Annotated in this window: 199 protein-coding genes and 3 riboswitches (1 of these 202 only partly in view); of the genes, 117 read left to right on the forward strand and 82 right to left on the reverse strand. The window is 63.2% G+C overall.

Annotated features, from left to right (window positions below):
• Positions 1-31 precede the first annotated feature (31 nt).
• The gene (locus tag BLR13_RS04485) at positions 32-1,306 is read left to right on the forward strand and encodes a hypothetical protein (protein WP_244525091.1); all 1,275 of its coding nucleotides are present in this window, start codon (positions 32-34) and stop codon (positions 1,304-1,306) included.
• A 17-nt stretch (positions 1,307-1,323) separates the two neighbouring features.
• Positions 1,324-2,637 carry a polysaccharide biosynthesis/export family protein gene (locus BLR13_RS04490; protein ID WP_079586784.1) on the forward strand — a complete coding sequence of 438 codons (1,314 nt, stop codon included), beginning with the start codon at positions 1,324-1,326 and terminating at the stop codon, positions 2,635-2,637.
• An 82-nt stretch (positions 2,638-2,719) separates the two neighbouring features.
• On the opposite strand, the gene BLR13_RS04495 is transcribed toward BLR13_RS04490, so the two are convergent.
• From BLR13_RS04495 to BLR13_RS04555, 13 genes are all read right to left on the reverse strand, one after another.
• Entirely contained in the window at positions 2,720-4,150 is a 1,431-nt protein-coding gene (locus tag BLR13_RS04495) for an HlyD family type I secretion periplasmic adaptor subunit (protein ID WP_074827270.1), read from the reverse strand.
• Positions 4,150-6,261, reverse strand: a complete 2,112-nt coding sequence (locus BLR13_RS04500; RefSeq protein WP_074827268.1) for a type I secretion system permease/ATPase — start codon at positions 6,259-6,261, stop codon at positions 4,150-4,152. The genes BLR13_RS04495 and BLR13_RS04500 overlap by 1 nt, the downstream gene beginning before the upstream one ends.
• Before the next feature lie 97 nt (positions 6,262-6,358).
• Complete coding sequence (locus tag BLR13_RS04505; RefSeq protein ID WP_143039793.1) at positions 6,359-10,486, reverse strand: beta strand repeat-containing protein; 4,128 nt, start codon at positions 10,484-10,486, stop codon at positions 6,359-6,361.
• A gap of 656 nt (positions 10,487-11,142) precedes the next feature.
• Entirely contained in the window at positions 11,143-12,048 is a 906-nt protein-coding gene (locus BLR13_RS04510; RefSeq protein ID WP_244525092.1) for a hypothetical protein, read from the reverse strand.
• A 132-nt stretch (positions 12,049-12,180) separates the two neighbouring features.
• Complete coding sequence (locus BLR13_RS04515; RefSeq protein WP_244525093.1) at positions 12,181-13,092, reverse strand: class I SAM-dependent methyltransferase; 912 nt, start codon at positions 13,090-13,092, stop codon at positions 12,181-12,183.
• 49 nt (positions 13,093-13,141) lie between these two features.
• Positions 13,142-14,629, reverse strand: coding sequence for an O-antigen ligase family protein (locus tag BLR13_RS04520; RefSeq protein WP_079586783.1), 1,488 nt, complete (start codon positions 14,627-14,629; stop codon positions 13,142-13,144).
• 66 nt (positions 14,630-14,695) lie between these two features.
• The gene (locus BLR13_RS04525; RefSeq protein ID WP_079586782.1) at positions 14,696-16,681 is read right to left on the reverse strand and encodes a tetratricopeptide repeat-containing sulfotransferase family protein; all 1,986 of its coding nucleotides are present in this window, start codon (positions 16,679-16,681) and stop codon (positions 14,696-14,698) included.
• A 427-nt stretch (positions 16,682-17,108) separates the two neighbouring features.
• A complete protein-coding gene (locus tag BLR13_RS04530; protein ID WP_244525094.1) occupies positions 17,109-17,900 on the reverse strand; it encodes an adenylyl-sulfate kinase in 792 nt (263 codons plus the stop codon).
• On the reverse strand, positions 17,897-19,642 hold the full coding sequence (locus tag BLR13_RS04535; protein WP_143039792.1) for a glycosyltransferase family 9 protein: 1,746 nt from the start codon (positions 19,640-19,642) through the stop codon (positions 17,897-17,899). The genes BLR13_RS04530 and BLR13_RS04535 overlap by 4 nt, the downstream gene beginning before the upstream one ends.
• A gap of 154 nt (positions 19,643-19,796) precedes the next feature.
• Positions 19,797-20,804 carry an SDR family NAD(P)-dependent oxidoreductase gene (locus BLR13_RS04540; RefSeq protein WP_074831899.1) on the reverse strand — a complete coding sequence of 336 codons (1,008 nt, stop codon included), beginning with the start codon at positions 20,802-20,804 and terminating at the stop codon, positions 19,797-19,799.
• Between the two features lie 18 nt (positions 20,805-20,822).
• On the reverse strand, positions 20,823-21,521 hold the full coding sequence (locus tag BLR13_RS04545) for a sugar transferase (RefSeq protein WP_074827258.1): 699 nt from the start codon (positions 21,519-21,521) through the stop codon (positions 20,823-20,825).
• Positions 21,518-22,654 carry a DegT/DnrJ/EryC1/StrS family aminotransferase gene (locus tag BLR13_RS04550; protein WP_074827256.1) on the reverse strand — a complete coding sequence of 379 codons (1,137 nt, stop codon included), beginning with the start codon at positions 22,652-22,654 and terminating at the stop codon, positions 21,518-21,520. Before BLR13_RS04550 ends, BLR13_RS04545 begins: the two co-directional genes overlap by 4 nt.
• Before the next feature lie 65 nt (positions 22,655-22,719).
• The gene (locus BLR13_RS04555; protein ID WP_074827254.1) at positions 22,720-23,439 is read right to left on the reverse strand and encodes a nucleotidyltransferase family protein; all 720 of its coding nucleotides are present in this window, start codon (positions 23,437-23,439) and stop codon (positions 22,720-22,722) included.
• 849 nt (positions 23,440-24,288) lie between these two features.
• Here BLR13_RS04555 and BLR13_RS04560 point away from each other — a divergent pair.
• From BLR13_RS04560 to BLR13_RS04595, 8 genes are all read left to right on the forward strand, one after another.
• Positions 24,289-25,503 (forward strand): glycosyltransferase, encoded by a 1,215-nt coding sequence (locus tag BLR13_RS04560; RefSeq protein ID WP_074827252.1) that lies wholly within the window; start codon positions 24,289-24,291, stop codon positions 25,501-25,503.
• On the forward strand, positions 25,500-25,817 hold the full coding sequence (locus tag BLR13_RS04565; protein ID WP_074827250.1) for a hypothetical protein: 318 nt from the start codon (positions 25,500-25,502) through the stop codon (positions 25,815-25,817). The genes BLR13_RS04560 and BLR13_RS04565 overlap by 4 nt, the downstream gene beginning before the upstream one ends.
• Complete coding sequence (locus BLR13_RS04570) at positions 25,814-26,092, forward strand: hypothetical protein (protein WP_074827246.1); 279 nt, start codon at positions 25,814-25,816, stop codon at positions 26,090-26,092. Before BLR13_RS04565 ends, BLR13_RS04570 begins: the two co-directional genes overlap by 4 nt.
• Before the next feature lie 4 nt (positions 26,093-26,096).
• A complete protein-coding gene (gene asnB, locus BLR13_RS04575) occupies positions 26,097-28,121 on the forward strand; it encodes an asparagine synthase (glutamine-hydrolyzing) (RefSeq protein ID WP_074827245.1) in 2,025 nt (674 codons plus the stop codon).
• Positions 28,122-28,274: 153 nt separating this feature from the next.
• Positions 28,275-30,485, forward strand: a complete 2,211-nt coding sequence (locus BLR13_RS04580; protein WP_074827244.1) for a polysaccharide biosynthesis tyrosine autokinase — start codon at positions 28,275-28,277, stop codon at positions 30,483-30,485.
• On the forward strand, positions 30,482-32,017 hold the full coding sequence (locus tag BLR13_RS04585; protein ID WP_244525095.1) for a hypothetical protein: 1,536 nt from the start codon (positions 30,482-30,484) through the stop codon (positions 32,015-32,017). Before BLR13_RS04580 ends, BLR13_RS04585 begins: the two co-directional genes overlap by 4 nt.
• Before the next feature lie 73 nt (positions 32,018-32,090).
• Complete coding sequence (locus tag BLR13_RS04590) at positions 32,091-32,927, forward strand: AAA family ATPase (RefSeq protein WP_074827242.1); 837 nt, start codon at positions 32,091-32,093, stop codon at positions 32,925-32,927.
• A gap of 57 nt (positions 32,928-32,984) precedes the next feature.
• Positions 32,985-34,346, forward strand: a complete 1,362-nt coding sequence (locus BLR13_RS04595) for an oligosaccharide flippase family protein (RefSeq protein WP_074827240.1) — start codon at positions 32,985-32,987, stop codon at positions 34,344-34,346.
• Positions 34,347-34,546: 200 nt separating this feature from the next.
• Here BLR13_RS04595 and BLR13_RS04600 read toward each other — a convergent pair whose 3' ends face one another.
• Positions 34,547-35,020 (reverse strand): universal stress protein, encoded by a 474-nt coding sequence (locus tag BLR13_RS04600; protein ID WP_074827238.1) that lies wholly within the window; start codon positions 35,018-35,020, stop codon positions 34,547-34,549.
• Between the two features lie 361 nt (positions 35,021-35,381).
• On the opposite strand from BLR13_RS04600, the gene BLR13_RS04605 reads away from it, so the two are divergent.
• From BLR13_RS04605 to BLR13_RS04625, 5 genes are all read left to right on the forward strand, one after another.
• The gene (locus BLR13_RS04605) at positions 35,382-36,281 is read left to right on the forward strand and encodes a LysR family transcriptional regulator (RefSeq protein WP_074831897.1); all 900 of its coding nucleotides are present in this window, start codon (positions 35,382-35,384) and stop codon (positions 36,279-36,281) included.
• 220 nt (positions 36,282-36,501) lie between these two features.
• On the forward strand, positions 36,502-37,008 hold the full coding sequence (locus BLR13_RS04610; protein ID WP_143039791.1) for a DUF6306 domain-containing protein: 507 nt from the start codon (positions 36,502-36,504) through the stop codon (positions 37,006-37,008).
• Between the two features lie 173 nt (positions 37,009-37,181).
• Positions 37,182-38,786, forward strand: coding sequence for a cytochrome c oxidase subunit I (gene ctaD, locus BLR13_RS04615; RefSeq protein WP_074827235.1), 1,605 nt, complete (start codon positions 37,182-37,184; stop codon positions 38,784-38,786).
• Positions 38,787-39,091: 305 nt separating this feature from the next.
• The gene (locus tag BLR13_RS04620; RefSeq protein ID WP_074827233.1) at positions 39,092-39,574 is read left to right on the forward strand and encodes a hypothetical protein; all 483 of its coding nucleotides are present in this window, start codon (positions 39,092-39,094) and stop codon (positions 39,572-39,574) included.
• Positions 39,575-39,623: 49 nt separating this feature from the next.
• Positions 39,624-40,016 carry a DUF488 domain-containing protein gene (locus BLR13_RS04625; protein WP_074831896.1) on the forward strand — a complete coding sequence of 131 codons (393 nt, stop codon included), beginning with the start codon at positions 39,624-39,626 and terminating at the stop codon, positions 40,014-40,016.
• 594 nt (positions 40,017-40,610) lie between these two features.
• Here the strand turns inward: BLR13_RS04625 and BLR13_RS04635 are convergent.
• Entirely contained in the window at positions 40,611-40,988 is a 378-nt protein-coding gene (locus BLR13_RS04635) for a carboxymuconolactone decarboxylase family protein (protein ID WP_074827231.1), read from the reverse strand.
• Between the two features lie 47 nt (positions 40,989-41,035).
• Positions 41,036-42,379, reverse strand: coding sequence for an MmgE/PrpD family protein (locus BLR13_RS04640; RefSeq protein WP_079586779.1), 1,344 nt, complete (start codon positions 42,377-42,379; stop codon positions 41,036-41,038).
• Positions 42,380-42,510: 131 nt separating this feature from the next.
• Here BLR13_RS04640 and BLR13_RS04645 point away from each other — a divergent pair, with 131 nt between their 5' ends.
• The 12 genes from BLR13_RS04645 (at position 42,511) to BLR13_RS04700 (ending at position 54,727) form a co-directional block, all read left to right on the forward strand.
• The gene (locus BLR13_RS04645; protein ID WP_283806927.1) at positions 42,511-43,449 is read left to right on the forward strand and encodes an NAD(P)-dependent oxidoreductase; all 939 of its coding nucleotides are present in this window, start codon (positions 42,511-42,513) and stop codon (positions 43,447-43,449) included.
• Positions 43,450-43,483: 34 nt separating this feature from the next.
• A complete protein-coding gene (locus tag BLR13_RS04650; protein ID WP_074827226.1) occupies positions 43,484-44,881 on the forward strand; it encodes an MmgE/PrpD family protein in 1,398 nt (465 codons plus the stop codon).
• Positions 44,882-44,996: 115 nt separating this feature from the next.
• Complete coding sequence (locus tag BLR13_RS04655; RefSeq protein WP_244525096.1) at positions 44,997-45,947, forward strand: branched-chain amino acid ABC transporter permease; 951 nt, start codon at positions 44,997-44,999, stop codon at positions 45,945-45,947.
• A gap of 2 nt (positions 45,948-45,949) precedes the next feature.
• A complete protein-coding gene (locus BLR13_RS04660) occupies positions 45,950-47,731 on the forward strand; it encodes a branched-chain amino acid ABC transporter ATP-binding protein/permease (protein WP_091976347.1) in 1,782 nt (593 codons plus the stop codon).
• Positions 47,718-48,425 (forward strand): ABC transporter ATP-binding protein, encoded by a 708-nt coding sequence (locus BLR13_RS04665; RefSeq protein WP_074827221.1) that lies wholly within the window; start codon positions 47,718-47,720, stop codon positions 48,423-48,425. The genes BLR13_RS04660 and BLR13_RS04665 overlap by 14 nt, the downstream gene beginning before the upstream one ends.
• 36 nt (positions 48,426-48,461) lie before the next feature.
• Positions 48,462-49,718 carry an ABC transporter substrate-binding protein gene (locus tag BLR13_RS04670; protein ID WP_074827219.1) on the forward strand — a complete coding sequence of 419 codons (1,257 nt, stop codon included), beginning with the start codon at positions 48,462-48,464 and terminating at the stop codon, positions 49,716-49,718.
• Positions 49,719-49,758: 40 nt separating this feature from the next.
• The gene (locus tag BLR13_RS04675) at positions 49,759-50,994 is read left to right on the forward strand and encodes an ABC transporter substrate-binding protein (protein WP_074827217.1); all 1,236 of its coding nucleotides are present in this window, start codon (positions 49,759-49,761) and stop codon (positions 50,992-50,994) included.
• Positions 50,995-51,013: 19 nt separating this feature from the next.
• Positions 51,014-51,394, forward strand: a complete 381-nt coding sequence (gene pcaC / locus BLR13_RS04680; RefSeq protein WP_074827215.1) for a 4-carboxymuconolactone decarboxylase — start codon at positions 51,014-51,016, stop codon at positions 51,392-51,394.
• A gap of 29 nt (positions 51,395-51,423) precedes the next feature.
• Positions 51,424-52,197: a 3-hydroxybutyrate dehydrogenase gene (locus tag BLR13_RS04685; RefSeq protein WP_091976349.1), complete on the forward strand. Its 774-nt coding sequence runs from the start codon at positions 51,424-51,426 to the stop codon at positions 52,195-52,197.
• 33 nt (positions 52,198-52,230) lie between these two features.
• On the forward strand, positions 52,231-52,971 hold the full coding sequence (locus BLR13_RS04690; protein ID WP_074827214.1) for an SDR family oxidoreductase: 741 nt from the start codon (positions 52,231-52,233) through the stop codon (positions 52,969-52,971).
• Positions 52,972-53,000: 29 nt separating this feature from the next.
• The gene (locus BLR13_RS04695; protein ID WP_074827212.1) at positions 53,001-53,705 is read left to right on the forward strand and encodes a GntR family transcriptional regulator; all 705 of its coding nucleotides are present in this window, start codon (positions 53,001-53,003) and stop codon (positions 53,703-53,705) included.
• A 50-nt stretch (positions 53,706-53,755) separates the two neighbouring features.
• Positions 53,756-54,727, forward strand: a complete 972-nt coding sequence (locus tag BLR13_RS04700; RefSeq protein ID WP_074827210.1) for a tripartite tricarboxylate transporter substrate-binding protein — start codon at positions 53,756-53,758, stop codon at positions 54,725-54,727.
• Positions 54,728-54,731: 4 nt separating this feature from the next.
• Here BLR13_RS04700 and serA read toward each other — a convergent pair whose 3' ends face one another.
• The 4 genes from serA to BLR13_RS04720 form a co-directional block, all read right to left on the reverse strand.
• On the reverse strand, positions 54,732-56,000 hold the full coding sequence (serA, locus tag BLR13_RS04705) for a phosphoglycerate dehydrogenase (protein WP_074831891.1): 1,269 nt from the start codon (positions 55,998-56,000) through the stop codon (positions 54,732-54,734).
• Between the two features lie 228 nt (positions 56,001-56,228).
• On the reverse strand, positions 56,229-56,735 hold the full coding sequence (gene cobU, locus BLR13_RS04710; RefSeq protein WP_074827209.1) for a bifunctional adenosylcobinamide kinase/adenosylcobinamide-phosphate guanylyltransferase: 507 nt from the start codon (positions 56,733-56,735) through the stop codon (positions 56,229-56,231).
• Positions 56,736-56,813: 78 nt separating this feature from the next.
• Complete coding sequence (locus BLR13_RS04715) at positions 56,814-58,280, reverse strand: PepSY domain-containing protein (protein WP_074827208.1); 1,467 nt, start codon at positions 58,278-58,280, stop codon at positions 56,814-56,816.
• Positions 58,280-60,550, reverse strand: a complete 2,271-nt coding sequence (locus BLR13_RS04720; RefSeq protein ID WP_074827207.1) for a TonB-dependent receptor — start codon at positions 60,548-60,550, stop codon at positions 58,280-58,282. The genes BLR13_RS04715 and BLR13_RS04720 overlap by 1 nt, the downstream gene beginning before the upstream one ends.
• Positions 60,551-60,661: 111 nt before the next feature.
• Positions 60,662-60,869: riboswitch (cobalamin riboswitch) on the reverse strand.
• 140 nt (positions 60,870-61,009) lie between these two features.
• Here BLR13_RS04720 and cbiB point away from each other — a divergent pair.
• Genes cbiB through bluB form a run of 3 tightly spaced genes read left to right on the forward strand, consistent with a single transcriptional unit; the run spans position 61,010 to position 63,564 of the window.
• A complete protein-coding gene (gene cbiB / locus BLR13_RS04725; protein ID WP_074827205.1) occupies positions 61,010-61,951 on the forward strand; it encodes an adenosylcobinamide-phosphate synthase CbiB in 942 nt (313 codons plus the stop codon).
• 25 nt (positions 61,952-61,976) lie between these two features.
• Positions 61,977-62,936 (forward strand): threonine-phosphate decarboxylase CobD, encoded by a 960-nt coding sequence (gene cobD, locus BLR13_RS04730; protein ID WP_074831890.1) that lies wholly within the window; start codon positions 61,977-61,979, stop codon positions 62,934-62,936.
• Positions 62,937-62,940: 4 nt separating this feature from the next.
• Positions 62,941-63,564, forward strand: coding sequence for a 5,6-dimethylbenzimidazole synthase (bluB, locus tag BLR13_RS04735; protein WP_074827202.1), 624 nt, complete (start codon positions 62,941-62,943; stop codon positions 63,562-63,564).
• Positions 63,565-63,728: 164 nt separating this feature from the next.
• Here bluB and BLR13_RS04740 read toward each other — a convergent pair whose 3' ends face one another.
• Both BLR13_RS04740 and cobO read right to left on the reverse strand, forming a co-directional pair.
• Positions 63,729-65,174 (reverse strand): cobyric acid synthase, encoded by a 1,446-nt coding sequence (locus BLR13_RS04740; RefSeq protein WP_074827199.1) that lies wholly within the window; start codon positions 65,172-65,174, stop codon positions 63,729-63,731.
• Positions 65,175-65,178: 4 nt separating this feature from the next.
• Positions 65,179-65,802: a cob(I)yrinic acid a,c-diamide adenosyltransferase gene (gene cobO, locus BLR13_RS04745; RefSeq protein ID WP_074827197.1), complete on the reverse strand. Its 624-nt coding sequence runs from the start codon at positions 65,800-65,802 to the stop codon at positions 65,179-65,181.
• 37 nt (positions 65,803-65,839) lie between these two features.
• Positions 65,840-66,042, forward strand: a riboswitch (cobalamin riboswitch).
• Between the two features lie 102 nt (positions 66,043-66,144).
• Between cobO and BLR13_RS04750 the strand changes: the two genes are divergently transcribed.
• Genes BLR13_RS04750 through cobJ form a run of 7 tightly spaced genes read left to right on the forward strand, consistent with a single transcriptional unit; the run spans position 66,145 to position 74,032 of the window.
• Positions 66,145-66,504: a DUF1636 family protein gene (locus BLR13_RS04750; RefSeq protein WP_074827196.1), complete on the forward strand. Its 360-nt coding sequence runs from the start codon at positions 66,145-66,147 to the stop codon at positions 66,502-66,504.
• The gene (gene cobW, locus BLR13_RS04755; RefSeq protein ID WP_074827193.1) at positions 66,501-67,535 is read left to right on the forward strand and encodes a cobalamin biosynthesis protein CobW; all 1,035 of its coding nucleotides are present in this window, start codon (positions 66,501-66,503) and stop codon (positions 67,533-67,535) included. The genes BLR13_RS04750 and cobW overlap by 4 nt, the downstream gene beginning before the upstream one ends.
• A gap of 6 nt (positions 67,536-67,541) precedes the next feature.
• A complete protein-coding gene (gene cobN / locus BLR13_RS04760) occupies positions 67,542-70,781 on the forward strand; it encodes a cobaltochelatase subunit CobN (RefSeq protein ID WP_074827191.1) in 3,240 nt (1,079 codons plus the stop codon).
• A complete protein-coding gene (gene cobG / locus BLR13_RS04765; protein ID WP_074827189.1) occupies positions 70,774-71,937 on the forward strand; it encodes a precorrin-3B synthase in 1,164 nt (387 codons plus the stop codon). Before cobN ends, cobG begins: the two co-directional genes overlap by 8 nt.
• Positions 71,937-72,566: a precorrin-8X methylmutase gene (locus BLR13_RS04770; RefSeq protein WP_074827186.1), complete on the forward strand. Its 630-nt coding sequence runs from the start codon at positions 71,937-71,939 to the stop codon at positions 72,564-72,566. Before cobG ends, BLR13_RS04770 begins: the two co-directional genes overlap by 1 nt.
• A 3-nt stretch (positions 72,567-72,569) precedes the next feature.
• On the forward strand, positions 72,570-73,301 hold the full coding sequence (locus BLR13_RS04775; RefSeq protein ID WP_171944995.1) for a precorrin-2 C(20)-methyltransferase: 732 nt from the start codon (positions 72,570-72,572) through the stop codon (positions 73,299-73,301).
• Positions 73,298-74,032, forward strand: a complete 735-nt coding sequence (gene cobJ, locus BLR13_RS04780; protein WP_074827182.1) for a precorrin-3B C(17)-methyltransferase — start codon at positions 73,298-73,300, stop codon at positions 74,030-74,032. Before BLR13_RS04775 ends, cobJ begins: the two co-directional genes overlap by 4 nt.
• Here cobJ and BLR13_RS04785 read toward each other — a convergent pair.
• Positions 74,008-74,766 carry a cobalt-precorrin-6A reductase gene (locus BLR13_RS04785; protein WP_433994255.1) on the reverse strand — a complete coding sequence of 253 codons (759 nt, stop codon included), beginning with the start codon at positions 74,764-74,766 and terminating at the stop codon, positions 74,008-74,010. The two genes, cobJ and BLR13_RS04785, sit on opposite strands and share 25 nt — an antisense overlap.
• Here BLR13_RS04785 and cbiE point away from each other — a divergent pair.
• From cbiE to cobF, 7 genes are all read left to right on the forward strand, one after another.
• Positions 74,765-75,970, forward strand: coding sequence for a precorrin-6y C5,15-methyltransferase (decarboxylating) subunit CbiE (gene cbiE / locus BLR13_RS04790; protein WP_074827180.1), 1,206 nt, complete (start codon positions 74,765-74,767; stop codon positions 75,968-75,970). The genes BLR13_RS04785 and cbiE overlap by 2 nt on opposite strands.
• Complete coding sequence (locus BLR13_RS04795) at positions 75,967-76,335, forward strand: cobalamin biosynthesis protein (protein WP_074827178.1); 369 nt, start codon at positions 75,967-75,969, stop codon at positions 76,333-76,335. Before cbiE ends, BLR13_RS04795 begins: the two co-directional genes overlap by 4 nt.
• On the forward strand, positions 76,332-77,114 hold the full coding sequence (cobM, locus tag BLR13_RS04800) for a precorrin-4 C(11)-methyltransferase (protein ID WP_074827176.1): 783 nt from the start codon (positions 76,332-76,334) through the stop codon (positions 77,112-77,114). Before BLR13_RS04795 ends, cobM begins: the two co-directional genes overlap by 4 nt.
• The gene (locus tag BLR13_RS04805; RefSeq protein ID WP_197679564.1) at positions 77,114-78,436 is read left to right on the forward strand and encodes a cobyrinate a,c-diamide synthase; all 1,323 of its coding nucleotides are present in this window, start codon (positions 77,114-77,116) and stop codon (positions 78,434-78,436) included. Before cobM ends, BLR13_RS04805 begins: the two co-directional genes overlap by 1 nt.
• Entirely contained in the window at positions 78,433-79,158 is a 726-nt protein-coding gene (cobA, locus tag BLR13_RS04810; protein WP_074827171.1) for a uroporphyrinogen-III C-methyltransferase, read from the forward strand. The genes BLR13_RS04805 and cobA overlap by 4 nt, the downstream gene beginning before the upstream one ends.
• A 17-nt stretch (positions 79,159-79,175) precedes the next feature.
• A riboswitch (cobalamin riboswitch) is annotated at positions 79,176-79,394 on the forward strand.
• 55 nt (positions 79,395-79,449) lie between these two features.
• The gene (locus BLR13_RS04815; protein ID WP_074827168.1) at positions 79,450-80,127 is read left to right on the forward strand and encodes an energy-coupling factor ABC transporter permease; all 678 of its coding nucleotides are present in this window, start codon (positions 79,450-79,452) and stop codon (positions 80,125-80,127) included.
• Positions 80,128-80,187: 60 nt separating this feature from the next.
• A complete protein-coding gene (gene cobF / locus BLR13_RS04820) occupies positions 80,188-80,955 on the forward strand; it encodes a precorrin-6A synthase (deacetylating) (protein WP_074831887.1) in 768 nt (255 codons plus the stop codon).
• Positions 80,956-81,471: 516 nt separating this feature from the next.
• On the opposite strand, the gene BLR13_RS04825 is transcribed toward cobF, so the two are convergent.
• From BLR13_RS04825 to BLR13_RS04835, 3 genes are read right to left on the reverse strand one after another with little or no spacing between them, the layout of a single operon-like run.
• Entirely contained in the window at positions 81,472-82,308 is an 837-nt protein-coding gene (locus BLR13_RS04825; protein ID WP_091976351.1) for an SDR family NAD(P)-dependent oxidoreductase, read from the reverse strand.
• Between the two features lie 57 nt (positions 82,309-82,365).
• A complete protein-coding gene (locus tag BLR13_RS04830; protein WP_074831885.1) occupies positions 82,366-82,926 on the reverse strand; it encodes a carboxymuconolactone decarboxylase family protein in 561 nt (186 codons plus the stop codon).
• The gene (locus BLR13_RS04835) at positions 82,904-83,632 is read right to left on the reverse strand and encodes a TetR/AcrR family transcriptional regulator (protein ID WP_074827165.1); all 729 of its coding nucleotides are present in this window, start codon (positions 83,630-83,632) and stop codon (positions 82,904-82,906) included. The genes BLR13_RS04830 and BLR13_RS04835 overlap by 23 nt, the downstream gene beginning before the upstream one ends.
• 118 nt (positions 83,633-83,750) lie before the next feature.
• Here BLR13_RS04835 and BLR13_RS04840 point away from each other — a divergent pair, with 118 nt between their 5' ends.
• Together BLR13_RS04840 and BLR13_RS04845 are read left to right on the forward strand one after the other, a co-directional pair.
• Positions 83,751-84,965, forward strand: coding sequence for an ABC transporter substrate-binding protein (locus BLR13_RS04840; protein ID WP_074827164.1), 1,215 nt, complete (start codon positions 83,751-83,753; stop codon positions 84,963-84,965).
• An 18-nt stretch (positions 84,966-84,983) separates the two neighbouring features.
• Positions 84,984-85,874, forward strand: coding sequence for an MBL fold metallo-hydrolase (locus tag BLR13_RS04845; protein WP_074827162.1), 891 nt, complete (start codon positions 84,984-84,986; stop codon positions 85,872-85,874).
• A 9-nt stretch (positions 85,875-85,883) separates the two neighbouring features.
• Here BLR13_RS04845 and BLR13_RS04850 read toward each other — a convergent pair whose 3' ends face one another.
• Both BLR13_RS04850 and BLR13_RS04855 read right to left on the reverse strand, forming a co-directional pair.
• Positions 85,884-86,744, reverse strand: a complete 861-nt coding sequence (locus tag BLR13_RS04850; RefSeq protein WP_074827160.1) for an alpha/beta fold hydrolase — start codon at positions 86,742-86,744, stop codon at positions 85,884-85,886.
• Positions 86,745-86,757: 13 nt separating this feature from the next.
• A complete protein-coding gene (locus BLR13_RS04855; RefSeq protein ID WP_074827158.1) occupies positions 86,758-87,807 on the reverse strand; it encodes a hydroxyacid dehydrogenase in 1,050 nt (349 codons plus the stop codon).
• Between the two features lie 293 nt (positions 87,808-88,100).
• On the opposite strand from BLR13_RS04855, the gene BLR13_RS04860 reads away from it, so the two are divergent.
• The 3 genes from BLR13_RS04860 (at position 88,101) to BLR13_RS04870 (ending at position 89,767) form a co-directional block, all read left to right on the forward strand.
• Positions 88,101-88,670 (forward strand): thiamine pyrophosphate-binding protein, encoded by a 570-nt coding sequence (locus BLR13_RS04860; RefSeq protein ID WP_074827156.1) that lies wholly within the window; start codon positions 88,101-88,103, stop codon positions 88,668-88,670.
• Positions 88,671-88,678: 8 nt separating this feature from the next.
• Positions 88,679-89,293 carry a thiamine pyrophosphate-dependent enzyme gene (locus BLR13_RS04865; protein ID WP_074827153.1) on the forward strand — a complete coding sequence of 205 codons (615 nt, stop codon included), beginning with the start codon at positions 88,679-88,681 and terminating at the stop codon, positions 89,291-89,293.
• Between the two features lie 111 nt (positions 89,294-89,404).
• On the forward strand, positions 89,405-89,767 hold the full coding sequence (locus BLR13_RS04870; protein WP_074827151.1) for a VanZ family protein: 363 nt from the start codon (positions 89,405-89,407) through the stop codon (positions 89,765-89,767).
• An 82-nt stretch (positions 89,768-89,849) separates the two neighbouring features.
• Here the strand turns inward: BLR13_RS04870 and BLR13_RS04875 are convergent, their stop codons facing one another.
• Both BLR13_RS04875 and BLR13_RS04880 read right to left on the reverse strand, forming a co-directional pair.
• A complete protein-coding gene (locus tag BLR13_RS04875) occupies positions 89,850-90,239 on the reverse strand; it encodes a DUF1236 domain-containing protein (RefSeq protein ID WP_074827150.1) in 390 nt (129 codons plus the stop codon).
• A 170-nt stretch (positions 90,240-90,409) separates the two neighbouring features.
• Positions 90,410-92,539, reverse strand: coding sequence for an acetate--CoA ligase family protein (locus BLR13_RS04880; protein WP_074827148.1), 2,130 nt, complete (start codon positions 92,537-92,539; stop codon positions 90,410-90,412).
• Positions 92,540-92,756: 217 nt separating this feature from the next.
• On the opposite strand from BLR13_RS04880, the gene BLR13_RS04885 reads away from it, so the two are divergent.
• The 15 genes from BLR13_RS04885 (at position 92,757) to BLR13_RS39925 (ending at position 106,347) form a co-directional block, all read left to right on the forward strand.
• Complete coding sequence (locus BLR13_RS04885; protein WP_074827145.1) at positions 92,757-93,452, forward strand: GntR family transcriptional regulator; 696 nt, start codon at positions 92,757-92,759, stop codon at positions 93,450-93,452.
• 64 nt (positions 93,453-93,516) lie between these two features.
• Positions 93,517-95,259: an oxalyl-CoA decarboxylase gene (gene oxc / locus BLR13_RS04890; protein WP_074827142.1), complete on the forward strand. Its 1,743-nt coding sequence runs from the start codon at positions 93,517-93,519 to the stop codon at positions 95,257-95,259.
• Between the two features lie 160 nt (positions 95,260-95,419).
• The gene (gene frc / locus BLR13_RS04895) at positions 95,420-96,697 is read left to right on the forward strand and encodes a formyl-CoA transferase (RefSeq protein ID WP_074827140.1); all 1,278 of its coding nucleotides are present in this window, start codon (positions 95,420-95,422) and stop codon (positions 96,695-96,697) included.
• Positions 96,698-96,917: 220 nt separating this feature from the next.
• Positions 96,918-97,055, forward strand: a complete 138-nt coding sequence (locus tag BLR13_RS41030; RefSeq protein ID WP_171944994.1) for a hypothetical protein — start codon at positions 96,918-96,920, stop codon at positions 97,053-97,055.
• Positions 97,056-97,322: 267 nt separating this feature from the next.
• On the forward strand, positions 97,323-98,612 hold the full coding sequence (gene oxlT, locus BLR13_RS04900; protein ID WP_074827139.1) for an oxalate/formate MFS antiporter: 1,290 nt from the start codon (positions 97,323-97,325) through the stop codon (positions 98,610-98,612).
• A 261-nt stretch (positions 98,613-98,873) separates the two neighbouring features.
• Complete coding sequence (gene oxlT, locus BLR13_RS04905; protein WP_074827137.1) at positions 98,874-100,190, forward strand: oxalate/formate MFS antiporter; 1,317 nt, start codon at positions 98,874-98,876, stop codon at positions 100,188-100,190.
• Positions 100,191-100,467: 277 nt separating this feature from the next.
• Positions 100,468-100,902 carry a CBS domain-containing protein gene (locus tag BLR13_RS04910; protein ID WP_074827135.1) on the forward strand — a complete coding sequence of 145 codons (435 nt, stop codon included), beginning with the start codon at positions 100,468-100,470 and terminating at the stop codon, positions 100,900-100,902.
• Between the two features lie 214 nt (positions 100,903-101,116).
• Positions 101,117-102,112: an NAD(P)H-dependent flavin oxidoreductase gene (locus BLR13_RS04915; RefSeq protein WP_074827133.1), complete on the forward strand. Its 996-nt coding sequence runs from the start codon at positions 101,117-101,119 to the stop codon at positions 102,110-102,112.
• A 193-nt stretch (positions 102,113-102,305) separates the two neighbouring features.
• The gene (locus BLR13_RS04920; RefSeq protein WP_074827131.1) at positions 102,306-103,280 is read left to right on the forward strand and encodes a zinc-binding dehydrogenase; all 975 of its coding nucleotides are present in this window, start codon (positions 102,306-102,308) and stop codon (positions 103,278-103,280) included.
• A gap of 114 nt (positions 103,281-103,394) precedes the next feature.
• Positions 103,395-104,483, forward strand: a complete 1,089-nt coding sequence (locus BLR13_RS04925; protein WP_074827129.1) for a TRAP transporter substrate-binding protein — start codon at positions 103,395-103,397, stop codon at positions 104,481-104,483.
• Positions 104,484-104,640: 157 nt separating this feature from the next.
• Positions 104,641-105,060, forward strand: a complete 420-nt coding sequence (locus BLR13_RS04930; RefSeq protein WP_074827127.1) for an ACT domain-containing protein — start codon at positions 104,641-104,643, stop codon at positions 105,058-105,060.
• A 161-nt stretch (positions 105,061-105,221) separates the two neighbouring features.
• Positions 105,222-105,434, forward strand: a complete 213-nt coding sequence (locus BLR13_RS04935) for a hypothetical protein (RefSeq protein WP_074827125.1) — start codon at positions 105,222-105,224, stop codon at positions 105,432-105,434.
• 9 nt (positions 105,435-105,443) lie between these two features.
• Positions 105,444-105,680: a hypothetical protein gene (locus BLR13_RS04940; RefSeq protein WP_074827123.1), complete on the forward strand. Its 237-nt coding sequence runs from the start codon at positions 105,444-105,446 to the stop codon at positions 105,678-105,680.
• A gap of 150 nt (positions 105,681-105,830) precedes the next feature.
• Positions 105,831-106,034 (forward strand): hypothetical protein, encoded by a 204-nt coding sequence (locus tag BLR13_RS04945; RefSeq protein ID WP_074827121.1) that lies wholly within the window; start codon positions 105,831-105,833, stop codon positions 106,032-106,034.
• An 85-nt stretch (positions 106,035-106,119) separates the two neighbouring features.
• A complete protein-coding gene (locus BLR13_RS39925) occupies positions 106,120-106,347 on the forward strand; it encodes a hypothetical protein (RefSeq protein ID WP_143039790.1) in 228 nt (75 codons plus the stop codon).
• A 171-nt stretch (positions 106,348-106,518) separates the two neighbouring features.
• Here the strand turns inward: BLR13_RS39925 and BLR13_RS04950 are convergent, their stop codons facing one another.
• Together BLR13_RS04950 and BLR13_RS04960 are read right to left on the reverse strand one after the other, a co-directional pair.
• A complete protein-coding gene (locus tag BLR13_RS04950; protein ID WP_157793685.1) occupies positions 106,519-106,935 on the reverse strand; it encodes a DUF2290 domain-containing protein in 417 nt (138 codons plus the stop codon).
• Positions 106,936-107,304: 369 nt separating this feature from the next.
• Positions 107,305-109,440 carry a DEAD/DEAH box helicase gene (locus BLR13_RS04960; RefSeq protein ID WP_074827115.1) on the reverse strand — a complete coding sequence of 712 codons (2,136 nt, stop codon included), beginning with the start codon at positions 109,438-109,440 and terminating at the stop codon, positions 107,305-107,307.
• Positions 109,441-110,527: 1,087 nt separating this feature from the next.
• Here BLR13_RS04960 and BLR13_RS04965 point away from each other — a divergent pair.
• A complete protein-coding gene (locus BLR13_RS04965) occupies positions 110,528-111,904 on the forward strand; it encodes a cation-efflux pump (protein WP_074827112.1) in 1,377 nt (458 codons plus the stop codon).
• A gap of 192 nt (positions 111,905-112,096) precedes the next feature.
• On the forward strand, positions 112,097-114,391 hold the full coding sequence (locus tag BLR13_RS04970; RefSeq protein ID WP_074827110.1) for a PAS domain-containing sensor histidine kinase: 2,295 nt from the start codon (positions 112,097-112,099) through the stop codon (positions 114,389-114,391).
• Positions 114,392-114,400: 9 nt separating this feature from the next.
• Here the strand turns inward: BLR13_RS04970 and BLR13_RS04975 are convergent, their stop codons facing one another.
• Entirely contained in the window at positions 114,401-115,291 is an 891-nt protein-coding gene (locus tag BLR13_RS04975; protein WP_074827107.1) for a LysR family transcriptional regulator, read from the reverse strand.
• A 248-nt stretch (positions 115,292-115,539) separates the two neighbouring features.
• On the opposite strand from BLR13_RS04975, the gene BLR13_RS04980 reads away from it, so the two are divergent.
• The 5 genes from BLR13_RS04980 to BLR13_RS05000 are packed head-to-tail and all read left to right on the forward strand — an operon-like array spanning position 115,540 to position 121,515.
• Entirely contained in the window at positions 115,540-116,016 is a 477-nt protein-coding gene (locus tag BLR13_RS04980) for a formate dehydrogenase subunit gamma (RefSeq protein WP_074827104.1), read from the forward strand.
• Positions 116,013-117,569: a formate dehydrogenase beta subunit gene (locus BLR13_RS04985; protein ID WP_074827102.1), complete on the forward strand. Its 1,557-nt coding sequence runs from the start codon at positions 116,013-116,015 to the stop codon at positions 117,567-117,569. The genes BLR13_RS04980 and BLR13_RS04985 overlap by 4 nt, the downstream gene beginning before the upstream one ends.
• A 9-nt stretch (positions 117,570-117,578) precedes the next feature.
• Complete coding sequence (fdhF, locus tag BLR13_RS04990) at positions 117,579-120,452, forward strand: formate dehydrogenase subunit alpha (protein ID WP_074827099.1); 2,874 nt, start codon at positions 117,579-117,581, stop codon at positions 120,450-120,452.
• A gap of 3 nt (positions 120,453-120,455) precedes the next feature.
• Positions 120,456-121,313: a formate dehydrogenase accessory sulfurtransferase FdhD gene (fdhD, locus tag BLR13_RS04995; protein WP_074827096.1), complete on the forward strand. Its 858-nt coding sequence runs from the start codon at positions 120,456-120,458 to the stop codon at positions 121,311-121,313.
• Positions 121,300-121,515 carry a formate dehydrogenase subunit delta gene (locus BLR13_RS05000; RefSeq protein ID WP_074827093.1) on the forward strand — a complete coding sequence of 72 codons (216 nt, stop codon included), beginning with the start codon at positions 121,300-121,302 and terminating at the stop codon, positions 121,513-121,515. The genes fdhD and BLR13_RS05000 overlap by 14 nt, the downstream gene beginning before the upstream one ends.
• Before the next feature lie 424 nt (positions 121,516-121,939).
• On the opposite strand, the gene BLR13_RS05005 is transcribed toward BLR13_RS05000, so the two are convergent.
• From BLR13_RS05005 to BLR13_RS41035, 14 genes are all read right to left on the reverse strand, one after another.
• Positions 121,940-124,894: a bifunctional [glutamine synthetase] adenylyltransferase/[glutamine synthetase]-adenylyl-L-tyrosine phosphorylase gene (locus BLR13_RS05005; protein ID WP_074827090.1), complete on the reverse strand. Its 2,955-nt coding sequence runs from the start codon at positions 124,892-124,894 to the stop codon at positions 121,940-121,942.
• Between the two features lie 75 nt (positions 124,895-124,969).
• Positions 124,970-126,457, reverse strand: coding sequence for an ATP-binding protein (locus BLR13_RS05010; protein WP_074827087.1), 1,488 nt, complete (start codon positions 126,455-126,457; stop codon positions 124,970-124,972).
• Positions 126,441-127,121 (reverse strand): response regulator transcription factor, encoded by a 681-nt coding sequence (locus BLR13_RS05015; protein WP_074827085.1) that lies wholly within the window; start codon positions 127,119-127,121, stop codon positions 126,441-126,443. The genes BLR13_RS05010 and BLR13_RS05015 overlap by 17 nt, the downstream gene beginning before the upstream one ends.
• Positions 127,122-127,396: 275 nt before the next feature.
• Positions 127,397-128,998: a Do family serine endopeptidase gene (locus BLR13_RS05020; protein WP_074827081.1), complete on the reverse strand. Its 1,602-nt coding sequence runs from the start codon at positions 128,996-128,998 to the stop codon at positions 127,397-127,399.
• A 351-nt stretch (positions 128,999-129,349) separates the two neighbouring features.
• Positions 129,350-129,874 carry a DUF1993 domain-containing protein gene (locus BLR13_RS05025; protein ID WP_074827079.1) on the reverse strand — a complete coding sequence of 175 codons (525 nt, stop codon included), beginning with the start codon at positions 129,872-129,874 and terminating at the stop codon, positions 129,350-129,352.
• Positions 129,875-129,962: 88 nt separating this feature from the next.
• Positions 129,963-130,466: a cytochrome c-type biogenesis protein gene (locus tag BLR13_RS05030; protein WP_074827076.1), complete on the reverse strand. Its 504-nt coding sequence runs from the start codon at positions 130,464-130,466 to the stop codon at positions 129,963-129,965.
• A 112-nt stretch (positions 130,467-130,578) separates the two neighbouring features.
• Positions 130,579-132,561, reverse strand: coding sequence for a heme lyase CcmF/NrfE family subunit (locus BLR13_RS05035; protein ID WP_074827073.1), 1,983 nt, complete (start codon positions 132,559-132,561; stop codon positions 130,579-130,581).
• Complete coding sequence (gene ccmE / locus BLR13_RS05040; RefSeq protein WP_074827070.1) at positions 132,558-133,049, reverse strand: cytochrome c maturation protein CcmE; 492 nt, start codon at positions 133,047-133,049, stop codon at positions 132,558-132,560. Before ccmE ends, BLR13_RS05035 begins: the two co-directional genes overlap by 4 nt.
• A gap of 120 nt (positions 133,050-133,169) precedes the next feature.
• Positions 133,170-134,273, reverse strand: a complete 1,104-nt coding sequence (gene ccmI, locus BLR13_RS05045; RefSeq protein ID WP_074827066.1) for a c-type cytochrome biogenesis protein CcmI — start codon at positions 134,271-134,273, stop codon at positions 133,170-133,172.
• A 149-nt stretch (positions 134,274-134,422) separates the two neighbouring features.
• A complete protein-coding gene (locus tag BLR13_RS05050) occupies positions 134,423-135,829 on the reverse strand; it encodes a hypothetical protein (RefSeq protein ID WP_074827063.1) in 1,407 nt (468 codons plus the stop codon).
• 271 nt (positions 135,830-136,100) lie between these two features.
• Positions 136,101-137,477 (reverse strand): sensor histidine kinase, encoded by a 1,377-nt coding sequence (locus BLR13_RS05055; RefSeq protein WP_074827060.1) that lies wholly within the window; start codon positions 137,475-137,477, stop codon positions 136,101-136,103.
• Between the two features lie 93 nt (positions 137,478-137,570).
• A complete protein-coding gene (locus BLR13_RS05060) occupies positions 137,571-138,242 on the reverse strand; it encodes a response regulator transcription factor (protein ID WP_074831883.1) in 672 nt (223 codons plus the stop codon).
• Between the two features lie 160 nt (positions 138,243-138,402).
• Positions 138,403-139,071: a metallophosphoesterase gene (locus tag BLR13_RS05065; protein WP_074827057.1), complete on the reverse strand. Its 669-nt coding sequence runs from the start codon at positions 139,069-139,071 to the stop codon at positions 138,403-138,405.
• Between the two features lie 126 nt (positions 139,072-139,197).
• Positions 139,198-139,350: a hypothetical protein gene (locus tag BLR13_RS41035; protein WP_171944993.1), complete on the reverse strand. Its 153-nt coding sequence runs from the start codon at positions 139,348-139,350 to the stop codon at positions 139,198-139,200.
• 317 nt (positions 139,351-139,667) lie between these two features.
• Here BLR13_RS41035 and BLR13_RS05070 point away from each other — a divergent pair, with 317 nt between their 5' ends.
• Positions 139,668-140,648 carry a Ku protein gene (locus BLR13_RS05070; RefSeq protein WP_074827055.1) on the forward strand — a complete coding sequence of 327 codons (981 nt, stop codon included), beginning with the start codon at positions 139,668-139,670 and terminating at the stop codon, positions 140,646-140,648.
• A gap of 36 nt (positions 140,649-140,684) precedes the next feature.
• On the opposite strand, the gene BLR13_RS05075 is transcribed toward BLR13_RS05070, so the two are convergent.
• Positions 140,685-140,897, reverse strand: coding sequence for a hypothetical protein (locus BLR13_RS05075; protein WP_074827053.1), 213 nt, complete (start codon positions 140,895-140,897; stop codon positions 140,685-140,687).
• A gap of 21 nt (positions 140,898-140,918) precedes the next feature.
• Positions 140,919-141,083, reverse strand: coding sequence for a Flp family type IVb pilin (locus BLR13_RS05080; RefSeq protein WP_074827050.1), 165 nt, complete (start codon positions 141,081-141,083; stop codon positions 140,919-140,921).
• A gap of 218 nt (positions 141,084-141,301) precedes the next feature.
• Here BLR13_RS05080 and BLR13_RS39930 point away from each other — a divergent pair, with 218 nt between their 5' ends.
• The 4 genes from BLR13_RS39930 to BLR13_RS05095 all read left to right on the forward strand — a co-directional run bounded on the left by BLR13_RS39930 (position 141,302) and on the right by BLR13_RS05095 (position 148,571).
• Positions 141,302-141,469 (forward strand): hypothetical protein, encoded by a 168-nt coding sequence (locus BLR13_RS39930; RefSeq protein ID WP_154070867.1) that lies wholly within the window; start codon positions 141,302-141,304, stop codon positions 141,467-141,469.
• Positions 141,470-141,666: 197 nt separating this feature from the next.
• Complete coding sequence (locus BLR13_RS05085; RefSeq protein WP_074831882.1) at positions 141,667-143,301, forward strand: thiamine pyrophosphate-requiring protein; 1,635 nt, start codon at positions 141,667-141,669, stop codon at positions 143,299-143,301.
• Positions 143,302-143,475: 174 nt separating this feature from the next.
• Positions 143,476-148,185 (forward strand): GAF domain-containing protein, encoded by a 4,710-nt coding sequence (locus BLR13_RS05090; RefSeq protein ID WP_083387644.1) that lies wholly within the window; start codon positions 143,476-143,478, stop codon positions 148,183-148,185.
• Positions 148,182-148,571, forward strand: coding sequence for a response regulator (locus BLR13_RS05095; protein ID WP_074827047.1), 390 nt, complete (start codon positions 148,182-148,184; stop codon positions 148,569-148,571). Before BLR13_RS05090 ends, BLR13_RS05095 begins: the two co-directional genes overlap by 4 nt.
• A gap of 22 nt (positions 148,572-148,593) precedes the next feature.
• On the opposite strand, the gene BLR13_RS05100 is transcribed toward BLR13_RS05095, so the two are convergent.
• Entirely contained in the window at positions 148,594-150,168 is a 1,575-nt protein-coding gene (locus BLR13_RS05100) for an MDR family MFS transporter (RefSeq protein ID WP_074827044.1), read from the reverse strand.
• 200 nt (positions 150,169-150,368) lie between these two features.
• Positions 150,369-150,884: a YcgN family cysteine cluster protein gene (locus BLR13_RS05105; RefSeq protein WP_074827041.1), complete on the reverse strand. Its 516-nt coding sequence runs from the start codon at positions 150,882-150,884 to the stop codon at positions 150,369-150,371.
• Between the two features lie 294 nt (positions 150,885-151,178).
• On the opposite strand from BLR13_RS05105, the gene BLR13_RS05110 reads away from it, so the two are divergent.
• The 3 genes from BLR13_RS05110 to BLR13_RS05120 all read left to right on the forward strand — a co-directional run bounded on the left by BLR13_RS05110 (position 151,179) and on the right by BLR13_RS05120 (position 154,771).
• The gene (locus tag BLR13_RS05110; RefSeq protein ID WP_074827038.1) at positions 151,179-153,461 is read left to right on the forward strand and encodes a transglycosylase domain-containing protein; all 2,283 of its coding nucleotides are present in this window, start codon (positions 151,179-151,181) and stop codon (positions 153,459-153,461) included.
• Between the two features lie 117 nt (positions 153,462-153,578).
• Positions 153,579-154,157 carry a DUF1214 domain-containing protein gene (locus BLR13_RS05115; protein ID WP_074827035.1) on the forward strand — a complete coding sequence of 193 codons (579 nt, stop codon included), beginning with the start codon at positions 153,579-153,581 and terminating at the stop codon, positions 154,155-154,157.
• On the forward strand, positions 154,154-154,771 hold the full coding sequence (locus BLR13_RS05120; RefSeq protein WP_074827032.1) for a DUF1254 domain-containing protein: 618 nt from the start codon (positions 154,154-154,156) through the stop codon (positions 154,769-154,771). Before BLR13_RS05115 ends, BLR13_RS05120 begins: the two co-directional genes overlap by 4 nt.
• 82 nt (positions 154,772-154,853) lie before the next feature.
• Here BLR13_RS05120 and BLR13_RS05125 read toward each other — a convergent pair whose 3' ends face one another.
• Entirely contained in the window at positions 154,854-155,708 is an 855-nt protein-coding gene (locus BLR13_RS05125) for an MBL fold metallo-hydrolase (RefSeq protein WP_244525097.1), read from the reverse strand.
• A 74-nt stretch (positions 155,709-155,782) separates the two neighbouring features.
• On the opposite strand from BLR13_RS05125, the gene BLR13_RS05130 reads away from it, so the two are divergent.
• A complete protein-coding gene (locus tag BLR13_RS05130; RefSeq protein ID WP_074827029.1) occupies positions 155,783-156,646 on the forward strand; it encodes a LysR family transcriptional regulator in 864 nt (287 codons plus the stop codon).
• Here the strand turns inward: BLR13_RS05130 and BLR13_RS05135 are convergent.
• Entirely contained in the window at positions 156,643-157,419 is a 777-nt protein-coding gene (locus BLR13_RS05135) for a hypothetical protein (RefSeq protein ID WP_074831874.1), read from the reverse strand. The two genes, BLR13_RS05130 and BLR13_RS05135, sit on opposite strands and share 4 nt — an antisense overlap.
• A gap of 24 nt (positions 157,420-157,443) precedes the next feature.
• A complete protein-coding gene (locus BLR13_RS41600; protein ID WP_074827023.1) occupies positions 157,444-157,644 on the reverse strand; it encodes a hypothetical protein in 201 nt (66 codons plus the stop codon).
• 237 nt (positions 157,645-157,881) lie between these two features.
• Here BLR13_RS41600 and BLR13_RS05145 point away from each other — a divergent pair, with 237 nt between their 5' ends.
• On the forward strand, positions 157,882-158,859 hold the full coding sequence (locus tag BLR13_RS05145) for a DUF2336 domain-containing protein (RefSeq protein WP_074827015.1): 978 nt from the start codon (positions 157,882-157,884) through the stop codon (positions 158,857-158,859).
• Positions 158,860-158,864: 5 nt separating this feature from the next.
• Here BLR13_RS05145 and BLR13_RS05150 read toward each other — a convergent pair whose 3' ends face one another.
• Genes BLR13_RS05150 through BLR13_RS05160 form a run of 3 tightly spaced genes read right to left on the reverse strand, consistent with a single transcriptional unit; the run spans position 158,865 to position 161,756 of the window.
• Entirely contained in the window at positions 158,865-159,209 is a 345-nt protein-coding gene (locus BLR13_RS05150) for a DUF1491 family protein (protein ID WP_074827011.1), read from the reverse strand.
• 35 nt (positions 159,210-159,244) lie between these two features.
• Positions 159,245-159,949, reverse strand: coding sequence for a peptidoglycan-binding domain-containing protein (locus tag BLR13_RS05155; RefSeq protein ID WP_074827008.1), 705 nt, complete (start codon positions 159,947-159,949; stop codon positions 159,245-159,247).
• Complete coding sequence (locus BLR13_RS05160) at positions 159,942-161,756, reverse strand: sensor histidine kinase (protein WP_074827005.1); 1,815 nt, start codon at positions 161,754-161,756, stop codon at positions 159,942-159,944. Before BLR13_RS05160 ends, BLR13_RS05155 begins: the two co-directional genes overlap by 8 nt.
• Before the next feature lie 425 nt (positions 161,757-162,181).
• Here BLR13_RS05160 and BLR13_RS05165 point away from each other — a divergent pair, with 425 nt between their 5' ends.
• Complete coding sequence (locus BLR13_RS05165; protein ID WP_074827000.1) at positions 162,182-162,574, forward strand: DUF5330 domain-containing protein; 393 nt, start codon at positions 162,182-162,184, stop codon at positions 162,572-162,574.
• A 90-nt stretch (positions 162,575-162,664) separates the two neighbouring features.
• On the forward strand, positions 162,665-163,096 hold the full coding sequence (locus BLR13_RS05170; protein WP_074831873.1) for a SufE family protein: 432 nt from the start codon (positions 162,665-162,667) through the stop codon (positions 163,094-163,096).
• A 3-nt stretch (positions 163,097-163,099) separates the two neighbouring features.
• On the opposite strand, the gene BLR13_RS05175 is transcribed toward BLR13_RS05170, so the two are convergent.
• On the reverse strand, positions 163,100-163,513 hold the full coding sequence (locus BLR13_RS05175; RefSeq protein ID WP_074826994.1) for a MucR family transcriptional regulator: 414 nt from the start codon (positions 163,511-163,513) through the stop codon (positions 163,100-163,102).
• A 180-nt stretch (positions 163,514-163,693) separates the two neighbouring features.
• Complete coding sequence (locus tag BLR13_RS05180; RefSeq protein WP_433994256.1) at positions 163,694-164,551, reverse strand: DUF308 domain-containing protein; 858 nt, start codon at positions 164,549-164,551, stop codon at positions 163,694-163,696.
• A gap of 359 nt (positions 164,552-164,910) precedes the next feature.
• On the opposite strand from BLR13_RS05180, the gene BLR13_RS05185 reads away from it, so the two are divergent.
• Together BLR13_RS05185 and BLR13_RS05190 are read left to right on the forward strand one after the other, a co-directional pair.
• On the forward strand, positions 164,911-166,560 hold the full coding sequence (locus BLR13_RS05185) for a glycosyltransferase family 39 protein (protein WP_074826990.1): 1,650 nt from the start codon (positions 164,911-164,913) through the stop codon (positions 166,558-166,560).
• 212 nt (positions 166,561-166,772) lie between these two features.
• Complete coding sequence (locus tag BLR13_RS05190; protein WP_074826986.1) at positions 166,773-167,552, forward strand: class II aldolase/adducin family protein; 780 nt, start codon at positions 166,773-166,775, stop codon at positions 167,550-167,552.
• A gap of 1,175 nt (positions 167,553-168,727) precedes the next feature.
• On the opposite strand, the gene BLR13_RS05200 is transcribed toward BLR13_RS05190, so the two are convergent.
• The gene (locus tag BLR13_RS05200) at positions 168,728-169,861 is read right to left on the reverse strand and encodes an ABC transporter substrate-binding protein (RefSeq protein WP_349517085.1); all 1,134 of its coding nucleotides are present in this window, start codon (positions 169,859-169,861) and stop codon (positions 168,728-168,730) included.
• Between the two features lie 132 nt (positions 169,862-169,993).
• Positions 169,994-170,653: a L,D-transpeptidase gene (locus BLR13_RS05205; RefSeq protein ID WP_074826978.1), complete on the reverse strand. Its 660-nt coding sequence runs from the start codon at positions 170,651-170,653 to the stop codon at positions 169,994-169,996.
• Positions 170,654-171,081: 428 nt separating this feature from the next.
• Here BLR13_RS05205 and BLR13_RS05210 point away from each other — a divergent pair, with 428 nt between their 5' ends.
• The 7 genes from BLR13_RS05210 to BLR13_RS05240 all read left to right on the forward strand — a co-directional run bounded on the left by BLR13_RS05210 (position 171,082) and on the right by BLR13_RS05240 (position 177,021).
• Positions 171,082-171,639: a hypothetical protein gene (locus tag BLR13_RS05210; RefSeq protein WP_074826972.1), complete on the forward strand. Its 558-nt coding sequence runs from the start codon at positions 171,082-171,084 to the stop codon at positions 171,637-171,639.
• 241 nt (positions 171,640-171,880) lie between these two features.
• Positions 171,881-173,119, forward strand: a complete 1,239-nt coding sequence (locus BLR13_RS05215; protein WP_074826969.1) for an MFS transporter — start codon at positions 171,881-171,883, stop codon at positions 173,117-173,119.
• Between the two features lie 46 nt (positions 173,120-173,165).
• Complete coding sequence (locus BLR13_RS05220; RefSeq protein WP_074826967.1) at positions 173,166-173,693, forward strand: DUF1993 domain-containing protein; 528 nt, start codon at positions 173,166-173,168, stop codon at positions 173,691-173,693.
• 126 nt (positions 173,694-173,819) lie between these two features.
• Complete coding sequence (locus tag BLR13_RS05225; RefSeq protein ID WP_074826965.1) at positions 173,820-174,020, forward strand: hypothetical protein; 201 nt, start codon at positions 173,820-173,822, stop codon at positions 174,018-174,020.
• 74 nt (positions 174,021-174,094) lie between these two features.
• The gene (locus BLR13_RS39935; RefSeq protein WP_143039788.1) at positions 174,095-174,331 is read left to right on the forward strand and encodes a hypothetical protein; all 237 of its coding nucleotides are present in this window, start codon (positions 174,095-174,097) and stop codon (positions 174,329-174,331) included.
• Between the two features lie 140 nt (positions 174,332-174,471).
• Entirely contained in the window at positions 174,472-174,987 is a 516-nt protein-coding gene (locus BLR13_RS05235) for a hypothetical protein (RefSeq protein ID WP_074826957.1), read from the forward strand.
• 42 nt (positions 174,988-175,029) lie between these two features.
• Entirely contained in the window at positions 175,030-177,021 is a 1,992-nt protein-coding gene (locus tag BLR13_RS05240; RefSeq protein WP_074826954.1) for an AI-2E family transporter, read from the forward strand.
• A 408-nt stretch (positions 177,022-177,429) separates the two neighbouring features.
• Here BLR13_RS05240 and BLR13_RS05250 read toward each other — a convergent pair whose 3' ends face one another.
• Positions 177,430-178,149, reverse strand: a complete 720-nt coding sequence (locus BLR13_RS05250; protein WP_074826951.1) for an alpha/beta hydrolase — start codon at positions 178,147-178,149, stop codon at positions 177,430-177,432.
• 126 nt (positions 178,150-178,275) lie between these two features.
• On the opposite strand from BLR13_RS05250, the gene BLR13_RS05255 reads away from it, so the two are divergent.
• Positions 178,276-179,253, forward strand: coding sequence for a LysR family transcriptional regulator (locus tag BLR13_RS05255; RefSeq protein ID WP_074826948.1), 978 nt, complete (start codon positions 178,276-178,278; stop codon positions 179,251-179,253).
• Positions 179,254-179,329: 76 nt separating this feature from the next.
• On the opposite strand, the gene BLR13_RS05260 is transcribed toward BLR13_RS05255, so the two are convergent.
• The 3 genes from BLR13_RS05260 to dctP are packed head-to-tail and all read right to left on the reverse strand — an operon-like array spanning position 179,330 to position 182,219.
• Positions 179,330-180,661 (reverse strand): TRAP transporter large permease, encoded by a 1,332-nt coding sequence (locus BLR13_RS05260; protein WP_074831870.1) that lies wholly within the window; start codon positions 180,659-180,661, stop codon positions 179,330-179,332.
• On the reverse strand, positions 180,658-181,149 hold the full coding sequence (locus tag BLR13_RS05265; RefSeq protein ID WP_157793686.1) for a TRAP transporter small permease: 492 nt from the start codon (positions 181,147-181,149) through the stop codon (positions 180,658-180,660). The genes BLR13_RS05260 and BLR13_RS05265 overlap by 4 nt, the downstream gene beginning before the upstream one ends.
• Before the next feature lie 47 nt (positions 181,150-181,196).
• A complete protein-coding gene (gene dctP / locus BLR13_RS05270; protein ID WP_074826945.1) occupies positions 181,197-182,219 on the reverse strand; it encodes a TRAP transporter substrate-binding protein DctP in 1,023 nt (340 codons plus the stop codon).
• 203 nt (positions 182,220-182,422) lie between these two features.
• Here dctP and BLR13_RS05275 point away from each other — a divergent pair, with 203 nt between their 5' ends.
• Complete coding sequence (locus tag BLR13_RS05275; RefSeq protein WP_074826942.1) at positions 182,423-183,583, forward strand: acyl-CoA dehydrogenase family protein; 1,161 nt, start codon at positions 182,423-182,425, stop codon at positions 183,581-183,583.
• Between the two features lie 705 nt (positions 183,584-184,288).
• Here the strand turns inward: BLR13_RS05275 and BLR13_RS05285 are convergent.
• The 3 genes from BLR13_RS05285 to BLR13_RS05295 are packed head-to-tail and all read right to left on the reverse strand — an operon-like array spanning position 184,289 to position 188,692.
• Positions 184,289-185,692, reverse strand: coding sequence for a M20/M25/M40 family metallo-hydrolase (locus BLR13_RS05285; protein ID WP_074826936.1), 1,404 nt, complete (start codon positions 185,690-185,692; stop codon positions 184,289-184,291).
• Positions 185,693-185,729: 37 nt separating this feature from the next.
• Positions 185,730-187,064 carry a glycosyltransferase family 87 protein gene (locus tag BLR13_RS05290; protein ID WP_074826934.1) on the reverse strand — a complete coding sequence of 445 codons (1,335 nt, stop codon included), beginning with the start codon at positions 187,062-187,064 and terminating at the stop codon, positions 185,730-185,732.
• Positions 187,064-188,692, reverse strand: coding sequence for a helicase HerA-like domain-containing protein (locus BLR13_RS05295; protein ID WP_074826931.1), 1,629 nt, complete (start codon positions 188,690-188,692; stop codon positions 187,064-187,066). Before BLR13_RS05295 ends, BLR13_RS05290 begins: the two co-directional genes overlap by 1 nt.
• Positions 188,693-189,049: 357 nt before the next feature.
• Between BLR13_RS05295 and BLR13_RS05300 the strand changes: the two genes are divergently transcribed.
• The 9 genes from BLR13_RS05300 (at position 189,050) to BLR13_RS05340 (ending at position 197,207) form a co-directional block, all read left to right on the forward strand.
• Positions 189,050-189,415 carry a hypothetical protein gene (locus BLR13_RS05300; RefSeq protein ID WP_074826927.1) on the forward strand — a complete coding sequence of 122 codons (366 nt, stop codon included), beginning with the start codon at positions 189,050-189,052 and terminating at the stop codon, positions 189,413-189,415.
• 54 nt (positions 189,416-189,469) lie between these two features.
• Positions 189,470-189,877 carry a DUF4332 domain-containing protein gene (locus tag BLR13_RS05305; protein WP_074826925.1) on the forward strand — a complete coding sequence of 136 codons (408 nt, stop codon included), beginning with the start codon at positions 189,470-189,472 and terminating at the stop codon, positions 189,875-189,877.
• An 82-nt stretch (positions 189,878-189,959) separates the two neighbouring features.
• Positions 189,960-190,838 (forward strand): dihydropteroate synthase, encoded by an 879-nt coding sequence (gene folP / locus BLR13_RS05310; RefSeq protein ID WP_074826922.1) that lies wholly within the window; start codon positions 189,960-189,962, stop codon positions 190,836-190,838.
• On the forward strand, positions 190,835-191,206 hold the full coding sequence (gene folB, locus BLR13_RS05315; protein WP_074826919.1) for a dihydroneopterin aldolase: 372 nt from the start codon (positions 190,835-190,837) through the stop codon (positions 191,204-191,206). The genes folP and folB overlap by 4 nt, the downstream gene beginning before the upstream one ends.
• 1 nt (position 191,207) lies before the next feature.
• Positions 191,208-191,699 (forward strand): 2-amino-4-hydroxy-6-hydroxymethyldihydropteridine diphosphokinase, encoded by a 492-nt coding sequence (folK, locus tag BLR13_RS05320; RefSeq protein ID WP_074826917.1) that lies wholly within the window; start codon positions 191,208-191,210, stop codon positions 191,697-191,699.
• 84 nt (positions 191,700-191,783) lie between these two features.
• Positions 191,784-193,646, forward strand: coding sequence for a methylmalonyl-CoA mutase subunit beta (locus BLR13_RS05325; RefSeq protein WP_074831869.1), 1,863 nt, complete (start codon positions 191,784-191,786; stop codon positions 193,644-193,646).
• A 2-nt stretch (positions 193,647-193,648) separates the two neighbouring features.
• Positions 193,649-194,113, forward strand: coding sequence for a GFA family protein (locus BLR13_RS05330; RefSeq protein WP_074826914.1), 465 nt, complete (start codon positions 193,649-193,651; stop codon positions 194,111-194,113).
• A 42-nt stretch (positions 194,114-194,155) separates the two neighbouring features.
• Complete coding sequence (gene scpA, locus BLR13_RS05335; protein WP_074826911.1) at positions 194,156-196,312, forward strand: methylmalonyl-CoA mutase; 2,157 nt, start codon at positions 194,156-194,158, stop codon at positions 196,310-196,312.
• Positions 196,313-196,427: 115 nt separating this feature from the next.
• Positions 196,428-197,207: a DUF3298 and DUF4163 domain-containing protein gene (locus BLR13_RS05340; RefSeq protein ID WP_074826908.1), complete on the forward strand. Its 780-nt coding sequence runs from the start codon at positions 196,428-196,430 to the stop codon at positions 197,205-197,207.
• A 6-nt stretch (positions 197,208-197,213) separates the two neighbouring features.
• Here the strand turns inward: BLR13_RS05340 and BLR13_RS05345 are convergent, their stop codons facing one another.
• Entirely contained in the window at positions 197,214-197,675 is a 462-nt protein-coding gene (locus BLR13_RS05345; protein ID WP_074826904.1) for an SRPBCC family protein, read from the reverse strand.
• A gap of 157 nt (positions 197,676-197,832) precedes the next feature.
• Here BLR13_RS05345 and meaB point away from each other — a divergent pair, with 157 nt between their 5' ends.
• The 3 genes from meaB to BLR13_RS05360 all read left to right on the forward strand — a co-directional run bounded on the left by meaB (position 197,833) and on the right by BLR13_RS05360 (position 201,040).
• The gene (gene meaB / locus BLR13_RS05350; RefSeq protein ID WP_074826900.1) at positions 197,833-198,819 is read left to right on the forward strand and encodes a methylmalonyl Co-A mutase-associated GTPase MeaB; all 987 of its coding nucleotides are present in this window, start codon (positions 197,833-197,835) and stop codon (positions 198,817-198,819) included.
• On the forward strand, positions 198,816-199,463 hold the full coding sequence (locus BLR13_RS05355) for a pyroglutamyl-peptidase I (protein WP_074826898.1): 648 nt from the start codon (positions 198,816-198,818) through the stop codon (positions 199,461-199,463). The genes meaB and BLR13_RS05355 overlap by 4 nt, the downstream gene beginning before the upstream one ends.
• Before the next feature lie 206 nt (positions 199,464-199,669).
• A complete protein-coding gene (locus BLR13_RS05360; protein ID WP_074826896.1) occupies positions 199,670-201,040 on the forward strand; it encodes a TIGR03808 family TAT-translocated repetitive protein in 1,371 nt (456 codons plus the stop codon).
• A 21-nt stretch (positions 201,041-201,061) separates the two neighbouring features.
• Here BLR13_RS05360 and BLR13_RS05365 read toward each other — a convergent pair whose 3' ends face one another.
• The 4 genes from BLR13_RS05365 to BLR13_RS05380 form a co-directional block, all read right to left on the reverse strand.
• Positions 201,062-201,562 (reverse strand): TIGR03809 family protein, encoded by a 501-nt coding sequence (locus BLR13_RS05365; RefSeq protein ID WP_074826891.1) that lies wholly within the window; start codon positions 201,560-201,562, stop codon positions 201,062-201,064.
• Between the two features lie 495 nt (positions 201,563-202,057).
• Positions 202,058-203,785, reverse strand: a complete 1,728-nt coding sequence (locus tag BLR13_RS05370; protein ID WP_074831868.1) for a S8 family serine peptidase — start codon at positions 203,783-203,785, stop codon at positions 202,058-202,060.
• An 80-nt stretch (positions 203,786-203,865) separates the two neighbouring features.
• Positions 203,866-204,579 (reverse strand): hypothetical protein, encoded by a 714-nt coding sequence (locus tag BLR13_RS05375; RefSeq protein ID WP_074826889.1) that lies wholly within the window; start codon positions 204,577-204,579, stop codon positions 203,866-203,868.
• Positions 204,576-205,145, reverse strand: coding sequence for a sigma-70 family RNA polymerase sigma factor (locus BLR13_RS05380; RefSeq protein ID WP_074826884.1), 570 nt, complete (start codon positions 205,143-205,145; stop codon positions 204,576-204,578). Before BLR13_RS05380 ends, BLR13_RS05375 begins: the two co-directional genes overlap by 4 nt.
• Before the next feature lie 442 nt (positions 205,146-205,587).
• Here BLR13_RS05380 and BLR13_RS05385 point away from each other — a divergent pair, with 442 nt between their 5' ends.
• Together BLR13_RS05385 and BLR13_RS05390 are read left to right on the forward strand one after the other, a co-directional pair.
• The gene (locus BLR13_RS05385; RefSeq protein ID WP_074826882.1) at positions 205,588-206,730 is read left to right on the forward strand and encodes a GGDEF domain-containing protein; all 1,143 of its coding nucleotides are present in this window, start codon (positions 205,588-205,590) and stop codon (positions 206,728-206,730) included.
• A 63-nt stretch (positions 206,731-206,793) separates the two neighbouring features.
• The gene (locus tag BLR13_RS05390) at positions 206,794-207,900 is read left to right on the forward strand and encodes a DUF2336 domain-containing protein (RefSeq protein WP_074826878.1); all 1,107 of its coding nucleotides are present in this window, start codon (positions 206,794-206,796) and stop codon (positions 207,898-207,900) included.
• A gap of 37 nt (positions 207,901-207,937) precedes the next feature.
• Here the strand turns inward: BLR13_RS05390 and BLR13_RS05395 are convergent, their stop codons facing one another.
• Positions 207,938-208,576, reverse strand: coding sequence for an NrsF family protein (locus BLR13_RS05395; RefSeq protein WP_074826874.1), 639 nt, complete (start codon positions 208,574-208,576; stop codon positions 207,938-207,940).
• Positions 208,577-208,578: 2 nt separating this feature from the next.
• Positions 208,579-209,124: a sigma-70 family RNA polymerase sigma factor gene (locus BLR13_RS05400; RefSeq protein WP_074826871.1), complete on the reverse strand. Its 546-nt coding sequence runs from the start codon at positions 209,122-209,124 to the stop codon at positions 208,579-208,581.
• 355 nt (positions 209,125-209,479) lie between these two features.
• Here BLR13_RS05400 and BLR13_RS05405 point away from each other — a divergent pair, with 355 nt between their 5' ends.
• Positions 209,480-210,133 (forward strand): hypothetical protein, encoded by a 654-nt coding sequence (locus tag BLR13_RS05405; RefSeq protein WP_349517084.1) that lies wholly within the window; start codon positions 209,480-209,482, stop codon positions 210,131-210,133.
• 112 nt (positions 210,134-210,245) lie between these two features.
• The gene (locus BLR13_RS05410) at positions 210,246-211,025 is read left to right on the forward strand and encodes an enoyl-CoA hydratase (RefSeq protein ID WP_074826868.1); all 780 of its coding nucleotides are present in this window, start codon (positions 210,246-210,248) and stop codon (positions 211,023-211,025) included.
• 137 nt (positions 211,026-211,162) lie between these two features.
• Here BLR13_RS05410 and BLR13_RS05415 read toward each other — a convergent pair whose 3' ends face one another.
• Both BLR13_RS05415 and BLR13_RS05420 read right to left on the reverse strand, forming a co-directional pair.
• Entirely contained in the window at positions 211,163-213,025 is a 1,863-nt protein-coding gene (locus BLR13_RS05415) for an acetyl-CoA hydrolase/transferase C-terminal domain-containing protein (RefSeq protein WP_074826864.1), read from the reverse strand.
• Positions 213,026-213,123: 98 nt separating this feature from the next.
• Positions 213,124-213,978 carry a LysR substrate-binding domain-containing protein gene (locus tag BLR13_RS05420; protein WP_074826862.1) on the reverse strand — a complete coding sequence of 285 codons (855 nt, stop codon included), beginning with the start codon at positions 213,976-213,978 and terminating at the stop codon, positions 213,124-213,126.
• Between the two features lie 129 nt (positions 213,979-214,107).
• On the opposite strand from BLR13_RS05420, the gene BLR13_RS05425 reads away from it, so the two are divergent.
• The 3 genes from BLR13_RS05425 (at position 214,108) to BLR13_RS05435 (ending at position 216,862) form a co-directional block, all read left to right on the forward strand.
• Complete coding sequence (locus tag BLR13_RS05425) at positions 214,108-214,398, forward strand: DUF1330 domain-containing protein (protein WP_074826859.1); 291 nt, start codon at positions 214,108-214,110, stop codon at positions 214,396-214,398.
• Between the two features lie 31 nt (positions 214,399-214,429).
• Entirely contained in the window at positions 214,430-215,050 is a 621-nt protein-coding gene (locus tag BLR13_RS05430) for a glutathione S-transferase family protein (RefSeq protein ID WP_074826856.1), read from the forward strand.
• Between the two features lie 393 nt (positions 215,051-215,443).
• Positions 215,444-216,862 carry a TolC family outer membrane protein gene (locus BLR13_RS05435; RefSeq protein ID WP_079586752.1) on the forward strand — a complete coding sequence of 473 codons (1,419 nt, stop codon included), beginning with the start codon at positions 215,444-215,446 and terminating at the stop codon, positions 216,860-216,862.
• A gap of 176 nt (positions 216,863-217,038) precedes the next feature.
• Here the strand turns inward: BLR13_RS05435 and BLR13_RS05440 are convergent, their stop codons facing one another.
• Positions 217,039-218,436, reverse strand: a complete 1,398-nt coding sequence (locus BLR13_RS05440; RefSeq protein WP_074826853.1) for a sensor histidine kinase — start codon at positions 218,434-218,436, stop codon at positions 217,039-217,041.
• A complete protein-coding gene (locus BLR13_RS05445; protein WP_074826850.1) occupies positions 218,429-219,112 on the reverse strand; it encodes a response regulator in 684 nt (227 codons plus the stop codon). The genes BLR13_RS05440 and BLR13_RS05445 overlap by 8 nt, the downstream gene beginning before the upstream one ends.
• Before the next feature lie 187 nt (positions 219,113-219,299).
• Here BLR13_RS05445 and BLR13_RS05450 point away from each other — a divergent pair, with 187 nt between their 5' ends.
• The 4 genes from BLR13_RS05450 to BLR13_RS05465 all read left to right on the forward strand — a co-directional run bounded on the left by BLR13_RS05450 (position 219,300) and on the right by BLR13_RS05465 (position 225,526).
• Positions 219,300-219,593 carry a hypothetical protein gene (locus tag BLR13_RS05450; protein WP_079586751.1) on the forward strand — a complete coding sequence of 98 codons (294 nt, stop codon included), beginning with the start codon at positions 219,300-219,302 and terminating at the stop codon, positions 219,591-219,593.
• 30 nt (positions 219,594-219,623) lie between these two features.
• A complete protein-coding gene (locus BLR13_RS05455) occupies positions 219,624-220,883 on the forward strand; it encodes an efflux RND transporter periplasmic adaptor subunit (RefSeq protein WP_074826845.1) in 1,260 nt (419 codons plus the stop codon).
• A 54-nt stretch (positions 220,884-220,937) separates the two neighbouring features.
• Positions 220,938-224,111, forward strand: a complete 3,174-nt coding sequence (locus BLR13_RS05460) for an efflux RND transporter permease subunit (RefSeq protein WP_074826842.1) — start codon at positions 220,938-220,940, stop codon at positions 224,109-224,111.
• A 446-nt stretch (positions 224,112-224,557) separates the two neighbouring features.
• Positions 224,558-225,526, forward strand: a complete 969-nt coding sequence (locus BLR13_RS05465) for an amidohydrolase family protein (protein WP_074826837.1) — start codon at positions 224,558-224,560, stop codon at positions 225,524-225,526.
• 64 nt (positions 225,527-225,590) lie between these two features.
• On the opposite strand, the gene BLR13_RS05470 is transcribed toward BLR13_RS05465, so the two are convergent.
• From BLR13_RS05470 to BLR13_RS05480, 3 genes are all read right to left on the reverse strand, one after another.
• Positions 225,591-228,713 carry an efflux RND transporter permease subunit gene (locus BLR13_RS05470; protein WP_074826834.1) on the reverse strand — a complete coding sequence of 1,041 codons (3,123 nt, stop codon included), beginning with the start codon at positions 228,711-228,713 and terminating at the stop codon, positions 225,591-225,593.
• A 30-nt stretch (positions 228,714-228,743) separates the two neighbouring features.
• Positions 228,744-229,988: an efflux RND transporter periplasmic adaptor subunit gene (locus tag BLR13_RS05475; RefSeq protein WP_074826830.1), complete on the reverse strand. Its 1,245-nt coding sequence runs from the start codon at positions 229,986-229,988 to the stop codon at positions 228,744-228,746.
• 322 nt (positions 229,989-230,310) lie between these two features.
• Positions 230,311-230,686: the final stretch of a CoA transferase gene (locus BLR13_RS05480; protein WP_074826827.1), read on the reverse strand. 1,019 nt of this gene lie beyond the right edge of the window; only the last 376 of its 1,395 coding nucleotides appear in the window; its start codon lies beyond the right edge, outside the window; it ends in the stop codon at positions 230,311-230,313.

The following is a 230,686-nucleotide window of genomic DNA, read 5'->3' on the forward strand; positions in this document are numbered from 1 at the left end:
CGACTTTCTCCACCGGCGCCAGGATTTGAAAGTGAGCAAGTCACGACGATTGATGATCACCGGATTGCTGTGCGTTCTGCCGGTATTCCTGTCGACAGATCGCGCAGCACAAGCCTACGAGGCGTTGTCGAAGACGCGCGCCGTCGTGACGCCGTCAATGTCCTATCCTGGTTATCTTCAACCGGTGACCGATGCTGCCTTTGGGACGCCCTTCACGCGGGTGACGGACCCGGGCCAGAAACTGCTGCCGGGGATATCTTGCAAGCCGGCTTATTGCACGCATCGCTATTCCAGTTCGCAGGCGTGGAACGCGGATCAGAGCCTGTTGCTGATCGTCAACGGTTGCTCCGGCTTCTGCTTCCTGAACGGATCGACCTATGTTCCGCTGTTTCATCGCACCGTTCCCAACGAATGCGAATGGCACCCGGTCGATCCTGCGTTGATGATCTGCGTGGCCGGCAGTGAAATCTATACCTGGAATCCGCGCCTGGATATCAGGACCGCAGTCCATGTTTTCGCCGAATACAAAAATCTGCAATTCGGTCCTTACAAAGGCAACCCGTCCAAAGACGGAACCAGGCTGGCCGTGCGCGCAACAAACAGCCAGGGTGAGCTTGTGGCTTTCGCCTACGATATCCCGGCGCAGCGGAAATATCCGGATATCAAGCTGGCAAATTTGTCCGGCCACAACGGATATTGCACAATCTCGCCCTCCGGACGCTACGTGTTCTGCGCCAATGCGACGTTCGACGGGACCGACACCGCCTACGTCTTCACGACAGATGGCGTTCAACTGCAACACTGGACCGAGCACCATCGGCCAGGCCATGGCGACATAACCACCGATACCGATGGCAGCGAGGTGTATGTCGGCATCAGCAAGGCAAACCCGGACAAGTTTCACATCATCAAGCGGCGGCTGGACGACGGTGCCGTCACTGACCTTGCGCCTTATGGCGACGGCCAGCACGCTTCGATCCGTAACATCAACCGTCCCGGCTGGGTCTTCGTAACCTACAGCGGCACTTATTCCGAGGTCGCCGGACACCTCGACGGAACACAGCTTTATCAGGAAGTCATCGCGTTGCGGATCGACGGCAGCGGCGAGCTGCGGCGAGTGATCCAGACGCGTAACGCCAAATACGATTACTGGAGCGAATCCCATGCCTCGCCTTCCCCCGACGGCTCGCAAGTCATCTGGTCGAGCAACTGGGGGATTCCCGGCGGCCCGGTCGCGGATTTCGTCGCGCGGCTGTCGTGGCCGGCGCCAACGACGTCGGATCAACGCGGCAATAACCCAACGTGACTGCAGGAGAGTGCGCCATGCTCAACGTCCGATCGGCTCTCAGGGAGGCGGCCTCATTCGCCGGATGCGCGCCGCACCTAGGCAAGGCGCGCGACGCAAGATCATTCGTGCTTGCCGTCGCTCTGCTGTGTTCGATCACGCCGGCAAAGGCCGAGTATAGACTGCATGTGGGAGACGTGATCGAGATCTCCGTGGCCCGGCTCCCCGAACTCAAGCAACGCGTCCCCGTTCAACTGGATGGAACCATTTCGTTCCCGCTGATAGGGACGCTGCCGGTCACGAACCTGTCGCCGGCGGAGGTGCAAGCCAAGGTGCAGACCATGCTTGCGACGAAGGTCTTTCGGCAGCGCGCGCCGGACGGGCACGAGAACTCGGTGACGATCGAACCAGATGAAGTCGTCGCGACTGTCGTCGAATACCGTCCTGTCTACGTTAGTGGGGACGTTTCCAGACCTGGCGAACAGGCCTATCGTCCGCTCATGACGGTACGGCAGGCCGTCGCTCTGTCGGGCGGTTACGACGTCGTCCGGCTGAGAATGAACAACCCGATTCTCGAAGCCGCAGATCTGCAGGCCGAGTACGAGTCGCTTTGGACTGGATATGCCAGGGAACAGGCGCATGTATGGCGCCTCCAGCAGGAACTGGGACAGCAGGTTACGGTCGACCAAAAGGCGTTGCTCGATGTTCCGGTTGCCCGGTCAATGGCGCTTGCGATCGTCAACGTCGAGGCCGAGCAGTTCAAGACCCGCCAGGCGGACGAGAAGGCCGAAAGAAGTTTCCTTGCGCGCGGGATCGTTCAGGCTGATGAACAAATCCAAGTCCTTTCGGAGCAGCTGAAGACCGAAGATCAGGGAGCGCAGGCCGATGTCGAAGAGCTGGAGCGAGCCAAGGAACTCTTCAACCGGGGTACCTTGACCGCGCTCCGCGTCAGCGACGCGCGTCGCGCAATGCTGCTGTCATCCACCCGGAAGCTGCAGACCACCGCACAATTGATGCAGACCAAGCGGCAACGGGATGATTTTTCGCGACAGATCGAACGGTTCGACGGCCAACGCAGGAGCGATGTGCTCCGGGAGCTGCAAGACGCTACCCTGGCTCTCAGCACAATCCGATTCAAGCTACAGAGCACCGGCGAAAAGCTTCAGTATACAGCCCTCGCCAAGTCACAGCTTGCACGCGGCCTTGGCAACAAGCCCGCGATAACAATTGTCAGGAAAGGCGCCGGCGGCAACGAAACTGTACTCGCGAACGAGGATTTCGAACTTCAGCCTGGTGATGTCGTCGAGGTTGCCTTGCGGGTTGCGCCCGGCGCAGATGTGAGCGGTCAATAGCGGCCACGAGCGCCCTTGGCAGGCCGAGGCTCCCGTTCCTACAAGGCTTGCGTTACCTACAAGGCTTGCGCACGCTCCGTCGCTATCTCTCTCGCAACACCTCCTGATTGTATCGCACCAGAGGCGAAATCAGGTAGCTGATGATCCGCCGCGAGCCGGTCTTGATCTCGACCGTCACCGCCATCCCGGGCGAGAGTTGGACGGGCCGCCCCTCGACCTCCATCACGCTCCGCTCGAGGCTGACGCGCGCAGCATAGACGAGTTCCTGGCCCTTCGGTTCACTCGACGTACTTTCCGCACCGGCAGGTTGGTCCCTCGTCCGGTCCTCACGCCGGTCGCGCGTGATGGCATCGCGCGAAATGCCGAGTACGCGGCCATTCAGCAGCCCATAGCGGGTAAAATTGAAGGTATCGATCTTGATCGCGGCGCGCTGTCCGGGGACGACGAAGCCGATATCGCGGTTCGACACCATCGCCTCGATCTCGAGATTGGAGTCGAGCGGTACCAAGGCTGCGAGCGTCTGGGCTGGGGTAACAATCCCTCCGATCGTATGCACCGCTAATTGTTGCACGACGCCGTCAACCGGCGCGATGAGAATCTGCTGCTTCGCCTTCTGTTCTCCCTTGATCACCTCTTGGGCGAGACCGGCGGCCCGTTGTTCGGCTTTCGCGAGATCATCGTAGAGCGTGCGACGGTACTCCGCCTCGACCTTGAACTTGGCCTGAGCGAGCTCCGCCACCGCGGCCTCGGCCTCGCGCAACCGACTCTGCTGAACAAGGACGTCATGCTGCTGGCCGACAAGGTCCTGAAACTCGGTGAGATAGATGATCTTGGTGCCGATCGCCTTATCGTAGAGATATTTGCGTACGTCCACCCGCTCCTGCAGCAGCGGGATCGTGGCGTTTAATTTGGCGATCGTCGCCACAATTGTTTCGCGTTCCGCGTCCTTCTGCGCCAGTTGTCGGTCAATTGCCGCCAGCTTCGCGGCATGTTCCGCCTTCTGGCTCGCCAGGAACTGACGATGCATCTCGACCAGCCGCTCGCTCGCACCCGCTGGCGGCGTGAAGTCGGCGATCGGATGGGCGTCCGCGGCAAGTGCCGCGCGTAAGCGCGCAATGTCGAGTTCGACGGCGATCAAATCGCTTTTCACATGGTCAAGTTCGGCGGCACTGATGGTTGGATCCAGTTCGATCAGCACGTCCCCCGCCTTTACCGTTGTGCCATCGCGAACATGAATCGCCCGCACTACTCCCGTTTCGGCCGGCTGGATCACCTTGGTCCGGCCATTCACAACGATCTTTCCGGGCGCGGTTGCTACGACGTCGACGATGCCGAGCGACGCCCAGACCAGCGCCGCGCAGAACAGCAGGATGACGGTCAAGCCGATGGCGCGGCCGATCGGTGACGGCGGCGTCTCGACCACCTCAAGCGCGGCCGGAAGAAAGGCCGTCTCGTATTCCCGCCGCTGCCGCTGGCGGCTCGGGAACTGGATGATTTTCCTGGCGGCCGTCATTAACCGTCCGCCTGCAGTAAATGGAGGCTCGCATACCGCCCGTTTGAACGGATCAACTCGTCGTGGGTGCCGTCTTCGACGACGCGTCCACGCTCGATCGTAAGGATGCGATCGGCCCGGCGCACCGCGGAAAGCCGATGGGCGATAACGAAAACGGTACGGCGTTCGCATATCCGGTTCATATTGTCCTGGATGATGCGTTCGCTCTCGTAATCAAGCGCGCTGGTGGCCTCATCGAAAATCAGAATGCGGGGATCAGTCACCAGCGCACGGGCGATGGCGATGCGTTGCCGCTGACCACCCGAGAGGCTGCACCCTCGCTCGCCGACGACCGTGTCGTAGCCCTCGGGAAGCTCAAGAATGAACTCATGCGCGCCAGCCAGATTGGCGGCATCGATGATCCGCTGCATGGACATGGCGGGATCCGCGAGCGCTATATTCTCGGCGACGGATCGATTGAAAAGGATGTCCTCCTGCAGAACAATGCCAACCTGTCGCCGTAGCCAGGCGGCATCGGTCAATGCGAGATCGACACCGTCGATGAGGACGCGCCCGGTCTCCGGCACGTAGAGGCGCTCGAGAAGCTTCGCCAGCGTGCTCTTGCCAGATCCCGACGGGCCGACGACACCAACTATCTGCCCGGCCGGAACATGAAAACTGACGTCGTGCAGGATTTCCGGCCCATCGACGCGATAGCGAAACCCGACGTGGTCAAAGGTGACAGCCCCGCGGATCGGCGGGAGCACGGCGCGGCCGATGTCGATCGTGGGCTCCGGGCGAGTATTGAGGATGTCCCCGAGTCTCTCGATCGAGAGGCGGGCTTGATGAAAGTCCTGCCATATCTGGGCGATGCGCAAGACCGGCATACTCACGCGATTGGCCAGCATGTTGAAGGCCACCAGTTCGCCGACAGTGAGGCTACCCTCGATCACCAGCTTTGCACCGAAAAAAAGCACGGCAACGGTAACCAGATGGTTCACCAGTTGCACGGCCTGGCTCGTGATATTACCGAGGCTGAGGACGCGGAAGCTTGCGGAAACGTAACCGGCGAGCTGCTCCTCCCAACGCCGATTCATCTGCGGCTCAACCGCCATCGCTTTCAACGTCTGGATGCCGGTGATGCTCTCCACCAGGAACGCCTGATTCTCCGCCCCCCGACGAAACTTTTCATCCAGCCGTTCGCGGAATAGCGGGGTGGCGACCGCTGAAATGCCGATATAGAACGGGAATGCGCCAGCAACGACGAGCGTCAGAACGGGGGAGTAGACGAGCATCACCGCAAGGAAAACGACCGTAAACAGAAGATCGATCACGAAAGTCAGCGCTGAACTCGTCAGGAAGTTGCGTATATTCTCGAGCTCCTGGACGCGGGCAACGGAATCGCCGACACGGCGGGTCTGAAAATAGGTTAGCGGCAGCGCCACCAGATGGCGATACAGGCGCGCGCCGAGCTCGACGTCGATGCGGTTGGTCGTGTGGGAAAAAAGGTAGGTGCGCAAGGTGCCAAGCGTTGCCTCGAACACTGCGATCACCACAAGACCGATGACGAGAACCTCAAGCGTGCTCAATCCGCGATGCACGAGAACCTTGTCGATAATGACCTGGAAGAACAGCGGGCTGACAAGCGCGAACAACTGAAGGAAGAAGGAAGCGATCAGCACCTCGCTCAACAGGTAACGATATTTCTGTACAGCGCCCAGGAACCAGGTGATGTCGAACCGCCGTGAAAGATCGGAGAGCGACGCGCGACGCGTCATCAGGACCAGACGACCGTCCCAGAGCGCCTCGAATTCAGCACGGGTCAGCTTGATCGGACGGAGCTCCGAGAGACGTTGCACCAGGACTACGTCGCCCTCCGCCTTGCCGAGCACGAGAAAGCCGCCATCGTTGAGGGCCGCGACCGCCGGCAAGGGCGTGCGCGCAAGACGTGCCCAGTTCGTGTTGATCGTGCGCGCTTTAAGTCCAAAATCCCTTGCGCATCGCAGCATCTCCGGGATGCCGACGCTCCGTGTGCCCAAACGGTGGCGGAGCTGCTCCTCCTCAGCCGCAACGCCATGCAGCCTAAGCAGCAAGACAAGGACGAAAAGCCCGGTTTCCTCTTGCGACATCATCTGCTGGTTTCCCTGGGCGCGAACAGGCCCGAGATCGCCGATCTATCCGTCCCGCCTAATGGCATCGTCTGTCCACGCATCGTTCGGTCATCACAGGTCAGCCAGGCGGTTTGGTCAGGAACGCGTTGACGCCACCGAGCCCCGTTTGCTGCGAACTCACCAAGGCGGTCAGGCTAGTGCCGGCTGCGCCCTGGCTGGAGCTGGCCGCCATATACTGATCGAGCAGCGCTGCGAACGTCGAGTACGACGACGGAGCCAAGGCTGGAGCCACATTGACCGGAAGGATCGATGCAGCCGACGGTGATGTGATCGGAGGATCGGTGACAACGATCGTTTGCGGCGTCGAGGTAACCGCGCCACCCGGTGTCGAATCGCTTGCCGTAAGGGTGACGTTGTTTACCGGCTGGCCTGAACCTGTATATGACGAACTCAGTGTCAGGCCACTGTTGACCTCGGCTGCGCTCAAGGTAACCGAAGTGCCGCTGAAGATGGTTTGATCAAGACTGTCGGTGATCGTCTCGTAACTGGCCAACCCGCCTACCGTCACTGACACCACGTTGTTGGCATCTCCCGGCGAGACCTGGACGCCCAGCGAGATGGAGCCTCCCGCAGCAACGGTCAGCGCCGCACTGCCGATCGTAAGCGTCGGTGCCGGCGGCGCAGACTGGGGATCGGTTATCAAGACGCCGCCTGCTCCGTCACTGGCGGCCGCGAAGCCCGCACCGCCGAGGCTGGAGGTCTGGAAGTCCAGACTGGCCGCCTGGTTGGCGCCGTTCGATACCTGCAGCACACCCGTCGACGCGTTGTAGCTGAGCGTCACACCGGCCGAGGAGAAATTCTTGAGATCTATCGTGTCCCCAGGGGCGAAGGCTTGCAGCTGCGGTCCCGCATAGGATGTGGTACCGACATTGGTGCCGAACAATGCGGCGTTGTCGATAATAAGCTCGCTGCTGCCGCCCTGGAAACTGATTTGCGTAGCCGTTCCGGAAGCCGCGGCAACTTCAAGCGTGGCACCGCCGCCGAGTTGGAAGAGGCCGGTGCTGTTTGGATCAACAGCTGTTGACACATCGAGTGAGCCGGCGATGCTCACCGTGCCGTTGTCCAGGACGGTCGGGGCAATATTGGAACCATTGAGCGTCCAGGTCGCGCCTGCATCGACGGCAAGGTTCTGGAAGTTGTTGAACGAGCCAGTGCCCACTCCGCCGATCGAGCCTGTGCCGCTGGCGAGCTCCAGCGTGCTCGTGCCGCTGCCGCCGGTGACCCCGCCGATGAACACGGCGCCGGGGTCGACCACGAGCCGATTGGTCGCACTGCCCGAGAAGTCGATGGCGTAGCTCGCGCCGGAAATCGTGCCGGCGTTTGTCACCGTGCCGTTACCGCCGGAGAGGAAGATGCCGAAGGCGCTGCCCGCGATGGTCGCACCGGCGAGGTTCGTGATACTGCCGCCGCCCTCGATATCGGCAGCAGCGCCGGCTGTCGCAACGATACTTCCGGCATTGCTGAGCGTCGTAGCACCTCCCCGCGCGAAGACACCTGCGGACTGACCCGAGATCGAGCCGAAGTTGGCGATACTGCCGCCAGCCACGAGACCGACACCGTGAGCGCCGGAGATGCTGCCGCTGTTGCTCAGCGTTGCGAGAACTCCGGTGGTGAAGACACCGAACGCGCCGCCCGAGATCGATCCGCCCGAATTGTTCGTAATGCTGCCGCCACCCGCAAGCGCGACGCCCGCACCACCGCCAGTCGTCGCATTGATGCTGCCGCTATTGGTGACCGCCCCTGATCCTCCCGCGGTGACATAAACGCCACTGCTGGCGCCCGTGATCGATGCGCCCGCGCTGTTGGTGACGCTGCCACCGCTCAAGAGTTCGACGCCAGCGCTATTTGCACCCGCAATGCTGCCCTGGTTCGTGACGGTGCCGCTGGCTCCGGCAAGGAAAACGCCGAAAGAGCTGCCCGAAATCAACCCGGTCGAATTGTTCGTGATGCTGCCGCCGCCCTCGATATCGGCGGCAGCCCCGGCCGTCGCACCGATGCTGCCGGAGTTGCTGATCGTCGCGGCGCCTCCCCGCGCAAAGACGCCGGCGGACTGGCCCGAGATCGCGCCGACGTTGGCGATGCTGCCGCCGGCCACCAGACCGACACCGTGAGCGCCCGAGATGCTGCCGCTGTTGCTCAGCGTTGCGAGAACTCCGGTGGTGAAGACGCCGAACGCACCGCCCGTGATCGATCCGCCCGAATTGTTCGTGATGTTGCCGCCACCCGCAAGATCGACACCCGCACCACCGGCATTCGCCGCATTGATGCTGCCGCTATTGATGATGGTGCCTGATCCTCCCGCTGTGACATAGACGCCACTGCTGGGGCCCTTGATCGAGGCGCCAGCGTTGTTGGTGACGCTGCCACCTTTCAAGAGTTCGACGCCAGCGCTATTTGCACTCGTGATGCTGCCCTGGTTCGTGACGCTGCCGCTGGCTCCGGTAACGAAGACCCCGAACGAGCTGCCCGAAATTGACCCGGTCGAATTGTTCGTGATGCTGCCGCCGGCCTCAATATCGGCGCCGGCGCCGGCCGTCGCGCTGATGCTGCCGGCATTGCTGAGCGTCGCAGCAGCTCCCTGCGAAAACACGCCAGCCGACTGGCCCGAGATCGAACCGGAGGTAGCGTTCGTGACGCTGCCGCCGGCCCCGAGACCGACACCGTGAGCGCCCGAGATGCTGCCGCTGTTGTTCAGCGTTGCGAGAACTCCGGTGGTGAAGACACCGAACGCGGCGCCCGAGATCGATCCGCCCTTGTTGTTCGTGATGCTGCCGCCACCCGCAAGAGCGACGCCCGCGCCACCGGCATTCGCCGCACTGATGGTACCGCTGTTGGTGACAGTCCCTGATCCTCCCGCCGTGACATAGACACCAGCGCTGCCGCCCTTGATCGATGCGCCCGCGTTGTTGGTGACGCTGCCACCTTTCACGAGCTCGACGGCGCCGTATTTCGCACTCGCGATTTGGCCAGTGTTCGTGACGATGCCGCCGGCACCGGTAACGAAGACCCCGAACGAGTTGCCCGAAACTGACCCGGTCGAATTGTTCGTGACCTTGCCGCCATCGGCGAGATCAATGCCGGCGCTGCCTGTCCCGCTCGCGCTGATGCTGCCGCTGTTGGTGACGGTGCCCGCCGCCCGGTACTTGACATAGACGCCGCCATTGAGACCCGAAATGGAAGCGCCGGCGGCGTTCGTGACGATGCCGCCAAGCCCGAGAACGGCGCCGTCATAGGTAGCACCCGAAATGCTGCCTTGGTTCACAAGCGTGGTGAAGCCGCCCTCCAGGAAGGCTCCGAACTTGTGGCCCGTGATGGTCCCGGTTGAGGTGTTCGTGGCGCTGCCGCCGTTCTCCAGATAGATGCCGGTGCCTTGGGTCCCTGTCCCGGTAATAAAGCCAGCGTTCGTGAGAGTCCCGGGATTGCTCTCGAAGAAGACGCCGGCGCCCAGTGCCGAAATGGACCCGGACGCAGCGTTCGAAAGACTGCCGCCGCCAGCAATCAGCACCCCATGATGGGTAAGTCCTGCGATGCTGCCCGCATTCGTGACCGTGCCGGCGCCGCCGGTGATGAAAATGCCGGCCCCACCAGCGCCTGAAATGGAAGCGCCTGAGGCGTTCGTCACGCTACCGCCTTTGAAGAGAGCGACGCCGTCGTCGACCGTCGCGGTGATCTTGCCGAAGTTCGCGATCGTCCCGATGGCGCCTTGGACGATGGCGCCATCCTCGCCACCCGTAATCGAACTGGTGTTGGTCACCAGGCCTCCGGCTCCCAAGCCGACGCCATAGGCCACGCCGGAGATCGTGCTGCGGTTCGTCACTGTACCCGTAGCGCCCGTGATGTAGACGCCCGCGCCAAAACCTAATCCGGCCCCGAGTGCGCCGAGACCCGAGATCGACCCACCGACGTTATTCGTCACGCTGCCGCCCGCGCGGAGCACGAGGGCATCATTGCCCGAAATCGAGCCGGTGTTGCCGACGATGCCGCGGCTGGCCAGCGACACGCCATTGCCGCTGGAAGCGGAGACCACGCCCGCATTCGAAATCGTCCAGGTGGTGCCGGCTCCCCCGTCGATGCCATCGGCAGAACCCGTCGAGGTCACCGTGCCTGTACTGGTGACGTAAAGAGGATTGTCCAACAATCCCAGAACTACCGGACCGGTCGTGCTGCTGCTGATCGTACGTGACATCGATCTCTCCTTGATCGCCAGAGAGCAAATGCATAAGCCAACCGCCGCTCTCCGTGCCTGGCTAAGGGCCTAAGGGCGCGCGAGCGCGGTAATGCCGCGAGGCAAAAATGATGAAGTTGACGCCGCCGGAACTTGACACGATCGCACCGTCGCCGGGAGATCAGTAAATTTGTCCAAGATGTCGGAGAACGGCGCCTTAATCTGAGAAGTGAAAGTCATCGTAACACCTCGATGCCCCTACGTTACTGGCCAGCGGAAGATTTCTCTACCGCGCGATAGCGCTCTTGTCCTTTGTTGAGGATCGAGCCTTGGGCCGGATTCTCAGACAGGCCGTCCGATGAGAATACGATAGCACGTCGTCGAGCGAGTGAGACAGGATCAGCCGGACAATACGCGACACCGCCAAGGCAATTTGGAAGTACCCCTTCAGCTTGTGCATCTTTTAACAACCAGACCTATCTCGAGCATGAGGTGAGGCCGCGGGTTGGATCAGGCGCGGCTGAGGATGCACTTTATGTTGCCAGCCGGGCACGATCTGTTCGCCAGCTCCAGGGCCAGAGTTCATCAATGCATTTGGCGGGGTGATTTTGTCGGCGCGCCAGAGCGTTGGGGAGCCAGGCCGCCCTTGGCCGCCCCTTGCTTCAGCACACCCAGCTTCACCTTGGCCGCCCGTTTGCATAATTGTGAACCAAGAGGACCTCCTGCAGGGCCGATGCGCTTTCAAGCGCGACGTCCGCACGTTGCGAGCCCCAACTATAGACGGCGTCAAATGCTGGCGCGTCGACGTATCTCCGCCAACGGTCGAGGATCTGACGCATCTGATCGGCCGTCGGCAGCAGATACTGACCGCCGAAATCGTCTACCCAGTCGCCGCCGCCAAAGGCTTGATAGAACGGAACCATGCTGCTGCGCGGGATGCCCCAAGACGTTGCCGCGGCAATGTAACGGTCTATCATGTCGAAATCACAGCCATGCAATTCCGTCCGGCATGGGTAGGGGTCAAGCCCGAACAGATCGACGTGCGAGTTAGCGGGATTGTAAGTATTTTTGAACGAAGGCGTCTTAGACGAAGACAGGTTCATCAGGACGATAAACGTCATCGCTCCGGGCACATGGCTGTGCACCCAGTCCGACTCCGCCTTCAGGTTGTCCGGCCTGCAGGGAGCGGACAGTCTGCCAGACTCGAGTATTTCCCTTGGATCTGGGTCGTCCATGAGAAAGAACCCAAACACTTTTGAGTTGCCGATATATGGCTGGACGGCTCTACGAAAATTCTCATCAGCCCCGTTGCATTGACCGATCCACACAAGCCCTTTCACGTCGGCGCCCAAAGAGTCGAGCTGGCTCACGCTGCTGACGTCCGCCAAGGTGAATCCTATTTTGCCCGGCAGGTACTGCCCATTCCTGTCGAAATTGCCATTTGGGGCATAGTGGAGCGGCTTGTCCGGTGACCCTCGGTTGCCGTAAGCCAGGGTAAATGCTGGCCAAGCCAGCACACTCAAAGCCAAAGCCGCTATCGGCAAATAACGGAACGAAGCGGTGGTCGGTGCCTTCATCTGCATGGTACTTGACATCTGTTTGCGACGTTAATGACGGCCGTTGCGGGCATCGTCGGGTCGGCCCAGGTCCGGTCGGGCAGGTGCTGCGTCGCGCATGACGCATCGCCGCCCAGCGAAATCTCATCACGACCTGCCTTACGCAGGTTGCGGCAGAGCCGGGCGCCGCCCAACCGCGCACCAGAATGGGAGGTTTTCGGAGAAGCGGATGTCTTCGAGGCCAGCCTTGCGCATCATTGCGTCGATCTGTGCACGAGAAAAACGTTGCTCTAACGGAGTAGCGAACCGGTCGAAAGCATTGGTGCGCATGATGTACAGGCTCTTGTCGCGGTACCAGCTGAGCGGCAGGTTGTCGGGGCTGCCGCCCAGGCGCTCGACCACTGCGCAGAGCCTCGCGACAGGCCAATAGACCGTCGCTGCGATTACCTCGGTGAGCGCCCTCTTCGACCAGAATGGAAGGCGCGCGATGCCACGCCGCACGACGTCCGTTCCCTTCCAGATTCCACGGTACCACCAGGGCCGCTGGTCGAGGGCATAATAGAGGTAAACAAGAAACGGCGCCCCGGGCTTCAGCAGCGCAACGCACGCCTTGATGCCGGCCATGGTGTCCGGGATGTGGTGAAGCACGCCGAGCGAGTAGCAGAAATCCAGGCTGCTGGGCGGCAGGGGAATGACGTCGACGCTTGCATGATGGAAAATGCAATTGCGCTGACCAGCGAGGTTTTGGCGGGCCACCAAGATCGCCGACTCGCTCGCGTCGATGCAGTGCAAGGTTCCGACTCTGGGTGCAACCCGCACGGCCCAACGGCCGCTGCCGCAGCCGATATCCGCGCCTACCGCGCGATCGGGCAAGGTATCCCAGGGGAATATAGCGAAATACTCTTCGAAGCGCTGTGCGGTCTTTTCGTCGCCCGGCAGGCGGTTTTGGTTGTAAGTGGACCACTGCAGGCCGAACGAACTGACGGTCTTCTCGTCGATATTTCTCATTTCCATGGTGTTACCTTTCAGCAAGATGAAGTCTGAAACGATCCCGTGCACACTTTCTGGCAATCACTTCCTTCCGTCGGCTCTTTCCATGGCACCAAATCAAACCTGGCAGTCAGCTGAAAAACCCGCGCGCCTTCTCCTTGGCGGCGATTCGCTGGGGACCACCCTCTGCGACCAGGCAGAGGGCGATCGAGAACCAGAAGAGGGGATGTCGGATTATTAAGCCGGTCATGCAATATATGCTAAGGCCGCAGATCAACGCGGCGAGCCCTGCCAGTCGGGCCTTGTATGCAATAAAAACGGAAACGCCCAAGATCCAGACGAAGCTTAGGACAGCGATCATTCCGCCCTGGGTGAGTAGATCAAGAAATGTATTATGCGCTTCGAAATTTGGCGCAGATGACTGCTGCGGATGCTCGATGTTCTCAAGCTGATCCTCCGTGTCCTCTCTCGCTCTTAGTATCGACGCGGGTATCTTGAGGTGGGGGCCCGGGCCCAAGCCTAACATGCCAGAATCCATGCCCAGTTGCATTGCGTTCTCCCAGAGGGTGAACCGCAAATCGGACTCCTGCCCCAGGTCCTTGCCGCCGTTTTTCGACAGTTCCTTGACGAGACTCCCAGCATCCATGGCGGCCACAACGGTAAATGAAGCCAGCATCAGCGGCAGACCGAGTGCGATAATCCAGGCGAATGCAAAATGGATGACGTTCCTGCGCTCCGACAGCCATGCACGCAGCTTGAGGACGATAAAAATCGGTCCGGATGCCACAAGCGCCAGGGTGAACGTGTCGCTCTCGGTCATCCGGCCGACATAGATGGGCAGAATCAAGCAAGCGATGGCGACAATTCGGCCGCTGGGTCGGGTTGCTGTCTCGGCAAGGTGCAGCGATATGAGCGCGAGCACCGCGCAGAGCAGCGAGAGCTGGTTCGGGTTGGACGACCAGCCGCGAAACCTTTCCCAAAACCAGGGCTGGATCAGCGGGATGTCAATTAGTTTCCAGCCAGCCGCGACCTGAAGCGCAAGGGAGGCAGTGCCGAACGTGATCAGCAGCCAGGAGACGCGGCGCAAACGAAGCTTCGCCCCTGGGTCAACCACGCTCAAGCAACTCACGGCAACCAGAAGGGGGTAGGCCATTACGTCGTGAAGAACCCAGCGCGGATCGTACTGCTGTCCGATAAACAATGCTGTCAGAAAACCCAGACTTAGGGAAAAGGCAAAGACCGTCCAAAAGAGCAGTAGCCGTAAAAGAGCGGGAGTCAGTGGAGGACCGAGCCGATTCAGCTCGCGCACCAACATGAGAATGAGCCAGATCACCAGGCACAATTCGCCGGGTCCGATTGGCAGATTGCCGAGCCGAAGCTGGGACGCCGTCGCCAGCAGTATGCCAAGCGCAAGCAACGCGTCGCCTGCTATCGATGCGTCGTTCGCGCGGAATGCGCGCGGCGTAGGAACGGAATTTCCCGATCCGCCGGCCACGGCAACATGAGACCCTCTCGTAGCAGAGAACTCGGCACCACGAGAATCGTCGAAAAAAAAACTTCGACGCCCTGCCAATGCATCCTCCCAAACATCAGTCACCTTGAGACAATCAGCGCGCATGCTTCCTGTCTCCCACCCGCAGCGCCGTGACACGGCCCGGCCCAGTTTGTCTTCTCGTGGCCACTGCTAGTTCAAGCTGTAGCCGAGCCGGTCCATTACGGGCTTAAGGATAGGGATCACCGGTTCCAGATGCCTCCGATAATGGCGATAACGGAACCGGGATCGGTCGTACAAGTTCTGCTTCACCTGCGCGTAGCTTGGGGTATGCGGCACACGTTGATTGTCCTGGAAGTTGACGCAACGCTGGTCGAAGCTCTCGCCGGCGAAGTCCAGCATACGACGCACGCTGCCTGACATATCCTCCACCATGTCCTCATAGCGAATTGGCAAGTACCGCAGTGCCATTTGCGCTCGATAGTGATGGACGAGGTCCATCACCAACACGTAGTGCTGCGCAATCGTCTCCAGCGCAAAAGCACAGAAGTATCCGTGGGTCAGGTGATGGGAATACGCGGATAGAACGACATCCAATGGGTGACGTAAAATGTGTATCAACGGTGATCGCGGGAAGATCAGAGAGATCAAGCCGATGTGCATTTCGTTCAAGGGCATCTTGTCCGTGAAATAGGTGTCGCCCTGCTTGATGACTCCTCTAAGCTCTGCCTTCTGCAGGTAGGCGTCCCGCAACGCATCGGGCCCGCGCCGATTGTCTCCCATCCACAATTCGGCCAACGCTTCGGGATAGGCCAATGGGCTGCCGAACAATCGTGGAAGCGTATCGCTGAACTCGTTGATGAACGGAAGCTCATCGCCGGCCGAAATCCTTGGATGGCCGGACAAGGCCTGTTCCGCCAGCGTGGTCCCCGACCGCGGAAAGCCCATGATGAAGATTGGCTGCGCAGCGCCCTCCCGTACGGACGCCAGGGGCATTAGCCGCAGCCGATCACTGACGAAGAATTGCCGCAAGCGATCGGCGGTCTCCCGCGCCTCCTGATCGAGATATCGCTTTCCAGTGATTTCGCGCGCCAGTCGTTTCGCCTCATCGAAGCAGGCGAAGGCTTCATCATAGCGCCCCATCCTGTCGAGAATCCGGCCCTTCTCGAGAAGTTCGTTGGAGTCGGAACGAGCCCTGGCGGAACGGCCATTTTCGTCGCCGCCTGGACCGGGTTCGAACTCGGCGAGGGCCGCCGCAAACTTGCCTTCGCGCGCATGCAACGTCGCCCGAGCCACCCGCAACCCGGGATCATCGGGGCAAATCTCTGCGGCTCGGTCGAGCTTTGCCTTGGCGGCAGCGAAATTGCCGTCGGCTTCCTCGAGCTGGCCCCACCCAAACAGGGTTTGGAAAACGTCCGGTGCCGCTTCAGCGGACTCATTGTAGAACTCGCGCGCCTCCGCGATCCTTCCCTGGCACTTGAGGTTCCAAGCCAGGTTGGCCAATAGAATCGGGTCGCGCGCACCGGCTATTTCCAGGACGCGACGATAGTGAAACTCGCCGATATGCGGGCGCTGAGCTTCAGTCAGGATCATGCCCATCAAGTTGTGCGACCGCGGATGTGCCGGTGCGAGACGCACTGCATTTCGCGCATGATGTTCCGCGGAGGCCAAGTCGCCTCGTTGGAACAGCAGCAATGCCAATTCCTGGGTGGCGTCGACGTTATTGGGCGCGACAGCGACAAGCCGCTGCAGCAGCGCGAGTGCCGCCTGCTCGTGACCCGCACGCCGGCGGATCTGATAGAGGATCCAGAGGGCATCCGGAAAACGGGGGGCTATGTCCAGCGCCTCGAGGCTTCCCGCCTCGGCCGCGACGGGGTCGCCGCTGGCAAGCGCCCTGGCCGCACGATTGGCGAGAATATCGATCCGCTCCCTCACCTCGGGGGAGGCTGCGAAAGTGGGATCCAGTTCGCAACATCGGCAGGCCCTCAAACCGCTGCCACAGCCACACAGGGCGTCTTGCGCATTCGCACCATGCGCGACGATTCGACCGAGGGGTGCCAGCCCGTATCCTCCGTCGGGCGCCTGCGATGGGAGAGCGCGGCGATCCTGGGCATCCTCAGCGCCGCGTATCTCAACGAACGTGCTCGCGCCCCGATTTGGTTGTGCAACCAATAGCATCAAGTTTCTCCCAGGAAGGCATTCGAGGCCGTACGAGGTGGTCGATGGTCGGCAGGACGTTTCGATTCCCCCTCGCCCCGGAGCGAGGAAGTCCCGTCAAAGCTCAGGCGGCCGCGCCATTTCGACTGCTGGCGTTCGATCGTCCCAAGTTTCGATTTCCTCCGAAGCAAATTGGGCAAAGGCAATGGTCAAGGCAAACTGGTCGAACAAAAGTACTATATCGCTTTGGCGAAACCCGGCCTTGCTCATGTGGAGTAAGACCGCTTGCAGGAGAGCTACTTGCGGTACCCAGAAATGGGTAGGGTTTTGATTGGCCCCAAGCCGCCCGCCTCGTCCCCGACCTTCGCTCTGGACAGGCGCATAGTAAAAGACTGCGGGGGACCTGCCGGTGTTCTTGACAAGCCATGTGGGCGCTCGCCATGCACACTCACACGCGCCCGGTGCGGACCGACAGGCGGCGGCGCACGTCCGAGGCGGAGATCGCCTGCAAGGAGAGATCAAGATCAATCCTTTCGACGGCGTAGCCGACGTCGCGGCCATAGAAGATATGCGTCACGTTGGGAAGCGGAACCACAAGGAAGCGTCCCTCGAACTCGCGAAGAGCGTGCTCGATCCGGGCACGCACATATTCGAAGTCGAACGGATTGTTGTTGTCGGTTCCTGCCGTATCACGGACTGCGATGCAAACCTGGCCGACCCGCCGCACCCCCTCGATGATCAAGGCCCGGTGGCCATTATGGAAAGGCTGGTAACGCCCGACGAACAAGGCGGTCGGCCGTTTAGTATCGAAGACCGGTCGCACACGGCTTGCAATTTCCTCGGCCCAGTACTCGGGCGACCCCTCGGCGGTGACGCGCAAGTCGTATCTCTCGGGCGCGACGAAGATTCGGTCGGTGTCCTCGAACCGGCTCTGCTGCACACGATCCACCCAGACAATGAAGGAGCTTTCGCCCGCCTCGAAGGCGGTACGGGCTTCCCTTGTGGGGCAAATGAAGTCGGCGACGGCGAAGCAACCTGTCTTGACGACCTGATCGCACAGCCAACCCATGCGGCGCGCTTGCTCGACGCGATCGGCGGCACTGAATCCCAAATCCTTGTTGATCTCGCGACGAACATCGTCCGCATTGAAATGGACGGCGTTCAATCGGGGCGCAAGCACCCCCGCAAGCGTGGTCTTGCCGGCTCCCGGCAATCCCATAATGAGGATTTTACGAGTCATCGATGGAGACCTCCAGATATTTCCGTCTTGATGCGCTTCCTGCGTTTCGCCCGAGAGGCGCGATCAGGCGCTGAGCGGCCTCCCTGAAGAAGTGGGGCGTCCGGGCAGAGCTGGTTGCACGGCTTTTCGCGCCTTTGCGCTTGGAGCCTCGGCTCAGAAAGAGCCTCGCCGACCCGGCATACCACGCTGGCCCAATCACCCGGGCTCGGCTGGCGGAACAACCGCGCGGTCGGGTACCAGGGGCTGTCGCTTCGTTCCAGCAGCCAACGCCAATCAGGTGCATAGGGCAGCAGGATCCAGACGGGTTTTCCCATCGCGCCCGCCAGATGCGCCACCGCAGTGTCCACGGTGACGACCAGATCGAGCGTTTCGATGATGGCCATTGTGTCGGCAAAATCGGCAATCGCGGCGCCCAGATTTAGCAGCGGAGCACGGCCGAAATAGTCCGCAATCGCGTTCTGCTCCGACCCTTTCTGCAGGGAGACCAGAGTAATGCCACCCAACGCAGCAATTGGCGCCCACGCCGCCAAGCTCATGGAACGGTTGAGATCATTGTTGTGCGTTGGCCTGCCGGCCCAGACCATACCAACGCGGCGAATGCCGGGCTGAATCAGGTCCTGCAGGCGAGCCCGCCAAGCCGCGGTGCGCGCCGGATCGGCGTGGAGATAGGGGGCCTTGCTCGGAATCGTATCGAGGGTTGTGCCATGCAAGCGTGGCAGGCCGGACAGCGGACAATAGGTGTCGAACGGCGGACATTGGTCCCAATGGCCCACCACTTCAAGCGCCGGATGAATCTGCCGGATCACCGGATGCATGAGCGGGTCGGCCACGACCACCACCCGGGGGCAACGAGCGCAGACCCACGGGATATAGCGGCAGAACTGGATCGAGTCGCCGAAGCCCTGATCGGCGATCAGCAGCAACGTGGCGCCAGGCAGCGGCGCTCCATCCCATTGAGGGCGCTTATTCGGAGGCAGCAGCGGCGCCGCACCAGCGATCCGAAAGCGCCACTCATACTCCTTCAAGCCTTCCGCAAACTCGCCACGAAGCAACAGCGCCTCGGCCAGTTGGAAATGCGGACCCGGTGCTGCAGGATCGACCGCCAACGCGCGACGAGCACAGGCGATGCTCTGATCCAGCTCCAATTTCCGATAATGAGCGATCGCCAGGTTGTGCAGCGTCTGGAGATCATAGGGATCCCTATCGAACGCCTGATACCCGACGCGCAGGGCGTCGTCGTAGCGTCCGAGCCGCTCGAGGATGGGACAGAGGTTGCGGCGAAACACGATGGCGTCCGGGGCCAATCCGATCGAGCGCTCGATCATTTCGGCCGCCGCTTCGTGGTGTCCCATGCGGAAGAGCAGAACGCCTTTCTGGTGCAGAGCCATCGGCTCATTCGGAGCAGCCGACAGAATGTGGCCGAGGATTCTCTCTGCCTCGGAAAATCTTCCTCCTTCCGAGAATTCGGCGGCGACCTTCAGCAGTTCGTCCAGCGGAACCGGCACCTTCGGCATCGGAGGTTGGGCCGGCATCGGCGACGCCGCCGTCAACCTGGTCAGGGCACCCGTTTGCGGTCCGCGCGATGCATCGCCGGCGATCAACGGTTTCGGGGGTTTCCCGTCGTCTTCACGATGGAGGGACGGAGATCGTTCGCGCAGCGCCTCCACCACTTCCTCGCCGGCGGGCGTGTGCGGTGGGTGCGAACCTTCGTCGCAGGATGGTGAAAGCGCGTGTTCTTGCATCGATCGTTTCAGGCCAAATGACGGGGCAGGTCCAGCGTGGATGCCACGAGGAATTGCGCGTTTGCGAGAGCCGCCGCCTGAGCGCCGCCGCAAAGGGCGACCACGACAAGCACATCGCAACACGAGGCAACCCGCACACGAATGCGAGCGACCATCATGTGATGAAATCCATCTGCCGGCGGACCTGCTTGTCGGAAAAGCGGCCACGCCACCACTCGACCGTCCTACCCAGCCCCTCCCGCAACTTGACCCGCGGGGACCACCCGGTCACACGTGCGAAGCGGGTGGAATCAGCCAGCAGCGCTCGCACCTCGGAATTGGGCGGCCGCAGACGCTTGCTGTCCTGCAGCACAGGTTTGCCGCAGGACGTCAGATCGACGATGATGTCGATCAGATCGCCGACCTTGATCGCCTGCTGACTGCCAGCATTGTATGCCTGGCCGTATTCGACGCCATCGGCGAGCCCGGCCGCCATGAATGCCGCAGCCGTATCCGTGACGAACGTGAGATCGCGGACGGTCGTCGCGTCGCCTACCATGATCGCGGGGCACGAAGGATCGAGTGCCTGCCGGATAATTGTGCCAATGATCGCTCTCTCACTTTGTCGTGGCCCGAACGTATTGAATGGCCTCAGAATTACGACTGGTACACCGAATGACCTGGCGAACGCCTCCGCCATCATATCCGCGGCTATTTTGGAAGCTGAATATGGCGATTGCCCCTGCAATGGATGGGATTCATCGATCGGCATCGTCAGAGCGGTGCCGTAGACCTCGCTCGTCGACGTCTGCACGATCCGCTCGGTACCGTGCTGCCGCGCCGCCTCGAGCACGTTCAAGGTCCCGAGCACGTTCGTTTCCACATAGGATTGCGCCGCGATGTACGAATAGGGTATCGCGATCAGTGCTGCGAGATGAAAGACGATTTCGTGTCCATGCACGAGGCGATTGATGAAAGCTGCATCGCGGACGTCGCCACGGACGAGCTTGACTTTCCCTCGGACCTGCTCCGGCAGCTCGTCAAGCCAACCATGGCTGTCGAAGGAATTGTATTGAGCAAGCGCGGTAACTTCGGCTCCCGCCGAAACAAGGGCTTCAGTCAGGTGCGAACCGATGAAGCCGTCCGCACCCGTTACGAGGATCTTGGCACCAGTGTAACTCATGGCCATCGATGTCCCGTCTCATTTAGTGGTCACGTTTGACTGACCCCCGGGCCCCGTTTCGATCCGCGACCCAACCGCGATCATCCAGGCCGCCCGAATGATCCAGCCGAGATCGGAAACCAGAGTTCGGCGCGAGAAATAGGCGAGGTCTATCTTTGCTTTGGCAGGGAACAGAACTTGTCGATAGAACTCCACCGCAGCAACACCAGCGGGAAAGAGCTTGCTTTCATGCCGAAAGATGACCTGGCATGGCCCAAAAAGGCCGGGCTTGTGCTCAAGAACCTTCTCGTATCCGTTGCGGAAGCAGTCGCTGAAGGCAAGCGATTCGGGCCGCGGTCCCACGAGCGACATATCACCCCGCAGAACGTTCCAGAGCTGCGGCAACTCGTCCAGCTTGCATGCGGCAAGGACGCGGCCGACCGCCGTCAGGCGGTCGTCTTCTTCGACCGTAAGCGGACTTCCGTGGTTGTCGCAGCTCGGCCAGAATTTGCGAAATTTGTACATCCGGAACGTCCGGCCATGCTGTCCAAGCCGAAGCTGCGAGAACAGGATCGGTCCTCCGCTTTCGGCCCATACTGCAATCACCACGATCAGCATGACGGGCGCGAGAACGGACGCTGCCACCGCAGCACAGAGTATATCGAGGGCACGCCGCAAGCCGACATCCACCCCGAGAGATGCCCGGGAAAGTTCGTCCACCGCGTCGCGCATGGTCATGCCGTTACCTCCATCGAAAGCTCTGCACCCAGTGTGGCCGCAAGCGAATTCACGACGAGTTCGACGGTTTCCGGGGTCATCCGGGGATGGAGAGGTAGCGTGAGCTCCCGTCGGGCAAATTCCTCGGTTCGCGGCAAACGAGAATCCGGGCAATTCTCCCGGTAATAGGTCAGGTGATGTACAGGGGGATAATGGATGGTGGTCTGAATGCCTCGCTTGCGCAGCCCATCGATGACGGCTTGCCGGCTGACTCCGGGCGGAAGCAAGACCGGCATCAGGTGATGCGCCGATGGCCATGGATCCGCGAATGGCACCATTACCGACGGGCAAAGCGCGGCAATGAGCTGGCGATAGTGCAACGACAGACGTCGTCTGACGTCATTCCATTCCGGCAATCTCTTTAGCTGTGCGAGGCCGACGGCAGCTCGCAACTCGTCCATGCGGTAGTTGAATCCAAGCATCGTCACATCGTAATCCGGACTACGGCTGTCGAGGCGCTGCCGCGTGCCGCTTGTCATGCCATGCGATCGCGCTCGCCTGATGGCTTCTCTCAATGATCGGCTGCGAGCAATGATTGCGCCTCCCTCGGCGGTCGTCATGTTCTTGTTGCCGTAAAAGCTGAATGCCGCCGCCTCGCCAAAGGTCCCGGCCGCAGGTAGACCCGGCGCGTGCGCAGCGTCCTCGATCAGGAGCAAGCCCTTGCGGCGAGCAAAGGACTGCCAGGCGTCACGATTCGCCAGATAACCGCCAAAATGCACGATAATGACCGCTTTGGTTCTCGCGGTGCACTTGGCTTCGGCCTCATCCAACGAGATCAACGGTACTTCCGCCGACTCGATATCGACGAAGACCGGCTGTGCCCCTACATAGCGCACGCAATTGGCGGTGGCGACGAACGTCAGCGATGGAACAAGAACTTCATCGCCTGGTCCAATGCCAAGCCCGTGCAGGATGAGGTGAAGGGCTGAGGTGCAGGAACTGACGGCGACCGAATCTTCGGCTTCGTGCAGGCGAGCGAACGCCTGCTCAAATTCCTGAACCCGGTCTCCCATCGTGACCCAGCCGCTGTCAATGACAGCGACCAGGGCTGCTTTCTCCTCCGCCCCCAAGATGGGCTCTGATACCAACAGCATGTTCAACCCCGATCTGATCGACCGTTTAACCGGCTGGAGCAATCACCGCGACATGCGGCATTGCTTCAAGCAGCGATGGTTGGCGCGAACGCGGGCGACTGCTCGTCCCAGGCGACATCCTGAGCCTTGTGGAAATCCTCCACTCGCCCAATATCGAGCCACATGCCGTTGTGTTTGAATACGTTCACAGGTGCCCCCTCCTCCAGCATCTCAAGCATCAAATCGTCGAAGCCGAATGGCACACCCGACGGAATGCGATCGAGAACTGCGGGATCCATGCAGTAGATACCCATACTGACGAGATGCGACAGTTCAGGCTTCTCGCGAAACTCCCTCACACGTCCGTCAGTCTCCTCGATCACGCCGAAGTCCATCTTGGTGGGGCGGGTCGCGGTAGCGATGGTGAGAGGCCCGTGATGTCGTCGATGACAGTTCACGAACTGGTTGAGGTTAAGATCGGTAAGTACGTCGCCGTTAAGAACCAGGAACGGCGCGTCGAGGTGTTCGCGCAGGAGTGACAACGGACCGATGGTTCCAAGCGGCTCCATCTCCTGGGTGTAAGTGATCCGCATGTTCCACTGACTACCATCGCCGCAAACGCTGCGAATGAGGTGACCCAGGTATCCAGTCGTGATGAAAGCCTCCTTGATGCCGTTTCGCCTGAGCCATTTGAGCAACAGCTCGAGCACAGGTCGCGCTCCAATCGGCATAAGTGGCTTTGGCAAAATGGAGGTGTGCGGGCGCAAGCGCATGCCCTTTCCGCCGCATTGGATAACAGCTTTCATTTGCCTCTCCTGTATGATTTGCTCGATTAATCACCTTGATCATTACTCAACGCTCGCGCCCCGATTGCCACAACTGACTCAAATGTTCGCACCGCGAGCACGCTTCCCTAAAATATGGTCCTCAAAGTCGATGTAGCTCATCAACACATCCTTGTGATGCTAGCTGGATGTTAGCTGGCTCGCCATCAGCGCGCATGGCAAAGGCGCATTACCACCCGCTGGCAGCGAGCGGCGGCGCGCTCGTCGTGCTACATCGAAGTGGGTAGCCCACCAACAGCTTCGGATCGCGATCATGTCGGGCATCGCGGCCTCCTATCCAGCACTTTTGACGGAGCTATGCCCGGAGAACGTGGTCCGCAGCCGCGTCTTCTCGATTAGCGCGCGCGGCCGTTTTCCGGGCCGACGGGCGCAACCCGATGCGTTCTGGTGCCGCACAGATCAAGGCCTTTCGGCTTGCCGACCTGCAAGGTAGCAAGCATTCGCCGTGGCACGTTTCGAAGCTGGAAATCTGGTGGCCCCGACGGCGTCCCGCCGGTGAGCTCATCACGTCTTCGGCGGCCAGTCCGGTGAATACCCCCTTCTAGGTACCTCGCAATGCGCCAATTCTTTCGAAGCCAATGTTGCTAACGTTTCTCGCTGCTTCATCGATTGCTTGATGTTGATAATGCCGTCCCTCGACGTTGCGAGGCGTGCCATGAATTTGGATATTCTATTGCATCGATTTCTCTGTCGCATTGATTGCCTGGTGCGCAGCGCCCGCTGGGCAGAACAGACGGTCTGCGGCGTGCTGGTTCAACACATACTTCCGACCGGGGCCCATCCTGCAAACGCAGCGAGAAGGATCCTGCCATGAACCCGCGGTTGCTTTGCATCGGAGGGGAGGATCATTATCTTAGGATTCCGTTCCTGCTCGCTCTTGGCCAGCGCGGCGTCAAAGTGACTGCCGCCGGCACCGGAGACGCCACTCCGTTCGCGAGTGCCGGGATCGAGTATCACTCATACCGCTTCGACCGGTTTGTAAATCCGCTGGCCGATTTGGCCGCAATCAAATTGCTCGCGCGGCTGATCGCCGATGTCCGTCCCGATCTCGTTCAGTGCTTCGACACGAAACCGAATCTGCTGGTTCCGCTCGCGGCGCGTCGCCTCGATGGAATCGCCGTCATTCGAACGATCAACGGACTGGGCTGGATCTACTCCTCGCATTCCGCATTGGCCCTGGCACTCCGGCCCGTTTACGTCGCGCTCCACCGCCTGGCCGCACGCGGAACGGCGATGACGGTGTTTCAGAACCGCGACGACCAGGCGTTTTTTGAACGTTTCGCGATCGTCGGCAAGGGATCGAGCCGACTGATTCCCGGATCGGGGATCGACGTCACGCGGTTTGAGCGTGCGGAGGCAGCGGAGCCTTCAGCAGCAGACCTTCGCCGGTCGCTTGGGCTCGAAAACTGCGAAATCGTCATTACCGTCACGCGCCTCACCCGGCAGAAGGGGATCCCAACGCTGCTTGAGGCTGCGGCATTGATTCACGCGGCCCGACCAACCGTGCGTTTTCTGCTTGTCGGGCCGCGCGAGAGCGAGGGACCGTTGGCGGTAACACAGGCCGAGCTCGACCGCCACGCCCCCTACGTCGTCGCCGTCGGCACGCGATCGGACGTCCCCTCGTTGCTCAAGGCCGCCGACGTCTTCGCGTTCCCCACCGAGTATCGCGAGGGCGTACCCCGCGCGCTGCTTGAGGCGGCGCTCGCCGGGCTGCCCATCGTGGCGACAAATATGCCCGGCTGCAACGACGTGGTTCGCGACGGCTGGAGCGGCTTTCTCGTTCCACCACACTCGCCGCGCCTGCTGGCAACGAAAATCCTCGATCTGCTGGACGATCGCTCCATTGCACGCGCAATGGCCGCGCGCGCCGCAGAGCTGGTGAGGCAGGAGTTCAACCTCGATCTCACCGTTGCCCGCTATATCGCGGCCTACAACGAACTGCTCGATGATCCTCTTCGAAGCAAACTGCAGGCGGCCAGGAAGGGCCGCGACCGCGTTTCGCTCGGAAACGAGAGGTTTTCATGAAGCGAGACCTGCTGCTGGTGTTGGGAATTTTGCTGTCGACCGCGTCCCAGTTGCGGCCTGCCGGCGAAATTTGCCTCGTGCTCTGGATCGGCCTGATGCTCGGCCGCGAGGCGGCTCGGCTCGGTCCTCAATTCACACCGGCGCTTTCCCGGCTGGTATCCGACTCCAGGCATGGCAGCAAGCGATCGATCGCGGGATTGAATCGGGATTGCTCGGGCTCGGGCCGGGTCCACACCTTCCGATACCACCCTCAATTCTCGCAGGACGACAGGATTCCTCGGGAGAGCCAAAGAACCTGGAGCATCCCAAAGTGAACGGCACGCCAAACTTCGAGGCCCATAACACGCTGCTCGATATTTTCACCCAGGGTGGACTAATGGCAATCCTCCGTCTCGTCTGGCTGGTAGCGGCAGCGTTCCTGCTGACCTACCGGACCAGGCTGGATGGATTAACGGTACTGCTTTGCGGGCTGACGATCTTCAGCATTTTCCATTTGATTGTCCGCCATCCGAGCTTCTGGTTTGCGATCGCAATCTGCCTGGTCGCCGCGGAAAGCCGCAAGGCCGCACCGACGCGACAATGGAGCTGACGAGATGTGCGGTATCGCAGGCATTCTGATCACCCGCGCAACGAACCCGCGCAATCTTGCCGCGATCGATGCGATGGCAGCAACGCTCCATCATCGCGGGCCGGATAGCGGTGGCGTCTGGCTCGATCGAGACAGCGGCATCGCGCTTGGCCATCGTCGTCTCGCGATTGTCGATCTGTCCGACGCCGGCCACCAGCCGATGCTGTCGGCCGATGAAAACCTCGTCATGACGTTCAACGGCGAGGTTTACAATTTCGCCAGCCTGCGGCCGGGCCTGGAAGCCAAAGGTCACCGCTTCCGGGGCAACAGCGACACCGAGATTATGCTGGCCGCGTTCGAAAGCTACGGCATCGAGGAAGCGCTCAAGCAATTTTCCGGAATGTTCGCCGCCGGCGTTTGGGACCGCAAGCATCGCGTTCTGCATCTCGTCCGCGATCGCATGGGAAAAAAGCCGCTGTATGTTGCACTTTCTGACGGCGCGCTCCTGTTCGCATCCGAGCTGAAGGCAATTCTGGCTTATCCTGCTTTCCGGCCGACGGTTGATACGCGGGCGCTGGCGATGATGCTTCGTCAGGGCTGGATGCCGGACCAACATTGTATCTGGAAGGGCGTCTTCAAGTTGCCGCCTGGCACGATGCTTTCGGTCCGTGCGAAAGATTTGGAGACGGCCAGTGTCGAAAGCTTGCGGGAAACGGTTCGGCCCTGGTGGTCGCTCGCCGCGGTCGCGGAGGCCGGGCAGCGGCAGCCGCTCATCCTCGATGAATCCGAGCTCGATACCGAGCTTGATTGGCTGCTCCGGAGCGCCGTGCGGCAACGAATGGTCGCCGACGTGCCGCTTGGTGCCTTCCTGTCCGGAGGAATTGACAGTTCAACGGTTGTCGCGCTCATGCAGGCTCAATCGTCGCGTCCCATTCGCACCTTCACCATCGGCTTCTGCGAAGCAGAATATGACGAGGCGGCGCACGCGTCCCGGGTGGCGCGGCATTTTGGCACCGACCACACCGAGTTTCGCCTGACACCTGCAGAAGTCTGCGCGGTGATCCCGGAATTGCCGCAGATTTGGGATGAGCCGTTTGCCGACGAATCGCAAGTTCCAACTTTGCTGCTCTCGCGGCTGGCACGGCAACACGTCACCGTCGCATTATCCGGAGACGGCGGCGACGAGTGTTTTGGCGGATACTCGCGACATTTCATGCTGGAACGGCTCGCCGCTCTGTTTCGGCTCCCTTCCAGCCTGCGCCGATTGGTGGCCGCTGCACTCCTCAAGCTGACGCCGCAAGCGTTGCTGGAGATCTCCCGGATTCTTCAACTACCGGCCAGGTTTCGTCCGGCGTTTAACGGCGTCAACCTGCAAAAATTCGCGCGCGCACTCGAGGCTTCGGACGAGCAGGAGCGTTACAATCAGCTGACCAGGTTCGGCTCGACACCCGTGGTTCTCGATCCGAGAGCCGCCGATACGGCGGACGTTCCACCGCTCCCCGACGCGGTTAGCAGGTTCATCTATCGCGACATGGCCGGCTATCTGACCGGCGATATTCTGGTCAAGCTCGACCGCGCGACAATGGCGGCCAGTCTGGAGGGACGATGTCCGTTTCTCGACGATCGCGTCGTCGAGTTCGCGTGGCGCCTGCCCACCGCCGTCAAGATCCGCGACGGCCAAGGTAAAATGCCATTGCGGCGCGTGCTCCGCCGCTACCTGCCCGAATCGCTTTTCGAGCGGCCGAAGCAAGGTTTCAATGTCCCTATCGGCGAATGGCTGACCGGCCCCTTGCGCGGCTGGACAGAAGAGCTGCTTGACGGAGCAAGAATCCGGCGCGAGGGCCTGCTTCATTCCGGCCGCATCCAGGCCTGCTGGCAGCAGCATCTCAGCGGACGACGCGATCGATCGGGTGAACTGTGGGCCATTCTGATGGTTCAGGCATGGCTCGACTCCACCCGCAATTCGAAATTGCCGCAGTCATCTTTCGGGGCCGACCAAGCGGAGATGTCCTCGGCGCCTCAAGCAAGGAGTTTGAGAGCCTATGGCTAGATCCCCTGCACCATATGGCCTGGGCCAGTCGATTTCCGTTCAGGGACAACGATCGGCCGGGCGCTCCATGATTTGGTGCGATACTGCACTTTGCCGGCACCAACACCACAACAACTCCGGAGCACCCGCCGCAGATGAATCAAGGGGTCGGCAATGAATAAACATTGGGATCAAACGACCGACGAAGCCGAGCCGCAGGTGCCCGTGTCCGCGCCCGTGGAGACCAGTGCGAGTGCCGCGCCATCGACAAGCGACAAGTCCACGGCCGACTCACTTCACTTTCTCGAACTCGTCAACCTCCTGCGCCGCCGAAAGCGGCTTATCCTGACCATCGCACTGTGCGGCGCGATGCTGGTGTTTACAGTTGGGTTGTTGAAGCCGCCCAAATATACCGCGGCAGCACAGATCGCGGTCGATCTACCCTCCAGCAGCGCTCAAGGCGCCGCAGCCCCCAAAGATGAGGGCAGCGTCGAGACGCACGTGACCGTACTGCTCTCTCGTGACAACCTGCAGCACGTCGTGGACAATCTGCAGGACGATCCGCAATTTCACACGGCAGCGCCCGCTACTCAACGAATCGAGACCGAACGCGCCGCGGATCGCGAGCCGCGACACGCCACCTCGGCGCGATGGCTCCCAGGCCCTTCGGAGTTGGCACACCGCTTGCGCATTTGGGTGGGGGGGGTCAGCAGCGGAGAACCGACGCTGAACGTCGACGAACTGAAACGCCATCTCAGGATCGATCAGGAAGGACGCTCCCGCGTCATCGCCGTTAGCTACACATCGACGGACCCCGATGCTGCCAGGACAATTGCCAACCGGATCGCCGAGCTCTATGTCGGGGGTCAGAGTGAAAAAAAGCGGGCATATGCGAGCAACGAATTGATTCGACTCGACAGTCGCATTGCAGAGATGAAGACCGAGCTTGAACAATCCAGCGCAGCCGTACAGGCCTTCATGCGGCAACGAATCGACGCTGCGAAGAAGACGGGCACAACCCGTGAATCCGATCAACATCTGCAAGAGCTCGAACGTCAAGCGATGGCGAAGGGACAGCTCTATCGCGCCCTGCTGCGCCGCCAGCAGGATATCCGGGACCTGCAAGAACGCATTACGTCCGGCGCCTATATCCTGTCGCTGGCCGCGACGCCGGAGCGGCCGAGCTCTCCGAACCCGTTCCTGTTCATTTTTCCCACGCTGGTCGTGCTTCTGGTCTGCGGATCGCTACTGGCCGTCATTCTGGAGAGACTTGATCGCGGGCTACGAAGCGAGAGCGAAGTTAGCGCGGCCCTCGGCGTCTCCTGCATCGGGCTGGTTCCGCAGGTCGCGAAACCAAATGGAACCCGGCGATTGCATCAGTATCTCGTAAGCGATCCCATGGCTGCCTATGCCGAGGCGATGCGCTCGATCGTGGCAACCAGACAACTGCTGTTTCCATTCAACCCATCGAAAGTAATCCTGATTACCTCAAGCTTGCCCGCGGAGGGAAAGACCACCATGGCGGTGAGCCTTTCCGTCAGCCTGACGCTGCTGGGGCAACGTGTTCTCTTGATCGACCTCGACTTCAAAAATCCATCGATCCTGCGTGAACTTGGCGGCAAAGCCGAACAGGGGCTCCTTGACGTCCTGCTCAAGAACCACATGCTGGCAGACGTGATCCAGTCGATCCCGGAGCTGGGGCTTGATTACCTGCCGATGAGCCGAAATACCTTTGATCCGCGGATATTGTTCGACGGCAACAGGATGCAGAATTTGCTGCGCCAGTTGCGCAGGAGTTACGACTACGTGATCATCGACAGTCCGCCGGTGCTCGCCAGCGCCGAGACACGGCTGCTCGCCGCCATGGCCGACGAGAACCTCTTCGTGGTCAAATGGGGCAGCACACCGCGAGAGCTTGCGCAGAACGCATTGAACCTGCTCCGCAGACCCAACCGCCACTCCGCGCAGCAGCTCCGGCACGTGAGCGCGCTGATTTCGCAAGTCGATCTAAAACAGCATTCGTATTACGGATACGGCGACGCCGGCGAATATTTTTCGAACTACGGGAGCTATTATTATTCCGCCCCCGACAGGGAACGACCTGCAATTGCGTTTAGCAGCTCCTATGCGCCTATCTTCGCGAATGGGTCTGCCGGCACGAATGGACGGATGGCTGCCGCATTTGCTTGGCTGAGGTCACGCGGAGCCGGATTGAACCTCGCGCTGCTGCGACGATACCGGCGGGCCATATTCAGGATTCGTTTGCTTCGACTACGGATCTCAACATCACTCACGAACGCATGGAGCCGTCTCGGAGGACGGCATTCGAAACCGGCAGCTGGAGCTAACAGCTGCGAACGATCAAGCATCGAGGTCTCGCAATGATGGGAAACGCTGCTTTTGAACGGGATCCGGACACGATCGTCACGTTGCCCAGGGATAATCGGATCCTTCCTCTGCTGCTGGCGGTCCTGGACGACTTTCATCGTCAGGCGGTTACTTATTGCTACTGGAAAAGCGGCTGCCGCCTTGAAGCAGTCCTGGCAGGCGATGCGGATCTCGACCTTCTCATTGCGCGGCACGACCAGCACCGCGCCCAGGCGATTTTGCTCGGGCGCGGATTCAAGCTTTTTCCTTCCGTCGCGACACGCGACCATCCGGCAATTCTAAGCTATCTCGGCTATGACGAGCCGAGCGGCCGGTTGACACATCTTCATTTGCATTTCCGCCTGATCGTCGGCGAGCGCCTTCACAAGAATTACCGAGTTCCCTGGGAGACCAGCGTCCTGGCGCGCGCCATCGTTCACCCGACCCTGCAGGTGAAGATGCTGGATCCCGCGAGCGAAGCCGTGCTGCTCGGTGTACGCGCCTGCCTCGAACTGCGGCGTCTGGACCCGGTTACGCTCCGCGGCTGGCGGACGGCGCTCGCCCGGTTCGCGCTCGACCGAAAGCGACTTGCCGAAACGCTTGATCGCGGGCAGCTCACCAGCAGGGCTTCCGAATTGCTGGGCGACGATCTCGGCGCGATGCTTGCCGACGACATTTGCGGCGAAGGGCCGTTCGATGAAAGTGGTCGCTTGCGAACAGCCATCCGGAAGCATTTCGCCCCATACCGGACGTACAACGGGCTCGAGGCTCGGCTCCGCAGTACGGCGCGCGCAATTCATTGGGCCGCCGGCGGCCTCAATAAGTTTTATCTGCATTTGCCGCGGCCCTGGAGCCGGCGCGCGCCGGGCGGCGGTTGTGTGGTGGCGCTGATCGGGATTGACGGCAGCGGCAAGAGCACCGTCAGCGCTGCCATTCGCGCATGGCTCGGCTCCGAGATTGACGTCATACCGATCTATTTCGGCACCGGCGGCGGGCGCCCCTCCCTGCTTTTGCGCCCCCTCAAGTTGATGGTGCCATTGTTGACGCCCTTGCTAAGGACCAAGCCGAGCGGATCATCACACGGCAAGGTGTCGAAGGCCCCTCCGGGGCTGCTCTACAGCATGTTGCTCATGGTCTGGGCGACGGTCGTGGCGCGCGAGAAGCGCACGAAACTGCTTGCCGCACGTCGCGCCGCAAGCCGTGGGCTCGTCGTTATCACCGACCGCTACCCGCAGAATGAAATTCGCGGATTCAATGACGGTCCCTTGTTGACGCGTCTGGCGTGGGCGCCATCCAGGATTCGCAGGTGGGAGGCGAGCGCCTATGCCCTTGCGCAGCGCCTGCCCCCGGATCTCGTCATCAAGCTGATCGTCAAGCCCGAGACTACCGCAAGGCGCGAGCCGGACATGGACCCCGGGGTCGTCGAGAAGCGCATCGAAGCGATTCCACGGCTGGCGTTTTCCGGGGCACACGTCGTCTCCATCAACGCCGAACAGCCTTTGGCGGACGTCATTCGCGCGGTCAAACGGGAAATCTGGCGCATGCTTTGAGGCGCGATTCCCAAACACCGGATGGAGAATGGGCCGGTTTCAATTCCCCCCATCTGCATAGCGAGGTCCGGATATGATCGTCGAACTTTTCGGTCCCCCAGGTGCGGGAAAGACCACCTTCGCTCGTGCTCTCGCGGCCCGACTCCGTGAACGTGGCCACACCACGGACCTCGTCCTCAGTCAGCGACCGGCGGAGCGTTCACCGCATGAAATCCGTTCTGCGTCGGATCTCTCCACCCAGCAGATCACCTCGATGATACGCCGCCTGACCCGTCCATTCGCCGAGATACTGATGATGGCACGCCATCCATTGGCCAGTTCGCACGACGTCGGAACGGCGCTAAACCTGATCAAAATACTCCCGCCATCCAGCATCCTCTGGTCGTTCAGGCTCACGCAATACGTGTCACGTCTGTCGCGATCGTGGTTTCAGGCGTCAAGTAGCGCCCACATCGTATTGTTTGACCAAGCATTCGTCCAAGCGGTCTGTTCACTTGCGCTACTTTGCGGGGTGGCGGACGAACTGCTGATCTCACATGCGCTGCATATCATCCCGCAATCCGACCTTCTTGTTCGACTCGACGCAACAGACGAGATCCTGGAGGCGCGGCTGCGCGACCGGCAACGTCTGGAGAGCAGGTTCGACCGTCTGCTCGAATTTGATTTGACGACCAACCTAAGGTCGTTGGCCGTCGTCGATTGCCTACACGATCTGCTGCGTAAGGGGGGCAGGCAGATCATGACTGCCACCTCGCTCGATGAGCATTCGCTTAACGAAGCCGTGGAACGGGTCGAGAAACAGATAACGGCGCAGGTCGGCATGGAACAGCGCGCGGCGGCACGACGAAATCAGGCTTGCTCAGATTCGAGTTGCGCTGATCAGACTCTGGAACGCCGTACGGCCTCGTAACCCTCGATCCGGACGGCCCCACCCGGGAGGCACCCGGCAGAGGAGACACTAAAGCGCATGACCAGTGAAGTTGTTGACCAGGACCTTGGTAGCGCTCGGATCAGGCGGGTCGCTCTCGGTGGCGTCACAGCGTTCGTGATCTTCGTTGCTTGCGCCGGCGTAACCGCCTGCTCGCAACTTCTGATCGCCCGACTTGTCGGCGCAGACACCTATGGTGTCTACGCCTACGTCACCGCCTGGATAACGATCCTTGCCTATTTCTCCGCGCTCGGCTTCGACATCGCGCTGCTGCGCTTTCTGCCCGCTTACCAGACCAAGGGAGCATGGGGCCTCGCGCGCGGCGTAATCCGGTATACAGAGCAACGAGCGCTCGCAGTTGGTATTCTGGTGATATTGGCGGGGACTTCGATCATCTTGGTCTGGTCTCGGCACTTTACGCCGGAACTCAGGAATACGTTTCTCATTGGATTCGTCCTTGTACCGGTTTGGGCACTGTTGTGGATACGCTGCGCGATTGTTCGCGGGTTTGGCGGCGTGGTGCTGGCGCTGGCGCCGGACAAGATCGCGCGGGACGGCCTGTTGCTGATCCTTGTCGTGCTGGCTCACTTCGGACTGAGCCGGCATACCGATGCCCCACTGGTCATGATGGCGACGCTGGTTGGTTCGACCGTGGCGCTCGGGCTCGTCAGCCTCGCGATACGCCGACTTCGCCCCGACGTGATCACACATTCACCCCCGGAATATGCTGCCTCGATCTGGTGCCACACTGCTGTTCCGCTTGTGGTCATCACCGCCGCCGAGGCTCTTCTCAATCGAACCGGAGTCGTTCTGCTCGGCTGGTTCGGAGAAACGAAGGATGCCGGAATCTACAGCCTCGCCTTCAATATTTCCTTCCTGGTGGTGTTGCCGCGTGCCGCGATCAACACCCTGTTCGCACCTACCATCTCGAGCCTGTTCACGCGGAATGATCGAGCGACGCTGCAGGCTCTCGTGACGAAATCCGCTTCATGGACACTATGCGCGGCGGGTTGTATCGCGCTCGCGCTGGCGGTGCTCGCGGAACCCATCCTCACCTGGTTCGGCAAGGATTTTGCCAACGGCGTCCTCGCATTGCGCATTCTTCTCGTCGGCCAGGTGATCGCGGCGAGTTACGGTTCACAGCTATACGTCATGACGATGACCGAACACGAGCGCAGCGCCGCTGCCTTGCTGATTCTGAGCGCGGCCGTAAACGTCGTCGCCAGCATTTTCTTCATAAGCATTCTGGGGCTGACGGGCGCAGCGATCGCGACAACCATTGCGCTGATTATCTGGAACATCGCGATGGCACTCTTCATCTCCCGGCATCTGCGATTGCTGCCGGGTATCTTCGGGATGTTCGGATCAAGGCTCCGGCGCTCCCTGGCGCCACGCCTTTAGCGGCGCGCCGGATAACCGCGCCCGCGCAGCTGTTCGAAGATCCGGATCAACGTCAGCTGCTCGCGAGCAGCCTTGGCCGCATTCCCTGCCAGCAATCCGTTAAGTTCTGCTGCCCATCGACCCAGCTTCGGCCGCGGCTGGACAACACCACCGCTGCAGACCGCGGCCTCTGCCGCCGGCGCTCAGGCCGATATCGTTCTTCACCGCGCCTGCGTTTTTCTGATCGGCGCAACATTGCTCTTCTTTCGTTCGGATTTCACCGCGATGAGGACACTGCAGGGCGGGTGGTGCAGAATGGTGGCGCCGACCGAACCATTTAACCAGCGCGCAACCGCCCCTTGATCTCGATGGCCGACGACGATCAAATCCGCTTTCATCTCTCGCGCGAACAGCACGATCTGCTCGGCAGGCTTGCCGTACCTGATGTCGTTCGCTGCGGCGCATCCGGCGCACTGCAGGCGTCTCACGCCTGCGTCAAGCGCTGATTGCATTCCGAACCGCTGGTTATCCGGGATGAAGGACATCCCTTCAACGACAAGCAAGTTCTCCGAAGGATCCAGAATTGCGAGCACATGGACCATCGCACCGGAAATCGACGCTAACTTCTCCGCCTGAACCAGCGCTTCGCGACCGTCCGGTGAGCCGTCGTAGGCGAGGAGAATGTTCCGGTACATGGTCAAGCCTCCTTTTTCGAGTGTGCGATGTCGCAGGCTACGTCAGGGTTGGACGTTCCTGAGCTTGCGACGACCAACCCATCGAGCAGCCGCAACTCACGCAGTCCATTTCGTATCAGAACCAGTCCGAGGAAACGGATGGAGATGGAGGAAGACAACCATACGAAGCAAACAACCCATAGAATAAGAAGCTGAATGGTGATCACGCATGCCTCCCCGCTGCTGGAGTCTCTCTCGGAATGCGCGCCGCACGATGAGCCAGGCAACACATCCTTGTTTCCAAGCTAAACCGCATATTAGTTTTGACAAACGAATAATATTGCGACTTGATATCTTCTCTATCGATATCAAGGAGGCGCGCATGGACACAGAACTCGCCAGAACCTTCCTCATGGTTGTTACAGCGGGAAACTTCATCAGTGCTGCGGATCGACTTCACGTCAGCCAGTCGACGGTCAGCACGCGCATTCACACACTTGAAGACCAACTGGGTTGCGTACTCTTTGTCCGCAACAAGGCCGGTACAACGCTGACCGCCGCCGGCCGGCAGTTTCAACGCCACGCCGCTTCACTCGTTCGAACGGTCGAACAGGCACGACACGACATCGGAATTCCCGAAGGGTTTAGCGGAACGCTGGTGGTCGGCGGCCGCATTGGTCTGTGGGAAGAGTTCCTGCTGCAGTGGCTTCAACTCATGAAGGAGGCCAGGCCAGAAATATCCATTCGTGCCGAAAGCGGCCTTGAACCAGAACTCATGCAAGGGCTTATCGAGGGACGAGCGGATATCGGGGTCATGTACACCCCACAGAGCCGTCCCGGATTGAAGATCGAGCAGCTATTCGAAGAGAAGCTCATCCTGGTTTCAACGGATCCCAAGAGTAAACCTGAGCCCCAACCCGGCTATGTGTATGTCGATTGGGGTCCGGAGTTTTATGTCAGGCACAGCGCGTGCTTTCCGAATTTCGTCGGGCCATCGCTATCCGCGAATATCGGCTGGTTGGGATTGCAGCACGTTCTGGAAAACGGCGGCTCCGGCTATTTTCCCAAGCGGATCGTCTTGCCTCACCTTAAAGCCCAACGGCTACATCTAATCGGCGGCGCTCCAGAATTCTCGATGCCCGCTTACGTCGTATATCCCCTCGAATACGATCGCGATCTGTTCGGTGGCGCGCTCGAGATCATGCACCGGCTCGCCAACCCGGAAACAGACAAGACAGCTGACAAGAAAGTGGCCAAGCGAGCCGCTCAAAAGCGGCGCTAGGTGCAGCGAGGCGACGCCGCCGCTGCAGCTGAAGCAGACTCGTTGGAGCCTGCATCATCCGGCCCGATCGTTTCTCATGTATCCACTCTTCCGAATTTGATAGCCAGTATTTCTCGCTTGTAAAACCAAGAGAAGCGAAGAAGGTACCCAGCGAGATCCATGATATTTCGTCCGGACATTAGACAGTCCCACGACGTCACGGACCCATGGGAACAGTTCAATGCACAAAGCTCCATTGCGGCCACAGACTGTCGACGCGATTCGCGAATGCTCATCGTCTCCTTGCTGGATGCATGAGGTAGATCCAGCCTACCTCGGCTATTGGTCCAGGGAAGAAATGGTGGCGTTTCTCAAGTCCCTTTTGGAGCGAGAAACGATAGGCACGAAGGCGCTCGCCGACATCGGTCGCACAGCCGACCCTCGGGTCGCCGATCTGATTCTCAAGTCCGAGTTAGACCAAGGCTCCATTTGCATCCTGCTCCAGAGCGAAATCGCAAGGAAAGACGCAGCCGTCGCAGCGCCTCACCGACGTCCGGTCAACGAACATCGCGTGCAGTCCACCCTCGAGCAGGCAATCGCATACGCAAGGTTCACTCAGAACGAGCTGGTTCGAACGATCGAGGAAGCCGTTCTCAACATCTTCGACGCCGAGTTGAACTCTCATCTCATGAAGATACTGCGATTTCATCGACAGCAAATCGAGCAACTTGAGACGCTTCTCGCATAGCGATCTGCGTTGCTGCCCCTGCGTCTGTCGGTCCCGGTCCACGATCCGGATCGACGGTAAACACGGCTGGAGCGGCACCAATCGTGACGGGTGTTGAGGGGTCGCGCCGGGCGAGCCGTCATGCAAAGGACGCGGCCGCCTCCGCTCAGCCTTGAAAGTCATGGAGGTTAAGGATGCCGTCCACAGCCACGACGAACGGTCTCCACACGCACGATCATCCTGACGGATGGCGCCGCTATCTTTATTCGACCAACCACAAAGACATCGGCACGATGTATTTCGTGTTCGCGATAGGTGCGGGACTGATCGGCGGAATTCTCTCGGTCGCGATTCGGATGGAGTTGCAGCAGCCCGAGCTGCAGATTTTCTCCAATACGCACACCTATAACGTGTTCGTGACAAGCCATGGCCTGATCATGATCTTCTTCACGCTCATGCCGGCGATGATGGGCGGATTTGGCAACTGGATGGTGCCGCTCATGATTGGCGCGCCGGACATGGCGTTTCCACGCATGAACAACATTTCTTTCTGGCTGCTCCCTGCGTCGTTTGCCTTGCTCATCATTTCGATGTTCGTGGAAGGTGAGCCGGGCTCGAACGGTCCCGGCACCGGTTGGACGCTCTACGCACCGCTGTCGACGTCCGGCCATCCAGGACCGGCCATCGATTTCGTGATCCTGTCGATGCATCTCGCGGGGGCGTCCTCCATCCTCGGCGCAATCAATTTCATTACCACCATTTTCAATATGCGTGCGCCAGGCATGACCCTGCACAAGATGCCGCTGTTCGTGTGGTCGGTCCTGGTGACTGCATTCCTGTTGCTGCTGTCGCTGCCTGTACTCGCCGGCGCCATTACCATGCTCCTGACCGACCGAAATTTTGGAACGACATTCTTCGGTGCAGAAGGAGGCGGAGACCCGATCTTGTTTCAACACCTGTTCTGGTTCTTCGGCCACCCCGAGGTCTACATCATGATACTGCCGGGCTTCGGCATGGTCAGCCACGTGATCTCCACATTCAGCCACAAGCCGATCTTCGGCTATCTCGGAATGGTGTATGCGCTGATCGCCATCGGATTCATCGGCTTCGTGGTCTGGGCCCATCACATGTACACCGTCGGCATGTCGAGCAGCGCCCAGGCTTACTTTGCCGCCGCAAGCATGGTGATCGCGGTGCCGACCGGGATCAAGATCTTCTCATGGATCGCCACCATGTGGGGCGGCTCCATACGATTCAAGACGCCGATGTTGTGGGCCGTCGGGTTCATTTTCGTGTTCACGGTCGGCGGCGTCACCGGCGTCGTGCTCGCCAATCCGGGCGTCGACCGAACATTGCAGGACACCTACTATGTGGTTGCGCATTTCCACTATGTGCTGTCCCTCGGCGCCGTATTCGCCATCTTCGCAGGTTGGTATTACTGGTTTCCGAAAATAACCGGTTACATGTATTCGGAAGCCCTCGGGAAATTGCACTTCTGGCTGACCTTCGTCGGCGTCAACCTTGCGTTCTTTCCGATGTATTTTCTCGGGCTATCGGGGATGCCGCGACGTATCGCCGACTATCCGGATGCATTCGCGGGGTTGAACCAGATTGCGTCCATTGGGTCCTACATCTCAGCGACAGGGCTGATCGTATTCTTTGTGGGTCTGGCTTACGCGTTCATCCGCAAGGAAAAGGCTGCGGACAATCCGTGGGGATCCGGCGCAACCACGCTGGAATGGACGCTGTCCTCACCGCCGCCGTTTCATCAATTCGAGGTGCTGCCGCGGATTGCCTAACGCTCCATCTCGCTCGGGCCATTCACGGCGGCTTGTTCCCAGCCCGATGCACGACGACTCCGCACTGCAGCGCTGGTGCATGCCGCGACGCGATTCCGACCGAACATTTGCGTCACGTCTACTATCTATCTTTTCAAATTTAATGGTGAAAATTTGTCGCTTGTAAAATACATCGAAAGAACGAGGATGGCATTCGGCGTACACGCGCGGCCTGTCCCAACGCCATCAATGGTTTCGCCTGTTGCCGAGTCGCGACGGGCTCTCCTGATGCCGAGCGTTCCTTCGCCATGAAAGGACAATAGGACATGACCCAATTGTCTCACGCCAGCCCGGAGTTTGATCGCTTCCTGTTCGCGCCACTCGATGACAACGGCGAAACGCCGCTGACGATACTCTCCGCGTTGGCAAGACAGGACATCGACGCCTGGCAGGAGGCGGCGCGCTTGGCCCAGCTTCCGAAGGATCATGCCGTCAACAGCCTCGCTTCAACGATCTGGAAGTCGGATAGCGAGCGCTGGTCGCCTTTGACAGCCAGCGTCGCGGCTGCTCGTCTTGTCGAGCTTTTGCCGTCGCATAGCGCAACTCGTGAGAGATCGATCCCGACGGATAACGACAGCGGCAGAATAGTGATGTGGCTGACCTACGGCATCATTTTCTGGTCGATCGCCATATCCGGGAGTATTACCCAACACGCGAACAAGAACGCCGGTGTACCGAACCACGTCAATGCCACGATTGAACAGCAAGCGGTGGCGTCGCAGCCATTGCCGGGCGCAAACAGCGACTAACGCATTGACTTGCCGGTCGGGGAAGGAAATGACGCACGGAGCCATCTGGATGGGGAAGAGAATCGCAGCCGCAAATGTCAGACTAAAACGCGCCTATGATCCTCCCGCTGCGAGCGACGGCACCCGGATACTCGTCGATCGCCTGTGGCCTCGCGGAGTTAGCAGAGCCGATGCGGCGATCGATCGGTGGGACAAGAGCATCGCGCCAAGCACCATGTTGCGAAATTGGTTCAGGCATGACCCCGCACGCTGGCAGGAATTTCAACATCGATACGTGAAAGAGATTTACAAGCACAGAGAACAGCTCGACGAACTGCGTGCGCGCGCCAAATCGGGCCGGATTACACTCGTGTTCGGAGCCCATGACAAGATTCACAACCACGCCATCGTCCTGAGGGATATTCTGCTTGGCCGATCCGGAATGCATTCGACATCGGCTTGATTCCTCGTTCGACTCCGGGAAACTGCAGTCCGGCGGGTACACGCCTTACGGCATCGAACCGGAGGCAGACAATTCAACTCTTCAACGATGTCGCTTCAAACTGATCCGGCGGCCATCTTGAATCGTTCATTCGGCACAGCACATACGCAGTTCACGTAGCCAGCCCTCGTTCAGCGTCTCGACCAGGACGCGAGCGACGTGTTCGCGCCGTCAACATTCACGACCAAAGGCTTGAGGAACATCCAGTGAATACCTACCGCAGTTCGCCTCGCGATAGATCCGATCAGTTCTGCAAACGCTTCGGCCTCCGTGTACCAATACTCGAAGCGCCAATGGCGGGAGCATGTCCGCCCAGCCTTGCTGCCGCCGTCGCCAGCGCCGGCGGAATGGGCGCGCTTGGCGCTGTTACGACGAATCCGGCCGGAATACTCGAATGGGCCAGGGAATATCGCGTGCGGTGCGTCGAACTGGACGCTGCCGAATAGGCCTCCCGTCGATCTGATTGATCTCCGGGGCCATGATATTCGCGAGGCCGGCAAGCCGCCTCGCGAGCTGGATCGGTCTGCTACGGTTGCACCACAGCCACCGGCTGCGTCACTTCCCCTCAACCTCGTTGAAGGCCTCGCGCGCATTCCGGAAGGCATCGATTCCGGACGGGATGCCGCAATAGACGCCGACCTGGAGCAGGATCTCCTTGATCTCGTCCTTGGTCACGCCGTTCTTCAACGCGCCCTTGACGTGCAGCTTGAGTTCGTGAGGCCGACCCAGTGCCCCGAGCATCGCCAGATTGACGATGCTGCGCGTGCGGCGATCGAGGCCGGGCCGGGTCCACAGCGCGCCCCAGCAAAACTCGGTCGACCATTCCGCCATCGTCCGGGTGAATTCGTCGGCGCCTGCGATGGATTTGTTGACGTACTCCTCGCCGAGCACTTCCTTGCGGACCTTCAATCCCTTGTCGAACAATTCGCTCATCGTTGGTTCCTTCCACCGTTTGATTGCTGCTTTTCAAGAACGCGCGTTCAGCCGTGCGTCCCCATCAGGCCCGAGACATCGGCCAGTGTATCGAGATTCCAGACACGGTCGATTACGCGTTCGATATCCCAGTCGGTACCCCCCAGCCGCGCGCATTCGCGCAGCTTCGCCTCGATATCGCGATCGGTCAGTGGGTCCTCGAGGCTGCCCTTGGCTGCCATGACGATCTCATCGAACGTCTCTCCCGACGCCAGATGGATGGTCACGCGCGCGGCCCCGTCGGGGAGCGATGCGTCGAGCACCGCCTTGACCTTCCGGCGCAGCGAGATGATGTCGGGCCGGGATACGGTCGTTTCCGAAAATTCGGTGACGCCGGCGGCGCCCAGCAAGAGCGCGCACGCGACGCAATGATGAATGCTAACCCGCGCATCGCGTTCGTTGCGAACCGGCCGGTCGCCCCGCGCCAGCAGCAGCGCGGAGCCGCGCACGGAAATCGACGCGATATAATCGATTCGCCCATCGAGCTGCGCCCGCAATTTGAAACAGGCGTCGATCACGGCATGAAACACAATGCCGGCAGGATAAGGTTTGTAAGTATTCTTGGCGATCTCCCAGCTCTTGCCGAGGCCATCAGTCAGTTTCGCAAGATCAGGCGCGTCGCCCATGGCGCGAGCCCAGCCGAGCGGACCTTCGATGGCCTTGGGCGATGCGGAATAGCCGTTGGAAGCGAGCAATGCCGCGAACAGGCCGTTGCGGGCGGCATTGCCGACGCTGACATTCTTGGCCGCACTCGGAAGATTTTCGACGACCCCCGCCGACTGGCTGGCCGCAATCCCGATGGCGTTTGAAATCTGCTGCACCGAAAGGCCGAGCAGCTTCGCGCAGGCCGCCGCTGCACCGAATACCCCGCAGGTCGAGGTGATATGCCAGCCGCGCGCATAGTGTCCGGGCGACACCGCGTTGCCGACGCGGCATTCGACCTCGACGCCGAGAATGAAGGCGGTGAGTACGGCCTGCCCCGAAAATCCCCGCGCCTGCGCCAACGCCAGCACCGGTGCCGCGACAGGCGCGGCCGGATGAATGATGGTGTCCAGATGGGTATCGTCGAAATCGAGCAGGTTGGCCGAAATCGCGTTCACGAACGCCGCCCCCATCGCATCCAGCCGTTCCGGCCGGCCGATGATCGCCGACGTCGCAGCGCCGCTGAACGGCAGCAACGTCTTCAAGGCAACAGCAACGGCCGGGTCGCGGGACGAACCGAGCGCGGTCGCAAAGAAGTTCAGAATCGAACGCTTCGCTTCATGATCCTGCGCGGTGACATCTTCCCACACCGTGCCGGCAACGAAATCGGCAAACGTTGTGGCGGCACCTTGCGCTTCATCTTGCCGCACTGAGCGAATTCCCCGGATCTTGTTTTTCCAATCCTATTCCGGCGCGCCGCGGCCTGTCGACAGGAATCTTATGCTTGACAGATTAACTGACAATCAGGACATTCGGCCAAACGCGGCCGGACCCCCGGCCCATCACAACAAGGCGCCCGGCAGACGGGCGCCGCAGGGAGCGGACCATGGCAGGAGAAACAATCGGCTTTGTCGGAACGGGCCGCATGGGCGGGCCGATGGCCGGACGCCTGCTCGATGCCGGCTATTCGCTCTGCATCTACGATGCGCAGCCCGAGGCGACCAAGGCGCTGGTGGCGCGCGGCGCGCGGCTGGCGAAGTCGCCGGCCGAAGTGGCGTCGAGCGCGGATATCGTGCTGGCGAGCCTGCCGACCCCCGACATCGTCAAGGCGGTCGCACTCGGACCGGACGGTATCGTTGCCGGAAACCGCGCCACGGTGCTGATCGACCTGTCGACCACTGGCCCCGGCGCCGCCAAATTGATCGCAAAGGGATTCGAGGCGAGGAAGATCACGCTGGTGGATGCGCCCGTCAGCGGCGGCATCAAGGGTGCGGTGAACGGCACGCTTGCGGTCATGGTGTCGTGCCCGAAGGCAACTTACGACAGGGTCGAGCCGATCCTGAAGCATTTCGGAAAGCTGTTCTATACCGGCGACCAGCCGGGCACGGCGCAGACGGCAAAACTCGCCAACAACCTGATGGCGGCGGCAGCGCTCGTCATCACCTCCGAGGCGGTGGCGATGGGCGTCAAGGGCGGCGTCAACGCAAAGGTGCTGATCGACATCATCAACGCCAGCAGCGGACGCAACAGCGCCTCCGAGGACAAATTCCCCCGCGCCGTGCTTCCCGGCACCTTCGATTTCGGCTTCACCACCGGCCTCTCCTACAAGGACGTGCGGCTCTGCGTCGATGAAGCCGAGGCAATGGGCGTGCCGATGGTCTGCGGCGCAGTGGTCCGGCAGATGCTTGCCATCACCAACGCCAAGTATGGCGCGTCATCCGATTTCACGTCGATCGCGAAGGTGCTGGAGGAATGGGCCGGCGTCGAAATGCGCGGCTGATACACGGGGAGAAACCAGGGGAAACGCGATTGCCATGACGATCCGGGCCGGCGGAGCAAGCGAGATATCGATGGCGCGAGCACTGGCTCGCGCCGCGCTTGCCGTCGATCTCAGCCGTTTTGATGCCGACGTCATCGCAAAAGCAAAGATCTGCCTGCTGGATTTTCTCTCCTGTGCCTTTGAGGCACGCAACCATCCGTGGAGCCGCCAGGCGATCGGCATCGCCCGCGAGGTCAGCCATGGTGCCACGATTGTCGGGACCGGCAAGCTGGCAACAGCGGGGGACGCGGCCTTCGCCAATGCCACGATGGGCCACGGCCTGGTGCGCGAAGACATGCACGCCGCCAGCATCTGCCATCATGGCGTGGTGATCTGGCCGACCTTGCTCGCGCTGTCGGAGCGGACACCGTTATCCGGCGCGACGTTCCTTGCCGCCGCGATCATCGGCTATGAAACCGGCGCGCAGATCGGCCGCGCGCTCTTCACCGCCGATCTCGCCCGCCTCTACCGGCCGACCGGGCTGGTGGCACCGCTGGGCGCGGCCCTTGCCGGAAGTTATGCGCTCGGCCTCAGCGAAGACGCCGCCACCAGCGCAATCGCCATTGCCGCCAACACATCGTCCGGCCTCAACGAATGGCCGCGCTCTGGCGGCTCCGAGATGTATTTTCATCCGGGATTCGCCGCGCGCAACGCCGTTGCCGCGGTCGAACTGGCCGAAGCCGGCGCCCGCGCCTCCGAAACGATTCTTGAAGGCGAAGCCGGACTATTCGCCGCCTTCCGCCGCCAGCCTGCCCCCGCCGCGATCCGATTGTTCGCCGGCGAGCGGCCGGAAATCATGGCGGTCTACAACAAGCCCGCTCCTGCCTGCAATTTCGCGCAAACCGCGGCGCAGGCTGCCTTGCGGGTTGCTCGCGAGATCGAGACGTCGGAGGACATCGCGACCGTTTCGATCCGCGTCCCCGAAGCCGCAGCCCGATACCCCGGCTGCGATTCCACAGGGCCCTTTCATAACGCGCTGCAAGCCAAGATGAGCATCCCCTTCAGCGTCGCCGCTGTGCTGGCGCGCGGCGCGCTCGAAGAGGACAATTACGCTGACATCAACGATCCCAGGGTTCTCCGCCTCGTCGCATGCACCGACCTGCAAAGCGAGGCAGGATTTACCGCCGCGTTCCCGGCGAACCAGGGCGCCGAGGTCCTCGTTGGCCTGCGCAACGGCAAAACCGTCCGGCAGCGTCTCGACAATGTCATCGCCGCTACGCCTGAAGAAATTCGCGCATGCTTCCGGCTGGCCGCCGCCGACGCCATCGGAGAACGCCGTGCGCTGCGTCTGGAAGAGCTTGTCGACAATTGCGCACAGCTTTCGAACAGCAGCGTGATCGCGGCCCAGTGCCGGCCTGACCCGGCCGAACAACGGTTGCGGCCCGCGTCATGAGCCACAGCGAGACACAGAAAATGGGGAACGTCATGTCCAAACCCGAGACAGCCAGTGCCGCTGAACCGATAGCAGGCGTGCGCCCGAAGCAGGCCGTTCCGGCGCGAGGCCGGCGGTGAATCAGGCACTGGAAACCTTTCTGCAAGCGTTGTCCGCCGGCCTCCTGATCGGCGCGGTCTACGGCCTGATGTGCGTCGGGCTCGGACTGATCTTCGGCGTCATGCGGGTGATCAACTTCGCCCAGGGCGATTTCATGATGCTCGGCATGTATGCAGCATTCTACTTCTTCACCGCGCTCGGCGTGCAGGCCACCTTCGGCAACACGTTTGGGCCGTTCATCGCGATCCTGCTGGCCGGCCCGGTGCTGGCCGCCTTCGGCTATGCCGTCCACCTTGTTTTGATCTCGCGCGTATCGGGCACGCGTACTTCTTCGCTGGAGGGCGACGGCCATTACGCCCAGCTCATTCTGACGCTGGGGATTGCGCTGATCCTGCAGAACGGCGGCCTGCTCGTGTTCGGCTCGGTACTGGCCTCGATCCGGACGCCGCTGTCGAGTTCGGCATGGGAGCTCGGGCCGCTGCTCGGGGATATCAGCGTCTTCGTCAACAAGGCGCGCGGCATCGACGCCGTGGTTTCGCTGGTGACGATGTTGCTGCTGACGCTGCTGATCACCCGCTCGAAGGTCGGAAAGTCGCTGCGTGCCGCCGCCGACAACCCGACCGCGGCAACCTATATGGGCATCGACGTCGACCGCGCGCATCGTATTGCCTTCGCGCTCGGCACCGGCATCACCGCGATCGCCGGCGGCCTGCTCGCCACCAACTATCCGTTCCATCCCTTCGTCGGCGTCGAATATGTCATCGTCATGTATGCCGGCGTCGTGCTCGGCGGCATGGGCAGCATCATCGGCGCTTTCTGGGGCGGCATGACGATCGGCCTGGTTCAGCAGATGTCGACGCTGATATTGCCGACGCAGTTGCAGAACGCCGCGATCTTCGTCGTGTTCCTCCTGATCATTTTCTTCCGCCCGCAAGGTTTCTTCGGGCGCATGGTCGAGAGGACGTGACGATGCGCGGATGGCGATCGCTGCTTCCCGTCTTTGTCTTCACCGTGCTCTATGCGGTGGTGTCGCTGAGCGTGACCAATTCCTACTATCAACTGGTCATGACGCTGGTCCCGGTCTGGGCGATCTTCGGCCTGTCGTGGAACCTGCTCAGCGGCTACACCGGGCTGATCTCGTTTGGCCATGCCGCCTTCTTCGGTCTAGGCGCCTATGCGGTCGCGCTCGGCCAGATCTATTTCGACCTGTCGCCATGGGTGCTGATCCCGATTGCGGCCGTGATCGGCGGCATGGCGGGGCTTCTAATCGGCTTTCCGACCTTCCGCCTGCAGGGACACTACTTCGCGCTGGCGATGCTCGCCTACCCGCTCGCCATTCTCTACGTGTTCGAATGGCTCGGCCTGCAGGAATTGACGCTGCCGATCAAGCGCGACAATCCGATCGCCTATATGCAATTCAACGATCACCGCCTCTACACGCTGCTGGCACTGGCGATGATGCTCGGCACCATCCTGCTGACGCGCGCCGTCGAACGGTCGCGCTTCGGCATGGCGTTGCTCGCGATCAAGCAAAATGAAGCCGCCGCGGAAGCCGCGGGGATCAATACCTTGGCCTGGAAGCTCCGCGCCATCACGCTGAGCGGCGCCATCGCCGGCGCGGTCGGCGGATTCTACGCGGTCGTGCTGCTGGTGGTCACCCCGCAGTCGGTATTCGGGATGCTGGTATCGGCGCAGGCGCTGACGGTTGCGATGTTCGGCGGCGTCGGAACCGTCTGGGGCCCGGTGATTGGGTCCGTGATCTTGATCCCGCTGGCCGAAACGCTCAATGCCGAAGCGGGCTCGCGCTTCCCCGGCATTCAGGGCGTGATCTTCGGGCTCGCAATCGTTTGCGTCATCCTGGTCGCGCCGGAGGGCCTGTTCTGGAAGATACGCGATTTGCTGCGCAAGCGACCGGCGTCGCCGAAAGCGGTCATACCGGCCGCGCCCGCCCCCGCGCATGCTGACACCGTCGCGGCACCAATGCCGCCGCGGCCGAAACGATCGCATGGCACAGGAGACGTCGTCCTCGAGGTGCGCAACCTGTCGCGTTCCTTCGGTGGACTGAAAGCCGTGCAGGATGTCAGCTTCAAGCTGCGGCAAAACGAAATCTTGGGAATTATCGGCCCCAACGGCGCCGGCAAGACCACGCTGTTCAACCTGCTCAACGGATTTCTGCGGCCCGGCACCGGCGAAATTCTGCTCGACGGACGCGAGATGTCCGGCCGCAAGCCGCATGAACTCTGCGAGGCCGGCATCGGTCGAACTTTTCAGATCATGCGCCCGTTCCTTCGCATGTCGGTCTCGGACAACGTCGTGGTCGGCGCCTATGTCCGCGCCGGCACCGATGCCGAGGCACGGCGGCTGGCGGCGGACGCCATTGCGCGGGTTGGTCTAACGGAGATTGCCGGCCGGATCGCCGGCGAACTGACGACCAAGGAATTGCGGTTGATGGAGTTGGCCCGCGCGCTGGCCGGAAAGCCGCGCATCCTGTTGCTCGACGAGACGCTCGCTGGCCTCGGGCATGACGAAGCCGATGAGGTCGTGGCGGTGATCCAGCGGCTTGCCCGCGACGGCATGACGATCGCGATCATCGAACACACCATGCAGGCCATGGTTCGACTTGTGGATAGTTTCCTGGTGCTCGACCACGGCGCCGTTATCGTCGAAGGCGAACCCGAAGCGGTCACCCGCGACAGCCGCGTGATCGAAGCCTATCTCGGCAAAAAATGGGTGGCCCATGCTTCGCATTGAGGGGCTGACCGCCGGCTATTCCGCGATTCCCGTCCTGAACGGTGTCTCGATCAAGGTCGAACAGGGCCAGTTCGTCGCCATCGTCGGCCCGAACGGCGCCGGCAAGACCACCCTGTTCAAGACGATTTCCGGCATCGTGCGCCCAAGCGCGGGTGCCATCACCTTCGAAGACCACGACCTGCTGTCGATCCGTCCCGCGCAACGCGCGCATCTCGGCATCGCCCATGTTCCCGAAGGCCGCCAAGTATTTCCGTCGCTCACCGTGATGGAAAATCTCGAAATGGGCGCGGTCACCGCGGCCGGCCGGCGCGACTGGAAAAAAAATATCGAGCGCATCTTCGAATGGCTGCCGATTCTGGCCGAACGCCGCGGCCAGTTCGCAGGCACGCTGTCGGGCGGACAGCAGCAGATGCTGGCGATCGGCCGCGGGCTCGCCTCCTCGCCCAAGCTTCTGATGCTGGACGAACCCTCGATGGGCCTCGCACCCGCGATCGCGGATTTCATCTTTGAGCGGCTGATCGAAATCCGCAAGCAATCGAACCTGACCATTTTGCTGGTCGAACAGCGCGTGGCGGAGGCCCTCGAGTCCGCCGACCACGGCTACGTGCTCGAGGCCGGCCGCGTCGCACTTGAAGGCAACAACCAGACCTTGCGGGCGGACGACCGCGTCCGCAAAGCCTATCTCGGCATGTGACCAACAGCGATCAACAACACCATCGGGAGAATAAAAATGGGCCAGGACAACGCATCCGACAAGACCTCGAAGACCTCGCTGACACGGCGGACTGTGCTCTCCGGCGCGGCCGCGATCGGACTGTCGTCGGTAGCGCGCGCGCAAGCGCCGGCCGAGGTCAAGGTCGGCTTGATCGTACCGCTCTCCGGTATCTACACCCGTCCCGGCCAGGTGATGAAGATGGGCGCCGAGATGGGCATCGAGCACATCAACGCCCAGGGCGGCATCAAGTCGCTCGGCGGCGCCAAGATGAAACTGGTCGTGATCGATTGCGGTGACACCACCGAGAAGGCCAAGAACGCGGCACAGCGCATGGTGGCGCAGGAAACCGATCTCGTTGCCGCTACCGGCTCCTACCTCTCATCGTTCACGCTGGCGGTGACCGAGGTGACCGAGCGGGCTGAGCTGCCGGTGCTCACGTTGTCTTATTCAGACCTGCTGGTCGAGCGCGGCTTCAAGTTCATCTTTCAAACCGCGGCGCCCGCCAGCGTGCAATCGCAACTCGGCCTGCCCGAACTGATGAAGCTCGCCGAAAAGGCCTCGGGCAAGCGTCCGAAGACCGTGGCGATGCTGATGGACAACACCGCCACTTCGGTCGCGACCGCCAAGGCGCTCAAGGAGAAACTCCTGGCGCAGGAAGGGCTTCAGCTCATGGTCGAGGAGGTCTGGACGCCGCCGCTGTCCGACGCCACGTCGCTGATCCAGAAAGTCAGGGCGGCCAAGCCGGATCTGCTGCTGTTCATGCCGAACGCGGTCTCCGACGCCAAGCTCGGCCTGGAGAAGATCAACGAGTTCGGCCTCGGACAGGGCAAGATTCCGACCGTGTCCTTTAGCATCACCGTTGCCGAACCGGACATGCTGCAGAGCGTCACGCCGGAAGTTGTTCAGGGCATCATGACCATCGTCGCCAACTGGGGCTGCAAAGGACACGAGGACATCATCGCCGAGCTCAAGGCCAAGTACAAAGAGCCGTGGGCGACGCAGAACGTCATCTCGACCTATGGCGACATGTGGCTGATGAAGGCCGCGCTCGAGAAGGCCGGCAAGGCCGACCGCCTCGCCGTCGCCGATGCGTTCCGCACCATGGATGGCGGGCCTGCGAAATACTATCCCGGCGGCCAGTTGAAGTTCGACGAAAAGGGCCGCCGTGTCGGCGCCGGCGTCGTGATCGTGCAGTGGCAGAACGGCGTGCCTGTTACCGTGTACCCGTCCGACCTCGCGCAGTCGTCGCCGTTCTGGCCGAAGAAAGCTTAAGCGTATCTCGTCTCAAAAAAATATTGGGGAGGACCGGTTCATGACAAAAATTACTAAGGCCGCATTGACGCGGCGCAGCCTGCTGGCCGGCGCGTCCGCCGGGCTGATCGCTTCTCGCGCGTGGGCCCAGCAGCCTTCCGAGGTCAAGGTCGGATTGCTGGTGCCGGTTTCCGGACTTTATGCGCGCCCAGGCACGGTCATGCGCGAGGGCGCCGAGATGGCGGTGGACCACATCAACGCGCAGGGAGGCATCAAGTCGCTCGGCGGCGCCAAGCTGAAGCTGGTCGTACTCGACTCCGGCGATACCACGGAGAAGGCCAAGAACGCTGCGCAACGCATGGTCGCCCAGGAAACCGATCTGGTGGCCGCGAGCGGCGCCTATCTGAGTTCGTTCACGCTGGCCGTCACGGAAGTGACGGAACGGGCCAGCCTTCCGGTCCTGACCCTCTCCTACTCCGACCAGATTACCGATCGCGGTTTCAAATATGTCTTCCAGACCTCGGCAACGGCGGGATCGCAGGCAAAACAGGCGCTGCCGCAGATCGTGAAACTGGCGGAAACGGCTTCCGGCAAAAAGCCCAAGACGGTTGCGATCGTCACCGACAACACCGCAGCATCGGTGTCGTCGGCCAAGGCGATGCGCGACGGCCTGCTTGCCGAAAATGGCCTTCAACTGATCGTCGATGAAACCTTCACCCCGCCGTTGGCCGACGCCACCTCGCTGGTCCAGAAACTGCGGTCGGCCAAACCTGATTTGCTGTTCTTCCTGCCGACCGTGATCTCCGACGCCAAGCTGCTGCTTGAGAAGATGAACGAGTTCGGCCTTGGACAAGGCAAGCTTCCGACCATCTCGTTCGGGATCGCGATCGCCGAGCCCGACATGCTGCAGACCGTCAGCCCGGAATTGCTGCAGGGCTTGCTCACCTGTGTCGCGAGCTGGGGCGCCAAGGGCCATGAGGCGCTGATTGCCGAACTCAAGACCCGCTACAAGGAGCCGTGGATGACGCAGAATGCGATTTCCACCTATGGCGACATGTGGGTGATCAAGGACGCGCTGGAAAAGGCCGGCAAGGCCGACCGCGTCGCGGTCGCCGACGCCCTGCGCTCCATGGATGCCGGCCCGTCGAAATATTACCCGCTCGGCGAAATCAAGTTCGACGAAAAAGGCCGCCGCGTCGGCGCCGGCATGACCATCGTGCAGTGGCAGGCCGGCGTGCCGGTCACGGTGTTTCCCCCACAACTGGCGCTAGCGCAGCCGTTCTGGCCCAAAAACTGACTGAAGATTGGATTCTCACATGGACAAGACCACCTACGATCGCGGCCTCCAGATCCGCAAGAGCGTCCTTGGCGATGCGTTCGTCGACAAGGCGATCGCTTCCGCCGACGACTTCAACCGCCCGATGCAGGATCTCACGACCGAATACTGCTGGGGCTACGTCTGGGGCCGCGACGGCCTCACGCACAAGACGCGCAGCTTTCTCAACCTCGCCATGCTCTGCGCGCTGAACCGGCCGCAGGAACTCAAGACCCACGTCCGGGGCGCGCTGACCAACGGCGCCACGCGCGAGGAAATCCGCGAAGTGTTCATGCAGGTCGCGATCTATTGCGGCGTGCCGGCGGGCGTCGACGCCTTCCGTAACGCCAAGGAAGTGTTCGCCGAACTGGACAAGAAATAGACCCAGGAAACAGGTCGGGGATTCACGCGATGCTGAAGGGCAGATGGGCACTGGTGACGGGGGCTACGGCGGGCCTCGGCCTTGCCGTGGCCGAAAGCCTTGCCGGCGCCGGCGCCAACATCGTCCTGCACGATCTGGCCGAGCCCGCGGCTTCGGGGGATCGTCTCCGCACGCAATTCGGCGTTGAGGTCGTCAGCGTTGCTGCTGACCTGTCGCAGCGTAGCGCGATCGAAACCATGATGGCCGGCCTGCTCGGCCGCATCGGAGCGGTCGACATCCTCGTCAACAACGCCGTGGTGCGGCATTTTTCGCCGGTCGAACACTTCCCGCCGGAGCGATGGGACCAGGCGCTGGCCGTCAACCTGTCGGCGCCGTTCCACCTGATCCGCCTGGCACTGCCAGGCATGAAAGCGCGGCAATGGGGCCGCATCATCAACATGGCTTCGATCTACTCGACCCGCGCCGTCGCCGATCGTATCGACTACGTCACCACCAAGACCGCCATCGTCGGCATGACCCGTGCGGTTGCCATCGAGACGACAAGGAGCGGGATCACCTGCAACGCGCTGTGCCCGGGCACGCTGCCGACGCCGGCCATTCAGAGAAAGATTGCGTCGATCGCGGCCAGCGAAGGCCGCTCGATCGACGAGACGACCAGCGACTATCTGGCAACCAGGCAGCCGACCGGGCGGTTCGTCGCTTTGGAAGCCGTCGGCGCGATGGCCGCCTTTCTGTGCAGTCCGGCCGCGCAGGATATCACCGGGGCCACGCTGCCGATCGATGGCGGATGGTCCGTCGCATGAGCACCGTCGGCCAATCCCGGCAGGAGAGTATGAATGACTGATGCTTCGAACCGAACCGCGGTCCTGACCGGTGCCGCCGGCGGCATGGGCCGTGCCATCACCAAGGCACTGCTCGAAAGCGGACGCCGCGTCGTGCTGGCCGACCGCGATGGCAACGCCTTGCGACAGTTCGCGGCCGAAATGGGCGACAACACCTTTCCTGTCGAACTGGATATTACCGACGCCAAGGCCGTCGATCGCCTGCCCGACCTCATTCCGGACGCCTTCAGGCCCGTCGACATCCTCATCAACAATGCCGGCCACGATATCGGCGGCCGGACGCGGTTCGATGCGGGCGCGGCTGACGATTGGTCCGCCATCATCCAGACCAACCTGATCGGCCTGATGCGAGTGACTCGCAGTCTGCTGCCCGACATGGTCAGGCGCAACGCCGGCCACATCGTCAACATCAGTTCGGTCAACGCCGTTCGTATCGTGCCTGATATGGCCGCCTACAGCGCCAGCAAGGCCGGCGTTCACATGTTCACCGAGACGCTGCGGGGAGAACTCGCCGAAACCGCGATCCGAGTCACCGAGATGCAGCCCGGCCTGACCCGGACCAACATCATCCTGACCCGCTACCGGGGCGACCGGGAGAAGGAAAAGGACTATTTCGACCAGTTCAGGATGGCGCTCGATCCGGCCGATATCGCCAGGTCGATCGTGTTCGCGCTGGACCAGCCACCCCATGTTCAGATTGCGGAGATGCTGATTCTGCCCGTAAATCGCTATTGAATTCGGAGTCGGTACGAAGGCGGTAGACCATGGACAAACGCGCTGAATTGCAATCCACGCTACGGATCGAGGACGTTCCAACCGTCCGCTCGATGGTCGCGCAGAAGCTACGCGAGGCGATCATGTCCGGAACGCTGAAACCCGGCCAGCGGCTGATCGAACGCGAGCTGTGCGAGATGACCGGCGTCAGCCGGCCCTCGATTCGCGAGGCGCTGCGGGCGCTGGAAGCCGATGGGCTCGTCAATACCGTCCCGCATCGCGGTCCGGTCGTCAGCACCATCAGCCTCGAGGAAGCCAAACAGCTCTATGCCGCGCGTGCCGTGCTGGAAGGATTTGCCGGACGCGAATGCGCCCGGCTGCACGATCCCGCCGTCGTTCGCCGGATCGGCGACGCGCTCACCAAATTGAAGGCGGCGTTCGCCGCAGGCGATCTGATGACGGCGCTCGAGGCCAAGACCGAATTCTACGCGGCGCTGATCGGAGGCTGCCAGAATTCCTTCATCGAGCGAATGCTGAGGCCGCTGCATGACCGGATCACGCTCTTGCGAATTACCTCGATGTCGCAGCCGAAGCGGATCAACAAGAGCCTGCGCGAAGTGACCGCAATCTGGCGTGCCATTCAGAACGGCGACCCCGACCTCGCCGAGAAGTGTTGCGTCGATCACATCAATGCGGCCGCCGTCGCTGCGCTCAGCATGATCGCGTCGAACGAAAAGGCCGCCGCGAACGAATAGCCGACCAATGCCCACTGTTTAACAACAAGAAAAAGACGACAGGAAACGCCATGAAGTTTGTAATACGAGTTCTGCTGGCTCTGCTGCTGTCGCCAGCGCTGCCACTATGTGCGCAGGATTTCCCGCACCGGCCGATCACGATGATCGTACCCTTCTCGGCCGGCGGCCCCGGCGACGTCATCGCCCGCCTGCTCGGCAATTCGATGGGGGCTGTGCTGAAGCAGACGGTGGTGATCGAGAACGTCGTCGGCGCCGGCGGCACCCTTGGCACCAACCGGGTCGCCAAGGCGGAGCCGGACGGCTACACGCTGCTGCTGATGCATGTCGGTCAGGCCACGGCGCCCGCGCTCTACGCCAAGCTGCCGTTCGATCCGATCGGCGACTTTGCGCCGATCGGGCTCGTCACCGACGTGCCGATGATCTTGGTAGCTCGGGCAAACTATCCCGCCAAGAACCTGCAGGAACTGGTGGCCTATGTGCGTACCCAGGGCGACAAGGTCACCTACGGCAATGTCGGGCTCGGTTCGGCGTCGCATCTGTGCGGCCTGATGTTCATGAGCGCCATCGAAACCAAGTTGACACCGATCTACTACAAGGGCGGCGGCCCGGCACTGAACGATATCATTGCCGGTCACATCGACGTCTATTGCGATCCGGCGACCGGACCGACGCCCTATATTCAGGCCGGCACCATCCCGGGTTTCGCCATTACCAGCAAGAAACGGGTTCCGACCCTGCCGAACGTGCCGACAGCCACCGAGGCCGGCCTGCCGAAGTTCGACGTCACGACCTGGTATGGACTTTACGCGCCGCGCAATACGCCCAAACCGGTGGTCGATGCGCTGGTCGACGCACTGCAGAAGGCGCTTAGGGATCCGCCGTTGGTCAACCGCTTCGCCGAACTCAGCATGACCCCGGTCGAGCCGGAGCAAGCGACGCCGGCAGCACTCGAAACCCTGCTCAAGAGCGAAACCGTGCGATGGGGCAAGATCATCAAGGACGCCGGCATCGAGCCGCAGTAAAGTCTCACGCCTTGTATTCGTAGAGCAACCGGGCGCGAATGGTTCCTTCCAGCGCCCGGATGTCCGCGAGCACGCGCTGACTGTCGGCGGCGGAGGCATCGGCGTCGAGCACGACATAGCCGACATCGTGATCGGTCTCGTAGTATTGCGCGGCGATGTTGACGGCATGGCGCGCCAGCACTTCGTTCAGCCGGCCGAGCATGCCCGGCACGTTGCGCTGCACCTGAATGAACCGCGTCCCCGATGGCCGCGGCGGCAGCTGGACCTGGGGGAAATTGACGGCGCCCATGGTCGAGCCGGAATCGCTGTAGTCGACCAGCTTGCGGGCGACCTCGGCGCCGATGCGTTCCTGCGCCTCCTCGGTCGAACCGCCGATATGCGGCGTCAGGATGACATTTTCCAGCCCCTGCAGCGGCGATACGAACCGCTCCGCGTTCGAGCCCGGCTCGACCGGAAAGACGTCGACCGCGGCGCCGCGAAGCCTGCCTTCCCGCAGCGCCTCGGCCAGCGCATCGAGATCGACCACGGAGCCGCGGCTGTTGTTGATGAAATAGGCGCCGGGTTTCATCGCCCGGATTTCGTCGCGCCCGATCATCTTGTTGGTCGCAGGGGTTTCGGGCACATGCAGCGTCACGACGTCGCTTTGGGCCAGCAGCTCATGCAGGGTCGCCGTCGGCTCCGTGTTCCCGTGGCGAAGCCTGTCGGTATGATCGTAGAAGACAACCCGCATGCCGAACGCTTCGGCCAGGTTCGAAAGCTGCGAGCCGATATTGCCATAGCCGATGATGCCGAGCGTCTTGCCCCTCACCTCATGGCTGTCGTCGGCGGACTTGTCCCAGCGCCCCTGATGGGCCCCGTTGGAGCGCGAGACGATCCGGCGCAGCAGGATGACGATCTCCCCGATCACCAGTTCCGCCACGCTGCGGGTGTTGGAAAACGGTGCATTGAACACGGGAATGCCGCTCCGCCGTGCCGCATCAAGATCGACCTGGTTGGTGCCGACGCTGAAGCAGCCGATCGCGATGAGACGGTCCGCGGCCTCGACAACTTCAGGGGTGATCTGACTGCGGGAGCGGATGCCGAGCAGGTGCACGCCCTTGATGGCCTCAAGCAGCGCCTCGCCGTCGAGCGCCTTGGGCAGCCGCGTCAGGTTGGAATAGCCGGCCTGCTCGATCAACTGCACGGCGCTGTCGTTGACGCCCTCGAGCAGCAGGACCCGGATCTTGTCCTTCGGAAGCGAGAGTTGGGGTAAAGCGGAACGATTCTGGTGCACGATCACGGCGTCCTTCAGCGATAGGTGAACTAAGCGCGGACTGGGTCGCGCACGCGCCGCTTTCTAGCCGATTCAGCGGATTAAATATTCAATCAATCCATCGGCAGAGCCACGAGAAGTATTTAGTTTAAGTCATTCATTTTATTGGACTTATTGGCTCTCAACTGAATTCTTGATTGAATGGCGCGATTGAGAAATTCGCAAGGCAGCCGGATCACGCCTGAGATTTCACTTCACCTTGAGCGGCAGTCCGGCCACCGCCAAGGTCACTTCGTCGGCGACCGCGGCAACCCATTGATTGAGCGTTCCAGCCGCGTCGCGAAATTCCCGCGCCAGCACATTGTCAGGCACGATGCCGGCGCCGACCTCGTTGGTGACGAAGATCACCGGATCGGCCTGCGCCGGGAGCGCCGCCACCAGCGCGCGGCCGGCGGCCTGCCAGTCATAGCCGCCGAGCATCAGGTTGGTCAGCCACAACGTCAGGCAATCGACCAGCCGGGGCCCCTGCCCGTCGGTCGCGGCCAGCGCGCCGGTCAGATCAAGCGGCTCGGCATGCGTGCGCCAGTTGCCACCCCGCCGCGCCTGATGCGCCGCGATCCGTGCCGTCATCTCGGCATCGCGGGGTTCGGCGGTGGCGATGTAGATGGCGCGCGGCGCGAGGCTGAGCGCGCGCGCCTCGGCGATCGCACTCTTGCCCGAACGGGCGCCGCCCGTCACCAGAATGATCCTGCCCATGTCCCCTCTTGTTCGCTTCAGACCTCGCGAAGCAGAAACCATCGGCGCGTGAAACACAACCGTCCAGCGCCGTTGGTTCTATTGCCGCAAACGCCGCCAGCCGATCACGACGCCGCTCACCGAGACGATCAATCCAGCCAGCGACAGCAACCACACCACGGCGTCCCACGCTGGCCGATAGCGCAGCAGCAGCGCAAAATCAAAACTGTGGAGCGCATTGAACAGCCAGCGGTAAGTCCGCCGGCTGTCATCGGTGCGGCCCAATATATCGCCCGTCGTGGGGTCGATGTGAAACCAGGTGTACGCGTCGTCGTCAAAACCTACCCGCAGCACCGGCAACAGCCGTTGCTGGTGATGCGAATACCAGTAGGCGTCGGGCACTTCGAGCCGCTGCCGCATCGTCAGGGCCGCGTTCGGCATTATCAGGCGCGCGGCCTCAAAAATACGCGCTTCGGACACCGGTGCTGCGTTGCCCGTTGCCGGGTCGAGCGTACGACGTCCGCCATCGCGGCCAGTCAGTATTGCGAGCGGCTGGCCTCCGAGCCAGACAAAGCGCGCTTCGACGGCTGCAAGCCGGGTTTCGTCTGATCTTACCTTCGACAGAAACTCGGCCGGCATGTGCGGGCCCTCGCTGCCGCCATAGCGAACCGCCGCCTCACGCGCCGTTCCCCGTCCGGCAAACAATTCGCCGGGATTCAGCGATAGCCAGCCGCTGAACATCCAGGTCAGGACGAAGACGCCGCCGATCAGCCCCGCGATGTGGTGCCAGGCCATCCAGCCGCGATACGGCGTGACCGCGCCGCTGGCGTAGCGACGGCGCAGCCGCACACGCAAAATGCCGATCCAGAATCCGGTCACGGCGGTCACCATGCAGATGCCGGATATCCACAGCACCACCAGCCGCCAGGTGGCGCCGTCCTTGCGCAGGACCGTCGGGTAGATCCAGTGCGGGATCGATCCGAGCCAGTTCCAGACCCGCTCCGTTCGCGTAGTGTCGAGCGCGATCTCGCCAGTGCGCGAGGAGATATAGAGCTCGGTCCCGTCGGGATCGCCGAGCGAAACCAGATAAAGCGGCCGCAGCGGATCGAACCGCGCGGTGACGCTCCATTGATCGCGCTCCACCGTTTCCTTCAGTTCGGGCCGCACGGCGTTGGGATGATGCCGTGCGACCGCAAGCGCCTGTTCAGAGCTGACGTGATCGACAGCCTGGCCGTCGATCGCCGATATGGTCTTGCGCTCGCCATCCCAGCCGAGCAGCCGGTAGACCGGCTCCTCGTTCAGCATCGCGAGCCGGAGATCGCGCGGATAGCGCTTGAAGCCGGCGGCGGCCATGGCGCGATCCGGGCTCACCTGCACCTTGTCCCATGCGATCGGCGGCAACGCCGCCCATCGCTCGGTGTCGGTGAGCTGCGGAAACGCCACGTACATCATGACGACGCCTGACATGAACCACATCGCGAACAACAGACACGTGCCGATACCGATCCAGCGATGGACGACATAGAGCCATCGCCGCAGCCGTCGCATGATCCGGCGCCGAATCATCAGAACTTCACGTTGAGTGCGAGTTCGGCGGTGCGCGGCATGCCCAAGAGCCACTGCGTGGTGCCACCCGAGGTCGCGTAGATCGTGTCGAACAGATTGTAGACCCGCAGCGACAGGGTGGTGTTGGCGTCCGGCTTCCACTGCACCCCGCCATTGACCACGGTATAGGCCGGATGCGCCAGCGTGTTGGCGTTGTCGGCAAAGGTCTTGCCGACGATCTGAACGCCGCCATTGACCGACCAATTCGGCGCGAACGCCCAGGTCAGCCAGATGTTCGACACCTGCTGCGGCACGTTGACGGGAACGTTGCCGGCGTAGTTGACGGCGACGCCATTCACAGACTGGACGAAATCATCGTATTTGGCCCGAAGCCACGCCGTGTTGGCATCGATGCGCCAGCCGTGATCCAGCACCAGTCCGATCGATGCTTCGACGCCGCGCGACGACTGCTGGCCGATCTGCTGGGTCACCGCCGGATTGTTCGGATCGCGCGCCAGCAGATTGTTCTTCACGATCTGGTAGCCGGCCAGCGTCCATTCGCCGCGGCCCTGCCAGAACGACTGCTTGATACCGACCTCGGCCTGTTTGCCGGTGGATAGCTGAAAATCCTTCTGGGTCGTCGCTAGCGTAATCAGATTGCCGACCGGATCAACCGCCGTCGAATACTGTCCGTACAGCGCCAGATCCTTGACCGGATTGTACACCGTTCCGACCCGCCAGCTCGTCGCCGAGAACGATTTGACGAAGCCGTTGGCCGGCGTGATCAGGTCAGTGCGGTTGATGACCGGCTGGTCCTGGCGCACGCCGCCGATCAATGTCCACTGATCGGTCAGCGACAGCCGGTCCTCGGCGAACAAAGCGTACTGGTTGGTGGCGGTATTGAACGACGGGACGGTCGGGATCGGGCTCAGAAACACGCCCGGATCGAACGACCACGGATTGACCGACGACGCGCCGCTATAGGGCGAGTTGTTGGTATGGGTGAAATCGATCCGGTTGACGTCGAAGCCCGCAACGAATTCGTTCTTCATCCCCAGAACATGACCGCGAAAAGTCGCGTCCATGCGGTCGCCGACCTGCTGCTGGTTGTGGAAGATCTCGATGTAGGAGCTGCGGTCGATCAGGCCTGTGGTCTTGTTCCAGGCGTAGCTTTCGACATCGCGCCAGTGACGCTGGCTGTTCAGGTAATACAGCGCGTTGTGGACCGTGATGCTGTCGGTGACCTCCCACTCTGTTCGCAGCTGATTCCAGCTGTCGCGGTAGCGGATGTTGCTGTCACCGACATTGTAGTTCTTGAACCGCAGCGACTCGTCGACCCGGCCGTTGATGAGCGGCGTGCCGAAATAGCGCGATGGACTGCGATCGCCGTAATCGGTGGACAGCGTCCAGGCCAGCGTCTCGGAGGCCTGCACGCGCACCGCCGCCGATACCGCGACGTTCGAGGTTTTGTCGCGATCGACCCAGCCGTCCGACATGTTACCAACAGCGGTGACCCGGTAGGATACGTCCTTGTTGATCGGGCCACCGCTGTCGACCGCAAGCCGTTTGGTCATGTTGCTATCGAGCGACACTTCGGCCTCGTTGCGCTGGACGGTGAGCGGCATTTTCGAGATCACGTTGATCGCGCCGCCGATGGCGCCCTCGCCGTACATCACCGACGCCGGCCCGCGCAGCACCTCGATGCGCTGCGCCGACCAGGTGTCGAACGGAAACGTCAGCGTGCCGGAGCCGACATAGAGCCGCGTACCGTCGTAGAGCGTCATGACCGTCGAATTACCGGTGAAGCCGCGGGTGTTGAACGAGAGCCCGCCATTGCCGGGCGCAGGGCTCGCCGTGAAGCCGGTCGCGTCCTGGGTCACTGCGTCAATGACGCTATGCTGGCCGCGCTCGGCGATGGTCTCGGCGTTGATGATCTCGACGCTTGCGGGCGTCTGCAGGCGCGTCAGGTTGAGGCGGCTGCCGCTGCCTGCGGTCTGGTTCAACGTCAGCGTGGGCGCTGCCGGAGACGCCGGAACAGTCGTCGACGGCACTGCCGCAGCGGCTGCGGCCGCGCGCTTCTTTCCTCCGCGGATCAACCGAGAGGCAGTGGAGCTGTTCGACTGGCGCGGGCTTGCCGTTGGCGTCGGGTTGGTCACGACAACCGGATCGAGCGTCCGGCTCGCTTGTGGCGCGCCTTGCGACCACGCATCGAGCGGCCAGAGAACAGAGGAGAGAGCAACGGAATACAGCAAAGACGTGCGTCGCGACGCACAGTGGGAGACGGAGTTCATGGTTCGACTCGCGGTTAACGTGGCACGTCACCGCGAACGAAGTCTCCCCTTTGGCCCGCTCAAAGGGCCAAGGCTCGGCTACCACCAGGACACCCCGCCCAATGTGCTCGCGTGTGACCACGACTGGCGGCAGGTCTCCTGGCTCGCGGGTCACCGCCTTTCGTCGCCTTCCCGGGTATGATCCCAGTGGCAATTGACGAAAGACTCGCCGCTTACAGTTGCGGGGGCAGCCGCGGAATCGGGAGCTTGTTCAAAGAACTGTCCCTCACCGCATTCCCTTTTGATCCCCCGAAGGGGAACCGTCGCGAAGACACTAAGTGCAGTTGGTCCGCCGAGTCAATCGGACGCGAGCGCGCATCCGATGTGAGACTGCATCGGATGCGTGTTCTATCTCGCGGGCTTGTCAGCGGGCGTCGCTTGGCCAATATGCCTGATAGCCGCAACGGAGACGCGTTAAACATGAGCGGAGCCAGCATCATGCTGCTCGCGTTGGCGATCGACGCGGTCCTCGGCTGGCCGCCGGCGATCCACGCCCGGATCGGACATCCCGTCACATGGATCGGCGCGCTGATTTCTGTGCTGGATCGCAGCTTCAATCGTGAAGACGCATCCGAAACAACGCGACGCATGGCTGGGATCGGCGTAGCCATCGCGGTCATTGCAGTTGTTGCGGGCGGCGCTTGGGTCTGTGCGTCGATGCTGCCCGGCGGTTGGCCGGGTCTGATCCTCGCCGCCATTCTGGCGTGGCCGCTTGTCGCCGCGCGTTCGATGCACGACCATGTCGATGCCGTGGCTCGGCCACTGCTAGCCGGCGATCTGCCGGCGGCACGGCAGGCGGTCGCCATGATCGTCGGACGCGATCCGTCGCAGCTCGATGCCGCCGGGATCGCGAGGGCCGCGACCGAAAGCCTCGCCGAAAATACCTCCGACGGAATCGTCGCGCCGCTGTTCTGGGGCGCGATCTTCGGCCTGCCGGGCATTGCCGCCTACAAGGCCATCAACACACTCGACTCCATGATCGGCCATCGCACCCCAAGACACGAAGCTTTCGGCTGGGCGGCGGCGCGCATCGACGATGTGGCCAATCTGATCCCGGCACGGTTGACGGGAGTGTTGTTCGCGATCGTCTCCGTTCGCCCTCGCGTCGCGCTGGCGACGATGTGGCGCGATGCAGGCCATCACCGTTCGCCCAATGCCGGCTGGCCGGAAGCCGCAATGGCTGGCGCGCTCCGCATTCGCCTGTCCGGACCCCGTATTTACGAAGGCCGGCTCTCGCAGGAACCCTGGCTGAACGCCGAAGCCCCCGACCCGTCTGCGGCGGATTTGAACCGCGCCCTTGCGCTTTATCGCCGCGCCATGTTTGTGCTGGCTGCAGGGCTCGCGCTTCTTGCCGTGCTCTGACGACGCAATCCGACAGGAGAACACCATTCGCGACCACGGCGGCGATATCGACATGGCGCAGGCGCGCTTCGGCGGCACCGACTGGATCGACCTGTCCACCGGAATCAATCGCGCGCCCTATCCGCTGCCGCCGTTGCCTGACGAAGCCTGGACGGCGTTGCCAACCGCTGCGGCGACCGCGCGTCTGCTGGCGGCAGCCGGCTTGGCATATCGATCGCAGGCACCGATGCTTGCGGTTGCCGGCGCGCAAGCGGCGATCCAGTTGATCCCAAAACTTGGTGCGCCGGCACAGGCGCGCATCTTGACCCCCACCTATAATGAACACGGCGCCGCACTTCGCAGCGCCGGCTGGCGGGCCGACGAGGTGACGACGCTCACCGCACTCGAGGGCGCCGATCTCGCGGTTGTGGTCAACCCCAACAATCCCGATGGTCGAAGCCATGCATCGCAAGACCTGCTGCGATTGGCCTCGCGGGTCGGAAGGCTGGTGGTCGACGAGAGCTTTGCCGACGCGCAGCCCGATCTTTCGCTTGCCCCCCATGCGGCGCGAGGACGGCTGCTCGTGCTGCGATCGTTCGGCAAATTCTACGGCCTTGCCGGCGTGCGGCTGGGATTCATCCTCGGTTCGGACGCCGACATCGCCGCGCTTGCCGAAATGGCCGGACCCTGGCCGGTATCCGGCCCAGCCATCGCCATCGGCACGGCTGCGCTGTCCGACCGTGCCTGGGCGGAGGCCACCGTGGCGCGGCTGCGCGCCGATGCCGCGCGCCTCGATCTCCTCGCACAATCGGCCGGGTGGAAATTAGTGGGCGGGACCGAGTTGTTCCGGCTATACGACACGCCAAACGCAGCGGCCGCGCGGGAAAAGTTGGCCCGGCACCAAATCTGGACACGCATGTTTCCCTTTTCCGATCCCTGGCTGAGACTTGGCCTGCCCGGGCAACCGGCGGAGTGGGACCGGCTGGCTGCGGCGTTGCAGGACTGAACCGATGGAGTTCACCAGGTCAGAGGCTGAAACGCTGGCGCGGATCTTTCGCTGGCGCCGCGACGTGCGCCATTTCAAGACGACACCGGTTGCGGAAGACGTACTCGATCGGCTGCGTCACGCCATGGACAGCGCGCCATCGGTCGGCAACTCCAGACCCTGGCGCGTCATCCGCGTCAATGACCCGGCCTTGCGTGCCGGCGTGCGCGCCAACTTCAATCTCTGCAACGCGGCAGCCGCCACCGACTACAAGGACGAGCAGCACCGGGAATATCTGAGCTTGAAGCTCGCCGGCCTCGACGCCGCACCGGTACAGTTGGCGGTGTTTACGCTGATCGATCCCGTCGAAGGCCACGGCCTCGGTCGCCGTACGCAGCCGGAAACCCTGCGGCAGTCGACGGCGATGGCGATCCACACGCTGTGGCTCGCGTCGCGCGCCGAAAACATCGGGGTCGGCATGGTCTCGATCCTCGATCCGCGTGCGATCGAGCGCCTGCTCGAGGTGCCCGAGGGCTGGGAACTATCGGCCTATCTTTGTTTGGGTCATGCCGAGTTCATCGACGACACGCCGCTGTTGCATCGCTCCGGCTGGCAAGAGAATTTTCCGACCGAATGGGACGTGCGCTAAAGCATGATGAGATTAGGTTGCGTCGCGACGTCGAGCCTTTTTTCGCGTACCATTCTACTTTGCATGGGGTTGTTTTCGCGATTTTTTGTTTGGCCCCTCCAGAGCATCCGGATCTGTTGTGCTGGCGCTGACGGCGAATCGATTCAACTCCAACCCATCATGCTTTAGCGCGCGACCGCCAGCAGACCATCGACGTCCAGATGCGCCTCGAGATGCGCGGCAAGCCGGTCCAGCGTGTCTTCGACGCCGGCGGCATAGGATGTGGCGGATGGCGCCGCCCCGAGCTGTTTGAGAAACGCCTGACGAAAGCTGTCGCCCGAAAACATGCCGTGGAGATAGCTTCCCATCACGCGGCCATCGGCTGAGACCGCGCCTTCCGCTTCACCTGCCACATGCGCAAATGGGCGCCCGCGCGCTTCGCCTGATGTATGGCCGATGTGGATCTCGTATCCCCTGATCGGCGCACCGGATGCCGCGTGCGTGGCTTCGGTGCGCGTCAGTCGTTTGTCCGCGGTCATGACGGTATCGACCTTCAGCAGGCCGAGACCGTCAGTCTCGCCGGCCGGCCCTTCGATGCCATCAGGGTCGCTGATGGTCCGGCCGAGCATCTGGTAGCCGCCGCAGATCCCGAGCACATGACCGCCGCGCCGGACATGCGCGGCAAGATCGATGTCCCAGCCCTGCGCGCGCAGGAAATCCAGATCGCCGCGCGTCGATTTCGATCCCGGCAAAATCACCAGATCAGTATCGCCGGGAATCGTTTCGCCCTGCCGCACCATGGTGAGACTGACGCCCGGTTCCTGCGACAACGGATCGAGATCGTCGAAATTGGCGATGCGGGAAAATTGCAGCGCGGCAACGCGGAAGCCACCGGTGCCGCCGCCGCGCGGCAGATCGAGCGCGTCTTCGGCCGGAAGCCGTGCAGCCTCCGCAAAGAACGGCAGCACGCCAAAACCGCGCCATTTGGTCCGCTCGGCGATGAACGCATAGCCATCGTCGAACAGCCGCGGATCGCCGCGAAATTTGTTGATGACGAAACCTTCGATCATCGCCGCATCGGCGGGATCGATCACCACTTGCGTCCCAACGATCTGGGCGATCACCCCGCCCCGGTCGATATCGCCCGCGAGCACCACGGGCACATTGGCCGCGCGCGCAAAACCCATATTGGCGATGTCGCGGGGGCGCAGGTTGACTTCGGCCGGACTGCCGGCGCCTTCGACGATCACCAGATCGACAGCACTTTTCAGACGATTGAAACTCTCCAGCACCGGCGCCATCAGTTTCGGCTTCAGCGCCGAATATTCGCGCGCCCGCACCGTCGTCAGCCGGCGTCCCTGCACGATCACCTGCGAGCCCATCTCGCTTTCGGGCTTGAGCAGGATCGGATTCATGTCGGTGTGAGGTTCGATGCCGCAGGCCAGTGCCTGCAACGCCTGCGCGCGCCCGATCTCGCCGCCGTCGGCCGTGACGGCCGCGTTGTTGGACATGTTCTGCGGCTTGAAGGGTGCGACCTTGAGGCCGCGCAGTCTCGCGGCCCGGCACAGCCCCGCGACCAGCAGCGACTTGCCCACGTTGGAGCCCGCGCCCTGGATCATCAGCGCGCGCATGGGATCAGAACTCGACGCCCGGCTGGGCCTTGATGCCGGACCGGAACGGATGCTTGACCAGCGTCATCTCGGTGACGAGGTCGGCAATTGCGATGAGTTCTTCCTTGGCATTGCGGCCGGTCAAAACGACGTGTGTCAGCGGCGGCTTTTCTTCCCTGAGGAAGGTCACGATTTCTGCGACGTCGAGATAGTCGTAGCGGAGCGCAATGTTGATTTCGTCCAGCAGCACCAGCCGGATGTCCGGGTTCCGGATCAGTTCCTTGGCCTTCTCCCAGCCGGCCCGGGCGGCGGCGATATCGCGGGCGCGATCCTGGGTTTCCCAGGTAAAGCCCTCGCCCATGGCGTAGAACTGGCAAAGATGGGCGAAATGGCCCTCGATCAGGCGGCGCTCGCCGGTATCCCAGGCACCCTTGATGAACTGCACCACGGCCGAGGGCATGCCATGGGCGATGCAGCGCAGGACCATCCCGAAACCGGACGACGACTTGCCCTTGCCGGCGCCGGTATGGACGATAATCAGGCCCTTCTCGCCCTGCTTGGTGGCCATGATCTTGTCCCGCGCGGCCTTTTTCTTGGCCATTTTGGCGGCATGGCGGTCGTCTTCGGTCTGGTCAGAGTCTGGGGTCATTGCACATTCTGTTGCTTGACAAGGAAGCTGATTGTTCCGCATGTGAAGCAGCGTTGGTTCCTGTCTATGACAGGCGAAGAGGGAATGCGATAGGGGGAAACCCCGAAGCGCTGCCGCCCCCGCGACCGTGACCGGATTAGGTCACTCCAGGCCACTGGCGATAAGCTGGGAAGGTGGAGTGAGTGTTGGGGAAACCCAGAATCCGCAAGCCGGGAGACCTGCCAGCGCACAGACTGAACGGGCGGACGGGGTGTTCCGCGGCCGGTTGGATGCGCTGATCCGTTCGTTCGGTCGCGCCGCCTCCTGTCCTGCCCTTTCGTATGGAAGCAACAGGACGAGATGATGAGCGTTTCGCTGCATGTCTGCATCACCTGCAAAGCCGGAGAAACCGTACCTGATGGCACGGCCTGTCCGGGAACACGACTGCATGCCGCGCTGACGGCGGCAGGTGCACCCGAGGCGGTGCAGATTGTGCCGGTGGAATGTCTTTCAGCCTGCTCGCAAGGATGCTCCGTCGCACTGAGCGCGCCGGGTCGCTGGTCCTATGTCTACGGCCGCCTGTCGGAAAACGACGCTGCCGAAATTCTATCCGGCGCCGCCGCCTATGCCAGCGCGCCCGACGGCATCGTGCCCTGGCGTCAACGTCCGCAGATTTTCCGCAAGCAAAGCCTTGCCCGCATTCCGCCCATGGTGCTCGCATGACCGATCTGGCCAAAATACCCGTTACGGTGATCACCGGTTTTCTCGGTTCGGGAAAGACCACGCTGATCCGTCATCTGATGCGCAACCCCGGCGGCAAGCGGCTGGCGATCCTGGTCAACGAATTCGGCACGCTCGGGGTCGATGGCGACATCCTGAAATCCTGCGCCGACGAAAATTGCCCGGTCGAGAATATCGTCGAGCTCGCCAACGGCTGCATCTGCTGCACCGTGGCCGATGACTTCATCCCGACGATCGAGGCGTTGATGGCGATGCCGCAGCGACCCGACCACATCCTGATCGAGACCTCCGGGCTGGCGCTGCCGAAGCCGCTGTTGAAGGCGTTCGACTGGCCCGCGATCCGCTCGCGCATCACGGTCGACGGCGTGATCACGCTGGCCGATGCCGAGGCGGTGGCGGCCGGACGGTTTGCGCCCGACCTCGATGCGATCGCCGCGCAGCGCGCCGCGGACGACAGCATCGACCACGAAACGCCGCTGTCGGAAGTGTTCGAGGATCAGGTGTCCTGCGCCGACATCGTGCTGTTGTCGAAGGCCGATCTCGCCGGCGATGCCGGATTGGCCGCCGCGCGTTCGATCATATCGGCGGAGTCGCCGCGCGCGGTGCCGATGCTGGCGATGACGGACGGCATCATCGATCCGCGCGTCATCCTCGGTCTCAACAGTGCCGCCGAAGACGATATCGCCGCCCGCCCCTCGCATCACGACGGCGAGGACGACCATGAGCATGACGATTTCGACAGTGTCTCGATCAGCCTGCCGGAGACTCTTGATCCGGAAGTCTTGGCCGAATCCATCCGCCGGCTTGCGCGCGAGCAGAATATTTTGCGCGTGAAGGGCTACGTGGCGGTCAAGGACAAGCCGATGCGGCTGTTGGTGCAGGCGGTCGGCGAACGGGTGCGCAGCCAGTTCGACCGTCCATGGGGCGACAGCCCTCGAACTTCACAGTTGGTCGTGATTGCTGAGCGCCACCACATCGACCGCGCCGCTATTGAGGCAACACTGGGGGTCTGATCGGGCATGCACGGCGGTTACCGCGACAGCTACGCGCTTGACGAGACGGCGACTGCCTACGATCTGGAGCAGACGCCGGCGGATCTGGTTGCGCTGTCGCTTTCCGACAGCGATCTCGGCGCCTTCGCGGCGGGCTGGCATCGCGCCAACGGCACGCTGCCGACGCTGCGGCTGGCCAATCTGGTGGCGCTGCGCCATCCGATGTCCGTCGACACCTACATTGACGCAACGCTTGCCGACGCCAAGGGGATCCTGATCCGCCTGATCGGTGGCGAGAGCTACTGGTCCTACGGCCTGCAACAGGTGCGCGACCTGGCGCAGCGACGCGGCATTGCGCTCGCAGTGCTGCCCGGCGACGGGCGCGAAGATATCAATCTCGATGCGTTCTCGACGCTGCCCGTCTCGACCTTGCGGCGGCTTTCCGCGCTGTGCGATGCCGGCGGCGTGTTGGCGGCGCAGGCGGCACTCGCGCAACTGGCGCTGGCGGCCGGGCTCTATGCCGGGCCGGTTCAGGGCGAGAAGATCGTTCCCGATTACGGCTGGTACGATCCCGCACGCGGGGTTGTCGCCGAGCCGACGCCAAGCGACCGGCCGTTGATCGTGGTGACGTTCTATCGCTCTTACCTCACCGCCGCCGATACCGGGCCGGTCGATGCGCTGATTGACGCGTTCCGGTCGCGTGGATTCGAGGCGATCGGACTGTTCGTACCCTCGCTCAAGGCGCCCGGCGCCACCGAATGGACACGCGAGGCGCTTCGCAAGTTGGCTCCGGCCGCCATCGTCAACGCCACCGCGTTCTCCGCGCGCGGCGATGACGGCACCTCGCCGCTCGATGCGCCGGGGTGTCCGGTGTTTCAGGTCGCGCTGTCGACCGCGCGCAAACGCGACTGGGTGGCATCGGAGCGCGGATTGTCGTCGGCCGATCTCGCCATGCATGTGGTGCTCCCCGAACTCGACGGGCGTATCTTTGCCGGCGTCACCAGTTTCAAATCGCCGGGCAAGCGCGACCCGGATCTGCAATATTCCCGCTTTGCCCATCGCGCCGACAGCGCGCGGATCGAGGCCGTCGCCGATCGCGTCACAGGCTGGCATCGGCTGGCGACAACACCTGCGCCATCACGCCGGCTGGCGCTGGTGCTGTCGACCTATCCCGGGCGCGCAGACCAGATGGCGCACGCGGTGGGGCTGGATGCACTGGCGTCAACCGAAGCGATTTTGTCCGATCTGGCCAAGGAAGGCTACGCGATCACCGATGGAACACCGCTCGCATCGGAACTGTCGTCGCGAACGCTGACCTGGCCGGTGCAAGACTATCGCGCCACGTTGGCCAGCCTTCCGCAACAACTGCAGACCGCCCTCACCGCCGCTTGGGGCGATCCGGAAGCCGATCCCGCGGTGCGCGATGGTGCATTCCATTTCGCCGCACTCCATCGCGGCCATGCGCTGGTCGCACTGCAGCCCGAGCGCGGCGAGGTATCGTCGCGCGATGCAGACTATCATGACCTCGCGCGCACCCCGCGCCACGGCTATGTCGCGTTTTATCTCTGGCTGCGCGCGCAACGCATCGACGCGCTGGTGCATGTCGGCGCGCATGGCACGCTGGAATGGCTGCCAGGGAAATCCGTCGCGCTGTCGGAAAGCTGCTGGCCGGAAGCGCTGACGGCGGGACTGCCGGTGATCTATCCCTTCATCGTCAACGATCCCGGCGAATCCGCGCAGGCCAAACGCCGGATCGGCGCCGTGACGCTCGGACACCTGCCGCCGCCGCAGGCGGCAAGCTCAATGCCCGCAGGCTTGCTGCGCCTCGAGCAGTTGCTGGATGAGTATTCAACGGCGGATGGCCTGGACCCGGCGCGCCGCGTCCGTCTGGTGGCCGCGGTTCGCGCCGAGGCACAAGCGGCCGGCGTAGAGCAAGACCTTGGCCTCACCGCTACTTCGACGGCCGCCGAGGCCATCACGCAGATTGACCGGTTTGTCTGCGACATCAAGGCGAGCCAGTTCGGCGACGGCCTCCATGTCTACGGGCAAGGAACAGGCGAGCGCGAAGGCTTACTTACAGCGCTCGCCGGACGACGGGTCGCGGCGGGACCATCAGGTTCACCGGCGCGTGGCCGATCGGACGTACTACCGACCGGACGCAACATGTTCTCGGTTGATCCGCGCGCCGTGCCATCCCGCTCGGCGCATGCGCAAGGCGTGAAGCTGGCCGAGGAATTGCTGCGCCGGCATTTGCAGGATCATGGCGACTGGCCGCGCGCGCTGGTGATCGATCTCTGGGGCTCCGCGACGATGCGGACCGCGGGCGAGGAATTTGCGATGGCCTTGCATCTCGCCGGCCTCGCGCCGCGCTGGGACATCAATTCCGAACGCGTCAACGGCATCGAGGTCGTGCCGCTTGCGTTGCTCGGGCGGCCCCGCATCGACGTGACGCTGCGCGTCTCCGGCCTGTTTCGCGACGTCTTTCCAAATCTGCCGCAGTTGTTCGAGGCCGGTGCCGCAGCACTGGCCGGCGATGGCGAACCCGACGAAAAAAATCCCTATGCGACGCCTGCGCCGCGCGTGTTCGGACCCCGCCCGGGACTTTATGGATTGGCGATGGGCGCAGCGCTGGAAGACTACAGCGCCGAGGGCCGCGCCACGCTGGGCGAAGCCTGGCTCGCCGGATCGGAATGGGCGATCGACGCGCAGGGCAAAAGCCGGCAGGATCGCGCGGCGCTGGAAACACGCGTCCTCGCCGCCGACGGCTTTGCCCATGTGCAGGATCTCGCCGAGAGCGATCTGTTGCTGGCGTCGGACTACGCGACGCATGAAGGCGGCTTCGCCGCCGCTGTCGCGCGGCTGGGTGGAGAAGCGCCCCCGCTCTATCATCTCGACACGACGCAGCCCGATGCACCGCGATCGCGCACCCTGCCGGAGGAAATCGCCCGCGTGGTCCGCGCCCGCGCCGCCAATCCGGCCTGGGCCAGCGGCATGATGCGTCACGGCTTTCGCGGCGCGGCCGAACTCACCATGACGCTCGATAACCTCGCCGCCTTCGCGCACCTGACGCGCGACGTCCCCCACCATCTGTTCGACCTCTATTACGAGGCAACCTTGGGCCGGTCCGATCTGGTGGATTTCATGACGCGCGAAAACCCGGCGGCGCTCGCGGCCATGCGGGCGCGGTTCGACGCGCTGCGTGAAGCCGGCCTGTGGTCGACCCGGCGCAACTCGATTGCGATGCAATTGGGAGCCGCCCATGGCTGAGCCGATCATCCAGGGCTGGTGTCCCGGGGCGTTGCGCCCGATGCTGTCGGGTGACGGCTGGGTCCTTCGCGTGCGCCCGCCCGGTGGGCGGCTCGCGCCACCGCAGGCGCGCGAGATCGCACGGCTCGCGCGCGCCCATGGGAACGGCGTGATCGATCTCTCCTCGCGCGCCAACATTCATTTGCGCGGCGTCACCGAACACAGCTACGCGCCCCTGATCGAGGGCCTCGACGCGCTTGGCCTGATCGACGAAAACCCCGAAGCTGAAGAACGCCGTAACATCGTGGTTTCGCCGTTCTGGACGACCGATGACGGCAGCGTCGAACTGGCGGGGGCACTGGCGAAATCGCTGACCGCGCCGGACGCGCCCCACCTGCCAGCCAAATTCGGTTTCGCGATCGATTGCGGACCGCAGCCGGTTCTGACCAACGTGTCGGCAGACATCCGGCTCGAGCGCAACGCCGACGGCGGATTGATTTGTCGCGCCAATGGCGCTGCGAAGGCCGCGCGTGTATCGACGGAAACGGCTGTAAGCACCATGCTGGCGCTTGCCGACTGGTTCGTGCAATCGGGTGGGGTTTCCGGAGAGCGCGGCCGAATGGCGGCGCATCTGGCGCGCGGCGCGGTGCTGCCGGACATCTTTACGGAAGTCCCTGCCCCATCGGTCGCCAAATATTCTCCCGAGCCGGGTCCGGTCGCGCAAGGCGTGCTGGTCGGTTTCGAGTTCGGTCAGGTGCCGGCCGAACTGCTTGCCGCGCTCTTGGGCCTTGGCGCGCTGCGCGTGACGCCGTGGCGCATGCTGCTGATTGAAGGTATCAGCGCCATGCCCGATCTGCCGGGCCTGATCACGCGCCCGCACGATCCGATGCTGCGCGTGATTGCCTGCACCGGCGCACCCGGGTGCCTGCAGGCCGCGCAGCCGACGCGCGCGCTGGCGCGATCGCTGGCGCCCCATTTGCCCGACGGTACCGTCCTGCATGTGTCGGGGTGTGCCAAAGGCTGCGCGCATCCCGGCGCTACGACCCTGACGCTGACGGCACAAGCCGAGGGGTTTGACCTGATCCGCGACGGTCATGCGCGGGACCTGCCTTTGCGCTGGGGACTGACGGCCGAGTATCTCTCCGCTCACCCCGCCCTCCTGCGCGAGGCGCTGTGATGCCTCACACTTACGAAGCCGACGGCGCGGCGATCTATCGCAAGTCCTTTGCCACGATCCGGGCGGAAGCCAATCTCAGCCGCTTCACGAGGGAAGAAGAAGTCGTGGTGGTTCGCATGATCCATGCCGCCGGCATGGTCGGGCTGGAACAGCACGTCCGCTTTTCACCCGGCATGGCTTTGGCTGCACGCGCGGCCCTCGAAGCCGGTGCGCCGATCCTGTGCGATGCGCGGATGGTGAGCGAGGGCATCACCCGGCCGCGGCTGCCGGCCAACAATGAAGTGATCTGTACGCTGCATGATCCTGGTGTGCCTGAGCTCGCGCGCAAAATCGGCAATACCCGCTCGGCCGCGGCGGTCGAACTGTGGCGACCGCACCTCGCAGGCGCGGTCGTCGCCATCGGCAATGCGCCGACCGCCTTGTTCCACCTGCTCAACATGCTGGAAGACCCTGACTGCCCGCGCCCGGCCGCCATCGTCGGTTGCCCGGTCGGCTTTGTCGGCGCCGCCGAATCGAAGGAAGCGTTGATATCGGCACCGCCGGTGCCGTCGCTGATTATCGCGGGACGGCTCGGCGGGTCTGCTATTACCGTTGCGGCCATCAACGCGCTCGCAAGCCGCAAGGAATAGATTGTGGGCAAGATCATCTGCACCGGCCTCGGCCCCGGCGATCCCGACCTGATCAGCGTTCGATCAGACCGGCTGATCCGCGCCGCGCGTCATGTTGCGTATTTCCGTAAATTTGGCCGGCCGGGCCAGGCGCGCCGCATCGTCGAAGGCATGCTGGCGCCCGACGTGACGGAATACCCGATGGAGTACCCGGTCACGACCGAACTGCCGTTCGGCAGCGCCGAATACAATCGGCTATTGGCCTCGTTCTACGACGACTGGGCACTGCGGCTTGCGGGTCTGGCCGCAACGAACGACGTCGTCGTGCTCTGCGAGGGTGATCCGCTGTTCTATGGTTCCTTCATGCATCTTCAAACCCGGCTGCAAGGGCGCGCCGAGGTCGAGATCGTGCCGGGGATCAACGGCATGACCGGGTGCTGGAACGCCACCGGAATTCCTATCACCTGGGGCGACGATGTTCTTTCCGTTCTGATGGGCACGCTGCCTGAGGACGATCTGCTGCGTCACATGCAAAGCGCCGATGCGCTGGTGGTGATGAAGACCGGACGCAATCTGCCAAAAGTGCGCCGCGCACTCGAACGCGCCGGCAGGCTTGACGACGCGTGGCTGGTCGAGCGCGGCACCATGCCCGGCCAGCGCGTGATGCGGCTCGCCGAAACCGAGATCGGCGAATGCCCCTACTTCGCAACCATTCTGGTCCACGGCCAGGGCCGCCGTCCGGAGCTGGAGGAATGACCGGCTCGCTGGTGGTCGCAGGCCTCGGCCCCGGAGATCAAGCGCTGGTGACGCCAGAGGTCACCGCGGCGCTGGCGGCTGCGACCGACGTCGTCGGCTATATCCCCTATGTCGCGCGCGTCGCGCCGCGCGGGGGCCTGACGCTGCACGCCTCCGACAATCGGGTCGAGCTGCAGCGGGCGAACGAGGCGCTTGAACTCGCCGCCGCTGGCCGGCACGTGGTGATCGTCTCGTCGGGCGATCCCGGCGTGTTCGCGATGGCATCGGCCGTGTTCGAAGCCCTGGAGAAAAGTCCGGCGCTGCACAACCTCGATATCCGCGTGCTTCCCGGCATCACGGCGATGCTGGCCGCGGCTGCCCGCGCCGGTGCGCCGCTCGGCCACGATTTTTGCGCCATCAACCTCAGCGACAATCTGAAACCGTGGGCGCTGGTGGAACGCCGGCTTCGGCTTGCCGCGGAAGCCGACTTCGCGATGGCGTTCTACAATCCCCGCTCCGCCGCCCGCCCGCATCAGTTCGCGCGCGCGCTGGAAATTTTGCGCGAGGCCTGCGGTCCTGATCGGCTGATCATTTTCGCGCGCGCGGTGACGACGCCAGAGGAACGCATCGAGACGGTGACGCTGGCCGAAGCCCGGCCCGAGATGGCCGACATGCGCACCGTCGTGCTGGTCGGAAATTCTTCCACACGCCGGGTCGGGCGTTACATCTATACACCGAGGCACGCCGATTGAGTGAGCCAGCGCATAATCTCATCCGCGCTCTGCGCTGTCCTGCGCTCCGGCAGGCTGGGACGGTCAATCATGATGACCGGCAGACCGAGCGCGCGCGCGGCGTCGAGCTTGGCCTTGGCGCCTTCGCCGCCCGCGTTCCGAGCAACGACGTGCGTGATGCGGTGCTCGCGCAGCAGCGCGAGGTCGCCTTCCGTCGTGAACGGTCCACGCGCCAACACGATCTCGGCCTTCGGCAGCGGCAACGCCGTATCGGGAGCATCGACCAGCCGCAGCAGATAGAAGTGCTGTGGCTGCACAGCGAACGGGGTGAGATGCTGCCTGCCGATGGCAAGAAAGATCCGTGCCGGCTGATCCGGCAACGCTGCAGCCGCCTTCTCGACAGTCGCGACATGCTGCCATTTATCGCCCGGCCCCGCCGCCCACGGCTCGCGCAGAAAAGCGATCAGCGGCGTGGCAGTCTTCGCGCAGGCCTCCACGGCGTTGCGGCTGATCTGGCTCGCGAACGGATGCGTGGCATCGATCACATGGGTGATCTGTTCGTGCCTGATATATTCGGCGAGCCCGTCGACGCCGCCAAAACCGCCGACCCGCGTCGGCAAGGGTTGCGCAACCGGCGTCGCGGTGCGACCAGCATAGGAGTAGACTCCCGCCACTCCGGCCGCAGCAAGCTCGCGGCCGATCCGGCTGGCCTCCGTCGTGCCGCCCAGGAGAAGGACGCGAAGGACGCGCATCATGTCTGACTCCTCCCCTCGCTTGGCGGCCGATCCCTGGCTCGCGATCGTCGGCATCGGCGAAGATGGCCTTACGGGTTTGTCGCAATCAAGTCGAGATGCGCTGGCGAAAGCGGAAATCGTCTTCGGCGGGTCGCGCCACCTCCGGCTTGCCGAAATCGACGCGCGCGGACGGCCGTGGCCCGTCCCGTTTTCGGTGGACCCGGTGCTGGAGTGCCGCGGCCGGAAGGTCGCGGTTCTGGCGTCCGGCGATCCGTTCTGGCACGGCGCCGGCGGCAGCCTCGCGGCACATCTTGCGCCCGGCGAGTGGATCGCCTTTCCCGCAGCCTCGACCTTTTCGCTCGCCGCGGCGCGATTGGGCTGGCGGCTGGAAGAGGTCACCTGCCTCGGCCTTCACGCCGCCCCCTTCGAAACATTGCTTCCGCATCTGGCGCCGGCGCGGCATGCGATATGTCTGCTGCGGGATGGCAACGCCGCCGGCGAGCTGGCTGCGTGGCTGACCCGACAAGGTTTCGGCGCGTCATCCCTGTGCGTGATGGAATCTCTTGGCGGCGCCGGCGAACGAATCCGCACGACGCAGGCCGCACGCTTTGACCTCGCTGACGTGGCCGCTCCGGTCGCGGTCGCAATTTCGGCGGCGGGCGCGGCGGGACTGCCGCGAACATCGGGGTTGCCGGACGAGGCCTTTATCCATGATGGGCAGATCACCAAGCGCCCGATGCGGGCGCTGACGTTGTCGGCGCTGGCGCCGCGGCCCGGGGAAATATTGTGGGACATCGGCGCGGGGTCGGGATCGATCTCGGTGGAATGGTGCCTCGCCGGCGGCCGCGCGTTTGCAATCGAGACACGATCCGATCGGGCCGCGAATATTCGAGCCAACGCCGCAGCATTCGGCGTCGCGAACAGCCTGACGATCGTGGACGGAACGGCACCGGTGGCACTCGCAAAACTGCCGTCTCCGAATGCCGTCTTCGTCGGTGGCGGCAACGAACAGTCCTTGTTCGATGCGCTGTGGGCGATGATTCCTGAGGGAACGCGGTTGGTGGTCAACGCGGTGACGCTGGAAACCGAAGCGCTGCTTCTGACCGAGCATAACCGCCATGGCGGCGAATTGCTGCGCATCGAGCTTGCACAAGCGGCCCCCTTGGGAAGCATGCGCGGCTGGATGCCCTCGCGTCCGCTGGTGCAGTGGAGAGTGGTGCGATGAAGATCGCGGGCATCGGTTTTCGCGAAACGGCCGGGATCGACTCGCTGCGCAGCGCACTGACGTCGGCCGGCGGTCCCGATGGCGTGATGGCGTTGGCCACCGCCGTCGAAAAAGCCGAGGCTGTGGCACTGGTCGCACTTGCCGCGGAATTGCACCTGCCAATCCGGGCCATCACGCCGGGCGCGCTGGCCGCGGTTGAAACCGAGACCAGGTCGGAGCGCGTGGCGGCGCGTTTCGGCACCGGCAGTCTTGCCGAAGCAGCAGCCCTGGCGGCGGCAGGACCCGCGGCACGGCTGCTGGGACCGCGCGCGGTGTCGGCCGACGGCATGGCGACGGCGGCGATCGCGGAAGGAGACGGCCCATGACCGTGCATTTCATCGGCGCCGGTCCCGGCGCGCCTGATCTCATTACGCTGCGTGGCCGCGATCTGATTGCGTCGTCGCCGGTATGTCTGTTTGCGGGATCGCTGGTGCCGAAGGCGCTGCTGAGCCACTGCCCGACCGGCGCCAAGATCGTCGACACCGCGCCGATGTCGCTCGACATGATCATCGCGGAAATCGCGTCGGCCCATGCCGCGGGGCATGATGTGGCGCGGCTGCATTCGGGCGACCTGTCGGTCTGGTCGGCGATGGGCGAACAGTTGCGCCGGTTGCGCGCGCTCAACATTCCCTATGACGTCACGCCCGGCGTGCCGTCCTTTGCCGCCGCGGCGGCGGCCCTCGGTGCGGAACTCACATTGCCCGGCGTGGCGCAATCGGTGGTGCTGACGCGCACCTCGGGCCGCGCCTCGGCGATGCCGGGGGGCGAAAACCTCAGCGCCTTTGCCGCCACCGGCGCGACTTTGGCGATCCATCTGTCGGTGCACGTACTGGACAAGGTGATTGCGGAGCTCACGCCGCATTACGGCGCCGACTGCCCCGTGGCCGTGGTCTGGCGCGCGAGCTGGCCCGATCAGCGTGTTGTCGTTGCGACGCTCGCAACCCTCGATGCCGCCGTTGCCGGGGTCATGGAGCGCACCGCGCTGATTTTGGTTGGCCGCGCGATCGGCGCCGAGGATTTCGACGAAAGCCGGCTTTATGCCGGCGACTACGATCGCCGCTTTCGCCCCGTCGGCATTGATCCCCGTTTTCCGGAGGACGCGTGATCCCGCCGGGCCTCGTCATTTCCGCGCCCGCCTCGGGTACGGGCAAAACCACCTTGATGCTGGGCCTGCTGGCGGCGTTTCGCGCGCAGGGACTTTCCGTGCAGCCGTTCAAGTGCGGACCCGACTACATCGATCCCGCGTTCCATGCCGCGGCGTCCGGGCGAGCTTCGCTGAACCTCGATAGCTGGGCGATGCAGCCGACGCACCTTGGCGCCTTGATGCAGGCGGCAGATGGCGCCGATCTGGTGCTAGCCGAAGGTTCAATGGGACTGTTCGACGGCGTCGCGTCACGCGGCGAGACCGGAACCGGCGCGAGCGCCGATATCGCAGCGCTGGCGGGCTGGCCCGTGGTGCTGGTGCTCGATGTATCCGGCCAGGCGCAATCGGCGGCGGCGACAGCCCTCGGCTTTGCCACGCTGCGCAAGGACGTCGCACTCGCGGGCGTCGTCCTCAATCGGGTCGCAAGCCCCCGGCACGAGGCGCTGGCGCGCGTCGGCATGGAAGCCGCCGGGATCCGCGTGCTCGGCGCGTTGCCGCGGCAGGAGTCAGTTGCGCTGCCGGAACGCCATCTCGGCCTCGTGCAGGCTGAGGAGCAGCCTCGCCTCGCGCAGATCCTGGCCGAGATGGCATCCTTCATCGCCGCGCACGTGGATTTGCCGGCGCTGCGCGCGATTGCCGCGCAGGCTCAAACAGCAGACGCGGCAAGCGTCAACATTTCTCCGCCGGGCAACCGCGTGGCGCTGGCGCGCGACGCGGCGTTCTCCTTCATCTATCCGCATTTGCTGGCGGGATGGCGCGCGGCGGGCGCGGAGATTCTGCCGTTTTCACCACTGGCGGACGAAGCGCCCGACACCTCGGCCGATGCCTGCTGGCTGCCGGGCGGATATCCGGAACTGCATGCCGGGCGATTGGCGGCTTCGGCCCGATTCCGTTCAGGGCTCCGAAACTTTGCCGAGACCCGGCCGGTGCATGGCGAGTGCGGTGGCTACATGGCGATGGGCGAGTGCCTGATCGACGCCTCGGGTACGCGGTATGAGATGGCGGGTTTCTTCAAGCTAATCACTTCGTTCGAGAAGCGGCGCATGCATCTCGGTTATCGCCTCGCGCGGTTGGTATCGCCGATTCCCGGCTACCGCGAAGGCGCCCGGTTGCGGGGGCACGAGTTCCATTATGCCAGCATCCTCGAACACAACGATGCGCCGCTCGCACAGGTGGTCGACGCATCAGGCGCCGCCGTGCCGGAAACCGGATCGAGCAAAACCTTCGACGGCGGCGGCCGCGCCACCGGTTCGTTCTTTCACCTGATCGCGGAGGCGACATGACCGGCTTCGTCTCCTTTGTCTCCTCCGGCCCCGGCGATCCCGAACTGCTGACGCTGAAGGCGGTGGCGCGGCTGCAGGCCGCCGACGCCGTCCTGTTCGACGATCTGTCTGCAGGCCCGATCCTGGCGCATGTCCGCACCGGGGCCGATCTGGTCAGCGTCGGCAAGCGCGCCGGCCGGGTGTCGCCGCGGCAGCAGCATGTCAGCCGGCTGCTGGTCGATTATGCGACGACACACGAACGGGTGGTGCGGCTGAAATCCGGCGACGCCGGGATCTTCGGGCGGCTGGAAGAAGAAATCGAGGCGCTGTCGGCGGCCGGTATCGGCTACGAAATCATTCCCGGGATCACCTCGGCCTGCGCCGCGGCGGCCGCAGCCGGCATGCCGCTGACCCGACGGCTCAAGTCGCGGCGGGTGCAATTCGTCACCGGTCACGACGTCACCGGCGCACTTCCCGAACAATTGAATTTTGCGGCGCTGGCCGACCCCTCGGCGACAACAGCCGTCTTTATGGGCAAGCGCACTTTTCCGGAACTGGCACGGCGGCTGATCGCAGCGGGCTTGCCGGCAAATACGCCTGCCATGCTGGCCGAATCCGTCAGCCATCCCGACCAGCAGCTGAGGCGCACGACGGTTGCCGAGTTGGCCGATCTGATGGCGGCCGAAGACAGCAGCACCCCTGCCTTGATCCTGTACGGTGCGCTGGCAACGGGCCGCCCTTGACTTGGCCTGAGGCCGGTGACAACGCTAGCGATGACGGTTCCCCGTGGCCTGAAAAGCCGAAGGGATGAAAAGGGAATGCGGTGAGGCGTAGCCATCAGGCGCCGAATCCGCGACTGCCCCCGCAACTGTGAGCGGCGAGCTGCCCCGGAAAATACCACTGGTCCAAATCGGGCCGGGAAGGTCCGGAGCGGCGACAACCCGCAAGTCAGGAGACCTGCCGTCTGGTGCATGTTGCACCAAAACTGCCTCGCTACACCAACCGCCGTCGGGGAAGACGGCACGGAGGACTTCATGCATATCGAACCCGGTCTCGTCGACAGCAGCAAGATCGTACTGAGCTACGCGACCGCCGCAGCAGCGGGCGCCGTTGCGCTCCGAACCGTCGTCCGTTCGATCGGCGAAAAGGGGCCGGTATCGCTGCTCCTGCGCAGCGCGATCGCCACCGTCTGCGTTTTCATCTTCTTCGAGGTCATGCCGCATTTTCCGGTCGGCGTCTCCGAGGTGCACTTCATCCTGGGCTCGACATTGTTCCTGATCCTCGGCGCGGCGCCTTCGGCGATCGGGCTGGCAATGGGCCTGCTGATTCAGGGATTGTTCTTCTCGCCGATCGATCTGCCGCAATACGGCATGAACGTCACCACGCTGCTGGTTCCGCTGTTCGCGCTTCACGCGCTGGCAGGACGGGTGATCGCGCCCGGAACCGCCTATGTCGACCTGAAATACAGCCAGGCGCTGACGCTCTCGACCGCCTATCAGGGCGGAGTCGTGGCCTGGGTGGCGTTCTGGGCGATCTATGGCGCTGGTTTCAGCGCGGCGAACCTGTCCTCGGTCGCAAGCTTCGGCGCCGCCTACATGGCGGTCGTCCTGATCGAACCGCTGGCCGATCTTGCTATCCTGGCCGCGGCCAAGTCGTTGCATGCGCTGCGCGGCTCGCCGCTGGTGACGCAGCGGCTCTATCACGCGGCCTGATCCGCGGGCTCAAAGACCAACGCGGCCGCCATGTCGGCCGCGTTTTCATTTGGGAGCCAGATGATCGAACTTCTCCTAGTGGGCATCGGCACCGGCAATCGCGAGCACCTGACGCTGCAAGCGATCCGGGCGCTTAATTCCGCCGATCTGATCCTGATCCCGCGCAAGGGCGCGGACAAGGCTGACCTCGCCGATCTCCGCCGTTCGATCTGCACCGAAGTGGTGACGAATCCCGCCGCAAGAATCGTCGAATTCGACCTGCCTCGCCGCGACCAGAGCAACCCGGACTATCGCGGCGGTGTCGACGACTGGCACGACGCCATCGCCGATGTCTGGTCAAATACCATCCGGTCCGAACTTTCAGGCAGCGGAACCGTAGCCTTTCTAGTCTGGGGCGATCCGACGCTCTACGACAGCACGCTGCGTATTGCTTCGCGCCTGAACCCTGCACCGAGCGTCCGGGTGATCCCGGGCATCACCTCGATCCAGGCTTTGACGGCCTCGCATGCGATTCCACTTAATGAAATCGGTGCGCCCTTTCTCGTCACCACCGGGAGACGGCTGCGCGATGCCGGCTGGCCCGCTGGCGCCGATACGCTGGTGGTGATGCTCGATGGCGACTGCGCCTTCCAGCACGTCGATCCCGCCGATGTGACCATCTGGTGGGGCGCCTATGTCGGCATGCCCCAACAGATCACGCTTGCCGGCCCGCTGGCGGAAACTGGGCCGCGAATCCTGAAGGCCCGCGCCGAAGCGCGCGAGAACAACGGCTGGATCATGGATGTCTATCTGCTGAGGCGCAAAAGCGCCGACGGGGAACAGCGATAAAGTTGCGAACGGCGCAACCGCTTGCCGACTTCCCGATATCGAACCGCCTTGACGAATTCCGCATTGATGCGCGCGCGACGACGGGTCGATACCCGACCGTCAATGACCACGAGTTGCCGCAGAGCTTGTGTTGCTGTTCAAGCGAGCGTTGTCGCAGGAAAGCCGAGCAGGGATTGCCGGATTCAGCCTTCGGGCTGCGAGCGGATGAGGCAGCTCAGGCGCCGGCGGCCGGCAGGCTGGCGGCGGCGATAGCGACGATCTGAGACAGCCGACGCCCGATCCGGGACGGCGCGCCGCGCAGCAATGAACGAAGCTGTTGCATCTCACATCTTCCATCTGCGCCGGCGGAACAATCGTTCCCGCCACTAGGCGCACCACGGAAAATGGTCTCGCGCGGCTAACTAGTCGAGATCCCAGCGAAAATAGCAACGAGCGCATCGTCCGGACGCCCGCCGGCAGTGGATTTATTGCCCCGATTGAGCCGGCGGCGGAGCAAATCTTCTCCCGAGTTCCGCACTATAATCCGGTGATGCCGCTATCGACCGCGAGCGTCTGCGCGTTGACGTAAACGCTGTCGTCGGACATGAAAAACAGCACGGCGTAGGCGATCTCCCAACCCGTCGCCATGCGCCCGAACGGCGCTCCGGAAGCGCTGCGCGACGGCCGGCCGGCGCTGGTATGACGACCGAGCGGCGTATCGACCAGGCCCGGACAAACGATATTGGCGCGGATGCCGCGCCGGGCGCCTTCCTTGGCGACGTTGCGCATCAAGCCACCCAGCGCCGCCTTCGACGTGTCATAGGCAACCAGCCGCGAGCCGGAGCGAAGGCCGGCGATCGACGAGATGAACACGATCGACGCGCCGGGGTCGAGGTGCCGCAGCGCCTTGCGGCAGCAGAGCATCGGCCCGGTGAGATTGACCGCAAAGGTGTCGTTCCATTCCCCGAGGTCGACGCCGTCAAGGCCGAGCGCGCCTATCCCGATGCCGACATTGAGCACCATGCCGTCGAGGCCGCCGAGGCCATTCATCGCCTCCTCGATCATCCGGTTCACATCGCCTTCGCGGGCGATGTTGGCCTCGATGGAAAAGGCGCGACCGCCCTCACTTGTGATGCGCCCGACGGTGTCGTCGGCGCTGGCGCGGTTCATGTCGGCCACCGCGACATGGGCCCCTTCCCTGGCAAACACCAGCGACATCGCCCGGCCGTTGCCAACCGGATCGGTTTCGGCATCGAAGGTGCGCTGCCCGCCGCCGACGACCAGAATGCGACGGCCCTGAAGCCGCCCGCGACCCGGCGCTTCACCCCTGGATTCCGCGCTCGGTTCGCGAACGTAACGGATCTTGTCTGACATTTTCTCGTCTCGCATCGGTTTGAGCTGCAAGATGCCGCAAGCGGCAGATCGGGCGATCTAGGTCGGCCGGCCCTTGCCGACGTTGAACACGGCCATGCCCGCCGACGGATCGAGATCGGTCTCGGTGGCTTCCGTCAGTCGCGCCATCATCATATAGAAGCCGATCGCGACAATCGATTCGACGATCTCCTGGTCGCTGAAATGATCGCGCACCGGCGCGAATATCCCGGCGGGAACGCGAACGTTCTCGATCACTTCGCGCCCGAACCGCAACAGCGCGCGCTCGGCCGCGTTGAAAGCGCCGTCCTCGTAATTATTCTGCGCCAGCGCATCGATCTGGGCCTGCGTGACGCCGACGCCGAGCGCGATCGGTACATGCTGGCGCCATTCATAGGCGCCGCCTTCCAGGTGGGCTGCCTGCAGGATCAGCAATTCGCGGTTGACGGCGGAAAGCTTCTGGCGATGCAGGATCGAATTGCCGAGCCGCATCGCCGGGATCATGTTGGCTTCGGCATGCGCCATCATCCGAAAGATGTTCAGTTTGACCGGCATCCTGTCGAACGACGTGCGGATATCGCCGGCGGTCTGCTCCGGATCAATCAGGGGTAACCTTGCCACGCGTCTCTCCCTTGGTTTTTCTTTGTTTTGCCTTCGCCCTGCCCGGCTTTGCCGCGGCGGCCCCGTCGATATCCTTGACTGCCAGCAAGGACAGGAAAAATGCCAGAAAATGATCGACCGCTTCCATCACCTTGCTGTGGGGCGACGGCTGCGCGCCCATCACAAAGTGTTCGAGGCGAATGAAGATGAGACCGGCCGCAAACAGCCGCGCCATCTCGCGCGGATCCGTGGTCGAGATCAGGCCGGCAAGCGCGAAGCCGCGGAAATAGTCCGTCATCAGGCTCTGTTCGCGCGAATAGAACTGGTCGGCGAATTTCGCGCGAATGCCCGGCACCCGGTTGCGTTCCGCGGTGATGACCTTCTGGAACTGGTGCTCGCGCGGGTCCGACCATTGCGCGACGAGATCGAGCGCAAACTGCCGGCAGAATGCTGAAGGCTGCTGCCGAAGCTGCCGATAGCGCGGCGCCTCGAGCCGGCTCGCCGAGCTGGCCGGGCCGAATTCGCTGACGATCGCTTCGAGGATCGCGGCCTTGCCGGGAAAATGGTTGTAGAGGCTGCTCTCGCGGACACCGACCCGGCGCGCCAGTTCGCGCATCGAGGCGCCGCCGTAACCGCTCTGGGCAAACAGGTTCAGCGCCTCGGCGAGGATACGCTCGCGGGTCGAGGGTGCAGCCGTTTCGGCCGCGCTGGAAGCGGGTGCGATCATGCACGTTGACTAACGAACGCTCGTTCGATAGTCAACAGACGAACGATCGTTCGTTAGCAGCCGCTGGCCAGCCGCGCGGAGCCGCCCGAAGAAGCGGAACAACAGGGAGAAGATACCGATGCGCCAATTTCCCGGAGTCCAGCTACCCGCCCTTGGCGTCGCGCTGTCGATGCTCGCCGCCGTCCCCGCGCTGGCGCAGACCCCGGCGAAATACGATCCCGGCGCCGACGACAAGACCATCAAGATCGGAACCACGGCGCCGCTGAGCGGTCCCGTCTCAGCCTTCGCGCAGATCGCCAAATCCGCCGAAGCCTATTTCAAGAAGGTCAATGCGGAAGGCGGCGTTAACGGGCGGCAGATCCAGATGATCATCGCCGACGATGCCTACAGCCCGCCCAAGACCGTCGAACAGACGCGGCGTCTGGTCGAAAGCGACGAGGTGCTGCTGATCTTCGGCGGGGTCGGAACGCCGACCAACAGCGCCGTGCACAAATACCTGAACGACAGGAAGGTGCCACAGCTTTTTCTCGGCTCCGGCGGCGCCAAGTGGGACGATCCGAAGAATTTTCCGTGGACGGTGGGCTGGCAGCCGACCTATCGCGACGAAGCGCTGGCCTATGCCAAGTACATCAAGGCGAGCCATCCGAGCGCGAAGGTCGCGGTGCTCTATCAGAACGACGATCTCGGCAAGGACTATCTGAAGGCGCTGGAAGAGGGCCTGGGCAACGGCGACCAGATCGTTGCCAGGGCGCCCTATGAGACGACCTCGCCGACGGTCGATACCCAGATCCTGACGCTCAAGAGCAGTGGCGCCGATGTCGTGCTGGTGGCGGCGACGCCGAAATTTGCAGCGCAGGCGATCCGCAAGATCGGCGAAATCGGCTGGAAGCCGGTCACGATCATCTCGAACGTCTCGGCCTCGATCAGCGGCGTGCTGGAGCCCGCCGGGCGTGACAGTTCGACCGGCGTCATCTCCAGCCAGTATCTGAAGGACAGCACCGATCCCGGCCTGAAGGACGATGCCGGCTACAAGGAATGGTTGGCCTTCATGGACAAGTATCTGCCGGACGCCAACAAGAGCGATTGGCTCAATGTCTACGGCTACACCATTGCGCAGACCCTGGTTGCGACCCTCAAGGCTGCCGGGAACGACCTGACGCGCGCCAATGTCATGAAACAGGCGACCAGCCTGAAGGACCTTCGGCTGCCGATGCTCATCAACGGGACCGCGGTGAACAACTCGCCGGAACGCTATACGCCGATGACCGTGCTGCAACTGATCCGTTTCGACGGAACCCGATGGGTCGGCTTCGGCGAACTGCTGAAAAATTGATCACCGGAAGATAGTCCAATGCGACAACTCACCATCGGTGACATGCGGATCGACCGGCTGGTGGAAATACCGGCCCTTCCGCTCGACAAGGAATTCCTGTTTGCCAACGTTACCGACGAGGTGATCGCGGCCAATCGCGGCTGGCTCGATCACCGCTACATCGAGCCGGAGACCGGACGCTTCATTCTCAGCCACCATTCCTATGTGGTGCGCACGCCACGCTGGACCGCCATCGTCGATACCTGCTGCGGCAATCACAAGGAGCGTCCGGGCGCGCCGTTCTGGCACCGGCTCAACCAGCCCTATATCGAAAACATGGCGGCACTCGGCGTGCAGCCCGAGGACGTCGATTTCGTCATGTGTACCCATCTGCATGTCGATCACGTCGGCTGGAATACGCGGCTGGTCGACGGACGCTGGGTGCCGACCTTCCCCAAGGCGCGCTACCTGATGGGGAGGACGGAATACGACCATTGGGACCGGCAGCACCGGCAAAATCCGGAACGCGCTGTTAACCGCGGGGCATTCGTGGATTCGGTCCTGCCCGTCGTCGCGGCCGGCCAGGCTGAATTTGTCGACAGCGACCACTGTGTGTTCGACGATCGCGAGGCCACCTTCTGCTTCGTTCCGGCGCCCGGCCACACCATCGGCAACATGATGATCGACCTCCGCGGCGCGCACGATCACGCCGTGATGTCCGGCGACGTCATTCATCACCCGATCCAGTGCGCCGCGCCCTGGCTGTCGAATGCGGCTGACTATGACAAGGCCATGGCACTGGCCACGCGCGTCAAACTGCTCGAAAGGCTCGCCGATACGCCGAGCATTCTTCTGACCGGGCATTTTCCGGCGGCGACCGCCGGCCGGGTGGTATCGCACGGCGAGGCCTTCAGGTTCGCGTTTCTGTAACGGCGCTGCTCAGGCCGACACGCCGAGAAACTGCCGCAACGCCGCAAGCACTTCATCGAGCCGGTCATGATGGAGCCAGTGCCCGGCGCCGGCGATCTTCAGCATCTCGGCGTGCTTGAAATGTGCCAGCAGGCCGGCGGCCTCCGGATCGGCCAGAAAACTTTCGCTGCCCCACATCAGTAGCGTCGGACAACGGATGCGCGACCACAGGCCGATATAGTCGTCCGGCGACAATCGATAGGGCGCCCTCGCCCGCTGGTAATGATCGAACTTCCAGCGATAGAGGCCATCGGCATGCTGCCGAACGCCGTGGCGGGCCAGATGCAGCGCCTGTTCCGGCGTCAGCCGCTTGTTGCGCCCCGACAACCGCAGCGCCGCTTCTTCGATCGTCTTGAAGGCCGTGGGTTCGTGCTGTGCGATCCGATCGAGCTGCTTGATCCATCGCGACATCTGTTCGTCGATCGGCGCTGGGCTCGCATAGGACAGGAATGTGCCGTCAAGCACGGCAAGCCGCGACACCCGCTCCGGGAACGTTCCGGCATAGGCCTGCGCGACCATGCCGCCCATCGAATGGCCGACGATGGCGGCATCCTTCAACTCCGCGACCGCGATCAGGCGCGTGAGGTCAACGACGTTGTCGGCGAGCGTGTAGCTGCTTCCCTTGGCCCATTCGGAATCGCCGTGCCCGCGCAGATCCGGGGCCACGACATGGAAGTGCGGCTGCAAGGCCCGCGCGATCGCATCCCAGTTGCGGCAGTGATCGAGCCCGCCATGGATCAGGACCAGCGGCGGCGCGGTCGCGTTGCCCCAGTCGGCATAATGCAGCCGCAGTCCCTGGGACTCGTGGAAGCGGTCTTCCGGTTCGGCCATGTCGCCCACAGCCCTATTTCGGTGCGAACCCAAATGTCTGTTCGAAACGCCTGGCGTAGGCCGGCCATACCTCGGGGTTGATGACGCGCGGCGGGCGCTTGCCGTCGAGCGCGTCGAGAATTTGCTCGGCCGCGATCCGGCCCATGTTCTCGCGCGCTTCCTTGGTGACCCCGGCGGTATGCGGGCTCGCCAGCACGTTGTCGAACTGCAGCAGCGGGTGCTCCGCCGGCGGCGGCTCCTTGTCCCAGACGTCGAGGCCGGCGCCGGCGATACGCTTGTCGCGCAACGCGTCATACAGCGCCTTCTCGTCGTGAATGAAGCCGCGCGCGGTGGTGATGAAGAACGCATGCGGCTGCATCAGCGCAAACTGGCGCGCGCCGATCATGCCGCGATTATCCTTGTTCAGCGGGCACGAGATCGACACGAAATCCGATCGGCGCATCAGGTCGTCGAGTTCGACCTTCTCCGCGCCCCGCGCCGCTATTTCCTCGGCGCTCAGGAAAGGATCGTAGGCGATCACCTTCATGTGCAAGAGGCCCTTGCACAGCTCCGCGATGCGGCGGCCGACATTGCCGATCCCGACGATGCCGATGGTCTTGCCTTTGGCTTCGTTGCCCATCAGCGCGTTGCGATTGACATGGGCGTCGCGCCGCAGCGCGCGGTCGGCCTCGATGATGCGCTTGGACAGCGTCAGCAGCATGCCCAGCGCATGCTCGGCGACCGAATTGGCGTTGCCGCCGGACTGATTGACGACCAGCACGCCCGCTGCCGTGCAGGCGTCGACGTCGACGGGGTCGAAGCCCGCGCCGTTGGAGGAAACGATCAGGAGGTTCGGCGCCCGCTGCAACAGGTCCCGATGGACATGGAAATGCGGCGCCAGCTCGTCGCGCGCCGCCCCGATCTGATAGGCATGCGCCGCCGCCAGCACCGGCGCCGAGACGGCATCCGGGCTCTCATTCTCGAGCCGGTCCAGCCGGACGTCGGGACGGGCTTTAATGATTTCCTCGTAAACCGGGTGGGCGAGATATTTGACGTAGAACACGCGCTTGCTGTTGACGGTCATTTTGGCAGGCAACTTTCAGTTCGGAAAATCACGGCGTTTGCAGGGTTGGCGGCGGGGATAGGCTAACGCGTCGACCTAAGCGACCGCAAAGCAGCCGTCCGGAACCATCTGGCCATGGCGTCCTCCCCGTGTTGTTCGTTACTTCTCGTTTCACATGGTGGCATACCGACGGCATCGGCAAGTCAGCAGATCACGGTAACGCGAGAGCATGTTGACAATCCCGCCGCGAACGTCAAGTTCGGCGCTCAAACGATGCGCGAACGAAAGATCGTCGCGGGTAAAGGGAGACCAAGATGGCGGTTGCCGAGGCACATACGTCGCCCCAGAGCGCGCAAGAGAAGGGGCCAGAAAAGACCTGGCACGGCATCGTGCTGGAGGCGCTCAAACGCAACGACATCCGGCTGGTGCCCTACGTTCCGGATCGCGTGCTGACCACGCTGATCAAGAACATTCACGCCGATCCTTTTTTCACTACGTTTCCCACCGCCCGCGAGGAAGAAGCCGTCGGCATCGTCTCCGGCGCCTGGATGGCCGGCATGCGCGGCGCGGTGCTGATGCAGACCTCCGGCTTTGCCACGCTCGCCAATATCCTGGCGTCGCTGGCGATCCCCTACCAGATCCCGCTGATCATGTTCGTGTCCGAACGCGGCACGCTTGGCGAATTCAACTACGGCCAGTCGCTGGTGTGCCGTACCATGCGCCCGGTGCTGGATTCGCTCGCGATGGAGCATCACACCTGCACACGCCTTGATGAATTCGAATTCATCGTCGACCGCTCGATCAAGCAGGCCCTCACCACGCAGGCGCCGGTGGCGCTGATCCTCTCGCCGCTCCTGACCGGCGGCAAAGTCTTGGACAAGTGAGCGATCTCATGAACACCGCCGCCAACAATCCCGCCCGCAATACCAAGATCATGAACCGGTTCGACGTCACTTCGCGGCTGGTTGCCAAGCTGAAGAACGAGGAAGCCGTCGTCGGCGGCATCGGCAACACCAATTTCGACCTCTGGGCGGCCGGCCACCGGCCGCAGAATTTCTACATGCTTGGGAGCATGGGCCTCGCCTTCCCGATCGCGCTTGGCGTGGCGCTGGCGCAGCCGAAGCGCCGCGTGTTCGCGCTCGAGGGCGACGGCTCGCTTTTGATGCAACTCGGTTCGCTGTCGACGATCGCGACGCTGGCGCCGAAGAACCTAACCATGGTGGTGATGGACAATGGCGTCTACCAGATTACCGGCGCCCAGCCGACGCCGGCGGCCGCCGTCGCCGACCTCGTCGCCATCGCAGTCGCCAGCGGTCTAACCAACAGCGCCTGGGCCGCGGATGAGGAAGATTTCGAGCGCCTGATCGAGCAATCGATGTCGGCCTCGGGCCCGACGCTGATCGGCGTGCGTATCGACGACAAGCCCGGCACTGGAACCACCCGCCGCGATCCCGTGCAGATCCGCGAGCGCTTCATGCACGGTATGGGCGTGCGGGAACTGCTATAGGCAAACCGCTTAAGGCTTGGCCATTAACCACTGATATCGCGCCTTAACCAAAGCGCATCACGATCTCGCGTTGGCGTCATATCCGGTCGCAAGTCATGCTATGCCGTCGCGATGACGATCATCCTCCGCCTCTTCGCCTGGTGTCTCGCGGCCGCCGTCGCCTTCGCGACGCTGGGACCACCCGGCTACCGGCCACATTCCGATCTCGGACAGGACGGCGAGCATGCGCTGGCCTTCGTGCTGCTGGGGCTCGCTTTCGGCCTCGCTTACACGCGTAACCGGTGGCTGACCGCCGTGCTTGCGGTCGGGCTCACCGGTGTGCTCGAACTCCTGCAGCTCTGGATGCCCGGACGACATGCCCGCCTCGAAGACTTTATTGTCGATGCGCTGGCGGCCTGCGTCGGGCTTGCCGCTGCCGCCGCGCTGGACTGGATCATCCGCCGTACCCGGCAAACCGGCGCCAGCCCATCCTGATACGACAATCCCCGCGGGACGAATGCCCCGCGAGGATCGATCGGTCGTCGGGCTTTCACCCGTTAGTCGATAATCCCGATCATCAATCGATGATCTTGATGACCTTGCGCGTGCGCGGCTCCACGATCACGCGGCGATCGTTGACCACGGCATAGCGATATTCGGTATGGCTCGGCACCGGCCGCAACTCGACGGCCTCCGGCAGCGGTTCGCCGACCACGACGCGCTCACGCACCGTCACCGAGGGTGCGCGCTCTGATGTCACCGACGTGATCACCGCATTTGGAATTTCCAGGCCCAGGCCGACTGCCGCACCTACGGTGCCGCCGACGACCTCGCCGACCGGGCCTGCAACCGAGCCGCCCGCGGCCGCGCCATTGGCGGCTCCCGTTGCCGTGGTGGATTGCGCAAAGGCCGCGCCCGAGGTCAGCAGCGAAGCCGCTACCAGCGAAACAACAAGACGTTTGTTCATCGTGTCCTCCAGTGATTTGACGATGCGTCATAACCAACGGAGACATGAGATGTTCCGGTTCCTGCTGCCGCTAATGTCATCACGCCAGCAGTTCCCGAACGGTTCCGGTTCCAAACAAAAATGCCGCCGGAACTCCGGCGGCATTTGAATCATGAGGCTTGTATCGATCGTTACAGCAGGCCGGCGCCGCGCGCCCATTTGTATTTGGCGCCGAGCACCTCGACCGGCAGTTCGGTCGAGTAGGCATAGGACGGGATGCCGTTCTGGTAGAGATATTCGGCGGCCTCCTCGACCTCGACGTCGCCGGCGAGCGAGGCGACGATCGGCTTCACAAAACCCTTGGCCTCCATCTCCTTCTTCACTTCGACCATGTTGCGCGCGAACACCATCGGCGGCGTCACGATGGTGTGCCAGTAACCGAGGATCAGCGCATGAATGCGCTCATCCGACAGGCCGAGCTTGACGGTGTTGACATAGGTGATCGGCGGCTCGCCGCCGGTGATGTCGACCGGGTTGCCGGCAGCACCAAACGGCGGGATGAACTTGCGGAAGGCGGCATCGAGGTCCGGCGGCATCGCCATCAGCGACAGGCCGTTGTCGACCACGGAGTCCGACAGCAGCACGCCCGAACCGCCCGCGCCGGTGATGATCAGGATGTTCTCACCCTTCGGGGTCGGCAAGACAGGCACGCCGCGCGCGAATTCGAGCAATTGGCGAAGTGAGCGGGCGCGGATCACGCCGGACTGCTTGAGCACGTCTTCATAGATCTTGTCGTTGCCGGCGAGTGCGCCGGTATGCGACGCCGCCGCCTTGGCGCCGGCCGAGGTGCGGCCGGCCTTGAGCACGATCACCGGCTTCGTTTTGGAGACGCGCTTGGCGGCTTCCGCGAAGGCGCGGCCGTCCTTCAGGTCCTCGCAATGCTGGGCGATCAGGCTGGTGTTGGGGTCCTGCTCGAAGAAGGCGAGCAGATCGTCCTCGTCGATGTCGGACTTGTTGCCGAGGCCGACGATCGCGGAGACGCCCATCTTGGCCGAGCGCGAGAAGCCGATGATCGCCATGCCGATGCCGCCGGACTGCGACGACAGCGCCGCCGAACCCTTGACGTCGTAGGCCGTACAGAACGTGGCGCAGAGATTGGCCGGCGTATAGTAGAAGCCGTAGATGTTCGGCCCCATCAGGCGGACATTGTACTTCTTGCCGATCTCGACGATCTCGGCCTGCAGTTCGGGCGCGCCGGCTTCGGCAAAGCCCGACGGAATCAGCACGGCGCCGGGAATTTTCTTCTCGCCGCATTCGATCAAGGCGCCGGCGACGAATTTTGCCGGGATCGCGAACACCGCGGTGTCGATCACGCCGGGAACGTCCTTGACGCTCTTGTAGGCCTTGTAGCCCAGGATCTCGGGGGCCTTGGGGTGGATCGGATAGATCTCACCCTTGTAGCCGCCGTTGATCAGGTTCTTCATCACGGAATTGCCGATCTTGCCGTCTTCGGCGGAGGCGCCGATCACGGCGACGCCCTTCGGCTGCATGATGCGGTTCATCGCGACGACGATCTCTTCGGTCGGGCGCGGCGCCGGGCGCGGCTTGTAGTCGAAATCGACGACGATGCGCACGTCCGCGGCAATCGCGTCCTTCTTGGTGGCGAATACCGGGTTGAGATCGAGCTCGACGATTTCGGGGAAGTCGCTGACGAGTTTCGACACCTTGACGATGACGTCGGCCAGCGCGTCGCGGTTGACGGGATCGCCGCCACGCACGCCCTTCAGCATGTCATGGGACTGGATGCCGTCCAGCATCGACAGCGCGTCGTCCTTGGTCGCGGGCGCGAGACGGAAGGTGATGTCCTTCAAGACTTCGACCAGCACGCCGCCGAGGCCGAACGCGACCAGCTTGCCGAACGATCCGTCGGTAATTGAACCGACGATGACTTCGGTGCCGCCGGCCAGCATCTGCTGCACCTGGATGCCCTCGATCTTGGCATCGGCCTTATACTTCTTCGCATTGGCCAGAATGGTGTCGTAGCTCTTTTCCGCGTCGGCCGCGGTCTTGACGCCGACGATCACGCCGCCGGCTTCGGTCTTGTGCAGGATATCCGGCGAGACGATCTTCATCACCACCGGGAAGCCCATGCCATCAGCCAGCTTGGCGGCTTCGGCGGCGGACTTCGCCACCCCCTCCTTCGGAACCGGGATTCCGTAGGCATCGCAGACCAGTTTGCCTTCCGGCGCCGTCAGGCTGGTGCGTTTGTCCGCTTTGACCGCATCGAGAACCTTGCGGACCGCATCTTTGGAATTCAACATTGGTTTCCTCCGGGGGACGTCTATTTTATGGCATTTGGTATGCCAGCGGAGAGATTGTCAAGCCGCATGATCCTGTGGAAACGCTGAAAACACGGGCAACTTGACATGGTGGTATTTGGTATGCCAAAAATTAAGCGGTAATCTTCTGCTACAAGATGTCTCCCATGGATGGAGACGAATCGTGCCCGCACGCAAACAACCCAAGGCTTCGCCTGTTATGCCCGAGGCAGATATCACGATCGTTCGGATTGCGCCTGAGACGAGCTTCAAGAACAAGGCCTATGACGCCTTGAAGGAAGCTATTCTCAAGATGGACATCTATGCGACTCCCGAGCAGGTGATGCTCGACGAGCGCGCACTGTCCGAACGCCTCGGCGTCAGCCGCACCCCCATTCGCGAAGCCATCGCGATGCTGGAGCAGGACGGCTTCGTCAAGACCGTGCCGCGCCGCGGCATTGTCGTGGTCCGCCGCACCAAGGCCGAGATCGTCGACATGATCCGCGCCTGGGCTGCGCTCGAGAGCATGGCCGCGCGCCTGATCACGACCACCGCGCGCAAGAAGGACATCACGGCGCTGCGCGACTTCTTCAAGGATTTCGGCAAGGACCGCCTGCCGCAGGATCACATCGAGGAATATTCCAAGGCCAATATCGCCTTCCACCAGGCGCTGATCTCGTTGTCGGAATCGCCCGTACTGGTCGACATGACCAACGATATCCTGCTGCACGTGCGCGGCTACCGGCAATTGACCATCGGTCGCACGGATCGCACCGCGACATCCCTCCCCGAGCATATGGGCATCATCGAGGCGCTGGAAGCGCGCGATACCGAGCTCGCCGAGAAGCGCGCACGCGATCACACGCTGGGCCTTGCCGCCTATGTCGAGGCGCACGGCCAAGAACTTTTTACATAGAAGCAACTTCGCATCAGAAGACGATCAAAGTCGTCCGAACCAAAGCGATCAGGGAGAGAATCCGATGCTGAACACCGCGACCAAGACCGAAGCACCGGGCTCCGAGCAAGAGCTGCAAGGAGAACTGACGGACGGCTTTCATCTCGTCATCGATGCGCTGAAGCTCAACGGCATCAACACCATCTACGGCGTGCCGGGCATCCCGATCACCGACCTCGGCCGCATGATGCAGGCGGCGGGCATTCGCGTGCTGTCGTTCCGCCACGAGCAGAACGCAGGTTACGCCGCCTCGATTGCCGGCTTTCTGACCAAGAAGCCCGGCATCTGCCTCACCGTCTCGGCGCCGGGTTTTCTCAACGGCCTGACCGCGCTCGCCCACGCCACCACCAACTGCTTTCCGATGATCCTGATCTCGGGCTCGTCCGAGCGTGAAATCGTCGACCTGCAGCAGGGCGACTATGAAGAGATGGACCAGCTCGCGATTGCCAAACCGCTGTGCAAGGCGGCGTTCCGCGTGCTCCATGCCGCCGACATCGGCATCGGCCTGGCGCGTGCGATCCGCGCCGCGGTGTCGGGCCGTCCGGGCGGCGTCTATCTCGATCTGCCCGCAAAGCTGTTCGGCCAGGTAATGGATGCGGCGGCCGGCGCCAAGTCGCTGGTCAAGGTGATCGACGCAGCGCCGGCGCAGATCCCGGCGCCGTCGGCGGTCAAGCGCGCGCTCGACGTGCTCAAGAGCGCCAAGCGTCCCCTCATCATCCTCGGCAAGGGTGCGGCCTACGCGCAGGCCGATGACGACATCCGCAAGTTCGTCGAAAAGAGCGGCGTGCCGTTCCTGCAGATGAGCATGGCCAAGGGCCTGCTGCCGGACACCCATGCACAGTCCGCCGGCGCGGCGCGCTCCACCGTGCTGAAAGATGCCGACGTCGTCATGCTGATCGGCGCCCGTCTCAACTGGCTGCTCTCGCACGGCAAGGGCAAGACCTGGGGCGATGCGCCGAAGAAATTCATCCAGATCGATATCGAGCCGAAGGAAATGGATTCCAACGTCGAGATCGTGGCCCCCGTGGTCGGCGATATCGGCTCCTGCGTGTCGGCATTTCTCGAAGCCATGGGCGGCAACTGGTCGCCGGCGCCGGCCGACTGGCTCTCGACCGTCGCCAAGAAGCGCGACGAGAACGTCGCCAAGATGGCGCCGAAGCTGATGAGCAACGCCTCGCCGATGGATTATCACGGCGCGCTCGGCGCGCTGCGCACCATCGTCAAGGAGCGGCCCGACGCGATCTTCGTCAACGAAGGCGCCAACACGCTCGACCTCGCCCGCGGCGTCATCGACATGTACAAGCCGCGCAAGCGGCTCGACGTCGGCACCTGGGGCGTGATGGGCATCGGCATGGGCTATTCGATTGCCGCGGCGATCGAGACCGGCAAGCCAGTGCTGGCGGTCGAAGGCGACTCGGCGTTCGGCTTCTCCGGCATGGAGGTCGAGACCATCTGCCGCTACAAGCTGCCGATCTGCATCGTCATCTTCAACAATGACGGCATCTATCGCGGTACCGACGTCAACTCGGCAAATTCCGATCCGGCGACGACGGTGTTCGTCAAGGGCTCGCGTTACGACAAGATGATGGAAGCCTTCGGCGGCGTCGGCGTCAACGCCACCTCGCCCGACGAACTGAAGCGCGCCGTCAACGAGGCGATGGATTCCGGCAAACCGACGCTGATCAACGCGGTGATCGATCCGGCGGCCGGCAGCGAGAGCGGCCGCATCGGCAACCTCAATCCGCAAAGCGCGCTGAAGAAGAAGTGAACTGATTGACCCATCGGCGTCATTCCCCGCAGAGGCGGGGAATCCAGTAAGCGCCGAACCATCGTGTGACGAAGGCTGTGCCCGACTGAATCGACGGTGAATACTGGATGCCCGCCTTCGCGGGCATGACGGCAACAGAGAGAGTAGAAGGAGCAAGACGATGACAAAGGCGCTTACGGGCGTTCGCATTCTCGATTTCACCCACGTCCAGTCCGGACCGACCTGCACGCAGTTGCTGGCCTGGTTCGGCGCCGACGTGATCAAGGTCGAGCGTCCCGGCGTTGGCGACATCACACGCGGCCAGTTGCAGGATATCCCCAATGTGGACAGCCTGTATTTCACCATGCTGAACCACAACAAGCGCTCGATCACGCTCGACACCAAGAACCCCAAGGGCAAGGAAGTTCTCACCGCGCTGATCAAGAGCTGCGACGTGCTGGTGGAAAATTTCGGACCCGGCGTGCTCGATCGCATGGGTTTCCCCTGGGAGAAGATCCAGAGCATCAACCCGAAGATGATCGTGGCCTCGATCAAGGGCTTTGGCCCCGGCCCCTACGAAGACTGCAAGGTCTATGAGAACGTCGCCCAGTGCACCGGCGGCGCGGCATCGACCACCGGCTTCCGCGACGGCCTGCCGCTGGTCACCGGCGCGCAGATCGGCGACAGCGGCACCGGGTTGCATCTGGCGCTCGGCATCGTCACCGCGCTCTATCAGCGCACCGTCACCGGCAAGGGCCAGAAAGTCACCGCCGCGATGCAGGACGGCGTGCTCAATCTGGCGCGCGTCAAACTGCGCGACCAGCAGCGCCTCGCCCATGGTCCGCTGAAGGAATACAGCCAGTTCGGCGAAGGCATTCCGTTCGGCGACGCGGTGCCGCGCGCCGGCAACGATTCCGGCGGCGGCCAGCCCGGCCGCATTCTGAAGTGCAAGGGCTGGGAGCAGGATCCCAATGCCTATATCTATTTCATCACCCAGGCGCCGGTCTGGGAGAAGATCTGCGACGTGATCGGCGAGCCCGGCTGGAAGACCCATCCGGATTACGCCAAGCCGCCGGCCCGACTGTCGCGCCTCAACGAGATCTTCGCGCGCATCGAACAATGGACCATGACCAAGACCAAGTTCGAGGCGATGGACATCCTCAACAAGGACGACATCCCCTGCGGGCCGATCCTGTCGATGAAGGAGATCGCGGAAGACCAGTCGCTGCGCGCCACCGGCACCGTGGTCGAGGTCGACCATCCCACCCGCGGCAAGTACATCTCGGTCGGCAACCCGATCAAGCTGTCGGACTCCCCGAGCGACGTCACCCGCTCGCCACTGCTCGGCGAGCACACCGACGAAATCCTGCGCCAGGTGCTCGGCTTCTCCGACCACCAGGTCGCCGAAATCCACGATTCCGGCGCGCTCGACCCGCCGCGCAAGCAGGCGGCCGAATAGACCCGTCTCGCCTGCCAGTATCGGCCAAGGGATTGTTAAGGCCGCCGGTTTCCGGCGGCCTTTTCATGATCTGGAATGCCAATTGCCCTATTTATGTTGCATTGCAAACTCTTGATTGCTGCCATGCAAACAAGTCTGTTGCGACTGGTATCTGGTATACATAAATTGACCCCAGATCACGAAGCGGAGCCGTTCCGCACTTCAAGAAAAGGGGACCCAGATGTCCAAGACTGCATCCATCGACCTCGTACCCTCCAGCTCGCTGTTCGCACGTCTGATGGCGACGATCGACCGCCTGTTGATGGCCAGCGCGCGCATCTCCAACCGTAACGGCGACCTGCCCCACTTCGGTCTCTGAGCCCCTGCGAATCACGGGCTGCCATCGCAGTTTCCCGTGGATGGCATCCGGCTTCTCCCCAGCCTTCGACTATTGACCAATGGCCCCGATCACCGGGGCCATTTTTTATGGCGCCGTCGCGCCGCCTTTGTCGCCGGTCACGCGTGCTGCGACATATAAGCACGCATCCCGTGCGGCCGCGCCAATTCGCTTGAACCTTGGCATATCGGATACCAAAATGGCGGCATAGCGCTCACCTATCAACAGAAGCGCGCTTCGGGAGGAGCAATGACGGATATGGTTGAGGCAACAGTTCCGACAGCCGCGCGTGTGAGCGATACCTATCGCTGGACGCAACTTGCGATCGGTGTCGCCGCGATGGTGATGATCGCCAATTACCAGTACGGCTGGACCTTCTTCGTCCCCGACATCCAGAAGAAATTCGGCTGGGATCGCGCCTCGATCCAGTGGGCGTTCACGCTGTTCGTGCTGTTCGAAACCTGGCTGGTGCCGGTTGAAGGCTGGTTCGTCGACAAATACGGCCCGCGCCTCGTGGTTCTCATCGGCGGCATCCTGTGCGCCATCGGATGGGTGATCAACGCCGAGGCCACCACCCTGAACGGTTATTACCTCGGGATGATCGTGGCGGGCATCGGCGCCGGCGGCGTCTACGGCACCTGCGTCGGCAACGCGCTGAAATGGTTTCCCGACAAGCGCGGCCTCGCCGCCGGCATCACCGCCGCCGGTTTCGGCGCAGGCTCGGCGCTGACGGTCGCGCCGATCCAGGCGATGATCAAGGACTCCGGCTTCCAGACCACCTTCCTCTATTTCGGATTGGGCCAGGGCATCCTCATCGTGCTGCTCGCCTTCTTCCTGCTGGCGCCGAAGGCCGGACAGGTTCCGGCGGTCATCGCCAATGCCAACGTGATCCAGACCCGCCGCAACTACCAGCCGACCGAAGTGATCCGCCAGCCGATCTTCTGGCTGATGTACTTGATGTTCGTGATCGTCGGCGCCGGCGGATTGATGGTCACGGCGAACCTCAAGCCGATCGCGGTCGACTGGAAGGTCGATGCGATCCCGGTCACCCTGATCGGAATGACGATGACGGCGGTGACGTTCGCCGCCACCATCGATCGCGTTCTCAACGGCCTGACGCGCCCGTTCTTCGGCTGGATCTCCGACATGATCGGCCGCGAGAACACCATGTTCATCGCCTTCGGCATGGAAGGCGTCGGCATCTGGGCGCTCTACATGCTGGGCCACGATCCGGTCTGGTTCGTCATCCTGTCGGGCTTCGTGTTCTTCGCCTGGGGTGAGATCTATTCGCTGTTCCCCTCGACCTGCACCGATACCTTCGGCGCCAAATTCGCGACCACCAATGCGGGCCTGCTCTACACCGCAAAGGGCACCGCGGCGCTGCTGGTTCCGATCGCGAACTACATGCAGCAATCCTCGGGAACGTGGGACAACGTCTTCATCATTGCGGCCGGCGCCAACATCCTGGCATCGCTGCTGGCGATCCTCGTGCTCAAGCCATGGCGCAAGACGGTGGTGGCCAAGGCGGTCGCCTCCTGAAGCGAAAAACCTGTTGCAAACGAAGCGCTCGACCCCAGGGTCGGGCGCTTTTTTGTTGCGGCTGGGCTCGGCTTACCTTTGGCCCGGCCTGGCCTTTTCGCGCAGGAGCTGCGCGATTTGCCCGGGGAGGATGCTGCGCCGCAACCAATGATTAGCTTGCATCCTGGAATATAATATACCAGCATCCGACCAATGCGTGTGACGATCAGTCACAACCTTTGCGACACTAAGTCACAAACGGCAACGCGCCTGGGAGGGCACATGGTTTCCAGCACAACGGCCGCCACGCCGGCAGCGCCCACCTCCAGCGGCTTCCGCTGGCTTCAGCTCGTGATGGGCATCGTCTGCATGGCGATGATTGCGAACCTCCAATACGGCTGGACGCTGTTTGTCGATCCGATCGACGCCAAGCACCACTGGGGCCGCGCGGCGATCCAGCTCGCCTTTACGATCTTTGTCGTGACCGAGACCTGGCTGGTGCCGGTCGAGGCCTGGTTCGTCGACAAGTACGGCCCAAGCAAAGTCGTGATGTTCGGCGGCGTGATGATCGCGCTGGCCTGGATCCTGAATTCATATGCGGACTCGCTGACGCTGCTTTACACCGCGGCCGTGATCGCCGGCATCGGCGCCGGCGCCGTGTACGGCACCTGCGTCGGCAACGCGCTAAAGTGGTTTCCCGATCGCCGCGGCCTCGCCGCCGGCGCCACCGCGGCCGGCTTCGGCGCGGGCGCCGCGATCACGGTGGTGCCGATCGCCAACATGATCAGCGCCAGCGGCTATCAGGCCGCGTTCTTCGATTTCGGCATCGGACAGGGCCTGATCGTTTTCATCCTCGCCTTCTTCATTCGCCCGCCGACGGTGGCGATGCCGGCGAAGAAGAAACAGCTCAACCTGCCGCAGACCAGGATCGACTTCACGCCGCCGCAGGTGCTGCGTAGCCCGATCTTCTGGGTGATGTACGCGGTGTTCGTGATGGTCGCGGCCGGCGGACTGATGACGGCAGCCCAGATCGCGCCGATCGCGCACGACTTCAAGATCGCCAACACGCCGGTCAGCCTCGCCGGCTTCCAGATGGCGGCACTGACTTTTGCGATCTCGCTCGACCGCATCTTCGACGGCTTCGGCCGTCCGTTCTTCGGCTGGGTGTCCGACAATATCGGCCGCGAGTACACCATGTTCATCGCGTTCGGCACGGCGGCTCTGATGCTGCTGACGCTGTCGGCCTATGGCCATGTACCGGTTGTCTTCGTGCTGGCGACCGCGGTGTATTTCGGCGTGTTCGGCGAAATCTACAGCCTGTTCCCCGCCACCTGCGGCGATACGTTCGGCGTCAAATACGCCACCACCAACAACGGCATGCTCTACACGGCGAAGGGCACCGCCTCGCTCTTGGTGCCGCTCGCCAGCATCGTCGCCACCAGCTACGGCTGGCAGGCGGTGTTCGTGATGGCCGTTGCGCTCAACGCCACCGCGGCCTTGATGGCGCTGTTCGTGATCAAGCCGATGCGGCGCAACTTCATCCTCGGCAACGAAACCGCGGCCGACGAGGCCGCCGCTGGGAATGCCAAGACGGCCTGAGCGAGACGGCCTGAGCGAGACGGCTTCACGTTACCCCGAGATCGAAAAGGCGCACTCCGGTGCGCTTTTTTTGCGGCTCCGCTAATAGGTATACAAAATACAAGTCGCTCGTCTTGGCCGCTGCCAAGGCGCGACAGCGGGCGCCGGCGGACGGCCTAAACGTCAGTGATGCTGCCTGTTTATTTACAAAAATAGGGAAGATGCTGCGATCGTTCCGAGTTGACAATTGGCATTATGTATACCAGAATCCCCGCCTGACCCACACTAGGAGGTTGCCATGCAAGTCGGAGATGTCCTGCGCAAGAAAGCCGCCCGTGTCGCCACGGTTCGCATGAACGAGACCGTTGCCATTGCCGCCCAGTTGATGCGCTCCAGCAATATCAGCGCGCTTGTCGTCAAGGACGTTGTCCGCACCGAGGGCAACACCGCCGTCGGCATGTTCACCGAGCGCGACGTGGTTCGCGCCATTGCCGAACATGGTGCTGCCGGCGCCAACCTCAAGGTCTCGCAACTGATCTCGGTGCAGCAGCTGCTGTCGTGCAACTCGACCGATACGCTCGAGCATGTGCGCCACATCATGAACCGCGCGCACATCCGCCACCTGCCGGTGATCGACAATTACAGCCTGATCGGCGTCATCAGCATGCGCGACATCTCGAGCGCGTACGACGACGAGGCCCGCGCCGCGAAGCCGGCCGCCAGCGCGGCCTGAGCGCGCGGATTCAATTGCGCGACTTTGGATTGTAACCCACGCGAATCGACGGCCCGGTGAGGGCCAGCGGCCGTCTGCCCTCCCCGCATTTCCGCATGGGCTTAACCACCCCTGCCCGGTAGACTTTTGCCGGGCCGGACGGCATCCTGTTTCCCGAAAACAAGCGTGCGCGATATTCCGCGCCACAGAAACAGCCGGGAAACAGAGGGCCAACATGATCAAGACGCGCTTTACCGAACTCGTCGGCGTCGAGCACCCGATCGTCCAGGGCGGCATGCAGTGGGTCGGCCGCGCCGAGTTGGTCGCCGCCGTCGCCAATGCCGGCGCGCTCGGCCTGATCACCGCGCTGACCCAGCCGACGCCGGAAGACCTGACAAAGGAAATCGCGCGCTGCCGCGACCTGACCGACAAGCCCTTTGGCGTGAACCTCACCATCCTGCCGACCATCAAGCCGCCGCCCTACGCCGAATATCGCCAGGCCATCATCGAGGCCGGCATCAAGATGGTCGAGACCGCCGGCAACAAGCCGCAGGAGCACGTCACCGAATTCAAGAAGCACGGCATCAAGATCCTGCATAAATGCACCAGCGTTCGCCACGCGCTCTCGGCGGAGCGGATGGGCGCCGATGCGATCTCGATCGACGGCTTTGAATGCGCCGGCCATCCCGGCGAGGACGACACCCCCGGCCTGATCCTGATCCCGGCCGCTGCCGACAAGGTCAAGATTCCGATGATCGCCTCCGGCGGCTTCGGCGACGGCCGCGGCCTCGTTGCCGCACTGGCGCTCGGCGCCGAGGGCATCAACATGGGCACGCGCTTCATGTGCACCAGGGAAAGCCCGATCCATCAGCTGGTGAAGGAAAAGATCGTCGCCAACGACGAGCGCGAGACCGAACTGATCTTCCGCACCATGCGCAACACCTCGCGCGTCGCCAGGAACGCGATCTCGACCAAGGTCGTCGCGATGGAGAAGGAAGGCGCCAAGTTCGAGGACGTCCGCGAACTCGTCGCCGGCGCCCGCGGCAAGATGGTCTACGCGTCGGGCGATGCCGATGAAGGCATCTGGTCGGCCGGCCAGGTCCAGGGCCTGATCCACGATATCCCGACCTGCGCCGAACTGGTGTCGCGCATCATGCGCGAAGCCGAAGCCATCATCCGCAGCCGGCTCGAAGGCATGATGTCCGGCGCCAGCCGTCAGGCCGCGGAATAAGGAAATGATCCCCCTCTCCCGCTCGTGGGGGAGGCACAGGCGGCCTATGGCCGCCGTTCTTGATATGAGAACGCCGATGCGGAGCATCGGCTATGGGTGGGGGTGCCTCCGCACAGGGACGCGCAAAGAGTCCCCTCGCCCGCCGCGCGCCGACTCGATCCAATTCAATAAAGCTCCAACAAAGAGTATTCCCATGAAGGCCTATGTTTACGGCGCCAACGGCGCCGAGATCACCGATGTCGCAAAACCTTCGCCGAAGGGCACGCAGGTGCTGGTGCATGTCCGGGCCAACGGCCTCAACCGTGCCGACCTCGGCATGACCAAGGGCCACGCCCATGGCGCGGCCGGCGGCGTCGGCACGGTGCTGGGCATGGAATGGGCCGGCGAAGTCGCCGAACTCGGACCCGACGCCAAAGGCGTCAAGGTCGGCGATCGCGTGATGGGATCGGGCGGTGCGGCGTTCGCCGAATACGCGCTGACCGATCACGGCCGGCTGTTTCATCTGCCGGCGCAGGGCAACATGAGCTTTGAGGAAGCAGCCACCCTGCCCGTCGCGCTCGCGACCATGCACAACGCGGTCGTCACCGCGGGTGCCCTAAGGGAAGGCCAGACCGTGCTGATCCAGGGCGCCAGCTCCGGCGTCGGGTTGATGGCGATGCAGATCGCAAAATTCAAGGGCGCCAAGCTCGTGATCGGCTCCTCGACGGACGAGATGCGCCGCGGCCGCCTGAAGGATTTTGGCGCCGACCTCGCGGTGAATTCAAAAGATCCGGCCTGGGTCGATCAGGTGCTGAAGGCGACGGACGGCGAAGGCGTCGACCTGATCGTCGACCAGGTGTCGGGCGCGGTCGCCAACCAGAACCTCAAGGCGACCAAGATCAAGGGCCGCATCGTCAATGTCGGCCGGCTCGGCGGCACCCATGCCGATTTCAACTTCGACCTGCACGCCGCCCGCCGCATCAACTATATCGGCGTCACCTTCCGCACCCGCTCAATCGAGGAAGTCCGCGAGATCTTCAACGAGGTTCGCAAGGACATCTGGTCCGCGGTGGAATCGCGAAAACTGCAACTGCCGATCGACAAGGTCTTTTCCTTCGCCGAGATCGGCAAGGCGTTCGAGCACATGGAAGCCAACCAGCACCTCGGCAAGATCGTGGTACGGCATTAATCCGGCAAGTGTTTAGGATGGGTGGAGCGAAGCGATACCCATCGCCACACGGGCGGTACTGATGGGTATCGCTTCGCTCCACCCATCCTACAAAGTTCTAACGGAGTAACCGCAATGAAACGCCGTACGTTCCTCACAGCCGGCGCCGCGGCCGGCGCGACCACGCTGGTGGCAGCACCTGCGATCGCGCAATCAGCGCCCGAGATCAAGTGGCGGCTGACGTCGAGCTTTCCAAAATCGCTCGACACGATTTACGGCACCGCGCAGACCTTTGCGAAATACGTCGCCGACGCCACCGACAACAAGTTCCAGATCCAGACCTTCGCGGCCGGCGAGATCGTGCCGGGCCTGCAGGCGCTCGATGCCGTCGGCACCGCGACCGTCGAGATGGCGCAGACGCCGCTTTATTTCTACATCGGCAAGGAGCCGGCGCTGGCCTACGCGACCGGCGCGCCGTTCGGCATGAACCACCGCCACCAGGAATCCTGGTGGGCGTTCGGCGGCGGCGATGCGCTCGTCAACGAGGCGCTGAAACCCTTCAAGGCGCACGCCATCCTGTGCGGCAACTCCGGCACGCAGATGGGCGGCTGGTTCCGCAAGGAGATCAAGACGGTCGAGGACCTCAACGGCCTGAAATTCCGCATCGCCGGGCTGGGCGGCCACGTGCTCGCCCGGCTGGGCGTCGTGCCGCAACAGATCGCCGCCGGCGACATCTATCCGGCGCTCGAGAAGGGCACGATCGATGCCGTGGAATTCGTCGGCCCCTATGACGACGAAAAACTCGGGTTCTACAAGGTGGCGAAGTACTACTACTTCCCCGGCTGGTGGGAAGGCGGGGCCATGCTGCACATGATCGTCAATGACGAGAAGTGGGCAGCACTTCCCAAACAATACCAGGCGATCCTCAACCAGGCCGGCTCCGCCGCCGGCGCGTGGATGCTGGAAAAATACGACAGCGTCAATCCGGCTGCCCTCAAGCGCCTGATCGCTGGCGGCGCCGAGCTGCGTGCGTTCCCGCAACCGGTCATGGAGGCGAGCTACAAGGCGACGCAGGACCATCTGAACGAGCTGGCCGAGAAAAGCGCGCTGTTCAAGCGCACCAAGGAGAGCCACGACGCGTATATGAAGGAACTGATGTTCTACACGCAGATCGCGGAAAACTATTACGACAACTTCCTGCTCGGCAAGATGCGCAAGACCTGAGTTCGTAGTGCGTAGGGCGGATTAGCGGCTTGTCCGCCGTAGCTCGAAGAGCGAAGGCGGAAGCGTAATCCGCCTTCTTCGCCGACGTGTAACGGCGGATTACGCCCTTCGGGCTAATCCGCCCTACGCCCTCCTCGCAACGTGCAGGCCCACCGCCATGGCAGCTGAACGCGATCTCGCGACGCTATTACGAGACATGAAACCCGAAATGCATGACGGCATCTTCGTGTTCTGCACGATCGCCGAAGGCGAGGAACTTCCAGCCACCATCCGACCATTGCTCACCTTCCGCGAAGCGGAAGGAACCACCCTCGTGAGCCGGCAGGAGGAAGCCGAACGCATCGGGCTACCCCATCAATTTGCCTCGCGCCTGATTACGCTGACGGTTCATTCCTCGCTGGAGGCGGTAGGCTTCCTGGCGGCGATCACGGCCCGCCTCGCGAGAGCCGGCATCAGCGTCAACGCGGTCTCGGCGTTTTACCACGATCATTTGTTCGTGCCGGAGCACAGGGGCGAGGAAGCGCTGCATCTTCTGCAAAATTTGTCAGCGCCCGGGTCGGGGCATAGCGCGGATTAGCTCAACGGTTTCACGCAAAGCGCGGCCCGATCACGGGTTCCGGCGCAATCCGCCGTTGCGTCCCAACTCGGATGCGGATTAGCTTCCGCCTTCGCTCTGTGAGCTACGGCGCACAAGGGCCCTGATCCGCCCTATGCACTGCCAAACCAGCGGAGGAAAGCATGGACAAGCAGACCAAAACCGCGACCGAGCTGGAAGATATCGTGAAAACGAGAATTGGCGCCGGTGACTTTCGTGTGACCGTTCACCGCGATCCCGAAGCGGGCTGGCACGCCACCATCTACGGGAACCAGTCGGCAGAGGTTCACCGTTGCCAGGTCAAGGCTGATACGATCACCCCCGAGCTGTGTCAGCACTACGATTTGGTCGAATGAGCCGTTGACATGAGGCTCGTCATTTCCGGCATCGCCGCCCTCACTCTGTCGATCGCCTCGTTCACGCTGGCGACCGCCGAAAGCTGTGGCGACCGCGCCCAGACGTGCGTCGTGAAGTGGGGCAACCCTAAAGCCGCCTGTTATGAGCCGTTCCGAATCGCAGCGTGCGAAAAAACCGGACGCTATGTGGCTCCCAATGGAAATGTCTGGCGGGCCATCCGCGTCAGCCAGGCCAGGCAGGACTGACGCGATCCGTGAGCGACATTGACACGAAGTTTTAGTCGCGGCAGGTCAGCGCCATCGGCGCAGCCGCCCTTGCCCTCACTTTCCGGCGGTTTCGACTGAATGGAACTTGTGCCCGCCTCGGGAGTCTGTCTGCCAAAGATGGAGCACCCCATGGAAGACAACGAAGACCCGCTGGCCCGGTTTGGCCTCGATGCGATCGATCTGCGGTGGACGATGAAGGATATTGCCGGAAAGCGCTGGTTCATCCTGAACCAGGCGCATGTATCACAGCTCGTGGAGCTCGGCCTGGTCGAGATCAGAGACGACCGGCCTTTTCTGACCGTCGCCGGGCAGAACACGGTGTGGGAAGGCTGACCCCGGGATATCGCTGACCGGCGACGGATTTAGCGAATTGCCCCGGTTTCGTCGTGGCCCGGGCTGAAGATTGAAGGAGAAATAGATGCCTGCGCGGCCTCGTCACATTCCGCATGCCACCGAACGCACCGCGTTACAAAGGATGAGCCTCACCCGGGGCCTTCCGCCAGAACGACTGCATCCCGCAGGCAAGCAGGTCATCGCGGGCATGCAGGCGAAAGGCTGGATCGAAAAGCAGGCCGACGGCCGGACCTATTGCATTACGCCGGCGGGCGATGAGGCGCTGAAAGCCCCTATCCCCGTGAAACGATAGACCCGGCCCGGTCGCCGACGCGCCGGCATCGGTGGCTTGAGGCGATCCCAAGCCAGCAATTTGTCGATGCAGGCCGTGCTCTGACCACATACTCGATCTCGCAGCGTAATCCGCGACCACATCTAGCGATGCGGTGGCAGTGGACAAGACTTCAGTTACCCACCTTGCGCGCTAATCTAGAAACACAACTTCGGCTTCAAACTCGTGAAACATGGCTTCATGTACACGTTGGATACTTCTCTTCTCGCGTTTGAAGAAGATCTCAGATTCGTATCCGTCCATGTCAAGAGTATTTCCATCTTGGGACCTAAACCACGAATCGGCAAACATATTTCTAAATACGAATCCAGCGAACAGCTCGGGTGTCCATACACGCCTCACCGGAACACGCCCCTCCCGCTGCCAACCAATATGCAGATGCGCGCAGGGATGAACTAACCTTCTATATTCGTCCTCGGCGTATTCGTACCTTAAGCTTAAGCCAGCTCCGTTTATTTCTGCCTGGCCCTGCCCCCCATCGAGCGCCTCGTCCTCGATTTCCGGAACGCTCTCTTCAACTGTCTCATCCTCCTGATTTTCTATGGACACATCAGCGTCATCGAGGTCAGAGCGACCGACGTTTACGTCTTGCACTATCGAAGTCGGGTCATCTCCCCCCGATTCAACTGCGACTAATTCGAGTGGCTTTTGTACGGGGCGATAAGGAGAACCAAAGAACGCAACCTAAGCGAGAACGAACGCCCCTGCTCAAAAAACGAAAACTGTAGAATGTCGCCATCGCCGACGAAAAAATTCAAATGCCGCAAATCGACCGTCTCTTGGTAATAGGTGAGATATGTCGCCCCATCATCGACAAGGGATCTCAATCGCGAATTGTTTGGAAGCGAAGAGGGCTGGATAGTCTGCGGCTCCAACCCGAGCTTCTCGGCTAACTGGATACTAGCCAGGATCGACTTATTAAACTTTCTTCGATCCACGACCGCCACCTTCAACGTATTCCGCGATTTCTCCCTCGCTAATTCCGAGTTGATCTAGCTGATCTAAATATTGGGAGCGAACACGCTTAATCTTTTCAGTCCTCCGGCTAATGTCGTGCTGGATCATATCTACTTTAGTTCGATCCGGAACTTCGAATTCCAAATTTGGTACTCTTGAAAGCGCCTCATCGACCTCACCGATCAACTTATTTGCAAATGGGCCGACTCCGGAAATGCGTAACCACGCCTTGCTTCGGGTGAAGGCGGTGAAGACCTTGTTTCTGCCTCTTCGGACGGACATTTCGACCGCATCAACACCGACAACGAATACGGCAGCGGCCTCGTTTCCTTTGGCGCGATACACGGTTGAAAGAGTGACCATGCTGCTCATCCAAAATGGAGGATCGCTATAGGGATCGGCCAACAGATTGTTGGTTGCTACTCCACTTTCACCCAGCCGGTTCGAGATGCGCGCAAGATAGGTCTTTGCATTTCGATCATCTAGGGTGATGACCATTATCGCGTGGGGTTGCACACCCTCGTTGATAAGAGTTTTTATCTCGTTTATTACCCAGTCAATTTCACTCGAAAAATCGTCAGCCGCGAACGACGAAATAAGCGGAAATAGCTCTCCAGAAATTGAGACTGGAGAATTTTTTGCAGGACGTCGAAGAACTACGTTTCTACCGATCTCATATTTCCCCTCAATCAGCTCGTAGCCCACCGCACTCCAATGAGCCTCATCTTCGAGCATCTGAACAATTTGTTTTGAGTAGATGCCAAATCCCATGGCATGTGCAGTGACCAACACTTCAAGTTGGTTACGATAGCATTTCGTAAGAACAGTATCGTTCACTTGTCCTGCTGGAATTTTGGTCGACGCCCTCTCAAGAGAAAGCCTGGGTCGCCCCGATGCGTCAGCGCCGAACAATGTCTCCGCGGATCGCATCTTGATGTTCAAAATATTTTGCAACTCGTCATATGCCCAGACAATATTTTTTTCAATTTCGGCCGGTTGCGTGATGAGGTAGCAGAGCTCATAAAAGCTATTTGGAAAGTCTTGCCCTTCATCGATAAAAACGTAATCGTAGAATGGCTTCACTCGATCAGACTTTACGAGCTCACCACACGCGTAGCCGAAGGGATCGTTCGACTTGCGTCGAGCATCACGCAAAGACATTGGCATCTGACCAGAACGAGCACTGGCTTCGGAATATACTCCGCCAGCCCGAGAATTTCCCCAACCATGCTTTACGTGAATTTGAGTCCAATCGGGATCCTCATCCCTCATATGGCGGTAAAATTTCGTAATCAACGTTTTCAACGTATCTCGAAGACTTCTGGTGAAAAACGTGACCAGTATCTTCTTTTCTGGCTCCGATAGATGCAGCAGAGCTGCCTTGATAGCTATCACTATAGTTTTTCCGGATCCGGCCAACCCTCGTATTCGATGAGGCCCGGGCACAAGTGACAGAGCAACTTGACGTTGGGTGACATCGAAATTGTGTATATCCTGCTCCAATTTGGCGATGATCGCAGCCGCCCGCCCTAGAGGTGGTGCGGAGGCAGGCTTTACGGCAGGCGCAAGAGCCTTTGCCCCCTCGATAATTGAACGGACTTCGTTGTAAACTTCGACGCCAACACTTTCAGTTTCCACCGTGAGTAGTTGAAGTAACGACTCTTGAGAGGTAACCAGCTTACTGTTTAGCTCAGGCGAACTGATTTCTTTAGCCGAACCGTTGACGTAGATGATCGGCGTGATTTCAAACTTAAGTACTTGAATACTTTTTCGCAAAATTCTGCTTTTGACGAACCTTGAATACAAGAGGCTGGCGAAGTCGGATAATTCGACATCGAATTGACCAAGAACGGTCGCGGAAAGATCAATCAACACCGAGTCGCAATTTTTGATAACGAAGAACCCGTGATTGGCAGACCACAAGCAAATGTCGGGCTTGTAAAGCGACTTATCGTAGTCTGAATAAATCGGATAATCGTAATAAATGACAGACGTGTCGTCGTCTTGAAAAGGACCAGCAGCCTGCAGTGCTTCAATTATTGATTTTGATAGCGCGTCCGACGAGTATCGAAGGCTTGAAATTACCGCGCGCGCCATGAGTACTGACCTTGAGGAATTCGGTGTAGTTCTTGACCAACTTCAATTGGCGAAGATCGACCGTATTGTCGAGGCCCGTACAATAAGTTCGCATCGTGTCATTGTCCACCAAAGGTAGATCGGTTTGCCGCTGACGCCCGACGTCTATGTCAGTCCTATTCAATATGAGCCGCAAGCGCATGCGCGCGACCGATTGGCATTATTAAGCGAGCGTACGACACCTATTCTGCCCGACGGGCAAATCACCCCAGATGTTGGTCAACCCTCCCGGAAGAAAATATTCCTCTTCCACTCCACCTCAAATCACCCGTACAACTCCCGCCATCCTGTCCCGCTCAGAGGGGCGTCGGCCGTCGTCACGACGAGGGGCAGGTTGCGGTGGACGCGGCAGCGTCGGCGCGGGCGCAATTGCAGGGCGGGTTTCCCGTGAGCGATCAAGCGGCGTGCAGACGAACGGCGCCATAGTCTGGCGAAGCCCTCGGGCGAAGTCAGGCTGCTGCGTACGGTAAAACCGTGTGGGCCTGGCATCCGTTGCTGATGTCAAGCTGGCGGAGGCGAAGTCGGGCCAACCGGTCCGGTCAGCCTTAATCCGCCGGCGACGGTGACAAGAACAGAATTCGTCGCCTGGGTGAGCACGGCATAAGCCGTAAAACCATCGCGCAGGGAATGTCGGAGTGTTTCCGCTGACCTGTATGCTCGTGCGCGTCACTTTCTATCCTTTGCGTACGAGACCGCGGGTGCAGCGTGCGCCCCGGCATTCCCTGCGCCCTCTTATTTTCGGGCGACATGAATTTGCAAGGCTCGGGCAGAACGCCGCGAGGATGAGAATGTGTGTCTATCCACGTCATTCCGGGGCGGCGCGAAGCGACGAACCCGGAATCTCGAGATTCCGGGTTCGATGCTGCGCATCGCCCCGGAATGACGGTGCAGAAAATGGATTGCGCTCGCCATGACGGCCCCCTCACCTAACCCAACACCGCCGTTTAAATTCGGAACAATTCGCAACACACAGCTCCTGCGAATGAGTAGCGATTGCGGCTTTGATCGGCGCTTTGATCTTGCACGTTGCCCTGCTACACCGCCGCGCATGAGCAACAATCACTCCACCAAATCCTCCGTCGCCGCGATCTCGATCTTTGCGAGCGCCAGCATGGCCGCGGCCAAATTCGTGGTCGGCATTGCGATCGGCTCGCTGGCGCTGATCTCGGAGGCCCTGCACTCCTCTGTCGACCTGGTGGCGACCGTCATCACCTGGATGGTGGTGCGGGTGTCCGACAAGCCCGCCGACGACGAGCACCATTATGGCCATGGCAAGATCGAGAGCCTGTCGGCACTCGGCGTCATCGCGATGCTCTATGTGCTGGCCGGCGGCATTTTGGTCGCGGCCTATGCGCGGCTGCACGAGGGAACGCCGCCGCCGGCGCTGTCGGCGATTCCGTTCATCGTGCTGGTGGTCGACATCGCCGTGAACTTCTGGCGGGCGTGGGCGCTGCATCGCGCGGCGCGCGCGACCAAGAGCCAGGCGCTCGCCGCCGACGCGCTGCATTTCGCCTCCGACGTGTTCGGATCGTTCGCCGTCATCATCGGGCTCGCGCTCTCAGGGCTTGGGTACTGGTGGGGCGATGCGGCAGCCGCCATCGGCGTCGCGGTTGTGATCTCCCTGCTCGGCCTGCGGCTGGGCCGCTCCACCATCGAAACCCTGCTCGACCGCGCGCCGGAAGGCGCCTCGGAGAAAGCAATCACCGCGATCCGCTCGGTGCCCGGCGTGGTCGATGTCGAGCGCCTGCGCGTTCGTATGGTCGGGCCCACCCACTTCATCGACGCCATTGCCAAGGTGCCGCGCACCACCCCGATCGACCGGGTCGAGGCGATCAAGCGCAACGCGCAGGCGGCCGTCAGCAAGGCGCTTGGCGATGCCGACCTGACCTTTACCGCCGTCCCGGTCGCGCGCGACAATGAGAGCGTGCGCGAGCGCATCATGGTGATCGCGCGCAATTCCGGCCTCGCCATCCACCATGTCACGGTGCACGACGTCGGCGGCCGGCTGACGGTCTCTATCGACCTCGAGGTCGACGGCGACATGGAGCTTGTGGCTGCGCACGACATCGCCCATGACCTGGAGCGCAGCATCCGCGACGACTTCGGCGAGGACGTCGAGGTCGACACCCATATCGAGCCGCTGGAGCCGGAATTGCCCCATGGCACCGACGCCGCGCCCGGGCGCGTCGAGGCCATCAAGGCCGCGCTGACGCGGTTTGCCGCCAATGGCGCCATCCACGACATCCACAATGTACGGGTCCGCGACACCGACGCCGGCGAGATCGTCAACTTCCACTGCCGCGCCGCCCCGTCGATGAGCGTCATCAAGGTGCACGAGAACGTCGACGAGATCGAGCGCGCGTTGCGCCGCGCCTTTCCCTCCATCAAGCGCGTTATCAGCCACGCCGAGCCGCCGCGCACGTAGTCTTGCGGGTCCGTTCCCGTTTCGGACTCGCTTTTGGAATCCTTATTTTGCATTGGACAAGATTTATTTCGAATTAACGAATTGTTGACTCTCGACAGCCCCGGAAAACTGGATTCAAATCGCTGTGATTCGGAAGCGACGTGGGGTTGTTCCGGACGGTGTACAGAAAATCACCTGGTGGGGGTCTACAGCATGGCGCGTGCGCATGCGGCGAACGCGTGCGTCCAATCCGATTCGATCAAGGGATTGGCGCAGTCGATCGCAAAACCGGCCTACCATAGACTGCTTACCGCAGAACCGGCGCTGCGCCGCGCCGTGCCCACCCTGATCATTGCCTTCCTGATCACCATCTGCCTCGGCGCCTTCGTGCAGGTGATCGACCAGAGCCGGCAGAAGCGCGCCGCGACCAAGCGCGACATCGCCGCCCTCACCGACCTGCTCTCCGAACGCATCGATCGCCTCGCCGCCGTCCGGCAGGACCGCGCCGCCAACCTCGAGCGGCTGCAGGCCCTGCTGCCCGATCTCATTCCCGGCTGGGCCGTCTCCACCGGCCGTCACGTCATCGTCACCGGCGCCGATAACCGCGTGCTGGCCAGTGTCCCGACCGAAGGCGCCGGCGGCAGCGACCGCGTGCTCGACGTGATCAGCACCGCGCAGTTGCTGGCGGCACCCGGCCAGCAGGGCACCGTCAACGACATGACGCTGCCGAACGGCAGCGGCGCGATGGCGATCTCAAAGCTGGTCAAGGCGCTGCCGGGCCAGGTCATCGTGATCCAGGAGAAGAACGATCCGCTCTGGGGATCCGATGCCGCGCTCTCGGTGACGCTTTCCGCAACCACGGGGTTCGTCGTGCTGATCCTCGGCTTCGCCTTCCACTGGCAATCGACCCGCGCCCGCGAGGGCGACCTGATCAACGACGCCGTGCGCGGCCGGATTGACACCGCGCTCAACCGCGGCCGCTGCGGCCTGTGGGACTGGGACCTGTCGCGCGGCCGGATCTTCTGGTCGCAGTCGATGTTCACCATGCTGGGGCTGGACTCCCGCCACGACCTCCTCACCTTCGGCGAAGTCAACGCGCTGGTGAAATCCGACGACATCAACCTGTTCGACATCGCCGATCAGCTGATCTCCGGCAAGCTCAAGCACATCGACCAGACTTTTCGCATGCAGCACACCGACGGCCACTGGATCTGGCTGCGGGTCCGCTGCGAACTCAGCCAGGCTGCGGCCGACAGCGGCCTGCATCTGATCGGCATCGCCGTCGACATCACCGAACAGAAGAGCCTCGCCGAGAAGACCGTGGAGGCCGATCTTCGGCTGCGCGACGCCATCGAGACCATCCCGGAAGCCTTCGTGCTGTGGGACGCGGAAGACCGCCTGGTGCTCTGCAACTCGCATTTCCAGCGCCTGCACAAGCTGCCGGACTCGGCAGTGACACCCGGCACGTCCTACGAGACCGTGATCGAGGTCGGCAGCATGCCGGAAGTCCGGACCCGGCTGCAGGACGCCGGCATCCACGCGCCCGGCGCGCGCACCTTCGAGGCGCAGCTCGACGACGGCAGCTGGCTGCACATCTCGGAACGCCGCACCAAGGACGGCGGCTACGTCTCGGTCGGCACCGACATCACCCGCATCAAGGAGCACGAGCGGAGGCTGATCGACAACGACAGCCGGCTGCGCGCCAACGTGCTCGACCTGAAGAAATCGCAGGCCGAGCTTGCCGACCTCGCCGAGAAATATTCGCAGGAGAAGAATCGCGCCGAGGAAGCCAACCAGGCCAAGTCGAAATTCCTCGCCAATATGAGCCACGAACTGCGCACACCGCTGAACGCCATCATCGGCTTCTCCGAAATCATGGGCAGCGGCATGTTCGGCGTGCTCGGCTCCGACAAGTATCAGGAGTACTGCCACGACATCCTGACATCGGGAAAATACCTGCTCGAGGTCATCAACGACATCCTCGACATGTCGAAGATCGAGGCCGGCCGCATGAAGCTCGACATGGAGCAGCTCGATCTGTCGAAGATCGTGGCGGAGTCGGTACGGGTGGTTTCCGGCCGCGCCGAGGACAAGCATCTGACGCTCGACGCCGATCTCGAAAACACGATCTCGCTGGTGGCCGACCGCCGCGCGGTCAAGCAGATCTTCGTCAACCTGCTGTCGAACGCGGTGAAGTTCACCCCCGACGACGGCCGCGTCACCGTCCGCAGCCGGGTGCTGGCGGATTCCATCGTGCTCATAATCGCCGACACCGGCATCGGCATCGCCCCTGAATCGCTGCGGCGGCTCGGCAAGCCGTTCGAGCAGGTCGAGAGCCAGCTCACCAAGACCTATCAGGGCTCAGGCCTCGGATTGGCGATCGCGCGGTCGCTGACCAACCTGCACGGCGGAAACATGCGGCTGCGCTCGAAGCTCGGCAACGGCACCGTCGTGCGCATCACCCTGCCGCGCGATCCGCAAAAGGCGAAGCTGTCGGCCGCGGCCTGAGCCGGCGGCCTATTCCAGCGTCGGCGCGACCTCACGCGCGACCTGCACCAATGCTGCGATCAACGGCGTCATCGGATCGCGCTGCGGGATCACGAGGCCGATGCTGTAATTGACCACGGGGTCGACGATCGGAATGCTGCGGACCGCGTCCGCCAGTCCCAGCGTCTCCGCCAGCTTCGCCGGCATCACACTGGCCCAGCGCCCGGTCTTGACGTGGGTGTAGAGCACCAGCAGCGAGTTCGACGTCAGCGTCGGAACGGCTTCCGCGCCCACCGATTTGAGCGCGCGGTCGATGATGCGGCGGTTCTGCATGTCCGGCGTCAACAGGCACAGCGGCACCTGCCCGACCTCCTTCCAGGTCACCTGCTCGCGATCGCCGAACATCGCATCGGGCGCCGTCAGCAGACGATAGCTTTCGTTGTAGAGCGGAATAGTGCGAACCTTGCCGATCGGCTCGTTCTCGATATAGGTCAGTCCGGCATCGACCTCGAGATTTTCCAGAAGCCCCAGCACGTCCGCCGAGGTGCAGGAGCGGATTTGAAACTGCACATCGGGATGCTTGGCGCGGAACGGCGTCGTCAGCGACGCCACCATGCCGAGCACGGTCGGGATCGCGGCAAGCCTGATCTCGCCGGAGAGCTTGTCCTTGAGGCCGTTGATCTCCTGGCGCATCGCACGGGCATCGCCGACGATCCGTCGCGCCCAGTCGAGCGTGCGTTCGCCCTCCGGCGTAAAGCCCTGAAAACGGGAGCCGCGCTGCACCAGCATGACGCCGAGGATTTCCTCGAGCTGCTTGAGGCTGGTCGACATCGTCGGCTGGGTGACGCCGCAGGCCTCCGCAGCCCGTCCGAAGTGCCGTTCCTTGGCCAGCGCCAGCAGAAGTTCAAGCTTGTCGATCAAGAAATGTGCCTCAAAAGTTGACCGTGAATCCGGCTGTTCCGCCGTCACGAATACCACGGCCGCCGCGGCCTCCCTACGCCAAAAGCGGCGGCCCGAACGCGCGGCAGTTCCGTCATCGCGATTTCATATCGCCTCATTTCGACAGCCTATTGATAGCGTTTCCGTATCGCAGCATGAGACAGCTTTATTGATATCTGGAGCAATTCCAATTCTGATCCGCGGGCCATAACTCCTGAGCGAGAACGCGGATGACACCGGCCTACGAACCCTGGAACGAGGCGCGCGGCGCCGAGATCATCGCCGAACATGACAAGGTTGAGGGTCCGACGCTAGTGATCCTGCACGCGCTGCAGGAAGCCTTCGGTTACGTCCCGGAGCCCGCGATTCCGATGATCGCCGCGGCGCTCAATTTGTCGCGCGCCGAGATCCATGGCGTGTTCACGTTCTATCATGATTTCCGCGACCAGCCCGCCGGGCGCCATGTACTGAAACTGTGCCGCGCCGAGGCCTGCCAGGCCGCCGGTGGCGATGCGCTTGCGGCGCGCGCGGAAAGCAGGCTCGGCATTTCGCTTGGACATACCACCGCCGACGCGCGCGTTACGCTGGAACCGATATATTGCCTCGGCCTCTGCGCCACCGCGCCCTCGGCGATGCTGGACGGCCGCGTCATCGGACGGCTCGACGAAGCGCGGATCGACGCGCTGGTTGCGGAGGCGCAGCGATGACGATGCGCCTGTTCGTTTCCCGTGATGCCGGCGCGGTTGCGGTCGGCGCCGATGAAGTAGCCCAAGCGCTGGAACAGGCCGCCCGTAAACGGGGCCTTGCCATCGAAATCGTCCGGCCCGGATCGCGCGGGCTCTATTGGCTGGAGCCGATGGTCGAGGCCGCAACCCCCAAGGGCCGGATCGCGTTCGGCCCCGTGACCCCGGCTGAGGCGCTGTCCGTGCTCGATGCCATGGCCGCCGACGGTCCGCACCTGTTGCGGCTTGGCGTCGCGGACGAGATTCCCTGGCTCAAGCGCCAGACCCGCCTGACCTTCGCCCGCTGCGGCGTGATCGACCCCCGGTCGGTCGAGGACTACCGCGCCCATGACGGCTACAGGGGCCTGGAGCGGGCGTTGCGACTGACCTCGGACGAGATCCTCGCCGACGTCACGGCATCCGGGCTGCGCGGGCGTGGCGGCGCCGGCTTCCCGACCGGCATCAAGTGGAAAACCGTGGCGCAGACCAGCGCCGATCGCAAATACATCGTCTGCAACGCCGACGAAGGCGACAGCGGCACGTTTGCCGATCGCATGATCATGGAGGGCGATCCCTTCGTCGTGATCGAGGGCATGACCATCGCCGGCATTACCGTCGGCGCCACCAGGGGCTACATCTACGTCCGCTCGGAATATCCGCATGCGGTGACCGCGATGAACGCCGCGATCGCGGCGGCGAAGCGCGCCGGTTATCTCGGCGCCAAAATCGGCGGCTCCAGCCACAGCTTCGACCTCGAAGTCCGGGTCGGCGCCGGCGCATATGTCTGCGGCGAAGAAACCTCGCTCTTGGAAAGCCTCGAAGGCCGCCGTGGCATCGTCCGCGCCAAGCCGCCGCTGCCCGCGCACCAGGGCCTGTTCGGCCGGCCGACCGTGATCAACAACGTGCTGTCGTTCGCCGCGATCCCCTTCATCCTCGCCGGCGGCGCCAGGGCCTATGCGGACTTCGGCATGGGCCGCTCCCGCGGCACCATGCCGATCCAGCTCGCCGGCAATATCAGACATGGCGGCCTGTTCGAGACCGCCTTCGGCATCACGCTCGGCGAACTGATCGACGATGTCGGCGGCGGCACCTTTACCGGCCGGGAAGTCCGCGCGGTTCAGGTCGGCGGTCCCCTGGGCGCCTACTTCCCCCGCGCATTGTTCGACACCCCGTTCGACTACGAGGCCTTTGCCGCGCGTGACGGGCTGATCGGCCATGGCGGCATCGTCGTGTTCGACGACAGCGTCGATATGTCCAAGCAGGCCCGCTTTGCGATGGAATTCTGCGCCGTCGAATCCTGCGGCAAGTGCACGCCCTGCCGGATCGGTTCGACCCGCGGCGTCGAGACCATCGACAAGATCCGCCGCGGCGAGCGCGTAGCCGAGAACATCGCCGTGGTCGAAGATCTCTGCAACACCATGAAATTCGGTTCGCTCTGCGCGCTCGGCGGCTTCACCCCCTACCCCGTGTCGAGCGCGCTGAAACATTTCCGGGAAGATTTTGGCCCGGCGCCCACCAAACTTCAGGCCGCGGAATAGGAGATCGCCATGTCGCTGATCCAGGAAACCGATTTCGGAACCCCGCGCTCGAAGTCCGAGACGATGGTCACGCTCACCATCGATGGCCAGAGCATCACCGTGCCCGAGGGCACCTCGATCATGCGTGCGGCGATGGAAGCCGGCACGCAAATCCCAAAACTCTGCGCCACCGACATGGTCGACGCGTTCGGCTCCTGCCGCCTGTGCCTGATCGAGATCGAGGGCCGCGCCGGCACGCCGGCCTCCTGCACCACGCCGGCCATGAACGGCCTCGTGGTCCACACCCAGACCGAGCGGCTGAAGAAGCTGCGCAAGGGCGTGATGGAGTTGTACATCTCCGACCATCCGCTGGATTGCCTGACCTGCGCCGCCAATGGCGACTGCGAATTGCAGGACATGGCGGGCGCCGTCGGCCTGCGCGACGTCCGCTACGGCTACGAGGGCGAAAACCATGTGTTCGCCAAGGCCGACGGCTGCAGCAATGACAACTGGATGCCGAAGGACGAATCCAATCCGTACTTCACCTACGATCCCTCGAAGTGCATCGTCTGTTCGCGCTGCGTCCGCGCCTGCGAGGAAGTGCAAGGCACCTTTGCGCTGACGATTTCCGGCCGCGGCTTTGACAGCCGCGTGTCGCCTGGGATGAGCGAGAGTTTTCTGGGCTCCGAATGCGTTTCCTGCGGCGCCTGCGTGCAGGCCTGCCCGACCGCGACCCTGACCGAAAAATCCGTCATCGAGATCGGCCAGCCCGAGCATTCGGCGGTGACGACCTGCGCTTATTGCGGCGTCGGCTGCACCTTCAAGGCCGAAATGCGCGGCGAGGAAGTCGTGCGCATGGTGCCCTACAAGGACGGCAAGGCCAATCGCGGCCACTCCTGCGTCAAGGGCCGCTTCGCCTGGGGCTATACCACCCACAAGGAGCGCATTCTCAAGCCGATGATCCGCGATGCGATCGCCGATCCCTGGCGCGAAGTGTCGTGGGACGAAGCGTTCGGCTTCGCCGCCGCGAAGTTCAAGGGTATCCAGGCCAAATACGGCCGCGACGCCGTCGGCGGCATCACCTCGTCCCGCTGCACCAATGAAGAAACCTATCTGGTGCAGAAGCTGATCCGCGGCGGTTTTGGCAACAACAATGTCGATACCTGCGCCCGCGTCTGCCATTCGCCGACCGGCTACGGCCTGTCGACGACGTTCGGCACCTCGGCCGGCACCCAGGATTTCGATTCCGTTGAGCATACCGACGTCGTGATGATCATCGGCGCCAATCCGGCGTCCGCCCATCCCGTATTCGCCTCGCGGCTGAAGAAGCGGCTGCGCCAGGGTGCCAGGCTGATCGTGATCGATCCCCGCCGCACCGAGATGGTGGAATCGCCGCACGTCAAGGCGCTGCACCTGCCGCTGATGCCCGGCACCAACGTGGCCGTGCTCACCGCGCTCGCCCATGTCATCGTCACCGAAGGCCTGGTCGACGAGGCCTTCGTGCGCGAGCGCTGCGACTGGAGCGAGTTCGAGGAATGGGCGGCCTTCGTCGCCCAGAACAACAACAGCCCCGAAGCCACCGCGATCATGACCGGCGTCGACCCGAAGGACCTGCGCGAAGCCGCGCGGCGGTTCGCTACCGGCGGCAACGGCGCAATCTATTACGGGCTCGGCGTCACCGAGCACAGCCAGGGCTCGACCACGGTGATCGCGATCGCCAACCTTGCGATGGCGACCGGCAATATCGGCCGACCCGGCGTCGGCGTGAACCCGCTGCGCGGCCAGAACAACGTCCAGGGCTCCTGCGACATGGGCTCGTTCCCGCACGAACTGCCGGGCTACCGCCACATCTCCGGCGATGCGGTGCGCGACCAGTTCGAGGCGATGTGGAACGTCAAGCTCAACCCGGAACCGGGCCTGCGCATTCCCAACATGTTCGACGCCGCGATCGAAGGCACCTTCATGGGGCTCTACGTACAGGGCGAGGACATCCTGCAGTCCGATCCCAACACCAAGCATGTGGTGGCGGCGCTGTCGTCGATGGAATGCGTCATCGTCCACGACCTCTTCCTCAACGAGACCGCGAACTACGCCCACGTCTTCCTGCCCGGTTCGACCTTCCTGGAAAAGGACGGCACCTTCACCAATGCCGAACGCCGCATCCAGCGCGTCCGCAAGGTGATGACCCCGCGCAACGGATTGGCCGACTGGGAAGTCACCATCGGCCTTGCCAAGGCGATGGGCTACGACATGCACTACGATCACCCGTCGCAGATCATGGACGAGATCGCGGCGCTGACGCCGACCTTCGGCGGCGTGTCCTACGCCAAGCTCGAGGAACTCGGCTCGGTGCAATGGCCCTGCAACGAGAAGGCGCCGGAAGGCACGCCCGTGATGCACATCGGCGGCTTCGTCCGCGGCAAGGGCAAGTTCGTCATCACCGAATACATCCCGACCGACGAGCGCACCGGGCCACGGTACCCGCTGCTGCTGACGACGGGGCGGATTCTCAGCCAATACAATGTCGGCGCACAGACCCGCCGCACCGAGAACGTCGTCTGGCATGCCGAGGACCGGCTCGAAATCCATCCCCACGACGCCGAGCAGCGCGGCGTGCGTGACGGCGACTGGGTGCGGCTCAAGAGCCGCGCCGGCGAGACCACGCTGCGCGCCGAGATCACAGACCGCGTCGCGCCGGGCGTGGTCTACACCACGTTCCACCACCCGGACACGCAGGCCAATGTCATCACCACTGAATATTCCGACTGGGCCACCAACTGTCCGGAATACAAGGTGACCGCGGTGGAGATTTCGCCCTCCAACGGCCCGTCCGACTGGCAGAAGGCCTATGACGAGCAGGCCCGCCACTCGCGCCGGATCGCACCGGCGGAAGCCGCGGAGTAACGGATGCCCGAGCCGGTCTACATGGCGGATCGAAAGATATGGCGTGACGGCAGCCTCCGTGAAGGCGCGCGCCTGATCCCGGAGGAGACCGCGCTGGCGCTGACCTATAATGGCGGCACCTACGCCGTGATGATGGGCACGCCGCAGAACATGCGTGATTTTGCCATCGGCTTCAGCCTCAGCGAGGGCATCGTGCAGTCCGCCGACGAGATCGCCTCTGTCGACATCGTCGAACTCGACGACGGTATCGAGTTGCGGATGTGGCTGGCGTCGTCGAAGGCAGAACTCCTTAGCGATCGCCGCCGTCACATCGCCGGCCCCACCGGCTGCGGCATCTGCGGCATCGATTCCATCGCCGAGGCGGTTCGGCCTGCGGCAGTGGTTACCGGAGGCCCCTCGTTCTCGTCGCGCGAGATCATGACCGCGATGGCCGGCCTCGCGCCGCTGCAGGCGATAAACATCGAAACCCGCGCGGTGCATGCCGCCGCGTTCTGGACCCCGGCGCGCGGCATCGTCGTGCTGCGCGAGGACGTCGGCCGCCACAACGCGCTCGACAAGCTCGCCGGTGCACTGGCCCAGGACAAGGTTGTGGCCGGCGACGGCATGGTGCTGCTGACCAGCCGGGTCTCGGTCGAGATGGTGCAAAAGACGGCTGCGATCGGCGCCCCAATGATGGTCGCGGTGTCGGCGCCTACCGCGCTCGCCGTCCGCATGGCGGATGCCGCCGGCATCACGCTCGCCGCCATCGCGCGCGCGGATGGGTTTGAAGTCTTCACCCACCCGGAGCGGATCAAGGGGAACGAGGAAAACGCGCCTAAACTCAAGACCGGCGCCAGCGGAGCAATTCATGTCGTCGCCTGAGCGTTTGATCTACATGGCCAACCAGATCGGCTGGTTCTTCCGGAGCCAGGGCCACGACCAGGCGGTGGCGGGTGTGGCCGAACACATCCGGAAATTCTGGGACCCGCGGATGCGAAAGCAGATCTTTGCGCATCTCGACAGCGGCGGCGCCGGGCTCGATCCCAACGTGCGGGACGCGCTGGAAACGCTGAAGCAGACGTAGGGGGCAAACTTACCCTCCCCTGGAGGGGGAGGGTCGGCTCACATGGAGCGTAGCGGAATGTGAGACGGGGTGGGGTGATCTCTCCTCGGGCACTGCTCGCAAGGAGAGACCGTCACCCCACCCCGCCGCTCATTGCATGAGCGTCGACCCTCCCCCTCCAGGGGAGGGTAAGCGAGAGCCTCGCGCGGATAAGTGATTCAGTTTTCGAAGAGCCCAAGCCGTCATTGCGAGCGAAGCGAAGCAATCCATCGCGCCGCACGAAGAAAGAATGGATTGCTTCGTCGCTACGCTCCTCGCAATGACGTTGAGAGGTTTCGGCCCGCGGCTAAGCGCGTAGGGTGGGTTAGCGAAGCGTAACCCACCACTTTTCTCACCGGCGCAAGGATTTGGTGGGTTACGGCTTCGCCTAACCCACCCTCCGAATTCACCCGACAATTTCCAGAAACACCCGTCGCACCTCGGCCTGGGTTTCCCGTACGCGGGCTTCCAGCGTCGAGAAATCCGGGGTGTCGCCGGCACGCGCCATCACGCGCTGCAGGTTTTCGCCTGCGGTTTCCGGATTGAATTTTTCGGTGACGCAAAGGCGGATGATCTGCGTCAGATCGTGATAGAGCCTTGTTGCCGAGCGCAGAATCTCGGCCTCCGACTGCGGCAGCACGCCGAGGCGCGCGGCGTTGTCGAGCACCTGCAGCGTCGAGACGCTGAGGATTTCAGGTTTCGCCGCGGCATGAACCAGCTGCAGGTACTGCGCAATGAAGTCGATATCGACGAGGCCGCCGGCGGCCAGTTTCAAATCCCAGACGTCGTCCTCGCCCTTCTCGAGCGCGATCGCCCGGCGCATGTCGGCGACGTCGCCGGCCGTGCCCGCAGCATCGCGGGGCCGCGTCAGCACGCCGCGAATGACGTCCTCGATCTTCCTGCGAAACGCCGGCGACGACGAAATCACGCGCGCGCGCGTCAGCGCCATGTGCTCCCAGGTCCAGGCCTCGCGCTCCTGATAGTCCGCAAAGGCATCGATCCGTGAGGCCACCGGCCCGGCCCGGCCCGACGGCCGCAGCCGCATGTCGACGTCATACAACACGCCGTAATTGGTTCGGGTGGTGAAGGCCGAGATCAGCCGCTGGGTGAAGCGGGCGAAATACTGCGCGCCATGCAGCGATCGTTCGCCGTCGGAATCGGGATTCTCGTCGTCGAAATCATAGAGCAGGATCAAATCGAGATCGGAGGACGCCGTCATCTCGCGGCTGCCAAGCCGGCCCATCGCGAGGATCGCGGTCTCCTGCCGCTTGATCCGGCCGTGCTGGGCCGCGAAGCGGTCGGTGACCAGGCCATGCACGGTATTGACGATGCCCTCGGCGACGTCGGCAAAGGCGACGCTGGCCTGCTGCGCCGACACCGTGCCGGACAGGATGCGCGTACCGATCAGGAACAGGCTCTCCTGCCCGAACAGCCGCAGACGATCGAGAAATTCCTCGTAGGAATCCGCGTCCTTCAGGGTCGCCGCCAGCCGTGCCGACAATTCCTTCTGGTCCGGCATCGCGCCGAAGAAGCGCGGATCGATCAGCCCGTCCATGATCTGCGGCTGCCGCGCCAGCATGTCGCCGAGCCGCGGTGCCGCACCGAGGATCAGCGCCACCAGCGCCACCAGATCGCGGTTCTGGCTCAACAGCGAAATCAGCCGTCCGCCGCGCTGCAGCGCCCCGAGGAACCGGTCGAACGCGGCCACGGCGTCGTCGGGGTCTTCGGCATGCGCGAGGCCGTCGATCAGGCCGGGAACGAACTCGATGAACGCATTCCTGGTGACTTCACCGCGGAGCACGCGATAATCGCCCGCCATCCATTGCTGCACGGTCTTCGCCACCATCATCGGCTTCTTGAAGCCGAGCGTGGCCAGATGCGCGAGCAACCGCGGATCATCGGGACCGCCGCTGTAGTCGACGTCGGGCAGCTTCGCCGTGCCGGTCGGATCGCCCTCGAACAGCTTGCTGTAGTGCCCCTGCACTGTCTTGAGGTGGCCGAGCAGGTCTTTCGCGAAGGAAGCGCGGCTGTCATAGCCAAAGAAGTTTGCGAAGCGCTCCACGGCCTCGCGATCGTCGGGCAGCGCATGGGTCTGCTCGTCAGCGATCATCTGCAAGCGGTGCTCGACCCGGCGCAGAAACTCGTACGCGTCAGTCAATTCCTGGCACGCCTCGAACGTGATCCAGTTGCTGTTCGCCAGTACGTTCAATGCCAGCAGCGTCGACCGCACCCGCAGTTCGGGATGCCGGCCGCCCGCGATCAATTGCTGGGTCTGCGCGAAAAATTCGATCTCGCGGATGCCGCCGCGGCCGACCTTGACGTTATGGCCCTCCACCGCGATCTCGCTCTGGCCGCGATAGGTCTGCATCTGCCGCTTCATGTCGTGGACATCGGCGAGCGCCGCGAAATCCAGATGCTTGCGCCAGACGAACGGGGCAAGTTCCGACACCAGCGCCTCGCCGGCCCTGGCGTCGCCGGCGCAAGGCCGCGCCTTGATCATCGCCGCGCGTTCCCAGGTCCGCCCTTCCCGCTCGTAATAGTGCAACGCCGCGTCGATCGACATCGCGACCTGCGTCGAGGCCGGATCCGGCCGCAGGCGCAGATCGACGCGGAACACATAGCCGTCGCCAGAGCGTTGCTGCAGCAGCCTTGCCAGCGCCTGCGTCACCCGCACGAAGAACGGCGCCGGTTCGATGTCCGGAACGAGCGACGTGGCGGCGGGATCGAAGAACACGATCAGATCGATGTCGCTGGAATAGTTCAGTTCGCCCGCGCCCATCTTGCCCATCGCAAGCACGATCAGCCCGGAGCCTTCCTCGGGCCGGTCGAGATTCGCTGCCGTCATCCGGCCGCGCCCGACCTCCTGGCGCAGCAGGAAGCGCAGCGCCGTCTGTACCGAGGCCACCGCCAGATCGGTCAGCGCCGCCGTCACCCGCATCACCGGCCAGACCCCGCCGATGTCGCACAGCGCGATCAACAGCGCTGCTTCCGCCTTCATGCGGCGAAGCAGATGCATGACCTCGGTCTCGCTGCCCACCGCGAGCACGTCCCGCGCGGTGTTCTCGATCAGCGAGGCGAGGTGCGACTCCGGGTCGCATGCCAGCACGCGGATCAGGCGCGCGGCGTCAGCGCGGACCAGGTCGAACAGATAGGGGGAGAATTCCGCGATCCCGAGCAGGATGCGCTTCGCATGCGGGCGGTCCAGCCACGCATCGATCACAGCCGACTGCTCCGGCTCGAGTTCGGCGAGCCAGTCTTTCAGATGCTGTTCGGCATTGCTGGCGGCAGCGACATGCGGCCCGCACACGAATCGCGCGGCCAACCGATGTCCTTCCGCGTTGCCCGGCGCGGATGAATTCATGCCACCTTCTGTGGCACATCCGGCGTTTGAGCCGCAAGCCTGTCGCTCGAGGGAGCCCTGACGGGCCCGATTGAATCAGGCCCGGGCGCCAGCTCTCTGTTTTGACGTTTCTTCACGCGAACCGGTGTCCACTTCGCTCGAAAACGCGATGTCAGGCAACGCCGGGATCGCCAGCGTCGCGACCAGGCCGGGATGCGAATCGCCAAGCCTGAGTTCGCCGCCATGCAGCGTCGCCACCGCCGACGCCAGGCTGAGGCCGAGGCCGGAGCCCGGCAGCGTGCGGCTGGCTTCCAGCCGCACGAATCGTTCGACGGCATGCCTGCGATCGCCTTCCGGAATTCCCGGTCCATGGTCGCTGACGCTGAGCAGCACGGAATCGCCCTCGCGCCGCGCCTCGATCAGAATCTCCCGGCTGCGGGCCGCGGCAGCCGCGTCCAGCGGCTGCACCACCGGCGACGGCTTGCCGTATTTGATCGCGTTCTCGACCAGGTTGGCCAGCGCCTGGCCGATCAGCTCGCGGTTGCCATGCAACCGCACCGGCGCGGTCTTGACCCGCAAGGTCATGCCGTCGTCCTCGGCCAGCGGCTCGTAGAGTTCCTGGATGCCGTTGGCGACGTCGGCGGCGTCGAAATCGTCCATATTGCCGCGCGCCTGTCCGGACTCGGCCCGCGCGATCATCAACAGCGCGTTGAAGGTGCGAATCAGGCCGTCGGATTCCTCGATGGTCCGTTCCAGCGCCGCGCGATACTCGGCCTCGCTGCCGGAGCTCGCCAGGGCCTCCTCGGCGCGGTTGCGCAGCCGCGTCAGCGGCGTCTTCAGGTCGTGGGCGATGTTGTCGGAGACTTCCTTGAGGCCCACCATCAGCGCCTCGATGCGCTCCAGCATGGCGTTGAGATTTTCGGCGAGGCGATCGAGTTCGTCGCCGCTGCGCCCGACCGGCAACCGGTCGGAGAGATCGCCGGCCATGATGCGCTGGGCGGTGCCGGTCATGGCGTCGATCCGGCGCAGCACCCGACGCGCCACGAAGATGCCGCCGCCGAGGCCGAGCACGATCACGACCAGCAGCGACCATTGCGCGGCGTGGGCGACGATCCCGAACAGTCGCCGGCGCTCTTCGAGATCGCGCCCGACGAGCAGCCGAAAACCGTTGTCGAGCTGGGTGACGTAGACCAGCGCGCGGTGATCACCCGTGTCCTGGTCGTCGAGCCTTCGATAGGCGGTCTCCGACCAGCCGATTGAGCCCATCACACCCGGGGCCAATGAGGCGACATTGCCGCCGAGCGCGGTCCCGGTCGGTGTGGTGACGAGATAGAGATTGGCGCCGGGCCGCAGCGAACGGTTGCGGATGGTGGAGTCCAGGCCGCGCAGACCGCGGCGCGTGTAGATGTTGTTGATTTCGGCGATTTCGCCGTTCACCGTGGTCGTGATCTGCTCGGTGATCAGCCGGCGCGTGTTCCAGGCGAAATAGCCGAGCAGCGACGCGGCGAACAGCGCAAACAGAAACAAATAGGCCAGCGTCAGCCGGAACGCCGTGGTGCGGATCAGTTTACCGAATGCCGTCACGGATCATGTATCCGGCGCCGCGGATCGTGTGCAGCAGGGGCCGTTCAAAACCCTTGTCGATCTTGGAGCGCAACCGTGAGATATGGACGTCGATGACGTTGGTCTGCGGATCGAAATGGTAGTCCCAGACGTTTTCCAGCAGCATGGTGCGCGTCACCACCTGGCCGGCATGCTTCATCAGATATTCGAGCAGGCGGAATTCGCGCGGCTGCAGCGTCAGCTCGTCCTTGCCGCGCGCCACGCGGTGGGACAGCCGGTCGAGTTCGAGATCGCCGACCCGATAGGTGGTCTCTTCGGCCGGACCGCCGTGACGGCGCGACAGCACTTCGACGCGGGCCAGCAGTTCGGCGAATGAATAGGGTTTTGGCAGATAATCGTCGCCGCCGGCGCGCAGGCCCTTGATGCGGTCGTCGACCTGGCCGAGCGCAGACAGAATCAAGACCGGCGTATGGTTGCCCTTGTCGCGCAGCGTACCGATGACGGACAGGCCGTCGCGCTTGGGCAGCATCCGGTCGACCACCAGCACGTCGTAGTCGCCGCCGTCGGCCATCGACAGGCCCTCCTCGCCGTCGCTGGCGAGATCGGCGACATAACCGACCTCCCGGAACGCCTTGACCAGATAGTCGGCGGACTCGCGGTCGTCTTCGATGATCAACAGGCGCATTTCGGGGGCGGTTGCGGTCACGGGAATGGACTTTCTCTCACCATGGCGCGGGCCGCCTGCCGATGCAAGGCGACCCGGAACGCTCTCGATTAAGTGAAAAAAATAAGGGAAAAAAGCGGGCGGTGAAGCTGGGGGACTCCACCGCCCTTAGGCCCTTCCGACGGAGGGGGGCGTATTCCATCGAAAGGTACTCTGTGGGAGCGAGCTCTTGGCCCGCTCCCCGGAAGGAGCCGTCGGCGGGGGCGACAATGCCGGCGAAACCCTCCATCTCGTATTTAACCCTTGGCCAGCGGTACTGCCACGAACCGCGACGAACCGCCGCTCTTCACGCGCATGAGAACGCTGTTCTTGTTGTCGGAGCGCGCGGCGTTGATCGCCTCGCGGACGTCACCGGCATTGGTGACGCTCTTACCGGCAACTTCGAGAATCACGTCGCCTTCCTTGAAGCCGCGTTCGGCGGCCGCGCTCTTCGGGTCGACCTCGGTCACCACGACGCCATCCTTGCCGGCGCCGGCGACGCTGTTGGCGGGGGCGACCGTCATGCCGAGCTTCGGCACGTCGGTACCCTTGGTCGCATTGCCGCCATCGTCCTTGCCGAGGTCGGCCTTGGCCTCGATCGTGTTCGGCAACTGGCCGAGCGTCAGGTTGATGACCTTGTCCTGGCCCTTGTGCATGACGTTGAGCTTGACGGCATTGCCGGGCGCGAGACCGCCGATGGTGCGGGCGAGTTCGCGGGCATCCTTGACCTGCTCGCCATTGACCGCAGTAATCACGTCACCGGATTCGATGCCGGCCTTGGCCGCCGGACCGTTCGCCTGCGGTTCCGCCACCAGCGCACCTTCCGCCTTCTTCAGGCCGAGGCTGTCGGCGATGTCAGCCGTCACCGGCTGGATCTGGACGCCGATCCAGCCGCGGCTGACCGTGCCCTTGTCCTTGAGCTGGGCGATCACGCTCTTCACGGTCGAGGCGGGAATCGAGAACGCGATGCCGACGCTGCCGCCGGACGGCGAATAGATCGCGGTGTTGACGCCCATCACCTCGCCGGACACGTCGAACGCCGGGCCACCCGAGTTGCCCTTGTTCACGGGCGCGTCGATCTGGATGAAATCGTCATAGGGGCCGTTGCCGATGTCGCGGCCGGACGCCGAGACGATGCCGGCCGTCACCGTGCCGCCGAGGCCGAACGGATTGCCGACCGCAAGCACCCAGTCGCCGATCCGCGGCTTGGTGTCGGAAAGTTTGGCAAACGGGAAGTCGTTGCGACCCTCGACCTTGATCAGCGCGACGTCGGTGCGGGGATCGGTGCCGATCACCTTCGCACTATAGGTCTTGCCGTCGTCGGTCGTGACTTCGACCTTGTCGGCGCCATCGACCACGTGGTTGTTGGTCACGGCATAGCCGTCAGCCGAGATGAAGAAGCCGGAACCCTGGCCGGTCACGGCGCCACGGCCGCCACCGCGCGGTCCGCCGCGCATGCCGGGGGGCAATCCGTCCGGACCGCCGAAGCGGCGGAAGAAGCGCTCCATCGGCGAACCCGGCTGGAACGGCGAATCTTCGTCCTTGTTGGCGCTGTCGTCCTTGCTCGCGACCTTCTCGTTGATGTTGACCTTGACCGAAATCACCGACGGCTTCACGCGCTCGACGATGTCGGCAAAGCCGACCGGCTGCGCGACCTTGCGCACCTCGTTGTTGACCTGCGCGTGGGCGGCGGTGGTGAACACATCAACCGGACCCTGCGACGGCGAGAAGCCGTAAACGGCGGCGCCGAGGCCGGCGACAACGGAAGCCATCAGCGCGAATTTGCGCGCCGAGAACAGCGTGCGCCGCGGGGCCTGATACGACGGAAGCGAGGAAAGATCGACGGGACGTTCGGTCATTGCTTGAAATCTCCAGATCCAGAAATCGACGGTGCGGGGGGCTGGGCACCTGACAGGACTGAAGATGGGGTTTCGCGCCTTACCGCGCGCTGGCTGGGGGGTTAAATTTTTGTAATGAAGGAGGTTACGGATGCGGCAGTTTAGCGCAGGCAATCAATGGCTTAGCGCAGGCGGAAAAGCGGCTTTTGGAGGGCGGAACGGGCTCCCACACCCTCCCCGTCATAGCTGGGCATACGCTCCCCAGCAGAATCCTCGTCATGGCCGGGCTTGACCCGGCCATCCACGTCTTCAGCACCTACAGAGAAGTAAGTCGCGGATACCCGGGTCAAGCCCGGGCATGACGGAGCAAGCTCAGGCCTTCTTGAGGTTCAGCCGGCCCATGAAATGCCGCTTGCCGAGGGGAACGCCGTTGGTCCGCAGGATGTCGTAGGCGGTGGTGGCGTGGAAATAGAAGTTAGGCAGCGAGAACGACATCAGGAAGCCCTCCGCCGTGAAGGGCAATTGCCGTTCGCCGAGATGGAACGCGACGTCGCGGCCAGCCAGCCCGTTGACCGCCTCCGGCGTCAGGGCCGACAGGGCTTTCTGGGTATCGGCCACCAGTCCCTGCAGCCCGGCATAATCATACGGCGTCTTGAACGCCGGCGGCTTGAACACGCCCTGCTGCACGCCTTCGATGGCGCCGCGGGAGTGTTGCGCGACCGAGATGATCTGAAACCGGAACGGCAGCATGTCGGGCGCCAGCCGCGTCTCGACGATGGTTTCCGGATCGATGTTATTTTCCTGAAAATGAGCGAGGCCGCGCTCGAGTACGCCGCTGAGGCCGCCCAGGATCTGCAGGTAGTTCGCCACGGTGGCGTCATAGAGCGAAAAGGCCATGTTCAAATCTCCCCCTGATGATGCTTTTCTTAATGGCCGGAAGTCTTAGCGCAAACCGGCCCGCTTGCCATCCTGAGAACGCTATGGATCAGGCCCGGTTTTCCCGCGCGGACTCGGCGGCGATCAGGCGATCGATCCGGGCCTCTTCCTCCTCGGTCAGATGCTGCAAGGAGGGATCGCCGCTGCCGGCGGATCTCTGGCGGCGCCGGTTGTGCAGCCAGAGTGCCAGCCCGCCGCCGGCCAGCGCCAGCGGCGGCAGCAGCCACAGCACCAGCGTATGCTGATTGACGCGCGGCTTCAGCAGCACGAACTCGCCGTAGCGCGCCACCAGAAAATCCATCACCTGGTTGTCGCTGTCGCCGGCCGCGATCCGCTCGCGCACCAATAGCCGCAGGTCGCGCGCCAGCGGCGCCTCGGAATCGTCGATCGACTGGTTCTGGCACACCATGCAGCGCAGTTCGCGCGACAGGTCCCTCGCCCGCGCCTCCTTGGCCGGATCGCCCATGATCTCGTCGGGCTGCACGGCGAAAGCGGCGGGAGCCGCAAAAGCCGCGAGCAACACAATGGTCAAAATCGCAATCAGCTTCCGCATCGTTTCTCCTCACCCTGAGGAGCATCGCGAAGCGATGCGTCTCGAAGGATGGCGACAGTCGGGCCTCATCCTTCGAGACGCCGCTACGCGGCTCCTCAGGATGAGGAAAAAACTACTCCGCCGGCTGCAGCGCGCGCGAGGCTTTCGCGGGCTTCGGCGCGCCGACGCGCAACCTGCGGTCCGATAGCGACAGCATGCCGCCGAACGCCATCAGCACCGGTCCCCACCAGATCAGGAGCACCATCGGCTTGTGATAGATCCGCACCGCGATCGCGCCCTCGGCGGTGGTGTCGCCGAGCGAAATATACAACTGGCTGGCGCCGCGCGTCAGCAACGCGGCCTCGGTGGTCGAGGAGCCCCGCGTGGTGAAATTGCGCTTCGACGGCGTCATGACGCTGAGCTTCTCGCCGTCCAGATTGACGGTGAACTGCGCGATCATCTCGCGGAAATTCGGGCCCTGACGCTGCGTCAGGCCGTCGAGCTTCAATTCATAGCCGGCGACTTTTGCGACGTCGTCCGGTTTCATCGTGGCGATATATTCGCTGTTCCAGGTGGTTTCGCAGACGATCCCGATCAGCGCCACACCGACGCCGGCATGCGCGAATGCGGTGCCCCAGGTCGACCGCGGCAGGCCGCGCGCACGCCGCATCGCAATCCCGAAGCCAACGCGAAACAATCCCGTGCGCTCGGCAAGATCGCACAGCGCGCCGGCAATGACCCACACCGCCAACCCGATCGCCAGCGGCGCGAACGTGCTGCCGCCATGGATCCACGCAAACAGCACCGCCATCGCGATCAGCGCAGCGATGCCGGCGGCGATCAGCCGCTGCGCCGCGCCGACGAGGTCGCCGCGTTTCCAGGCCAATAACGGTCCGAACGGCACCGCGATCATCAGCGGCACGAACAAAGGTGCAAAGGTCAGGTTGAAGAAGGGAGCGCCGACCGAAATCTTGTCGCCGGTCAGAACTTCCAGCGCCAGCGGGTACAGCGTGCCGATGAAGACGGTGGCGCAGGCCGTGGTCAGGAACAGGTTGTTGAGCACCAGCGCGCCTTCACGCGAGATCGGCGCGAACAGCCCGCCCTGCTTCAGGGCCGACGCACGCCAGGCGTAGAGCGAAAGGCTGCCGCCGATGAACAGGCACAGGATCAACAGGATGAAAACGCCGCGCGTGGGATCGGTCGCAAACGCATGCACCGAGGTGAGCACGCCCGAACGCACCAGGAAGGTGCCGAGCAGCGACAGCGAGAATGTCAGGATCGATAGCAGGATGGTCCAGACCTTCAGCGCGTTGCGCTTTTCCATCACCACCGCGGAATGCAGCAACGCGGTGCCGGCGAGCCACGGCATCAGCGAAGCGTTCTCGACCGGATCCCAGAACCACCAGCCGCCCCAGCCGAGTTCGTAATAGGCCCAGTACGACCCCATCGCGATCCCGAGCGTGAGGAATATCCACGCCATCAGCGTCCACGGCCGCACCCAGCGCGCCCAGGCCGCGTCGATCCGGCCCTCGAGCAAGGCGGCCACCGCAAACGAAAACGAAATCGAAAACCCGACATAGCCGAGATAGAGCATCGGCGGATGCACGGCGAGGCCGATGTCCTGCAGCACCGGATTGAGGTCGCGGCCCTCGATCGGCGGATTGGCAATGCGCAGGAACGGATTCGAGGTGACGAGGATGAACAGATAGAAAGCGCTGGCAATCCAGGCCTGCACCGCCAGCACATAAGCGCGCAGCGACAGCGGCAGATTGTTGCCGAAGGCGGCGACTAGGCCGCCGAACAGCGCCAGGATCGACACCCACAGCAGCATCGACCCTTCGTGATTGCCCCAGACGCCGGTGATCTTGTAGATCAGCGGCTTCAACGAATGCGAATTCTCGAACACGTTGGCGACGGAGAAATCCGACGTGACGTGAAGCCACACCAGTGCCGTGAACGAGGCCGCCGCGAACAGCAATTGCGCAAGTGCGGCGGAACGCGCGACGTTCATTAGCGCGGTATCGCCCCAGCGGGCGCCGGCGATCGGCACCGTGGACTGAATCAGCGCCAGCGCGAGCGCGAGCACCAGCGCGTAATGTCCGGCTTCGGCGATCACCGCATGGCTCCCTGCGCGGGCTGAGGTGCCGCAGAGGCGCTCGGCTTCGCACCGTAATCGTCCTTCCAGTGCCCTTGTTTCTTCAGGGCGTCGGCGACGTCCTTGGGCATGTAGGTCTCGTCGTGTTTTGCCAGCACGGTATCGGCCTTGAAGACACCCGATGCGTCGAGCGCCCCCTCGGCGACGACGCCCTGCCCTTCGCGAAACAGGTCGGGAAGGATTCCCTTGTACGATACCGGCAGCGTGGCGCCGCCGTCGGCGACGGCAAACGAGATCGCGAGATTGTCGCCGCGCACCAGCGATCCCGGCTGCACCAGTCCGCCAAGGCGAAAGCGCTTGCCGGGCTGAATATGCTTCTCGGCCGCCATCGACGGCGTGGAGAAGAACACGATGGAATCGCGCATCGCGTTCAGCACCAGCGCCGCCGCAACCGCGAGCACCGCGAGCGAACCGCCGATCATCGTCAAACGCCGCTGCTTGCGCGTCATGAAATTCCTCTGTCCTGATACTCGGTTCTGATTGAATCAGAACCGAGCTCTATATTTTGACGCGTTTTCTTCACGCGAACCGGTGCCCACTTCGCTCGAAAACGCTTTGGGCGCATGATGTCAGCCATCAAGCCCCATATTCTTCAGGCCTTCATTGAGCTGGCGCAAGCGTTCGGCGTCGTTGGCAACCGCCTGACGGGCGTCGGTGAGCGCGCTCACCGCCTTGTCGCGGTCGCCCATCACCATATAGGCGCGCACCAGCCGCAACCATCCCTCGACGTCGTCGCCGTTCTGCTTCAGGCGGATCGCAAGCCGATCGACCATGCCGCGGATCATGGTGCCGCGGTCGGCCTCGCTCATGTCCTTGGCCGCCGTCATCGTGTCGTTCGACAGCGCCGGCATATTGGGGCCACCGACCCGCACCAAGGCGGCCTGGACCAGCGGCCGCCACGGCGCCTCGGCCGGCGCCTTTTCGAGCATCCCGCGCCAGATCGCAGCGGCGTCGGCCTGGCGGCCGTCCTGCTCGGCGGCCAGCCCCAGGAAATAGCTGGCCTTGGGCTCATCGGGCTTTTGCGCGACCGCGCGCTCGAATTCGGCCTTGGCCTCTGATGTGACGACGCCGCCGGCCGAGCCCATCAAGGCCTCGCCGAGGTCGGAGCGGCGCTCGGCGCTGTCGCCATTGTAGGTGATCGAATTGCGATAGGCCCGGATCGCCTCGTCGTAGCGGCCGAGCCTTGCCAGCACCGGCGCCAGCACGTTCCAGCCGCGACCGTCGGTCGGGTTCTTCTCCAGATGCGCTTCCACCTGCGCCACCAGATTGTCGAGCGGCTGGTTGGCGTCGGCGACGCGGGTACGCGAAGCCAGCGGGAAATCGCCGAGCTGCGGCGATCCGACCGAGAGGTAGAAGGTCACCGCCGCGATCGGCAGTGCGACCAGCGCCAGGATGGCCGAGGCGCGGCGCAATCGGAGATTGGACTGCGCCGGAGCCGCGCGAACGCTGTCCACGGCGGCAAGCAGGCGGCGGCCGATCTCGACCCGCGCCGCCTCGGCCTCAGGGCTGCCGATCAGGCCTGCGGCGACGTCGCGATCGATTTCGGCGAGCTGGTCGGTGTAGACCGCAGCCTCAGTACCGCCACTGGCGTCCGATGCCCCGCGGCTCAACGGCCAGAGCACGGCAAAAATCGCCGCGACCGTCATCAGCGCGAACACAAACCACAGTGTCATCAAGCGGTTCCCGGGCGGAACGGCACTTTCCTGGCAAGCGCCGATGCGCCGCTTTACACCACTGGCGGCAAGCCCGGCAATTGACAATTAAAGGAGCCAAATCAGGCCGGAAAGCCGGCCGATTCCGCGGAAAGCCGCGGCTGACCGCCCTACCCCGCGCGCGGGGCTTTTCGCTCGACGACGACGGCATTTTCCGCCGCCCGGCTCATCAGCGACGCGTAATCGTGGCCGAACAGCACTTCGCAGAAGCGGATCGCGGCCTTGACCTGCATCTGCCGGTAGCTGCGCGACTTGGTGTCGCCGCCCCGCAGCGACTGCACCAGGCTTTCGGTCGATCGCTCGACGTAATGTTGCAGGTCGGAATAGGTTCTCAGCGTCACCTCGTTGATCGCGAGTTCGCTGGCATAGGTGCGGCACACCGCGACGAAATCGATCAGCGCAGCGGTTTCCTCGACCTCGACGGCATCAACCTTGGGGGCGGAGCCGATGTCCTTGTCGGCGCGCTGACGCAGGATGCGGCGGACCCGGCCGGGGACGCTGTCGATTTCCGACTGCAGCGAGTTGGAGATGTCGGCGCGGATCGACGCAAGCTGGCGGCCCCACGCCGAATCATGGCGCAGATCGAGTTCGGTTCGCAGGCCCCGCGCGCTGTCGTGAAGCGATTTCAGCTGCTCGCCGACATTGTCGAGCTGGCCGCGCCGGATATCGGTGCGCAGGCAGGCCGCGAGGAACGACAGATCGTGCAGCGCGATCGAGACCGCAATGCCGTAGGGAGTGGCGGCAACGCGAACTTCATCGTCCGACGCCGCCATCTTGATCGCGAGCCGGATGATCTGCCAGGGCGCCACCAGCCGCTGCATGATCACCGATATCGCGAACGGCAGCAGTTGCGGCGTCTGCAGGGAAGGCAGGTTGAGCGCCGAGGTCACCGACGCCATCTGGGAATCGCCAAACGACCGGAGCTGGCTGGGAAGCCGGCTGCCAAGCGCATCCAGCGCTTCGCGCGTCTGCAACACGGCCCCGATCGACAGCAAATCCTCGACGACATTGGGCGCGCCGATGCGCGACAACGCGCGCTGCGTATCCACGCCCGGGACCGGGGTTGAGATCTTCGCGATCGCCTCGGCTGCGGCGGCCTGAAACTTGCGGGCTGCGGCTTCGAGACCGGCGTTCGAGCCGCTGCGCCTGATCTCGGCAAGCGACGCTTCGAACGCACGTGTGGCATCGGCGGCGCCGTCGCGGCCGAGCCATTGCCAGATCGGCGACAGCGACGTGCGGCGGATCTGCCCTGGCCGTATCGGAAAATTGCTTTCGACCAGGAACGGCTCGAGCGGCTGAAACAACAGCCGCGCCGGATCGTCGCTGCGCGGCCGCGCTTCGTCATCGTCCTCGGCCCCGCGCACCACCTTGCGCAGCTGCTCCAGCACGAAGTTGGCGACGGCGACGTCCTCCCCCCGCTCGATGGCGCGCTCGAACTCCCGCATCAGCAGCGCCTGCGCCTGTGGCGGGAGCTGGGCGAGATAGTCCCTCAGACGCTCGGTCGATGTCTGGCTCATGGGCCTGGCGTGAATATGCGTGTGTCATCCCGGACGGCAAAAGGCGTCCAATGGCGATCTTAAAAGTGTGCGCGTTAAGAAGTCGTTTAGGAATGATGAAATCGGCGACAGCATGGCTGGTTTCCGCTCATCGACGGGGATACCTCGCTTCTCTTGTTTTGACGCGTTTTCTGCGCAGATAAGTCTACGCAATCCGCGTAAACTTGATTGCTTTGCGAACCGGCGTCCACCCACGGATCAAGTCCGAGGGCATGCTTCGCTCGAAAGCGCTCTATATCCCCGGCAGCACCAGTTCGGCCCGCAAGCCGCCGGTCGGGGCGTCGCCGAGAGCAAGACTGCCGCCATAGAGGCCGGCGAGATCGACCACGATCGACAGGCCGAGCCCGGAACCCGGCTTCGACTCATCCAGCCGCTGGCCCCGTCGGGAGACCTGCGCGCGCTCGGCGGCCGACAGGCCGCGGCCGTCGTCGTCGACAATGATTCGCAGCCGCGGCCCCGCCCCGGGCGCCACCGGAGCCTCGATCAGGACCTCGATGAAAACCTGCGAGGTGGCCCATTTGCAGGCGTTGTCGACGAGATTGCCGGCCATCTCCTCGAGATCCTGGCGCTCGCCACGGAACCGGGCTTGCGGATCGGCCCTGACCTCGATCGTGATGCCGCGGTCGCGGTGGATCTTCTCCATGGTCCTGCGCAGCGCTTCGAGCGCGGGCGCTACTTCGGTAACGGTGCCGATGATGGTGACGCGCGCGGCGATGCGCGCCCGCTCCAGATGGTGCGCCACCTGGTCGCGCATCACGTCGGCCTGCTCCAGCACCTTGTTGGCAAAGGGATCGATCGGGTGCGCGGCGGCCTCGTTGACGATGACCGACAGCGGCGTCTTGATGGCATGGGCGAGATTGCCGACATGGGTACGCGCGCGCTCGACGATCTCGCGATTGGCATCGATCAGCGCATTGGTCTCGCGTGCCAGCGGCGCGATTTCGACCGGGAACTCGCCCTCCAGCCGTTCGGCGCGGCCGGACCTGATATCGGCAATCGATTCCGAAATGCGCTTGAGCGGCGCGAGGCCAAACCGGACCTGGAAGATCGTGGTCAGCAGCAGCACGATCCCCAGCGCTGCAAAGGTACCGCCGAGGTAATAGTCGAAGCTGCGGGTCTCGTCGAAGATTTCGGTGGCGTCGCCGGCCACGCTGACCAGGAATTTGCCGTCGGTGCCGAGATCGACCGGCCGCTCCACCATTCGCAGACTCTGGCCTTCGGGACCGTCGACATAGCCGAGACGGATGCCGGCGGCCGTCAGTTCCGCGCCGTGGTCCTCGAGCTTCGGCAGCTTCTTGTCCCACAGCGAGCGCGATGCCCGCGTTTCGCTTTTCTCGGTGTCGGTGCGGACGATCTGCCAGTACCAGCCGGACAGCGGCAGTTCGAACAAGGGCTCGCCGAGCGACTGGAACTGACGGTCGGGCGGCTCGTCCGGGGTCGCGACCTCGGCGATCAGGGTGCGCAGATAGAGATTGAGACGGCGGTCGAAGGAACGCTCGGCCGCGTTGCGATACACCGACGACAGCACGATGCCGGTGATGACCAGGATCACGACCACCCAGGCGGTGGCCGACAGAAACAGGCGTGTGGCGAGCGAGCTGCCGCGCATCAGAGCATGATCCCGAAAGGCATGTCCGCGGGCCGTGAGCCTGCGGACGAATACCGGTTTTCGGATAAGATCATGCTCGCATGAAAGAGCAAATCAGGTACCGGGCGACGGCGGCGTCAGCAGGTAGCCGAGCCCGCGCACGGTCTGGATGATATCGACGTCGAGCTTCTTGCGGATACGGCCGACGAACACCTCAATGGTGTTGGAATCGCGGTCGAAGTCCTGATCGTAGAGATGCTCGACCAGCTCGGTGCGCGACACCACGCGTCCGGTGTGGTGCATCAGATAGGCCAGCAACCGGTATTCGTGCGACGTCATCTTGATCGGATTGCCGGATACGCTGACCCGTCCGGTGCGCGTATCCAGCGAAACCGGCCCGCAGGTCAGCTCGGACTGGGCATGACCGGTCGAACGGCGCAGCAGCGCGCGAATTCGCGCCAGGATTTCCTCGAGGTGGAACGGCTTGGCGACATAGTCGTCGGCGCCGGCGTCGAAGCCCTGCACCTTGTCGCTCCAGCGGTCGCGCGCGGTCAGGATCAGGACCGGCATCGCGCGCCCGTTGCGGCGCCATGCCTCCAGCACCGAGATGCCGTCCATCTTGGGCAGGCCGATGTCGAGCACGACGGCGTCGTACGGCTCGCTGTCGCCGAGGAAGTGCCCCTCCTCGCCGTCGAACGCGCGATCGACCACATAGCCGGCATCGGTCAGCGCCGTCGTCAACTGACGGTTCAGATCCGGATCATCCTCGACAACAAGCAGGCGCAAGCTGGCCTCCAATAGTGAGCTTCACGATATCAGGTCCCAAGATGAGGCTCAGCGGCGTGAACAGGCTATGAACAGGGCAGACGGTGCAATGTTACTTTTTCGTCATGCGGCTCAAGGCCTAACATGCCTCTTCATGGGGCCCAAGAGGCCACCGCGGCGGTCAGAGCCCGGCCGGCGGTCCCCTGACGACGATCAAATCGACCGGACCGCCGGGCCGGTCGTCGTCGAAAACCCCGACGGTCAGCCGGCCGGTTCGCCAGGCCAGCGTGTCGAGATTGGTACGGCCGTCGAACAGCAATGGGCCATTGGGATCATTGTCGTGGCCGTGAACGACGTGGCGCGCGCCGAACCCGCCGCCGTATCCGGTCGGATAGCGCTTCCACAACAGCGTGGCTTCGCTCTGCTGCGCCAGCGGCAGCTCGGGATCGACACCGGCATGGACGTAGACGCGATGGGCATCGACGTGCATCAGTCGCAATTGGTCGAGCCACGCGATGTGGGCTTGCGGCACGGCGGACGGGTCGCCGCCATAGGACGCGAGCGCCGCGGCGCCGCCTTTGTCCATCCACAAAGCCAGCTTCGCGGGATCGCGCAAGCCTTGCACCATCATGGCATCGTGGTTGCCCTTCAGCGCCACCAAATTCCAGCCGGCAATGCCCGCGCGCAGCCGCTCGACGACCTCTCTGCTGTGCGGCCCCTTGTCGACGTAGTCGCCGATCGCAACGATGACACCGCCATCGCCGCCGCGATGGGCCGAGATGTCCGCGAGCGCGCGGACCAGCAGATCGTCGCGGCCGTGAATGTCGGGAATGACATAGGTAAAGCTCATGCGGCAGATGCGGTTCCGGCTGCGATGCCGCGACGGTCCTATTCCAAGCGAGCGCCGTCAACAACCGGCCGCACAATCTGCTCGCGAACATCCCGTGATGCGCCGTCACGCATCGAAGCAGCGATCTCAGGTCCGGAAGAACACGAACCAGACCACGCCGAGGATCAGGACCGCGAGCCCGGTGGAAGCCACCAAAAGCGCCAGCACCGACGGGCCGGGTTCGGCCTGGCGAGCCTCGGTCGCGGTTTCGACAATCCGGCCGTCTCGCTGCGTTGCCATGGGAACCTCTTCGAGTAAGTGCCTGTATTGCCAGCTATTGCGTCGACACCGGCTGTCAAAAGCAACGCATGGTCGGAGATCCTGTTCCGAACTTTCGGGCACAAGGATTGTGGACGGCGGTCCCAAAAGGTCGCAGCCCCCGGTGCGATAGTCCCCGGGGCGATAGTCCCCGGGCGCTAGCCGCCGGCCCGGAGGCACGGGCCGCCCCGATCCGGCGACGGTTAACGCCGTTGGCAGATTCCCGGCCCCGCGATGTTTGAGACCGGGCCATCCGATGGTATTATTGCCGGTCGTCTGTAGCGTCTTCGGAGTATCCCATGGCCCCCCGCGCCAACTGGAAGGGTTTTCTGCGCCTTTCGCTCGTGACCTGCCCGGTCGCTCTGTATCCGGCGACCTCGGATACCGAAAAGGTCTCCTTCAACCAGATCAACCGCAAGACCGGCCACCGCATCAAATATGCCAAGGTCGATGCCGATACCGGCGAGGAAGTCGCCAACGAAGACATCATGAAGGGCTACAAGATCGACACCGACACCTACATCGAGGTGTCGAAGGACGAGCTTGACGACATCGCGCTGGAATCGACCCGCACCATCGAGATCGACGAATTCGTTCCGCGAACCGATATCGACAGCCGCTATGTGATCCGCCCCTATTATCTGGTGCCGGACGGCAAGGTCGGCCATGACGCCTTCGCGGTGATCCGCGAAACCATCCGCACCATGAACAAGGTCGCGATCGGCCGCGTGGTGCTGACCAACCGCGAGCACATCATCGCGCTGGAGCCGCTCGACAACGGCCTGATGGGAACGTTGCTGCGCTACCCCTACGAGGTCCGCAACGAGAAGGAATATTTCGACGACATCCAGGACGTCAAAATCACCAAGGACATGCTGGATCTCGCCAAGCATATCGTCGAGCAGAAATCCGGCTCGTTCGAGCCGGACCAGTTCGAGGACCGCTACGAGCAGGCCCTGATCGACCTGATCAACCAGAAGCGCAACGGCCTCGGCACGACCGCCAAGGCCGCCCCGAAATCCGGTGGCAATGTCATCAATCTGATGGACGCGCTCAAGCGCAGCCTTGCCGGCGAAAGGCAGGCGGCGCCCGCCGCCAAGGGCCAGGTCCAAGAGAAAACGAAGGGCAAGAAGCCGAAGAAGCGCGTCGAGGGCCAGCGCGAAATGCTGCTGCCGATCAGCGGCGGCGGCAAGCGCGCCGTCAAGGAAAATGCCAAAGAAGCGCCGAAGAAGGCCGAGAAGCCGGTGCGCAGCACCGCCCGCGCGAAGAAGGCCGGATGATCGCGCGAGCGCCGGCGCGGGATTTAAGCGCCGGCCTCAATCGCCGCCACAGTCGCCGTCCCCACCGAAATCCAATCCGCTGAAATCGCCGCCGTCACCACTGCCGCGCGACCGCTTCCTGAACATCAGATCCATCAGCAGGACGAAGACCAGTACGGCGGCGAAAATGCGCCACGGGTATTGCCTGACATAGTCGATGATTTTCGGACCCCAGGTCAGAAGCAAAGGCCCAAACAGCAGCTCCTGCATGACGCCGCGGCCGATCTGCCGCTACTTGAGCGACGTGCTGACGTCGGCGAACTTGGTGCTCAAGGCGGTGCCGATGCCGTTGACGACGGTCACGATCACGATGCTGAGGCCGCCGGCAATGATGCAATATTCGATAGCGGTCGTGCCGGATTCATCGTCAAAGAATTTCTTGATTATTTGGCGCATCCCAATCTCCTGTCGGCGCTTTCCATGGGATTCTCCAGCGCCATGCCAGGACGGAACGCTAAGCGAAGACGGTTGATGACGCCTTGATGAACAGGATGAACGATTGGTTAAGCCGGCGACGCAACGCACCCGGTATTCATACGGGCGGGAAAATTTACTTTGGAGTGTGGCTCGCCCTTCCATGGTCGCCCGATTGGCGTCGTCCGGAGTGAGCGCACATGGCCACGCAGAAGCGTGAGGCTCGAAAGAACTATATCGGCCTTTTGAGCGACGAGCTCGAAGCGCCGCACGCTGCCGCCTCGCCGGCCGCGGCCGATCGCCCGATCAGGAACTACGTTCTGGGCCTGATGGCCCATTTGTTCGGCCGCCGGCGCGAAGCGAGGTAATGTCCTCACCTCGCCAGGCCTTCTGCTCGGGCGGTTGCCGCCGCCATTTGGAGGGGTCAAGCCCCCGGGCGGCAAAACGCATATCTGCACTTCCGAAGGCAGGCGCCGCCTGCGCTTTACCGGGCGGTTAAATCCTGTTCCAACTGTCGGAAATGGGCCGGACCAAACCGGCCCGCCACATCCAAGGGGAGACCGCCATGAAACTCGGCACCGCCATTGCGGAAATCATGAAGCGCGAGGGCATCGAGATCCTCTGCGGCTACCCGGTCAACCATCTCATCGAATATGCCGCCAATGCCGACATCCGTCCGGTGATGGTGCGCCAGGAACGCATCGGCATCCACATGGCGGACGCGATCTCGCGCGTCACCTCGGGCCATTCGATCGGCGCGTTCTGCATGCAGCATGGACCCGGCGCCGAAAACGCCATGGGCGGCGTGGCGCAATGCTACGGCGAATCCGTTCCCGTGCTGGTGCTGCCGATGGGCTATGCGCGCAGGCTCGCCAATATCGACCCCAACTTCAACTCCAGCCAGGCGATGCGGTCATTCTCGAAATCGTCCGAGCCGATCAACATCGCCGCCGAAGTCTGCAACATCTTCCGCCGCGCCTTCACCAAGCTGAAGAACGGCCGCGGCGGGCCGGTGATCGTCGAAATCCCGGCTGACATGTGGAACGAGGACGTGCCGGAGCCGCTGAACTACACGCCGGTGCTGCGCACCCGTTACGGCGCCGACCCCGTGCATGTGAAGGAGGCCGCAGCGTTACTGGTCGGCGCCAGGCGGCCGGTGATCTATGCCGGCCAGGGCGTGCATTACGCAAAAGCCTGGCCGCAGCTCAAACGGCTGGCCGAACGTCTCGCCATTCCCGTCACCACCAGCCTCGGCGGCAAGTCGTCGTTTCCGGAAACGCATCCGCTGTCGCTCGGCTCGGGCGGCCTTGCCGTGCCGCGCGCGGTGCCGAAATTCCTCGCCGAAGCCGACGTGATCTTCGGCATCGGCTGCTCGTTTACGGAAACCTCGTTTGGCATCGCGATGCCGAAAGGCAAGACCATCATCCATTCGACGCTCGATCCCAACCATCTCAACAAGGATGTCGAGGCGAAGATCGGCCTGGTCGGCGATGCCGCCCTGGTGCTCGATGCGCTGCTGGAGGAAATCGGCAAGACCGTTGCGAAGGATCGCGACGCGAGCGCGGTCGCCGCCGAGATCGCGGCCTCGCACCAGGAGTGGCTGGCGAAGTGGATGCCGAAACTCACGCATCACGACGCGCCGCTCAATCCCTATCGCGTATTGTGGGACCTGCAGCACACCGTCGACATCAGGAATACCATCATCACCCATGATGCCGGCAGTCCGCGCGACCAGCTTTCGCCGTTCTGGAAATCGGTCGAGCCGTTGTCCTACATCGGCTGGGGCAAGACCACACAGCTCGGTTATGGATTGGGCCTGGCCATGGGCGCCAAACTGGCAAAGCCCGACAAGCTCTGTATCAACGTCTGGGGCGATGCAGCCATTGGGTTTACCGGCATGGATTTCGAGACCGCGGTGCGCGAGCGGATCCCGATCATGTCGATCCTGCTGAACAATTTCTCGATGGCGATTGAGTTGAAGGTGATGCCGATCTCGACCGAGAAATACCGCTCGACCGACATCTCAGGCGACTACGCCGCGATGGCGCGCGCCTTCGGCGGCTATGGCGAGCGGGTGACCAAGCCGGAAGACATCATCCCGGCGATCAAGCGCGGCATTGCGAAGACGCAGGAGGGCATTCCGGTGTTGCTGGAGTTCATCACCAGCAAGGAAACCGAGGTTTCCCGCCCCGGGACCTGAGCGTTAATCGCTTGGCTTGTCTGACTTTTTTGCGCGCCGGCTCTGGAAAAGGGCCCAATGGCGCTGGCCGGACCGCGTCCGGAATGAAATAATCGGTCCAGTCGAAGACCAACATGGGTCTCCTTGCAAATTGGCCCCCTCTCTCGGCCTGCGGGGCGAAATGGATTTGAGCGAATGACCGCGGTTCCGCCGGACGTGGTGGCCGATCTCGGCAAGCTGGTTGCCGAGCTGGAGCAGCGGCTCGAATCCAGTTTCGCCGCGCATGACGCCGCGATTGCCCAGCAGGCTGCGACCGCGCAGGAGAATGCCCAGCTGCAAAGCGAACTGGCGATCGCGCGTGACCGCCAGAATGCCAGTGCCGAGATTCTGCAATCCATCGCGAACACCTCGGGTGATGCCGAACAGGCGCTGCGACGGGTCGCGGAGACGACGGCGCGCCTGTTCGGCGCTTCCAGCGTCACGATCCGCATCGCCCGGGATGGCGAATGGGGCCAGTCGATCAACGTCGGTGCCGGTTCGGAGCGCATCGCTGCGGAAGTGTCGGCCGCACGACTGCGGCTTGGAGGCCGGAACCTGCCGAGCATGGTGCTGGGCGAAAACCGGCAGATCCACATTCCCGACCTTGACAATCCCGATCCTACGATCGTCGACTGGCCCGGTATTCCACCCGCCCGCGCGGCAGGCACCCGCGCCATGTCGGGCACACCGCTGCGGCGTGAGGGCAACCCGATCGGCGTTCTCATCGTGCATCGCGATCGGCCGGTACCTTTCACCGGCGAGGAACTGGCGGTGCAGCAAAGTTTCGCCGACCAGGCCGTGATCGCCATCGAGAACGCGCGGCTGTTCAACGAGACGAGAGAAGCGCTGGAACGGCAGACCGCAACGGCCGAAATCCTGAAGGTCATCGCCAGTTCGCCATCCGATGTGCAGCCGGTATTCGAGGCCATTGCGGCCAGCGCCAACAGGCTGGTTAGCGGTTACTCCACCGCGGTGTTCAGCATCGTCGATGATACGCTGCACTTGTCGGCTTTCACGCCAACCAATCCTGCAGCCGATGCGGCCCTCAAGGGGTCGTTCCCCAGACCGTTGTCGACAGGGCCATGGGCCGAACAAACCCGCAATGGCGAGATTATCCATGTCGCCGACATAGAAACCGACCCCGCCGTACCGGAGAATTTTCGGAGCGTGTGGCGGATGCGCGGCTTCCGTAGCCTTCTCTTGGTCCCATTGGTGCGCGACCGGGTCACGATAGGCATGATCAATGTGACTCGGACGGAGCCCGGCACATTTGCCGCTCATCACGTTCAGTTGCTCCAGACTTTCGCCGACCAAGCTGTGATCGCGATCCAGAACGCGCGGCTGTTCAACGAGACACAGCAAGCTCTGGAGCGGCAGACCGCGACCGCCGACATCCTCAAGGTGATCGCCTCCTCGCCGTCGGACGCGCAGCCGGTGTTCGAAGCGATTGCGACCAGCGCCAACCGCCTGGTCGGTGCGTTCGCGACTGCGGTCTTCCGCTTCATCGATGGCAGCGTCCATCTCGCCGCGTTCACTCCGGTCAATCCGGCTGCCGACGCAGCACTCAAGGGGGATTTCCCCACGCCTGTCGATGAGTTCGAGGGGTTCAGGCTGGCCCAGCACGGCACGCCGTTCCCTATCCCGGACACTGAAGAGATACCGCACGCGCCGATCAGGGAGATCGCGCGGCTGCATGGTTTCCGCAGCATGTTATTCGTACCCCTGATGAACGGCGGCGTCCCGATCGGCATCATCAGCGTAACGCGCGTCCAACCCGGATCGTTCGCCGATCACCATGTTCAGTTGCTGCAGACCTTCGCCGATCAGGCCGTCATCGCGATCGAAAATGCGCGGCTGTTCAACGAGACAAAGGAGGCGCTGGAGCAGCAGACCGCGACGGCCGAGGTCCTGAGCGTCATCAGCAGTTCAGCGGGCGACCTTGCGCCGGTATTCGACGCCATGCTCGGCAAGGCGATGCAGCTCTGCGGCGCCGCTTTCGGCGTGCTCAATACCTTCGACGGCGCCATGTTCCATACCGCTGCGACCTATGGGCTCCCCCCTGCCTATGACGAATACCGGCGCAAGCAGCCGCTGGATTACGGCCCGGGCACGGCGCCCGCGCGGCTGCTGCAGGGCGAACCGACTGTCGAAATCTACGACCTCCTCGACTCGGATACTTATCGCAAAGGCGAACCCAACCGCCGCGCGCTGGTCGACCTCGGGCGCGCGCGCTCGCTTCTCGCGGTGCCCTTGCTAAAGGAAGAGCACGTCGTCGGCAATTTCATGATTTTCCGGCAGGAGCCGGACCGCTTCACGGAAAAGCAGATTGCGCTGCTGAAGCAATTCGCGGCCCAGGCCGTCATCGCGATCGAGAACACGCGGCTGCTTCGCGAACTGCGCGCCAGCACCGAGGATCTCAGCGAATCGCTGCAGCAGCAGACCGCCACCGCCGACGTGCTCAAGGTCATCAGCCGCTCGGCGTTCGACCTGCAGGCGGTGCTCGATACGCTGGTTGAATCGGCAGCCCGGCTCTGCGAGGCGGATATGGCCGCCATCACCCGGCGGATAGGCGACGTCTTCTATCGGGCAGGGTCGTACGGCTTTCCGCAGCAATTCAAGGACTATGCGCGCGCCACTCCCGTGACGCCGGACCGGCGAACAATCACCGGCAGGACGTTGCTCGAAGGGCACATCGTCCACGTCGAGGATGTACTCGCCGATCCCGACTATGATTTCGAAGGCCAGCAACTGAGCGGCAATCCCCGCAGCTTCCTCGGCGTGCCGTTGCTGCGCGAGGGCATCCCGATCGGCGCGTTGACGTTGACCCGATTGGCCGTCAAGCCCTTTACCGCCAAACAGATCGAACTGATCACGACTTTCGCCGACCAGGCCGTCATCGCCATCGAGAACGTGCGCCTGTTCGACGAGGTGCAGGCGAAGACGCGTGACCTCTCCGAAGCGCTGACCTACCAGACCGGAAGCGCCAACATCCTCAGCGTGATTGCTTCCTCGCCAACCGATGTCGGGCCGGTTCTCAAGGCCATTGTCGAGAGTGCCTGCGAGCTTTGCGGCGCCTTTGATTCAGTCGTGCTCCTGAAGGACGGCGACGACCTGCGTTTCAGCGCGCACCATGGCCCGATACCGATGAGTCTGGAGAAGTGGCCGATCAACCGCAACTGGACCGCCGGGCGTGCGTTTCTCGATCGAAAACCGGTGCACGTGCACGACCTCCTCTCCTCTGAAGGCGACGATTTCCCCGAGGGCCGGGAGATGTCGCGCCGCATGGGCCATCGCAGTATCTTGAGCGTACCTTTGCTGCGCGAGGGCGAAAGCATCGGAACCATCGTGCTTCGCCGGACGGAGGTGAATCCGTTCAGCGATAAACAGATTACCTTGCTGCAGACCTTTGCCGACCAGGCCGTGATCGCCCTTGGCAATGTCAGGCTGTTCGAGGAGGTGCAGGAGAAAACCCGCGACCTCTCAGAGGCGCTGACCTACCAGACCGGGAGCAGCAATATCCTCAGCGTAATCGCATCTTCGCCAACCGACGTTGCGCCTGTACTCAAGGCCATTGTCAAGAGTGCCTGCGAGCTTTGCAGTGCGTACGATGCCGTGGTGCGGCTTAGGGACGGCGACGATCTGCGCCTGAGCGCGCATCAGGGTCCGATACCGACAAGTCTCGATAGATTGCCAATCACCCGCGACGTGACCGCGGGACGTGCGTTTCTCGACAAGAAGCCGGTTCATGTACACGACCTGCTATCCCCTGAAGGCGATCAATTTCCAAAAGCACAGGAGATGTCGCGTCATGAGGGAGGCCATCGCACAATCCTGAGCATACCGCTGCTGCGCGAGGGTGAAAGCATCGGAGCGATTGTGCTTCGGCGTATTGAAGTGCATCCGTTCAGCGACAAACAGATTGCCTTGCTGCAGACTTTTGCTGACCAGGCCGTGATCGCCATCGGCAATGCCAGGCTGTTCGAACAGGTCCAGGAGCGCACCAGAGAATTATCGCAATCGCTCGACAATCTGCGCACCGCGCAGGACCGGCTGGTGCAGACCGAAAAATTGGCTTCGCTCGGCCAGCTCACCGCCGGCATCGCGCACGAGATCAAGAACCCGCTCAACTTCGTCAACAATTTTGCGGCCCTTTCCGCCGAACTGACCGACGAGTTGAACGACGCGCTGAAGCCCGCCGTGCTCGCCGACAAAATCCGCCGGGAAGTCGACGAATTGACCGACCTGCTCAAGGACAATCTGGAAAAAGTTGTCCAGCACGGCCAGCGCGCCGACTCCATCGTCAAGAACATGCTGCTGCATTCGCGCGAGGGCTCCGGCGATCACCGGCCGGCCGACGTCAACGCGCTGGTCGATGAAAGCCTCAACCTCGCCTATCACGGCGCCCGCGCCGAAAAGCCCGACTTCAATGTCACGCTGCAGCGCGACTTCGATTCCAGCGCCGGTATGATCGAGGCGTTTCCGCAGGAAATTACCCGCGTCTTCCTCAACCTGATTTCGAACGGCTTCTATGCCGTGAACAAACGCAGGCTCCAGTCCGGCAACGCCGCGTTCGATCCGGTGCTCAGCGTCGCCACCCGCGATCTCGGCGACAGCGTTGAGATCCGCATCCGCGACAACGGCACCGGCATCCCCGACGAGGTCAAGGACAAGATGTTCAATCCGTTCTTCACGACCAAGCCTGCCGGCGAAGGCACCGGGCTCGGCCTGTCGATGAGCCATGACATCATCGTCAAACAACATGGCGGCACAATCGACGTCGAGACGGAGCCCGGACAATTCACCGAGTTCCGGATCGTTCTGCCGAGGACCAGCACGCCTCCAAACAAGAGCCGAGGTCAGACGTGAACATTTTGGTGCTTGTGGTCGACGATGAGCCCGACGTCGAGGCGTTGTTTCGTCAGCAATTTCGCAAGGATTTGCGCGCGCAGCGTTTTGTGATGGATTTCGCCAATTCGGCGGCCGACGCATTGTCGCGCATCGCCGCCACGATCGAGCAGTCGCTGATCCTGATCCTGTCGGACATCAACATGCCCGGGATGACGGGGCTCGAGATGCTGCCCAAGGTCAAGGCGATGCGGCCCGATGTACCCGTCATCATGATCACCGCCTATGGCGACCCCGACACCCGGCGCAAGGCGATCGAAGGCGGCGCAACCGGGTTGTTGACCAAACCGATCGACTTCACCCTGCTGCGGGAAGAGATCGATACGCGTCTGGAAAAGGCGAGCTAGGCGCCCTGCCCGATGCCCGATCTTATTCCGCCATCTCCGCCGGCGGCGTAGCCGGACCGGCCAGCGGCCGTTCTTCCATCGCGATCATGCAGACCGCGCCGAGGGCGAGCAGCGCAGTGGCCGCACCGAACACGTAGCGGAACGCCGAGATCATGTCGGCTACGGGAATCGAATTCACCGAGCCGCGATGTTCGCCGGCGAGCGAGATATCCGCCCCCAGCGCCATCAGCAGGATCGCGGTAAACGCCGCGACCGTGAACGACGACATCAGCGAGCGAAAGAAATTCATTGCGCCGGTCACGGTGCCGATCTGCGCGCGCGCCACCGAGTTCTGCAGCGAGACCACGCTGACGGGAAAGGTCGTGCCGAGGCCGAGCGCGAACAGCGCCAGCACGATCAGGAATCCCCACAGCGGCAGCGTCGTCACCGTCAGCACGGTCCCGAAAACCACCGCCATCGAGGTGCCGACGACGGCCACGCGCTTGTAGTGCTTGGCGCGCGACATGGTCTTGCCGGCGATCGCGGCGCCGCAGGTCGAGACTGCGGCAATCGGGATCAGCGCCAGACCGGCCTCGCTGGCGCTGAGGTGATAGACCACCTCGTAATAGAGCGGCAATTGAACGGTAAGGCCGGTAATGGCGCCGAGCGCACAGCCACCCGCGGTCATGGCGTAAGGCGCGATCGGCCCGCGCATCAAGGACAGCGGCAGGAACGGCTCGTCGGCATTGTTCGCATGCCAGACGAAGGCGAACGCCAGCGCCACGGAAGCGCCGATCATGGAAAGGATCACCGGCGACAGCCACAGATAGCGGTTGCCGCCCCAGGTCAGGACCAGCATGACCACGACAGCAGACCCCATCAGCAGCACGCCGCCGAGCCAGTCGACCTTGCGCTTGCGATGGAACACCGGAATCTTGCCCATCTTCGGCAGCAGCAGCGCCAGCGCGCCGAGCGCCAGCGGCACGTTGATCCAGAAGATCATCGACCAGTGCAGATGTTCGGCGAACACGCCGCCCAGCACCGGCCCGAGCAATCCGGCCGCCATCCACACGCCCGAGAAGTAAGCCTGGTACTGGCCGCGCTCGCGCGGAGAGACCACGTCGGAGATCACGGTCTGCACCACCGGCATGATGCCGCCGCCGCCGAGCCCCTGCAGGCCGCGCGCGAGGATCAGCACGGGCATGTTGGGCGCCACCGCGCAGAGGATCGATCCCACCGTGAACATGGTGAGCGAAACAGTGATCATGACGCGGCGGCCGTAGATGTCGCTCAGCGTGCCGAACACCGGCGCCACCGCGGTCGAGGCCAAAAGATACGCCGTGATCACCCAGGACAGGTTGCTGACGTCATTGAATTGCCGGCCGATGGTCGGCAGCGCTGTGGCGACGATGGTCTGGTCGAGCGCGGCCAGGAACATCGTCAGCAGCAGGCTCATCAGGATGGTGCGGACCTCGTCCGGGGTCAGCGGCGCGCGCGGCGCCAGCGACGGCGCATCGCTAATCTCGATGACCTCGGTCGTGATGTGCGAAAGCTCGTGGGCCAAATCGTCGGGCAATGTCGTCTGGTCGGCAGAGTCCTGCCGTTCGAACTTGTTCATATCGAGCGTAATATTCTTCTGCGCGGCCCAAAGTGGCCGGAATGGAATCGCTATTTCCTGCTCTATTTACGGGAGAAATCGCACGCCGGGCAGCACCCCGGGCGCATGGGTGCATCCCGCAGGGGCATCTTCGCGTTTATGTGATCGATCAGCGGCGCTCAGAGCTTTGCGCTCAAGGCTTTAAGCCGAAGCTTTCACGTTCAGGCTTTCGGCCGCTTCTTCAGCTTTGCCCGCTTCGGCAGCAGCGCCGGCCACTGCACGATGTGATCCTCGAGGTCCTCATCGGCGATCTCGTTCTCGGTGCCCTGCACCCGGCCGCGCACGGAAACGCCGGCTTCATGCACGGTGTTGGGATCGCCCGAGATCAGCGGGTGCCACCAGTAGAGATCGCGGCCTTCGGCGACGAGCTTGTAGCCGCAGCTCGGCGGCAACCAGTTCAGGGTGCGGACGTTTTCGGGCGTCAGACGGACGCAATCCGGAACCTTGTCGGAACGGTTCTTGTAGTCCTTGCAGGCGCACAGCCCCGAATCGAGCAGCTTGCAGGAAACATGGGTGAAATAGATCTTGCCGGTATCTTCGTCCTCGAGCTTTTCCAGGCAGCAGCGCGCACAGCCGTCGCACAGACTTTCCCATTCGGCGTTGGACATCTCTTCCAACGTCTTGGTTTTCCAGAAGAATCCCTCTTGGCCTGAGATTGGCTTGGGCGGTGCGGTCATGAAACTGGATATGGTCCGGGTCGGTTCGGTTGCAGCCTTCTAGGGGGTAGCGGACCCCCGTTGCAAGCGGCGCGGCCAGAGTTCCCATAAAAGCCGGGGCAGCGTTAGTCCTGACCACCAAAATCGTGAGCGGGAGCATTGGTTTATGGCCCCCGCTCGGATAGAACAGCCGCGAGTCCCCCAGGTCGTCAAGCGGGTCGCAAAAGCGCCTTGGGTTTGCCGCAACATCGAAGCAAGACGTCTCCACAGTGCCCGGCCGGCGCTGGAACGCCTGCGAAATGACCAAGGGTCCCGGTGCGCCAGATCGTACCTCCACACTGGAAGCAGAAGATCCGGAATTTCTTTCTGGATCTCGATGCGCGTATCGACTCGACGCTGTTCTCGTCGGGCAAGGGCCTGCGCGAACTCTATGAGCGCTATTCCACCTTCATGGACCGCTTCTATGTCGGCCGCTGGAAGCGCTGGGTCTTCATCGAGCCGTTGTCGGAAGCCGCCACCATCGGCCTCGGCGGGCTGATCCTGATGCTGGCGCTGGCGATCCCGGCGTTTCGCGAAACCGCCGATGACGACTGGCTGAAGAAGTCCGATCTCGCGGTGACGTTCCTCGATCGCTACGGCACGCCGATCGGCAGCCGCGGCATCAAGCACAACGACTCGATCCCGCTGGAAGATTTTCCGGACAACCTGATCAAGGCGACGCTGGCGACCGAAGACCGCCGCTTCTACGACCATTTCGGCATCGACATCGCCGGCACCGCGCGCGCGCTCGTCACCAACGCCCAGGCCGGCGGCGTCCGCCAGGGCGGCTCGTCGATCACCCAGCAGCTGGCGAAGAACCTGTTCCTGAACAACGAGCGCACCATCGAGCGCAAGGTGAAGGAGGCCTTCCTCGCGGTCTGGCTGGAAACCCGCCTGACCAAGAACGAAATCCTGAAACTCTATCTCGACCGCGCCTATATGGGCGGCGGTACCTTCGGCGTCGATGGTGCTGCGCACTTCTACTTCAACAAGTCGGCGCGCGACGTCAATCTGGCGGAGTCGGCGATGCTGGCCGGCCTGTTCAAGGCGCCGACCAAATACGCCCCGCACATCAACCTGCCCGCCGCGCGCGCCCGCGCCAACGTGGTGCTCGACAATCTCGTCGATGCCGGCTTCATGACCGAAGGCCAGGTGTTCGGCGCCCGGCGCAATCCGGCCGTCGCCGTCGACCGCCGCGACGAGGCTTCGCCGAACTACTATCTCGACTACGCCTTCGACGAGATGCGCAAGCTGGTCGACACCTTCCCGAAATCCTATACCGAGCGCGTCTTCGTGGTCCGCACCTCGATCGACATGAACGTGCAGCACGCCGCCGAAGAGGCGATCGAAAACCAGCTGCGCCAGTTCGGCCGCGATTATCACGCGACGCAAGCCGCGACCGTGGTCGGCGATCTCGACGGCGGCGTTCGCGCGATGGTCGGCGGCCGCGACTATGGTGCCAGCCAGTTCAACCGCGCCGTCGACGCCTACCGCCAGCCGGGCTCGTCGTTCAAGCCGTATGTCTATACGACAGCACTTCTGAACGGCTTCAAGCCGACCTCGATCGTGGTCGACGGCCCGGTCTGCATCGGCAACTGGTGCCCGCAGAACTATGGCCACTCCTATTCCGGATCGGTGACGCTGACGCAGGCCATCACTCGCTCGATCAACGTCGTTCCGGTAAAACTGTCGATTGCGCTCGGCGGCAAGTCGCCGAACCCGGCCAAGGTCGGCCGTGCCAAGATCGTCGAGGTGGCGCGCCGCTTCGGCCTCACGGCGCCGCTGCCGGACACGCCGTCGTTGCCGATCGGTTCCGATGAGGTCACGGTGCTCGAACACGCGGTCGCCTATGCGACCTTCCCGAACAAGGGCAAGTCGGTCAAGCCGCACGCCGTGCTGGAAGTCCGTACCGGCGCCGGCGACCTGGTCTGGCGCTTCGACCGCGACGGCAAGAAGCCGGTGCAAGCCATTCCCGCGTCGGTTGCCGCCGACATGGCCGGTATGATGAGCCACGTCGTCAGCGAAGGCACTGCGCGGCGGGCCGCGCTCGACGGCATCCCGACCGCCGGCAAGACCGGCACCACCAACGCCTATCGCGATGCCTGGTTCGTCGGCTACACCGGCAACTTCACCTGCGCGGTGTGGTACGGCAACGACGACTATTCGCCGACCAACCGCATGACCGGCGGCTCGCTGCCGGCACAGACCTGGCACGACATCATGGTGGTCGCGCATCAGGGCGTCGAGGTGAAGGAAATCGCAGGCATCGGCATGGGCACGAAACTGCCGCCGGCTACCACCCCCGCCACCGTCGCGGCCAATGGTGCGCCGCGGGTGCTGGAGACCAAGCCTGGACCACCGCCGGTGCTGACGCGGCGCGGCGCGGATATCCTGGTGCGCGTCGAAAAGCTGCTCGACGACGCCGGCAAGACCGCAGGCAAGACCGCGGCCACCGAACCGGCGGCGACCAAGCCGACATCCTCCAGCGCGCTGGCCTTCCCGGAGAACTATATCGCCGCGGCAGGCGACCAGGCTCCGCCGGCGCCGCGGAAGAACTAGTCGCATGATCCGGAAAAGTGGAAGCCGGTTTTCCGGCGAGATCATGCGCAAACAAACTAAGCACCACATTCCGGTTCAACCGGAATCGGATGCAATGGTTTTGCGGAGCACTGGGTTTTGCGGCTGATCTTCATCACCTTGCTGGCGCTGATTCTGGCCACCGTCGTCGGCCTCGGCTCGACCTACATGACGGCAACGCGTGGCACCGATCTCGGCACGCTCACGATCGGCGCCTGGACGGCGCGGCCGAAGAGCGGCACCGCCGATGTCGATCCCTATTCGCGCGCCTCGATTGCGCGCAGCGGCGAGTTGCCGATCGGCACCGGCGACGGCATCGCCTTCTCGGCCACGTCAGACGACAAGAAGAAGCCGCTCGACGGCCGCTGCGACATCGTCGTCAGCGGCGTGACGCCGGCGGCGCGGTTCTGGACGCTGACGCTGTTCGACCGCAAGGGACATCTGGTCGCGAATTCGCTGCAGCGCTATGGCTTCACCAGCCAGGAAATCGTCCGCGGCTCCGACGGCGCCTTCGAGATCCGCGTCGCGGCGCGCTCGCGCGCCGGCAACTGGCTGCCGACCGGCGGCATCGAGCGTTACGCGCTGATGCTGCGGCTGTACGATACGCCGGTTGGCGTGGCGACACGGACGCAGCGCGACGCGCCGATGCCCTCGATAACAACGGTGGGCTGCCCATGATCCGGCTGCTGTTCACGATCATCGCAGGCGTGCTGCTCGGCGGCGTGGTGCATCTCGTCAGCGTGCTGGCGCTGCCGCGCATCGCCTCCCAGGACGCCTATTCGCGCCTGACGCCGACGACCAAGCTCAATGCGGTGACGCCGTTGCCGCTCGCCGATCCCGCCAATTCGCCGATGCCGTTCATGGACCCGGCCTTCGCCATGGCGATCTGCCGGTACGACCTGTCGGGCGGACCGATCAAGCTCACGGTGCCGGTCAGCCAGGCCTATACGTCGGTGTCGTTCTACACCCGCAACGAAGTCGCCTATTACGCCATCAACGATCGCTCGGCCGGCCGCAAGGTGATCGAACTCGACCTGATGACGGAAGCCCAGCACAACGAACTGCCCGAGGACGAGGAAGTCACCGCCGCCGACCGGCTGATCATCGACTCGCCGACCGCAACCGGGCTGATCCTGCTGAAGGCACTCGCGCCCGAGCCCGGCCTGATGCCGCAGGCGCAGGCGACGCTCGCGGCATCGAGCTGCGCTGTGCAGACCGATGCACCGCCGCCGGTCAAACAGCCCGAGCCTGCGCCGGCGCCACCAGTCCCGGCGCAACGCGGCAGGCGCTGATTCTTTTGTTTGACGCGTTTTCGTTACGCGAACCGGTACCCACCCACGGATCAAGTCCGAGGGCATGCTTCGCTCGAAAGCGCTATGGATGCACCAAGCCGCACCGGCAACGCTCGTAGTCCACGGGATCGTGGCTGCTGAAGATCGTAACGGTGTCGCCTTGCGTTGCCTTCAGCGTCCGCAGCCGTTCCTGATTTTCGATCCGCATCGCGCGATCCATATCGGCACGGCGCTGAAACAGCCCGAGCACCAGCGGCATCTTCGGCCTAGCTTCAATCTGGCCATGGAAGAAGTAGGCGTCGCCGGCGTGCAACAGCCATTTGTCCTTGGTGCGCACGGCGATGCCGCAATGGCCGAGTGTATGCCCGGGCAACGGGATCATCAAAATATCAGGCTCGCGATCGCCGAGCGCACGCACGCCCTTGAAGCCGAACCAGTCTTCACCGCCCTCCCCGTAGAACGCCCATTGCGGACCATGCTTCCATTGGTCGGTGATGTAGCGGCCCTTCGGCGCCGGTGTCCGATGCGACACCGCCATGTCGTGCTCGCGGCGATCGACATGCACCTTGGCGTCAGGAAAGTCCGGAATGCCGCCGGCATGATCGCGGTCGAGATGCGTCAGCAGCAGATGCCGCACATCCGACGGGGAATAGCCGAGCGCCTTGACCTGCTGAACCGCGGTCTCGGCGGGGTCGAGCCGGGGCGTGGTCTGTCGCACCCATTTCGGTCCGAGCCGCGGCGGGTTGGCGATATCGTCGAGCCCGATGCCGGTATCGACCAGCGCCAGCCCGTCATTGGTCTCGATCAGCAGGCAGTGGCACACCATGCGCGCCCGCTGAAAAATACTGCCGGTGCCGTTCACCAGCCGCCGGCCGATCGGGGCACATGGTGCCGGTGTTGAGATGGTGGACGCGCATGACGAACTCCCTGGCTGCAATCAGGCGTCCTGCTTGCCATTCGCCATGTCATAGGTAAAATATTGATATCTGATAGTATCGATAGTAAATAACTATGGATATCCGCGAGCTCCGTTACTTCGCCGCCGTGTTCAGCGAGCGCAACCTGACGGCGGCGGCGAAACGCTGCTTCATCTCGCAGCCTTCGATCTCGGCCGCGATCACCCATCTGGAAGCCGAGCTCGGCACCACGCTGTTCGTCCGCCACAAGAAGGGCATGTCGCCGACCGCATCGGCCGAGCAATTTCATGCGGCCGCCCGCCGCATCATCGACGAGGCGGACGCCGCCAAAAATCTGTTCCGGAAGCCGTCGACGCGACACGCGCTGACGCTCGGCCTGATGCGCACGCTCGACATGCCCCGAACCATCGCCTTGCTGAAGCCGTTGACCGGCATATCCGACATCGCGCTCCGCCTCGTCGGCATCAACGAGGCCGCCGACGCGCGGATCATTTCGAAGAACATCCTCAAGCCGGGCGAGCACTTCGTTCCGCTCTGGGTCGAGCGCTATGTCGCGGCGCTGCCGCCATCGCATCCGCTGACACTGAAGGAACGGCTGCGCACGTCCGACCTGGCCGGTGTCGCCATGATCGACCGCTGCCATTGCGAGCAGAGCGAATTCTTCGGCCGCGCGGCGTCGTCGCCGCGTCAACCAGTTGCGGCGATCGCGGAGTCGGAAGATTGGGCGATGGCTTTGGTGGCGGCCGGTGTCGGCATCGCCATCGTCCCGGAAGGCGTGGCGCGCGGCCGTGCGGATGTCGCCGTGCGCGAGATCGACGTCGACGTGAAGCGCCAGGTCGGCCTCGCCTACAGCGCGGCGCGGCCGCTGCCGGAGGCGCTGCAGAACTTTATCGCGCAGCTAAGGCCACGGCGGCCCAAGATCCGTCGAGCCAAGACGATCGGAAAAGCGAGACGTTAGCCCTTCACCGTCACCGCGCGCCCGAGCACCGGCTGCGCGGCGACCGGCGGATTGGCGGTTTGGGCGGCGAGCTCGCCGATCAGCCGGTCGGCGTCGGCGGCGATGTTGTCCGGTGTCTGGATCACCAGCCGCTCCAGCGCCCAGCGATAGGACGAGATCCGCCGCTCCAGGCATTGCTGGACCCATTGCACGATCAGTGTGTTCTCTTCCATGCGGGCGACCGCATCGGCCTGTTCGCGCGCCGACAGTTCCGACACCATTTTCAGGCTGGCATTGCGCTTGCGGTCGAGTTCGATGACGCGCGACGCCGTGGCGAAGAACGGCTCGAACCGGGTAATGTCGTTGCGAACGTCCTCGATCAATTGCTGATAGCGCGAGGTGTGCGAGCGGTGCGGCTCGTCGATCAGAGCGCGCCCATAGGTGGTGCGGTCGAACACCACCTTCTGCCGCCAGGGCGAGGGCAGCGGCTGGTAATCGCCGAACACGCTCTTCCAGGCGGGGCGCGAATGGGGCGGCTCGATCAGGGGAAACGCGAAGTCGCGGAGCTGGCGTTCGTTCTCGGTGAGCTGGAACTGCGACGGCGTCATCCCGACGCTTCCGGTTGCCTCCGCCCCGAGCCAGCGATGCATGTCGTCGTTGCGGAAATCGCCCCGGGTGCGGCCGAAATCGCCGCCGCTGCAGCCGCCAAGGAGGCTGCCAAGGGCCACGCTCACCGCCAGCAGCATGAGAGCCGGGTGTGACCGAATCCCGGCGATCCGGGTCGGATGGGGCATCTCCGGCATTTCAAACGTCCGTTGTCAGGGGCGCCGACGGCGACGGCGTCCGGGGGCTGTACCTTCTTCCGGGCCGCGTCCGTCGCCGGTCTCGCCGGCGTCGCGTTCGATCCGGACCACAGGAAGGATCAGTACGGTTCCCAGGCCATCGCGTGGAGCGCCATCCATGCTTGAGCCCAGCCGCCGCGTAACCGCATCTGCCGGGAATTCAATGATGGTACCCATGTTGGTTCTCTCTGGTTGCCGCGCGGACATGATTTGGCCGGCGACATGCGATCATTAAGAACAAGGTATGGTTAATGGCTTCTTAATTTGCGATGGCGCCCCACCGACGAACCCGCGCTGTGTCTCATTCGACACCCGCAAAATTCACGCATTATTTCACAGGTTGTTTTCCTTAACCGGCTCTTAAAGCGCCGCGCGTAGGCTTTCGCGAAGGATGACCGAAGTCGCGTACCTGACATGACCGCAGCTCCATTATTTCCGGGTTTCGACGGGCTGATGACGCTCTCGCGTCGCGAGGGCGTCGATATTCGCCCGACCTTGCTGCGCGTGCTGACCGACCTCTACGTACAGGCGAGCGCCCATTCCTCCGACGAGGAGCGGCAGTTCGTCGAACTGACCTCCCGCCTGATCGATCAGGTCGACGACGCCACGCGCGCGGCGGTGCGGGCGCGGCTGTCGGTCTATCCCGCGACGCCTGCCGAAATCATGGACAAGCTCGGACTGCGGCGTTCGCATCCCGCCCAGATCGCGCCGGTCGCATCATCCATCGCCACGGCCGCACCGGAAGCCGCGCCGGTGAAGGCGCCGACGGAGGCGCAACTACGAATGGCGTCCAACCTGTCGATGCGGCCGAACGATGCCGCCGAAATCAGCGACATGTTCTTCGCCGCCGGCGCCAGCGAACGCGCGCTGATCCTGCACAATCTCTCCGACACGCCGCTGAAGGCCTCGGCCCGGATACCTGCCGCCCGCGCCACGCGCGCCATCCAGATACTGGAGATGGCCGCGTACGCCCAGGATGCCGAAAGTTTTGCGCTCGAGATCGGCGAGGCCCTGATCCTGCCGGCGCGGATCGCGACCCAGGTGGTCAACGATCCCGGCGGCGAGCCATTGGCTTGCGCGGCCCGTGCCCTGGACATGCCGAGTGCGGCGTTCCAGCGCGTGCTGATGTTCCTCAATCCCGAATTCGGCTCGTCCGTGAACAACGTCTATCGGCTGTCGCGGCTCTACGACCGGCTCACCGAACGATCCGCGCTGGTGATGCTGGCGGCGTGGCGCGGCTCGACCATGGCGGTGACCCGCGCCAAATACCGCCCCGCGCTGTACGACGACGAGCGAAACCGCGCCCGCGTCACCACGCCCCAGACGCGTCCGGCCGTGCAGCCCGGCAGCGCGCCGGGCATCCGTACCGGCACCGACGGTTCGAAGCGCTAGACCGTTTAGCCCTTCGCCAGATCCAGAAAATGCCGCCCCGCCCGGTCTTCGGTCTCGACGATCCAGACGTCAGGATCGAAACGGATTTCCTTGGCGAGACGTTCTTCGACGGCCTGCTCCGGCACCGGCTGCGGGGAAGCGGACGTGAAGATACGCTCGGTCGGCCGGCTCTCGTCATAAACTGTCTGCGGCGCGGGCGCATACAGCATGGCATTGCCGTCGAGCGTGGCCACCTTGACGAACACCGCGCCGGCCTCTTCGGCGCCGCGCCTGCGCACGGCGCCGAATACGCCCTCGGTCTGGCAGCGGCGCAGATAGGCGGCCACCCATATGGCAGATTTCAATCGCATCGTGGCGACGGTATAGGCCAGCAGTCGAGTGGAAGCTAGTCGATCGGGTGTCCGGTCATCGCGGTGAGTTCGCGCACCAGGCGATCGGACATCTGACCGGTCACCGGGAGCTTGCGCGCGTGCTCGAACTTCAAGATCGCGGCCTGGGTATCGGCGCCGACGGCGCCGGTCGGCTTCAACTGGCCGTAGCCATATTGGGTCAGCGCGCGTTGCACCGCTGCGACACGCCGCGCGCCTGCGGTTTGCGCAGGTGCCGGGATCGGCGCCGGCGGCCGCATCACATTGGCAGGCGCCGCGGCCGGCGCGCTGGTCGACTTGACCACGAGATTGGTCATGGCATCGGCGTTCTTGGCATCGGCGTTCTTGTCGGCGCCCCTGGGTTCGGCGGGCTTTACTTCGACCGGCTTTGATTCGACCGGTTCGGATTCAACCGGCTTGGCGGCGAGTTCGACCGGTCGCGGACGCGGCAACGGGCTTGCGGCGGCAGGTTGCGGCGCCGGCAAGTTCACGACGGTGCCGCCGAACATCGGCGACGGATGACGGCCGGCCTGCAGGAACAACGCGTTGGTGAAGATGGCGCATATGGCGGCGGCGGCCAGCAAGCCCGCGACCATGTCTTTGGGGCTGTGCAGGAGCACGCGCATGATAAGGCCGCGCTCGTCCTCGGCCTCGATCGCAACCGCCTTGGCGCCGCGGCGGCGGCGCGGCATATCTTCATCGTCGTCAATACGTCTAGGCACTTTTCTTCACCTGATGGACTTGGTCTGGTAATCCGGATCGCAACGCCGGCTTGAGTGTCGCGATATTGCTCGAGGGCGTCTCTGCTGGCGGCGTGAAGACCAGCGGTAGGGCCACGGCCACCGTCGTGCCCTCACCGAGCTTGCTCTGCACTTTCATGTCGCCATTGTGCAGGCCGACCAGGCCTTTCACGATCGACAGGCCGAGGCCGGTGCCTTCGTGCTTGCGCTGATAGGTCTTGCCGGCCTGAAAGAAGGGATCGCCGATCCGCTTGAGATCGTCGGCGGCGATGCCGACCCCGGTATCGGTGACGCGCAGTATCAGCCGCGGTCCCTCGACCGAAGCCTGGACCGTCACGTTGCCGCCGCGCTCGGTGAACTTGATCGCGTTGGCGACGAGGTTGAGCACGATCTGCTTGAACGCGCGAGGATCGCCGGTCATGTCAGGGAGATCTTCCGGCGCACGGGTGACGAGGTCGACGCCGTTCTCCCGCGCCTTCAGCGCCAGCAAGTTGCAGCAGTTGACCAGCGCGGCGCGTGGCGCGAACGGTTCCGGCGAAATCTCGAAGTTGCCGGATTCCATTTTGGACATGTCGAGGATGCCGTTGACCACCGACAGCAGATGCTGGCCGGAATCGTTGATCAGCTGCGCATATTCCTTGCGGCGCGCGGCGTCGATCATCAGCACGTCTTCCTGGACGATCATCTCGGAGAAGCCGATGATGGCGTTCAGCGGCGTGCGCAACTCGTGGCTCATGGTGGCGAGAAAGCGCGTCTTGGAGGCATCGGCCTGTTCGGCGGCGGTGCGTGCCAGTTCGAGCGCCTGCTCCTGGACCTTGCGGTCGGTGACATCGCGCATCACGGCGACAACCTCGGCTTCCGCTTGAGCCTGCTCGAACGGCCGGCACCGCATCTCGACCCAGATGAAATCGGCGGAAATGTTCTGGCCGCGAACCGCGTCGCGGCGCAGACGGAACTCGACGCTGCGCGCCTCGCCGCCGCGCGCGGCATCCGACAGCGCCGTGAGATAGGCCGGGCGATCGGCGACATGGACGCGATCGAACAGGCCATGCCCATTGAGCCGCGCCACCGATGTGCCGAGCATGGCTTCGGCCGCGGGCGAGATGAACTGCACAGCGCCGTTGCGGCTGTGCCGCGAAATCACGTCGCTCATGTGGCGCGCCAGCAACCGATAGCGGTCTTCCTCGACATAGAGCAGCGACACGCTGGTACGCGCCAGCGATTCCGCGCCAAACGCCAGCCCCGCGGCATAGAGCGTTGCCGAGGCAACGCCCGACGCCATCAGGACGCCGCGCAAGGCCGCGTTCGGTTCGGCGGCCGGCAGCAGGTCAAAATGCCCAAGCGCGATCAACAGCGCGGCGCAGGACAACGCCAGCGTCGAGGCAAAGGTGACCACCCGGCGCGAGGCCGAGAGCGCGGCTTCCAGCGGAACGACGACCAGCCAGACCGCGGCAAAGGACTCGATGCCGCCGGTGGTCATGGCGATCATCATCACCAGACCCGCCAGAGCCAGCGACGACAGGATATGCGCGCCTTCGTAACGGCCGGTGCGCGACAGGAACCAGGACAGCAGAATCGGCGCGATCAGCCAGGCGAAGGCCGCGACCTCGATCGCCGAGGGCGCGCCGCGCATCGCCAGATAGATCGGAAACGCCGCCAGCGCGACCAGGCTGCCAAGCAGCCGCGGCGCCATGAACGCGCGATGACGCGCGCGTGTCAGCGCATCATATCGTGCGGAGGGATGCAGCAGCGCATCGAGACAATCGCGGATGATACTCAAAACAGTCACAGCACTCGCGCTTCGGTTTGGTCGTCGAACAGACGCGCCGGAACGCCCCCTTTATCTTCGCGCACCGTGTCAGAGCGAACTTAAGCGAACGCTAAGGCCCGGCGGCGGAGCGGAAAACACCGCGCATTCGCGGAGCTTTCGCTGCATCCGTACCCCTCATTTGACGCGGATGGTGAACGACAGGTTTAGAGCCGCATCGATCTATGGTTTCGAAATGGTGGACGCGCCGCCCGCACGCATTTTCGGACGTTTTCGCCATCAATCGAATATTTACACCGAATCTATTCATTCGGGTTTTTCGCGAGTTTTCAGCAAATTTTCTGCGCCTTTACCTCAATGCAAACACTTGCGGTTTATCGAGCGCTGTTAATCAGGAACCAACCTGCGGCATCTCCGCAGCAAGAAGAGACGACCGGGATCGCGAGATGTTCTTTCTGCTTCGCATGGCATTCTGGCTCGGGCTTGTGCTCGTGCTGCTGCCCAGGGACAAGACCCCTGAATCGGACAAGCTGCCGCAGATCGGCGCTTCCGAGGCCGTATCGGCCGCGACCGCTGCGGTCTCGGACGTGAGCCAGTTCTGCAAGCGCCAGCCGGCAGCCTGCGAGGTCGGCGGCCAAGCCGCGACCGTGATCGGCCAGCGCGCGCAGGAAGGCGCACGCAAGCTCTACAAGATCATCACCGACAAGAAGTCGCCGGATCACACCGGCTCGATCGGCAATGCCGACGAGGCGGAAGCCGCGACCGCCAACGCCTCGCCCCGCGACACCCTGACAGCGGACGACATGACGGTCGAATGGCAGGTTCCGCCGACGCCGTAGCCGCAAATAACGCCACGGAGCAGGTTCCATTTTCGTCGCTTTCGCGTGTCCCGCACCCTATATAGGCCTTCAGAACGGATGCAGGCCACGATGACGACGATCGACGAAATCAGGGACAATTTTGCGCTGCTGGACGAGTGGGACGACCGCTACCGGTACGTCATCGAACTCGGCCGCACGCTCGATCCGATGCCGGAGGCCGAGCACTCCGCCGCCAACAAGGTCAACGGCTGCGCCAGCCAGGTCTGGCTCTCCAAGCAGCTCGACCGCGGCCCCGACAGCGAACCGCACCTGAACTATCTCGGCGACAGCGACGCGCATATCGTGCGCGGCCTGATCGCGATCCTGCTCACGCTGTATTCCGGCCGCACGCCGCAGCAGATCCTGTCGACCGACGCGATCGCCGTGTTTGACGAGTTCGGATTTCGCGAGCATCTGACGCCGCAGCGCTCCAACGGCCTGCGGTCGATGGTCGAGCGGATTCGCTCCGACGCGCGCGAGGCGCTCGCCGCGGCTTCCTGACGGCTACTTTCTCTTCCGCGCCTGCTGACCGAGGCCCATCTTCTTGGCGAGCTGCGAGCGCGCCACCGCGTAATTCGGCGCGACCATCGGATAGTCCGGCGGCAGGCCCCATTTGTCGCGATATTGCTCCGGCGTCATGTTGTATTGCGTGCGCAGGTGGCGCTTCAGCGACTTGAAGCGTTTGCCGTCCTCAAGGCAGACCAGAAATTCGGGACTGATCGACTTCTTGACCGACACCGCGGGCTTCGCCGGTTCGAGCGGCGCATCGGTCCGGCCGCTCGAGACCCGCAGCAGGGCGGCATGAACCTGGCTGATCAGGTTCGGAATTTCCGAGGCCTGGGTCGGATTGTTGCTGAGATAGGCCGATACGATACTGGCGGTCAGTTCGACGGGCGTTTTGCCGGATGCGTCGGTCATGGCTCAACCTTCCCTAGGAATCGCGAATGTGTTTTGGGCGCGCGGGCCGGACAGTATCCGGCCGCAACTATACATCAGTGGTTTCAGATACGACTTGGCGAATATGATCGGATTGCCGGGAATCTGACAAGAACAACGGCGTTTTATTTTCAATACGGACCGGCGCCCAAGTATTACCGTTCAAGGCCGCTGGTCGAGATGCGCGCGCAATTCGTCGATCGAGGCGAAGCGCATCATGCCTTCCGGCATCTGGGCCTCGATCGAACCGTCCGAATAGAGCGAATAGGCCATGCCATCGACGACGCCCGATTTCAGCACCGTCACCGCCGGCTGATCGCCAGTGCGCGCTGGGGCGCCACTGGCCTCAGGCGCCGGTGGCGGCCGTTCGCTGCGCCGCTGCGGCGGAATGTCGCCGGCCCGCCCGCGCTCCGGCTTGGGCCAGGCATCGTCGAACGACGCCGGCGGCGGCTCGGCCGGTTCGACCGGCGGCGGCGCGTCTGCCGGGTTCGGGCGAATATCCGCCGACAGCAAATCCGGCGGCAACGGCTCGCTGGTGCGCGCCTGCGCGCGCTCGCGCTCTTTGCGCGAGGTCGACGAAAACAACAAATTGCGCTTGGCCTTGGGCGGCGGCGCGGCGGCCTCGGCCGGTTCGGGCTCTGGCGCCGGCGGGCGATCGCGCGAGCCCGCCTCGTCCTGCCATGGCGGCGGTGGCGGCGGTTCTGCGCTCGGCGCGGCCGGCCCGTTATCACGGCTGAACAGCATGCCGCCATCGGGCACAGTATCCCGCGTTGCACCCGGCTGCAGCACCGGCCGCACCGTGATTTCCCCGCGCGGCTCAGGCATTCCGGCGCCGAGCCGGCGCGCGATGGTTTTCAGTTCCCGGACCGCCATCGCGAGCGCGAGCATGATCGCGCCGGAGCAAGCCCCCATCACGCCGGTGAGAATCAGCGTGTTGCCGAAACTGAATTCCTTGACCGGGATTCCGAAGCCGATCGCCAGCAGGCCCGCCAAAACAAGGCCAATTCCGGCAACCAACATGCTAACAACCATCGAACCCACCCCCGCAGCTGCGCTCGAAATGCTCGCAATCCGCTATTGCCACGATACCGTCATATTGTGTGCATCGCCAACGGGCAATTGCGCGCCCGGTTCCATAAACGTCGCTTTCCGCTCGCGATATTTCCACCTGCCCCGACGCGGCATCATTCAGCTCGCGTTCAGACCCGCGGCCGTATTTCTACTAACTACCAATTGCTGCCTCTTTGCTGCATCGCATCAGGAAAATTAGCCACAATTCCCAATTACTTGCTAAGGGAACTACGCTATATGGATCCCCGGGGAATGAGGCTCAAAAGCGCTAAAGCTGGGCCATAGGGGACACCGGGTTACCAATCGCCATGTCATCCATCACGACTTCTGCCCTCGACACGCCTGCGCGGCGCTCGGTGGAGCGGACCTGCGACGACCTTGCCATGTTGATGCTGGTGGTGGTCGCTTTGATCGCAAGCCTCACGTTCCGCGACTACGGACTGGGCTGGGACGATTATACCCACGCTGAATATGCCGATCTTCTGCTGAAGATGTACGGTTCCGGATTCAGGGATACCGGCGCACTGTCGTTCGCCAATCTCTACATGTATGGCGGCGGCTTCGACATGGCGGCCGCGCTGTTGCACAAGGTCATCCCGCTCGAACTGTTTGAAACCCGCCGGCTGCTCGGCGCCGTCGTCGGCGTGATCGGGCTTGCGGTGACGTGGCGGCTGTCGCGCCGCGTCGGCGGCTCGCTGGCAGGGCTCGCGACGCTGCTGCTGCTGGTGCTGTGCCCGACCTTCTACGGGCACATGTTCATGAACCCGAAGGACGCGCCGTTCGCGGTGGCCATGGTGATCCTGCTGCTGGGCCTGGTGCGCCTCGCCGAGGAATATCCCGCGCCCTCGCCGCGCACCATCCTGCTCGTCGGCTTCGGCGCCGGCCTTTCCATCGGCTGCCGGATTCTCGGCGGGCTGGCGCTGGTCTACGCGATGGTCGGCTTCGTGCCGCTGCTGCTGGCGGAGGCCCGCACGCAAGGGCTGCGCGAGGCCGCACATCGCTTCGCCCATGTCGTCTACGTGCTGATGCCGGGCCTCGTGTTCGGCTATCTCGTGATGGGCCTGATCTGGCCGTGGTCGATCATGGAGCCCGGTCATCCGTTCGAGGCGCTGACCTATTTCTCGCATTTCTTCGAAAAACCCTGGAAGGAAATGTTCGACGGTGCCCTGGTATCGGTGCCGGATATGCCGTGGTCCTATCTGCCGACGCTGTTCGCGCTGCAACTTCCCGAGGTGCTGCTGGCGCTATTGACCGCAGGCGTCGTCGGCACCCTGATGTCGCTGTCGCGCATCGACGTGCCGGCCCGCCGCAAGACCATCCTGTTGATGCTGACGCTGGCGGCGACGCTGCCGCTTCTCATCGCGATGGTGAAGCGGCCGGCGCTCTACAACGGCATCCGCCATTTCGTGTTCGTGATCCCGCCGATGACGGTACTGGCCGGCGTCGCGTTCGGCTGGGGCATGACCTGGCTGAAGCAACACGCCCGCAGCTGGCAGCCCGCCGCCCTGGCGGTTTTCTCCTTCGGCCTGCTGCTGCCGCTCAGCGAGATGATCCGGCTGCATCCGTACGAATACACCCACTTCAACCACATCGCCGGCACGGTTCGCACCGCCGACAGTCTGTTCATGCTGGATTACTGGGGCCTGGCGCTGAAGCAGGCGTCCGACGGCCTGCGCGAAGAGCTCAACGAGCGTCAGGAAGCCCCGCCGCACGGACGTAAATGGAAGGTCGCGGTCTGCGGCCCGCAGCGTCCGGCGCAGGTGGCGCTCGGCCCGGATTTCACGATCGGCTGGGACAGCCACGCCGCCGACTTCGCGATGACCTTGGGCGAGTTCTACTGCAAGGGCCTAACGGCGCCGGTACTGGTGGAAATCAAGCGCGACGACGTGGTGTTCGCGCGCGTCTATGATATCCGCGGCCGCGCCATTTCGACGCTGCTGTCGATCCCGGCGCCGTAGAGCCGTTTCCGTTCCGATGGAATCCGAACGGGGCTCTACGCTTTTGGTTTGACGCGTTTTCCTGGCGCGAACCGGGGATCAAGTCCGGGGCAGGCTTTCGCTGGAAAATGCTCTGGCCGGCATAACAGCCCCTCATTGCCGCCGCCTTGCCGCCGTTCCGGCGCAGGGTTAGGCTCGCCCGCGAAAATCAACATCTGCGGGAGAAACCGGCCATGTCGCCAGCCGAAGCACGCTTGATAGAAGTCCCGTCCGGCATGACGGACGCCGAGTGGAACCAGCGCGTCAACCTCGCCGCCGCCTATCGTCTGGTAGCGCTGTATGGCTGGGACGACCTGGTCGATACCCACATCTCGGCGCGCGTGCCCGGCCCCGAGCATCACTTCCTGATCAACCCCTACGGGCTGATGTTCGACGAAATCACCGCTTCCAGCCTGGTGAAGGTCGATCTCGACGGCAACCAGCTCACCGAGAGCCACTACAGCATCAACCCGGCCGGCTTCACCATCCATTCGGCGATCCATGAAGTGCGCGAAGACGCCGGCTGCGTGCTCCATCTGCACACGCCTGACGGCACCGCGGTCGCAAGCTGCATGGAAGGCCTGCTGCCGATGAACCAGACCGCGCATTTCGTCACCCACGACCTCGCCTATCACGACTATGAAGGCGTGGCGCTGGACCACGACGAACGCCCGCGGCTGCAGAAGGACCTCGGCGACAAGAACCACATGCTGCTGCGCAATCACGGCACGCTGACGGTCGGCCGTTCGGTCGCCTCCGCCTTCGAACGCATGTATCACCTGGAGCGGGCCTGCACGATGCAGGTGCGCACCCGCATGCTGGGACCCACCGCCTATCCGGTCGAACAGGCCGTGATCGACAAGAACGAGCAGGTGTTCCACAACCCCGATCGGATGGAATTGCGCTCCACCACCCTGGTGTGGCCGCCGCTGCTGCGCAAGCTCGACCGGCTCGATCCGGGCTTCCGCAATTGAGTTTTTGGGATTTTGGTGTAGAATAGCTGCCAACATCCTCTGCACGACCGAATTCAAACGCCGCCCAATTCCGGGCGGCGTTTTTATTTCCACGTCATTGCGAGCCAACGGGTCGCGCGAATGCGCGCCCGATGACAGGCTCCGCGAAGCAATCCATTCTTTCTTTGCGCAGCGCGATGGATTGCTTCGTCGCTTCGCTCCTCGCAATGACGGAGGAGAGAGCGAAGCTCCCCAAGACCCGTCATCCTCCGCGCATGCGGGGGATCCAGTACGCCGCGACCTATCGCTTCCATCATCAGCGTCTCTGGAATACTGGATCACCCGCCCCAGTGCGCAATTGCGCACAAGGCGGGTGATGACAGCAGTGAGCTTTCTCGCGGCGCGATGCGCCCGGAGTTTTGCTGGAAACCTTGCCCTCGAAATCAGAGGGCGCAGGGAAGACCGGGTGCGCGCTGCACCCGCGGTCTCGCGTGCGATTGTGCAAAACAAAACTGCACACGAGCATACAGGTTCAGCGGAAACACTCCGGCCTTCCCCGCGCAATGGCTTTACGGCTTATACGTGATCGTCCTGGTGACCGGCTTTCTTGCCACCATCGCTTGCGGATTGCTCCGCTCACTTGACGCCAGCACCGGGGCGTCGGACCCAAACGATTTCGCCGTACGCAACAGCCCGTTCGTCTCGCGTGCTGTCGCGTCCACCGCCCCCTGCCCCTCGTTCGCGACGATGGCCAACGCCCCTCTGGCGGGACAGGTTGGCGGGAGTTAGACTTCTGATTTGCCCGACGCGGCAACGGAAATATTTTTACGCGAAGGGCTGGACAGACTTTTGGTGATTTGCCCGTCGGGTTGTTTTGTCGCAGCCCGGCATGAAGTTTCCGCTTGCACGGGAAGCGACACGGTCCCCGGCGAACAGAATGCGTGCTCAAAAATTCGGTCAAGAATTGGCCTCGTTTCAACCGCTGCCAGATGTCCGTTGTCGGGCGCGAAGCGGACTCAAAGGCGGACCAGGGTACGACTGCTTTTGCCGTGAACAGACATGCCGGGCCTATTAAAAAGCCAAGGGATTTGGAATGGTGTCGCCTTGCAGGGGGACATATGAAACGACCAGGTCGTCGATTTCTGCACGTGACGGTGCACCCTGACGGTCAGCACCAGTTGTTTCCCCGGGCACAGCTACCTGTCGACGTTGGAGAAAGCCGTTTCGAGAACATCGCCGATTGGTTGCCACGTGCGGCCGTCGAATTGAACTAGTCGCAGGTGTTCGATCGGCCGAAAGTTCCGAGGTCCCGTGCTGATTTTGATCCCAGGGAGCAAAACGGAGCCCTGGTATTCTTTGAGGGTCCCGGCCTGCTTCATGACGTTCGCGCGTGACAGGTCATTGCCGCACTGCTTGAGCACTTGTACCAGTGTCTCGGCGGCCGCGTAGCCGAAGACGGCGGCGCCATCGTCATTGCCTCCGGCCCGACCATATTTGTCAACAAACGACTGCCAGTCCTTTGTGGCTTTTCCGTCTTTCCAGGCTGGATCATCTGCATCCTTCAAGAAGGCGGCTGTAATCGCGCCCACAGCATTTTCCACGCCAGCGGGCTTTAGCGCGGTCGCAATCGACGAAGCCATATGGCTCAAAATGAACACAGGGTGCCAATTCAACTCCGCCGCTATTCGAATTACTTTCGCTGCGTCTGCAGGCGCTCCTGCAAACACAAAAATCTCGGCTCCTGATTGCTTCAAGATCGATACGTGCGTGTCCAGATGCGCATCTGCGATATCGTACGCGATATCGACCCTGATCATACGGGCGACACTACCGAGCCCGTCTTCCAGCCCCTTGACTATTTCTCGACCGACTTGATCGTTTTGCCAAAGAGCTACAATCCTGGTTCCGGGGTAGAACGCCTGTATGTAGTTGGCGTAGATGCGCCCCTCTTCCCGAAACGAGGGCTGCCAACCCATTGTCCACGGAAACGACGATGGATCGCTCAGATGATCGTCTCCGGAGGCGATAAAAAGTTGAGGAATTTGCCTTTCATTCAAGTAGCTGCGAACGGCAAAGTTGCCCGGAGTTCCGAAAGAGCCGAACATCAACAAGACGTCGTCTTCCTCGATAAGACGGCGCGTAAGCTCTAGGGCGGTCACCGGATTGGATTTGTCATCATATGAGATAAAGCGCACCTTACGGCCGCTAATCCCGCCGTGCTCGTTGATCATCTCAAAATACGCTGCTTCGGCTTTCCCAATCGCCCCGAAGACCTCCAAATTTCCACTATAAGGCATGAGATTGCCGATACGAATTTCAGTGTCGGTCACGCCTGGTTCGCGCACTCGCTCGGAGATCGCGCTCAAAGCAGTGAGCGCCAAGCCAATCGCAACGAGCGTTCGGACCCACGTTTGCATCGGATTAACTCAATTACAAAAGCCCATCGCTTGCTGACGATTTGATCAGCTGCGGGGACCTGCGATGGGCCCCATCCATGCTCTCCGACCCGGCGCGAGGACCACGACAGTCGCGCCTGGCCTCACCCGATCAAAGAGATCGATGACATCCTCGTTGGTCATGCGGATGCAGCCGGACGATATAGCCTGGCCGATATATTCCGGTTGGTTGGTGCCGTGGATGCGGTACAGGGTGTCCTTGTTGCCCTCGTAAAGATAGAGCGCCCGCGCGCCCAACGGATTAGCCGGACCTCCGGGAACACGCGCCGGGTAAGGACCGAGCCGCGCCTGAATCTCCGGCGTCGGGATCCAATCAGGCCATTCAGCCATACGGCCAACCGCAGCGACGCCGGAGAAGGCCATCGCTTCCTCCCCCACCGCCACGCCGTAGCGGATCGCCTTGCCTTGCGGCAGGACGTAATAGAGATAGCGCGCGTCGGTATCGACCAGGATCGTACCCGGCGCCTCTCTGCGCGAATAGTCGACGATATGCCGACGATAGGACTCTGGGATATTTACCTGCGCATAAGGCGGATGGGCCAGTAACTGCCGGTCCCTTGGAGTCAAACTGGCATCCGTCGAGGGTGCGAGTGTCGCTTGCATGCAACCGCCGAGCGCAAGCCCGAGCAGTCCAATCAGCAACAACGTGAGCCCGGACCTCTGCACCGCCGGTCCTCCAAAGCGTTATGTTGCTCCATTTGCTTCTCGAATAGTGCAGAAATCAAGGCGTCATGGAGACAACCCTGCGATAACAAGGTTGGGCGCAGCTTGGTCTCCAGCTGCAGTGTGGGATCGAAGTCCATTCGGGTCAAACTCGGTCTTCGAGCCGCGGCAGAGCTAGTTCTGTGTTCCCCCAACAGCGGACAAACGGCGATTGCATCCGCACGTCGGTTTCGTGCCACCAAACGGACCCGAGCGTGTAGCCTGACGATGTCTGCTCTTGAGGGGTAGACCGGAAAACATTTGATCTTGCGGAGACTTCGCTTCTTGACCCACTTCGGAAGTCAGCCCTCGTCCGGCACCCCATATGCGGCGGGGTGGTGGAACTGACGACCCTCGGATAAGCTCTGCCGCTCACAGCCACACGGTGCTTCATGATGGCCCGATCTCCGCAGTCGGATACCGCGTCGGAAAGCGGGGCAGAATCCAAAGCCTCGTTCCGCGAGAAAATCAACGAAGAACTGATCGAGTTCGCCATCCTCACGATCTATCTTTACGCTTGCTTTGCGGTTGTGATCTACCTCAAAGCTGCGGTTCTGCAGGCGCAAGGTATCGCGTATGATCACCTCGGCCTTGCCGCCATCAAGGCCGCGCTCTGTGCAAAATTCATGCTGGTAGGACGCGCCGTTCACATCGGAGAGAGATTCAAAAATCTGCCGCTCATCGTTCCGACGCTGCACAAATCATTCGTCTTCCTCTTGCTTTTGGTGGTCCTGACGCTGATCGAGGAAATTGTGGTTGGGGCGATCCACGGCGAAACGATCATGCACTCAGTTTCCGGAATTGCGGGTGGGACGCTCCGTCAGTTCGTCGCGACAATTCTCATCATATTCCTTATTCTCATGCCTTACTTTGCGTTCCGATCGCTCGGGCAGATCATTGGCGACAAAATACTGGTGCGGCTGTTCTTCGAGCGTCGTCACAGCGACTGATGGACATCCGGGCGGCTTTTTCCTTGTGCAAATTGCATCCGGCATGCCTGTCCATGGCCCCAAACCGACCCGAGCGCGTAGACTGACGACACCTACTCTTGAGGGCAGAGCGGACACGCGCGCAGCGCACATGTCACCTGCTCAGTCTCCAGCTTGTGCGTGGCTGTCGTCTGCGCTGTAAGGAAACGTTTCGCGCGCGCCGCCGCGTACGCTCGCTATCCTTGAGGCAATTCCCGATCTCATGACCGAAGCTCCCTCCTCCGCACCCTCGGGCCCGCGCTCCTTTGCGGCGATGCGCCACTCAGGCTTCCGTGCGCAGTTCATCACCTATGTGTTCTCGATGATGGCCGACAATATCGAGCATGTGATCAGCTACTGGGTGGTGTTTCAGAAATTCCATTCGCCGGCGCTCGGCGGCTTTGCCGTGCTGTCGCATTGGTTGCCGTTCCTGCTGTTCTCGGTGGCGTCGGGCGCGCTGGCCGAACGCTTCGATCCGCGCCGCGTGATTCAGGTCGGCATGGGCCTGTTCATTATTGCCTCGCTGGCCTGGGGCTATTTCTTCATCACCGACAGCTTGCAGATGTGGCAGGCGATGGTGATCCTGGTGATCCATGGCTGCGCCGGGGTGCTGTGGCAGACGCCTAACCAGATGCTGATCTACGACATCGTCGGCCCGCACGATCTGGCGAGCGCGGTGCGGCTGAACGCGATGGCGCGCTATCTCGGGATCCTGGTCGGCCCCGCCGTCGGCGGCGTGATCCTGCTCGCGCTCGGACCGGCGCACGGCATCATGTTGAACACGATCTTCTATCTGCCGCTGGTGTTGTGGCTGGTGAAGGCGCCCTACGGTCCGCGTTTTCGCAAGGGCACACCGCCGCCGCGCCGGGCCGTGCGCGGACTGGCCGACATCGTCAACACCATCCGCGACGTCAGGCAGCATACCGTGATCGTTTCAATGACGGTGCTCGCCGGCGCGGCGTCGTTCTTCGTCGGCAATGCCTATAGCTCGCAGATGCCGGGCTTCGCCGCCGAACTCGGCCATGGCGACCCCGGCGTGTCCTACAGCATGCTACTGGCGGCCGACGCCGCCGGTGGGCTGCTGGCCGGCCTGGCGCTGGAGGGGCGCAACATGATGCCGCCGCGGCCGCGCACGGCCATCATCCTCGCGCTGCTATGGGGCGTCGCGCTGACGGTGTTCGCGCTCTCGCATAGTTACGTGCTGGCGCTGTGCTTCCTGCTCGCCGCCGGCTTCCTCGAACTGTCGTTCAACGCGATGGCGCAGAGCCTGGTCCAGATCAATGCCCCACCCGACATGCGCGGCCGCGTCATCGGCCTGTTCAACATGGCAAGCCTCGGCTTGCGCGCCTTCAGCGGCATCTCGGTCGGCCTGCTTGGCAGCCTGATCGGCATTCACTGGTCGCTGGCGCTGTCCGCCCTGGCGACCATGATCGTGGCGCGATGCTTGCTGGCGGTGCAGTGAGATATGCTACACTGACAAAGCGACTTACAAGGCACGGAAGGACGCCATGTATCATCACGTGATTGCACAATGCGCGCAGAACCTGAAGAACCTGGAAAACTGTCTCGACAAGGCCGAGCAATACGCGACCGCGAAGAAGTTCGACATCAGCGTGCTCCTGAACAGCCGCCTTGCGCCTGACATGCAGCATTTCATTTATCAGGTCCAAAGCGCCTGCGATTACGTCAAGGGCGCCGCCGCCTGGCTTTCAGGCCAGACGCCGCCCAGGCACGAGGATAAGGAGCAGACAATCGACGAACTGCGCGCCCGCATACGCAAGACCATAGCCTTCGTCGAAAGCGTGAACGAAGCGCAATACGCCGACGCAAGCGAGCGCGAAGTCAAGCTCTCCTGGGCGCCCGGCAAGATCATCCGCGGCGAGGATTACCTGCTGCAGATGACCATCCCCAACGTCTACTTCCATATCGCGATGGCCTACGCCATTCTGCGTCACAACGGCGTAGACGTCGGCAAGATGGATTTCCTGGGTTCTATCAATCTGGTCGATGCCCGATCGGTCCGCGCGGTCGATTGAAGCGACCGTCTGGCTCAGGCGGCACCGTCCCCCATCCGCCTACAATTGAACCAACCTGGAACCGGAACGATACGAAGCAGCGGGCTTTACCTCTTCAGAGATCGAACTCAACCGAAGAGTTAGCCAATGGACACCCTACCCGTGGATCGCGCGCTGAGCATATACGGCGCCCTGGCAGACCATTCCGAGATGAAAGGCGCCCGCGAGCGTCTTTCAAGGCACCTGATGCAGCTCTACATCGAGGGTGAAAAGAACCCGCACCGCCTGACGGTGCACGGGCTTTCATACCTTCGCGAGCTGGATCGGAAAAACGACCTGCGGAACTGAAGCCGGAAAACGTGAGCCTTCGGCTCCATCATCCCTTTTGAGCCTGCCGCTGCTTGCGCAGCGAGTTGCGTCGCGTGATTCGTGCCCTCGCGGCCCGGACCGCGTCGGTTCTGGTCGATTTCGCCTTCGGCAGCGATGCTTTGAGGCGATCGGCATCGTTCGACCCGGGCACGGGCGAAAGCAACGGCACCGGCATCGGCATCGTCGCGCTGCGGTCGACCGGCTGCATGCTCATTGGACCGGTGTATCGGGGTTTGCGTTTTTGCATGCGGGCAAAACGCGCTGATGCCGAATTTGTTCGATTGGGTTGACCGAGCTTGTTCGGAACCGCTCCCCCGCCTGCGCTCGACAAAGGTGACGAGATGAAAAGTTCCATCGTCTGCCATGAATAAGCTGCCTTAACCGGTGCAACCTATGCGCCTGTCGCGGTTTGTTTTACGGGAGAACGCGCGTGAGCCGCATACTGAAACCATTTGTGTTCGTCTTGGCCGGCATCTACTTCCTGGTGGATGCTGCCGTCTGGCTGCTCGCCAAACCCGTCATTCGATGGCTATCGGGCCATTGGATTTTCGACAGGTTGCGGACCTGGGTCATGTCGCTGGGCCGATATCCCACGCTGGCGCTGTTTGTCGTCCCGGTTCTCATTCTAGAACCCGCCAAGCCGTTCGCGGCCTATCTGACCGCAACGGGCCACATGGTCATCGGGTTGATCATCCTTGGCGTCGCCGAGGTTCTCAAGCTCGTGCTGATTGAACGGCTTTTTTGCATCAGCCGCGACAAGCTCATGTCGATTCGAGCCTTCGCGTGGTGCTACGCGAAGCTTCAACAAATCCGCAGCTGGGTCGAATCTCTCGGCGCATGGCGGCTCGCGCGGCGCCTGGTCCTGATCGCGAGGCGAACCATGCGTCGATACGTCCTCGCCTACCAATCGGAAGAGCGGGAACACGTCTCCTGGCAGTCGCGCTGACCGGGCTGCGATATTCGCGTGCCATCCTCCTAGAAAGTTTCCATGAGCTTGATCACCAGGAAGATCACCAACGGCCGCACGACGGACGAGCTGATGGCCTTGCTGAGTGCTGTCGCGTGCTCGATCCTGGCGGCCCTGTTCATTGCTGCGCTGTATTTCGGCCGGCAGATATTCGTCCCCATCGCGCTTGCGATTCTTCTCAGCTTCGTTCTCGGACCGCCGGTCGGACTGTTGCAGCGCGCCCGGGTTCCCCGTGGCCTGGCGGTTGTGGGCGTCGTCCTTCTGGCGTTCTCGGTCATTTTCGGCCTCGGTAGCCTGATCGCAAACCAGTTGAGCCAGTTGGCCGGAGACCTTCCGGTCTATCAGTCGACGATGCGGGAGAAGATCAAGTCGGTGCGCGGCGTCACCGCGAGCAGCGGCACGCTCGAGCGGGCGGCCGACATGCTCCAGGAGTTGAGCCAGGAGCTCGACCGGCCAAAGGATGACAAGTCGGGCCGGGGAGCGATCTCGCGTCTCGGCATTCCCAATGGGGCCGGAACGACCCTGCCCATCCCCGTCGAAGTCCGTCAACCCGACCCGGGCGCGCTGGAAAATCTGCGAACCCTGATCGCGCCCTTGCTCAATCCGCTTGCGACCACCGGCATCATCATCATCTTCGTGATCTTCATCCTGATCCAGCGCGAGGATCTTCGAAACCGGCTGATCCGGCTTGCGGGCTCGCATGATCTGCAACGAACCACCGCGGCGCTGGACGATGCCGCGACACGTCTCAGTCGGCTGTTTCTCGCCCAGTTGACGATCAACGCAACCTTCGGCGTGATTATCGCGGCCGGACTTACCTTCATTGGCGTTCCCAGTGCGATCCTCTGGGGCATTCTGGCGGCCGTGTTGCGGTTCGTTCCCTACATCGGCTCGGCGATCTCGGCGGCATTTCCGCTTGCGCTGGCGGCGGCCGTCGATCCCGGCTGGTCGATGCTGGCATGGACGCTCGCGCTTTTTCTGGGGGTCGGGCCGATCGTCAGCCAGGTCATCGAGCCCCTGGCCTACGGTCAGAGCACCGGATTGTCTCCCGTCGCCATCGTCGTCTCGGCCACGTTCTGGACGGCGCTGTGGGGTCCGATCGGGCTGGTGCTGGCAACGCCGTTGACGGTCTGCCTGGTCGTGCTGGGACGGCATGTCGAGCGGCTCGAATTTCTCGACGTGATTTTTGGCGACAGGCCCGCGCTCTCACCGCCGGAGATGTTCTACCAGCGGATGCTTGCCGGCGATCCGACCGAGGCCGCAGGCAAGGCAGAGGAATTCCTGAAAGAAAAATCGCTGTCTTCGTATTTTGACGAGGTCGCGCTCAAGGGGCTTCTGCTGGCACAGGCCGATGCCAGGCGCGGCGCGCTCGACCAGCCGCGCATGACCAAGATTCGCGACGCGGTGACCGAGTTTGCCAGCGACCTTTCCACCCAGGACGATTCGATACCCGAAGTGACCTCGCCTACCATGGATGCGGAGGCCGCGGCCGCGGTCGAAACCGTCCCCGATGCGGCGATCTCCAGCAATTTACCGGTCGTGCAGAAAGCCGATCTTCCGCTCGACTGGCAGGGAGAATATCCGGTGCTCTGCCTGGCCGGACGCACCCCGCTCGACGAAGCGGCAGCCGTGCTGTTTGGACAGCTCGCCAACGCGCACGGCCTGGCCGCGCGGGTTGAGTCTGCGGACGCACTTTCGACGACCAATATCTCAAAACTGGAGACAGCGGGCGTCGCCATCGTCTGCTTGTCGTACCTCGACGCCAGCAGTCCAGCCCATATGCGCTACTCGGTTCGGCGTCTTCGTCGCAAATTACCGAAGACCACTATCATGCTCGGTTGTTGGGCCGAAAATATCGACAAGGAATCACTGGAAGAGCTCCGCGAGGTCGCCAAGGCCGACACCGCTGCAGGGAGCTTGCGTGAGGCCATGATGATCTGCCGAACCAGTGCCGGCGTGCAGGAACCCGATGGACTGCCGAACCACGTTACCGCGGCCGTCAGGATTGCGTAGCGGGATGCGGCGTGACGAATTTATTTCATCCGGCCCCAGGCACCCCGTGCGAGCTATTCTTGGCCTTCTTTGCAGGCTGCACTGTAAGGCGAAGTGCCACGTTCGCGGAGCCATCGAATGTCTCAAGCAGATGGTCGCACGTCAGGCACCGGAACTCGCCGAGGGTCCCGGGTTTCGATTGCAACTCGATGCGCCGATAGCCAGCGTGGCACTCCGGGCAAGTGACGTCTGACTTCTTCATGCCGGTCAAATTAACACCGGGCGCGCGGCTATTCCAGCCCGTTTCGGGCGGCGGCATTGAATGACGAGTTTCAATAATTTGATCGACGAAACAGGCGGTTGCGGTATGACGAAGGCTGAAATGCCGCCAGCCTCCAACGTGAAGGCCGGCGGCGAAATCAGGCGGCGTCAGGCAGCTGCCATTTTGCCGCTCACGCCCTTCGCCGCCTCGGCAATGAGCGCTGCCACGGTCTCCGGCTGCGAAATGTAGATGGCGTGGCTGCCGGCCGCCTCGGCGACAACAGCACCAGCGCGCGTTGCCATCTGACGCTGCGCGGGCGGCGGAATCATCCTGTCCTCGGTCGCAACCAAATACCAGCTCGGCTTGGTCTTCCAGGCGGGCTCGCTGATCGCACCGGCGAGAGCGTTGACGCCCCACGGCACCTGAGAGTCCGCCAGGAAAGCAGCCTTGGCTTCACTGACGTCGGCTGCAAACGAAGCACGGAATTTCGATTTGTCGAGGAACAGATAGCCGTTCACGGGTGGCAAGATCGGCGGGACCGGCGCGCCGGGCGGCGGATTCTGGATGAGGGACTGAACGGACTCGCCCTTATCCGGAGCAAACGCCGTGATGTAGACCAGCCCCGCGACCTTCGGGTCGGTGCCGGCTTCGGTGATGACGACGCCGCCGTAGGAATGACCGACCAGCACAACCGGCCCTTGCACCTGAGCGATCGCGAGCCGGGTGGCGGCCACGTCGTCCGACAAGGATGTCGTCGGGTTCTGGACGACGGTGACGTTGTAGCCGTCCTTCTTCAAACCGTTGTAGACGCCTTCCCAACCTGCGCCGTCAACGAAGCCGCCGTGCACGAGGACGATGCTTACCGGTGATGCCGAAACTTCAGCCATGGTGGTTCTCCCTTCGAGGTTGCTCTGTGCGAGCGATGCGCACTTGGTGTGCCCGGGTTTTTACTTGCCAGATTTCGATGTAGCTGATTAGTTCCATTTGTTGGCCATACCCCTAGGTATTCAGCTATGCCTCAGACGAAATGGACCGATCGGATCGGGCGCCGCGTCAAGCTGCGCGACCTCCATATTGCGCTCGCGGTCGCAGAAGCCGGGAGCATGACCCGGGCGGCGGAAGAGCTGGCCGTGTCCTATCCGGTGGTGTCCAAGACGGTTTCGGATCTGGAGCATACGCTGGGCGTCAAGCTGTTTGACCGGAGTGTTTCAGGGGTCGAGCCGACGCACTACGGACGCGTGCTGCTTGAATCCGGAGTGGCGGTGTTCGACGAGATGCGCAAGGGATTGCAGCAGATCGAGTCCATCAAACAGCCGGATGCAGGCGAGCTGCGGATCGGGTCGTCGATCGTTACCGATGCCGGTTTGCTTCCGGCGATTATCGAGCAATTTTCGCAGGAGTTACCGCGCGCCACGCTGCACGTGCTGCACGTGCTGCACGAAAACATTGCGGTTCAGCAATATCACAATCTGCGCCATCGAAAGGCCGAGCTCGTGTTCGGGCGGCTTCCCGCCACGATGACCGAACCTGACCTGGTTGCGGAACCGTTATTTGACGAGCCGAATGTGATCGTCGCGGGATCGGACAGCCGCTGGGCGAGGCGGCGAAACTTGACGCTGGCCGATCTGATCGGAGAGCCATGGGTATTGGCGGAGCCCGGCAGTCTGGCGCGGTCGCTGCATGAAGAGGCCTTTCGAGGCAGCGGACTTGAAGTTCCGTCCGCGAAGGTCCTGACGGTATCGCTCCATCTTCACCTGCGCCTGATCGAAACCGGGCGCTGGCTTGGCCTCATCCCCGCTTCCGTCATGCGCTTTGGCGACAAGCGAATGCATCTCAAGGTTTTGCCGATCAAGGTGCCGTCACCTCCGGCGCCGGTCGGGCTCATCACCGTCAAGCGACGCACGCTGACTCCGCTGGCACAGCGCTTTATTGAATGCACCCGCAAAGTCGTCAGCTCGGAGACGGCGCGCGCGTCGACCCGGCGCCGTTGATTTCCATTTCGGTTGGCTGATCCGTCTCTACTTGCCTGCCTCGGCTTCTGACGACGACCGCTATGGGTCCATGCCGTCAACCCATCACTACCTTGGGCAGCAGCATGGCAATGCCCGGGAAAAAGCAGATCAACGCGACCGCGATGATCATGATGCCCACAAAAGGCAGCGTCCCCCACATCACATCGCGAAACGGAATATCCGGCGCGATGTTTCCGATGACGAAGAGGTTGAGGCCGACGGGCGGGTGAATCAGCCCCATCTCCATGACGATCGTCATCACGACGCCGAACCAGATCAAATCGAAGCCGGCATTGCGGAGCGGCGGCAGAATGATCGGCGCGGTCATCAGGATAATGCTCGCCGGCGGCAGGAAAAAACCGAGCACGACGACCATCAGCAGAATAGCCATCAGCAGCAACCACGGCGACAGATGGCCGGCGACGATCCATTCGGCCGCACTCTGGGAGATATGGAGATAGCTCATCACCATCGAATACAGCAGCGACATGCCGACGATCATCAGCAACATCGTCGATTCACGAACCGACGCAACGAGCAGCGGACGCAGATCCGAGTAGCGCCACGCGCCGTAGATGATCGCGATCAGCGCGAGCGCCAGAACGGAGCCAAGTCCCGCCGTCTCGCCCGGGCTTGCAAATCCGCCGTACAGGGCCCCCATCACGCCGAGCAAAAGGATGAGGAACGGCAGAATCCTGGGTAATGCCGACATGCGCTGCGCCATCGTATAGCTATCCCGGCGCAGGATCGGATGTTCGACGCCGGCAGTAGCGGCGTCGCGATACTCCTTGCGAAAGCGCAGCACGGCGTAGACAGCGAACATGCCGCTCAGCAACAGACCGGGCCCAAGGCCCGCCAAAAACAGGCGCCCGAGCGACTGTTCCGCCGCCACCGCATAGAGAATCATGGTGATCGATGGCGGCAGCAGGATTCCCAGCGTACCCCCGGCGGCGATGATGCCGGCGGCAAAACCCGGTGAATAGCCACGCCGCCGCATTTCAGGAATTCCGGCGCTGCCGATCGCCGAACAGGTGGCGGCGCTCGACCCTGCCATCGCGGCAAACAGCGTACAGGCGACGACGTTAGCGACACCGAGACCACCGGGCACGCGGTTGAGCCAGACATAAAGCGCATTATACAGATCGGCGCCGGCCCGCGAGCGCCCGATCGCCGCGCCCTTGAGAACAAACAGCGGGATGGTCAGCAACGTAATGTTGGCGATCTCCTGATAGACGTTCTGTGCCACCGTGCCGAGCGACGCCAGCGGCATGAAGCCGATCATGAAGGCGACCGCGACCGCACCAAGCGCGAATGCGATCGGTACGCCGGCAAACAGGACCACCAGGGTGACGCCGCCGTAGAGCAGGCCGATGACAAGCGGGCTCATGCGTCGGCCCCTCGCCTGCGGCACAACGCCTGGACCAGTTGCACCAGGAATCGCAGCGCTAACAGGCTCATGCCAACAGTCATCATGGAATAGGGAAACCAGAGCGGCGGCGCCCAGGCCGAGTCGGTCACGCGACCGTCTTCAACCGCTTCCATCAGCAACAGCCACGACTGCCAGGCAAAGAAAGCGCAGAACAGGAAGCAAATGATGTCGGAGACGATCTTGCGAATCCGCTCGACCGGCTTGGGCAAAAATCCCCGGATGGCCTCGATTGCAATGTGCCCGCGCACCGACTGCACGTAAGGCGCCGACAGGAAGGTTGCGCCGGCCAGCAGAAACACGGCCATCTCATCCTGCCAGTCGGTCGAGGAATGCAGGAGATAGCGAACCGCAATCGAGTGGGTCAGCACCAGTCCGGCAGCGATCGTGGCCACGGCGCAGGCCGCGATCAGAGCGCGGTCGATCCTGTCGAGGACACGAACAAGCACGCTCAAAAGACTTGGACTGCGCATCGCGATTGGCTTCGGCGGCTCCGTCAAACCTCCTCCGCCATCTTCAGGAACCGCGCGGTGTTCGGCGTTCGCGCCGCGAAATCCTTCCACGCACTGTCGCGCGCCAGGTCGCGCCATTGATCGAGCGCGGCCTGATCCATTTCGTTCACGGTCGCTCCCGCCTTGGCATAGACGTCGGACAGCCGCTTGTCGTCCGCCTTCGATTGCTCAAGACCGAACGGCTCGATCGCCTCGCCCACTTCCAGAATGATCTTTTGCAGGTCCGGCGACAGGCTGTCGAACACGGTCTTGGACATCAGGATCGGTTCGAACACGAAGAAGAAGCTGCGGCCGCCCGCGGAAGTCAGTCCCTTGCTGAGTTCCTCGAGCTTGAACGAGATCAGGCTGCTGGTGCTGGTGACCGCGGCGTCAATCGCGCCGGTCTGCATGGAAATGTAGATTTCATTGGAGGGCATGTTGCTGGTGGCGGCACCGGCCGCCTTGAACATCATGTCCATCTCGCGGCTGCCGCCCCTGATCTTCAGCCCTTTGGCATCTTCGGGTTTCACGATCGGCTTTCCACGCGTCGCGATGCCGCCGGACTGCCACATCCAGGTGATGATCTTGACGCCCTTGGCCTCGAGGATGGCGTTAAGTTCCTTGCCGATCGGCGCCGTCTTCCATCGATAGGCCTGTTCATAGCTGGAGATGACCGCCGGCATGAAGGTGATGTTCAACTCGGGAATCTCACCGCCCGCATAGGTCGTCGGATACAGACTGAGATCGAGAGCGCCCTTCTTCAGCGCATCGAACTGCGCAAAGGTCTTCATCAAGGACGAGTTCGGGTAGACCTCGAACTTCAGCGCGCCGTTGGAGCGCTGCTCGACGCCTTCGGCAAGTTTGCGGCAAAGCCGGTCGCGGAAGTCGCCCCCATCGGGGCCCGAGCCGGGAAATTGGTGCGAAATCTTCAGCGTCCGCGTATCGGCGCGCGCGATACCGGACAATCCCAGCAGGGCCGGCGCGGCAATGGCGCCGAGTGCAGTGCGGCGGGAAATTCCTCGGCTCATCTGTATCCTCCTTATGGCTGATTTTTTTATTGGTATTTTGATCGGCTATTCAAATCGTCTTGGCAAGGTCTTCCGGCAGCAGAGCCCGGCTCCCTGTTCGCATGCCCCTGCCCCCGACCGGTTGCCCGTATCGGATCCTTACGTCTATATACCGCGCCCCCGGCAGCGCTTTGCGCCGGAGATCGACCGGAGTATCCGTATCCATGACTGAGCGAGCCGACGCCATTGCCGCCAAGATCGAGGCATTCGTCCGCACCGAGGTGATCCCCTACGAGAAGGATCCGCGGACGGGTCCGCACGGCCCGAGCGACGAACTGGTGCTGGAACTGCGCGACAAGGCCCGCAAGGCCGGCGTCCTGACGCCGCATATCCTCCCCGATGGATCGCATCTCACGCAACGCGAGACCGCGACGGCGCTGATCAAATCCGGGCTGTCGCCGTTAGGCCCGATTGCCTGCAATACGATGGCGCCCGATGAAGGCAATATGTATCTGCTCGGCAAGGTCGGGAGCGCGGAGCAGAAGGCGCGCTTCCTGGAGCCGCTGGTGTCGGGCAAGGCGCGTTCGGCGTTCTTCATGACCGAACCGGCAGATGAAGGCGGCGCAGGATCCGATCCATCGATGATGCAGACCACCTGCCGGCTGGACGGCAATCACTGGGTCATCAACGGGCGCAAGAAGTTCATCACCGGAGCCGAAGGCGCCCGGGTCGGCATCGTCATGGCCAAGTCGGACGACGGCGCCTGCCTGTTCCTGGTCGATCTGCCGGATCCCGCGATCCGCACCCTGCGCGTGCTGGATACGATCGACAGTTCGATGCCCGGCGGACATGCCGAGATCGATCTCGAGAACCTTCGCGTATCCGCCGACCAGATGCTCGGCGCCTCCGGCGACGGGTTCAAATACGCGCAAATCCGCCTCAGCCCCGCGCGTCTGTCGCATTGCATGCGCTGGCTGGGCCTCGCCATCCGCGCCAACGAGATCGCCACCGACTACGCCTGCCGCCGCCATGCGTTTGGCAAAGCATTGGTCGATCACGAAGGCGTCGGCTTCATGCTGGCGGAAAATCTGATCGATCTCAAACAGTCGGAACTGATGATCGACTGGTGCGCCAGCGTACTCGACACCGGCTCGCTCGGCACTGCGGAAAGTTCGATGGCCAAGGTTTCGGTGTCGGAAGCGCTGATGCGGGTCGCCGATCGCTGCGTCCAAGTGATGGGCGGGACGGGAGTCTCGACCGAAACCATCGTCGAGCAGGCGTTTCGCGAGATCCGCGCCTTCCGCATCTATGATGGCCCGACCGAAGTCCACAAATGGTCGCTGGCCAAAAAGATCAAGCGCGACTGGAAAGCCGAACATCATTGAAGCGCACGGGCGTGACGCCTCAAACGCGAGGGCGGCGATGCCTTCCGTTCACATCGGCGCCAGGCCGGATGCCAGCCTGGCGTTCAACTGGTCGCGGCAACACATTCCCGGAAGTCGCCAGATGAATCGATAGAGCCTGGTTTCCAGGGTGAGCAGAACGCATCATTAATCTTTTGCTCAAACATTACAGGTCCAGCACCCGATGTCTGACAGTGCCGCGCACCATGAAGCAATCAGAGGCGAAGCGTCTCATCATTGAAGCATGGGACCGATGGATGCAAAAGCACGCTTTGAACGCAGATGACGTCACGGGCAGAGAGTCGCTAAAATTTTTCATCGAGCTACAGGATTTAAAATCGCCGCTCCTCAACTTTCAGACACGGGGGCGCGACAAGTGGCGGATCATGCACGGCTGGCTGGTGAGCGAGGCCCGCGTCCGGCCATGAGCGCGGGAACTTCCTGTGTCGCGCGGGCAACGCCTTCGCGGCTTTCGCCCGCGGAACCGACTTTAGGACTCCCCAACTTTTCCTGCAGACTATAGCGTCCAGTCATTCGATCGGCGGGCTGGGGCGTAGCCTGATGTCAAATCTCAGCGCTACAGGAAGACCGCCTTCGGGCGGTCTTTTTGCTTGTACAAAGCCGGTGTGATCAAATCCGTCTGTTGCGGCGCCTGTTGCGCGCGACGAAATAAATGGTTGATCCGCCCTACTTCCCCGCCTCCGCGAAGGCGTCGAGGATCCGCGCCCAGGAGCGGATGCCCTTGTGAAAGCTCTTGAGGTCGTACTTCTCGTTCGGCGAATGGATGTTGTCGTCCTCGAGGCCGAAGCCGACCATCACGGTGTCGAGGCCGAGCGTGCGCTTGAAGTCGGCGACGATCGGGATCGAGGCGCCTGAGGCGATCAAGAGCGCTTCCTTGCCCCACTCGTCCGTCAGCGCGCGCTTGGCCGCCGCCAGCGGCTTCATGTTCCAGTCAAGCGCGATCGCCGGCGCGTTGGAGTGGTCGATGAATTCGGCCGTGCAATCGCCCGGCAGCCGCGACGTGACATAGTCGCGGAAGGCCTTTCGGATCCGGTCGGGGTTCTGTCCCTCGACCAGCCGGAACGAAACCTTGGCGGAAGCTTCCGCCGGGATCACGGTCTTGGAGCCCTCACCGGTATAGCCGCCGATGATGCCGTTGATGTCGCAGGTCGGACGCGAGGACACCTGTTCGATCAGGAGGCGGTCCTTCTCGCCGGCCGGGATCGAAAGGCCGATCGGCTTCAGGAACGACTCCGGCGTCAGGTTGAGCTTCTTCCACTGCGCCAAAATATCCGGCGGCAGGTCCTTCACGCCGTCGTAGAATCCGGGAATGGTGATGTGGCCGTTGTCGTCGTGCAGGGCGCCCAGAATGTTGGTCAGCACCCGGATCGGGTTGCGCGCGCCGCCGCCGAAGATGCCGGAATGCAGGTCGCGGTTGGCGGCCTTGATCTTGACCTCGTCATAGACGAGGCCGCGAAGGGCGGTGGTGATCGCCGGCGTGTTCTGGTCCCACATGCCGGTGTCGCACACCAGCGCAAAGTCGGCCTTGAGGTCGCCCTTGTTGGCTTCGAGGAACGGCACGAAATTCTTCGATCCGACTTCTTCCTCGCCCTCGATGACGATGGTGATGTCGACCGGCAGCGACCCGGTCACCGATTTCCAGGCGCGGCAGGCCTCGACGAAGGTCATCAACTGTCCCTTGTCGTCCTCGGCGCCGCGCGCGACGATGATCTTGCGGCCGTCGGCGTGATCGGTGACGACGGGCTCGAACGGCGGGCGGTGCCACAGATTGAGCGGATCGACCGGCTGCACGTCATAGTGACCGTAGAACAGCACATGCGGCCGGCCGTCGGTCGAGCCGTTCATTTTGGCGACGATCGCCGGATGTCCAGCCGTCGGCCTGACCTCCGCGGCAAAGCCGAGTGTCGCGATGTCCCTGGCCAGATGATCGGCGGCGGCCTTGCAATCGCCGGCAAAGGCCGGATCGGCCGAGATCGACTTGATCCGCAGCAGCGCGAACAGACGCTCCAGGCTGTTGTCGAAATCGGCGTCGATGCGGTCGAGAACCGGCTGAAGTTTTGCGTTGGACATGGCTTGTTCCCTGGCTGTGGGCGCGGTTTTTTGGGCGTCAGGTTTTAGCTTGCCCGGACGCCGGAGGCAAAGCACCGGCAGCGTCCGCAAGCGGCGGATTCAGGATGTGCCAGACCAGCCCCGCCACCAGCAGGACCGTGGCCGCGAGATTGTTGCCGTAGGCCTGCAGATCGTTCGGGAACACCGGCAACGACAGGCACATCAGCAAACCCGCCACGGCCAGCAATAGCCATGTGCCGGTCCTGACCTTGGCGCGCGGATCGTAGGCGGCCCGATGGATCAGAACGGTCATCGGGAAGAACAGCCACATGAAGTAATACTGGCGCGCCAGCGGCGTCGCCGCCGTCATCAGGCAGAACAGGATGCCGATTTCCTCGGCATCCGACCGTTCCGTCCGGCGCGAAGCCTTTGGCATGACTGCGACATAGCCGAGCCCGATCAGAAGCGAGATCACCAGCACCAAAAGGTTCGCGGTCTTGAAATCGAGATTGACGATATTCATGGTGCGGACGGGTTTGGCCGGATTGTCCTGGTTGTAATTGATCGGCCGCGTCAGCCGGTGCGTCATCGCGATGATCGACTGGTTGACCCACGACCAGTTCTGCTCGTCGCGCTGTCCGAACCCCTTCTCCGAACTCGACCCCACCATGCCCTGGTACCAGGTCTTCAATTCATGGGCGTTGCGCTCGAAGCCGCGGAACGGCGCCGGCAGCACGAACAGAAACACGCCGATAAAAACCAGCATGCTCGCGGCCGCCGCCCACTGCCTACGCCAGACCAGATACGGCAACACCGCGACTGGAAACACCTTGATCGCGGTGGCGAGCGCGAACATGCTCCCCGCCATCCAGTTGCGGTTGTCCCGCAACAGCCAGAAGCCGTACAGCATCAGCGCCAGCAGCACGAGGTTCGGCTGCCCGAGGTCGAACATGTCGAAGACAAAGGTGACGGTGACGAAGCCCGGCAGTGCGAACAGCCACGGGCCCGGTGTGCGCCCCGATCCCGTCATTGCATTGGCGAACTGCGCGGTCATCCACCAGGCGACGACATTGAGCAGCGACAGGCAGAGATAGAGCGGTATCTTGCCGAAGAAGCTCGGTATCGCCAGCAGCACCGCCGACAGCGGCGGATAGATGAATTCGAAATAATCGGTAGGGTTATCCGGATAGAGATTTTTGCCTTGCAGCACCTGCTGCCCGGCCCAGAACCACAGCGGATAGTCCTTGCTCTTGCCATGGCCCCAGATTTCCGGGACCAGCACGTCGGCCGTCAGCGCCACGCAGCAGAGCAGAAACAGGATATCGATCGGCGCCCGCAGCGATGGCCATCTCAGCGCGGGTCCGTTCCGGAAGTCGGAAGAATCTTTGGACATCAGCGCCGCAGCAACCCGCCGAGCGCGCCCCGCACCAGCGCGCGGCCGACCGAGCCGCCGAGCGCGCCGCCGACCGACTTGCCGAGATCGGCCACGACGCCGCCGACCACCTTGTTGGTGACGGTGCGGGTGACGTTCCTGGCGATGATCTGGCCGGTCGACATCCTGCCGCGCGAAACATTGGTGCCGAAGATGGTGCCGACGATCGCGCCGATCTGGCCGAGGATTCCACCACCGCCTCCGCCGCCGCCATCCGATCCATCCGGATGCGCCGCCGTTCCGGCGATGCGCTTCTGGATCATCTCATAGGCGGACTCGGCGTCGATCGCGGTGTCGTATTTGCCCTTCACCGGGCTGTTGTTCATGATCGCCTTGCGTTCGTCCGGCGTGATCGGCCCGATCCGCCCGGTCGGCGGCCGGACCATGATGCGCTCGACCATCGCCGGCGTGCCGCCGCCCTCGAGGAACGACACCAGCGCCTCGCCCTTGCCGAGCTCCATGATGACACGGGCGGTATCGAGCTTCGGGTTGGGCCGGAAGGTTTGCGCCGCGGCTTGGACCGCCTTCTGGTCGCGCGGGGTGAAGGCGCGCAGCGCATGCTGGACGCGGTTGCCCATCTGCGCGAGCACTTTGTCCGGCACGTCGATCGGGTTTTGCGTGACGAAATAGACGCCGACGCCCTTGGAGCGGATCAGGCGGACCACCTGCTCGATCTTGTCCATCAGCGCCTTCGGCGCATCGGTGAACAACAGATGCGCCTCGTCGAAAAAGAACACCAGTTTGGGTTTGGGCAGGTCGCCGGCCTCCGGCAGCTCTTCGAACAGCTCAGACAGCATCCACAACAGGAAGGTGGCGTAGAGCCGCGGGCTCTGCATCAGCTTGTCCGCGACCAGGATATTGACCATGCCGCGGCCGTCGCTGTCGGTTCGCATGAAATCCTTCAGCGTCAGCGCCGGCTCGCCGAAGAATTTGGCGCCGCCCTGGTTTTCCAGCACCAGAAGCTGGCGCTGGATGGTGCCGACGGTCGCCTTGGTGACGTTGCCGTAGCCCTGCGCGGCCTTCCGGATCGACGCCAGCGGGTCCTCGCCGTCATCGGGGCCCCTCTTGCCGGTATCGGGCACGATCGCATCGAGCAGCGCCCGCATGTCCTTCATGTCGATCAGCGTCAGGCCGCTTTCATCCGCAACACGGAATGCGACGTTGAGCACGCCTTCCTGCACGTCATTGAGATCGAGCATCCGCGACAGCAGCAGCGGCCCCATTTCGGTGACGGTGGCGCGGACCGGGTGGCCCTGCTCGCCGAACACGTCCCAGAACACGGTCGAGAACTGGTCGGGCTGGAAGGTCAGGCCCATGTCGCCGGCCCGCTTGACGATAAAGTCCTTGGCCTCGCCGATTTCGGAGATCCCGGAGAGGTCGCCCTTGATGTCGGCGGCGAAAACGGGAACGCCGGCACGCGCAAAACCTTCCGCCATCACCTGCAACGACACCGTCTTGCCGGTTCCGGTCGCGCCGGTGACAAGACCATGCCGATTGGCGAGTGCGAGCGTCAGCCAGGCTGCTTCGTCACCCTTGCCGATAAAAATCTTCTCGTCGGTGTCGGCCGTCTTGTTATCGGAGGTCGCCATCACATCGCCTCTTCGCATGCATCAGGGAGGTTCGGTTGCCCGTCGACACAATCATATCGCATCCCTGCCGTCGATTGAAACCGTTGGCGGGATATCTACGACGCCCCAGAGCCCGCGCGTCTCATACTTTTTTCCGAGCCAAGTCCTTTTTTCCGAGCCAAGTCGCAAAACCGGTGGCGCGGTGCGGCAAATGAGCGTGAATCCGGAGCCCACTCTTGCATTGCTGCAACACTTGCGGCGCGATCTAGAACCAAAGTCGCCTTGGTGTGTGCGGATCGCTTGTATTTCACATCGTGGACGCTCAAGATCATTTTACAAGTACGCGACCCGGTAAAACCGGCTGAGGGCGGGGGCCATATGGACGAATTGATTGGAACGCTGGCCAACAAGGCCGGCATTGACGACGCTGTCGCGGAAAAAACCATCGGCATCGTTCTGGGTTTCCTCCGCAACGAGGGCCCTTCCGACAAGGTTCAGGCTCTGATCGACCAGATCCCGGGTGCCGAAGCCGCGATCGCAGCCTCGAGCAGCAACAGCGGCCTCTCCAGGCTAATGGGCGGCGGCCTGATGGCGCTCGGTACCAAGTTGATGGCGCTTGGCCTCGGCATGAACCAGATTCAGAACGTCGCGCGTGAACTTTTTCGGTTCGGCCGCGACAAAATCGGAGCGGAGAAAATGGGCGAGATCATCTCGGGGACACCGGGCCTTAGCCAGTTCGCCTAAAGCACCCTTTCTGACGCAGGTCCGGCTTCAGCACATTCTATTGCATCGAGTAACATGACATATCCCCTCTCCGCGATCGAAGGCCTTAGCGCCTACTCCGCCTCGAAGCTGAAATCGCTCGGCATTCGTACCACCGATGCGCTGCTCGAAGCCGCTCGCACCGTCAAGGGACGCAAGGCGCTCGCAACCAAGACCGGGATCAGCGAGCAGCAGCTGCTCGAATGGGCCAACTTCTCCGACTACATGCGCATTCCCGGGATGGGCAAGGCCAAGGTCGGGCTGGTGCGCGCGGCCGGCGTCACCACCGTGCGTGAATTGGCGCTGCGCAATCCGGCACGGCTGGCCCAGAACATCAAAGACGTCAACACCAAGCGCCGGCTGGTCCGCGTGCTGCCCTCGGAAAGATCGGTCGAGCAACTGATCGAGCAGGCGCGCAAGCTGGCGCCGAAAATCAGCTACTGAGAGCTGAAAAGCCGCTCGGGCTAGCGTCCACGGCCCCCTCTCCTGCCTTGACTCGCTGACGCGGACCGCGCAAAGCCACCGCATGATCGCAACCATTTCCAGACCCGCCAGGGAGCCGAACGCGGCGGCCGGGCCGACCGGAGATTCCGTGCTGTCAGCGCTGCTGTCCCGCTCCTATCCAGCCGTGATGGGCGTCCTGAACGTGACGCCCGATTCCTTCTCGGACGGCGGGCAGTTTGCAGCCCCCGAGCGCGCGCTGGCGCAGGCCCGCAAGATGGTCGCCGAGGGCGCCGACATCATCGACATCGGCGCCGAATCCACCCGGCCCTATGGCTCGGAGCCGATCGGCGCCGAGGAAGAGTTGAACCGCCTGCGCGAGGTGCTGCCCGAGGTCGTAGCACTGGACGTTCCGGTATCGATCGACAGCATGAAATCATCGGTCGTGGCCTGGGCGCTCGACCAGGGCGCCCGCATCGCCAACGACGTCTGGGGCCTGCAGCGCGACCCCGATATGGCCGGCCTCGTCGCGGCGCGCCGGGTGCCCGTCATCATCATGCACAACCGCGACCGCGCCGATCCCGCCATCGACATCATGAAGGATGTCGCGGACTTCTTCGCCCGCTCGCTCGAGACAGCCGCCAGGGCCGGAATTTCACCAGACAATATCGTGCTCGACCCCGGCATCGGTTTCGGCAAGACGCCGGAGCAGAGCATGACGGTGCTGGCGCGGCTCAGTGAACTCGCCTCATCGGGCCTGCCGCTGCTGGTCGGAGCCTCGCGCAAGCGCTTCATCAGCACGGTGACGCCGTCGGAGCCGCATCAGCGGCTCGGCGGCTCGATTGCCGCGCATCTGGTCGCGGCCCAGAACGGGGCGCGGATCATCCGGGCCCATGACGTCGCGGAAACCGTCCAGGCGCTGCGCGTCACGGCGGCCATCAGGGAATTCGGAAAGCAGAAATGACCGATACGATCTTCATCACCGGCGTCGTGATTCATGCCCGCCATGGCGTGATGGAACATGAGACCGAAGTCGGCCAGCGCTTCGTGATCGATCTCGAGCTCGCTGCCGATCTGTCGGAATCCTCGCACACCGATCGCCTCGCCGACACCGTGTCCTATTCCAACGTGGTCGCGACCGCGACCGCGGCGTTCAAGCATACCAACTACAAGCTCCTGGAGCGCGCGGCCGGCGCCGTTGCCGAGGCGGTGCTGGCGGCATTTCCGCGCGTCAGCGCAGTCAAGGTCACCGTGCACAAGCCGCACGCGCCGATCGCCGCGATCTTTGAGGATGTCGGCGTCGTGCTAACCCGCAAGCGGCAAGCGCCCTGATATGGCTGATGTGCTGATCGCGCTCGGTGGCAATGTCGGCGACGTTCGCACGACATTCGGCAAGGCAATTTCCAACATCTGCGGCATGACGCAGGCGGCCCTCGTGGCGCGGTCGTCGGATTACGCCACGCCGCCCTGGGGCGACGAGGCGCAGGATACCTTTGTCAACGCCTGCATCGAAATCGACACCAGCCTCGACCCGCATGCGCTGTTGTTCACGCTGCACAAGATCGAGAAGAAGTTCGGCCGCGACCGCGCCCATGAGCGGCACTGGGGCCCGCGCACCCTCGACCTCGATCTGATCGCTTATGACGACGTCAAAATCGACAAACCCGAGCTGACGCTGCCGCATCCAAGGCTGTTCGAGCGCGCCTTCGTGCTGGTGCCGCTCGCCGAGATTGTGCCCGACCGTATCATTGCGGGACGCCGCGTCGCCGAGGCATTGGCCGGGCTTTCGACCGAAGGTATCCAGCGGTTACCGGACCTCGATTGACCCAAAACAACCGTTTGGCTTGGCGGTCGCCCCGTGGCAATTTCCGGCCCGACACAGGAAGCGCTTCAGGGAACGATGGGCCGGATGACCACGACAGATGAGCTGAAATTGGCCGCGGATTTTGCCCCGGCAACCTACGACGACTGGCGCAAGCTGGTCGACGGGGTGCTGAAGGGCGCGCCGTTCGAGAAACTGGTCAGCAAGACCGCCGACGGATTGAAGATCAATCCGATCTATCGCCGCGCGGAAGGTGCCGCGCCGGTCGCCGGCCGCGCCGCCGCCGCACCCTGGCAAGTCCTGCAGCGGATCGATCATCCCGATGCCAAGGCGGCCAATGCACAGGCGCTGCACGATCTGGAAAACGGCGCCACCGGGCTTGCGCTGGTCTTCCCCGGCTCCAATGCCTCCCATGGCTTCGGGCTGGAGCCGACGGCGGAAGCCGTCGAACAGGTGCTCGACAGCGTCTTCCTCGATGCCGGCATCGGCATCGAACTTCAGGTTGGTCCGCAGTCGCGGATGGCCGCCATTCATGTCGCCGAATATATCAAGCGAAGGGGTCTCGATCCTGCGGCCTGTGACATCCGCTTCGGTCTTGATCCGCTCGGGGCCTGCACCGCGTGGGGCCGCAGCCCCTTCACGTGGGCCGAGATCGTGCCGGCGTTGTCGAACGCCGTCCGCGGCCTTGCCGCGATGGGCTTCAGGGGTCCGTTCGTTGCCGCCGATGGGCGGTTGATTCACAATGCCGGCGGATCGGAAGTGCAGGAGCTGGCCTTCGTGCTCGCGTCCGGCGTCGCCTATCTGCGCGCGATCGAAGCCTCCGGCGTGGCGCTGGAAGATGCGCAAGGCATGGTCTATGCGCGGCTTGCCGCCGATGCCGATCAATTCCTGACGCTGGCGAAATTCCGCGCGCTGCGGCTGTTGTGGGCGCGAATCGAAGCGGCCTGCGGTCTTGCGCCGAAGCCGCTGTTCGTCGCCGCCGACACCGCATGGCGGATGCAGACACAGCGCGATCCCTACGTGAACATGCTGCGCGCGACGATGGCGACCTTCTCCGCCGGGCTCGGCGGCGCCAACGCCATCACCGTGTTGCCGCATACGCTGGCGCGCGGCCTGCCCGACCCGTTTGCCAGACGTGCCGCGCGCAACACCCAACTGGTGCTGCTGGAAGAATCCAACCTCGCAAAGGTGTCCGATCCGGCCGCCGGCTCCGGCGGCATCGAGACATTGACCAGGCAGCTTTGCGAAGCCGCCTGGAAGCTGTTCCAGGAAATCGAAAAGGCCGGCGGCCTGTTCGCCTCGCTCGAACAAGGCCTGCTCCAGCGCAAGGTGGCCGCCACGCGGGCGGTGCGCGAAACCAATATTGCCAAACGACGCGACGTGCTGACCGGCGCCAGCGAATTTCCGAACCTGCACGAGGCCGACGTCGCGGTGCTGGAGGCGCGGCCGGTGGTGCTGCCGCCCTATGGCGAGCCGAAAATCAAGTTCGGCGGACTGCCGCCGATGCGGCTGGCGGCGCCGTTCGAAGCCTTGCGCGACAAGTCGGACGCGCGGCTCAAGGCCAAGGGGGCGCGGCCCAAAATATTCCTCGCCAATCTCGGAACGGCTGCCGACTTCACCGCGCGCGCCGCCTTTGCCAAGAGCTTTTTCGAAACCGGCGGCATCGAGGCGCTCGACACCGAGGGCTTTGCCGATCCGGCCGCCCTTGCCGCGGCGTTCAAGGCATCCGGCGCGGACACGGCGTGTCTGTGTTCATCCGACAAGGTCTATGGCGGGCACGCTGTCGCGGCGGCCCAGGCCCTTAAAGCGGCCGGCGCCCAACATATCTATCTGGCAGGCCGGCCCGGCGAGCAGGAGGAAGCGCTGCGCGGCGCAGGCGTCGGCGATTTCATCTTCGCCGGCGGCGATGCGCTGGCGATGCTGAAGGATGCCTGGCAGCGGATGGAGTGAACATGACCGAGGCAAGCAAAACCGTTCTGACCGGCGGCTGCCAGTGCGGCGCGATTCGCTTTGCCGTATCAGGCGCGCCGGCCAGGATCAGCATCTGTCATTGCCGGATGTGCCAGAAAGCCTCGGGCGCGCCGTTCGCCTCGTTTGCCGATATCGAACATGCGGACTTTAGCTGGACCCGCGGCCAGCCGGCCGCGTTCAAATCCTCCTCGATCGCCGAGCGCGACTTCTGCCGGGATTGCGGCACGCCATTGAGTTTCCGCCGCATCGACGGCCCCCGGATCGAGATCATGACCGGCACCTTCGACCGGCCCGACCGGCTGGTTCCGACCCGGCAATATGGAACCGAATCCCGGCTCGGCTGGGTGGTCGGCATCTCCAACCTGCCGAGCCAGACGACCACACAGAATTACGGTCCGGAAAAGATGGGCGGGATCGTCAGCCACCAGCACCCGGATCATGATTAGAGTTGGTGAGCATCGACCGCCACATATGCTAGAATGGGTACCATGAGCCGCATACCTGACTTCGCCGATATCGCCTTCGAACCGACCGCTCCCGCCGCGCCTGCCGGCAGCGCCGAGCCATGGCTCACGCCGGAAGGAATTCCGGTCAAGTCGAGCTATTCGGAAAGCGACCTCGAAGGCATCGACTTCCTCGAGACCTGGCCGGGCACCGCGCCCTATCTGCGCGGCCCCTACCCCACGATGTATGTCAACCAGCCCTGGACCATCCGGCAATATGCCGGCTTCTCCACCGCGGAAGATTCCAACGCGTTCTACCGCCGCAACCTCGCCGCCGGCCAGAAGGGCCTTTCGGTCGCGTTCGATCTCGCCACCCACCGCGGCTATGACAGCGATCATCCGCGCGTCACCGGCGACGTCGGCATGGCGGGCGTCGCCATCGATTCCATCTACGACATGCGCACGCTGTTCTCGGGTATTCCGCTCGACCAGATGAGCGTGTCGATGACCATGAACGGCGCGGTGCTGCCGATTCTCGCGCTGTTCGTCGCCGCCGCCGAGGAACAGGGCGTTCCGCCGGAGAAACTGTCGGGCACCATTCAGAACGACATTCTGAAAGAGTTCATGGTGCGCAACACCTACATCTATCCGCCGACGCCCTCGATGCGGATCATCTCCGACATTTTTGCCTACACTTCGCAGCGGATGCCGAAGTACAATTCGATTTCGATTTCCGGCTATCACATGCAGGAAGCCGGCGCGACGCAGGACCTCGAGCTCGCCTATACGCTGGCCGACGGCGTCGAATATCTGCGCGCCGGGCTCGCCGCCGGCCTCGACGTCGACCGTTTCGCACCACGGCTGTCGTTCTTCTGGGCGATCGGCATGAACTTCTTCATGGAAGTCGCCAAGATGCGCGCCGCCCGGCTGCTGTGGGCCAAGCTGTTGAAGCCGTTCAATCCGAAGGACCCGCGCTCGCTGTCGCTGCGCACGCATTGCCAGACCTCGGGCTGGTCGCTGACCGCGCAGGACGTCTTCAACAACGTGACGCGTACCACCGTCGAGGCGATGGCGGCGACGCAAGGCCACACCCAGTCGCTGCACACCAACGCGCTCGACGAGGCGCTGGCGCTGCCGACCGACTTCTCCGCCCGGATTGCCCGCAACACCCAACTGTTCCTGCAGCAGGAAACCGGCACCAACCGCATCATCGATCCCTGGGGCGGCTCTTATTACGTCGAACGGCTGACCCGCGACCTCGCGGCCAAGGCCTGGGGCCACATTCAGGAAGTCGAAGCGCTCGGCGGCATGGCGAAAGCCATCGAGGCCGGCGTGCCCAAGCTGCGTATCGAGGAAGCCTCGGCCAAGACCCAGGCGCGGATCGACGCCGGACGACAGGCGGTGATCGGCGTCAACAAGTACAAGCCGGTCAACGAGGCCGCGATCGACGTGCTGAAAGTGGAAAATTCCACCGTGCGGCGGCTGCAGATCGACAAGCTGAAGCGGCTGCGCTCCGAGCGCGTCCAGAAGGACGTCGATGCGGCGCTGGCGGCGCTGACGCGCAGCGCCGGCGAAGGCAACGGCAACCTGCTGGCGCTCGCCATTGACGCGGCGCGCGCGAAAGCCACCGTCGGCGAAATTTCGGACGCGATGGAGAAGGTGTTCGGGCGTCACCGCGCCGAAATCAAATCCATCACCGGCGTCTACAAGCGGGAGGCGTCCACCATGTCCAACCGGGTCGAAAAGGTGCAGACCCTGATCGATGCGTTCGAGACTGCCGAGGGCCGCCGCCCCCGCATCCTCGTCGCCAAGATCGGCCAAGACGGCCACGACCGCGGCCAGAAGGTGATCGCATCCGCCTTTGCCGATGTCGGCTTCGACGTCGATATCGGGCCGCTGTTCGCCACCGCCGACGAGGCCGCGCGGCAGGCGGTGGAGAACGACGTGCACATCCTCGGCGTCTCGTCGCTGGCCGCCGCTCACCTCACCGCAGTGCCGGAGCTCAAGGCCGCGCTGAAGAAGCACGGCCGCGAGGACATCATGATCATCATCGGCGGCGTGGTGCCGCCGCAGGACTACGACGCGCTCTACAAGGCCGGCGCCGAGGCGATCTTCCCGCCCGGCACCGTGATCTCGGACGCGGCTGAGGAGCTGATCCACAAGCTCAACGCCCGGCTGGGGCATAGCGAGGCGGCGGAGTAATTGGGGTGATAGGCTGACGTCTTCGAATGCCTACGGCATTCGTCGAACCTTGCGCGTAACTCATGCGACAAATGATCGAAAGCGCATCTCATCACCTCATCGCGATTATTGCTCCATGAACTTGATACTCCGAACCTGCCTGACGATTTCTCTCGCAAGCTTGGCGTTCTCCGCCCTCGCCGCCGAACCCAAGCCCGACTTCAACCTCAAGACCAAATTGATCAAGGCCAGCGTTTCGCTCGACGTCAAGATCAAGGCCGATGCGGCGCTCGCCGCCGACTGCCTGACCGAAGGCAAGGCGTGGGTGGCGGGGTACAGCGTTGACGCCGACAAGGAGCGCAAGCAGTTTCCGCAGATGTTCCGCAACGGCGCCTGGTCCGTCGACCGCAAGTACGAGACGCGCTCGGTGGTCGACGGGCACTATGTCAGCATCGTCAGGTCCGACTACACGGACACCGGCGGCGCGCACCCGAATTCCGACGTCAACACCATCCTGTGGGATTCCGCCGCCAACAAGCGCATCAGCATCCGCCCCTTCTTCACCGAGACCGCCGATGGCGGCCCGACCATGAAGGCGATGGTCAAGGCCGTGCTGGCTTCGTTGACGGTGGAGAAGAAAAAGCGCGATGCCGGCGAGACCGCGACCGACGAATGGTTCAAGATCGTCGAGCCCAAACTGCTGAAGATCGGCGCGGTGACCTTGGCACCCTCGACCGTGTCAGGCAAGAGCTCCGGCCTGACCTTCCACTATCCGCCCTATGCAGTCGGCCCCTATGCCGAAGGCGAGTACGTCGCCTCCGTGCCTTGGGAAAGCCTGAAGCCCTATCTGACGCCGGAAGGCGCCAAGATCTTTGGCGGAGCGCGGCCCAAGGGCGACGACGACGGGCAGCAATAAGGCCTCTCACGCGGCAAGGCGGCCCAGCGAGCGTTCGAGCGAACGGGTCCAGTCCGGAATCCAGGACTGAAACAGTTGATGCCAGCGATCGGCATCGCCAGGTGCGGTATCCAGCGTCACCGCCCATTCGATAAAGGTGCGGTTGCCCTCGACGACCGGAATGAGGTGCATCGTGCCCTCATAACCTGTCGGCGCCGGCGCCAGCCCTGCCGGAAACGGCAACGGCTCGATGCCGGCATAGGTCAGCGCGTGCTGCGCGTCGGAATGGCTGGCCAGCCGCTGCCGCACCCAGTTGCCGAGATAGCAGAAGCGCCTGACTGGGCCGACTTCGTCGCCCCTTCGATCGTCCTCGATCACGCTCTCGGAGACCCCGTCGATATAGGCCGGGTAATTGTTGAAATCGCGGATCAGCGCCCACACGGTCTCCAGGGGATAATCGAGCACGGCGCTGTAATAGGCTTTTGTCATGTTCGGCTCCGGAGGTTCGCCCCGCCTCGCGGAACGCTGCCCGGATGGTGATGCCTCGGCGGCGCCGAGCCCACCCGATTCCCGAGTGTAAAAATCGATGGGGATGGCGGGGCTGGACGCCTCTCGCCTGCGACCTCCCGCCGTTGTAAACCAAGCCATGACCCTGCCGAAGACCCCCGACATCGATAAGCTCGCCAAAGACCTCCGCGCTGGTTCCCGCGCGGCGCTGGCGCGCGCGATCACGCTGATCGAAAGCCGCAGGGGCGATCACCAGGCCGCCGCGCGCGACCTGGTGCAGGCGCTGTTGCCCGACACCGGTACGGCGATCCGGGTCGGCATTACCGGCTCGCCCGGCGTCGGCAAATCCACCACCATCGATGCGCTCGGCATGTTCCTGATCGAACGCGGTCACAAGGTCGCGGTGCTCGCGGTCGACCCGTCCTCGGCCCGCACCGGCGGCTCGATCCTCGGCGACAAGACCCGGATGGCGCTGCTGGCGAATTCCGAGAACGCCTTTATCCGCCCGTCGCCCTCCTCCGGCACGCTTGGCGGGGTGGCCGCAAAAACCCGCGAGGCGGTGCTGTTGTGCGAGGCCGCCGGCTTCGACGTCGTGCTGGTGGAAACCGTCGGCATCGGCCAGTCCGAGACCGCGGTTTGCGACATGACCGATTTCTTCCTGGCGCTGATGCTGCCGGGCGCCGGCGACGAACTGCAGGGCATCAAGAAGGGCCTGGTCGAACTCGCCGACATGATCGCGATCAACAAGGCCGACGGCGACAACGTCAAGCGCGCCAATCTGGCGGCAGCCGAATATCGCGGCGCGCTGCATATTCTCAGCCCCCGCTCGGAGCATTGGCACCCGCCCGTCCTGACCTATTCGGCGCTGACCGGCACCGGCATGGACGAACTCTGGCAGAAAATTCTCGATCACCGCACCGCCATGAGCGCCTCCGGCGAATTCGCCGCACGTCGGCGCGAGCAGCAGGTGAAATGGATGTGGTCGATGCTGGAGCAGCGGATGATGGCCCGCCTGCGCTCCGACGCCACGATCCGCGCCAGGGTGAAGAAGACCGAGGCCGAGGTTGCCGACGGCCGGATCACGCCGGCGCTCGCTGCCGAGCAGATCGCGGAGATGTTGCGGTGAGCGACAAGCTTCGCATTCTCGTCACCGGTTTCGGCCCGTTTCCCGGCGCGCCCTGGAATCCGACGCAACCGCTGGTGGCGCGGCTGACGCGGCTGCGGCGCCCGGCTTTCGCCGACGTCGAACTGTCCCATCACATTTTTCCCGTGACCTACAAGGCGGTCGATCGCGAATTGCCGCTCGCCCTCGCACAACACCAGCCGCACGCGCTGCTGATGTTCGGCCTCGCCTCACGCACCGGCTATGTCAGGATCGAAACCCGCGCCCGCAACGCCGTCACCATGCTGTGGCCCGACGCGTCGCAAGCCCGCTCGCGCAAGGGATCGATCGAGGGCGGCGCCGATGCAAAAATGTTCGGGCCGCACACCGCCAAATTGCTCCGTGCGGCTGACGGCAGCGGTCTCGACGCCCGCGCCTCGCGCGACGCCGGAAGCTATCTCTGCAATTACCTGAGCTGGCGCGCGATCGAGGCCGTGGAAGCCGACAACGGCCCCCGCCTCGCCGCCTTCGTTCACATCCCGCCGCTGGCGCGCCCTGGCTCCCCACGCCGCAAGGGCTTTCCGCGCATCACGCTGGAAGAGCTGGTCGATGCCGGCGAGGCGATGCTGCTGGAGATGGTGAGATTGGCAAGGCGGGCAACTTCGTAGGGTGGGCAAAGCGAAGCGTGCCCACCAGCGCGCGTGCAACGAAGAAGATCGGTGGGCACGGCGCAAGTGCGCCTTTGCCCACCCTACGGATTCCGCACCCGACATTAACCCTACCCCGAACAATCACCCTGTTCCGTCGGCGCATTCACCATGCGCCGCCGCATTTCCGCTGTACGTATCGATGGACGAACACAGGGTCATCCATCATGGACGTCAACCGCCGCCATCTGATTGGAGCATCCGCCGTCGGCGTCGCCGGCGCGCTCGCCATGTCGCCCGATGCCGCACGCGCGGCGCCGCTGACGTCGGCGCTCGGGCGCGACGTGACGCAATATGGCGTGCGTCCCGGCAGCCCTGATGACCAGACCAGAAATCTGCAGCGTGCGATCGACGAGGCCGCACGCGCGCAAGTGCCGCTGGCGCTGCCGCCCGGCGTCTACCGCACCGGAATGTTGCGCCTGCAAAACGGATCGCAACTGATCGGCGTGCGCGGCGCGACCAAATTTCTGTTCAACGGCGGCGCCTCGATGTTGCAGGGCGAAGGCACTAACAGCATCGGTCTGCACGGCCTCACGCTCGACGGCGGCGGCATTCCGCTGCCGACGCGACGCGGCCTCGTGCATTGTCTCGGCGGACGCGACGTCCGCATCATCGATTGCGAGATCACCGCAAGCGGCGGCAACGGCGTCTGGTTCGAACAGGTCTCCGGCGATATCTCTGGCAACATTTTTGCGAAGATGGCGACCACCGCGGTGGTGTCGTTCGATGCGCTCGGCCTGATCGTCTCGCGCAACACCATTTCCGATACCAACGACAACGGCATTGAAATCCTGCGCACCGCGATCGGTGACGACGGCACGCTGGTCGCGGACAACCGCATCGAGGACATCAAGGCCGGCCCCGGCGGCTCCGGCCAGTATGGCAACGCCATCAATGCGTTCCGCGCCGGCAATGTGATCGTGCGCGGCAACCGCATCAAAAATTGCGATTATTCCGCGGTGCGCGGCAATTCGGCGTCCAACATCCAGATATCCGGCAACAGCGTCAGCGACGTCCGTGAAGTCGCGCTCTATTCGGAATTCGCGTTCGAGGGCGCCGTGATCGCCAACAACACGGTCGATGGCGCCGCCGTCGGCGTCTCCGTCTGCAATTTCAACGAGGGCGGCCGCATGGCCGTCGTGCAGGGCAACATCATCCGCAACCTGCTGCCGAAACGGCCGATCGGCACCGCGCCGGACGACGATGCCGGCGTCGGCATCTATATCGAGGCGGATTCGTCCGTGACCGGCAACGTGATCGAGAATGCGCCGTCATTCGGGATCGTCGCCGGCTGGGGCAAATATCTCCGCGACATCGCCATCACGGGCAATGTGATCCGCAAGGCCTTTGTCGGCATCGGCGTTTCCGTGGTGCCGGGCGCGGGCACGGCGCTGGTCAACAACAACATGATTTCGGAGACGCCGCGCGGCGCCGTGGTCGGGCTCGATCACGCCCGCGCCGTGACGACCGACCTGTCGGCCGAAGGCGCCCAGCGCTATGCGCAGGTCGTGGTCGGCACCAATGCAGTGCGGCGCTAGTTTTCGTCGCCTCTTGATCTGCTACAGCGCGTTGCGCAGCAGCGGATAGCGTTCCTGTATCCTGTCGAGATCGAGCGGCGGCAGGGTCATGTCGTCGAAGTCGGGCGCGTCGGACACGGATGACGTCTCATCCGTGTCGAGCAGCTGGATCTCGAGCGCCACCAGCACATCATGGGGAATCTCGCGCAGCGGCTCGACCACGATCGGCGCCGGTTCGGACGGCAGCAAGGCTGCCTGCTCGCCGATCTCGTCATGACGCGGCACTGCCGGGCGCTTGCCGCGCAGGCCGCTCAGATCGATCGCCAGATGGTCTGGGGCGGCTTCGCGCGCCATGAGATCGCGCCAGGTCTCGACGGCAGCCTTGGCTTCCTGGATGTTTTCGAGGAATGCCCGCTCGGTGTGAAACCGGCGCCAGCGCCCGGTCTCGAACAGGTCTGTGAGGTATTCCAGCCGCCGCTCAGCGAGGTTGCACCACCGCGCGACGGTATCGCGGCCACTCGCCACGTCTCGAAGATGTGTCATGAACCAGCCCGTTGGAAGAAAGACGGACGCAGACGCAACCGAGACGAATCAATCGAATGTGACAGTGTTATTCTGTGGAAAACTACTCGCTTGTCCAGAGCGCGAGCATCGTCAACGCATTTCAACCGAGAAAATCCGCACTAATACGGGGTTTTTCGCCCCCGCCCCAGTCAAGCCGCACAGCCGCATGGCCACGTTGCGCAAGGCCCCGCGGCAACTTCACTGAGCAAGGTAAAGGAAGTGTTAACGCACCGCGCCGGATCGGGCGCGGGCCACCTTTCGCGAAAAAGCTCGCTGAAAATGAAAGACCCGTCCGGGGGGACAACCGGACGGGTCAAGCCATAAAGGCGCTTGGGGTGGATGGGCGCTCGCGCACATTATAGCCGATGGGGAGAGATAACCGCTCCCACATTCATTAGTCGCAGCACCGTTGCCGGACGTTCAAAACCCCGGACGATTTTTTTAAGGATTTGTTCGGAGCGGACGGGCCGAAAATCACCGCGCGCCGGTGCGATTGGCGTCGTTTGCGGCCGATTTATCCGATGACAGCGACGGCGCGGAATCGTTCAGCGCCCTGCTCACGGAAGCGTTATCGGGAGCCGCAGCGGGTGCCGGCGCTTTTTCGCCGGCCGGCTTCGGCGACGCCGCAGCCATCGGAACCTGTGGCGCATCGACGACGGCCGTGACCGCGGCGAAGGCGTCGGCCTCGCCTGCCCCGAACAGATCGTCGCGGCCGGGGGCGCCGAGGTCGCGCGCGGTCTTTGTCAGGATGGCGCGAACATCGTTCGGCTTCAATGCCGGGTTGCGCTCGATGATCAGGGCCGCGATGCCGCTGACATAGGCGGCGGAAAACGAGGTGCCCGACGTGATCTGGTATTTCTCGTCCGGCGCGGGCAGGAAAATATCCGCACCGGGGGCTGCGATGGCGATGTGGTTGCCGCGGTTCGACGCCGCAAACAGCCTGTCCTGCGCGTCGGTGCCGCTGACCGCGATCACGTTCGGATTGGCGGCGGGATAGAGCGGCGGCGACTTGGCTCCGGCATTGCCGGCGGCGGCAACCAGCAGGATGCCGCGGGCCGCGGTCGCGGCAATGCCGCGCTCGATCATCGGATCCTTCGAGCCGGCAAAGCTCATGTTGACGATCTGCGCGCCGTGCTCGACCGCATAGTCGAGGCCCTTGAGGATGACATAGGAGTTGCTTTCCGCCGCGCCCGACGCACTGCCGAACGCGCGGATCGCCAGCAGCCGCGCCTCCGGCGCGCTGCCCATCAGCCGGCCATGCGCCACGATCGCGCCGGCAATGCCGGTGCCGTGGACATGCGGGCCTTCCTTGCTGCCGAGCGCATCAAAACTGTCGGCGACCGAATTGGCGAGTTCCGGATGTTTGGCGTCGATGCCGGAATCGATCACCGCGATGGTGACGTTCATGCCGCGCGCCAGCGTGTGCGCCTGCGGCAACCGAAGCTGGGCGACCGCGTATTGTGCGGGATCGCCCTCGGTCAGCGTCTTCTTCTGGTCCTGCAGCACGTAGCGGAAATTGGGCTGCACCGACTTCACCCTGGTGTCGGCGGCGAACTCCCGCCGCACCGCGTCCGCCGGCCGGCGGTCGATGATGCGGAACAGGCCGACGGTGCCGCCGACCAGCGGGAAATTCTGCGATGCGATCCGCTCCAGCCCGTGGCTGCGCGCCAGGAGGTCGGCGTCCGCAAGCGACATCGCGCCGTCGATCTCGGCCACGAATTCATTCTGCACCGTGCGCAGATCGATCGCGGCGGCCGCCGGATTATTGCCCGATCCGCCGCCGCTCTTTTTGGAGGCGACGCCGCTGCCGCCGCCGCTTCCGACAAGGTTCAACGGGCGGTCGAAGCATTCGCCGTCCGGACCGCGATTGGCATATTCGCAAACCGGATAGAGGTTGGGTGAATAGCGCAGATACGGCGTGCTCGAGCCGACGCCGACAGGGCGGTTCACTCGCATGACCGAGGTGCCGCCGACACCGGCCGGCGGCGTGCGCGCGACGCCGACGGAGTTGACGCCAACGCCGCCGCGGCCCGCAATGGTTGGGTTGATGCGCGGAGCCACCGTCGGATTGATCGAGGGGATCCGCGAGTCGATGTGGAGGCTCGGCGTGCGCATGATGCTTTGCGCATGAACCGTCGCCGTACCGGAAAGCGCGAACGGCAACATAGCCGCAGCCAGAAGCAGCGCCGCGCACCGCGTCATCCTGCGCCAATTCACGCCATCGTCGACCATGGGACCTCGGCTTACTCGGGCGCGCAATTCGGTTTTCGGGCTTGCCCGCGTTACGGTGTCGCCACCGCAAGACTGACGATCTTCTCACCCTGCAGCCTGTTCATCAGGCTTGCGACTTCGTCCTTGCCCATCGCCTTGCTGCCGAATTGCAGCCGGAACATGCCGCCCTTGGCGCCGTCGACGATCGAGGCCTGATAGGTGTCGAGCAGCGCCGTGATGTCGGCAATGCGCGCTTCCGGCGCAAACCGCACCAGCGCGCGCGGCGGCGCGATCGAACTGCCGAGATCGCGGGTAATGGGACCGGAAGAAGGTTCGTTCAGGCTGAGCGAAGCGGTCTGGAACGAAGCGGTCTGGTTCTTGACCAGCACGGCGCCGATCAGGCCGGCCTGCAACAGCAGCGCCAAAGCGCCGAGACTGGCCGACCAGGCCAGCGTCCGCGGCGACAGGCTTGCAAAGAATTCGGAAACCCGCGCGGAAAGATTGACCGACGCCGACGGCTTGCGCACGGGCTCTCCGTCGATCGCGGCGAACAGCTTGGCCATGGCGCGCGCGGACGGCGCACCGAGGCTCTCGTTGAGGTGAATGGTCTCGGCGTATTCCTCGCGGATCACGGCGTATTGCCGGGCAAGCTCGGGATCGCTGGCCAGCGCTTCGTCGACACGGCGCACATCGCGTGCGTTCAAGGTGCCGGCCGCATGGAACGGCAACAGCAACTCGATTTCGCTGGGCTCTTGATCCAGCATTTTCTTGCTCGCTGCCATCATGGCCAACCTCGCTCTATGCCGACTGCTTTGAGGAGTTCGGCCAATTTCTTGCGCGCATAAAACAGGCGCGTCTTCACGGTGTTCTCCGGAATGCCCACGATCTCGGCCACTTCTTCCACGGACTTCTCGTGGTAGTAGACGAGATCGACGATCTCCCGGTGCTCTGGCGAAAGCGCGGTCATGCACTTGCGCAACGCTTCACTCGTATCTTTCTTCTGCGCCACCACTTCCGGATCGTCGGACGTGTCCTCGATCGCGTTCGCGGTCTCGTCGTCCAGTCCAACGTCCTTGCGACGCCGCAGCGCCGACAGGGCCTTGAACCGCGTAATCGCCAGCAGCCAGGTGGTAACGGCGGATCGGCCTTCGAACTTGCCAGCCTGACGCCATACATCGAGAAAAACCTCGCTGATGAGGTCTTCCGCAACCTGTTCGTCCCTGACGAGCCGAAGCCCGAAACGGAACACCCTGACATGGTGCCTTCCGTACAGCACCTGCATCGCGAGCCGGTCGCCTTGAGCGATCCGAGCGATCAGAACTTCGTCTGAAGCCGCCTGTGTCGCACTCAATGGCCGTCTCGCAAGGTTGGTCGGATGGGGGAGGCTGGCGGTTCGACGGGGGAAGCAAGATTCTTCACAATACGGCAATGTCCGGATTGCATGTGTGATCTACCCCACATAAGCGGATTTACCGGCACGGGTGCCGGCGTAAACGGACGAAATCCCCAAATTGGTACCATAATACGGAAATACTTTCCTAAAGCTGGCGCCATCAGCGGCGACCTTACCAAGGCTTGGGTCCCAAGGCAGCATCCAAGGCAGCACTCAAGCCAGCATCTGCTTACAGCCAGCGGCCCCGCGCAAGGGTCCGCAAGCTCCCGGACCGGCGGATTTTCCGTTGCGAAACAGCGCAATGGCAGGTGTTTTAACGGATCAGAATCGGTCCCAAAAGATACCAAACCTAAAGGCTTTCCCACTTAGATTTTTCGCCGGTTCCACCAACGGCGAGACCATGGGCACCGCTGCGTCCTCATTCGTGAATCCGGCCGAACTGGAAGGCGTCGGTCCCCAGCTGACGGCGAAGGCACGGTCGCGCCGCGCCAGGCAGCGCCGCGGGATTCTGGCGATGATCGGCGGCAGCTATGTCATCGATGCCGGGGTGCTGCTGCTGTTCGCGCAGGCCGGCACCATCCCGGCGACGGTCGGCCCGGCCTACGCGGCTTGCGGCCTGGTCCTGGTCGCCCTCTTCCTCATCATTTCGGAACTCGGCATCAACGACCGTTTCGCGGATCACTATCTCGTCGCGCCGCAGGCGACCGCCTGCATGCTGACCGCGCTGGCGTTCACCTGGATCGCGCCGGAAGTCGGTGCGATGTTCCTGTGCACGCTGTTCATCGTGTTCAGCTTCTCGTCGCTGCGTTCGACGCCGCGCCAGACCATGGTGATCTGGACGGCGATGACGATCGGCCTGGCCGGGCTGTTCCTTCTGACCGACAAGCCTATTTCGATGCCGCATGGCAACTACCTCGAACGCTTCGGCACCATGCTGGTGCTGGTGCTTTCCATCGGGCGCTGCATGTTCCTGGGGATCTTCTCCAGCTCGATGAAGCACTCGCTCTATCAGAGCGGGCTGAAACTCAAGGAAGCCTACAAGCGGATCGAGGAGCTCGCCGAACTCGACGAACTCACCGGCTCGTACAACCGCCGCTGCATCATGCGGATGCTCGACGAGGAAATCGCGCGGGCGGCCCGCAGCGGCGCGCCCTGCTCGATCGCGCTGATCGACCTCGACTGGTTCAAGCGCATCAACGATGCCTTCGGTCACCCGACCGGCGACGAGGTGCTCCGGACGTTCGCCATTACCATGTTCGCCAACATCCGCGCCAACGATCGGTTCGGACGCTATGGCGGCGAGGAATTCCTGCTGGTGCTGCCCGACATGGACACATCAGGCGCCGTGCGCGCGCTCGACCGGCTGCGTGCGATTATTTCCGATCTCGACTGGAGCGCATTCTCGCCCGGCATGAAGGTGACGATTTCCGGCGGCGTCGCGACGCTGAAGCAAAACGAGACGCCCGACACATTCCTCGCGCGCGCCGACAGCGCGCTCTATGCAGCCAAGGCGCGGGGACGCAACCGCATCACCCACGCCTGATTTGATCGATTTCAGATCCGGGGATGGAGAATCCGTCACCGGCCTTTGCTCCAGGATAGAGTCATGAGTTCGAAGTCCGCTATCTCCCCCGGCAATCTGCTCGACGAGCTGCAGGCCACGCTCGCGCACGGGACCGTTGCCCGCCGGGTCGAGACCCTGCGCCGGGTGACCGATCTCTTCATCAACGGCGCGGTGGACTATTCGGACGAACAGATCGGATTGTTCGACGACGTCTTCCAATTCCTGATCGACCACATCGAAACATCAGCCAAGACGCTGCTGGCCAACCGCCTCGCCCCGATCGACACCGCGCCGCCGCTGACGATCCGGGCGCTGGCCTTCGACGACGTGATCGAGGTCGCCGGTCCGGTGCTGTCGCAGTCGGCGCGGCTCGACGACACGACCCTGATCGAGAACGCGCGCAGCAAGAGCCAGGAGCATTTGATGGCGATCTCGACCCGCAAGGTCCTGAGCAGCGCCGTCACCGACGTGCTGGTCCAGCGCGGCAATGACGAGGTGATCGAGAGCACCGTCTACAATCCCGGCGCGGAATTCACCGAGCGCGGCTTCACCCGTCTGGTCAACCGTGCCGATGGCGACGACAATCTGGCGACCTGCATCGGGCTGCGTCCGAACATTCCGCGCCATCTCTATCTGAAGCTGCTGGCGAAGGCCTCCGACACCGTGCGGCAGCGGCTTGAAGCCGCCAATCCGGAGCAGGCGGACCAGGTGCCGACCGCGGTCAGGGAAGCGACGCGGCGGGCGCGATCGGCGTCTTCGGCCATCACCAGGAACACCGAGGTCGCGCACGCGCTGGTCAAGTCGCTCTACGAGGACGGCCGGCTCGACGAATTCCAGGTGGCGAGATTCGCCGAGGCCAGCAAGTTCGACGAAGCCAATGCCTCGATCGCGGCGCTCGCCAACGTGCCGGTGGCGGTGGCCGAGAACATGATGATCGAGACCCGGGCCGAAGGCGTGATGATCCTGGCGAGGGTCGCCGGATTGTCGTGGTCGACCGTGCGGACCATCATCAACATGCGCGACGACCTATCCGGCGGGGAACCGACCGATATGGCGGCCTGCAAGGATACCTACGAACGGCTGCGGCCGTCGACCGCGCAGCAGGTGCTGCGCTTCCATCGCATGCAACAGAACGCGCCGGCGACGTGAACTGCTCACCCTCCCTCCGGGCGGGTGAAAACCAAAATCAAAACCTGAGTACCCTCGATCCGGCGAGAGCCCCAATCGCCGTCACCAGTGCGGTCGAGAGCGTGTACCAGGTCGCCACGAACAGCGGTGAATCGTCCGTGCAATGCGATGCGTAGAGCGTCGCCGCCAGGCCCGCCGAGGCGAGGCCGGCGATGGCGCCGGCAATGGCCGGCCGCGCCGTCGCACCCTGGCGCAGGCCGATCAGCGCGCCGGCCAGCAAGGGCAATGACATCAGCGGAATGGCGCACATGCAGGCCCGCGAATTGTTGCCGACCAGCCGTGTCATGACAGGCAACCGCTGCGGCATCATCATCTCGCCGCCAATTCCCGCGGTGAGAATCCCGGCCGGGATCAGCAGCAGCCAGCCAAAGCCCCGCAGCGAGGCTTCCGGCCGCGACAGATGCAGACTGACGGCGATCGCAGCAGCCGCCAGCGCCAATGTCACCGCGAATTTCAGATCGAAGAACGGGTTGCGCATCGCGGTCATCACGTCCGGCCTGATGCCGAGTTCGGTGAAGAACATCAGCAGCGAGACCGGCGCCGCAGCGAGCAGCGCCAGCATCAGCGCGTAGCCGACCGGGCGCGCACGGTGTGCGTTGTCGGCCGCGAGCGTTCGAATGAGCTGATCGGTATCCATTCTCATTGTTCCCGTAACTTCGCCGTCAGGCTGGTCAGCCCGCGGTGCAGCGCCACCCGCACCGCACCTTCGCTCATCGAAAATTTCGCCGCCGTATCCTTGATCGAGGCGCTGTCGACCGCGATCGACTGCAGCACGTCGCGCTGGCGGGCCGGCAACGACTGCAGTTGCGCGGCGACCTCGCTCGCCGAAGCCGTCTCGACCGGCGTCTCGCCGGGAAGCACCTCGGCGAAATCGTCGATATCGACGAAGATGCGCCGGCCGCGGCGGCGCAGCGCATCGATCAGCTTGTTGCGGGCGATCGCAAACAGCCACGGGGCAAACGGGGCGCTGGCGTCCCAGGTGTGCCGCTTCAAATGGACCGCCAGCAAAATGTCCTGCACGATGTCCTCGGATTGATCGACCGGTTGTCCTGCCCGCGCCAAACCACGACGCGCCGCCGCGCGGAGCACCGGCGTGACGGCCTTGAGCAGGCGATGATACGCCGCACTATCGCCTGCGATGGCCGACCGCATCAGGCCGGTCCATTCGTCATCCCGTTCGCGCACGCGCGCTCCTACCCTGCAATTCGGTCGATCTTTCAAATTGTTACATCGGAAGCCGTGGATCACGAAGTCGTGATCCAAAGCCCCGCGTCAAAGACCCGGGCACGGCCATCCCGGAATCGGGACCGCCAGCCTGGAGACCGGCAGGCTCATACCATCGATTGCCCCCGCTCGCACCCGTGGCCGCGGCCTTCGCGCTGTCGCGGAAAATCCGCCCGGCGAAAAATGCCGCGCGCCGCAACGGCGTTGCCCTGCTTTTGCCCAGTGTTGCCCGAAGATTCCCTTTTTCTGCCGCGCTGCGGACACGCGGCGAGGTCTCATTTCGCCATCGGGAGCGGGCAAATGGGGAGATTGCCAAATGATGATCAAAGCCAGTGGGCGCTCGGCGTTGATAGTCGCGGCCGGACTTTTTGTGTGTTTCGCCGGCCCGTTGCGGGCACAGGCTGCCGGCGGCGATAGCGCGGCCGCGTCGAAATCGGAAACTGCGGCGCCCGACAAGTCCGTCCGGCATAGCGCGCGTCACTGGAAGCGCTACGCGCACCGGAAGTATACCCGCACCGCCGCCAAATCCGCCGAGAGCAGCAAGGCCGCCGAACAGGACGTCGCCGACGCCGGTAATGGCGGCTCTGCCACGATCCCGGCATCAGTTGCCAACGCCAACGCGCAAATGACCTACACCAGTGCCCTCGCCGACAGCGCGAGCGCGATGACGGCCAAGGCCAACACCGTGCTGCTGGCTTCGGCGGACAAGCAGGCCGACGCCCAAGCTCCCGCCGACACCGCGGTGGTTGCTTCCGATCAGCTCAATGACGTCGATCGCGCCCTGCAGGAGACGCCCGCCAAGCAGCAGACCGTCGCCATGGCCTCGGCCAAGGCGGCCACCCCTACGCCCGCGTTGGCCGCAGCCAGTGACAGCTCCACCTGGGATCAGACCTCGCTGATCGGAAAGATCTTCATTGCCTTCGGCGCCCTGCTGACAATGGCTTCCGCCGCGCGCATGTTCATGGCCTGACCCGCCCGCGCGGGACACGCCGGCGCACGTTCCGGACGCGGCGTTGCACCCACTTGATGCCCATCCCGCCAGCGGGCACATTGCCCGCGAAATCGGCTAACCGGGGTGGATCATGACGACGTTCGAATACATCATTGTCGAGAGCAAGGGCGCTGTCGGCGTCATCACGTTGAATCGGCCGAAAATGCTCAACGCGCTGTCGTTCGGCGTGTTTGGCGAGATCGCCGCGGCCGTCGACGACCTCGAGGCCGACGACAAGATCGGCTGCATCCTGCTGACCGGCAGCGAAAAGGCCTTTGCGGCCGGCGCCGACATCAAGGAAATGCAGCCGAAGACCTTCATCGACATGTTTTCCAGCGACTTCGCCTCGATTGGCGGCGACCGCGTCGCACGATGCCGGAAACCGACGATTGCGGCCGTCAGCGGCTACGCGCTCGGCGGCGGCTGCGAACTCGCGATGATGTGCGACATCATCATTGCCTCCGACACCGCGAAATTCGGCCAGCCCGAAATCACGCTCGGCACCATCCCCGGCATCGGCGGCACCCAGCGGCTGACGCGCGCGATCGGCAAATCCAAGGCGATGGACCTCTGCCTGACCGGCCGCATGATGGACGCAGCCGAAGCCGAGCGCTCGGGCCTGGTCAGCCGCGTCGTGCCGGCAGACAAGTTGATGGAAGAGGCATTGGCGGCAGCGGAAAAGATCGCCGCGATGTCGCGTCCTGCCGCCGCGATGGCCAAGGAAGCCATCAACCGCGCCTTCGAGACGCCGTTGTCGGAAGGCATGAGCGTCGAGCGCAACCTGTTCCATTCGACCTTCGCGCTGGAAGACCGCGCCGAAGGCATGGCGGCGTTCATCGAGAAGCGCAAGCCGGTGAACAAGAACAGGTAGGGGCGCGCGTAACATACCGTCGTCCCCGCGAACGCGGGGACCCATACGCCGCGGCGGTTGTTGTGCGAATGGTCTCAGCCACCGTGCGTCATCGGTAGATCACGCGGTATGGGTCCCCGCGTTCGCGGGGACGACGGTTACGAAGCCCTGCTCCGCGCCAGCGCCGCAGTGACCAGCGCGCGATAGGCGCGCTCGGCTAGCGTGGTCGGGCGGTCGAGCCCGAGCCGCGCCAGGCATTCGCGGTCGGCGGCATCGGGCGGGCGCGACATTCCCTGCCACAGCAAAGCAGGCAATTTCAGCGGCGTGCGCTGCGCCTCCTGCAGCACCTGCAAGGCCGGGATCAGCCGCTGCTCGACCTCGGTGAAATCGCTGCCGAACGGGAACGACGGCAGCAGGCCGGCCTCGCGCGCGGGCTTCAACGCCGCCGCGATCCGGTCCGAAAAATTCTCGCGATGGTCAGCCGGAATTTCAAAACCTTTCGGCAGCTTGCCGGCATCCTTGGCAATTTTTGCCAGCTCGTTCTGGAAACGGGAATCCGTGACCTGCAGCATCGCCGCGATGGTCTCGGCGTCGGACTTTCCCCTGGTGTCGGCGACACCGTATTCGGTGACGAAGACGTCGCGCAGATGCCGCGGAATGGTCTCATGACCGTAATTCCAGCGGATGTTGGACTGCGTCCCCTCGCCGGCCTGCCGCGTCGCTTCCAGCGCCAGGATCGAGCGCGCGCCCTGCAGCGCGAACGCCTGCGCCACGAAATTGTACTGGCCGCCGACGCCGCTGACGACCTGACCGTCTTCGAGGCCGTCGGAGACCGCAGCCCCCATCAGGGTCGCCATCATCACGTTGTTGACGAAGCGAGCATCGACCCGCGCGCGGCGTTTTGCAACCTCATCCCCATAGAGCTCGTTGGTGAACGACACCGGCATCATCTGGATCCGCGCAATCTGATCGGGCGGCATCTCGCGCAGCGCACGATAGAACGATTTCGGTCCGAGGAAAAACGCGCCGTGCAGCATCACGCCGTCGACCTCGCGCTTGAGAATGCCGGCCTCGATCAGGCCGAGAAACGCCTCGAACAGCATTTCGCTGACGCCATAGAGCCCCTTCTCGAACGGCCCGGTCTGCAAACCCGCGAGCTGTTCGGTCCCCGGCGCGAGCCGCTTCATGATGGCGTGGAACTGGCTGTTGTCGCGGTGACGGACGATCAGGCCTTGCGCCAGCGCGTCGCCGACCTGCCCGATGCCGATCTGCAATGTGCCGCCGTCGGGAACGAGTCCCGCCGCATGCAGCCCGATGGCGTATTTCGTGTCGCTGATCGGTTCGGCCGGCGGCGCGAACAGCGGAAAATCCGTCGCCGGGCTGTCGAGCACCGCGGAAAATTCATTGCCCGGCAGGTCGCCGAGGCCCGGCATGAACGGCAATTCGGAATTGACCTGGCCGATCAGTCTGAACGACGCGCGGCCTTCAGCGCGGGCGCGCAGGATATCGAGCGTGGTGTCGGTGTTGCAGCTCAGGCTGTAGCGCGCCGCGCCGTCGACCACGCGCTTTGCCACCAGTTGGGTGACGACATTGAGCCCGCGCGACAACAGATAGGAGGACGCATGGGTATAATTCGCCGAGATATAGTGCTGCTGCGCGTACGGCACGCGCAGCCACCTCCCGGCCAGAAAGAAAAACTCGATCACCTGGATATTCGGCGGCAGCGCCCCCGCATGCAGCGCGCCGGCATAGGTCAGGTCCGGATAGCCGCCGAACAGCCGGTCGATCACCGGGCCGATAAAGCGCTTCTCAAGCAAACTGGCGGGCTTCGGCTTTTCCAGCGTCAACGCGGAAAAGAACGTCAGGTTGATCGAGCGATCGGCGGCGGCGCGGGCGTAGAGCGCGTTGATGACATGGTTGGCCTTGCCGAGCCCAAGCGGCAATCCGACCACGAGGTTGGTGCCGACATCACGGATGATGTCCTCCGCGATCGCTTCAGGGTCGGAAAACAGCTTTGGCATCGATGTTCCGTCTGGCGCGACGCGCCGAATGGCTGATGGGATGGAGGAATCAACGACCGCGGTTGAAGTTATGACACATCAAGCGGCGTGGGTTGGAATTACTGGCGCAGCAAGATCTCCGCCAGCGCTCTCACATTGGCCGAGCCTGCGCCCTTGCGCCAGATCAGAACGGTCTGCGCACAATTCTCCTTCTTCGCCAGGGTGTGAACGCTGAGGCGTTTTCGCTCCGGAAACGTCGTCAGCACGCTTTTGGGGATGAGCGATATTCCCATGCCCGCGACGACGCAGCCGAGGATGGCGTGATAGGACGCCAGCTCGATGGTGCGCTCGGGCATCTCCTGACGGCTGGCGTAAAAATCCTCGAGCCGCTTTCGATGCGGGCAGCCATGTTCGAACACCAGCACGCTGCGCGGCAGCCTGCCCTTACGGCCGATCGGCGGATGATTGGCGGGCGCCACGATCACCATTTCCTCGTCGAAGGCAAAGCTCTTCTCGAACGGCAGGTCCGCAATCGGCTCCGCGACCAGTGCGGCGTCGAGTTCGCCGGCCAGGATGGCGCTCCCCAGCACGACGGGATTGCCGGTGCGCAGTTCCAGAACCACCCCGGGGTGCCGCCGGTGGTATTCGCTGAGCAGCCCCGGCAATCGCACGGCCGCCGTGCTCTCCATCGCACCCAGCCGAAACGTGCCGCGCGGCCGTTCGTCATGCACGGCGCCGCGCGCTTCCTCGGCCAGCGCGAGCAGGCGCTCGGCATAACCCAGCAACACCTGACCGGCCGGCGCGAGGTGCAGCCGCTTGCCCTCGCGGATGAACAGCGTGACGCGCAGATCGTCCTCGAGCTGGCGGATGCGGGTCGTCACGTTGGACTGAACGCGGTGCAACCGCTCGGCGGCGCGCGTCACGCTGCCTTCGTGAACAACCGTGCTGAAGATCAGGAGATCGGACAGGTCCATTCATCTCTCCGGGAGATCAATAACATCAGAATTATTCATTTTATGGGATTTGATATCCCGCGTAAAGATCACGGTATGCCGGCGACACGCCCTGCCGTCGCCGCCGATTGCCAGCAAAGGAGAATTGCCGTGTCAAAAGCCTATTGGATCGTGCGCGTCTCGGTGCGCGACGAACAGCGATATCCCGAATACCTCGCAGCCGCTGCGCCGGCGTTCCAGAAGTTCGGTGCGAAATTCATCGTGCGCGGCGGCGCGTTCGAGGCGATGGAAGGAAATTCCCGGGAGCGAAACGTCGTGGTCGAGTTCAGCGATCGCGCGACGGCGGAAGCCTGCTACCGCAGCCCGGAATACCAGAGCGCGAAGGCCATCCGTCAGAAATATGCCGACGCCGACTTCATCATCATCGACGGCGCGGCCTGAGGCCCTTCTCTCCTTCGACGGAAACATCGCCATGCTCAGACTGTACTACACCGCCGATACCTGCTCGCTGGCGTCGCACATCGCGCTCAACGATGCCGGCGCCGAATACACGACGGTGCGGATCAGCTTCGCCGCTGAGGAGCAGCGCAAGCCGGAATACCTGGCGATCAATCCGAAAGGCCGCGTTCCCGCGCTGGTCACCGACAGGGGCGTTTTGACGGAAACGCCGGCCATACTCGCCTTCATTGCGCAGAGTTATCCGAAAGCCCGCATGGCGCCGCTGGACGACCCGTTCCGGTTGGCGCAAGTGCAGGCCTTCAACCTCTATCTCTGTGCGACCCTGCATGTGGCTCATTCTCACCGCATGCGCGGGTCCCGCTGGGCCGATGAAGCCGCCTCGATCGCGGACATGCAACGCAAGGTGCCGGAGAGCGTCGGTGCCTGCTACCGGCTGATCGAGGACAGCTTGCCGGCAGGGCCATGGGTGATGGGCGAGGCCTACACGATCTGCGACCCCTATCTGTTTACGATGGCGCAATGGATGGAGGCAGACGGCGTGGACCCTGCCCGGTTTCCGAAGGTCAGCGATCACCGTCGCCGGATGTCCGAACGGCCGCAGGTTCGCGCCACCATCGAAGAGGAACTGACATGAACCTGACAACCCGCGCTCCGCCCGGTGCGATCGGCCACTCCAGTCACATCTGACGCATGATCTTTCGGATTGGTCGCGCGGCTTTCCGTCGCGCGAGGGCGACGATTCGCCGCCAAATTCGCGAGGCCCGGCTGACGGGAGCCCGGCCGGTAGGTCTTGCATGCAACACCTTGCCACGAAAGGTCGGAAAGTGCGCAGGTTATGCACCGGACGGTTTGCCTGTGGCGACGCCGCCGCCTAAACAGGGAGTGTTGGGATCGTCGGCGGGGGCGGACGGTCCGAGCGTGATCCGGAAAAGTGGATACCGGTTTTCCGGAGAGATCACGCTCAAAAAAGAAGGATAGAGCGGGAGGGCTGAAGGGCCATCCCGCGCTGGGTTGGTTGCGGGATCAAATGGTTAGGCGTGCCGCTAGGGTTGGCCACGTGGGAAGGCGCGTGCTCCGAGCGGGCATTTGTCTTGGCGTGGTGGCATGCGTCGCGTTTGCCGCGCCGGCTGCCCGCAGCGAGGGCCTCCCTGAAGCGCTGGCCAAGGCCTATCAGAGCAATCCGCAACTCAATGCCGAACGGGCGCGCCAGCGCGCCACCGACGAGAACGTGCCGCAGGCTTTGTCGGGTTATCGGCCGCAAATCATCGCCAGCCTCTCCGCCGGCCTCCAGGCGGTCCGCAACCTGCTGCCCGACAATACGTTCCAGTCTGCGACCCTGAAGCCCTGGACCATCGGGGTCACCGTGACCCAGACGCTGTTCAATGGCTTCAAGACCGCCAACAGCGTGCGCGTGGCGGAACTGCAGGTCCGTTCCGGCCGCGAAGCCCTGCGCAATGTCGGGCAAGGCGTGCTGCTCGACGCCGTCACCGCCTACACGAATGTGCTGGCCAACCAGTCGCTGGTCGAAGCACAGCGCTCCAACGTCGCATTCCTGCGCGAGACGCTCGGCATTACCCAGAAGCGGCTCAATGCCGGCGACGTCACGCCGACCGACACGGCGCAGGCCGAAGCACGCCTCAGCCGCGGTCTGGCCGATCTCAACGCCGCCGAAGTCAGTCTTGCCATCAGTCAGGCGACCTATACCCAGGTGATCGGCAACCCGCCGGCCCAGCTGCGTCCCGCCGAAACCGTGGATCGTTTCAATCCGCGCAGCCGCGACGACGCGACGAGCTTGGCCTTCCGGGAGCATCCCGCCGTGATGGCGGCAGGCTTCGATGTCGACGTCGCCTCGACCTCAATTCATGTGGCCGAAAGCAGCCTGATGCCGACGATTACGCTGCAAGGCAACGCCAGCCGCAGCAAGCAGTCGGATCCCTCGCTGACCACCTTCGGGACCGACCAGGCGTCGATCACCGGCCTGCTCACGCAACCGATTTATGACGGCGGCCTCGCCGCTTCGCAGACCAGGCAGGCCAAGGAAGTCGCGGCCCAAAGCCGGCAGGTGCTGGATCAGGTCCGCAATCAGGCCCGCACCGCCGCTGTGGGCGCCTGGGTTGCCAATGAAGGCGCCAAGGTCGCGGTATCGGCGTCCGAATCCGAAGTCCGCGCCGCCACCGTCGCACTGGCGGGCGTGCAGAAGGAAGCCGCCGGCGGGCAGCGCACCACCGTCGACGTGCTGAACTCGCAGCAGGACCTGATCCTGGCCAAAGCGCGCCTGATCGGCGCGCAGCGCGACCGCGTGATCGCCTCCTACACGCTGCTCAGCGCTATCGGCCGGCTCGACGTCAAGACGCTCAGCCTCAATACGCCGGACTACCTGCCGGAGGTGCACTACCATCAGGTGCGCGACGCCTGGCACGGCCTGCGCACGCCGTCGGGACAGTAACTGTCCCCGTTGCACTTCGCCGCTTCAATCAGAACCGATGAGGCTCAAGATCTGATCGCGGCGAATCGACATGATTCTGACGTTGGTGACGTGTCATCTGTTGGCTGCGAGATAATCGCGTGCCGCCTGGATGAATTTATCGATGACGGCAGCGGCAATGCAGACAAATCTGACGTTCAGATATCCGTGGACGCGCCTTTTTTGGCCGCAATCCCCGGATCGTCCGATAGCTCCAGTTGAATGGTGAAGATCGCGCCGCCACCCGGATTGTCACTCACCGTGATGGTCCCGCCATGGGCTTCGACGATCCGCTGTACGATCGACAGCCCCAATCCCGCACTCCCCGGCCGGCTCCGATCACGGCGCCAAAAGCGCTGGAAAATGAGGGCTCGTTCCGCCTGAACAACTCCCGGGCCCTGATCGATGACGCTGACCGCACCGCCGGCCGTGGCGTGAACCTCAACGACGGTGCGGGGCGGCGTGTGCCGGAGCGCGTTTTCCACAAGATTGCGAACGGCCCCCCGCAACATCTCCGCATTGCCATGCACCCAAATGTGAGCTTCCGCCCCGGTGAGTTCGATGGTCCGCTGACTTTCGAGAGCGAGCGGCGCCAGCATCTCGACGACGTCAGAACAGAGCGCGCTCAGATCGGCTCGTTCATTGGGACCAATGAAGGTCGAGTCGAGTTCGGCCGCATCCAGCAACTGGCTGACCACGCGGCCCATGCTCCTGATGTCGGCTTTCAAATCCCGGCTGACCTTGCTGTCCTCGAGTTGATCGAGACGCGCCCGCAGGATGGCGAGCGGCGTACGAAGCTCGTGCGCCGCGTCCGCGGTAAACTCACGCTGGACGTGATAGCCTTGCTCCAATCGATCCAGGGCCTGGTTGACCGCGTCCACGAGTGGGCGAATCTCGCTCGGAATCGTCGCGCTGGGAATCCGCACATCGGTCCGGGTCGGACCGATGTCGCGCGCCGCCCTGGAGGCATCAAGCAGCGGCCTGACCGCCCGGCGGAAGATCACGATGTCCGCAGCCAGCAAAAGCATCAAGATCGGCAGCGTGATCCATCCAACGCGCCGAAAGAAATTGGCCACGATATCGTCGGTCAGCACGTCGCGATGCGACAGATCTTCGCCGACCTGGATCATGACCGGGCGGCCGCCGATCGTGTGTTCGACGCTGACGCCGGCAATCGTACTGTCGCCTCGCCTGACCTCACGATAGACCCGGTCCTTCTCGCCGCCGGAAACCGCAAACAACGGCGTTTCATCGTCGGCGGAAGAGACGAGCACGCGGCCCGACCGGTCGACGACGTCGAAGATATAGCGGCCGTAGGCTTCCGAAAATTGCGCCTTCAGGCCCGGCGGCGGGGTGTACGACCAGCTCCCGTCGGAGGCCAGCGAAAGATAGCGCGAAACCGTCGCGGCCTGGTCGATCATCGCGCGCTGATGCAGCGCGTTGGTCTCCTCGGTGAGCAGCCAGAACAGAACGAGCGGCATGAAGATGGCCGTGAGAGCGATCGCAACGATATGCAGGAAGACGATCCTCGACGTCGTCGATTTGAAGCTAGGCATCGCCTTTTTCCTCAGCGATGAGATAGCCGACGCCGCGTATGGTATGAATTTGCAGCCGGGCCTTGCTTGCCAATAGCTGCTTGCGAAGCCGCGACACGTAGACCTCGACGGCATTCGAGGCCACGTCGCTCGTCATGCCGAAGATCTGATCCTCGACGTTCTTCTTGGGCACCACGCGTCCCTGGCGTCTCAGCAGAAGCTCGAGCACCGCAAGCTCCCGCGCTGAAAAAGAGTATGGCTTTCCGTCGACGAAGACCTGATGGCTGTTGGTGTCGAACGTAAGGTTGGCAAGATTGAGCGAACTGCCAAGCAACTGTCCTGGCCGGCGCAAAAGCGCGTTGATGCGCTCGATCAGCTCTTCCAGCGCAAACGGCTTCACCAGATAATCGTCCGCACCGTTACGCAGCCCTGCAACCCGGTCGTCAACGCTTCCGCGCGCCGTCAGGATGAGAACCGGCGTCGGATCGAAGGCTCGCCGCAGCTCCTTCAGAACAGTCATTCCGTCGTCGTCCGGAAGACCGAGGTCCAGGACCAGCGCTGCATAGCGAATATTGGCGATCGCGATGCGCGCATCCGCCGCGGTGCCGACGAGGTCAGCCGAAATTCCCTTGGCCGCGAGACTCTCCGTCAGCAGCCGCGCAAGCTCCAGATTGTCTTCGATCAGCAGAATTCGCATGTAGCTACAGATAACCCGTTTGCGCCGCATTCACATCAGATTTGGCCGCCCGGCGAAAGCATTGATTCCGTAAGGCTGGTGTAAGGCAAGCGCGCTAGAAGACGCGGATCGCGCACCTCGGAGCGAGGCCGCGCTGGCAGGCATCGCCTCGCTTCCCGCCACGGCAGATGACCCAATGAGTTCGAGCATGAATCGAGACGCATTGACCACCACGGTCCCGCGACCGGGTGGTTCGGAAATCATCGTCGTCAAGTTGCCGCAGGGCGGCGCGCCGTCGCGCTGGCTGGCGCAACGAATCATATCGGCGGTGAGATCAAAGGTGTCGCTGGCGCGCATGGAGCTGGATGTTGTGGTGCTGGATGGCGAACCGGAGAACCAGCCGGCGATGTTCGGTTCATCTTCCGCGGCGGAGAATTTCGTTCGGGGAATTGCACCCCAACTGAACTCCTGGCGCTGGCAGCCGATCAGCCTGGACAAGTGAGTGCGCGGCGGCAAAACAAGGCCAAATCAAATGACTGACACCCGTTTTTCCGAGCATCGGTTGCCGGTGCGTGTGCAGATCGTCATCGTGCTGCTCGCATTGGTCTTGCTGTGCGGCGGGCTGCTGCTTTCATCGGCCTTGGCGACAAAGCGTGGCTATACCGGCGGCGCGACCGATTTTTCGAGCCGGTCTCGTTCCGAAAACAACATTTTTCGTCCGACCGAGGCGCAGTGGGGCAGTCTTTCCCTCGTGCCGGTTTCGACCCAACCCTTCACGCCGGCGCTGATTACCGAGGGAAAGATTGCGATCGACGAAAGCCGGGCCACACCGGTGTTTTCGCCCTATACCGGCCGCGTGCTGCACCTGCTGGCCAAGCCTGCCGATACCGTCGAGAAGGGACAGCCGCTGTTCGTGATCGAGGCCACCGACATGGTGCAGTCGCAAAACGACTTTGTGACGGCGCTGGCGACGCTGAACAAGGCCCGCTCCCAACTCACACTGACGCAAACCAACGAGAAGCGGCAGCGAACTCTTTCCGACGGGAAAGCTGTTCCGTTGAAGGATTTTCAGCAGGCCCGGGCAGATCTGGCCGCGGCCGAAAGCGATTTCCGGTCGGCGGATTCGGCGCTCGATGCGGCGCGCAACCGGCTCCACATCCTAGGCCGCACGGACGCCGAGATCGCCGTCCTCGAGGAAAAGCGGACCATCAGCCCGGATACCGTGATCCCGGCGCCGATCTCGGGCATCGTCCTGCAGCGCAAGATCGGACCAGGCCAATATCTGACGAGCGGATCCGGCGATCCGGCATTCATCGTCGGCGATCTGTCGACCGTCTGGCTGGTGGCAAACGTCAGGGAAGCGGACGCGACGAAGGTACAGCTCGGCCAGACGATCGAGGTCCGTCCCCTGGCTTCTCCCGGTCGCAGCTTCGCCGGCAGGATCGATTACATGTCGTCAGCTGTCGATGCTTCGACCAGGCGCATCCTGGTTCGAGGCACGGTCGACAATCGTGAAGGCATTCTGAAACCGGAGATGTTCGCGACTGCCACGCTGGCCGTCGGCAACGTCGAGATTTCGCCGGCCGTACCGCGAACCGCGATCGTGTATGAGGCAGGCCTGACGCATCTATGGGTCGCTTCCGGACCGGACGCATTGCAGTTGCGCCCGGTCCGGATCGGCCAGACCGTCGGAAACATGGTCCAGATACTTGGCGGCGTGGACGTCAATGACAGGGTGGTGGTGCGAGGCGGCCTGCTCATCGATCGTGCCGCTGCCGGTGGCGGTTCGTGACAGGCAGGGGCCTGAACTCGTCGAATCCGGTTACTGTCGAAAGAGTGCCTGAAAATGAATGCCCTCATCAGCTTCGCCCTGCGGCAGCGCGTTCTGGTCGCCATCATCTTTGTGGCGATGCTTGGGGCAGGAGCGATCGCTTTTACGAAACTCAATATCGAGGCTTATCCCGACCCGGTCCCGCCGCTCGTTGACATCGTCACTCAAAACCCCGGCCAGTCCGCCGAAGAAATCGAACGCTACATCACCATACCGCTGGAAGTGCAGCTCGCGGGAATCCCCAATCTCAAGCTGATGCGGACCATTTCGCTGTTTGGTCTTTCGGATATCAAGCTTCAGTTCACCTACGACTACACCTATGAGGAAGCCGAGCAGAAGGTCCTGAACAGGCTGGCTCAGGTGCAGCAACTGCCCAATAGCGCCCAGCCTCAGATCTCGCCGACCAGCCCGATCGGCGAAATCATGCGGTACCGGTTGAAGGGCCCCGCGGGATTCAGCCTCACCGACCTCAAGACCGTACAGGACTGGATCCTGCAACGGCGCTTCAAGGCCATTCCCGGCGTGATCGACGTCACCGCCTTTGGCGGAACGACGAAGGCCTTTGACGTGACCGTCGATCTGGCCCGGCTTCAATCCTATGGCGTGACCTTGCCCCAACTCGTCCAGACGCTGAACAACTCCAATGTCAATGTCGGCGGGCAGACCCTGAACATCAGCGAACAGTCGGCGGTCGTTCGCGGCGTCGGGCTGATCCGATCGATTGACGATATCAAGAGCGCGGTGCTGGCGCAGCAGAACGGCCTGCCGGTCTCGGTCGCCGACGTGGCCGAGGTAACGCCCGGCTATCAGCCGAGGCTCGGGATCGTCGGAAAGGATGACGACAACGATATCGTTCAGGGCATTGTGCTGATGCGCCGCGGACAGCAGAGCCTGCCGACGATCCAGCGCGTGGAAGCCGAAATCGAGAAGATCAACGCCAGCAGTATTCTGCCCCCCGGGGTCCGCATCGAACGGATTTACGACCGCAAGGATCTCATCAAGACGACGACGGAAACGGTTCTGCACAACCTGATGTTCGGCATTGTCCTGGTGTTCGTCGTACAATGGATGTTTCTCGGCAATCTGCGCAGCGCCGTCATCGTCGCCGCGACAATTCCCTTCGCCCTGTTCTTCGCCGTCGCTATCCTGCTGATACGCGGCGAATCCGCGAACCTGCTCTCGGTCGGCGCGATCGATTTTGGTCTGATTGTCGATGCGACCGTCATCATGGTCGAGAACATCTACCGCCACTTGTCGGAGCGTCCGTTAGCCGCGGTTCAGCCGAGCCGAAGTCGGCGCTGGAAGATGGCGGGGTCGCTGGCGACGATTTTTGATGCCGCGCGGGAAGTGAATCGATCGATCTTCTTTTCCGCTGCCATCATTATTGTCGGCTTCATTCCGTTGTTTACGCTAAGCGGCGTCGAGGGGCACATTTTCGGCCCGATGGCAAAGACCTATGCGTTTGCGCTTGCAGGCGGGTTGCTCGCGACATTTACGGTTTCGCCGGCGCTGAGCGCGCTGCTGCTGCCGGAAGTCGTCGAGGAGAAAGAGACCGCGGTGGTGCTGGCGCTGCGGAGCGTATTTGCACCGGTGCTCCGATTTGCGGTGCCGAACCGGATTCTGACGCTCGGGCTTGCGCTGGTCCTTCTGCTGAGCGCCGGCCTTGCGGCGCGCATGCTGGGGCTGGAATTCCTGCCCAAGCTCGAGGAGGGCAATCTCTGGATCAGGGCCACGCTGCCCTCCTCCTATTCGCTGGAGTCCGGCAACGAGCAGGTCAACCGTATCCGGACCGTGATCGGAAGCTATCCCGAGGTCGAGACCGTCGTCTCGCAGCAGGGCCGCCCTGACGACGGCACCGATGCGACCGGTTTTTTCAACGCAGAATTTTTCGTGCCGCTGCTGCCGGCGGATCAATGGCCGAAAGGCGCCAACAAGGACAACCTGACAAAAGCGATGGCGGAAAAACTTGTCAGCACGTTCCCCGGTATCGAGTTCAATTTCTCGCAATACATCCAGGACAACGTTCAGGAAGCCGTATCCGGCGTAAAGGGCGAAAATTCCGTCAAGCTCTTCGGCAACGATCTTACCGAGCTTGCCGGCACCGCGGAGAAAATAAAAACGGCGATGGCCAACGTGCCCGGAATTACCGATCTCGCCGTTTTCAACTCGCTGGGGCAACCGACCGTCCAGATCAATATCGACCGCATCAAAGCGGCCCGCTACGGGCTCGCATCGGGAGATATCAACACCACGGTACAGACGGCGATCGGCGGCCAGGCCGCCGGAGATCTCTACGAATATGGCAGCGACCGTCATTTTCCGATCCGGGTGCGGCTCGCGCCCGACTACCGGAAGAATCTGGAGACGATCAGGAACATCACCATCGGCGCGCCGAGCCCGAGCGGCAGCGGCGTGATTCAGATTCCGCTGGCGGAGGTCGCCACCGTGGAGCTGGTCTCGGGAGCCTCGTTCGTCTATCGCGAGCAGCAGGAGCGCTACGTCCCGATCAAATTCAGCGTACGCGGTCGGGACCTTGGCAGCGCCGTCCTCGAGGTTCAGCGCAAGGTAATCGAAAACGTCACGCTTCCACCAGGCTATCGGCTCGAATGGGTCGGCGAGTTCGGCAACCTTCAGGATGCCATCGAGCGGCTCAAGTTGATCGTACCGATCACGATCGGGCTGATCGCCCTATTGTTGTACCTGAACTTCGCCTCGGTAACCGATGTGCTGCTGGCTCTCAGCGTGATTCCGATGGCCATGATCGGCGGCATTTTTGCGCTCCTGCTGACGGGCACACCCTTCAGCATTTCGGCCGCCATCGGGTTCATCGCCTTGTTCGGAATTTCGGTGATGGAAGGCGTGATCCTGATCTCGTATTTCAATCAGTTGATCGAACACGGCTGGGGCAACAAGACCGATGCGGTAATCCACGCCTGTGCCATCCGGCTTCGGCCGGTCTTCATGACGAGCGTTGCCGCATGTGTGGGGCTATTGCCGGCCGCGATATCGACCGGAATCGGTTCGCAGGTCCAAAAGCCGCTGGCCCTCGTCGTGGTCGGCGGGATCGTGCTGGCCCCTGCCCTGATCCTGATTATTTTGCCGGTCCTGATTGACGTTTTTTCACGCCGGCAGCCCATCCAATCCTCGGCCGCCCCCGATCAGGCACCTGAGGCTCCGGCTACCCCATGAGCCGTTAGGCCGCTTTGTGGTCTTCGTGGTCACGCCGCGCGAGATACGATTGCAGCGCTTGCGCGCCCGGGAGGCGATGCGTTTCGGCGCGGATGCGGTCGCGCCCGGTGGCTGGCGGCACCAGAAACCGAGGAGTTCGTCGATTGGGCGGCGCGCTACGACGATGACGATGGCGTATCAGGCCTGGCTTGCGGCACTGTCCTGCCCGTGCTGCGCGTCGATAGATCGCGGCCCATGCCCGAGCTGGCAGCGGAAGTCCGCCGCGGGTTGGACGGCCAGACCGCTCCCGCATAGCGGCAGCCCTTCCCGCGCCCCGCTTCCCTCTATAGTCTGTCGCGCAAGACCGCGGCGACGCAACGCCGGGCTTTGGGAGAACGCTGGAGTGGACGGGTAACGCGCCCGGTCGGGACATCAACCATCAACGACTATCGCCGGGGAGAACGCCAATGCTGACGCGACGCAGTATGATGCTTGCCTCCATTGCGGCCGGAGTAACCATGAACAGCAAGACCGCATCCGCCAAGGCGGCGCAGCCGGCGACGCCGGTGAATTTCGAAATTCCCGCCGGCGCCTGCGACTGTCATACCCATATCCACGGCGATCCCGAGAAATTTCCGTTCTTTGCCGGCCGCGTCTACACGCCGGAACTGGCCTCGCCCGAGGAAATGTCGGCACTGCACAAGGCGCTGAACATCGAGCGCGTGGTGATCGTGACGCCGAGCGTCTACGGACCGGACAATTCATCGACCTTGTACGGCATGATGGCGCGCGGCGCTTCCGCACGCGGCGTCGCCGTGATCGACGACAAGACGCCGGAGACCGATCTCGACACCATGCAGAAGCGGGGCTTTCGCGGTATCCGCCTCAATCTGGCAACCGGCGGCGTCAACGATCCGACCGTCGGCCGGCCGCGCTTCTCGGCCGCGGTCGAGCGCGTGAAAGCGCGCGGCTGGCATGTGCAGCTCTTCACCAGCCTTTCGATGATCTCCGCGATCAAGGACCTGGTCGCGGCCTCCCCCGTCCCTGTCGTGTTCGATCATTTCGGCGGCGCGCAGGCAGCGCTTGGGGTCGGCCAGCCGGGTTTTGCGGACCTCGTGGAACTGGTGAAATCCGGCAAGGCCTATGTGAAGATCTCCGGCGCCTACCGGGCATCGAAGCTCGGGCCTGACTATGCCGATGCCGCCCCGCTCGCCCAGGCGCTGATCGCAGCGAACGCCGACCGCATCGTCTGGGGCACCGACTGGCCGCATCCGGATTCGGTGACGCCGGCGGACAGGAAGGTCACCGACGTCACGCCGCTGTTCCAGATCGACGACGGCCGGCTGCTCAACCAGCTCCCGGTATGGGCGCCGGCCGCCGCGATCCGCAAGAAGATCCTGGTCGACAATCCGATGCGGCTTTACGGATTTAGCTGATGTTTTTTGACGCGTACTTCACGCGAACCGGTGCCCACGTCGCTCGAAAACGCTCTGACGTCCGTCAGCGCGTGCGGCGCGAGAACACCGAGATCAGCACCGGCAAGGTCACCAGGATCACCAGCGGCGCCAGCATCATGCCGGTGACGACCACGATCGCCAGCGGCTTTTGCACCTGCGAGCCGATGCCTTCCGAGATCGCCGCGGGCAACAGCCCGATGCCGGCGACGGCGCAGGTCATCAGCACCGGCCTCAACTGCAACTCGCCGGTGCGAATGACGGCCCGGATCCGCTCGTAGCCTTCGTCGATCAGCTGATTGTACTGCGACAGGATGATGATGCCGTCCATCACGGCGATGCCGAACAGCGCGATGAAGCCGATCGCCGCCGACACGCTGAAAGGAATCCCCGAGATCAAAAGCCCGAGCACTCCGCCGAAGATCGCCATCGGGATCACGGTCATGACGAGCAGCGTATCCACCATCGAGCCGAAATTGAAGAACAGCAGCACCGCGATCAGCGCCAGGCTGATCGGCACCACGATCGACAGCCGCTTGATGGCGTCCTGCAGATTGCCGAATTCGCCGACCCACTCGACCCGCGATCCCGGCGGGAGCTGGACGTTGCTTTCGACCTTGTCCTGGGCTTCCCGGATCGCGCTGCCGAGGTCGCGTTCGCGGACCGAGAACTTGATCGGCAGATAGCGTTCCTGCTGCTCGCGGTAGATATAGGCGGCGCCCGAGATCAGGTTGATCGAGGCCACTTCACTCAGCGGGATCTGCGTGATCGCGCCGTTGGCGCCGGCGACGCCGATGCGCAGGTTCTGGATCGCCTCGGCGCTCTTGCGGTATTCCGGCGCGAGGCGAACGATGATCGGGAAATGCCGGTCGCTGCCGGGCTCGTAGAGATCTCCGGCGGTGTCGCCGCCGACCGCGACCTTGATGGTGGCATTGATGTCACCCGGCGCCAGGCCATAGCGCGCCGCGCGCGCGCGATCGATATCGATCTGGATCGTCGGCTGGCCGAGCGAGGTGAACACCGCAAGATCGGTAATGCCCTGCACGGTGGCGAGCTGGGCCTTGATCTTGTTGGCCGTGTCGGTCAGCGCCTGCAGGTCGTTGCCGTACAGCTTGATCGAGTTCTCGCCTTTGACGCCGGAGACCGCTTCCGAGACGTTGTCCTGGAGATATTGCGAGAAGTTGAATTCGACGCCCGGGAACTTGTCCTGTAGTTCCTTCAGCAACTGGCCGGTCAGTTCTTCCTTGTCATGGGTGCCCGGCCATTCGCTGGCCGGCTTCAGCGGCGCGAAAAACTCGGCATTGAAGAGACCGGCGGCATCGGTGCCGTCGTCAGGCCGCCCGTGCTGCGACACCACGGCTTCCACCTCGGGGCGGGCGCGGATCAGCTTGCGCATCTCGTTGACGTAGGTGTTGCCTTCCTGCAGCGAGATGGTCGGCGGCAGCGTGGCCCTGATCCACAGATTGCCCTCTTCCAGCTTGGGCAGGAACTCCAGTCCCAGCAGCCGCGCGAAGATGATGGTCATGACGACAAGAGCGGCGGCGCCGGCCATCACGATATTGCGGTTGGATATCGCCCAGTTCAGCACCGGCACGTAAAGCGCGTCGAGCTTCTTCACGATCCAGGTTTCGGTCTCGTCCAGATGCGAGGGCAGGATGATCGCGCTCAACGCGGGCGTGACCGTAAAGGTCGCCAGCAGGCCGCCGGCCAAGGCATACGCGTAAGTCCGCGCCATCGGCCCGAAGATGTTGCCCTCGACGCCGCTCAGCGTGAACAGCGGCAGGAACGCGGCAATGATGATCGCGGCGGCAAAGAAGATCGAGCGCGACATATCAGCGGAGGCGGAGAGGATGGCGTGGTTCTTCATCCCCATGGTCGTCTCATAGGAAATATGGCTGCGCTCGGCTTCCGACAGCGCGGTGGTTTGTGTCAGCCGGCGGAAGATCGCCTCGACCATGATCACGGTGGCATCAACGATCAATCCGAAATCGATAGCGCCGACCGACAGCAGATTGGCGGACTCGCCGCGCAGCACCAGGATGATCACGGCAAAGAACAGCGCGAACGGGATCGTCGCGCCGACGATCAGCGCGCTGCGGAGATCGCCGAGGAAGATCCATTGCAGCAGCACGATCAGGAGAATCCCGACCACCATGTTGTGCAGCACCGTATGGGTGGTGAGGTCGATCAGATCCTTGCGGTCGTAGATCCGCTCAATCTTCACGCCCGGCGGCAGGATGGTGGACGCATTAATGGTCGCCACGAGCTGCTCGACGCGCGCGATGGTCGGCGAACTCTGCTCGCCGCGCCGCATCAGCACGATGCCCTGGACGATGTCGTCGTCCTGGTCGAGGCCGGCGATGCCGAGCCGCGGCTTCTCGCCGACGGTCACCGCGGCGATGTCCTTGACCAGCACCGGATTGCCGCCCGATTGCGACACCATGGTGTTGTTGAGGTCGTCGATCGAGCGGATCAGGCCGACGCCGCGCACCACGGCGGATTGGGAGCCGATATTGACGGTGTTGCCGCCGACATTGATGTTGGCATTGCTGACGGCCTGCAGCACCTGCGGCAGCGTCAGCCCGTTGGCGACCAGCTTGTTGAAGTCGACCTGCAATTCATAGGTCTTGGTCTTGCCGCCCCAGCCGGTGACGTCGATCACACCGGGCACGGCACGGAAGCGGCGCTGCAGCACCCAGTCCTGCAGCGTCTTGAGGTCGAGCACGCTGTAGTTCGGCGGGCCCTTCAACCGGTAGCGATAGATTTCGCCGATCGCGCTGAGCGGTGAAATACCCGGCAAGACGTTGCCCGGCAGCGGCGCCAGCTGCGACAGGCGGTTCAGCACCTGCTGCAGCGCCTCGTCATAGGTGTAGTCGAAGGAGAACTGCAGTTTGACGTCGGATAGGCCGTACAGCGATATGGTGCGGATGGTGCGCAGGTTCTTGATGCCGGCGACCTGGGTCTCGATCGGGATCGTGATGTAACGCTCGATCTCCTCCGACGACAGCCCCGGGCTTTGCGTCACGATATCGACCATCGGCGGGGTCGGATCGGGATAGGCCTCGATGTTGAGCTGCTTGAATGCGATCAGGCCGCCGACGAACACCGCGACGAACATGCCGACCATCAAGTAACGGCGGCTGACTGCTAGGGCGACAAGGCGATCCATTCAGACCGGAGCTTTCAATGAGCGAGGGAATTAGCTGCCGGACGCAGCCCGGTCGATGAACAGACTGCCCTTTGTAACGATCTGTTCGCCGGGCTTCAAATTGCCGACCACCTCGACGAGATCGCCGTTGATGAGGCCGGGCTTGATCTGACGCAGTTCGATCGACTTGTCTTCATGCGCGACCCAGATCCGGACCTGGTCGCCTTCGTAGATCAATGCCTGCTTCGGCACGCCGACGGCCGGATGATCGCTGGCCGAGAACAGCGTGACATTGGCAAACATTTCCGGCTTCAGCGCGCGGTCCTTGTTATCGATCGTGGCGCGGACCAAGAGCCGCCGCGTCGCCGGATCGATCGCCGCGGCGACGTAATTAATGCGCGCCGTCAGCGGCCGGCCCGGCAGCGCCATCACGCTGAAATTGAGATCCTGCCCCACCGACACGTTGGCGGCATCGGTCTCGCGGACAAAGGCCGTCAGCCAGACCGTGGAGAGATCGCCGATGACATAGACGGGATCGCTGGCGCCGGTGGAGACATATTGACCGGGGCCCGCCTTGCGCTGAACCACGGTACCTGCGATCGGCGAGAAAACCGTGGTTTCCGGATTGATCCGGCCTTTTTGCCGGAAGGTGGCGATGTCGTCGTCCGTGAAACCCAGAATGCGCAATTTGTTGGAGGAGGCTTCCAGCGCGGTCTGCGAGGAGCGCAGATCGTTCTGGGCCTGGATCAGGGTCGCCTGGCTCTGCTGGTAGTCCTTCAGCGGAACAGCCTTGCCTTCGAACAGGTCCTTGGCGCGCGTATCCTGGATCTTGGCAAGGTCGAGCGCCGACTGGGCCTTATTCATGCCGGTCATCGCGGCGATGTAATCGTTTTGCGCCTGTACCGTGTCGGCGGCTTCGATCACGAACAGCGGCTGCCCCTTGGTGACGCTGTCGCCCGGCCGCACCAGCAGTTTGGTGAGCCGGCCGGTATAGGGCGAGAACACCGGCGTCGAGCGATCCTCATCGATCGCGATCTTGCCTTCGGTAACGTATTCGGCCCGGAAGGCCCGTTCGGCGACGGGCTGAATGGTCAGGCTGGCCCATTCGGCCGGGGTCGGCGTGTACCGCTGCAATCCCTTGCGGGACTGGCTGGAGACCTCCGAATGCTTAGGAGTTGTGCCACCGAGTTGGGTGGAGCCGTAGACGGCTGCGCCGGCAAGCGCCAGCAGGACCACGGTCACGACCCGTTGCCGTCGGCTAAGCGTCTGCAATCTCTTGAGAAAATCGTTAAGCATGCGGCCCGGATCAAGTCAGCGATGATTCCGGCGGAGACTGCCTCACCGGTGCGCTAATAGTGCCCAATTGATGTTTCAAACAACCTAAAAAACGCAGATAGGCTTAGCGTTTGAGGTAAAAGTTTGCAGATAACCGCCTGAATACGGGCTGAACGCCTGGAGCCTGGTCGGTTTTGACTGCATCAGAACCGGGCTCTGGCTTTGTTTTTGACGCGTTTTCTATCGCAGATTAAGTCTACGCAATCTGCGTAAACTTGATTGCTATGCGAACCGGTGCCCACCCTCGGATCAAGTCCGAGGGCATGCTTCGCTCGAAAACCCTTTAGCCGCCCTCCGGCCATTTTGGCGGGTGGCTGCCGAGCGGCATCGCCGGGCGGGCCCAAAACGCCGGGGTTTTCGACATCTGCGCCGCGTGGCGGACCGACTGCAGCGGACCGAAGCCCGAAGGCAGCTCTTCGATAAACGGCGTCACCGCCTCCGCCTTGAGGTCGGGGATCGCCAACCCGTCCTTGACCCGGCCGAGATTCCACAGCCACCGCCCGGTCCCAGCCAACGACACTTGGACGTGCCAGCTTCCGCCTTCACGCGCCTGGCGCGCTTTCGCCATCATGGCGCCGAACGCCATGAAGTAGCCGGTGGCATGGTCGAGCATCTGCGCCGGCAACTCCTTCGGCCCGTCGACGCCTGCCGCCTGCCCT

This window comes from Bradyrhizobium ottawaense, from assembly GCF_900099825.1.
Lineage (GTDB): Bacteria > Pseudomonadota > Alphaproteobacteria > Rhizobiales > Xanthobacteraceae > Bradyrhizobium > Bradyrhizobium ottawaense_A.

Bases quoted from the DNA above. Each gene is read 5' to 3' on its own strand.
- scpA (WP_074826911.1), top strand. From the start codon at position 194,156: ATGAGCCGCATACCTGACTTCGCCGATATCGCCTTCGAACCGACCGCT.
- BLR13_RS05305 (WP_074826925.1), top strand. From the start codon at position 189,470: ATGACATATCCCCTCTCCGCGATCGAAGGCCTTAGCGCCTACTCCGCC.
- oxc (WP_074827142.1), top strand. From the start codon at position 93,517: ATGCTGAACACCGCGACCAAGACCGAAGCACCGGGCTCCGAGCAAGAG.
- BLR13_RS05215 (WP_074826969.1), top strand. From the start codon at position 171,881: ATGACCGAAGCTCCCTCCTCCGCACCCTCGGGCCCGCGCTCCTTTGCG.
- BLR13_RS05100 (WP_074827044.1), bottom strand. From the start codon at position 150,168: ATGAACAAGTTCGAACGGCAGGACTCTGCCGACCAGACGACATTGCCC.
- ccmI (WP_074827066.1), bottom strand. From the start codon at position 134,273: ATGACACTGTGGTTTGTGTTCGCGCTGATGACGGTCGCGGCGATTTTT.
- BLR13_RS05085 (WP_074831882.1), top strand. From the start codon at position 141,667: ATGAAACTCGGCACCGCCATTGCGGAAATCATGAAGCGCGAGGGCATC.
- BLR13_RS04740 (WP_074827199.1), bottom strand. From the start codon at position 65,174: ATGCGCGCGCTGATGATCCAGGGCGCGGGCTCCAACGTGGGCAAGTCG.
- BLR13_RS04565 (WP_074827250.1), top strand. From the start codon at position 25,500: ATGAAGCGAGACCTGCTGCTGGTGTTGGGAATTTTGCTGTCGACCGCG.
- BLR13_RS05475 (WP_074826830.1), bottom strand. From the start codon at position 229,988: ATGCTTAACGATTTTCTCAAGAGATTGCAGACGCTTAGCCGACGGCAA.
- BLR13_RS05365 (WP_074826891.1), bottom strand. From the start codon at position 201,562: ATGACACATCTTCGAGACGTGGCGAGTGGCCGCGATACCGTCGCGCGG.
- BLR13_RS05105 (WP_074827041.1), bottom strand. From the start codon at position 150,884: ATGACCGCACCGCCCAAGCCAATCTCAGGCCAAGAGGGATTCTTCTGG.
- BLR13_RS05065 (WP_074827057.1), bottom strand. From the start codon at position 139,071: ATGAGCTTTACCTATGTCATTCCCGACATTCACGGCCGCGACGATCTG.
- BLR13_RS04985 (WP_074827102.1), top strand. From the start codon at position 116,013: ATGACGATGCGCCTGTTCGTTTCCCGTGATGCCGGCGCGGTTGCGGTC.
- BLR13_RS05420 (WP_074826862.1), bottom strand. From the start codon at position 213,978: ATGGACCTGTCCGATCTCCTGATCTTCAGCACGGTTGTTCACGAAGGC.
- fdhF (WP_074827099.1), top strand. From the start codon at position 117,579: ATGTCGCTGATCCAGGAAACCGATTTCGGAACCCCGCGCTCGAAGTCC.
- cobM (WP_074827176.1), top strand. From the start codon at position 76,332: ATGACCGTGCATTTCATCGGCGCCGGTCCCGGCGCGCCTGATCTCATT.
- BLR13_RS04580 (WP_074827244.1), top strand. From the start codon at position 28,275: ATGAATAAACATTGGGATCAAACGACCGACGAAGCCGAGCCGCAGGTG.
- BLR13_RS05435 (WP_079586752.1), top strand. From the start codon at position 215,444: ATGGTTAGGCGTGCCGCTAGGGTTGGCCACGTGGGAAGGCGCGTGCTC.
- BLR13_RS05330 (WP_074826914.1), top strand. From the start codon at position 193,649: ATGACCGAGGCAAGCAAAACCGTTCTGACCGGCGGCTGCCAGTGCGGC.
- BLR13_RS04550 (WP_074827256.1), bottom strand. From the start codon at position 22,654: ATGCTGTTGGTATCAGAGCCCATCTTGGGGGCGGAGGAGAAAGCAGCC.
- BLR13_RS04865 (WP_074827153.1), top strand. From the start codon at position 88,679: ATGAACACCGCCGCCAACAATCCCGCCCGCAATACCAAGATCATGAAC.
- fdhD (WP_074827096.1), top strand. From the start codon at position 120,456: ATGCCCGAGCCGGTCTACATGGCGGATCGAAAGATATGGCGTGACGGC.
- BLR13_RS04925 (WP_074827129.1), top strand. From the start codon at position 103,395: ATGAAACGCCGTACGTTCCTCACAGCCGGCGCCGCGGCCGGCGCGACC.
- BLR13_RS04610 (WP_143039791.1), top strand. From the start codon at position 36,502: ATGCACAAAGCTCCATTGCGGCCACAGACTGTCGACGCGATTCGCGAA.
- BLR13_RS05295 (WP_074826931.1), bottom strand. From the start codon at position 188,692: ATGGCGACCTCCGATAACAAGACGGCCGACACCGACGAGAAGATTTTT.
- BLR13_RS04675 (WP_074827217.1), top strand. From the start codon at position 49,759: ATGACAAAAATTACTAAGGCCGCATTGACGCGGCGCAGCCTGCTGGCC.
- BLR13_RS04625 (WP_074831896.1), top strand. From the start codon at position 39,624: ATGGGGAAGAGAATCGCAGCCGCAAATGTCAGACTAAAACGCGCCTAT.
- BLR13_RS05020 (WP_074827081.1), bottom strand. From the start codon at position 128,998: ATGACCGAACGTCCCGTCGATCTTTCCTCGCTTCCGTCGTATCAGGCC.
- BLR13_RS41030 (WP_171944994.1), top strand. From the start codon at position 96,918: ATGTCCAAGACTGCATCCATCGACCTCGTACCCTCCAGCTCGCTGTTC.
- BLR13_RS05275 (WP_074826942.1), top strand. From the start codon at position 182,423: ATGACTGAGCGAGCCGACGCCATTGCCGCCAAGATCGAGGCATTCGTC.
- BLR13_RS04815 (WP_074827168.1), top strand. From the start codon at position 79,450: ATGCATATCGAACCCGGTCTCGTCGACAGCAGCAAGATCGTACTGAGC.
- BLR13_RS04500 (WP_074827268.1), bottom strand. From the start codon at position 6,261: ATGATGTCGCAAGAGGAAACCGGGCTTTTCGTCCTTGTCTTGCTGCTT.
- cobJ (WP_074827182.1), top strand. From the start codon at position 73,298: ATGACCGGCTCGCTGGTGGTCGCAGGCCTCGGCCCCGGAGATCAAGCG.
- BLR13_RS05325 (WP_074831869.1), top strand. From the start codon at position 191,784: ATGACCACGACAGATGAGCTGAAATTGGCCGCGGATTTTGCCCCGGCA.
- BLR13_RS05220 (WP_074826967.1), top strand. From the start codon at position 173,166: ATGTATCATCACGTGATTGCACAATGCGCGCAGAACCTGAAGAACCTG.
- BLR13_RS04700 (WP_074827210.1), top strand. From the start codon at position 53,756: ATGAAGTTTGTAATACGAGTTCTGCTGGCTCTGCTGCTGTCGCCAGCG.
- BLR13_RS05075 (WP_074827053.1), bottom strand. From the start codon at position 140,897: ATGCAGGAGCTGCTGTTTGGGCCTTTGCTTCTGACCTGGGGTCCGAAA.
- BLR13_RS05405 (WP_349517084.1), top strand. From the start codon at position 209,480: ATGATGATCAAAGCCAGTGGGCGCTCGGCGTTGATAGTCGCGGCCGGA.
- BLR13_RS04590 (WP_074827242.1), top strand. From the start codon at position 32,091: ATGATCGTCGAACTTTTCGGTCCCCCAGGTGCGGGAAAGACCACCTTC.
- BLR13_RS04670 (WP_074827219.1), top strand. From the start codon at position 48,462: ATGGGCCAGGACAACGCATCCGACAAGACCTCGAAGACCTCGCTGACA.
- BLR13_RS41600 (WP_074827023.1), bottom strand. From the start codon at position 157,644: ATGGGTACCATCATTGAATTCCCGGCAGATGCGGTTACGCGGCGGCTG.
- BLR13_RS04530 (WP_244525094.1), bottom strand. From the start codon at position 17,900: ATGACTCGTAAAATCCTCATTATGGGATTGCCGGGAGCCGGCAAGACC.
- BLR13_RS05470 (WP_074826834.1), bottom strand. From the start codon at position 228,713: ATGGATCGCCTTGTCGCCCTAGCAGTCAGCCGCCGTTACTTGATGGTC.
- BLR13_RS04920 (WP_074827131.1), top strand. From the start codon at position 102,306: ATGAAGGCCTATGTTTACGGCGCCAACGGCGCCGAGATCACCGATGTC.
- BLR13_RS05190 (WP_074826986.1), top strand. From the start codon at position 166,773: ATGTCGCCAGCCGAAGCACGCTTGATAGAAGTCCCGTCCGGCATGACG.
- BLR13_RS04605 (WP_074831897.1), top strand. From the start codon at position 35,382: ATGGACACAGAACTCGCCAGAACCTTCCTCATGGTTGTTACAGCGGGA.
- frc (WP_074827140.1), top strand. From the start codon at position 95,420: ATGACAAAGGCGCTTACGGGCGTTCGCATTCTCGATTTCACCCACGTC.
- BLR13_RS04715 (WP_074827208.1), bottom strand. From the start codon at position 58,280: ATGATTCGGCGCCGGATCATGCGACGGCTGCGGCGATGGCTCTATGTC.
- BLR13_RS05465 (WP_074826837.1), top strand. From the start codon at position 224,558: ATGCTGACGCGACGCAGTATGATGCTTGCCTCCATTGCGGCCGGAGTA.
- BLR13_RS04585 (WP_244525095.1), top strand. From the start codon at position 30,482: ATGATGGGAAACGCTGCTTTTGAACGGGATCCGGACACGATCGTCACG.
- oxlT (WP_074827137.1), top strand. From the start codon at position 98,874: ATGGTTTCCAGCACAACGGCCGCCACGCCGGCAGCGCCCACCTCCAGC.
- BLR13_RS05180 (WP_433994256.1), bottom strand. From the start codon at position 164,551: ATGTTGGTTGCCGGAATTGGCCTTGTTTTGGCGGGCCTGCTGGCGATC.
- BLR13_RS05225 (WP_074826965.1), top strand. From the start codon at position 173,820: ATGGACACCCTACCCGTGGATCGCGCGCTGAGCATATACGGCGCCCTG.
- BLR13_RS04980 (WP_074827104.1), top strand. From the start codon at position 115,540: ATGACACCGGCCTACGAACCCTGGAACGAGGCGCGCGGCGCCGAGATC.
- BLR13_RS04545 (WP_074827258.1), bottom strand. From the start codon at position 21,521: ATGACCATGCGCGACGCGGTGGACGAACTTTCCCGGGCATCTCTCGGG.
- BLR13_RS04540 (WP_074831899.1), bottom strand. From the start codon at position 20,804: ATGAGTTACACTGGTGCCAAGATCCTCGTAACGGGTGCGGACGGCTTC.
- BLR13_RS04695 (WP_074827212.1), top strand. From the start codon at position 53,001: ATGGACAAACGCGCTGAATTGCAATCCACGCTACGGATCGAGGACGTT.
- cbiE (WP_074827180.1), top strand. From the start codon at position 74,765: ATGTCTGACTCCTCCCCTCGCTTGGCGGCCGATCCCTGGCTCGCGATC.
- BLR13_RS05135 (WP_074831874.1), bottom strand. From the start codon at position 157,419: ATGCCCCATCCGACCCGGATCGCCGGGATTCGGTCACACCCGGCTCTC.
- BLR13_RS04690 (WP_074827214.1), top strand. From the start codon at position 52,231: ATGACTGATGCTTCGAACCGAACCGCGGTCCTGACCGGTGCCGCCGGC.
- BLR13_RS05055 (WP_074827060.1), bottom strand. From the start codon at position 137,477: ATGCGCGGCAGCTCGCTCGCCACACGCCTGTTTCTGTCGGCCACCGCC.
- BLR13_RS05440 (WP_074826853.1), bottom strand. From the start codon at position 218,436: ATGCCTAGCTTCAAATCGACGACGTCGAGGATCGTCTTCCTGCATATC.
- BLR13_RS05015 (WP_074827085.1), bottom strand. From the start codon at position 127,121: ATGCGCCTGTTGATCATCGAAGACGACCGCGAGTCCGCCGACTATCTG.
- BLR13_RS04495 (WP_074827270.1), bottom strand. From the start codon at position 4,150: ATGACGGCCGCCAGGAAAATCATCCAGTTCCCGAGCCGCCAGCGGCAG.
- BLR13_RS04535 (WP_143039792.1), bottom strand. From the start codon at position 19,642: ATGCAAGAACACGCGCTTTCACCATCCTGCGACGAAGGTTCGCACCCA.
- ccmE (WP_074827070.1), bottom strand. From the start codon at position 133,049: ATGACGCGCAAGCAGCGGCGTTTGACGATGATCGGCGGTTCGCTCGCG.
- BLR13_RS39925 (WP_143039790.1), top strand. From the start codon at position 106,120: ATGCCTGCGCGGCCTCGTCACATTCCGCATGCCACCGAACGCACCGCG.
- bluB (WP_074827202.1), top strand. From the start codon at position 62,941: ATGGAGTTCACCAGGTCAGAGGCTGAAACGCTGGCGCGGATCTTTCGC.
- BLR13_RS04885 (WP_074827145.1), top strand. From the start codon at position 92,757: ATGCCCGAGGCAGATATCACGATCGTTCGGATTGCGCCTGAGACGAGC.
- BLR13_RS04555 (WP_074827254.1), bottom strand. From the start codon at position 23,439: ATGAAAGCTGTTATCCAATGCGGCGGAAAGGGCATGCGCTTGCGCCCG.
- BLR13_RS05415 (WP_074826864.1), bottom strand. From the start codon at position 213,025: ATGCCAAAGCTGTTTTCCGACCCTGAAGCGATCGCGGAGGACATCATC.
- BLR13_RS04795 (WP_074827178.1), top strand. From the start codon at position 75,967: ATGAAGATCGCGGGCATCGGTTTTCGCGAAACGGCCGGGATCGACTCG.
- BLR13_RS05050 (WP_074827063.1), bottom strand. From the start codon at position 135,829: ATGAGCCAGACATCGACCGAGCGTCTGAGGGACTATCTCGCCCAGCTC.
- cobU (WP_074827209.1), bottom strand. From the start codon at position 56,735: ATGGGCAGGATCATTCTGGTGACGGGCGGCGCCCGTTCGGGCAAGAGT.
- BLR13_RS04660 (WP_091976347.1), top strand. From the start codon at position 45,950: ATGCGCGGATGGCGATCGCTGCTTCCCGTCTTTGTCTTCACCGTGCTC.
- BLR13_RS41035 (WP_171944993.1), bottom strand. From the start codon at position 139,350: ATGGCAACGCAGCGAGACGGCCGGATTGTCGAAACCGCGACCGAGGCT.
- BLR13_RS05300 (WP_074826927.1), top strand. From the start codon at position 189,050: ATGGACGAATTGATTGGAACGCTGGCCAACAAGGCCGGCATTGACGAC.
- BLR13_RS05370 (WP_074831868.1), bottom strand. From the start codon at position 203,785: ATGACGCGGTGCGCGGCGCTGCTTCTGGCTGCGGCTATGTTGCCGTTC.
- BLR13_RS05165 (WP_074827000.1), top strand. From the start codon at position 162,182: ATGTTCTTTCTGCTTCGCATGGCATTCTGGCTCGGGCTTGTGCTCGTG.
- BLR13_RS04750 (WP_074827196.1), top strand. From the start codon at position 66,145: ATGAGCGTTTCGCTGCATGTCTGCATCACCTGCAAAGCCGGAGAAACC.
- BLR13_RS05130 (WP_074827029.1), top strand. From the start codon at position 155,783: ATGGATATCCGCGAGCTCCGTTACTTCGCCGCCGTGTTCAGCGAGCGC.
- BLR13_RS04945 (WP_074827121.1), top strand. From the start codon at position 105,831: ATGGAAGACAACGAAGACCCGCTGGCCCGGTTTGGCCTCGATGCGATC.
- BLR13_RS04600 (WP_074827238.1), bottom strand. From the start codon at position 35,020: ATGTACCGGAACATTCTCCTCGCCTACGACGGCTCACCGGACGGTCGC.
- BLR13_RS05255 (WP_074826948.1), top strand. From the start codon at position 178,276: ATGCCTCAGACGAAATGGACCGATCGGATCGGGCGCCGCGTCAAGCTG.
- BLR13_RS05030 (WP_074827076.1), bottom strand. From the start codon at position 130,466: ATGCGGAAGCTGATTGCGATTTTGACCATTGTGTTGCTCGCGGCTTTT.
- cobN (WP_074827191.1), top strand. From the start codon at position 67,542: ATGCACGGCGGTTACCGCGACAGCTACGCGCTTGACGAGACGGCGACT.
- BLR13_RS05445 (WP_074826850.1), bottom strand. From the start codon at position 219,112: ATGCGAATTCTGCTGATCGAAGACAATCTGGAGCTTGCGCGGCTGCTG.
- BLR13_RS04510 (WP_244525092.1), bottom strand. From the start codon at position 12,048: ATGCAGATGAAGGCACCGACCACCGCTTCGTTCCGTTATTTGCCGATA.
- cbiB (WP_074827205.1), top strand. From the start codon at position 61,010: ATGAGCGGAGCCAGCATCATGCTGCTCGCGTTGGCGATCGACGCGGTC.
- BLR13_RS04935 (WP_074827125.1), top strand. From the start codon at position 105,222: ATGGACAAGCAGACCAAAACCGCGACCGAGCTGGAAGATATCGTGAAA.
- BLR13_RS05150 (WP_074827011.1), bottom strand. From the start codon at position 159,209: ATGCGATTGAAATCTGCCATATGGGTGGCCGCCTATCTGCGCCGCTGC.
- folK (WP_074826917.1), top strand. From the start codon at position 191,208: ATGGCTGATGTGCTGATCGCGCTCGGTGGCAATGTCGGCGACGTTCGC.
- meaB (WP_074826900.1), top strand. From the start codon at position 197,833: ATGACCCTGCCGAAGACCCCCGACATCGATAAGCTCGCCAAAGACCTC.
- oxlT (WP_074827139.1), top strand. From the start codon at position 97,323: ATGACGGATATGGTTGAGGCAACAGTTCCGACAGCCGCGCGTGTGAGC.
- cobW (WP_074827193.1), top strand. From the start codon at position 66,501: ATGACCGATCTGGCCAAAATACCCGTTACGGTGATCACCGGTTTTCTC.
- BLR13_RS05005 (WP_074827090.1), bottom strand. From the start codon at position 124,894: ATGAATTCATCCGCGCCGGGCAACGCGGAAGGACATCGGTTGGCCGCG.
- BLR13_RS04505 (WP_143039793.1), bottom strand. From the start codon at position 10,486: ATGTCACGTACGATCAGCAGCAGCACGACCGGTCCGGTAGTTCTGGGA.
- cobG (WP_074827189.1), top strand. From the start codon at position 70,774: ATGGCTGAGCCGATCATCCAGGGCTGGTGTCCCGGGGCGTTGCGCCCG.
- asnB (WP_074827245.1), top strand. From the start codon at position 26,097: ATGTGCGGTATCGCAGGCATTCTGATCACCCGCGCAACGAACCCGCGC.
- BLR13_RS04525 (WP_079586782.1), bottom strand. From the start codon at position 16,681: ATGCTATTGGTTGCACAACCAAATCGGGGCGCGAGCACGTTCGTTGAG.
- BLR13_RS04785 (WP_433994255.1), bottom strand. From the start codon at position 74,766: ATGATGCGCGTCCTTCGCGTCCTTCTCCTGGGCGGCACGACGGAGGCC.
- BLR13_RS04665 (WP_074827221.1), top strand. From the start codon at position 47,718: ATGCTTCGCATTGAGGGGCTGACCGCCGGCTATTCCGCGATTCCCGTC.
- dctP (WP_074826945.1), bottom strand. From the start codon at position 182,219: ATGAGCCGAGGAATTTCCCGCCGCACTGCACTCGGCGCCATTGCCGCG.
- BLR13_RS04650 (WP_074827226.1), top strand. From the start codon at position 43,484: ATGACGATCCGGGCCGGCGGAGCAAGCGAGATATCGATGGCGCGAGCA.
- BLR13_RS04860 (WP_074827156.1), top strand. From the start codon at position 88,101: ATGGCGGTTGCCGAGGCACATACGTCGCCCCAGAGCGCGCAAGAGAAG.
- BLR13_RS04635 (WP_074827231.1), bottom strand. From the start codon at position 40,988: ATGAGCGAATTGTTCGACAAGGGATTGAAGGTCCGCAAGGAAGTGCTC.
- BLR13_RS04960 (WP_074827115.1), bottom strand. From the start codon at position 109,440: ATGGCGCGCGCGGTAATTTCAAGCCTTCGATACTCGTCGGACGCGCTA.
- BLR13_RS05345 (WP_074826904.1), bottom strand. From the start codon at position 197,675: ATGACAAAAGCCTATTACAGCGCCGTGCTCGATTATCCCCTGGAGACC.
- BLR13_RS05290 (WP_074826934.1), bottom strand. From the start codon at position 187,064: ATGTCCAAAGATTCTTCCGACTTCCGGAACGGACCCGCGCTGAGATGG.
- ctaD (WP_074827235.1), top strand. From the start codon at position 37,182: ATGCCGTCCACAGCCACGACGAACGGTCTCCACACGCACGATCATCCT.
- BLR13_RS05175 (WP_074826994.1), bottom strand. From the start codon at position 163,513: ATGACCGACGCATCCGGCAAAACGCCCGTCGAACTGACCGCCAGTATC.
- BLR13_RS04875 (WP_074827150.1), bottom strand. From the start codon at position 90,239: ATGAACAAACGTCTTGTTGTTTCGCTGGTAGCGGCTTCGCTGCTGACC.
- BLR13_RS05450 (WP_079586751.1), top strand. From the start codon at position 219,300: ATGAATCGAGACGCATTGACCACCACGGTCCCGCGACCGGGTGGTTCG.
- BLR13_RS05340 (WP_074826908.1), top strand. From the start codon at position 196,428: ATGAACTTGATACTCCGAACCTGCCTGACGATTTCTCTCGCAAGCTTG.
- BLR13_RS05460 (WP_074826842.1), top strand. From the start codon at position 220,938: ATGAATGCCCTCATCAGCTTCGCCCTGCGGCAGCGCGTTCTGGTCGCC.
- BLR13_RS05395 (WP_074826874.1), bottom strand. From the start codon at position 208,576: ATGGATACCGATCAGCTCATTCGAACGCTCGCGGCCGACAACGCACAC.
- BLR13_RS04825 (WP_091976351.1), bottom strand. From the start codon at position 82,308: ATGTCAGACAAGATCCGTTACGTTCGCGAACCGAGCGCGGAATCCAGG.
- BLR13_RS05210 (WP_074826972.1), top strand. From the start codon at position 171,082: ATGATGGCCCGATCTCCGCAGTCGGATACCGCGTCGGAAAGCGGGGCA.
- BLR13_RS04910 (WP_074827135.1), top strand. From the start codon at position 100,468: ATGCAAGTCGGAGATGTCCTGCGCAAGAAAGCCGCCCGTGTCGCCACG.
- BLR13_RS04685 (WP_091976349.1), top strand. From the start codon at position 51,424: ATGCTGAAGGGCAGATGGGCACTGGTGACGGGGGCTACGGCGGGCCTC.
- cobF (WP_074831887.1), top strand. From the start codon at position 80,188: ATGATCGAACTTCTCCTAGTGGGCATCGGCACCGGCAATCGCGAGCAC.
- BLR13_RS04835 (WP_074827165.1), bottom strand. From the start codon at position 83,632: ATGATCGCACCCGCTTCCAGCGCGGCCGAAACGGCTGCACCCTCGACC.
- BLR13_RS05375 (WP_074826889.1), bottom strand. From the start codon at position 204,579: ATGATGGCAGCGAGCAAGAAAATGCTGGATCAAGAGCCCAGCGAAATC.
- BLR13_RS04965 (WP_074827112.1), top strand. From the start codon at position 110,528: ATGAGCAACAATCACTCCACCAAATCCTCCGTCGCCGCGATCTCGATC.
- BLR13_RS04620 (WP_074827233.1), top strand. From the start codon at position 39,092: ATGACCCAATTGTCTCACGCCAGCCCGGAGTTTGATCGCTTCCTGTTC.
- BLR13_RS05430 (WP_074826856.1), top strand. From the start codon at position 214,430: ATGCTCAGACTGTACTACACCGCCGATACCTGCTCGCTGGCGTCGCAC.
- cobO (WP_074827197.1), bottom strand. From the start codon at position 65,802: ATGACCCCAGACTCTGACCAGACCGAAGACGACCGCCATGCCGCCAAA.
- BLR13_RS05385 (WP_074826882.1), top strand. From the start codon at position 205,588: ATGGGCACCGCTGCGTCCTCATTCGTGAATCCGGCCGAACTGGAAGGC.
- BLR13_RS05120 (WP_074827032.1), top strand. From the start codon at position 154,154: ATGATCCGGCTGCTGTTCACGATCATCGCAGGCGTGCTGCTCGGCGGC.
- BLR13_RS05080 (WP_074827050.1), bottom strand. From the start codon at position 141,083: ATGCGCCAAATAATCAAGAAATTCTTTGACGATGAATCCGGCACGACC.
- BLR13_RS04915 (WP_074827133.1), top strand. From the start codon at position 101,117: ATGATCAAGACGCGCTTTACCGAACTCGTCGGCGTCGAGCACCCGATC.
- BLR13_RS04840 (WP_074827164.1), top strand. From the start codon at position 83,751: ATGCGCCAATTTCCCGGAGTCCAGCTACCCGCCCTTGGCGTCGCGCTG.
- BLR13_RS04870 (WP_074827151.1), top strand. From the start codon at position 89,405: ATGACGATCATCCTCCGCCTCTTCGCCTGGTGTCTCGCGGCCGCCGTC.
- BLR13_RS05285 (WP_074826936.1), bottom strand. From the start codon at position 185,692: ATGTCCAACGCAAAACTTCAGCCGGTTCTCGACCGCATCGACGCCGAT.
- BLR13_RS05390 (WP_074826878.1), top strand. From the start codon at position 206,794: ATGAGTTCGAAGTCCGCTATCTCCCCCGGCAATCTGCTCGACGAGCTG.
- BLR13_RS05170 (WP_074831873.1), top strand. From the start codon at position 162,665: ATGACGACGATCGACGAAATCAGGGACAATTTTGCGCTGCTGGACGAG.
- BLR13_RS04520 (WP_079586783.1), bottom strand. From the start codon at position 14,629: ATGCGCGCTGATTGTCTCAAGGTGACTGATGTTTGGGAGGATGCATTG.
- BLR13_RS04930 (WP_074827127.1), top strand. From the start codon at position 104,641: ATGGCAGCTGAACGCGATCTCGCGACGCTATTACGAGACATGAAACCC.
- BLR13_RS05455 (WP_074826845.1), top strand. From the start codon at position 219,624: ATGACTGACACCCGTTTTTCCGAGCATCGGTTGCCGGTGCGTGTGCAG.
- BLR13_RS05070 (WP_074827055.1), top strand. From the start codon at position 139,668: ATGGCCCCCCGCGCCAACTGGAAGGGTTTTCTGCGCCTTTCGCTCGTG.
- BLR13_RS05250 (WP_074826951.1), bottom strand. From the start codon at position 178,149: ATGGCTGAAGTTTCGGCATCACCGGTAAGCATCGTCCTCGTGCACGGC.
- BLR13_RS04560 (WP_074827252.1), top strand. From the start codon at position 24,289: ATGAACCCGCGGTTGCTTTGCATCGGAGGGGAGGATCATTATCTTAGG.
- BLR13_RS05240 (WP_074826954.1), top strand. From the start codon at position 175,030: ATGAGCTTGATCACCAGGAAGATCACCAACGGCCGCACGACGGACGAG.
- BLR13_RS04940 (WP_074827123.1), top strand. From the start codon at position 105,444: ATGAGGCTCGTCATTTCCGGCATCGCCGCCCTCACTCTGTCGATCGCC.
- BLR13_RS05000 (WP_074827093.1), top strand. From the start codon at position 121,300: ATGTCGTCGCCTGAGCGTTTGATCTACATGGCCAACCAGATCGGCTGG.
- BLR13_RS05145 (WP_074827015.1), top strand. From the start codon at position 157,882: ATGACCGCAGCTCCATTATTTCCGGGTTTCGACGGGCTGATGACGCTC.
- BLR13_RS04595 (WP_074827240.1), top strand. From the start codon at position 32,985: ATGACCAGTGAAGTTGTTGACCAGGACCTTGGTAGCGCTCGGATCAGG.
- BLR13_RS04880 (WP_074827148.1), bottom strand. From the start codon at position 92,539: ATGTTGAATTCCAAAGATGCGGTCCGCAAGGTTCTCGATGCGGTCAAA.
- BLR13_RS05360 (WP_074826896.1), top strand. From the start codon at position 199,670: ATGGACGTCAACCGCCGCCATCTGATTGGAGCATCCGCCGTCGGCGTC.
- BLR13_RS04770 (WP_074827186.1), top strand. From the start codon at position 71,937: ATGCCTCACACTTACGAAGCCGACGGCGCGGCGATCTATCGCAAGTCC.
- folP (WP_074826922.1), top strand. From the start codon at position 189,960: ATGATCGCAACCATTTCCAGACCCGCCAGGGAGCCGAACGCGGCGGCC.
- folB (WP_074826919.1), top strand. From the start codon at position 190,835: ATGACCGATACGATCTTCATCACCGGCGTCGTGATTCATGCCCGCCAT.
- cobA (WP_074827171.1), top strand. From the start codon at position 78,433: ATGACCGGCTTCGTCTCCTTTGTCTCCTCCGGCCCCGGCGATCCCGAA.
- BLR13_RS04855 (WP_074827158.1), bottom strand. From the start codon at position 87,807: ATGACCGTCAACAGCAAGCGCGTGTTCTACGTCAAATATCTCGCCCAC.
- BLR13_RS04720 (WP_074827207.1), bottom strand. From the start codon at position 60,550: ATGAACTCCGTCTCCCACTGTGCGTCGCGACGCACGTCTTTGCTGTAT.
- BLR13_RS04970 (WP_074827110.1), top strand. From the start codon at position 112,097: ATGGCGCGTGCGCATGCGGCGAACGCGTGCGTCCAATCCGATTCGATC.
- BLR13_RS05025 (WP_074827079.1), bottom strand. From the start codon at position 129,874: ATGGCCTTTTCGCTCTATGACGCCACCGTGGCGAACTACCTGCAGATC.
- pcaC (WP_074827215.1), top strand. From the start codon at position 51,014: ATGGACAAGACCACCTACGATCGCGGCCTCCAGATCCGCAAGAGCGTC.
- BLR13_RS04490 (WP_079586784.1), top strand. From the start codon at position 1,324: ATGCTCAACGTCCGATCGGCTCTCAGGGAGGCGGCCTCATTCGCCGGA.
- BLR13_RS04850 (WP_074827160.1), bottom strand. From the start codon at position 86,744: ATGGCCGAACCGGAAGACCGCTTCCACGAGTCCCAGGGACTGCGGCTG.
- BLR13_RS05410 (WP_074826868.1), top strand. From the start codon at position 210,246: ATGACGACGTTCGAATACATCATTGTCGAGAGCAAGGGCGCTGTCGGC.
- BLR13_RS05260 (WP_074831870.1), bottom strand. From the start codon at position 180,661: ATGAGCCCGCTTGTCATCGGCCTGCTCTACGGCGGCGTCACCCTGGTG.
- BLR13_RS04845 (WP_074827162.1), top strand. From the start codon at position 84,984: ATGCGACAACTCACCATCGGTGACATGCGGATCGACCGGCTGGTGGAA.
- BLR13_RS39930 (WP_154070867.1), top strand. From the start codon at position 141,302: ATGGCCACGCAGAAGCGTGAGGCTCGAAAGAACTATATCGGCCTTTTG.
- BLR13_RS05090 (WP_083387644.1), top strand. From the start codon at position 143,476: ATGACCGCGGTTCCGCCGGACGTGGTGGCCGATCTCGGCAAGCTGGTT.
- BLR13_RS05185 (WP_074826990.1), top strand. From the start codon at position 164,911: ATGTCATCCATCACGACTTCTGCCCTCGACACGCCTGCGCGGCGCTCG.